At 70.7% G+C, this 227,574-nt stretch carries 198 protein-coding genes (2 of these 198 running past the window's edge); 113 read left to right on the top strand and 85 right to left on the bottom strand.

The window, feature by feature from the left end; translation table 11 throughout:
- On the top strand, window positions 1-80 hold the end of the coding sequence (locus AC07TY_RS06655; protein WP_199738225.1) for an NAD(P)/FAD-dependent oxidoreductase. It extends 1,216 nt beyond the left edge of the window; the window shows 80 of its 1,296 coding nt (coding positions 1,217-1,296); its start codon lies off the left edge, out of view; its stop codon occupies window positions 78-80.
- A 238-nt stretch (window positions 81-318) separates the two neighbouring features.
- Here AC07TY_RS06655 and AC07TY_RS06660 read toward each other — a convergent pair whose 3' ends face one another.
- Entirely contained in the window at window positions 319-1,389 is a 1,071-nt protein-coding gene (locus AC07TY_RS06660) for an Rv2578c family radical SAM protein (protein WP_494784777.1), read from the bottom strand.
- Between the two features lie 279 nt (window positions 1,390-1,668).
- The gene (locus tag AC07TY_RS06665) at window positions 1,669-1,995 is read right to left on the bottom strand and encodes a HepT-like ribonuclease domain-containing protein (RefSeq protein WP_123505504.1); all 327 of its coding nucleotides are present in this window, start codon (window positions 1,993-1,995) and stop codon (window positions 1,669-1,671) included.
- 150 nt (window positions 1,996-2,145) lie between these two features.
- Between AC07TY_RS06665 and AC07TY_RS06670 the strand changes: the two genes are divergently transcribed.
- The gene (locus tag AC07TY_RS06670; RefSeq protein WP_123505503.1) at window positions 2,146-2,502 is read left to right on the top strand and encodes a PRC-barrel domain-containing protein; all 357 of its coding nucleotides are present in this window, start codon (window positions 2,146-2,148) and stop codon (window positions 2,500-2,502) included.
- Window positions 2,503-2,603: 101 nt separating this feature from the next.
- On the opposite strand, the gene AC07TY_RS06675 is transcribed toward AC07TY_RS06670, so the two are convergent.
- Window positions 2,604-5,255, bottom strand: a complete 2,652-nt coding sequence (locus tag AC07TY_RS06675; protein WP_488624713.1) for a phosphoenolpyruvate carboxylase — start codon at window positions 5,253-5,255, stop codon at window positions 2,604-2,606.
- Window positions 5,256-5,361: 106 nt separating this feature from the next.
- On the opposite strand from AC07TY_RS06675, the gene AC07TY_RS06680 reads away from it, so the two are divergent.
- Window positions 5,362-5,763: a hypothetical protein gene (locus AC07TY_RS06680; RefSeq protein WP_494784778.1), complete on the top strand. Its 402-nt coding sequence runs from the start codon at window positions 5,362-5,364 to the stop codon at window positions 5,761-5,763.
- Between the two features lie 5 nt (window positions 5,764-5,768).
- On the opposite strand, the gene AC07TY_RS06685 is transcribed toward AC07TY_RS06680, so the two are convergent.
- The 3 genes from AC07TY_RS06685 to AC07TY_RS06695 all read right to left on the bottom strand — a co-directional run bounded on the left by AC07TY_RS06685 (window position 5,769) and on the right by AC07TY_RS06695 (window position 9,353).
- Window positions 5,769-7,151 carry an aldehyde dehydrogenase family protein gene (locus AC07TY_RS06685; RefSeq protein WP_494784779.1) on the bottom strand — a complete coding sequence of 461 codons (1,383 nt, stop codon included), beginning with the start codon at window positions 7,149-7,151 and terminating at the stop codon, window positions 5,769-5,771.
- A 99-nt stretch (window positions 7,152-7,250) separates the two neighbouring features.
- Window positions 7,251-7,964 carry a DUF4184 family protein gene (locus AC07TY_RS06690; RefSeq protein WP_494784780.1) on the bottom strand — a complete coding sequence of 238 codons (714 nt, stop codon included), beginning with the start codon at window positions 7,962-7,964 and terminating at the stop codon, window positions 7,251-7,253.
- A gap of 87 nt (window positions 7,965-8,051) precedes the next feature.
- Window positions 8,052-9,353, bottom strand: a complete 1,302-nt coding sequence (locus tag AC07TY_RS06695; protein WP_488624709.1) for an NtaA/DmoA family FMN-dependent monooxygenase — start codon at window positions 9,351-9,353, stop codon at window positions 8,052-8,054.
- Window positions 9,354-9,461: 108 nt separating this feature from the next.
- Between AC07TY_RS06695 and AC07TY_RS06700 the strand changes: the two genes are divergently transcribed.
- Window positions 9,462-10,091 (top strand): polysaccharide deacetylase family protein, encoded by a 630-nt coding sequence (locus AC07TY_RS06700; RefSeq protein ID WP_494784781.1) that lies wholly within the window; start codon window positions 9,462-9,464, stop codon window positions 10,089-10,091.
- Between the two features lie 8 nt (window positions 10,092-10,099).
- On the opposite strand, the gene AC07TY_RS06705 is transcribed toward AC07TY_RS06700, so the two are convergent.
- Genes AC07TY_RS06705 through AC07TY_RS06720 form a run of 4 tightly spaced genes read right to left on the bottom strand, consistent with a single transcriptional unit; the run spans window position 10,100 to window position 15,349 of the window.
- Window positions 10,100-11,419 (bottom strand): NtaA/DmoA family FMN-dependent monooxygenase, encoded by a 1,320-nt coding sequence (locus AC07TY_RS06705; RefSeq protein ID WP_494784782.1) that lies wholly within the window; start codon window positions 11,417-11,419, stop codon window positions 10,100-10,102.
- Window positions 11,419-12,720, bottom strand: a complete 1,302-nt coding sequence (locus AC07TY_RS06710) for an NtaA/DmoA family FMN-dependent monooxygenase (RefSeq protein WP_494785044.1) — start codon at window positions 12,718-12,720, stop codon at window positions 11,419-11,421. The genes AC07TY_RS06705 and AC07TY_RS06710 overlap by 1 nt, the downstream gene beginning before the upstream one ends.
- Window positions 12,721-12,740: 20 nt before the next feature.
- Window positions 12,741-14,024: an NtaA/DmoA family FMN-dependent monooxygenase gene (locus AC07TY_RS06715; RefSeq protein ID WP_494784783.1), complete on the bottom strand. Its 1,284-nt coding sequence runs from the start codon at window positions 14,022-14,024 to the stop codon at window positions 12,741-12,743.
- Window positions 14,025-14,056: 32 nt separating this feature from the next.
- Entirely contained in the window at window positions 14,057-15,349 is a 1,293-nt protein-coding gene (locus tag AC07TY_RS06720) for an NtaA/DmoA family FMN-dependent monooxygenase (RefSeq protein WP_123505495.1), read from the bottom strand.
- Between the two features lie 213 nt (window positions 15,350-15,562).
- On the opposite strand from AC07TY_RS06720, the gene AC07TY_RS06725 reads away from it, so the two are divergent.
- Together AC07TY_RS06725 and AC07TY_RS06730 are read left to right on the top strand one after the other, a co-directional pair.
- Complete coding sequence (locus AC07TY_RS06725) at window positions 15,563-16,468, top strand: GntR family transcriptional regulator (RefSeq protein ID WP_158614179.1); 906 nt, start codon at window positions 15,563-15,565, stop codon at window positions 16,466-16,468.
- On the top strand, window positions 16,455-17,111 hold the full coding sequence (locus AC07TY_RS06730) for a UTRA domain-containing protein (RefSeq protein ID WP_123505493.1): 657 nt from the start codon (window positions 16,455-16,457) through the stop codon (window positions 17,109-17,111). The genes AC07TY_RS06725 and AC07TY_RS06730 overlap by 14 nt, the downstream gene beginning before the upstream one ends.
- A 73-nt stretch (window positions 17,112-17,184) precedes the next feature.
- Here AC07TY_RS06730 and AC07TY_RS06735 read toward each other — a convergent pair whose 3' ends face one another.
- The gene (locus AC07TY_RS06735; protein ID WP_158614178.1) at window positions 17,185-18,777 is read right to left on the bottom strand and encodes an ABC transporter substrate-binding protein; all 1,593 of its coding nucleotides are present in this window, start codon (window positions 18,775-18,777) and stop codon (window positions 17,185-17,187) included.
- Window positions 18,778-19,158: 381 nt separating this feature from the next.
- Between AC07TY_RS06735 and AC07TY_RS06740 the strand changes: the two genes are divergently transcribed.
- The 4 genes from AC07TY_RS06740 to AC07TY_RS06755 are packed head-to-tail and all read left to right on the top strand — an operon-like array spanning window position 19,159 to window position 22,808.
- On the top strand, window positions 19,159-20,028 hold the full coding sequence (locus AC07TY_RS06740; RefSeq protein WP_123505489.1) for an ABC transporter ATP-binding protein: 870 nt from the start codon (window positions 19,159-19,161) through the stop codon (window positions 20,026-20,028).
- The gene (locus AC07TY_RS06745; RefSeq protein WP_123505488.1) at window positions 20,025-20,825 is read left to right on the top strand and encodes an ABC transporter ATP-binding protein; all 801 of its coding nucleotides are present in this window, start codon (window positions 20,025-20,027) and stop codon (window positions 20,823-20,825) included. The genes AC07TY_RS06740 and AC07TY_RS06745 overlap by 4 nt, the downstream gene beginning before the upstream one ends.
- Entirely contained in the window at window positions 20,818-21,858 is a 1,041-nt protein-coding gene (locus AC07TY_RS06750; RefSeq protein WP_123505487.1) for an ABC transporter permease, read from the top strand. Before AC07TY_RS06745 ends, AC07TY_RS06750 begins: the two co-directional genes overlap by 8 nt.
- Window positions 21,858-22,808 carry an ABC transporter permease gene (locus AC07TY_RS06755; RefSeq protein ID WP_123505486.1) on the top strand — a complete coding sequence of 317 codons (951 nt, stop codon included), beginning with the start codon at window positions 21,858-21,860 and terminating at the stop codon, window positions 22,806-22,808. The genes AC07TY_RS06750 and AC07TY_RS06755 overlap by 1 nt, the downstream gene beginning before the upstream one ends.
- 202 nt (window positions 22,809-23,010) lie before the next feature.
- Here AC07TY_RS06755 and AC07TY_RS06760 read toward each other — a convergent pair whose 3' ends face one another.
- Window positions 23,011-24,297 carry an NtaA/DmoA family FMN-dependent monooxygenase gene (locus AC07TY_RS06760; RefSeq protein WP_494784784.1) on the bottom strand — a complete coding sequence of 429 codons (1,287 nt, stop codon included), beginning with the start codon at window positions 24,295-24,297 and terminating at the stop codon, window positions 23,011-23,013.
- Between the two features lie 168 nt (window positions 24,298-24,465).
- On the opposite strand from AC07TY_RS06760, the gene AC07TY_RS06765 reads away from it, so the two are divergent.
- A complete protein-coding gene (locus AC07TY_RS06765; RefSeq protein ID WP_123505484.1) occupies window positions 24,466-24,975 on the top strand; it encodes a MarR family winged helix-turn-helix transcriptional regulator in 510 nt (169 codons plus the stop codon).
- A gap of 74 nt (window positions 24,976-25,049) precedes the next feature.
- Entirely contained in the window at window positions 25,050-26,420 is a 1,371-nt protein-coding gene (locus tag AC07TY_RS06770) for an outer membrane protein assembly factor BamB family protein (protein WP_494784785.1), read from the top strand.
- A 25-nt stretch (window positions 26,421-26,445) separates the two neighbouring features.
- On the opposite strand, the gene AC07TY_RS06775 is transcribed toward AC07TY_RS06770, so the two are convergent.
- Window positions 26,446-27,855 carry an aspartate aminotransferase family protein gene (locus AC07TY_RS06775; protein WP_488624699.1) on the bottom strand — a complete coding sequence of 470 codons (1,410 nt, stop codon included), beginning with the start codon at window positions 27,853-27,855 and terminating at the stop codon, window positions 26,446-26,448.
- An 87-nt stretch (window positions 27,856-27,942) separates the two neighbouring features.
- A complete protein-coding gene (locus AC07TY_RS06780) occupies window positions 27,943-28,539 on the bottom strand; it encodes a TetR/AcrR family transcriptional regulator (protein ID WP_494784786.1) in 597 nt (198 codons plus the stop codon).
- Between the two features lie 88 nt (window positions 28,540-28,627).
- Here AC07TY_RS06780 and AC07TY_RS06785 point away from each other — a divergent pair, with 88 nt between their 5' ends.
- A complete protein-coding gene (locus AC07TY_RS06785) occupies window positions 28,628-31,684 on the top strand; it encodes a glycoside hydrolase family 2 TIM barrel-domain containing protein (RefSeq protein ID WP_494784787.1) in 3,057 nt (1,018 codons plus the stop codon).
- Between the two features lie 104 nt (window positions 31,685-31,788).
- On the opposite strand, the gene AC07TY_RS06790 is transcribed toward AC07TY_RS06785, so the two are convergent.
- Window positions 31,789-32,775: a CU044_5270 family protein gene (locus tag AC07TY_RS06790; RefSeq protein ID WP_494784788.1), complete on the bottom strand. Its 987-nt coding sequence runs from the start codon at window positions 32,773-32,775 to the stop codon at window positions 31,789-31,791.
- Window positions 32,776-32,794: 19 nt separating this feature from the next.
- Window positions 32,795-33,349 (bottom strand): RNA polymerase sigma factor, encoded by a 555-nt coding sequence (locus AC07TY_RS06795; RefSeq protein ID WP_494784789.1) that lies wholly within the window; start codon window positions 33,347-33,349, stop codon window positions 32,795-32,797.
- A gap of 183 nt (window positions 33,350-33,532) precedes the next feature.
- On the opposite strand from AC07TY_RS06795, the gene AC07TY_RS06800 reads away from it, so the two are divergent.
- The 8 genes from AC07TY_RS06800 to AC07TY_RS06835 all read left to right on the top strand — a co-directional run bounded on the left by AC07TY_RS06800 (window position 33,533) and on the right by AC07TY_RS06835 (window position 44,197).
- Window positions 33,533-34,954 carry a reverse transcriptase family protein gene (locus AC07TY_RS06800; RefSeq protein ID WP_494784790.1) on the top strand — a complete coding sequence of 474 codons (1,422 nt, stop codon included), beginning with the start codon at window positions 33,533-33,535 and terminating at the stop codon, window positions 34,952-34,954.
- 56 nt (window positions 34,955-35,010) lie between these two features.
- A complete protein-coding gene (locus tag AC07TY_RS06805; RefSeq protein ID WP_494784791.1) occupies window positions 35,011-35,619 on the top strand; it encodes a TetR/AcrR family transcriptional regulator in 609 nt (202 codons plus the stop codon).
- A gap of 106 nt (window positions 35,620-35,725) precedes the next feature.
- The gene (locus tag AC07TY_RS06810) at window positions 35,726-37,153 is read left to right on the top strand and encodes an aminobutyraldehyde dehydrogenase (RefSeq protein ID WP_494784792.1); all 1,428 of its coding nucleotides are present in this window, start codon (window positions 35,726-35,728) and stop codon (window positions 37,151-37,153) included.
- A 304-nt stretch (window positions 37,154-37,457) separates the two neighbouring features.
- Window positions 37,458-37,865: a peptidase inhibitor family I36 protein gene (locus AC07TY_RS06815; RefSeq protein ID WP_123505475.1), complete on the top strand. Its 408-nt coding sequence runs from the start codon at window positions 37,458-37,460 to the stop codon at window positions 37,863-37,865.
- Window position 37,866: 1 nt separating this feature from the next.
- On the top strand, window positions 37,867-38,760 hold the full coding sequence (locus tag AC07TY_RS06820) for a hypothetical protein (RefSeq protein ID WP_494784793.1): 894 nt from the start codon (window positions 37,867-37,869) through the stop codon (window positions 38,758-38,760).
- Window positions 38,761-38,801: 41 nt separating this feature from the next.
- Window positions 38,802-39,935: a peptidoglycan-binding domain-containing protein gene (locus AC07TY_RS06825; protein WP_494784794.1), complete on the top strand. Its 1,134-nt coding sequence runs from the start codon at window positions 38,802-38,804 to the stop codon at window positions 39,933-39,935.
- Complete coding sequence (locus tag AC07TY_RS06830) at window positions 39,932-41,845, top strand: ABC transporter ATP-binding protein/permease (RefSeq protein ID WP_494784795.1); 1,914 nt, start codon at window positions 39,932-39,934, stop codon at window positions 41,843-41,845. Before AC07TY_RS06825 ends, AC07TY_RS06830 begins: the two co-directional genes overlap by 4 nt.
- 108 nt (window positions 41,846-41,953) lie before the next feature.
- A complete protein-coding gene (locus AC07TY_RS06835) occupies window positions 41,954-44,197 on the top strand; it encodes a transglycosylase domain-containing protein (protein WP_494784796.1) in 2,244 nt (747 codons plus the stop codon).
- Window positions 44,198-44,203: 6 nt separating this feature from the next.
- On the opposite strand, the gene yczR is transcribed toward AC07TY_RS06835, so the two are convergent.
- Entirely contained in the window at window positions 44,204-45,637 is a 1,434-nt protein-coding gene (gene yczR, locus AC07TY_RS06840) for a MocR-like transcription factor YczR (RefSeq protein ID WP_494784797.1), read from the bottom strand.
- Between the two features lie 60 nt (window positions 45,638-45,697).
- On the opposite strand from yczR, the gene AC07TY_RS06845 reads away from it, so the two are divergent.
- On the top strand, window positions 45,698-45,856 hold the full coding sequence (locus tag AC07TY_RS06845) for a hypothetical protein (RefSeq protein ID WP_494784798.1): 159 nt from the start codon (window positions 45,698-45,700) through the stop codon (window positions 45,854-45,856).
- Here AC07TY_RS06845 and AC07TY_RS06850 read toward each other — a convergent pair.
- Window positions 45,838-46,824 carry an AraC family transcriptional regulator gene (locus AC07TY_RS06850; protein WP_123505469.1) on the bottom strand — a complete coding sequence of 329 codons (987 nt, stop codon included), beginning with the start codon at window positions 46,822-46,824 and terminating at the stop codon, window positions 45,838-45,840. The genes AC07TY_RS06845 and AC07TY_RS06850 overlap by 19 nt on opposite strands.
- 175 nt (window positions 46,825-46,999) lie before the next feature.
- On the opposite strand from AC07TY_RS06850, the gene AC07TY_RS06855 reads away from it, so the two are divergent.
- Complete coding sequence (locus AC07TY_RS06855) at window positions 47,000-47,638, top strand: YflT domain-containing protein (protein WP_233579907.1); 639 nt, start codon at window positions 47,000-47,002, stop codon at window positions 47,636-47,638.
- Between the two features lie 103 nt (window positions 47,639-47,741).
- Window positions 47,742-50,216: an ATP-dependent Clp protease ATP-binding subunit gene (locus AC07TY_RS06860; RefSeq protein WP_494784799.1), complete on the top strand. Its 2,475-nt coding sequence runs from the start codon at window positions 47,742-47,744 to the stop codon at window positions 50,214-50,216.
- A 105-nt stretch (window positions 50,217-50,321) separates the two neighbouring features.
- Here the strand turns inward: AC07TY_RS06860 and AC07TY_RS06865 are convergent, their stop codons facing one another.
- Window positions 50,322-51,050, bottom strand: a complete 729-nt coding sequence (locus AC07TY_RS06865) for an SDR family oxidoreductase (protein WP_494784800.1) — start codon at window positions 51,048-51,050, stop codon at window positions 50,322-50,324.
- 147 nt (window positions 51,051-51,197) lie between these two features.
- Between AC07TY_RS06865 and AC07TY_RS06870 the strand changes: the two genes are divergently transcribed.
- Complete coding sequence (locus tag AC07TY_RS06870) at window positions 51,198-52,127, top strand: AraC family transcriptional regulator (protein WP_494784801.1); 930 nt, start codon at window positions 51,198-51,200, stop codon at window positions 52,125-52,127.
- A gap of 61 nt (window positions 52,128-52,188) precedes the next feature.
- Window positions 52,189-53,091: a carbohydrate kinase family protein gene (locus AC07TY_RS06875; RefSeq protein ID WP_494784802.1), complete on the top strand. Its 903-nt coding sequence runs from the start codon at window positions 52,189-52,191 to the stop codon at window positions 53,089-53,091.
- 151 nt (window positions 53,092-53,242) lie between these two features.
- On the opposite strand, the gene AC07TY_RS06880 is transcribed toward AC07TY_RS06875, so the two are convergent.
- Window positions 53,243-54,472, bottom strand: a complete 1,230-nt coding sequence (locus AC07TY_RS06880) for an MFS transporter (RefSeq protein ID WP_494784803.1) — start codon at window positions 54,470-54,472, stop codon at window positions 53,243-53,245.
- Between the two features lie 64 nt (window positions 54,473-54,536).
- Between AC07TY_RS06880 and AC07TY_RS06885 the strand changes: the two genes are divergently transcribed.
- The 5 genes from AC07TY_RS06885 (at window position 54,537) to AC07TY_RS06905 (ending at window position 57,655) form a co-directional block, all read left to right on the top strand.
- On the top strand, window positions 54,537-55,064 hold the full coding sequence (locus tag AC07TY_RS06885; RefSeq protein WP_494784804.1) for a molybdenum cofactor biosysynthesis protein: 528 nt from the start codon (window positions 54,537-54,539) through the stop codon (window positions 55,062-55,064).
- Between the two features lie 7 nt (window positions 55,065-55,071).
- On the top strand, window positions 55,072-56,040 hold the full coding sequence (locus AC07TY_RS06890; RefSeq protein ID WP_123505463.1) for a carbohydrate kinase family protein: 969 nt from the start codon (window positions 55,072-55,074) through the stop codon (window positions 56,038-56,040).
- Between the two features lie 279 nt (window positions 56,041-56,319).
- Window positions 56,320-56,922: a TetR/AcrR family transcriptional regulator gene (locus AC07TY_RS06895; protein WP_123505462.1), complete on the top strand. Its 603-nt coding sequence runs from the start codon at window positions 56,320-56,322 to the stop codon at window positions 56,920-56,922.
- Between the two features lie 171 nt (window positions 56,923-57,093).
- Window positions 57,094-57,450: a hypothetical protein gene (locus tag AC07TY_RS06900; protein ID WP_123505461.1), complete on the top strand. Its 357-nt coding sequence runs from the start codon at window positions 57,094-57,096 to the stop codon at window positions 57,448-57,450.
- A 64-nt stretch (window positions 57,451-57,514) separates the two neighbouring features.
- Window positions 57,515-57,655 (top strand): hypothetical protein, encoded by a 141-nt coding sequence (locus tag AC07TY_RS06905; RefSeq protein WP_488624682.1) that lies wholly within the window; start codon window positions 57,515-57,517, stop codon window positions 57,653-57,655.
- 15 nt (window positions 57,656-57,670) lie between these two features.
- Here AC07TY_RS06905 and AC07TY_RS06910 read toward each other — a convergent pair whose 3' ends face one another.
- Window positions 57,671-58,312, bottom strand: coding sequence for an NADPH-dependent F420 reductase (locus tag AC07TY_RS06910; protein ID WP_494784805.1), 642 nt, complete (start codon window positions 58,310-58,312; stop codon window positions 57,671-57,673).
- 272 nt (window positions 58,313-58,584) lie between these two features.
- Here AC07TY_RS06910 and AC07TY_RS06915 point away from each other — a divergent pair, with 272 nt between their 5' ends.
- Window positions 58,585-59,280 carry a transglycosylase family protein gene (locus AC07TY_RS06915; protein WP_494784806.1) on the top strand — a complete coding sequence of 232 codons (696 nt, stop codon included), beginning with the start codon at window positions 58,585-58,587 and terminating at the stop codon, window positions 59,278-59,280.
- A 102-nt stretch (window positions 59,281-59,382) separates the two neighbouring features.
- Here AC07TY_RS06915 and AC07TY_RS06920 read toward each other — a convergent pair whose 3' ends face one another.
- Window positions 59,383-59,601: a hypothetical protein gene (locus AC07TY_RS06920; RefSeq protein ID WP_494784807.1), complete on the bottom strand. Its 219-nt coding sequence runs from the start codon at window positions 59,599-59,601 to the stop codon at window positions 59,383-59,385.
- A gap of 165 nt (window positions 59,602-59,766) precedes the next feature.
- On the opposite strand from AC07TY_RS06920, the gene AC07TY_RS06925 reads away from it, so the two are divergent.
- From AC07TY_RS06925 to AC07TY_RS06935, 3 genes are all read left to right on the top strand, one after another.
- Window positions 59,767-60,732: an acetylxylan esterase gene (locus tag AC07TY_RS06925; RefSeq protein WP_494784808.1), complete on the top strand. Its 966-nt coding sequence runs from the start codon at window positions 59,767-59,769 to the stop codon at window positions 60,730-60,732.
- A gap of 62 nt (window positions 60,733-60,794) precedes the next feature.
- A complete protein-coding gene (locus AC07TY_RS06930) occupies window positions 60,795-61,088 on the top strand; it encodes a putative quinol monooxygenase (RefSeq protein ID WP_494784809.1) in 294 nt (97 codons plus the stop codon).
- Window positions 61,089-61,305: 217 nt separating this feature from the next.
- Window positions 61,306-62,535 carry a GAF domain-containing protein gene (locus AC07TY_RS06935; RefSeq protein WP_494784810.1) on the top strand — a complete coding sequence of 410 codons (1,230 nt, stop codon included), beginning with the start codon at window positions 61,306-61,308 and terminating at the stop codon, window positions 62,533-62,535.
- On the opposite strand, the gene AC07TY_RS06940 is transcribed toward AC07TY_RS06935, so the two are convergent.
- On the bottom strand, window positions 62,528-64,243 hold the full coding sequence (locus AC07TY_RS06940) for a D-apionate lactonase family protein (RefSeq protein WP_494784811.1): 1,716 nt from the start codon (window positions 64,241-64,243) through the stop codon (window positions 62,528-62,530). The two genes, AC07TY_RS06935 and AC07TY_RS06940, sit on opposite strands and share 8 nt — an antisense overlap.
- A 211-nt stretch (window positions 64,244-64,454) precedes the next feature.
- Between AC07TY_RS06940 and AC07TY_RS06945 the strand changes: the two genes are divergently transcribed.
- Window positions 64,455-65,366: an SMP-30/gluconolactonase/LRE family protein gene (locus tag AC07TY_RS06945; protein WP_494784812.1), complete on the top strand. Its 912-nt coding sequence runs from the start codon at window positions 64,455-64,457 to the stop codon at window positions 65,364-65,366.
- 18 nt (window positions 65,367-65,384) lie between these two features.
- Here the strand turns inward: AC07TY_RS06945 and AC07TY_RS06950 are convergent, their stop codons facing one another.
- A complete protein-coding gene (locus AC07TY_RS06950) occupies window positions 65,385-66,125 on the bottom strand; it encodes a FadR/GntR family transcriptional regulator (RefSeq protein WP_488624674.1) in 741 nt (246 codons plus the stop codon).
- Between the two features lie 262 nt (window positions 66,126-66,387).
- Here AC07TY_RS06950 and AC07TY_RS06955 point away from each other — a divergent pair, with 262 nt between their 5' ends.
- From AC07TY_RS06955 to AC07TY_RS06985, 7 genes are all read left to right on the top strand, one after another.
- On the top strand, window positions 66,388-67,683 hold the full coding sequence (locus tag AC07TY_RS06955) for an MFS transporter (RefSeq protein WP_494785045.1): 1,296 nt from the start codon (window positions 66,388-66,390) through the stop codon (window positions 67,681-67,683).
- Window positions 67,683-69,410, top strand: coding sequence for a dihydroxyacetone kinase family protein (locus AC07TY_RS06960; RefSeq protein WP_494784813.1), 1,728 nt, complete (start codon window positions 67,683-67,685; stop codon window positions 69,408-69,410). Before AC07TY_RS06955 ends, AC07TY_RS06960 begins: the two co-directional genes overlap by 1 nt.
- A gap of 17 nt (window positions 69,411-69,427) precedes the next feature.
- Window positions 69,428-69,931 carry a ribose-5-phosphate isomerase gene (locus AC07TY_RS06965; protein ID WP_494784814.1) on the top strand — a complete coding sequence of 168 codons (504 nt, stop codon included), beginning with the start codon at window positions 69,428-69,430 and terminating at the stop codon, window positions 69,929-69,931.
- Window positions 69,925-70,713: a triose-phosphate isomerase family protein gene (locus AC07TY_RS06970; RefSeq protein WP_494784815.1), complete on the top strand. Its 789-nt coding sequence runs from the start codon at window positions 69,925-69,927 to the stop codon at window positions 70,711-70,713. Before AC07TY_RS06965 ends, AC07TY_RS06970 begins: the two co-directional genes overlap by 7 nt.
- A complete protein-coding gene (locus tag AC07TY_RS06975) occupies window positions 70,710-71,507 on the top strand; it encodes a sugar phosphate isomerase/epimerase family protein (RefSeq protein ID WP_233579905.1) in 798 nt (265 codons plus the stop codon). Before AC07TY_RS06970 ends, AC07TY_RS06975 begins: the two co-directional genes overlap by 4 nt.
- Before the next feature lie 5 nt (window positions 71,508-71,512).
- A complete protein-coding gene (locus AC07TY_RS06980; RefSeq protein WP_494785046.1) occupies window positions 71,513-72,415 on the top strand; it encodes a phosphogluconate dehydrogenase C-terminal domain-containing protein in 903 nt (300 codons plus the stop codon).
- Window positions 72,416-72,479: 64 nt separating this feature from the next.
- Window positions 72,480-73,220, top strand: a complete 741-nt coding sequence (locus AC07TY_RS06985; RefSeq protein ID WP_494784816.1) for an alpha/beta hydrolase — start codon at window positions 72,480-72,482, stop codon at window positions 73,218-73,220.
- Between the two features lie 3 nt (window positions 73,221-73,223).
- Here AC07TY_RS06985 and AC07TY_RS06990 read toward each other — a convergent pair whose 3' ends face one another.
- Window positions 73,224-74,120: an SDR family oxidoreductase gene (locus AC07TY_RS06990; protein WP_494784817.1), complete on the bottom strand. Its 897-nt coding sequence runs from the start codon at window positions 74,118-74,120 to the stop codon at window positions 73,224-73,226.
- A gap of 94 nt (window positions 74,121-74,214) precedes the next feature.
- Between AC07TY_RS06990 and AC07TY_RS06995 the strand changes: the two genes are divergently transcribed.
- The gene (locus AC07TY_RS06995; RefSeq protein WP_123505445.1) at window positions 74,215-74,781 is read left to right on the top strand and encodes a TetR/AcrR family transcriptional regulator; all 567 of its coding nucleotides are present in this window, start codon (window positions 74,215-74,217) and stop codon (window positions 74,779-74,781) included.
- Between the two features lie 225 nt (window positions 74,782-75,006).
- On the opposite strand, the gene AC07TY_RS07000 is transcribed toward AC07TY_RS06995, so the two are convergent.
- From AC07TY_RS07000 to AC07TY_RS07015, 4 genes are all read right to left on the bottom strand, one after another.
- A complete protein-coding gene (locus AC07TY_RS07000; protein WP_123505444.1) occupies window positions 75,007-77,511 on the bottom strand; it encodes a glycoside hydrolase family 65 protein in 2,505 nt (834 codons plus the stop codon).
- Window positions 77,508-78,299 carry an HAD family hydrolase gene (locus tag AC07TY_RS07005; RefSeq protein WP_494784818.1) on the bottom strand — a complete coding sequence of 264 codons (792 nt, stop codon included), beginning with the start codon at window positions 78,297-78,299 and terminating at the stop codon, window positions 77,508-77,510. The genes AC07TY_RS07000 and AC07TY_RS07005 overlap by 4 nt, the downstream gene beginning before the upstream one ends.
- 159 nt (window positions 78,300-78,458) lie before the next feature.
- Window positions 78,459-79,244: a hypothetical protein gene (locus tag AC07TY_RS07010; protein WP_123505442.1), complete on the bottom strand. Its 786-nt coding sequence runs from the start codon at window positions 79,242-79,244 to the stop codon at window positions 78,459-78,461.
- 68 nt (window positions 79,245-79,312) lie between these two features.
- On the bottom strand, window positions 79,313-80,179 hold the full coding sequence (locus AC07TY_RS07015; protein WP_123505441.1) for an aldo/keto reductase: 867 nt from the start codon (window positions 80,177-80,179) through the stop codon (window positions 79,313-79,315).
- Window positions 80,180-80,290: 111 nt separating this feature from the next.
- On the opposite strand from AC07TY_RS07015, the gene AC07TY_RS07020 reads away from it, so the two are divergent.
- Window positions 80,291-81,181, top strand: a complete 891-nt coding sequence (locus AC07TY_RS07020; RefSeq protein WP_494784819.1) for a VOC family protein — start codon at window positions 80,291-80,293, stop codon at window positions 81,179-81,181.
- 117 nt (window positions 81,182-81,298) lie between these two features.
- The gene (locus tag AC07TY_RS07025) at window positions 81,299-81,913 is read left to right on the top strand and encodes a TetR family transcriptional regulator (RefSeq protein ID WP_123505440.1); all 615 of its coding nucleotides are present in this window, start codon (window positions 81,299-81,301) and stop codon (window positions 81,911-81,913) included.
- On the opposite strand, the gene AC07TY_RS07030 is transcribed toward AC07TY_RS07025, so the two are convergent.
- Entirely contained in the window at window positions 81,897-82,502 is a 606-nt protein-coding gene (locus AC07TY_RS07030) for a TetR family transcriptional regulator C-terminal domain-containing protein (RefSeq protein WP_123505439.1), read from the bottom strand. The genes AC07TY_RS07025 and AC07TY_RS07030 overlap by 17 nt on opposite strands.
- A gap of 50 nt (window positions 82,503-82,552) precedes the next feature.
- On the opposite strand from AC07TY_RS07030, the gene AC07TY_RS07035 reads away from it, so the two are divergent.
- Both AC07TY_RS07035 and AC07TY_RS07040 read left to right on the top strand, forming a co-directional pair.
- A complete protein-coding gene (locus AC07TY_RS07035) occupies window positions 82,553-83,683 on the top strand; it encodes a nitrilase-related carbon-nitrogen hydrolase (protein WP_494784820.1) in 1,131 nt (376 codons plus the stop codon).
- Window positions 83,683-84,735, top strand: a complete 1,053-nt coding sequence (locus AC07TY_RS07040) for an agmatine deiminase family protein (protein WP_494784821.1) — start codon at window positions 83,683-83,685, stop codon at window positions 84,733-84,735. Before AC07TY_RS07035 ends, AC07TY_RS07040 begins: the two co-directional genes overlap by 1 nt.
- A gap of 25 nt (window positions 84,736-84,760) precedes the next feature.
- On the opposite strand, the gene AC07TY_RS07045 is transcribed toward AC07TY_RS07040, so the two are convergent.
- From AC07TY_RS07045 to gabT, 6 genes are all read right to left on the bottom strand, one after another.
- Complete coding sequence (locus AC07TY_RS07045; protein ID WP_494784822.1) at window positions 84,761-85,438, bottom strand: MBL fold metallo-hydrolase; 678 nt, start codon at window positions 85,436-85,438, stop codon at window positions 84,761-84,763.
- A gap of 20 nt (window positions 85,439-85,458) precedes the next feature.
- Window positions 85,459-87,021, bottom strand: coding sequence for an APC family permease (locus AC07TY_RS07050; RefSeq protein ID WP_494784823.1), 1,563 nt, complete (start codon window positions 87,019-87,021; stop codon window positions 85,459-85,461).
- Between the two features lie 144 nt (window positions 87,022-87,165).
- Entirely contained in the window at window positions 87,166-88,545 is a 1,380-nt protein-coding gene (locus tag AC07TY_RS07055) for a flavin monoamine oxidase family protein (RefSeq protein ID WP_494784824.1), read from the bottom strand.
- A gap of 75 nt (window positions 88,546-88,620) precedes the next feature.
- The gene (locus AC07TY_RS07060; RefSeq protein ID WP_488624656.1) at window positions 88,621-90,042 is read right to left on the bottom strand and encodes an aminobutyraldehyde dehydrogenase; all 1,422 of its coding nucleotides are present in this window, start codon (window positions 90,040-90,042) and stop codon (window positions 88,621-88,623) included.
- Window positions 90,043-90,055: 13 nt separating this feature from the next.
- Window positions 90,056-91,543 (bottom strand): NAD-dependent succinate-semialdehyde dehydrogenase, encoded by a 1,488-nt coding sequence (locus tag AC07TY_RS07065; RefSeq protein ID WP_494784825.1) that lies wholly within the window; start codon window positions 91,541-91,543, stop codon window positions 90,056-90,058.
- A complete protein-coding gene (gene gabT, locus AC07TY_RS07070) occupies window positions 91,540-92,910 on the bottom strand; it encodes a 4-aminobutyrate--2-oxoglutarate transaminase (RefSeq protein WP_488624654.1) in 1,371 nt (456 codons plus the stop codon). The genes AC07TY_RS07065 and gabT overlap by 4 nt, the downstream gene beginning before the upstream one ends.
- Before the next feature lie 131 nt (window positions 92,911-93,041).
- Here gabT and AC07TY_RS07075 point away from each other — a divergent pair, with 131 nt between their 5' ends.
- Complete coding sequence (locus tag AC07TY_RS07075) at window positions 93,042-94,553, top strand: PucR family transcriptional regulator (protein WP_494784826.1); 1,512 nt, start codon at window positions 93,042-93,044, stop codon at window positions 94,551-94,553.
- A 7-nt stretch (window positions 94,554-94,560) separates the two neighbouring features.
- On the opposite strand, the gene AC07TY_RS07080 is transcribed toward AC07TY_RS07075, so the two are convergent.
- Window positions 94,561-95,604: a phosphotransferase enzyme family protein gene (locus AC07TY_RS07080; RefSeq protein WP_494784827.1), complete on the bottom strand. Its 1,044-nt coding sequence runs from the start codon at window positions 95,602-95,604 to the stop codon at window positions 94,561-94,563.
- 189 nt (window positions 95,605-95,793) lie between these two features.
- Between AC07TY_RS07080 and AC07TY_RS07085 the strand changes: the two genes are divergently transcribed.
- From AC07TY_RS07085 to AC07TY_RS07095, 3 genes are all read left to right on the top strand, one after another.
- Window positions 95,794-97,140, top strand: a complete 1,347-nt coding sequence (locus tag AC07TY_RS07085; protein ID WP_494784828.1) for an aspartate aminotransferase family protein — start codon at window positions 95,794-95,796, stop codon at window positions 97,138-97,140.
- 9 nt (window positions 97,141-97,149) lie between these two features.
- Entirely contained in the window at window positions 97,150-97,890 is a 741-nt protein-coding gene (locus AC07TY_RS07090; RefSeq protein WP_494784829.1) for a GntR family transcriptional regulator, read from the top strand.
- A 75-nt stretch (window positions 97,891-97,965) separates the two neighbouring features.
- A complete protein-coding gene (locus AC07TY_RS07095) occupies window positions 97,966-98,658 on the top strand; it encodes a hypothetical protein (RefSeq protein WP_494784830.1) in 693 nt (230 codons plus the stop codon).
- Window positions 98,659-98,717: 59 nt separating this feature from the next.
- On the opposite strand, the gene AC07TY_RS07100 is transcribed toward AC07TY_RS07095, so the two are convergent.
- On the bottom strand, window positions 98,718-100,271 hold the full coding sequence (locus AC07TY_RS07100) for an amino acid permease (protein ID WP_494784831.1): 1,554 nt from the start codon (window positions 100,269-100,271) through the stop codon (window positions 98,718-98,720).
- A 200-nt stretch (window positions 100,272-100,471) separates the two neighbouring features.
- On the bottom strand, window positions 100,472-101,461 hold the full coding sequence (locus AC07TY_RS07105) for a LacI family DNA-binding transcriptional regulator (protein WP_488624650.1): 990 nt from the start codon (window positions 101,459-101,461) through the stop codon (window positions 100,472-100,474).
- 170 nt (window positions 101,462-101,631) lie between these two features.
- Between AC07TY_RS07105 and AC07TY_RS07110 the strand changes: the two genes are divergently transcribed.
- The 4 genes from AC07TY_RS07110 to AC07TY_RS07125 are packed head-to-tail and all read left to right on the top strand — an operon-like array spanning window position 101,632 to window position 106,804.
- Complete coding sequence (locus AC07TY_RS07110; protein WP_494784832.1) at window positions 101,632-103,596, top strand: glycoside hydrolase family 127 protein; 1,965 nt, start codon at window positions 101,632-101,634, stop codon at window positions 103,594-103,596.
- Window positions 103,597-103,600: 4 nt separating this feature from the next.
- Entirely contained in the window at window positions 103,601-104,911 is a 1,311-nt protein-coding gene (locus AC07TY_RS07115; RefSeq protein WP_494784833.1) for an ABC transporter substrate-binding protein, read from the top strand.
- A gap of 25 nt (window positions 104,912-104,936) precedes the next feature.
- The gene (locus AC07TY_RS07120) at window positions 104,937-105,875 is read left to right on the top strand and encodes a carbohydrate ABC transporter permease (RefSeq protein WP_494784834.1); all 939 of its coding nucleotides are present in this window, start codon (window positions 104,937-104,939) and stop codon (window positions 105,873-105,875) included.
- Window positions 105,872-106,804 (top strand): carbohydrate ABC transporter permease, encoded by a 933-nt coding sequence (locus AC07TY_RS07125; RefSeq protein WP_494784835.1) that lies wholly within the window; start codon window positions 105,872-105,874, stop codon window positions 106,802-106,804. Before AC07TY_RS07120 ends, AC07TY_RS07125 begins: the two co-directional genes overlap by 4 nt.
- A gap of 150 nt (window positions 106,805-106,954) precedes the next feature.
- On the opposite strand, the gene AC07TY_RS07130 is transcribed toward AC07TY_RS07125, so the two are convergent.
- Together AC07TY_RS07130 and AC07TY_RS07135 are read right to left on the bottom strand one after the other, a co-directional pair.
- Window positions 106,955-108,205, bottom strand: coding sequence for an MFS transporter (locus tag AC07TY_RS07130; protein ID WP_494784836.1), 1,251 nt, complete (start codon window positions 108,203-108,205; stop codon window positions 106,955-106,957).
- Complete coding sequence (locus tag AC07TY_RS07135) at window positions 108,202-108,840, bottom strand: GntR family transcriptional regulator (RefSeq protein WP_494784837.1); 639 nt, start codon at window positions 108,838-108,840, stop codon at window positions 108,202-108,204. Before AC07TY_RS07135 ends, AC07TY_RS07130 begins: the two co-directional genes overlap by 4 nt.
- Window positions 108,841-108,956: 116 nt before the next feature.
- Here AC07TY_RS07135 and AC07TY_RS07140 point away from each other — a divergent pair, with 116 nt between their 5' ends.
- Window positions 108,957-109,574 (top strand): histidine phosphatase family protein, encoded by a 618-nt coding sequence (locus AC07TY_RS07140; RefSeq protein WP_494784838.1) that lies wholly within the window; start codon window positions 108,957-108,959, stop codon window positions 109,572-109,574.
- Window positions 109,575-109,680: 106 nt separating this feature from the next.
- On the opposite strand, the gene AC07TY_RS07145 is transcribed toward AC07TY_RS07140, so the two are convergent.
- Complete coding sequence (locus AC07TY_RS07145) at window positions 109,681-110,649, bottom strand: sugar-binding transcriptional regulator (RefSeq protein ID WP_123505415.1); 969 nt, start codon at window positions 110,647-110,649, stop codon at window positions 109,681-109,683.
- A gap of 112 nt (window positions 110,650-110,761) precedes the next feature.
- Here AC07TY_RS07145 and AC07TY_RS07150 point away from each other — a divergent pair, with 112 nt between their 5' ends.
- Window positions 110,762-112,597, top strand: a complete 1,836-nt coding sequence (locus AC07TY_RS07150; protein ID WP_494784839.1) for a glycerol-3-phosphate dehydrogenase/oxidase — start codon at window positions 110,762-110,764, stop codon at window positions 112,595-112,597.
- A 232-nt stretch (window positions 112,598-112,829) separates the two neighbouring features.
- Here AC07TY_RS07150 and AC07TY_RS07155 read toward each other — a convergent pair whose 3' ends face one another.
- Window positions 112,830-114,311 carry a SulP family inorganic anion transporter gene (locus AC07TY_RS07155; protein WP_494784840.1) on the bottom strand — a complete coding sequence of 494 codons (1,482 nt, stop codon included), beginning with the start codon at window positions 114,309-114,311 and terminating at the stop codon, window positions 112,830-112,832.
- A 119-nt stretch (window positions 114,312-114,430) separates the two neighbouring features.
- The gene (locus tag AC07TY_RS07160; protein ID WP_494784841.1) at window positions 114,431-115,024 is read right to left on the bottom strand and encodes a helix-turn-helix domain-containing protein; all 594 of its coding nucleotides are present in this window, start codon (window positions 115,022-115,024) and stop codon (window positions 114,431-114,433) included.
- 49 nt (window positions 115,025-115,073) lie between these two features.
- On the opposite strand from AC07TY_RS07160, the gene AC07TY_RS07165 reads away from it, so the two are divergent.
- Entirely contained in the window at window positions 115,074-116,171 is a 1,098-nt protein-coding gene (locus AC07TY_RS07165) for an NAD(P)/FAD-dependent oxidoreductase (protein WP_494784842.1), read from the top strand.
- Window positions 116,172-116,478: 307 nt separating this feature from the next.
- Here AC07TY_RS07165 and AC07TY_RS07170 read toward each other — a convergent pair whose 3' ends face one another.
- Window positions 116,479-118,005 (bottom strand): MFS transporter, encoded by a 1,527-nt coding sequence (locus AC07TY_RS07170; RefSeq protein WP_494784843.1) that lies wholly within the window; start codon window positions 118,003-118,005, stop codon window positions 116,479-116,481.
- A gap of 162 nt (window positions 118,006-118,167) precedes the next feature.
- Window positions 118,168-118,758 (bottom strand): hypothetical protein, encoded by a 591-nt coding sequence (locus tag AC07TY_RS07175; RefSeq protein WP_488624640.1) that lies wholly within the window; start codon window positions 118,756-118,758, stop codon window positions 118,168-118,170.
- Between the two features lie 90 nt (window positions 118,759-118,848).
- Between AC07TY_RS07175 and AC07TY_RS07180 the strand changes: the two genes are divergently transcribed.
- Window positions 118,849-119,373 (top strand): DinB family protein, encoded by a 525-nt coding sequence (locus AC07TY_RS07180; protein WP_494784844.1) that lies wholly within the window; start codon window positions 118,849-118,851, stop codon window positions 119,371-119,373.
- Between the two features lie 38 nt (window positions 119,374-119,411).
- On the opposite strand, the gene AC07TY_RS07185 is transcribed toward AC07TY_RS07180, so the two are convergent.
- Window positions 119,412-119,924 carry an NUDIX hydrolase gene (locus AC07TY_RS07185; RefSeq protein WP_494784845.1) on the bottom strand — a complete coding sequence of 171 codons (513 nt, stop codon included), beginning with the start codon at window positions 119,922-119,924 and terminating at the stop codon, window positions 119,412-119,414.
- Window positions 119,925-120,062: 138 nt separating this feature from the next.
- On the opposite strand from AC07TY_RS07185, the gene AC07TY_RS07190 reads away from it, so the two are divergent.
- The 9 genes from AC07TY_RS07190 (at window position 120,063) to AC07TY_RS07230 (ending at window position 129,267) form a co-directional block, all read left to right on the top strand.
- Window positions 120,063-120,533: a hypothetical protein gene (locus AC07TY_RS07190; protein WP_123505406.1), complete on the top strand. Its 471-nt coding sequence runs from the start codon at window positions 120,063-120,065 to the stop codon at window positions 120,531-120,533.
- Between the two features lie 138 nt (window positions 120,534-120,671).
- Complete coding sequence (gene cysK, locus AC07TY_RS07195) at window positions 120,672-121,643, top strand: cysteine synthase A (RefSeq protein WP_494784846.1); 972 nt, start codon at window positions 120,672-120,674, stop codon at window positions 121,641-121,643.
- Window positions 121,644-121,645: 2 nt separating this feature from the next.
- Window positions 121,646-122,176, top strand: coding sequence for a serine O-acetyltransferase (gene cysE / locus AC07TY_RS07200; RefSeq protein ID WP_123505405.1), 531 nt, complete (start codon window positions 121,646-121,648; stop codon window positions 122,174-122,176).
- Between the two features lie 56 nt (window positions 122,177-122,232).
- On the top strand, window positions 122,233-123,381 hold the full coding sequence (locus AC07TY_RS07205; RefSeq protein ID WP_494784847.1) for an acyltransferase family protein: 1,149 nt from the start codon (window positions 122,233-122,235) through the stop codon (window positions 123,379-123,381).
- Window positions 123,381-124,667 carry a SufS family cysteine desulfurase gene (locus AC07TY_RS07210; protein WP_494785047.1) on the top strand — a complete coding sequence of 429 codons (1,287 nt, stop codon included), beginning with the start codon at window positions 123,381-123,383 and terminating at the stop codon, window positions 124,665-124,667. The genes AC07TY_RS07205 and AC07TY_RS07210 overlap by 1 nt, the downstream gene beginning before the upstream one ends.
- The gene (gene sufU, locus AC07TY_RS07215) at window positions 124,667-125,122 is read left to right on the top strand and encodes a Fe-S cluster assembly sulfur transfer protein SufU (RefSeq protein ID WP_494784848.1); all 456 of its coding nucleotides are present in this window, start codon (window positions 124,667-124,669) and stop codon (window positions 125,120-125,122) included. Before AC07TY_RS07210 ends, sufU begins: the two co-directional genes overlap by 1 nt.
- 165 nt (window positions 125,123-125,287) lie before the next feature.
- Complete coding sequence (locus AC07TY_RS07220) at window positions 125,288-126,628, top strand: LCP family protein (protein WP_494784849.1); 1,341 nt, start codon at window positions 125,288-125,290, stop codon at window positions 126,626-126,628.
- Window positions 126,629-126,683: 55 nt separating this feature from the next.
- The gene (locus AC07TY_RS07225) at window positions 126,684-127,262 is read left to right on the top strand and encodes an alpha/beta hydrolase (RefSeq protein WP_123505401.1); all 579 of its coding nucleotides are present in this window, start codon (window positions 126,684-126,686) and stop codon (window positions 127,260-127,262) included.
- A gap of 439 nt (window positions 127,263-127,701) precedes the next feature.
- Window positions 127,702-129,267, top strand: a complete 1,566-nt coding sequence (locus AC07TY_RS07230) for a glycosyltransferase family 39 protein (RefSeq protein ID WP_494784850.1) — start codon at window positions 127,702-127,704, stop codon at window positions 129,265-129,267.
- A 27-nt stretch (window positions 129,268-129,294) separates the two neighbouring features.
- Here the strand turns inward: AC07TY_RS07230 and AC07TY_RS07235 are convergent, their stop codons facing one another.
- The 4 genes from AC07TY_RS07235 to soxR form a co-directional block, all read right to left on the bottom strand.
- Window positions 129,295-129,939 carry an MOSC domain-containing protein gene (locus AC07TY_RS07235; protein ID WP_494784851.1) on the bottom strand — a complete coding sequence of 215 codons (645 nt, stop codon included), beginning with the start codon at window positions 129,937-129,939 and terminating at the stop codon, window positions 129,295-129,297.
- Window positions 129,940-130,062: 123 nt separating this feature from the next.
- Window positions 130,063-130,452 (bottom strand): antibiotic biosynthesis monooxygenase family protein, encoded by a 390-nt coding sequence (locus AC07TY_RS07240; protein WP_494784852.1) that lies wholly within the window; start codon window positions 130,450-130,452, stop codon window positions 130,063-130,065.
- Between the two features lie 65 nt (window positions 130,453-130,517).
- Window positions 130,518-130,976, bottom strand: a complete 459-nt coding sequence (locus AC07TY_RS07245; protein ID WP_494784853.1) for an acyl-CoA thioesterase — start codon at window positions 130,974-130,976, stop codon at window positions 130,518-130,520.
- Window positions 130,977-130,993: 17 nt separating this feature from the next.
- Window positions 130,994-131,443, bottom strand: coding sequence for a redox-sensitive transcriptional activator SoxR (soxR, locus tag AC07TY_RS07250; protein WP_494784854.1), 450 nt, complete (start codon window positions 131,441-131,443; stop codon window positions 130,994-130,996).
- Window positions 131,444-131,580: 137 nt separating this feature from the next.
- Between soxR and AC07TY_RS07255 the strand changes: the two genes are divergently transcribed.
- The 3 genes from AC07TY_RS07255 (at window position 131,581) to AC07TY_RS07265 (ending at window position 133,615) form a co-directional block, all read left to right on the top strand.
- Complete coding sequence (locus AC07TY_RS07255) at window positions 131,581-132,204, top strand: superoxide dismutase (RefSeq protein ID WP_123504556.1); 624 nt, start codon at window positions 131,581-131,583, stop codon at window positions 132,202-132,204.
- A 31-nt stretch (window positions 132,205-132,235) separates the two neighbouring features.
- Entirely contained in the window at window positions 132,236-132,370 is a 135-nt protein-coding gene (locus AC07TY_RS07260; protein WP_494784855.1) for a hypothetical protein, read from the top strand.
- An 81-nt stretch (window positions 132,371-132,451) separates the two neighbouring features.
- Window positions 132,452-133,615, top strand: a complete 1,164-nt coding sequence (locus tag AC07TY_RS07265; protein ID WP_494784856.1) for a Gfo/Idh/MocA family protein — start codon at window positions 132,452-132,454, stop codon at window positions 133,613-133,615.
- An 80-nt stretch (window positions 133,616-133,695) separates the two neighbouring features.
- Here AC07TY_RS07265 and AC07TY_RS07270 read toward each other — a convergent pair whose 3' ends face one another.
- From AC07TY_RS07270 to AC07TY_RS07295, 6 genes are all read right to left on the bottom strand, one after another.
- On the bottom strand, window positions 133,696-134,739 hold the full coding sequence (locus AC07TY_RS07270; protein ID WP_494784857.1) for a hypothetical protein: 1,044 nt from the start codon (window positions 134,737-134,739) through the stop codon (window positions 133,696-133,698).
- Window positions 134,740-134,932: 193 nt separating this feature from the next.
- Window positions 134,933-135,841, bottom strand: a complete 909-nt coding sequence (locus AC07TY_RS07275) for a cation diffusion facilitator family transporter (RefSeq protein ID WP_494784858.1) — start codon at window positions 135,839-135,841, stop codon at window positions 134,933-134,935.
- Entirely contained in the window at window positions 135,841-136,218 is a 378-nt protein-coding gene (locus AC07TY_RS07280; RefSeq protein ID WP_199738221.1) for an ArsR/SmtB family transcription factor, read from the bottom strand. Before AC07TY_RS07280 ends, AC07TY_RS07275 begins: the two co-directional genes overlap by 1 nt.
- Before the next feature lie 281 nt (window positions 136,219-136,499).
- Window positions 136,500-137,279 carry a type I 3-dehydroquinate dehydratase gene (gene aroD, locus AC07TY_RS07285; RefSeq protein WP_494784859.1) on the bottom strand — a complete coding sequence of 260 codons (780 nt, stop codon included), beginning with the start codon at window positions 137,277-137,279 and terminating at the stop codon, window positions 136,500-136,502.
- Complete coding sequence (locus AC07TY_RS07290) at window positions 137,276-138,133, bottom strand: shikimate dehydrogenase family protein (RefSeq protein ID WP_494784860.1); 858 nt, start codon at window positions 138,131-138,133, stop codon at window positions 137,276-137,278. The genes aroD and AC07TY_RS07290 overlap by 4 nt, the downstream gene beginning before the upstream one ends.
- 43 nt (window positions 138,134-138,176) lie before the next feature.
- Complete coding sequence (locus AC07TY_RS07295) at window positions 138,177-139,055, bottom strand: alpha/beta hydrolase fold domain-containing protein (RefSeq protein ID WP_494784861.1); 879 nt, start codon at window positions 139,053-139,055, stop codon at window positions 138,177-138,179.
- 127 nt (window positions 139,056-139,182) lie between these two features.
- Between AC07TY_RS07295 and AC07TY_RS07300 the strand changes: the two genes are divergently transcribed.
- The 5 genes from AC07TY_RS07300 (at window position 139,183) to AC07TY_RS07320 (ending at window position 144,846) form a co-directional block, all read left to right on the top strand.
- Window positions 139,183-139,875: an NUDIX hydrolase gene (locus tag AC07TY_RS07300; protein ID WP_494785048.1), complete on the top strand. Its 693-nt coding sequence runs from the start codon at window positions 139,183-139,185 to the stop codon at window positions 139,873-139,875.
- Window positions 139,876-139,947: 72 nt separating this feature from the next.
- A complete protein-coding gene (gene nadA / locus AC07TY_RS07305) occupies window positions 139,948-141,258 on the top strand; it encodes a quinolinate synthase NadA (RefSeq protein WP_494784862.1) in 1,311 nt (436 codons plus the stop codon).
- A gap of 1 nt (window position 141,259) precedes the next feature.
- A complete protein-coding gene (nadB, locus tag AC07TY_RS07310) occupies window positions 141,260-142,807 on the top strand; it encodes an L-aspartate oxidase (protein ID WP_494784863.1) in 1,548 nt (515 codons plus the stop codon).
- On the top strand, window positions 142,797-143,693 hold the full coding sequence (gene nadC / locus AC07TY_RS07315) for a carboxylating nicotinate-nucleotide diphosphorylase (protein ID WP_494784864.1): 897 nt from the start codon (window positions 142,797-142,799) through the stop codon (window positions 143,691-143,693). The genes nadB and nadC overlap by 11 nt, the downstream gene beginning before the upstream one ends.
- Before the next feature lie 10 nt (window positions 143,694-143,703).
- A complete protein-coding gene (locus AC07TY_RS07320; protein WP_494784865.1) occupies window positions 143,704-144,846 on the top strand; it encodes a cysteine desulfurase family protein in 1,143 nt (380 codons plus the stop codon).
- A 149-nt stretch (window positions 144,847-144,995) separates the two neighbouring features.
- Here AC07TY_RS07320 and AC07TY_RS07325 read toward each other — a convergent pair whose 3' ends face one another.
- From AC07TY_RS07325 to AC07TY_RS07335, 3 genes are read right to left on the bottom strand one after another with little or no spacing between them, the layout of a single operon-like run.
- Window positions 144,996-147,107 carry a PTS fructose transporter subunit IIABC gene (locus tag AC07TY_RS07325; RefSeq protein WP_494784866.1) on the bottom strand — a complete coding sequence of 704 codons (2,112 nt, stop codon included), beginning with the start codon at window positions 147,105-147,107 and terminating at the stop codon, window positions 144,996-144,998.
- A gap of 50 nt (window positions 147,108-147,157) precedes the next feature.
- Entirely contained in the window at window positions 147,158-148,126 is a 969-nt protein-coding gene (locus AC07TY_RS07330) for a 1-phosphofructokinase family hexose kinase (protein WP_488624618.1), read from the bottom strand.
- A complete protein-coding gene (locus AC07TY_RS07335) occupies window positions 148,123-148,911 on the bottom strand; it encodes a DeoR/GlpR family DNA-binding transcription regulator (RefSeq protein ID WP_494784867.1) in 789 nt (262 codons plus the stop codon). Before AC07TY_RS07335 ends, AC07TY_RS07330 begins: the two co-directional genes overlap by 4 nt.
- A 170-nt stretch (window positions 148,912-149,081) precedes the next feature.
- Here AC07TY_RS07335 and AC07TY_RS07340 point away from each other — a divergent pair, with 170 nt between their 5' ends.
- The gene (locus AC07TY_RS07340; RefSeq protein ID WP_123505383.1) at window positions 149,082-149,687 is read left to right on the top strand and encodes a hypothetical protein; all 606 of its coding nucleotides are present in this window, start codon (window positions 149,082-149,084) and stop codon (window positions 149,685-149,687) included.
- A gap of 54 nt (window positions 149,688-149,741) precedes the next feature.
- Here AC07TY_RS07340 and AC07TY_RS07345 read toward each other — a convergent pair whose 3' ends face one another.
- Together AC07TY_RS07345 and AC07TY_RS07350 are read right to left on the bottom strand one after the other, a co-directional pair.
- Window positions 149,742-150,491: a fumarylacetoacetate hydrolase family protein gene (locus AC07TY_RS07345; RefSeq protein ID WP_494784868.1), complete on the bottom strand. Its 750-nt coding sequence runs from the start codon at window positions 150,489-150,491 to the stop codon at window positions 149,742-149,744.
- Window positions 150,491-151,441 carry a D-2-hydroxyacid dehydrogenase family protein gene (locus AC07TY_RS07350; protein ID WP_494784869.1) on the bottom strand — a complete coding sequence of 317 codons (951 nt, stop codon included), beginning with the start codon at window positions 151,439-151,441 and terminating at the stop codon, window positions 150,491-150,493. Before AC07TY_RS07350 ends, AC07TY_RS07345 begins: the two co-directional genes overlap by 1 nt.
- Before the next feature lie 304 nt (window positions 151,442-151,745).
- On the opposite strand from AC07TY_RS07350, the gene AC07TY_RS07355 reads away from it, so the two are divergent.
- From AC07TY_RS07355 to AC07TY_RS07385, 7 genes are read left to right on the top strand one after another with little or no spacing between them, the layout of a single operon-like run.
- Window positions 151,746-152,702 carry a beta-1,6-N-acetylglucosaminyltransferase gene (locus AC07TY_RS07355; RefSeq protein ID WP_494784870.1) on the top strand — a complete coding sequence of 319 codons (957 nt, stop codon included), beginning with the start codon at window positions 151,746-151,748 and terminating at the stop codon, window positions 152,700-152,702.
- The gene (locus tag AC07TY_RS07360; protein ID WP_494784871.1) at window positions 152,699-154,486 is read left to right on the top strand and encodes a lipopolysaccharide biosynthesis protein; all 1,788 of its coding nucleotides are present in this window, start codon (window positions 152,699-152,701) and stop codon (window positions 154,484-154,486) included. The genes AC07TY_RS07355 and AC07TY_RS07360 overlap by 4 nt, the downstream gene beginning before the upstream one ends.
- Window positions 154,483-155,853, top strand: a complete 1,371-nt coding sequence (locus AC07TY_RS07365; RefSeq protein ID WP_494784872.1) for a glycosyltransferase family 2 protein — start codon at window positions 154,483-154,485, stop codon at window positions 155,851-155,853. The genes AC07TY_RS07360 and AC07TY_RS07365 overlap by 4 nt, the downstream gene beginning before the upstream one ends.
- Window positions 155,850-157,085 carry a glycosyltransferase family 4 protein gene (locus AC07TY_RS07370; RefSeq protein ID WP_494784873.1) on the top strand — a complete coding sequence of 412 codons (1,236 nt, stop codon included), beginning with the start codon at window positions 155,850-155,852 and terminating at the stop codon, window positions 157,083-157,085. The genes AC07TY_RS07365 and AC07TY_RS07370 overlap by 4 nt, the downstream gene beginning before the upstream one ends.
- On the top strand, window positions 157,082-159,304 hold the full coding sequence (locus AC07TY_RS07375) for a hypothetical protein (protein ID WP_494784874.1): 2,223 nt from the start codon (window positions 157,082-157,084) through the stop codon (window positions 159,302-159,304). The genes AC07TY_RS07370 and AC07TY_RS07375 overlap by 4 nt, the downstream gene beginning before the upstream one ends.
- Window positions 159,301-160,218, top strand: a complete 918-nt coding sequence (locus AC07TY_RS07380; RefSeq protein WP_494784875.1) for a PIG-L family deacetylase — start codon at window positions 159,301-159,303, stop codon at window positions 160,216-160,218. The genes AC07TY_RS07375 and AC07TY_RS07380 overlap by 4 nt, the downstream gene beginning before the upstream one ends.
- 43 nt (window positions 160,219-160,261) lie before the next feature.
- Complete coding sequence (locus tag AC07TY_RS07385; RefSeq protein WP_123505374.1) at window positions 160,262-161,260, top strand: LLM class flavin-dependent oxidoreductase; 999 nt, start codon at window positions 160,262-160,264, stop codon at window positions 161,258-161,260.
- Window positions 161,261-161,340: 80 nt separating this feature from the next.
- Here the strand turns inward: AC07TY_RS07385 and AC07TY_RS07390 are convergent, their stop codons facing one another.
- The 5 genes from AC07TY_RS07390 to AC07TY_RS07410 form a co-directional block, all read right to left on the bottom strand.
- Window positions 161,341-162,381, bottom strand: a complete 1,041-nt coding sequence (locus tag AC07TY_RS07390; RefSeq protein WP_494784876.1) for an LLM class flavin-dependent oxidoreductase — start codon at window positions 162,379-162,381, stop codon at window positions 161,341-161,343.
- Between the two features lie 153 nt (window positions 162,382-162,534).
- Window positions 162,535-166,404, bottom strand: a complete 3,870-nt coding sequence (locus AC07TY_RS07395) for an ABC transporter ATP-binding protein (RefSeq protein WP_494784877.1) — start codon at window positions 166,402-166,404, stop codon at window positions 162,535-162,537.
- A complete protein-coding gene (locus tag AC07TY_RS07400; protein WP_494784878.1) occupies window positions 166,401-166,844 on the bottom strand; it encodes a MarR family winged helix-turn-helix transcriptional regulator in 444 nt (147 codons plus the stop codon). The genes AC07TY_RS07395 and AC07TY_RS07400 overlap by 4 nt, the downstream gene beginning before the upstream one ends.
- Before the next feature lie 111 nt (window positions 166,845-166,955).
- Window positions 166,956-167,594: a hypothetical protein gene (locus AC07TY_RS07405; protein WP_494784879.1), complete on the bottom strand. Its 639-nt coding sequence runs from the start codon at window positions 167,592-167,594 to the stop codon at window positions 166,956-166,958.
- A 53-nt stretch (window positions 167,595-167,647) separates the two neighbouring features.
- On the bottom strand, window positions 167,648-168,889 hold the full coding sequence (locus AC07TY_RS07410) for a beta-ketoacyl-[acyl-carrier-protein] synthase family protein (protein WP_488624606.1): 1,242 nt from the start codon (window positions 168,887-168,889) through the stop codon (window positions 167,648-167,650).
- A 211-nt stretch (window positions 168,890-169,100) separates the two neighbouring features.
- Here AC07TY_RS07410 and AC07TY_RS07415 point away from each other — a divergent pair, with 211 nt between their 5' ends.
- The gene (locus AC07TY_RS07415) at window positions 169,101-169,664 is read left to right on the top strand and encodes a hypothetical protein (RefSeq protein ID WP_494784880.1); all 564 of its coding nucleotides are present in this window, start codon (window positions 169,101-169,103) and stop codon (window positions 169,662-169,664) included.
- A gap of 108 nt (window positions 169,665-169,772) precedes the next feature.
- Here the strand turns inward: AC07TY_RS07415 and AC07TY_RS07420 are convergent, their stop codons facing one another.
- The 4 genes from AC07TY_RS07420 to AC07TY_RS07435 all read right to left on the bottom strand — a co-directional run bounded on the left by AC07TY_RS07420 (window position 169,773) and on the right by AC07TY_RS07435 (window position 175,023).
- Window positions 169,773-169,958 carry a hypothetical protein gene (locus tag AC07TY_RS07420; RefSeq protein ID WP_123505368.1) on the bottom strand — a complete coding sequence of 62 codons (186 nt, stop codon included), beginning with the start codon at window positions 169,956-169,958 and terminating at the stop codon, window positions 169,773-169,775.
- 395 nt (window positions 169,959-170,353) lie between these two features.
- Window positions 170,354-172,009 carry an MDR family MFS transporter gene (locus tag AC07TY_RS07425; RefSeq protein WP_494784881.1) on the bottom strand — a complete coding sequence of 552 codons (1,656 nt, stop codon included), beginning with the start codon at window positions 172,007-172,009 and terminating at the stop codon, window positions 170,354-170,356.
- Entirely contained in the window at window positions 172,006-172,626 is a 621-nt protein-coding gene (locus AC07TY_RS07430) for a TetR/AcrR family transcriptional regulator (RefSeq protein ID WP_123505366.1), read from the bottom strand. The genes AC07TY_RS07425 and AC07TY_RS07430 overlap by 4 nt, the downstream gene beginning before the upstream one ends.
- Window positions 172,627-173,025: 399 nt before the next feature.
- The gene (locus AC07TY_RS07435; protein WP_494784882.1) at window positions 173,026-175,023 is read right to left on the bottom strand and encodes a S53 family peptidase; all 1,998 of its coding nucleotides are present in this window, start codon (window positions 175,021-175,023) and stop codon (window positions 173,026-173,028) included.
- Between the two features lie 239 nt (window positions 175,024-175,262).
- Here AC07TY_RS07435 and AC07TY_RS07440 point away from each other — a divergent pair, with 239 nt between their 5' ends.
- Window positions 175,263-176,540, top strand: a complete 1,278-nt coding sequence (locus AC07TY_RS07440; RefSeq protein ID WP_494784883.1) for a sensor histidine kinase — start codon at window positions 175,263-175,265, stop codon at window positions 176,538-176,540.
- 7 nt (window positions 176,541-176,547) lie between these two features.
- Window positions 176,548-177,306, top strand: coding sequence for a response regulator (locus tag AC07TY_RS07445; protein ID WP_494784884.1), 759 nt, complete (start codon window positions 176,548-176,550; stop codon window positions 177,304-177,306).
- Between the two features lie 118 nt (window positions 177,307-177,424).
- Here the strand turns inward: AC07TY_RS07445 and AC07TY_RS07450 are convergent, their stop codons facing one another.
- The gene (locus AC07TY_RS07450) at window positions 177,425-177,712 is read right to left on the bottom strand and encodes a hypothetical protein (protein WP_488624599.1); all 288 of its coding nucleotides are present in this window, start codon (window positions 177,710-177,712) and stop codon (window positions 177,425-177,427) included.
- A 330-nt stretch (window positions 177,713-178,042) separates the two neighbouring features.
- Here AC07TY_RS07450 and AC07TY_RS07455 point away from each other — a divergent pair, with 330 nt between their 5' ends.
- Complete coding sequence (locus tag AC07TY_RS07455) at window positions 178,043-178,885, top strand: aldo/keto reductase (protein ID WP_123505362.1); 843 nt, start codon at window positions 178,043-178,045, stop codon at window positions 178,883-178,885.
- A 73-nt stretch (window positions 178,886-178,958) separates the two neighbouring features.
- On the opposite strand, the gene AC07TY_RS07460 is transcribed toward AC07TY_RS07455, so the two are convergent.
- Window positions 178,959-179,552 (bottom strand): TetR/AcrR family transcriptional regulator, encoded by a 594-nt coding sequence (locus AC07TY_RS07460; RefSeq protein ID WP_488624598.1) that lies wholly within the window; start codon window positions 179,550-179,552, stop codon window positions 178,959-178,961.
- 93 nt (window positions 179,553-179,645) lie between these two features.
- Between AC07TY_RS07460 and AC07TY_RS07465 the strand changes: the two genes are divergently transcribed.
- The 3 genes from AC07TY_RS07465 to AC07TY_RS07475 all read left to right on the top strand — a co-directional run bounded on the left by AC07TY_RS07465 (window position 179,646) and on the right by AC07TY_RS07475 (window position 184,627).
- Window positions 179,646-182,114: a beta-glucosidase family protein gene (locus AC07TY_RS07465; protein WP_494784885.1), complete on the top strand. Its 2,469-nt coding sequence runs from the start codon at window positions 179,646-179,648 to the stop codon at window positions 182,112-182,114.
- Between the two features lie 172 nt (window positions 182,115-182,286).
- Window positions 182,287-183,804, top strand: coding sequence for an MDR family MFS transporter (locus AC07TY_RS07470; protein WP_494784886.1), 1,518 nt, complete (start codon window positions 182,287-182,289; stop codon window positions 183,802-183,804).
- A gap of 154 nt (window positions 183,805-183,958) precedes the next feature.
- Window positions 183,959-184,627 (top strand): metal-dependent transcriptional regulator, encoded by a 669-nt coding sequence (locus tag AC07TY_RS07475; RefSeq protein WP_123505358.1) that lies wholly within the window; start codon window positions 183,959-183,961, stop codon window positions 184,625-184,627.
- Between the two features lie 223 nt (window positions 184,628-184,850).
- Here AC07TY_RS07475 and AC07TY_RS07480 read toward each other — a convergent pair whose 3' ends face one another.
- Window positions 184,851-186,119, bottom strand: coding sequence for a calcium:cation antiporter family protein (locus AC07TY_RS07480; protein WP_494784887.1), 1,269 nt, complete (start codon window positions 186,117-186,119; stop codon window positions 184,851-184,853).
- Between the two features lie 208 nt (window positions 186,120-186,327).
- Here AC07TY_RS07480 and AC07TY_RS07485 point away from each other — a divergent pair, with 208 nt between their 5' ends.
- The gene (locus tag AC07TY_RS07485) at window positions 186,328-186,894 is read left to right on the top strand and encodes an NAD(P)H-dependent oxidoreductase (protein ID WP_123505357.1); all 567 of its coding nucleotides are present in this window, start codon (window positions 186,328-186,330) and stop codon (window positions 186,892-186,894) included.
- 152 nt (window positions 186,895-187,046) lie between these two features.
- Complete coding sequence (locus AC07TY_RS07490) at window positions 187,047-189,197, top strand: glycosyltransferase family 39 protein (protein WP_494784888.1); 2,151 nt, start codon at window positions 187,047-187,049, stop codon at window positions 189,195-189,197.
- A gap of 100 nt (window positions 189,198-189,297) precedes the next feature.
- Here AC07TY_RS07490 and AC07TY_RS07495 read toward each other — a convergent pair whose 3' ends face one another.
- On the bottom strand, window positions 189,298-190,428 hold the full coding sequence (locus tag AC07TY_RS07495) for an ABC transporter permease (protein WP_494784889.1): 1,131 nt from the start codon (window positions 190,426-190,428) through the stop codon (window positions 189,298-189,300).
- 104 nt (window positions 190,429-190,532) lie between these two features.
- Here AC07TY_RS07495 and AC07TY_RS07500 point away from each other — a divergent pair, with 104 nt between their 5' ends.
- Both AC07TY_RS07500 and AC07TY_RS07505 read left to right on the top strand, forming a co-directional pair.
- Window positions 190,533-190,979 carry a MarR family winged helix-turn-helix transcriptional regulator gene (locus AC07TY_RS07500; RefSeq protein WP_494784890.1) on the top strand — a complete coding sequence of 149 codons (447 nt, stop codon included), beginning with the start codon at window positions 190,533-190,535 and terminating at the stop codon, window positions 190,977-190,979.
- Between the two features lie 71 nt (window positions 190,980-191,050).
- The gene (locus tag AC07TY_RS07505) at window positions 191,051-191,791 is read left to right on the top strand and encodes a Pr6Pr family membrane protein (RefSeq protein ID WP_494784891.1); all 741 of its coding nucleotides are present in this window, start codon (window positions 191,051-191,053) and stop codon (window positions 191,789-191,791) included.
- On the opposite strand, the gene AC07TY_RS07510 is transcribed toward AC07TY_RS07505, so the two are convergent.
- Window positions 191,731-193,206 carry an NAD(P)/FAD-dependent oxidoreductase gene (locus AC07TY_RS07510; RefSeq protein ID WP_494784892.1) on the bottom strand — a complete coding sequence of 492 codons (1,476 nt, stop codon included), beginning with the start codon at window positions 193,204-193,206 and terminating at the stop codon, window positions 191,731-191,733. The two genes, AC07TY_RS07505 and AC07TY_RS07510, sit on opposite strands and share 61 nt — an antisense overlap.
- Window positions 193,207-193,282: 76 nt before the next feature.
- On the opposite strand from AC07TY_RS07510, the gene AC07TY_RS07515 reads away from it, so the two are divergent.
- The 5 genes from AC07TY_RS07515 (at window position 193,283) to AC07TY_RS07535 (ending at window position 199,031) form a co-directional block, all read left to right on the top strand.
- Window positions 193,283-194,509 (top strand): Nramp family divalent metal transporter, encoded by a 1,227-nt coding sequence (locus AC07TY_RS07515; protein WP_488624590.1) that lies wholly within the window; start codon window positions 193,283-193,285, stop codon window positions 194,507-194,509.
- A gap of 238 nt (window positions 194,510-194,747) precedes the next feature.
- Entirely contained in the window at window positions 194,748-195,239 is a 492-nt protein-coding gene (locus AC07TY_RS07520; RefSeq protein ID WP_123505350.1) for a CarD family transcriptional regulator, read from the top strand.
- Between the two features lie 301 nt (window positions 195,240-195,540).
- Window positions 195,541-197,046 carry an arabinosylfuranosidase ArfA gene (gene arfA / locus AC07TY_RS07525; protein ID WP_494784893.1) on the top strand — a complete coding sequence of 502 codons (1,506 nt, stop codon included), beginning with the start codon at window positions 195,541-195,543 and terminating at the stop codon, window positions 197,044-197,046.
- Window positions 197,047-197,053: 7 nt separating this feature from the next.
- The gene (locus AC07TY_RS07530; RefSeq protein WP_494784894.1) at window positions 197,054-198,067 is read left to right on the top strand and encodes a LacI family DNA-binding transcriptional regulator; all 1,014 of its coding nucleotides are present in this window, start codon (window positions 197,054-197,056) and stop codon (window positions 198,065-198,067) included.
- Window positions 198,068-198,104: 37 nt separating this feature from the next.
- Window positions 198,105-199,031 (top strand): aldose 1-epimerase family protein, encoded by a 927-nt coding sequence (locus tag AC07TY_RS07535; RefSeq protein ID WP_494784895.1) that lies wholly within the window; start codon window positions 198,105-198,107, stop codon window positions 199,029-199,031.
- Window positions 199,032-199,358: 327 nt separating this feature from the next.
- On the opposite strand, the gene AC07TY_RS07540 is transcribed toward AC07TY_RS07535, so the two are convergent.
- The 3 genes from AC07TY_RS07540 to AC07TY_RS07550 all read right to left on the bottom strand — a co-directional run bounded on the left by AC07TY_RS07540 (window position 199,359) and on the right by AC07TY_RS07550 (window position 202,021).
- Window positions 199,359-200,204, bottom strand: a complete 846-nt coding sequence (locus AC07TY_RS07540) for a LamG domain-containing protein (protein ID WP_123505346.1) — start codon at window positions 200,202-200,204, stop codon at window positions 199,359-199,361.
- Window positions 200,201-201,172, bottom strand: coding sequence for a signal peptidase I (locus AC07TY_RS07545; protein ID WP_494784896.1), 972 nt, complete (start codon window positions 201,170-201,172; stop codon window positions 200,201-200,203). The genes AC07TY_RS07540 and AC07TY_RS07545 overlap by 4 nt, the downstream gene beginning before the upstream one ends.
- A gap of 198 nt (window positions 201,173-201,370) precedes the next feature.
- A complete protein-coding gene (locus AC07TY_RS07550; RefSeq protein WP_123505344.1) occupies window positions 201,371-202,021 on the bottom strand; it encodes a hypothetical protein in 651 nt (216 codons plus the stop codon).
- Window positions 202,022-202,247: 226 nt separating this feature from the next.
- Between AC07TY_RS07550 and AC07TY_RS07555 the strand changes: the two genes are divergently transcribed.
- Window positions 202,248-202,784 (top strand): MarR family winged helix-turn-helix transcriptional regulator, encoded by a 537-nt coding sequence (locus tag AC07TY_RS07555; protein ID WP_199738219.1) that lies wholly within the window; start codon window positions 202,248-202,250, stop codon window positions 202,782-202,784.
- A gap of 109 nt (window positions 202,785-202,893) precedes the next feature.
- Here AC07TY_RS07555 and AC07TY_RS07560 read toward each other — a convergent pair whose 3' ends face one another.
- The gene (locus AC07TY_RS07560; protein ID WP_494784897.1) at window positions 202,894-205,329 is read right to left on the bottom strand and encodes a right-handed parallel beta-helix repeat-containing protein; all 2,436 of its coding nucleotides are present in this window, start codon (window positions 205,327-205,329) and stop codon (window positions 202,894-202,896) included.
- 212 nt (window positions 205,330-205,541) lie between these two features.
- Between AC07TY_RS07560 and AC07TY_RS07565 the strand changes: the two genes are divergently transcribed.
- Entirely contained in the window at window positions 205,542-206,873 is a 1,332-nt protein-coding gene (locus AC07TY_RS07565; protein ID WP_494784898.1) for a hypothetical protein, read from the top strand.
- On the opposite strand, the gene AC07TY_RS07570 is transcribed toward AC07TY_RS07565, so the two are convergent.
- A complete protein-coding gene (locus AC07TY_RS07570) occupies window positions 206,860-208,443 on the bottom strand; it encodes a glycosyltransferase family 39 protein (protein WP_494784899.1) in 1,584 nt (527 codons plus the stop codon). The genes AC07TY_RS07565 and AC07TY_RS07570 overlap by 14 nt on opposite strands.
- A 73-nt stretch (window positions 208,444-208,516) precedes the next feature.
- On the opposite strand from AC07TY_RS07570, the gene AC07TY_RS07575 reads away from it, so the two are divergent.
- The 4 genes from AC07TY_RS07575 (at window position 208,517) to AC07TY_RS07590 (ending at window position 217,112) form a co-directional block, all read left to right on the top strand.
- On the top strand, window positions 208,517-209,182 hold the full coding sequence (locus AC07TY_RS07575) for a hypothetical protein (protein ID WP_494784900.1): 666 nt from the start codon (window positions 208,517-208,519) through the stop codon (window positions 209,180-209,182).
- A 238-nt stretch (window positions 209,183-209,420) separates the two neighbouring features.
- Entirely contained in the window at window positions 209,421-214,640 is a 5,220-nt protein-coding gene (locus AC07TY_RS07580) for a PKD domain-containing protein (RefSeq protein ID WP_494784901.1), read from the top strand.
- 16 nt (window positions 214,641-214,656) lie between these two features.
- Window positions 214,657-215,700 carry a glycosyltransferase gene (locus AC07TY_RS07585; protein WP_488624584.1) on the top strand — a complete coding sequence of 348 codons (1,044 nt, stop codon included), beginning with the start codon at window positions 214,657-214,659 and terminating at the stop codon, window positions 215,698-215,700.
- Window positions 215,697-217,112 carry a lipopolysaccharide biosynthesis protein gene (locus AC07TY_RS07590; protein WP_233579896.1) on the top strand — a complete coding sequence of 472 codons (1,416 nt, stop codon included), beginning with the start codon at window positions 215,697-215,699 and terminating at the stop codon, window positions 217,110-217,112. Before AC07TY_RS07585 ends, AC07TY_RS07590 begins: the two co-directional genes overlap by 4 nt.
- Here AC07TY_RS07590 and AC07TY_RS07595 read toward each other — a convergent pair.
- A complete protein-coding gene (locus AC07TY_RS07595; protein WP_488624583.1) occupies window positions 217,084-218,298 on the bottom strand; it encodes a putative hexosyltransferase in 1,215 nt (404 codons plus the stop codon). The genes AC07TY_RS07590 and AC07TY_RS07595 overlap by 29 nt on opposite strands.
- Before the next feature lie 47 nt (window positions 218,299-218,345).
- On the opposite strand from AC07TY_RS07595, the gene AC07TY_RS07600 reads away from it, so the two are divergent.
- Window positions 218,346-219,326: a glycosyltransferase family 2 protein gene (locus AC07TY_RS07600; RefSeq protein WP_488624582.1), complete on the top strand. Its 981-nt coding sequence runs from the start codon at window positions 218,346-218,348 to the stop codon at window positions 219,324-219,326.
- A gap of 35 nt (window positions 219,327-219,361) precedes the next feature.
- On the opposite strand, the gene AC07TY_RS07605 is transcribed toward AC07TY_RS07600, so the two are convergent.
- The 3 genes from AC07TY_RS07605 to AC07TY_RS07615 all read right to left on the bottom strand — a co-directional run bounded on the left by AC07TY_RS07605 (window position 219,362) and on the right by AC07TY_RS07615 (window position 222,279).
- Window positions 219,362-220,849, bottom strand: coding sequence for a tyrosine-protein kinase domain-containing protein (locus tag AC07TY_RS07605; protein WP_488624581.1), 1,488 nt, complete (start codon window positions 220,847-220,849; stop codon window positions 219,362-219,364).
- A 156-nt stretch (window positions 220,850-221,005) separates the two neighbouring features.
- Complete coding sequence (locus tag AC07TY_RS07610) at window positions 221,006-221,782, bottom strand: putative protein N(5)-glutamine methyltransferase (protein ID WP_494784902.1); 777 nt, start codon at window positions 221,780-221,782, stop codon at window positions 221,006-221,008.
- Between the two features lie 20 nt (window positions 221,783-221,802).
- The gene (locus AC07TY_RS07615) at window positions 221,803-222,279 is read right to left on the bottom strand and encodes a VOC family protein (RefSeq protein ID WP_123505335.1); all 477 of its coding nucleotides are present in this window, start codon (window positions 222,277-222,279) and stop codon (window positions 221,803-221,805) included.
- 125 nt (window positions 222,280-222,404) lie between these two features.
- Between AC07TY_RS07615 and AC07TY_RS07620 the strand changes: the two genes are divergently transcribed.
- The 5 genes from AC07TY_RS07620 to AC07TY_RS07640 all read left to right on the top strand — a co-directional run.
- On the top strand, window positions 222,405-223,403 hold the full coding sequence (locus AC07TY_RS07620; RefSeq protein WP_488624579.1) for a LacI family DNA-binding transcriptional regulator: 999 nt from the start codon (window positions 222,405-222,407) through the stop codon (window positions 223,401-223,403).
- A gap of 109 nt (window positions 223,404-223,512) precedes the next feature.
- A complete protein-coding gene (locus tag AC07TY_RS07625; RefSeq protein WP_494784903.1) occupies window positions 223,513-225,126 on the top strand; it encodes a xylulokinase in 1,614 nt (537 codons plus the stop codon).
- Entirely contained in the window at window positions 225,123-225,830 is a 708-nt protein-coding gene (locus AC07TY_RS07630) for an L-ribulose-5-phosphate 4-epimerase (protein ID WP_123505333.1), read from the top strand. Before AC07TY_RS07625 ends, AC07TY_RS07630 begins: the two co-directional genes overlap by 4 nt.
- Window positions 225,827-227,341, top strand: a complete 1,515-nt coding sequence (araA, locus tag AC07TY_RS07635) for an L-arabinose isomerase (protein WP_488624577.1) — start codon at window positions 225,827-225,829, stop codon at window positions 227,339-227,341. Before AC07TY_RS07630 ends, araA begins: the two co-directional genes overlap by 4 nt.
- A gap of 146 nt (window positions 227,342-227,487) precedes the next feature.
- Window positions 227,488-227,574, top strand: the 5' portion of a protein-coding gene (locus AC07TY_RS07640; protein WP_494784904.1) for a type IV toxin-antitoxin system AbiEi family antitoxin. 861 nt of this gene lie beyond the right edge of the window; only the first 87 of its 948 coding nucleotides appear in the window; the start codon lies at window positions 227,488-227,490; its stop codon lies off the right edge, out of view.

The following is a 227,574-nucleotide window of genomic DNA, read 5'->3' on the forward strand; positions in this document are numbered from 1 at the left end:
TCGTCGGCGACGTGCGCCCGGTGCGCAAGCACGGCGACCGCGTCGAGGAGATCCCGGCTACCACTGACGCGCGCGGGTAGGTCCGTGCCCTCCTGGTACGACCGCGCAGAGCGCGTTCGTGCCGGGGGCGCGGGCCTGCTGGTGCCTGTCTGGCGCCTTCGGCGCGGGTCCGTGCCCTCCTGGTCCGACCGTGCAGGGCGCGGGGTGCCGGGGGTGCGGGCCTACTGGTGCTTGTCTGGCGCCTTCGGCGCGGGTCTGTGCCCTCCTGGTCCGACTGCGCAGGGCGCGTTCGTGCCGGGGGCGCGGGCCTGCGTCGGGTCAGAAGAGGGTGGGGGCCGGAGGGTCGGCGGGAGCGGGCGCGCGACGACGGCCGTGCAAGCCGAAGAGATCGCGCGTGGCCGGGCCCGGGACGGGCAGCCCGTGTCGGCGCAGTGAGGCTCGCGCTCGGTCGTACACGAGTTCCTGGTACCCCTTCGACGCGTGCGTGCCGCCCGAGTAGAGCCTGCGGTAGCCGTCGAGGAGGTGCGGGCGCTCGCGCTCGATCCAGCTCAGGTAGAGCTCCTTCACGCCCGGCTGCAGGTAGAGCAGCGACGGCAGCACATTGGTCGCGCCCGCGTCGGCGAGTGCGCCCATCAGGTCGTCGACCTGCTCGGCGGAGTCGGTCAGCCCCGGCAGCAGGGGCGCTGCGAAGACCGTGCAGTCGAGGCCGGCGTCGCGGATCGCGCGGACGGTGGCGAGTCTCGCCGTGGCAGACGGTGTGCCCGGCTCGATGGAGGACTGCAGGTCGTCGTCGAGAACGGCGATGGACATGCCCAGCTGCACGTCGACGCGCTCGGACGCTCTCACGAGGCGGTCGAGGTCGCGACGGATGAGGGAGCCCTTCGTGAGGATCGAGAAGTCGACCCCGGCGTCGGCGAGCGCGTCGATGATGCCCGGCATGAGCGCGTACCGGCCCTCGGCCCGCTGGTAGGGGTCGGTGTTCGTGCCCATGGCCACCCGCTCGGGCAGCTCGCGCTTGCGCGCCAGCTCGGAGCGGAGCACCTCGGCGACGTTTGTCTTGACGACGATCTGCGTGTCGAAGTCGTCGCCGAGCCCCATGCCGAGGTGCTCGTGCGTCGGGCGCGCGTAGCAGTAGACGCAGGCGTGGGAGCAGCCGCGGTACGGGTTGATGGTCCACTCGCCGGGCAGCACCTTGGCCGTCATCGGCACGTGATTGAGCGCCGACTTGCTGAGCACCTCGTGGAACGTGATGCCCTGGAACTCGGGCGTGCGGACACTCCGGACGAGCCCGCTGACGCGCTCCAGGCCGGGCAGGGCGCCGGGCGCGCTGGCATCGATGCGCTGACCCGCCCACCGGAGGCCGCTCTGCTGAAGTGCTGCGTCGTTCACGCCGCGACCCTACGGCGCCCCACCGACATTCGCGCTGCTCGTGCGCGCGGCTCGAGTCCGCACCACGTCGTGCGCTCCCGCCGGCCAGGCCTGCGAGGTGGCCGTCGGTGTCGGCTCGCGCCTGCGGACCCGACGCCGGGGGCCATCTCGCCGAGTCGCGCGCGGGGGCTGCGCGCCGGCCAGCGCGGCGAGGTGGCCGTCGGTGTCGGCTCGGGCCCGCGGACCCGACGCCGGGGGCCATCTCGCCGAGTCGCGCGCGACGCCCCCGCACCGACGCAGCTAGAGCGACCCCAGCAGCCGCTCCGCCGCGGCCCGCAGCACGGGCACCTCGGTGCGCGCGGTCTCGAGCACGACGTCGCGCGACTTCGCCGAGTACCGGTGCAGCACGCGGGATCGGATGTGCGAGATCTCCTTCCACGGCACGCTCGGCTCGCGCTTGCGGGTGGCCGACTCGAGCCCGTGGACGGCCTCGCCGATCTCGACCAGCCGCATGCGGATCGCGTCGAACGCGAGGTCGGGGTCGACGCCGTCGCGCGCCAGATAGTCGGCGATGATCTCGCAGGCTGTCACGATCTCGCCGAGGCGGGTGCTGTCGTCGCGGCTCACCGGCCGGCGCCAATCGGGGTCACGTCACTGACTGTAGCGGGCGAGGTGGATGAAGCGGGCCAGAGCCGTGAACACGGTGCGACGGGGAGGTGTCCGAGCGACTACCGTCGTCTACAGGAGCCGGATTCACCGGCCCGACGAGGAGGCACCGTGTTCGAAGCCGAGAACCTGCGCGATTGGATCGGCCTCGCGGTCGTCGACCAGAGCGACGACAAAGTCGGGACGCTCGAGAGCGTCTACTTCGACACGTCCACCGACAAGCCCGCATTCGCCACGGTCGAGTCGGGCGTGCTCGGCGGCAAGAAGCTGATCTTCGTACCGCTCGACGGCGCGGTCGTCGCCCCCAAGCACCTGAAGGTGCAGTTCGGCAAGAAGCTGATCAAGGAGGCCCCGTTCATCGCCACCGACGGCGAGCTGCAGGCCTCTGACGAGCCCGCGATCTTCGCGCACTACGAGCTGCCGTACGCCACGGGCAGCGGCGGCGAGCGTCGGCTCGGGCGGCGCTGACCGCGAGTTCCTGCGCCCGTATCCGACGCGAGAGCGGCCGGCCCGGTGTTCGACGTTAGTCGGATCCCGGACCGGCCGCTCTCTGTTCGCGCCTGGCCCGATCAGCCCGTGTTCTGCAGGCCGGCGGCGATCCCGTTGACGCTGAGCAGCAGGAGGCGGTGGTCGGCGTCGGCCGGGTCTTTCTCGACGGAGCGGCGGATTCCGCGGAGGGCGCGCAGCTGCAGCAGCGACAGCGCGTCGACGTAGGGGCTGCGAAGGCGCACCGCGCGGCTCAGGACGGGCCGGCCGCCGAGCACGTCGTCGGAGCCGCTCGTCGCGAGCACCCACTGGCGGGTGAGCGCCATCTCGTCCATGACGGCAGCCGTGAGGTCGTCGCGATCGGCGAGGGCGAGGTACTGGCGGGCGATGGTCTCGTCGGTCTTGGCCAGCGACATCTCGACGTTCTTGATCATCGCGGCGAACAGCGGCCAGTTCGCGAAGGCATCGCGCAGGATCTCGACATCGCCGACGGCGGCCAGCGCCGAGCCGAGTCCGTACCAGCCGGCGAGGTTGATCCGCGCCTGCGACCAGGCGAACACCCAGGGGATGGCGCGGAGGTCTTCGAGCGACGACACCGACAGGCCACGGCGGGCCGGGCGGGAGCCGAGGGCGAGGAGGCCGATCTCCTCCATCGGGGTGACCTGGGCGAACCACTGCGCGAAGCCGTCGGCCTTGACCAGGCCGAAGAAGCGCTCGCGCGAGGCGGCGTCCATCGTCTCGGCCAGGGCGCCGTAGCGCGTGGCGGCGTCGGCGTTGAGCTTCTCGTTCGACGGGCTCGACGCCATCAGGGTCGCGGCCGCCATCTGCTCGATGTGGCGGGCGGCGATGGTCTTGTTGCCGTACTGGGCGAAGATGACCTCGCCCTGCTCGGTGATCTTGAAGCGGCCGGCGACCGATCCGGGCGGCTGCGCCATCACGGCCTCGTTGGCCGGCCCGCCGCCACGGCCCATCGCACCGCCGCGGCCGTGGAAGAGGGTCAGCTCGATGTCGTTCTCGGCGGCCCAGTCCGAGATGCGGGCCTGCGCGTCGTAGAGCGCGAACGTCGCCGAGACCGGCCCGACGTCTTTCGACGAGTCGGAGTAGCCCAGCATGACCTCGACCGTGCGGCCGGTCGCGTCGAGCCGCTCGCGGTACGACGGCGACTCGAGGATCTCGGTGAGGATGCGCGTGCTGTTGTCGAGGTCGGCGAACGTCTCGAACAGGGGGATGACGTCGAGGACGGGTGCGGCCTCCTTCGATCCGAGCGCCGCCTCGGCGAGCGAGAAGACGTTCTCGAGGTCGTCGGACGACTGCGTGAACGACACGATGTAGCGGGCGGCTCCGCGGCGGCCGAAGCGCTCCTGCAGGCCCTTGATCGTCTTGAAGACCTCGAGCACCTCGAGGGTCATCTCGCTCAGCTCGCCGCCGGCGCGGATCTCGGCCAGGGCCGTGCGGTGCACCTGCGAGTGCTGGCGCACCTCGAGCTCGGCCAGGTGGAAGCCGAACGTCTCGACCTGCCAGACGAGGTTCTGGAGCTCGCCGTTCGCGGCGCGGTGGGCGCCGGCCGCGCGGAGCGACGCCTGGATCGTGCGGATCTCGTCGAGCAGGACCTCGGGCGAGCCGTAGGCCAGGGGGCCGCCCTTGCGGGTGGCGCGGATGCGGGCGGCGATGAAGAGCAGCACTCGGCGGTGCGTCTCGCCGGGGGAGCGGATGCCGATCCGGCTCGCGAGGGCCTCGTCGAGGGCGTGCTGCGAGTCGGCCAGGGCCTGGAGCCCGGCGTCGGGCGGGGTGTCGGCCTCGTCGAGCGTGAGGGTCGAGCCGATGCGCGAAGCGGCCCGCGAGAGGCCCAGCAGGACGTGCTCCGAGGCGATCTCGGCGGCCTGCCGGGTGACGTCGGCCGTGACGTGCGGGTTGCCGTCGCGGTCGCCGCCGATCCAGCTCGAGAGGCGCAGGAAGGCGGGGGCCACCGGCGGGGTCGAGCCGGCCGCGTCGCCCTGGAGGCGGTCGTCGAGCAGGCGGTAGACGCGAGGCACGATCTCGAACAGGGTCTGGTCGAACACGTTCATCGCCGTGCGGACCTCGTCGAGCGGGGTCGGGCGGGTCGTGCGGATGGGCGACGTGCGCCAGAGCGTGTCGACCTCCTCGAGCAGGCGACGCTCGATGTCGCCGGTCTCGATGTCGTTCTGACTCGAGTCGCGGGCCTCGAGCAGATCGCTGATGCGGCGGATGGCCGACGCCACGGCGCGGCGGCGGGCCTCGGTCGGGTGCGCGGTCAGCACCGGCTGGAAGCGGAGGTTCTGCAGGCGGTCGGCCGCGGCCTCCGCGCCGACCTCCTCGGTGAGCTGGTCGAGCGTCGCCGGCAGCGAGTCCGACGCGTCGCCGGCCGCCGAGCCGCGGCGCTTGAGGACGCGCACGCGGTGGTGCTCCTCGGCGAGGTTCGACAGGTGGAAGTAGCAGGTGAAGGCGCGGGCGACCTGCTCCGCGCGCTCCTGGTCGAGGTCGTCGACGAAGCCCTGGGCGGTCTCGACGGCCTCCTGGCCCTCGTAGGCGCCGATGACCGCGAGGCGGACGCGCTCGACGTCGGCGAACAGACCCTCGCCGCCCGACTCGCGGAGCACGCGGCCGAGCAGGTTGCCGAGATAGCTGACGTCTTCGCGCAGATGGGCGTCGACGGCCTCGCGGATGTCGTCGCGGCTCGAGCCGGGCTGGCGACGGGCACCTTCGAACGTGGTCATGGCAGATCCCTTCGGAGGTGTCGGGTGGTCACCCTCAATAGTTACCAGAGTTTGGCAGACCGTTACGCCGCGAGAAGCCGTGTTCCAGGTGTGACATTCTGTGTGCATGGAACCGTACTTCCGCCCCTTCGCCGCGCTCGGCCTCGTCCTCCTGCTCGCCGGGTGCACGACGGGCGCAGGAACCCCGGGGCGTCCCCTCGGCGCCTACCTCGGGTCCCCGCTCGCCGCCGTCGACCAGTCGGTCGCTCGGCCGGAGCAGATGCGGCTCGTCGACCGCGGCGACCTTCTCGGCGCGCTCACCGTGCCCGAACCCGCCACCGCCGGATCCGCGCCCTGGACGGTCGTCGCCCTCTGCGCCGACGCCCCGCACCTGCCGTCCGCCCGCCGCGTGTCGGCCGCAGTGGTCCGCACCGGCGATCTCGACGCCCGCCTGCTCGAGCAGGTGCAGCTCGGCGTCTTCGCGGACGCCGTCGAGTGCGGCCCCGGTGAGACCCGCGCGATCCCGTGACGGGGCTAGCGGAGGCGACCGAGCACCCGCCGCACGATCGCGTCCTTGCGCGCTGTGAACGGCGGGTAGGCCACGCGCAGCGTGTCGGGGTGCAGCGGCTTCGACAGCACGGCCTTCTCGTGGCTGAACGTCACCAGACCGCGCTCGCCGTGGTACGCGCCCATGCCGCTGGCGCCCACCCCGCCGAACGGCAGCCCGGGCACGGCGAGATGAGCCGACGGAGCCCCGAACGACACCGCGCCCGACGAGGTCTCGCGGAGGAGCCGGCGGCGCGCGCCGGCCGATTCCGTGAACGCGTAGAGGGCGAGGGGCTTCGCGCCCGCGCGGATGTGGGCGATGGCCCCGTCGAGGTCGGGCACCTCGACGACGGGGAGGATCGGGCCGAAGATCTCCTGCTGCATAACCGGGTCCGTCGGGCGGATGCCGGTGAGGACGGTCGGCGGGAAGAAGCGCGACGAGCGGTCGGGCTCGCCGACGGCGGCCGCGGTTCCTGCGCCCATCAGCCCTTCGAGCCGTTCGAACTGGGAGTCGGAGACGATCCTCCCGTAGCTGTCGCTCTGCGCCGGGTCGGCGCCGTAGAACTGCCGCACCGACTGCCCGATGAAGTCGCCGAGCCGCTTCGTCAGGTCGGGCGTCGTCAGTACGTAGTCGGGCGCGACGCAGGTCTGGCCGGCGTTCATGAACTTGCCCCAGGCGATCCGCCGCGCGGCCGCGCGCAGGTCGGTGGAGCCGTCGACCCACACCGGCGACTTGCCGCCGAGCTCCAGCGTCGTCGGGGTCAGGTGCTCCGCCGCCGCCCGGGCGACGATGCGGCCGACGCGCTCGCCGCCGGTGAAGAAGATGTGGTCGAAGCGCTCGCGCAGCAGCTCGGTGGTCTCGTCGGCGCCGCCGGTGACCACGGCGACGGCCTCTGGCAGGAACTCCGGCAGAAGCGAGTGCAGCACGGCCGCCGTGGCCGGCGCCAGCTCGCTGGGTTTCAGCACCGCCGTGTTGCCGGCTGCCAGAGCCGCCACCAGCGGGTCGAGGCTGAGCTGCACCGGGTAGTTCCAGGGCGCGATGATCAGGACGACTCCCAGCGGCTCCCTCACCACGGTCGCCGTGGCGGGGGCCACCAGCAGCGGCACGGGGTGCCGCTTCGGCTTGAGCCACGACCGCAGGTGCCTCAGGGTGTGATCGATCTCGGCGACCACGACGTCGATCTCGGTGAGCCGCGCCTCGTCGGGATGCTTGCGGAGGTCGTCGTGCAGGGCGCGCTCGAAGTCGGCGCCGCGGTCGACGAGCATGCGCCGGAGGGCTCGGAGCTGGGCGAGCCGCCAGTCGAGGGGTGCCGTGACACGCGAGTCGAAGGTGGCGCGCAGGCGGGCGACGGTGTCAGCGGCTTCGGTCATGCCCCATCCTGGCACCGGCCGCACCGGCCGCACTGGCCGCACTGGCCGCACTGGCCGCACCGGCAACGCGGCCCGTACGCGGGCATGCGGCGCCTCGGATCAGCTGCTCGCGCGGCCGAGGCGGGTCACCAGGGCGGCGCCGACCAGCAGGAGCGCCGCGGCTGACGTCGCCATGGTGACGCCGCCGACCACGGCCGGCCGAATGTCGACGGAGAGCAGAAGGCCGAGCCCGGTCGTGCTGCCCCCGATGGCGACGCAGGCGACCATGCCCGCTGTCCACCACGCCCAGGAGGCTCCCCGTGCGTCGGTGGTCGTCGGCGCGCGGCGAAGCCATCGAGCGCCGAGAGCTCCGAGCCCGGCGAGACCTGCGAGTGACGATGCGTACTGCAGCCACTGGTGAGCGGGGAGTCCGACGACCTCCGCTCTGAGGGCCGGCAGGGCGACGACGGCCGCTCCGGACGCGTGCGTGAAGGAGTCCCAGGCGAGGTGGCTCGCGACGCCCGCCACGCAGCCCGCGACCAGGATCGCCGGAGGCGCGGCGGCCGTCCGGCCGGGGACGCGCCGCGCCAGAGGGCGGGGGAGCAGTCGAGGCAGGACCGGGACCAGCACGAGGCGCCAGATCACGAGCAGCCCCAGGGCGATCGGGAGGGACGCCCAGATCGCACCGAGGGCGGAGTGGGTGATGTCGTAGTCGAGCCAGCGCGCGAACAGTGGAAGATCGGGCGCCATGGCGCCGCACGCCACGGCTGCGAGGGGCAGCCGCGCCCGGGCGAGCAGGGGAGCGATGATCGCGTGGCTGAGCGTGTACGGCATCGCCGTATATTACATTCGCGAGCCTGGGGGGAGCTGCCAGCCAGGGGGCGGCGGCGGCGCGGTGGGGGCTGCGGGCTCGGCCGAGTGTCAGAAGGCGAGCAGGTTCTCCTTGAAGGTGCCGAACTCGTACTCGGTGCGGGCGAGGCCGCGCCGCTGCATCTCGGGTACGAGGCCGTCGACGATCTCGGCGACCGACTGGCGGCTCAGTGCGCCCGAGAACAGGAAGCCGTCGCCGCCGACCTCCTCCATGACCTCCTCCATCTGCCTCGCGACGGTCGCCGGCGAGCCGACGAACGGCACGGCGTTCAGCGACGGCATCGAGGCGAGCTCGCGCAGGGTCGCATCGGGCTTGCCCTTCTTCAGGAACGCCTCGAGCGTGGTGCGGTGCCCGTTCGTCGTGATCGCGGGCGGCACCTCGTCGAGCGCGAACTGCGTGAAGTCGACGTTGGTGAGGGCGCTCAGATGGGCGAGCGCGAGCTCGAGGCCGGCATCGCTCGGCACGGCGCGGCGAGCGGCCTTCGCCTGCGCGAGCTCGTCGGTCTCGTCGAGCACGGGCGTGACGACGTAGAGCACCTTGATGTCGTCGGGGTTCCGCCCCGCCTCGACGGCCTTCTGGCGGATGTCGTCGCGGTACTGCTTCATCTCGGCCACGCCGGTGGCCGAGCAGATGATCGTGTTGGCGTGCTTCGCGGCGAATGCGCGGCCCCGGGGGCTGCCGCCGGCCTGGCAGAGCGCGGGCTGACGCTGCGGGCCGGGCATCGCGTTGAGCGGACCGCGCACCTTGAAGAAGGCGCCCTCGTGGTGGATGGGGTGCACCTTCGTGTGGTCGGCGAAGACGCCGGTCTCGCGATCGCGGACGAGCGCGCCCTCGTCCCACGAGTCCCACAGCTTCTTCACGACGCCGACGTACTCGTCGGCCATCTCGTAGCGCTGATCGTGCTCGTAGAGCTCGTCGAGGCCGAAGTTCTGGGCGGCGAGGTCCTCGCTCGAGGTGACGACGTTCCAGCCGATCCGGCCGTGCGTGAGGTTGTCGAGGGTGGCGTACAGACGCGCCAGGATGAACGGCGGGTAGAAGCTCGTCGACGCGGTCGCGACCAGGCCGATCCGGTCGGTGTGCTCGCCCAGCTTCGCCATGAGCGGCAGCGGATCCTGCTTCGGGGCGTACATGTTGTACTTGAGGTCGGTCGCCATCGAGCCGCCGTGGACGTCCGACACCATCAGGGAGTCCTCGAACATCACGTAGTCGAACTTCGCCCGCTCCATGGCGCGGACGATGTCGACGTAGAAGTCGCCGTCGATCCAGTCCTCGCCGTTGGTCCCGTCGAACGGGCCGAGCCACGAGGGCGACGAGAAGTTCAAAAACCAGGCGAGGTGCAGTTTCTTGGGCATGCCTGGACGCTATGCGGGGCGTATTTCGCCTCCGAGTCGCCCGCGTCTCGCTTCATTTCGCAGGGGCGGCGCAATCGGCGCGCAATACGCCGCCCCTACCGTCGGGGCATGACCGAGACGACGACACTCATCCGCACCCTGCCCGACGACGCCGCTCGCGCGGGGAGCGTCGCCTGGACCATCGACGACGGCACGAACGCGGAGTCGATCCGCCGCCTCGCGCTGTTCGCCGCGGAGTCGGGGACACGGATGACGATCTTCCCGGTCGGCAGCTACCCCGGCTGGACCGAGCATGCCGAGCTCTTCGCGCCGCTCGTCGAGTCCGGCCAGATCCAGGTCGGCAACCACACCTGGTCGCACACCGAGCTGACGACGCTCACCGACGAGCAGATCGTCGACGAGCTGGAGCGCAACGAGGCGCACTTCGTCGGCCTCTGGGGCGTGTCGACGAAGCCGTACTTCCGTCCGCCGAACGGCCCGCGCGACGAGCGGACCGACGCCGCCGCAGCGAGCGCCGGCTGGACCCGCCAGGTGATGTGGTCCGGCCTCCTCGCGGAGGGGCCGGCGAAGGGGGCGCAGGAACTCCTCGCCTCCGTCGACACCGAGTTCGCCCCGGGAGCCGTCGTCATCGGCCACGTCAACTACGAGGCCATGCAGGAGGTCCTGCCCGACGTGCTGGCCAGGCTGACCGCCGCGGGCCTGGCGTCGGTCACCATCCGCGACGCCTTCGGCGCCTGACCTCGGGCTCACGCCTCCGACGTGAGCCGCTGCTTGAACGTGCCGGACGGCTGCACCGTCCGCACCAGATCGCGCCGCTGCAGCTCGGGCACGAGGCCGTCGCAGATCTGGTCGATGTAGCGGCGGGTCAGCATTCCGCCGCCGCCGGCGAACAGGAGGAACCCGTCCCCGCCGACCTCCTCGAACACCCGCTGCATCTCGTCGGCGACGGTCGCCGGTGTGCCGGCGAGGGGCACCGCCTCGAACTCGTCCGACGCTGCGGCCTCGCGCAGGGTGCGGTCGCCCGCCCACTTGCGGAAGGCATCGGTGATGCTCTTGCTCGAGTCCGTCACGATGTCCGGGAACTTCTCGTCGAGCGGGAACTGCGCCATGTCGATCTCGTCCGACATCATCAGGAGGCGGCGTCTCGCGCGCTCGTCCGTGATCTGGAAGCGCTCCTCGCGTCGGCGCCGCGCGAGCTCATCGGTCGCCTCGACGAAGGGCGAGATCATGTACAGGATCCGCACGTCGTCGGGGTTGCGGCCGAACTCGACGGCCTTCGCCCGCACCTCGTCGCGGTAGTCGCGCATCTCGTCGACGCCCTTGGCGCTCGACACGATCGTGTCGGCGTGCTTCGCGGCGAACGAGCGCCCGACCGAGCTCCCGCCGGCCTGGAAGATCGGCGGCCTGCCCTGCAGCGGCGGCAGGGCGTTGAGCGGTCCGCGGACGTCGAAGTGCGGGCCGTGGTGATCGATCGTGTGCACCTTGGTCGAGTCGACGTAGGTGCCGGTGGCGCGGTCCATGACCACAGCGTCGGCGTCCCACGACGTCCAGAGCTTCTGCACGACCTCGACGAACTCCTCGGCGATCTCGTACCGGGTGTCGTGCGCGGGCAGCTCGTCCATGCCGAAGTTCCTGCCCGCGAGCTTGCCGCCCGACACCACGACGTTCCAGCCGACCCGGCCGTCCGTCAGGTGGTCGAGCGTCGTGAGCAGCCGCGCCAGCAGGAACGGCTGGTAGAAGCTCGTCGACATCGTCGCGACGAAGCCGAGGTGCTCTGTCGCCGCCGCCAGCAGCGGGATCAGGGGAAGCGGGTCGCTCTTCGGCGCTCGGACGGTGAACTTGAGCTCGGCCTCGGCCGAGCCGCCGTAGACGTCCGAGATGTAGGTGCTGTCCTCCAGCATCATGCAGTCGAAGCCGGCGCGGTCGAGCGACCTCGCCATGTCGACGAAGAAGTCGCCGTTCATCCACTCGTCGCCGGTGGTACCCGACCACGGCTGGTTCCACGCCGGGGTCAGGAAGTTGATGAACCAGCCCAGTCGCATCCGCGTCGTCGGCGTGCTCGGCATCAGAAGGACCTCAGATTCTCTCGGAAGGTGGCGCCCTGGGGCAGGTAGTCGCTGCGGGTCAGGCCGCGGCGCTGGAGCTCAGGAACGAGGCCGTCGACGATCTCGCCGATGTAGGTGCGCGTCATCGGCCCTGACATCAGGAAGCCGTCGCCTCCGACGTATCCCATGACCTCCTCCATTCGGTCGGCGACCGACTCGACGCTGCCGACGAGGTCGACGGCGCTGATGCTCCAGCCGGCGGCGACCTCGCGGAGGGTGCGGCCGTCGTCGCCGAGCTTTAGGAACTCCGAGAGCGTCGTGCGGTGGCCGTTGGTGGTGATGTCCTGCGTCACGGGCGCGTCGAGGTCGAACTGAGAGAAGTCCACCTCGGTGAGCGCGCTCAGGTGAGCGAGGGCCTTCTCGACGTTCGTCTCAGCCTGCGCCTTCGAGGAGGCCCGGAGTTCCTGCGCCTCGGCATCGCTGGCAGCGACGAGGGGGCTCACGATGAAGAGCACCTTGATGTCGTCGGGGTCGCGCCCGGCCTCGGTGGCCAGGCGGCGGATGTCGTCGCGGAACTCCTTCATGCGCTCGGGGCCGCGCGACTGGGCGATGATCGTGTCGGCGTGCTCGGCCGCGAAGCGCTTGCCGCGCGGGCTTCCGCCGGCCTGGCAGATCACCGGCCTGCGCTGCGGGCCGGGCACCGTGTTGAGCGGGCCTCGCACCGAGTAGTACTCGCCGGAGTGGTCGATCGTGTGGACCTTGGTGTGGTCGACGTACCTGCCCGTCTCGCGGTCCTGGATGATGGCGCCGTCGTCCCAGGAGTTCCAGAGCGCGTCGACGACCTGCACGAACTCGTCGGCCCGGTCGTAGCGGCCGTCGTGCTCCTGCAGCTTGGTGCGGCCGTAGTTCTGGGCTGCGCGGTCCTCGCTGGAGGTCACGATGTTCCAGCCGGCGCGGCCGCGGCTCAGGTGGTCGAGCGTGGTCATGGTGCGGGCCAGCTGGTAGGGCGGGTAGAAGCTCGTCGACGCCGTCGCCACGATCCCGAGGCTCGTCGTCACCGCGGCGAGCAGCGGGACGAGAGCGAGGGGGTCGTGCTTCGGGGCGTACAGGTGGTGCTTCAGGTCGGCGCGCGACGACCCCTCGTAGGCGTCGGACACCATCGAGCTGTCCTCGAGCATGATGTAGTCGAACCGAGCGCGCTCCAGGGCCCGGGCGAGGTCCTGGTAGAACCTGCCGTTCGCCCAGGTCTCGCCGTTGTGGCCGGAGAATTGGCCCTCCCACGGAGGCGGGGCGAAGTTGGTGAACCAGCCCAGGTGGAACATGTCGGTCACGGATCGGCCTCTCAGAACGCTCGGAGGTTGTTTTTGAACGTGGTGTCGGCGTAGCCGTCGCGGATTAGGCCGCGGCGGCGGAGCTCGGGGGCGAGGTCGCCCGCGAAGTCGGCGACGGCGCGCGGCGTCACCGACGACCCGATCAGGAATCCGTCGCCGCCCACCTCCTCCATCACGGCCTCCATCTGGTCGGCCGCGGTCGCCGGCGAGCCGACGATCGTCAGGCTCGGCGGCAGCTGGGTGGCGATCTCGCGGAGGGTCAGGTGCTCGCGACCCTTGAAGAACGCGTCGGTCGTGGTCCGGGCGGCGTTCGTCTCGAACGCCGGGACCGGCTGGTCGAGGTCGAACGCGGCGAAGTCGATGCCCGAGGCGAACGACATGCGGGCCAGGGTCTTCGAGACGTCGGACTCCGCTTCCGCCTGCTTGCGCCGCTGCAGCTCGAGGGCGTCGTCGTGGGTGTCGCCGATGATGAAGTCGGTCAGGAACATGACCTTGACGTCGTCGGGGTTGCGGCCGTGGGCCGCGACGCGGGCGCGGATGTCCGTGCGGTACTCCGTCATCCACTCGACGGTGCCGCTGGGGGCGACGATCGTGTCGGCGTAGGTCGACGCGAACTCGCGGCCGACGGGGGAGCCGCCGGCCTGGCAGATGACCGGGAGGCGCTGCGGGCCGGGCGGGGCGTTGAGGGGTCCGCGCGTCGAGAAGTAGGTGCCCTCGTAGTCGACCTGGTGGATCTTCGTGTGGTCGGCGTAGACGCCGGCCTCCACGTCGTCCAGGACGGCGTCGTCGTCCCACGAGGTCAGCAGCGCCGTGACGGCCTTGGCCCAGTCGGTCGCGATCGCGTAGCGCTCGTCGTGCGGGTACTGCTTGTCGAGGCCGTAGTTCTGCGCGGTGCGGTCGTTGTGGCTGGTGACCAGGTTGAAGCCGACGCGGCCGTGCGACAGGTGGTCGAGCGTCGTCATGAGGCGAGCCGCGAGGAACGGCGGGTAGAACGTCGTCGTCATCGTGGCGATGATGCCGATGTGCTCCGTCGCCTGCGCGAGCAGCGGCACCAGGGCCATCGGGTCGTGCTTGGGCGCCGCGAAGGTGGTCGACAGCGAGTACTCCATCGACGAGCCGAAGGCGTCGGGGATGAAGCTGCCGTCCTCGATCATCATGTAGTCGAAGCCGGCGCGCTCAAGGGCCCTGGCGAAGTCGACGTAGGCGTCCGGGTTCGGGAAGTAGTTGCCGCGGTCGCTGTGGCCTTCGTTCCAGCCCTGCGGGTAGTAGCTGAGGAACCATCCAAGGTGGAACACGGGGGTGTCCTTTCGGGTCGGCGGAAGGCGGGTCAGTAGGCCAGGAGGTTCTCGCGGAACGTGGCCTTGTCGTACGACGGGCGGATCACGCCGCGCTGGCGGAGGGCCGGGGCGAGGCCGTCGGCGATCTCGGTGATGTTCTTGCGCGTCACCGGCATGGCGATCAGGTAGCCGTCGCCGCCCGCGTAGTCCATGTGCTCCTCCATCTCCTGCGCCACCGACTCCGGTGTGCCGACGAGACGGACCGACTCCTGCGTGCGGTGGTTCATGACCGCCTCGCGGATGGTGGCGCCCGAACGTGCCCAGTCGTTCATCGTCGACTGGTGGCCCTCGTTCTTCGAGAGGTCGGGGAAGGGGGCGTCGTAGTCGAACTTCGACCAGTCGGTGCTCGTGAAGTACGAGAAGCCGGCGACCTGCGCATCGATGTTGGCGGCGGTCGCGTCTTTCATCGCCTGGTCCTTCGCCTCGGCCTCGCCCTTCGAGTCGGCCATGATCGGCGACACCAGGTAGAGCACCTTGACGCCGTTCGGGTCGAGGCCCAGCGCCTCGCGGCGGGCCGTGATGTCGTCGCGGTACGCCTTCATCTCCTCGACGCCCTTGACCGCGGCGATGATGGTGTCGGCGTTGCGGGCGCCGAACTGGCGGCCGACGTCCGAGCCGCCGGCCTGGCAGATGACCGGGTGGCGCTGCGGGCCGGGGATCGTGTTGAGCGGGCCGCGCGAGCGGTAGTACTTGCCCTCGAAGTCGACCGTGTGCACCTTCGTGTGGTCGGCGAAGACGCCCTGCGCCTCATCCATGAGCACCGCGTCTTCGTCCCACGAGTCCCACAGCGCCTTGACGACGTCGACCCACTCGTTGGCGCGGTCGTAGCGCTCGTCGTGGGGGATCAGGTCTTTGAGGCCGTAGTTCTGCATGGCCGACTTGTTGCTCGACGTCACCAGGTTCATGCCGACGCGGCCCTCGGTGATGTGGTCGAGCGTCGAGAACAGGCGCGCCGCCATGAACGGGTGGTAGAACGACGTCGAGATCGTCGCGACGATGCCGATGTGCCGGGTCGCGTTCGTCAGCAGGGGCACTAGCGGGATCGGGTCGAAGCGGATCGTGCCGCCGCTCTTCACGCTCGACTCGAAAGTGCCGCCGTGGACGTTGGGGAGGACGGAGGAGTCCTCCATCATCATGTAGTCGAAGCCGGCGCGCTCGAGCGAGGTCGCCATGTCGATGAAGAGCTGCGGGTTGCCGACGTCGCTTCCGACGTTGCCCGACCAGCGCTGATTCCAGTTGTAGACGCCGAACCCGGTGCCCATGAACCATCCCATGTGAAACATCTGCGTGCCCTTTCGTTCAGGAGTCGTCGGCGACCGGAGCCGAAGACGACCCGTGCCTGTGGAACCAGTCAAGGGGCGGCGTATTACAGCCGCGAACGGGGCGTATTTCTCGCGTATTACGCTGTCGAGTCGATTTGACGTCAGGTGTCGCCCAGATGCGAAACCGGCCGTACGGTGGGTCCACTCACGCAAATAGGGATGGTGCGACCGACTATGTCCTACACGTTCAACGAGCAGCGGGCGGCGCAGTTCCAGAAGCAGCGCCAGCTCCAGCAGGCCCCTCTCCACACGTCCTCGCGACGCACGTACGAGCAGCTCCGGGCGAGCATCCGCGCGGGCATCGCCGACGCCGAGAACAACCGCTTCCACGAGCTCAGCATCTCGAAGGAGTTCGGGGCCAGCAGGAACTCCGTCCGGGTGGCGCTGTCGATGCTGGTCGCCGACGGTCTGATCAGCCGGGCGCCGCGGCGCGGAACCCTCCTGACCAACCGGATCGTCGACTTCCAGGTCGACCAGGTGCTGCCGCGCGACTTCACACCGCATCCGCAGGACGACGCCTACGACCTCGGCGTCGTGACCCTGCAGGACGGCGTGATCCCGACGCCCCCAATCGTCGCCGACCTGATGGGCGCGCCGGCCGACTACACGCTCAGCTACGTCCAGCTCGGTGTCTACGGCGACTCGCCGATCTTCCTGCGCACCGGCGTCGTGCCCCTGCTGGAAGACCCGCAGAACTTCGTCGACCGCGTCGAGTCGTTCGAGACGACCGCGACCAACAACCACCCCCTGGCGATGCCCGAGATGAGCAATCCGGCCGAGGCGCTCGAGGTGACGGCCACGATGCGCCGCACCTTCAAGGAGGAGTTCGGCAAGCTGTACGGCTGCGCCTTCGGCTTCCTGCGCAACCGCGTCGAGGTGGTCGGCGCCGACGAACGCACCGCCCGCCTGCTCGGCGTCGAGGAGGGCTCCCCGCTGCTCCTTCGCCAGCAGTACAGCTACGACATCCAGGGTCGCGCCCGCGAGTACAGCTTCACGCACTTCCGCGGCGACCGGTCGACCCTGTCGAAGACGCAGGCGCACCTGCACTCCGAGCCGGAGAAGACCGATGACGCCGAGTGATGCCCAGCCCGTCCCGCCGTCCGAGCTCGTGCAGCGCCGCGCCCAGGCGTGGATCTCGCGCATCGCGGCCGACACCGGAGACGACCTCGCACCCGAGACCCCGACACCGGGGCGCAGGATCGAGCCCGAACCCCTCGTGGTCATCCCGTTCGGCGCTCACACCGACCACCAGCGGCTCCTCCTCGACACGGGCGAGGAGGCCGAGGTGCGCCTCCGCGTCATCGAGCACGCCCTGGTCTCGTCGTCGCCGCTGATCCGCGCGCGCATGCACACCGATCAGGACACCGTGGCGATGCTCGAGCAGCACGCCACCCTCGACGACGAGCCCCTGTTCGTGCGCGTCTCGTACCATCTCTCGAGCGACCTCGACCCGATCTCGCGCGCCTGGAGGGCGCACGTCCCCGGCGCCGACGTCGGCACCATGGGCGACCTGTTCCGCCGGCTGTTCGGGCGCGAGCTGGCCCGCACCGAGTCGAGCGTCGAGGCCGTGCGCAGCGACGCGCGGACGGCCCTGTCGCTGCGAGTGCCGGTCGGCAGCCCGATGATCCTGCGCGAGATGGTGCTGACGGCCGACGACGGCGTGGTGCGGGAGCTGAGCTTCACGCACTTCAGGGCGGACCGCGTGGCCTTGCTCGCCGACTGACCGCAGTTCCTGCGCGAGAGGAACACGAGAAGGCCCCCGCCGCTGGTGCAACGGGGGCCTTCTGCTGCGCGGGTCAGTCCTTGGTCATGACCGAGAGGTCCACCGCGTGGTCGAGACGCCAGGTCCAGCCGTGGAGCTTGGACGAGACGGCCGAGTCGGAGGCCGGCTGCGCGATGTAGATCGCGGCGATCTGGTCGCCGAGCCAGCGCTTCTCGGCGGCATTGTAGGCCTTGCCGCCCTCGTCGGTCAGCGGGTCGGGCACGTCGTTCGCCGTGGCGAGCAGCTTCGCGAACGTCGGGTCGTCGTACTGCGAGTAGTTCGACGACGAGCCGGGCGTGGTCTGCAGGCCGAGCTGGTAGCCCTGCGAGAGCGCGAGCGCCTCACCGGTGAACAGGCTGGCCTCGGTCTGGCCCTTGGTGCCGCGCTCCTGAGCCTGAGCCGTGGGGACGGAGTCGACGGTGATGTCGAATCCGGCGGCCTCGGCCGAGCTCTTGATCGCGACGGCCGTGTCGACCATCGCCTGGTTGTCGTTCGCGACCGTCAGCGTCACCGGGATGTTCGTCGTGTAGCCGGCGGCCTTCAGCACCTTCTTCGACGTGGCCGCGTCGTAGCTGTAGTCGGGCAGGCCCGAGCCGTCGTAGCCGGGAGCGCCCGAATCGAGCATGGTGTTCTTCTTGGTCGCTCGGCCCTGGAGCACCCCGTCGATGACCTGGCCGTAGTCGATCGCCGTGGTGAACGCCTTGCGCACCGCGATGTCTTTGAACGGGCCGGTCTTCACGTTGAGCTGGATCGCGACGTAGCCGTTGCGGGCCTTCTTCGGGACCAGGACGCCGGAGTCCTTCTCCAGCGACGCCTGGTCGGCGGGCAGGAGCCCGAGAGCCACGTCGGCGTCGCCGTTCTTGAGAGCCGTGGCCCGGTTGCCGGCATCCGCGACGACGCGCTGGATGATCTTCGTGATGGTGGGGGTGTTGGCGAGCCCGGTGTCGGTGCGCGCCTCGAGCACCATCTCGGAGCCTTCGGTGACGCTGGCGACCTTGTAGGCGCCGAAGCCGAAGTCGAAGCGGCCGGACGAGAACTTGGTCGCGTAGGGGTCGTCCTTGGTGACGTGCTTCTTGAGGAACGTCGAGTCGTAGATCTGGCCGACGATGTCGCTGAGGTTCGACAGCAGCGTGAAGCCGTAGGCGGCCTTCGCGACCGTGAACTTCACCGTGTACTTGTCGGGCGCGGTGATCTGCTTGAGGTCCGTGAGCGCCGGCGTGATGACGTAGGGCACGATGCTGGTCGCGGCCTTCATCTTGCGCTCGAACGACCAGAGGACGTCTTCGCTCGTGAGCTCGTTGCCCCGCTGGCTCTTCACTCCGTGACGGAGGTTGAACGTGTAGGTCAGGCCGTCCTCCGACTTCGTGTAGCTCTTGGCGAGGACGCCGGTGAAGTTGTAGATGTCCTGGTCCTGGGTGTCCTTCTGGTCGCCCGCGACGTACTTCTGGGTGATCAGGTCGTTGAACAGGTAGTCGCCGGTGTCGAAGTAGCCGGCGGTCAGCGCGAAGCTGGTGTCGAAGCTCAGCTGGGTGGCGAGGGCGGGGAGGACCTCGACGACGGTCTTGCCGGTCGTCTGCTTGGGCGCGAGGTTGCTGCAGCCGGTGAGGACGAGGACGGTTGCGGTCACGGCCGCCGCGGCGGCTAAGAGCCGCCGGTACGAGGGCCGCGTATTTCGAGAACGACTGCTACTGAACACTGCGTACTCCAGGTGTGTGAGGGGGGAGGTCTCCGCAAGTGTCGAAGTCGGCTGTTTCAGCCGATGACGCCAATCGTTTCAGTCTGATTTCGCTAGGGCGGCGTAAGCAAAGTCGGCGATTGTTTCGGCCCCGGGTCAGGACTTTTCGCCAGGGTGGCGAAATGTCACCGTAATGATCCGCGGGTCGATTCGAAACACCCGTCGCCCAGAATTGTCCCACGTTCGCGGGGCCCGCCGAACGATCTCGTCTAGTGACTCGGGCCCCGGTCCGATCCCTCGACGAAAGGCACGATCGAGCATGAGAGCACACCGATGAGCGCAGAGTCCCTCCTCGACGTCAGGAATCTGAGCATCCAGTACCCGGGCACCCCAACGCGAGCGGTCGACGAGGTCACCTTCCAGATCGGCCGCGGCGAGGTCGTCGCCCTGGTCGGCGAGTCCGGCTCGGGCAAGTCGACGCTCGCCCGAGGAGTCGCAGGACTCCTGACCGACGAGCGCATCGACGTCACGAGCACGGCGCTGACCTTCGACGGCGCCCCCATCGAGCGGAACGCCGGCGCGGTCCTCCCCGAGCGCATCCCCGGCATCACGATGATGTTCCAGGACGCCTCGACGTCGCTCGACGTGGTGTGGAGCGTGGAGGACCAGCTCGTCGCGATCCTCCGCAACGTCGAGCGCATGTCAAAGAAGGCGGCGCGCGTGCGCGCCATCGACTGGCTCGACCGCGTCGGCCTCGCTGACACCCAGCGCGTCATGAAGGCCAAGCCCTACGAGCTGTCCGGCGGCATGCGCCAGCGCGTGATGCTCGCCCTCGCTCTCGCCTCAGCCCCGCGCCTCCTGATCGCCGACGAGCCGACCAGCGCGCTCGACGCCTCGCTGTCGCGTCTGTCGATGGAGCTCATGACGAGCCTCACCACCGAGCTCGGGACGGCCCTCCTGATCGTGAGCCACGACATCGCCATGTGCACCGAGTTCTCGGATCGCACCTTGGTCATGTACCACGGCGCCCTCGTCGATCAGGGCGCATCGGCGACCCTGACCGAGACGGTGACGCATCCCTATGCCCGGGGCCTGCTGGCCTGCGTGCCGACGTTCGAGCACCTCGACGACGACGAGCTGCCGACGCTCGACCTCTTCCTCACCGCGTCGACGAGCGCCGCCAAGCAGGGGGCCGCCGCATGAACGCCGCCGAGTTCGTCCTCGAGGACGTCGCCAAGCGCTTCGGCTCCGAGCGCCGCGGCCACGTCGCCGTCAAGGGCCTCACCGACCGCTTCTCGAACACCCAGTCGGTCGGCATCATCGGCGAGTCCGGCTCGGGCAAGTCGACGCTCGGACGCATGCTCTGCGCGCTCGAGACCGCCACGAGCGGCTCGATCCGCTTCAACGGCGAGGAGATCGCCGACATCCGCGCGTCGAAGCCGAAGCTGATTCAGTTCCGCCGCGACGTTCAGCTGATCGGGCAGGACACCACGTCATCGTTTGATCCTCGCCACTCGCTGCGCGAGTCGATCATGTACCCGGCGATGAGCCTCACCGGGCTCAGCCGCAAGGAGGCCTACGAGAAGACCGACCAGGTCGTCGAGCTGCTCGGCCTCAGCCCGAAGATGGCCGATCGCCCCTCCGAGGGGGTCTCGGGCGGTCAGCGCCAGCGCTTCGCGATCGCGCGGGCCCTGATCGTCGAGCCGCGCATCCTGGTCTGCGATGAGGTCGTGTCGGCCCTCGACGTCTCCGTGCAGGGCGGCATCCTGAACTTCCTGAAGACGTACCACCGCGACCGCGAGGCCGGCATCATCTTCATCTCGCACGGTCTGCCCGCCACCTCGTTCATCTCGAGCGAGCTGCGGGTCATGTTCCAGGGCGAGTTCGTCGAGGCGGGCTCCACGCGCCGCGTCGTCACGGAGCCCGAGGCCGACTACACGAAGAAGCTCCTCGCGGGCTACCGCGCCGTGCCCGAGACCCTGGAGGCCGAAGTTGCCTGAGTTCCTGTCGCGGCAGCGCTGGTGGATCACCCGCGTACTGCTCCTGCCCCTGCACCTCTTCGTGTTCGCCATCATCACGTTCCTGCTGCTCCGCCTGGTCCCCGGCGACCCGGTGGCGAGCGTTCTCGGCCCGAACTACACCCAGGCGGCGTACCTGACGATGCAGAGGGCCCTGGGGCTCGACGGCAGCGTCTGGTCGCAGCTGGGCCGCTACATCGTCGAGATCCTGCACCTGGACTTCGGCAGCTCGATCCAGACCGGCCGGGCCGTCATGAGCGAGATGGGCACCCGCCTGCCGGGAACCCTCGAGCTCGCCGTCCAGGGCCTCTTCTTCACGGTGCTGCTCAGCCTGGTGCTGTCGTACGTCGCCGTGTTCCACCCCAAGACGGTGCTCGCGAGGATCGTGCTGGTCTACTCGCGAGCCGCGGGCGCCCTGCCCGAGTTCGTGCTGGCGGTGTGGGCGCTGTTCGTCTTCTTCACCGTCCTGCACGTCGCGCCGGCTCCGCTCGGGCGCCTGTCGACCGACCTGCCCACGCAGACCGTGATCACCGGGTTCCCCTTCCTCGACACGCTGATCCAGGGCTACACGGCCGGTGCGATTTCGATGGCGGCCCACCTCGTCCTGCCGATCGCGGTCATGGCCATCGCGTCGTCCGCCGTCGTCATCAAGGTGCTGGTGTCGAGCCTCCAGGGCGCGATCCAGGATCCCGCCACCGCGTTCCGCATCACCACCGGCAGCGGCCGACGCGCCACCGTCCTCAGCGTCTACCGCCGCGCGGCCCCCGCCGTCGTCACCCTCGTCGGCCAGATGTTCGGCTACCTCGTCGGAGGAACCATCGTGCTCGAGTCGCTGTTCGGCTTCGCCGGCCTCGGCTCGTACGCCGTGAAGGCCGTCCTCTCGACCGACTACCCCGCGATCCAGGGCTTCCTGCTCGTGGTCGCCGGGATCACCCTGATCGTGTACATGATCGTCGACCTCGCGGTCATGACGGTCGACCCCCGGCGCCGTCCGGGCTCAGTAGGGAGCAACTGATGACCACCGCCACCCTGCCGCTCACCGCGGCCCGCGCCGAGCGCCGCAAGTACTCCGCGAAGCTTCCGCGCCGCCGAATCGACTTCCTGCTGCTGCTGCCGTCGCTCCTGATCGTGCTGCTCGCGATCGTCGGGCCCTTCCTCACGCCGTACAGCGCCACCACGATCTCAGGCGCGGTGTCGTCGGCCCCGTCGATGGCGCATCTGTTCGGAACCGACAGCGTCGGCCTCGACGTGTTCTCCCGCGTGATCGGGGCGGCGCGCTACAACCTCGTCATCGCTGTCGCCACGACGCTGCTCTGCACGGTCATCGGGGTCGTCTTCGGCCTCGGGATCGGCTGGTTCGAGTCGGCACGCGGCGCGGCCGGCCTCGTCGCGCGCGGCACGACGCGCCTGTTCGACCTCCTCCAGGCGGTGCCGGCCATCCTGCTCGGCCTCGTGATCGTGTCGTTCTTCGGGGCCAGCGTCATATCGCTGACCGTCGGCATGGCGATCATCCTCGCGCCGATCCAGATGCGGCTCGTGCGCATCGAGGTGCTCCGCGTCCGCAAGGAGGCCTACCTCGACGCCGCCCGCATGGCCGGCCAGAACGAGCTGAAGCTGCTGGCGCGCCATGTCCTGCCGAACTCGATCTGGGTGGCGCTCGAGAACATGTCGTTCCTCTTCGCCACGAGCATCCTGCTCACCGCCGCCCTCGGCTTCGTCGGAGTCGGACTCCGCCCGCCGACGCCGGAGTGGGGCTCGATGATCTCGTCGGCCACGAACGACGCGCTCACCGGGCGCTGGTGGTCGGCGGCGTTCCCGTCGATCGCGATGATGATCACCGTCTGGGCCTTCTCGAACGCGTCGCACGCCCTGTTCGGTCGGATCGCGCCGAAGAAGCTGGCGGCCGCGGCGGCGTCGTCGTCGCCCGTGGTTCCGTCGTCCGAGGCGGCTGCCGAGGCGCGCTAGCCCCTCCCGGCGGGCGCCCCACGGCGGGCACCGCGTCGGCGGGCGTGCGTCGGGTTCGGCGGGTCTCCGCCCGCCCGCCGACGCCTACCAGCCCCCGCCGACGCGGGGCGGCCCTGCACGCACGGGGGCGCGCCGGCGCCGAGCCACGGCGGGAGCCCTCCGCCGGGCCGGACGGCAGCGGGCCCCCGTGTTGACGGTCGGGCTAGAAGGCCTGCAGGTTCTCGCGCAGGGTCGTGCCGCTGTACTCGCTGCGGATCAGCCCGCGGCGACGCAGGGCCGGCGCGAGCCCGTCGGTCACCTCGGTGATGTAGCGGCGGGTGAGCTGGCCGGCGATCAGGAAGCCGTCGCCGCCGACCTCGTCCATGGCCTCGCCCATGACGGCGGCGACCTCGTCGGGTGTCCCGCTCACCTCGAGCGAGCCGAGGCGGACCGGCCGCGAGGCGATCTCCCGCAGCGTCGTCTCGGGGTTCGAGCCCTGCAGCATGCCGAGGGTCGACGACGACGCGGCGTTCGTCTTGATCTCGGGCAGGGGGGAATCCAGGTCGAACTGCGAGAAGTCGATGCCGCTCGACCACGACAGACGCGAGAGGGAGTCCTCGATCGTCGTCGCGTCGATGCGCGCTTTCTTCGCCACGGCCTCCTCGTGGGTCTCGCCGAGCACGGGCGAGATGGTGAACAGGATCTTGACGTCGCTGGGCTTGCGGCCCGCGGCGATCAGCCGCTCGTCCATGTCGGCGCGGTACTCCTTCATCGCCTCGATCCCCGGTACCGATGCGACGACCGTGTCGGCGTACTTCGCGGCGAGGCTGCGGCCCGCAGGCGACCCGCCGGCCTGGCAGACGATCGGATGGCCGCCGGTCGGGGCGATGGTGTTGAGCGGTCCGCGCGACTTGTAGAAGCGGCCCTCGAAGTTCACCGGGTGCACCTTGGTGTGGTCGGCGAAGACCCCCGACTCGTGGTCGCCGACGACGGCGTCGTCCTCCCAGGAGTCCCAGAGCCGGCCGACGAGGTCGATCCACTCGTCGGCCATCTCGTACCGGAAGTCGTGCTCGTAGTGCTCGTCCCGGCCGAAGTTCTGAGCCGTGCGGACGTTGTGCGCGGTGACCAGGTTGACGCCGGCGCGGCCGTCCGACTGCAGCGCGAGGCTCGACATCAGGCGCGCGGCGGCGAAGGGCGGGTAGTAGGGAGTTGCGAGCGTCATGATGACGCCGAGGTGGCGGGTCGCGTCGAGCAGCAGCGGCACCAGCGTCGCCGGGTCGAGCTTCGGCGCGTGGTTGGCCTTCTCGAGGTAGTAGCGGCTCGTGCCCTCGAACGCATCGGGGATGAAGGCGCCGTCCTCGAGCATCATGTAGTCGAAGCGGGCGCGCTCCATCGCCTTCGCGAGCTCGATGTAGAGGTCGGGCTTGACCCAGTCGCGGGCCGCCTCGCCTGACCAGTCCTTGGCCCAGCTCGGGACCGAGTAGTTCAGAAACCATCCCATGTGGAACATTCGCGTCTCCATCCGGGCGCGGCGCCGTGCCACGACCCTCCATCAGCCAGTACAGGGGCGGCGCATTTCACGGTCGTGACGCCGGAGTAACGGCTGATTGCGCTGGGGGTTCGCTGATTGGGGCCATCCCCCGGCCAGTGCACGGGCACTCCGCAGTATTCTCGGAGCATGACCACGAGCAGCGACGAGGTCGACCTGCTGATCGATGCGTGGGCCGGTCAGCTTCCCGAGACCGACTTCTCCCCCCTCGACGTGATGTCGAGGCTCCGGCGCGTCTCGTTGCGGCTCAACACCCTGCGGGCTCAGGCGTTCAAGGGCGCCGGCCTCGCGATCTGGGAGTTCGACGTGCTCGCGGCCCTGCGCCGCGCCGGCGAGCCGTTCCAGCTCAGCCCCGCCCAGCTCGTCAAGGTCACGATGGTCACCAGCGGCACCCTGACCAACCGGCTCGATCTGCTCGAGGAGCGCGCTCTCGTGGAGCGCCGCAAGAACCCGGAAGACGGCCGCGGTGTGCTCGTCTGCATGACGCCCGTCGGCCGCGAGATGGTCGACGAGGCCATGCTGGCGCTCGTCGCCGAAGAGGAAGTGCAGCTCGGGCCGCTCTCCCGCAGCGAGCGCGCCCAGCTGATCGAGCTGCTCCGGCGGCTCGGCGACGGCTTCGCGCCGGGCGATCCCGCATAGGCGCGACCGACCCGAGCGGCGCCGGAGCGAATCCGAGAATATGATCGCCTCATTGTCTTAGATGAGGAGTTCTCGTGCACCGTCGCACACCAGTTGAGCCGTCCGTCCGACCGACGAGAGCACGTCGCGGATGGGCCGTCCTGACCATCGCCCTCGCGGTGTCTCTCGCGGCCGCCCTCGCTCCCGGGGTCGCGAGCCCGGCTGCGGCCGCCTCCCCTCCCGATCAGTGGACGGGCGTGTACGGATCAGCCGGGAGCAGCTCGACGAATACCGGCGAGCACGTCCTGACGGCCGGCAATGCGGGAAAGATCACGCAGGCCTTCGCCGCCACGAACCGGACCGGCGGCTCGTACCCGCCGGTGGTCCTCGGCGGTGTCGTGTACACCGTCGGGGGTACCACGTCTCCGCGCTTCTACGCTTCGTCGCCCAGAACTGGCAAGGCCCTCTGGAGCATGGCCCTGCCCTACGCCGTCAGCTCCTACGGGTACGGCATGACCGGAACGGGATCGACCGTCCTGATCTCGTTCGGAACCTCGCCCGCAGGCGGGGTCCTCGTCGTGGATGTGGCGAAGCACGCGATCACCGCTCGGGCCTTCCTGCCGAAGGCGACGACCCCTGGCGCGGACCGCACCTATCCCGGTACTCCCACGACGGACGGCACCCGCGTGTTCCTCTTCGGCTCGGGCTACCCCGTGCTCGCGTTCTCGGTGAAGTCCGGCAAGCTCCTCTGGAAGCACTCGTACACGCCGAACAACAACGACGGCATCGACTTCGTCTACGGCTTCGCGGTCGGCGGCGGAACCTTCTACACCAGCGGCGGCGAAGGCCTCGTCGCGTACAGCGCGACCACCGGCCGCAAGAAGTGGACCAGCGACCCGGCATTCTCGTACGGAACCCCGGTGCTCGCAGGCGGTCGCGTCTTCGTCAACGTCTCCGACGCCGTCGCCGCGTTCCCGGCGGCGGGGTGCGGCGCCGCCTTCTGCAAGCCCCTCTGGTCGACCGCGGTCGACAGCTACGACTCCGACATCATCGGGATCGCGGGCGCCGACTCGACGAACCTGTTCATCACGTACCGCACGTCTCACGAACCCGACCCGGCGAAGTGCGAAGCGCGGTTCGCCGGACACATCGCCCGACTGTCGGCGTCCACCGGCACGGTGAAGTGGCAGACGGAAGTCGGCGACTTCGCCCAGGGCATGGTGCGCGGCGGCGATGTGGTCTGGATCGTCAACGAGTACGGCGAGTTCCAGAACGGGACGTGCGTCGGCGACCAGTACCGCCTCCTCGCCTACTCCACGACGGCCACCGCCACGGCCCCCCTCGCGGCGCTCCCCATCGACAGCGCGTACTTCTACTACCCGCAGACACTCGCCGTCGCCTCGGGCACCGTGTTCCAGAGCCCGAACTCGTCGACCCTGGTCGGCTACCGGGTTCCGGGCACGTGACGCGGCAGGCGTCGGCCTCCGGGAATCAGACCAGGGCCTGGGCCTGCTGCAGTGTTCCGCGCAGGATCTGCTCCATCTCGTCGAACTCCGCCTGGCCGGCGATGAGCGGCGGCGCCAGCTGGATCACCGGGTTCACGCGGTCGTCGGGCCGGCAGTAGAGGCCGTTGTCCATCAGCGCCCCGGGCAGGAACTGCTTGATCAGGAGCTCGCGCTCGGCGGCGTCGAACAGCGCCTTCGACCCCTTGTCGCGAACGAGCTCGATCGCCCAGAAGTAGCCGTCCCCGCGGACGTCTCCGACGATGTCGAGGTCCTTCAGCTTCGAGAGCGTCGCGCCGAACGCCGCCTCGTTGTCGAGCACGCGCTGATTCAGGCCTTCACGCTCGACGATGTCGAGGTTGGCCAGCGACACGGCGGCCGACACCGGGTGACCGCCGAAGGTGTACCCGTGCGGGAAGAAGTCGGTGCCCGTCAAGAACGGCTCCATCACGCGCTCGTTGGCGATCATGGCTCCGATGGGGCCGTAGCCGCTCGACATCCCCTTGGCGCACGTGATGATGTCGGGCTCGTAGCCGAACTTCTCGCAGGCGAACATGGTGCCGTGGCGGCCGAACGCGCAGATGACCTCGTCGCTGACGAGCAGCACGTCGTATCGGTCGCAGATCGCGCGCACCCGCTCGAAGTACCCGGGCGGCGGGGTGAAGCAGCCGCCGGAGTTCTGCACGGGCTCGAGCACGACGGCCGCGACGGTGTCGGCTCCCTCGAAGAGGATCGCCTCCTCGATGCGGTTCGCGGCCCACAGCCCGAAGGCCGCCTCGTCGCCGCCCCACTCGTCGGAGGCCCGGTAGAAGTCGGTGTTCGGAACGCGGAAGCCGCCCGGTGCCAGCGGCTCGAACGCCTGCTTCATGGCGGGCAGGCCCGTGATGGCGAGGGCTCCGTGCGTGGTGCCGTGGTAGGCCGACATGCGCGAGATGACCTTGTGCTTCTGCGGCTTGCCGGTCAGCTTGAAGTACTGCTTGGCGACCTTCCACGCGCTCTCGACGGCCTCGCCGCCGCCCGACGTGAAGAAGACGCGGTTGAGGCTGCCGGGGGCGTAGTGGGCGAGGCGCTCGGCGAGCTCGATGACCGGACGGGAGGTGGTGCCCCAGTTCGGGAAGTACGCGAGCTTGGCGGCCTGGTCGGCGGCGGCGCTCGCGAGTTCCTGCCGCCCGTGCCCGGCCTGGACCACGAACAGGCCGGCCAGGCCGTCGAGGATCCTGTGGCCGCGGTCGTCCCAGAGGTAGGCGCCCTCGGCGTGGTCGATGACGCGCATCGGCTTCTCCTGGAACGGGGCCATGCGCGAGAAGTGCATCCACAGGTGGTCGCGCCCGGCGGCCTCCAGCGGGGTGAATGCCGAGGGCGTCTCGGTCGTGGTCGGCGCCGCGTCGGTGGTCGTCATGGCGACCATCGTGCCGGGCCGTCACCGTGGGCCCCATGGCCGATTCGTCACTCGGGCGCCGTTGCAGTGCCGGTTCGGCGCAGGAACTCACCCGACGTCGTCGCGCAGCACGAGCGACAGGTAGTGCCGCAGCGCCGCCCATACGTCGACCTGGCGGGGGTCCATGGTCCACTGCAGCTGGATGCCGTCCCACAGCGCCACGAAGCCGGCGCCGGCGAGCTCGGGGTCGACGCCGTCGCGCAGGAGCCCGCGCTCGGCGAGGTCGCGGAACTGACCGGCGAACAGCCCGCGCGTGCGCCGGAACCGCTCGACGAAGTAGTCGTGCGCCGGGTGCGTCTGTCCGGTCGCCTCGGCGCAGAGGGTCGTGTAGAGCTCGATGATGCCTGGGGTGCCCGTGTTGTGCGCGACCTGCGCGCGGGCCCCGTCGACGAGTCCGAGCCCGGCCTTGATGTCGTCGCCGCGCGCATCGCGGTCGGCGAGGACGGCGAGCAGCAGGTCTTCTTTGGCGGGGAAGTGGTGGAGCACGGCCGACTGGCTGACCCCGGCGGCGTCGGCGACATCCTGCACGCTCCCGGCCCGGTACCCCTGAGCCGCGAACACCTCGCGCGCGGCGTCGAGGATCGCCGTGCGGCGGGCGGCGCTCTTGGCGTAGGGGCCGCGGACGCCGGTGGACCGGGGGCTCACGGCAGTTCCTGCGGGGGCATGAAAGGAGTGTAACCACTCTCCTTTCATGCTAGCGTCGCACCACGCACCGATCGAAGGAGATTCCCCCGTGAGCAGCACCCCGGCCTACGTGACCGACATCGTCCCGGGCAGCGTGCTCACGCCGAGCGGCCGTGCCGTGCCGGCGCGGTCGTGGCTGCACAGCGACGCGCCCCGGGCCGATCTCTCAGGACGGTGGGCGTTCCGGCTGCGGCCCCGCGCCGACGGTGACGACGCGTTCGCCGCCGACGGCTTCGACGTCTCGGGCTGGAGCACCATCGCCGTGCCGTCGCACTGGGTGCTCGGTGGCGACGGCGCCGAACCGGCGGGCGAGGACCGCGGTGCGCCGATCTACACCAACGTGCAGTTCCCGTTCCCGGTCGAGCCGCCGTTCGTGCCCGACGACAACCCGACGGGCGATCACGTGAGGGACTTCGAGGTGGGGCCGGAGTTCCTGCGCGCCGCCTCCCAGACGCTGCGCTTCGACGGAGTCGAGTCGACCTTCAAGGTCTGGCTCAACGGGGCTCCGGTCGGCACCGCCGCCGGCAGCCGCCTCGCGCACGAGTTCGACGTGACGGGGCTGCTGCGCGAGGGCGGCAACCGCATCGCCGTGCGCGTGCACCAGTGGTCGGCCGCGTCGTACGTCGAAGACCAGGACCAGTGGTGGCTGCCCGGCATCTTCCGCGAGGTCACCGTCGAGGCCCGGCCCGCGGGCGGCATCGACGACGTCTGGCTGCGCACGGCCTGGTCGGCTGCCGACGGGGCCGCGCTCGATCCCGAGGTGCGGGCGGCCGACGACGCCTTCCCGGTGACGCTCACGATTCAGGAGCTCGGGGTGGCCGTCGAGTGGGCCACCGCCGCCGACGTCGCGCCGTTCGCCGTCCCCGGCGCCGAGCCCTGGTCGGCCGAGTCGCCGCGCCTGTACGAGGCCGTCGTCACCGCGCGGGGCGAGACGGTCACGCAGCGCATCGGGTTCCGGACCATCCTGATCGACGGCGACCGGCTGCTCGCCAACGGCCGCCGCCTCGTCTTCCACGGCATGAACCGCCACGAGGCGCACCCCGACCGCGGCCGCGTCTTCGACGAGGAGCACGCCCGCGCCGACCTCGCGCGGATGAAGCGCTTCAACGTCAACGCCATCCGGACCAGCCACTACCCGCCGCACCCGCGCCTGCTCGACCTCGCCGACGAGCTCGGCTTCTGGGTCGTGCTCGAGTGCGACCTCGAGACGCACGGCTTCGAGCGCGGCGGCTCGCAGACCGGCCTCGAGGGCTGGGGCCCGCGGCCCGCCGACGCCTGGGTCGACAACCCGAGCGACGACCCGCGCTGGCGCGACGTCTACCTCGACCGCATCGAGCGCACCGTCGAGCGCGACAAGAACCACGCGAGCATCGTGCTCTGGTCGCTCGGCAACGAGGCGGGCACCGGGCGCAACCTCGCCGCCATGAGCGCCTGGGTGCACGACCGCGACCCCGAGCGGCCGGTCCACTACGAAGGAGACCTGCAGGGCGCCTACACCGACGTGTACTCGCGCATGTACTCGTCGATCCCCGAGACCGAGTCGATCGGCCAGGACTCCACCGAGCTGCTCCACCTCGCGAGCGCCGCCGAGTCGGCCCGCCTGCGCACCCGCCCCTTCCTGCTCTGCGAGTACGTCCACGCCATGGGCAACGGCCCGGGCGCCATCGACCAGTACGAAGACCTCGTCGACCGCTACCCGCGCCTGCACGGCGGCTTCGTGTGGGAGTGGCGCGACCACGGCATCCGCACACGCACGGCCGACGGCGCTGAGTTCTTCGGATACGGCGGCGACTTCGGCGAGGTCGTGCACGACGGCAACTTCGTGATGGACGGCATGATCCTGAGCGACGACACGCCGACGCCCGGCCTGCACGAGTGGGCCGCGGTGGTCGCGCCGTTCCGCTTCGCCTTCGCTGACAGCGAGAGCGCAGGAACGCGCATCACCGTCTCGAACCACCGCCACTCGAGCGACTCCTCCGACGTCCGCCTCACCTGGCGGCTCGAGGCCGACGGCGTCGTCACGGCGTCCGGCGACCTCGACGCCGGGATCGTCGCGGCGGGGGAGTCGGTGAGCGTCGACCTGCCGGCCGGCGCCGTCTCAGGAGAGACGTCGTCGCCGGGCGGCGAGACGTGGCTCACCGTGTCAGCCGTCCTGAGCGACGACACGGCGTGGGCGCCGGCGGGCCACGTGCTCGCAGCCGCGCAGCACGACCTCACTCCGCCCGCGCCCCGGCGTCGCCCCGCGCGCTCCGGCGGCGACCTCCTGCCGGCCGCGTTCGACGCCGACGGGGCCCTCGGCGCTCTGGCCGGGCTCGCGGCGTCGGGCCCGACGCTCTCGGTGTTCCGGGCGCCGACGGACAACGACAGTCTCGGCCACGGCGGCAGCTACGACATCGCCGGCGTCCTGCCGAACCTCGGGCGCGGAGTTCAGGCGTTCTCGCTCGCCGAGCAGTGGGAGGCCGCCGGGCTCCACCGCATGACGCCGAGAATCCTGAGCTCGGAGTCCGGCCCGAGTCGCGTCGCCCGCCGCACCCGCTGGGCCCCCGCCGGATCGCGCCACTCGATCACCGTCGAGACGGTCTGGGAGCCGTACGGCGACGACGTCCTGCTGACCGCGCACATCGCGCCGTCGGCCGGCTGGGACCTCGTGCTGCCCCGCCTCGGCCTGCGATTCGACCTGCCGGCCGAGGTCGAGACGGCGTCGTGGTTCGGCACCGGCCCGCTCGAGTCGTACCCGGACAGCCGGCGCGCAGCCCTCGTCGGGCGGTACTCGGCGCCGATCGACGAGCTCGGGGCCGGCTACGCCCGCCCGCAGGAGACCGGACACCGCTCCGAGTTCAGGACGCTCGACCTCGACGGCGCCATGCGGATCACCGCGCTGCCGGACCACCGCGGCCTGCCCGGCTTCACCCTCGCGCGGCACACCGCCGAGCAGGTCGCCGTCGCCGGTCACCCGCACGAGCTGCCGCCGTCGACCGCGACCCACCTCTACGTCGACGCCGCGCAGAACGGCCTGGGCTCGCGGGCGTGCGGCGTCGACGTGTGGCCGCTCTTCGCGCTGCGGCCCGAGGCCCGGACGCTGCGGCTGGTCTTCGGGCGGGCCTGAGCCCGGCGGCGAGTTCCTGCGCCCGTCGCCTCGGTTCGTCGCCGAGAAGCCCCGATCTGGGCAGATGGCTGCTGCCATCGCCCAGATCGGGGCCTCTCGCCCAATCAGGGTGCGGTGTCGGCGACCGACGTCGTCACAGCGGTGGAGTCCCAGACCGTCCCCGCGGGCAGGGGGCCGTACGCTTGCGCCTCGATGACACGCGAACCGATCAGCTGGCCGGTCGCCGGGTCGATGATGATCTCCTGGTGCTCGCCCCCGCGGTTGGGCTCGGAGCGCCCGATCGCGATGCCTGTGCGGCCATCGACGGTGGCGGCGTCATCGGTCACCTCGACTCCCGGGAGCAGTGCGAGCATGCCGTAGATCGCCGAGCGGAGCTTCGCGGTCGCGGTCCCGCTCGTCAGCACCTCGGTCGCACGCACCATCGTGTCCTCCTCGCGGCTGGCGGATCCGCCGGTGTAGTGCGAGTCGAAGTAGGTCAGGAGCGCGTGAGGCTCGGTGGGCATCGCGTCGAGTCCCTGGACCGACCACGGGGTGCCGTAGAACTCCCCGTCTCTGGCGTGCCACGTGCCCTCGGGATAAGGCGTGCCGTTCTTGTCGTACTCGGCCTTCGCGGCGGCGGCATCGGCCGCGGGCAGGAACGTGGTCGGAGCCTCGGTCTTCCTGACCAGGACCCAGTCGGATGCAGGGTCGGCGGGGATGTAGAGAGTGCGGGTCTCCATGATCTGGACGCCGTACTTCGCCGGGCCGTCGTCGGTGACGCCGTACTGGCCGACGCTCGTCTCGACGGTGACGACCTTGACGAACTGGCCCGGCTTCACGACGGGGTCGCTCTCGCCGATGGCTGTGACGGCCGCGTGATGCAGCACCCCGGCCGCCTCGGCCGAGGCGCCGTGGCCTGCCGTCCCCGGAACGCTGACGCCGAGCACGTTGGCTGCCACCAGGACGGCCGACAGGACGAGCACGGCGCCGGCCGTCGCCGCTCCCGCGCGGCGGACGCGGCGCCGGGTGCGGGTGACGTCGATGACGGTGGAGCGGATGGGACGGAGCGCCTCGTCGAGTGCGGCGCCGTCGGGCGGTGCGATGGAGATCATGATGGACCTTTCAGAAGCGTCAGTCGGCGCGCAGGGCGCGGAGTCGGGAGCGGGTGCGCTGGATGCGCTTGCGGGCGGAGGCCGCGGTCAGGCCGAGCAGCATCGAGGCGTCCTCGTAGCTGCGGCCCTCGATCAGGCACAGCTGGCAGAGCCGGCGGTCTATCTCCGAGAGGGCCGCGATCTCGTCGCGAACCCAGGTCAGCTCCTCAGCGGCGGCCTCCTGGTCGATCCGGCGGTGCCAGGTCGGGTCGCCGACAGACGCCTCGGCGAGCTCGTCCGTGCGGAGCCGGCGTCGCTGTCGGTTCAGGTTGAGAGACACGTTGCGGCACGTGGTCAGCAGCCACGGAACGACGGAGCTGTCGACGATCCTGATCATGGCGCGGCGCCGCCAGGCCACGAGAAACGTCTCTTGAACGAGGTCGTCGGCGTCGGACCGGACGTCGGCGAGTCCCCAGGCGTACCGGTAGACGGTGCGCGAGTGTCGGTCGAACAACGTCGCGAACGCCTGCTCGTCGCCCCGCTGGGCCAGCTGGACGAGCTCATGCTCGTCGGTGTCGTCTCGTGGTCTCTTCACGGTCACCTCCACTCATGAGGTGTCTGGGGAGAGCCCAGTGTGACATCGGGCGGCGGCGGGTTGCGGCTGGCCGGGGCACGGCTTAGCGTGAGCGTCGTGCGGCGACCACCGGACGAGGCAGACCGCGTTCGATGAGCGCGGTTCTCTCCGGGGCTACCCCGGGGGACGAGGATTGACCACGACATGACACCGCGAGAGGCGAAGCGCGCTTCGCGCACCCTGCCTCCCGCACCGGTCGATGAGTCGTCCGGCGGTCGCCTGCACGTTCGCGGCGGGCAGCCCTCCGGGGCCTCGCCGTACGAGGTGGCCGTGGTGCTGGCCGATGCCTTCGCCGCCGCACCCGGGTGGGACGTCCGCAGCCTGTCGGCGGCAGGCACCGCGGTGTTCGGGTCGGGCCGGCGCTTCGTGCCGCTGGCGGTCCTCGGCGTCCTGCAGGCGCTGCCCCGGCCGCTCCTCGACTCGCCGCGCACGACGGCACGGCTCATCGTGGCCCTGCCCGGCTTCGTCGAGGCCGTGCGGCGCAGCGCCGAACGAGCGCCGGTCGTCGTGCTCTCGCGCGAGGTCGTCCCCGTCGCCGCTGTCGGGCCCGGCCCACGCGTCGACACGGTCGCCGACCTCGCGCGCCTCCTCGGCGTGACGGTCGGCCGCCTGGAGTGGTTCGCCGACACGAAGGGGTGGAACCGACGCGCTCCCGCGGGCCCCCTTCACCACTACCGCTACGAGTGGGTCAGCCGCCCCGGGCGCACGCCGCGGCTGCTCGAGGTGCCGCTCGGCCTCCTGAAGACCGTGCAGCGCACCGTGCTCGACGAGCTGCTGGCGCCGATGCCGCTGCACGACGCGGCGCACGGCTTCGTCCCGGGCAGGAGCGCCGTCACGGGCGCCGCACTCCACACCGGGCGCGAGGTCGTGCTCGCCCTCGATCTGGTCTCGTTCTTCGCCGTCGTCAGCGCCCGCCAGGTGTACGGGCTGTTCCGCCGCGCCGGCCTCGCTGAACCTGTCGCGCACGTCCTGGCCGGCGTCTGCACGCACGCTGTCCCCGTGCATGTGCTCTCGGCGATGCCCGACGGAGGCTCCTCGACCGAGCGGTTCGAGCTGCGGCGCGCGCTCGCGGCGCCGCATCTGCCGCAGGGCGCGCCGTCGTCTCCCGCGCTCGCGAACCTGAGCCTCGCCGGCCTCGACCGGAGGCTCGACGGCTGGGCGCGTGCGTCGGAGGCCGTGTACACCCGGTACGCCGACGACCTGTCGTTCTCGGGCGACGGGGAGCTGGGCGGGCGAGTTCCTGCGTTCCTCCGGGGTGTCGAGCGAATCGTCGCCGACGAGGGGCACACGGTCAACGCGAGGAAGACGCGCGTGCGGCGGGCCGGGGTGCGCCAGACCGTGACCGGCATCGTGGTGAACCAGACGACCTCGCCGGGGAGGACGGAGCACGACCGGCTGAAAGCCATCGTGCACAACTGCGTGCGGCACGGACCTGCGTCGCAGAACCGCGACGGGCACCCGGCGTTCCGCGAGCACCTGCTCGGGCGGATCGCCTGGGTCGAGCAGCTGCATCCGGCCCGGGGAGCACGGCTGCGGACCGAGTTCGATCTCATCCGCTGGGACTGAGCACCTCGCCCGCTTGGGGGACTGTCGAAAACGGCCGGGTCGCTTAGCCTGTCAGGATGACATCCAGCGTTCTCACCGAGACTCGCAAGGCGATCGACGACGCGGCGCGCGACATCGCTCTCTCGACCGGTCTCTCGACGATCACGCTCCGACGCCTCTGCGCGGTCACCGGCCTGACCCCGGGTGTCGTGGCTGCCGAGGAGCCGTCGATGCACGCCCTCGTCGCCCGGACCTTCTCGGACGTGGCCCGCGCCGACTTCGTGGGCATCACCACGGCAATGGCCGCCGAGGCGACCCCTCTCTCGGCCCTCCGGGTTCTGGTCTCGGCCGTGCTCGTGACCGACGACAGCCTCGACAAGACGATCTGGGCCGACGCCTGGAGCGTGGGGCGCCACAGCGAGTTCGTGGCGACGGCACTCCGCGAGCGGCTGCACGAGTGGCAGGACACCCTGGTCGCCCTCCTGATCGCGGGCACCGCGTCAGGCGACTTCTCGGTCACCAACCCGGGGCTGGCCGCCCGCCAGTTCTTCGCCCTGATCGACAGCACCACCGTCTACGGGCTGGTGGGCTACCTCGACGAGCACGAGCGCGTCGAGCTGTTCACCCGCTCGCTCGAGGTGAGCATCGGCCTCGCCGCCGGCACTCTCGCCCCTAGAGCTTCCTGAAATTCAAGGAGATTCTCGCCAGCCGCAACGGCCTCAGTGCGATCCGGCGCTGCGCGTGCCGAAAAGTCCTTGAATTTCTCGGGTGGGGCATCGATAGGGTCGGCCCATGGCCACCCTCCGCAACTTCATCGACGGCGAGTACGTCGACGCCACGGGCACCGACTCGTTCGCCCTGATCGACCCGGCGACCGAAGACACCTACGGCATCTCGCCGGTGTCCGACCGCGAGACCGTCGACCATGCCTACCGCGCCGCCGCGACCGCGTTCGAGACCTGGGGCGAGACGACCCCGGCCGAGCGGCAGCTGGCGCTCTTCCGCATCGCCGACGCGATCGAGGCGCGGGCCGACGAGTTCGCCGACGCCGAGTCGACCGACACCGGCAAGCCGCGCGCGAGCCTGGTGGCCGACGAGATCCTGCTGTCGGTCGACCAGATCCGCTTCTTCGCCGGCGAGGCCCGCCACCTCCAGGGCATGAGCGCGGGCGAGTACATGCCCGACCACACGTCGTTCATCCGCCGCGAGCCGATCGGCGTCGTCGGCCAGGTCACGCCCTGGAACTACCCGCTCAACATGGCGGTGTGGAAGTTCGCCCCGGCGCTCGCCGCGGGCAACACCACCGTGCTGAAGCCGAGCGACACCACGCCGCTCTCGACGCTGCTGCTCGCCGAGGTCGCCGCGGAGTTCCTGCCCCCGGGCGTTCTCAACGTCATCACCGGCGACCGCTCGACGGGCGCGGCGATGATCGAGCACCGCACCCCGCAGCTCGTGTCGATCACCGGCTCGGTCCGGGCGGGCATGGCGGTGGCGCGCTCGGCGGCCGACGACCTGAAGCGCGTGCACCTCGAGCTCGGCGGCAAGGCGCCCGTGATCGTGTTCGACGACGCCGACGTGGCCCTGGCGGTCGAGGGGATCGTGTCGGCGGGGTTCTTCAACGCCGGCCAGGACTGCACGGCCGCGACGCGAGTGCTCGTGCAGGCGGGCATCGCCGACGAGTTCACGCAGGAACTCGCAGCCCGCACCCGGAGCCACGCCCACGTCGGCGCCCCGGCCGACCCGGGGGCCGCCTTCGGTCCCGTGAACAACGCCGCCCAGCTCGCCCAGGTGCAGGGGTTCCTGTCGCGCCTGCCGGACCACGCCGTCGTCGAGGCCGGGGGCCACCGTCAGGGCGACGTCGGGTTCTTCCACGAGGCGACGGTGGTCTCGGGGCTCCTTCAGGGCGACGAGGCCGTGCAGCAGGAGATCTTCGGGCCCGTCATCACCGTGCAGCGCTTCGCCGACGAGGCCGAGGCCCTGGCGCTCGCCAACGGCGTCGAGTACGGCCTCGCCTCGAGCGTCTGGACCCGCGACCACGCGCGGGCCCTGCGCTGCGCCAAGCGCCTCGACTTCGGCTGCGTGTGGATCAACACGCACATCCCGATCGTCGCCGAGATGCCGCACGGCGGCTTCAAGCACTCGGGATACGGGAAAGACCTGTCGTCGTACGGCTTCGAGGACTACACGCGCATCAAGCACGTGATGTCGTACATCGGCTGAGCCGGTCGTTGCCGGCGCCATCAGCCCAGATCGAGGCTTCTCGCCGGCGAGAACGCCCAGATCGGGGAGAGTCGCCGACACGGCGGGGTTCCCGTGCCGGATGACGCGGACTCTTCCTCCGGCGCGCGAGCTTCTGCCGGACCAGTGCAGGGTCGCGCACTGCAGTTCACGGCCCGACTGCGGGCGGTCGGTTGAGATCCCTTCACGTTGCACCCGCGAATGTAAATGAATAACGTGACACTGAAATGACAGAAAGATCTGTCGTTCCGGTCTCTCACTCATGGGGTGAAGTCAAGGAGTTCTCATGCGCGTTATTCGATCAATCACAGCCGTCCTGGCCTCCACGGGGGTCATTGCCGGTGTCGGCATCGCCGCCGCGGCACCCGCATCTGCTGCGCCTCGCGCGTGCGAGAAAGGCGTCGGCTGCACCTACGAGGACGCCAACTACGGCTGGGGTTACATCCACTTCAGCCGCAATGTCAAGGACTACGAGCCCATCGGGTACTGGGCGACCTCGTATCACCCGAAGACGAACGACGCTGCTTCGTCGGTCTACAACAACGGAAACGTGAAGCGGGCGATGTGGTTCAAGGATTCTCGCTACAAAGGGACGAAGGTGACCCTCGCGCGTCAGACGGGAATTCCGAATCTGGGAAGCGTCAGCTTGAACGACAAGGTGTCTTCCGCCTGCTTCGAGACCTACTGCTACTGAGATGGGCCGCATTTTCCTATCCGGCCTTGGCGTCGTCGCCATCGCCTCTGTAGCTGCGTGCAGCTCCACGCAGGCAGGAGTGGTGTTGCCCGAAAAGCACCATTCGTCCTGGCGGCTGCCCTTGGACGCCTATAGCTCGCCATTGGTCAATGTCGCGGAACAGGCCGAGAACACCTTGATCGAGGACTGCTTTCGTCAGGACGGTCGTTCCCTCTCATTCAGCCGCATCGATGAGTCGACAAGGCCGGGCGAATCGTGGAATGCAGCCCACCGAAAGCTCTTCAATGAGCCGCTTGCATCGAAGTACGGATACGGCAACTCGTTCGAGTACGACTTGACGATCGCCGAGATCACACGAATGCGCAGTCTTGACGAGAAGATAGATAGGAGCGTCGGAGCAGCTGCCGATGGGCTCTTCGATTCCTGCCTCGATAAGAGCAGGGCGGCCATCGAGGGAAGCTCGGTCTCTGATCCCTATCAACTCGCCCATAGTCTGGCCGGCGTTGCCTACGACGATGCGTATGCGAGCGTTCCGGTGCGCCACGCGGCAGACGAGTGGAAGCTGTGCATGAAGGCCGTCGGCGTTCCCGACCTGCCGGATAATCCGAACGAGATGCCGTCGCCTTCGATCGATGGTCTCCGTCCAAGTGGCGTCGACGTGGTCATTGCTCCCGGCGAGGAGACGAACGTGCCACCGGAGGAGCGCCGGGTCGCCGTCGCGGATGCGAAGTGCCAGGTGAGTTCGGGGTACGCCGCCGCCTATGACGCCGAGTGGGACGCCCAGGCGGCGGCGCTCTCCGCCAACGCCGACGAGCTCGAACGCTACAAGGTCGAGGCCGACAAACGGGTCGACCGGGCCAAGAAGATCCTGGCCGAGCACTCCGCGACACGATGAGGCCGATCCGCTTCCCCCGACGGAGAGTCACGGCCGTCGTCGTGCCACTGGTCGCCCTCTGTCTGGTGGCGGGCGGGTGGGGGCTCGCCAGCGCCTTCCAGTCGCCCGCACAGCGGGAGGCAGCGGCGGCACCCCCGACACCGGGGCCTGTGACTGCAGCGGTCGAGCGGGGAGACCTCGTACGGACCGTGTCGTTCGCCGCCGAGGTCGCGAGAGCCGAGAAGCTCGATGTGGCGCTCGCACCCCGCGACGAGGCGCGGACCTACATCACGAAATCCGTGTCGTCCGCGGGGGAGGCAGTCGGGGCGGGTGCCGTCGTGGCCGAGGTCAACGGCCGCCCAGTCTTCGTAGTCGCGGGCCTTTTCCCCTTCTACCGGGATCTCGGCGAGGGCGACACCGGCCCCGACGTCCGCCAGCTCCAAGCCGGGCTCGCCGCAGCGGGCCTCGGCTCCGGAGCGGACGGCGTGTTCGGGGATGTCACGGCGCGAGCGGTCAGAGGCCTCTACGACCGGGCGGGCTACTCGGTGCCCGAGGCGCCGGGTACGGGCTCGGCCCCCGAAGAAGATGCCGCTCCACGCGAGACGGAGACGTCATCGGTCGACACCGAATCCGTCGGTGTGGCACGACGGGTGCTCGTACCCTTTGCCGAGCTGACCGTCGCCTCAGCTCTCCCGGCCACGGTCGTCACGGCGCCGCCCGAGGGAGCGAAGGTGACGGACGAGTCCCGGATCGTCCTCGGGCGCGGAGCGGCGATTCTCCGAGGCAGTATCCCGCGGCTCGCGTCCGAGGGGATCACCAGTGCCACGACCGGGTCTGTAGTGATCGCGGGAGGAGAGCCGGTGGCCGTGTCGGTGACTTCCGTGACCGGAGAGCCCGAAGCGGAGGACAGGAGCGTGCGACTGAAACCGGCGACCACCGGCCTTGAGGAGGTGATCGGGCAGAGCGGCGTCGTGGTCCTGGAAGTCGAGGTGGTCGAGAAGGATGCGCTTCTCGTGCCGTCGGTGGCGGTAGCCGGTGGGGGCGGCGCGGGCCGGTCGCACCTTCTGGTTCGGAAGCGGACGGGGGAGTTTCACCGGATCGCCGTGCAGGAGCTGGGTGAGCTGGATGGGTTGAGCGCCGTCGAGCCCCTGGACGCCGACGAACTCCACGAGTCCGACCGGGTGCGAGTCGGATGACACCCCTCATTCGGCTGACCGGAATCGCCCGGACCTTCCGCGGAGCCGTCGAGACCCGAGCACTCCGGGAAGTCGCGCTCGAGGTCGAGGCGGGTGAGCTCCTGGTCATCGTCGGTCCGTCCGGTGGGGGCAAGTCCACGCTTCTCAACGTGATCGGTCTGCTCGACCGGCCCGACGAAGGGCAGTACGTCCTCGACGGCGTCGACGTCGCCGCGAGTTCGACTCGGGCCCTGGCGGAAGCCCGATCCAGCACCTTCGGGTTCGTGTTCCAGGGCTTCCATCTGCTCGACGATCGGCCCGTCGTCGACAGTGTCGAGCTCGGACTCCTTTATCGCTGCCTGTCCAGGGACGATCGGCGTTGCCGCGCGCTGGCGGCCCTGGATCACGTCGGCATGGCGGAGTTCGCCTCCCAGAAGGCATCGCTGCTCTCGGGCGGCCAACGTCAGAGGGTGGCGATCGCCCGCGCGCTCTCGGCCACGCCCCCGGTGATCGTCGCGGACGAGCCCACCGGCAACCTCGACTCCGACAACGGCGAGAAGGTCGTGCAGGCGTTGCTGGAGCTCCGCGATCGTGGACACACGGTGGTGATCGTGACGCACGACGCGTCGCTCGCTTCGATCGCCGACCGAGTGGCGCACCTCCGCGACGGCAGGATCGAGCGGATCGAGCGGCTCCGCACGGCGGCGCCGGCTCCCACGGACGAGTTGCAAGTTCCTGGTCTCCCGTCTCGCATTCGCGTGCTAGACGTGGTGCGCGACGGCCTCGCCGGAGTCGTCTCGAAGAGGGGCCGCACGGCGGGCCTGGCCGGAGCGGTGGCGGTCGCGGTGGCGATGGCCGTCGGGACGATCGGTCTCTCGCACTCCGCGGGCGCGCAGGTGTCGGACCGGTTCGATCTCCACGCCAATCGCGACGTGGCGGTCTCGTGGGACGCCCCTCGCACCGAGGAGCAGGGGGCCTCCGTGCCTCGTCCGGGCCGGGCGGGGACTGCGGATCTGCTCGACACTGCGGCCTCGCTCGCGGGTGTCGACTCGGTCGGGCTCCTTTCGCACCGCGGGAGCGCCCGCTTCCGCACGGGGGACACCCGACCCCTTCTCCAAGCGCCGGTTGCGTCGATGACGGCCGGTGTGGAGGAGGCGGCGCGCCTCCGCATCCGCTGGGCGCCCCAGCATGCGGAGGTCCTCGCCCCCGACGAGGTGCTGCTCGGACGGAGCCTCGCTCGTCAAGTCGCTCTCGGTCCCCTGGCCGCCGGTCCGCGGGTGAGCATCGGCGACGCCGACGCGACGGTCGTGGGCATCGTCGAGGGGTCGCCCCGGCTGCCGGACCTCCTCGGCTCGGTCGTGACGGCCTTCGATCCCGCGCTCCCGGTCGAGCATCCGAGCCGGACCATCGCGCTGTTCCGCACGGCCTCGGGGGCCGCGCCGCAGGTCGCTCGTCAGGCGCCGCTCACAATCGACCCGGCGGCCCCGCAGACCCTCACCGTCGACGCTCCTGCCGACCCGAGGACTCTCCGAGGCGAGATCGAGGGCGATGTCCAGTCGACGCTTCTCGCTCTCACGGGGGTGTCTCTGGCGGCTGCGATCGTCGGCCTCGGAAACTCGATGGCATTGGCGGTGCTGGAACGGCGGCGGGAATTCGGGCTCCGGCGCGCAGTCGGCGCGCGGCCGGTCCACATCTCCGCCCTCGTCCTCTGCGAGTCGAGCCTGATCGGCGCGATCGGCGGGGTGGTCGGCCTGTTCCTCGGCCTGGCGGCGGTCCTGACCATCACAGTGGCTCGGCAGTGGATCCCTGTCTTCGATCTTCTGCTCGCTCCCGCCGCGATCATCGGCGGGATCGTGGTGGGTGCGCTGGGCGGCACGGTCGCCGCAGTCCGCGCGAGCCGGATCCAGCCTCAGGAGGCACTCCGGCTCTAGACGCCCGACTGAGAGGGAGCAGAGCCCAGGGTCCGCCTTGAGGACGATTTCACAACGAATAGCTCAGCCCTCTTCGCGGAATCGCCGTACCCCGTTTACCGTTGACGCGTGACCCAACGTTCTGCCCCCCGAATCATCGGCGCCCTCTTCGGCTTCATCGGCCTGTCCGTGGTGGCCGGCATGCTCGCCGCCATGCTGTTCGTGCCGACCCTCGCGGTGGCCGGCGAGGGCGTGGTCACCGCCGCCGACACGTTCAACGCGCTCCCGAGCTACCTGAAGATCACGCAGCCGGCTCAGGCGTCGTCGATCTACGCCAAGAAGGGCGGCAAAGACGTCAAGCTGGCCTCGTTCTACGTGCAGAACCGCACCGACGTGGCGCTCGACGAGATGTCGCCGTGGGTCGCGCGGGCCACGATCTCGACCGAAGACCCCCGCTTCCGCACCGAGGGCGCGATCGACCTGCAGGGCACCGTCCGCGGCGCGCTCGCGACGACCCTCGGCCACGACGTGCAGGGAGGCTCGTCGATCACCCAGCAGTACGTCAAGAACGTGCTCGTGCAGCGCTGCGCGCAGGAGTACGACGGCTCGACGAAGGAGGACAAGGCGAAGGCATCCAAGTGCTACGACACTGTCACCGCCCAGTCCGCGGCGCGCAAGCTGAAGGAGCTCCGCTACGCGATCGGCGTGCAGAAGAAGTACTCCAAAGACGACATCCTCCGCAGCTACCTCAACATCGTCGGCTTCGGCGGCACGGTCTACGGCATCCAGGCCGCCGCGGAGTACTACTTCGGCGTCCCTGCCAAGGCCCTGACGCTCGCCCAGGCGGCGACGCTCGCCGCCATGATCAACAACCCCTCCAACCTGCGGATCGACCAGCCGGCCAACAAGGCCAACGGCAAGGCGAACCACTACGCCGCGACGCTCGAGCGCCGCAACTACGTGATCCACCGCATGGAGATCGAGGGGTTCGTCACGAAGGCGCAGTACGCGAAGGCGATCAAGCAGCCCGTCACCCCGCACATCACGCAGCAGTCGAACGGCTGTGCGACGGCCGCGAAGTACGACGCCGGCTACTTCTGCAAGTACGTCGAGCTGTCGCTGCTCGACGACACCGCGTTCGGCAAGACGGCCGACAAGCGCATCGAGACCCTCACCGAGGGCGGCCTGGCTATCCACACCACGCTCAACCTCGACCTGCAGGCGCAGGCTCAGACCGCGGTCAGCGCATACATGCCCACGAGCGTCCCCGGTCTCAACGTCGGCGCCTCGAACGTGTCGGTCGAGCCGGGCACGGGTCGCATCATCACGATGGTGCAGAACACGACGTTCAATGAGACATCGACCGGCGGGGCCGGCACGACCAGCGTCAACTACAACACCGACCACGACCGGGGCGGCTCGCAGGGCTTCCAGACGGGCTCGTCGTTCAAGGCCTTCACGCTCGCCGCCTGGCTCGAGGCGGGCCACACGCTCAACGAGACCGTGACGACCTCCGAGCACGACTTCACCGGAAGCGAGTTCACGAACAGCTGCTACGGCATCAGCAACGATCCGTGGCCCGTGGCGAACGCCGAGGCGGTGCCGGGCTCGATGTCGGTCATGCTCGCGACCGAGGAGTCCATCAACACCGCCTACGCGCAGATGGGCAAGAAGCTCGACCTCTGCTCGATCCAGAACGCCGCCTTCGGCATGGGGATCCACCCGGCCGATCCCGACGCGAACCCGTTCATCTCGGTGCCGTCGATGATCCTGGGCACGAACTACGTCGCCCCCCTCGCGATGGCCACGGCGTACGCCGGCATCGCCAACAACGGCGTCGTCTGCTCCCCTGTCGCCATCATGAGCATCACCGGCGCCGACGGCAAGAAGATCGCGGCCACACCGACCAAGTGCACTCAGGGGATGTCGGAGGACGTCGCGCACGGCGTCCAGTACGCCCTTCAGACCGTCCTCACTCCGGGCGGTACCGCCGCGTCGGCCAACCCCGGCGACGGCGTCCCGATCATCGCCAAGACGGGCACCACCGACGGCGCCGTCCAGAACTGGCTCGTCACCTCGACGTCGAAGATCGCGCAGGCCACCTGGGTCGGCAACATCTCGGGCGGGGCGAATTTCTATCACACGTACATCAACGGGCAGTACGGCTACGGCCTGAAGTTCTCGATGGACAAGCAGATAATCCACGACCTCAACGTCGCCTACCCCGGGGCGACGGGCTTCACGGCCCCGCCGCAGTCCGAGATCGGCTACGTGCAGAAGGCGCCGGCGAAGTCCGACCCGTCGGGTGACTCGAAGAACGACAAGGGTGCGGACAAGGCGCCGACGCCGCCGACGGACAAGGGCAAGAACTAGCCCGACTCAGACGACGAACGCCGTCTCGTGGGCGGCGCTCCGCCAGCGCGAGCCCGGACCGAGCGTCGACCACACCTCGGCGAGGCGCGAGATGCCCTCTTCGAGCGCTGCGGTGGAGCCGGTGATCGGGATTCGGAGGTTGCGCTCGAACGCGCCGTCGATGCCGAACCGCGAGCCCGCAGTCACGGTGACGCCCCGGGAGCGGGCCGCGAGCGACAGGGCGGAGCTGAGGGGGGCGCCGAGGCCGATCCACAGGGCCAGACCGCCGTTGACCGTCGGCACCTCCCACTCCGGCAGGAGCTCGCTGAGCAGGCGCACCGCGGTATCGCGCCCGGCACCGAGCTCGATGCGCCGGGCCTCGCGGATGCGCGGCAGGTGCGCCATGGCCTCCACCGCGACGAGCTGGTCGAGAACCCCGTTGCCCATGTCGCCGGCGGGCCGGGCGAGGGCGAAGCGCTCGATGAGGTGGCGTTCGGCACGGATCCAGCCGATGCGCAGGCCGCTCCAGATCAGCTTGCTCATCGAGCCGACGGTGATGACCGTGGCGCCGTGCGACGGCAGCGCGGCGAACGGGGTGGTGGTGAACGGCCGGTCGATGTCGAGGTCGGCGGGGGTCTCGTCGACGAGCAGCGGGGTTCCGGTGCGCGCCGCGGTGGTGAGCAGGAGCTCGCGGTCGTCGTCGCGGAGGCTCGCGCCGGTCGGGTTGTGGAAGTCGGGGATCAGGTAGGCGAGGGCAGGACGCGCATCGCGGAGGGTCTCGGCGAGGCCGGGCGCGTCGGTGCCGCCGAGGGGGAGCGGGCTGGCGACGAGCCGCGCGCCGGCTGACAGGAAGGCGTCGAGGGCGTGCGGGTAGCTCGGTGTCTCGACCACGACGCGGTCGGCCCGGCCGAGGAGCGTCCGGGCGATGAGCGCGATGGCGTGCTGGGCGCCGAGCGTCACGAGGATGTTGTCGGCGGTGGTGGGGGCGCCCTTGGCGGTGTACTGGTCGGCGATGGCCTGGCGGAGTTCCTGCGCCCCGAGAAAATCGATGCCGCCTCGCGCGACGTGCTCGGGCAGGCGAACGAGGGCCCGGGCGGCGAAGTCGGCCACCTCGGGCCACGCCTGGGGGGTCGCCTTGCTCAGGTCGAGGTCGACGGGGCCTGAGACGTCGGCGGGGCGCGTCGCGTCGGGGAGCTCGAGCACGCTGCCCGAGCCCTGGACGCTCGACAGCACGCCGCGTTCGCGCAGGAGCCGGTACGCCGACACGACGGTGGTGCGGCTGATGCCGAGCGCGCGGGCGATCTCGCGCTCGGCCGGGAGGCGGGTGGACGAGCGGACGCGGCCGTCGATCAGGAGCACGTTCAGCTTCTCGGCGAGCTCGATGTGCGCGACGCCGCCGTGGCGCCATTCGCCGAGGAGGGTCTGGAGCGCGTGGGTTCCGAGGGCGGTCGTCGTGGTCACGGAGCCACTTTACCGGGATTGGTCCTTTCTGCGGCCACCAAAGCAGGATTGGATCTCGACATGACCTCATTGGACCCGTCAATAATCGCCCTGCTCGTCTTCGCCGGGATTGGCCTCGTCGCCGTCGCCTTAGTCGTCGTCGCCGTCGCGCGCGACGGCTACGGGCCGGTGCCCGACCGCGATGGAGGTCGCCGCACGACTCAGCGCCGCAGCGTCTGAGCCGGGTACTCGCCGAACCGCTTGACGTAGGCCGACGAGAATCGGCCCGAGTGCGCGAAGCCCCAGCGGAGGGCGATCATCGACACGGTGGTCTCGGAGGGGGCCGCGGCCAGCAGCTCGCCGCGCACCCGGTCGAGGCGGACGCCCCGGAGGTACTCGCTCGGCGTCGACTCGAACTGCTGGTGGAAGGCGTGCTGCAGCCCGCGCAGGCTGAGGCCGGCCGCGTCGGCGATCGCCGTGGTCGTGATCGGCTCGGCCGCGTGCTCGTGGACGAACTCCAGGGCTGCGACGAGCCGCGCGTTGCCGGGCGCGACCGCCAGACCTCGCCGCTCGGGGCCCTCGTGCGCGAACGTGTCGAGCAGGGCTCCGGCGAGCAGCCGCTTCGCCTCGGACTGCTGCAGCTCGGTCGAGGGCGTGCCGAGGATGGCGCGCGCGGCCACCTGGACGGCCTCGTTCCACGCCACGAGCGCTGCCGTGTCGGGAATCGCCGTGTGGTCGAAGTGGAGCCGGCTCGGCTCCGCGCCGGCTCGCTCGGCCGCGATCCGTTCGAGGTAGCCCGACTCGAAGTGGATGAGGTTCTGCCGGAAGTCGCTGAGGTGGAACGCGTACCGCCGACCCGTCGGGAACATCGCCGGTCGTCCCCGCGCCATCCGCAGCTCGTCCGCGCCGATGTCCATCAGGCCCTGGCCGGCGGTCAGCCACGACACGATGTACTCGCCCTCGGGCTGCACCGTGCCGCGGATCGATCCGAGAAACCTCGACGACCGCAGGGTCACGTCGTCGTCGCCGTCGATCGTGTAGCGGTACGCGAACGGCAGCTCGGTCTGCTCCGCGTAGAAGCCGGAGCCGTTGTAGTTGCCCGCGTACAGGGCGAAGGCCTCGTCGAGGTCGCGTCCGTGGTGGTCGGCCTTGATCTGGGCGGTATCGGGCGTCTGCTCGGCGTCCGGGCTGTCATGGTGCTGGCTCATCGATGGGGATGCTCGCACGTGGGTGACGCTTGCGTCATCCCCTGGTGCGGCCGTGTTTTTCCTGGTAATGGGCGAGTGTTAGGCACACCTCCGGCGCTGACCGGGGACTATCCGAAAAACGCCAGGCGACAAGGGCAGAGTGGAGGTCCGTCCCTGAATTCACAAGGAGTACTCGATGTCGAACGACAACCCGTCTGGTGCCGGTTCTGCCGGAGACCCCGCTGCCGACCGCCCTCAGGCCGGCCCCGCCCCGCAGTACGGCGAGTACGCGCCTCCGGGTGCTGTCCCGCCGCCCGTCACGACGCAGCCCGCCGCCGACTCCACGGGATCGCAGGCCGAGCAGGCCGGCGGCTTCGGCGCGTTCGCCGGCGGCGGCTACCCGCAGGTCGTCGCGACCTACACGAAGTACGAGGACGCCCAGGCCGCGGTGGACCGCCTGAGCGACGAGGGCTTCCCCGTCGAGAACGTCTCGATCGTCGGCCACGACATCCGCACGGTCGAGAACGTGTCGGGGCGTCTCACCAACGGCAAGGCGGCCGGGCGCGGTGCGCTCAGCGGCGTCTGGTTCGGCCTGTTCCTCGGCTTCCTGTTCGCGATCTTCGCCAATGCGAACCTCGTCGCGGTGCTCCTCACGGCCGTCGTGGCGGGTGCCGTGTGGGGAGCCCTGTTCGGATTCGCCGGGCACGCCATGACCCGCGGCCGCCGCGACTTCTCGTCGATCAAGACCATGGAGGCCGGCCGCTACGAGGTGCTGGTGCGCGGGGAGTTCTCCGCCCGGGCCTCGCAGGTGCTGACTCAGGCTGTCTACAAGTAAGGGTTGAGTCCACCCCGCTCATCTTTGTGAGCGGGGTGGGAATGTCTCGCGTCCTCCTGCGTTGAGTTGAGTCAAAGGCACTCAAGTTTCTCCTGGAGGTTCCATGCCCGACAACGTCGACATCAGCCGACTCCTCAGCCGTCGCACGCACGAGCTCATGGCCGCGGCGCGCGAGATCGCCGTCTCGCGCGGTCACGCGGAGCTCGACGCTCTCCACATCCTTCGGGCCGCGCTCGACCTCCACCCGGCCAGCGACCTCGTCGCCTACGTCGGAGCCGACCGCGACGCCCTGGCCGCGGCAGTCGACGGCCGCCTCCCCGGCGCGTCCGCCGATGCCCCGCAGCGTCCGGCCCTGACCGCGGCGGCCCAGCGGATCCTGCTGGAGGCCGCTCAGGCGGCACGCGCGTTCGGCTCGACCTACGTCGACCCGGAGCACGTCGTCTTCGCGCTCGTCGTCGATCAGGGCTCCGCGCCCGGCCAGCTGCTCGGCGCCGCGGGGATCACTCCCGAGGCCATGCAGCGCTTCGTGCAGTCCGGCGGCCCCGCGCAGGCGGCGGCCGGCGCCGAGCCGGCTTCCGAGACGCCGACGCTCGACCAGTACGGCACGGATCTCACCGCGCGAGCTCGCGAGGGCCTCATCGACCCGGTCATCGGCCGCGCCGATGAGATCGAGGCGACCGTCGAGATCCTGCTCCGCCGCACCAAGAACAACCCCGTCCTGATCGGCGAGCCTGGCGTCGGCAAGACCGCCATCGTCGAGGGTCTCGCCCTGCGCATCGTCTCCGGCGACGTGCCTCCGGTGCTCCGCGACAAGCGCGTGGTCGCCCTCGACCTGCCGGGCATGGTGGCGGGCACCCGCTACCGCGGCGACTTCGAGGAGCGCCTCACCAAGGCGATGGACGAGATCACAGCGCACTTCGACGAGCTCATCGTCTTCATCGACGAGCTGCACACGGTCGTCGGCGCCGGTGCCGGAAGCGACGGCGGAATGGACGCCGGCAACATCCTGAAGCCGCGTCTCGCCCGGGGCGACCTCCACGTCGTCGGCGCCACCACGCTGGCCGAGTACCGCCGCGTCGAGAAGGACGCCGCACTCGAGAGGCGCTTCCAGCCCGTCCAGGTGCCCGAGCCCTCGGTGGCCGATGCCACGGCCATCCTCGGCGGGCTCGCCCCGCGCTACGAGGAGCACCACTCGGTGACCTACACGCCCGAGGCCCTCGCGGCCGCAGTGGAGCTCTCGCACCGCTACGTCAGCGACCGCTTCCTCCCCGACAAGGCCATCGACCTGATCGACCAGGCCGGCGCGCGCCGTCGCCTGCGCCTCGGGCTCGTCGTCGACACCGCCGCCCTCCAGGCCGAGCTCGCCGAGCTCGAGGCCGAGAAGAACCGCGCGGTGGCGGCCGAGCGGTACGAGGAGGCGTCGGGGCTGCGCGACGCGATGACGGCCGTCGAGGCCCGGCTGGCGGAGGCGTCCGGCGTTCCTGCGCCCGAGGACCTCGCCGCGAACGCCGACGCGGTCATCACCGCCGACGACATCGCCGAGCTCATCTCGCGCGCCACGGGGATCCCCGCCGCGCGCCTCACCGACGGCGACCGCTCACGGCTCGCGCTGCTCGAGACGGAGCTGCACGAGCGCGTCGTCGGTCAGGACGACGCCGTCGCGGCGATCGCCAAGGCCGTCCGGCGCTCGCGCACCGGGCTCGGCGACCAGCGCCGCCCGACCGGCAGCTTCCTCTTCCTCGGCCCGACGGGCGTGGGCAAGACCGAGCTGGCGAAGGCCCTGGCCGCGTCGCTGTTCGGCGACGAGACCGCCATGCTGCGCTTCGACATGTCGGAGTTCGGCGAGCGCCACACCGTCTCGCGCCTCGTCGGCGCCCCTCCCGGCTACGTCGGCTACGACGAGGCCGGTCAGCTGACCGAGCGCGTGCGCCGGAACCCGTACTCCGTCATCCTGCTCGACGAGATCGAGAAGGCGCACCCCGACGTGTTCAACCTGCTGCTGCAGGTGCTCGACGACGGGCGCCTGACCGACGGACAGGGACGCACTGTCGACTTCCGCAACACGGTGGTCATCATGACGTCGAACCTCGGGTCGGAGTTCTTGGCGTCGCGGAGCGGTGCGATGGGCTTCGTCGGCGGGCCGGCCGACGGCGGCGGTTCTGACAGGCACAGCGGGTTCGGCTCGGACAAGGCGCTGCGCGACCGCGTGATGGGCAAGCTGCGCGAGGCCATGCGACCGGAGTTCCTCAACCGCATCGACGAGATCGTGCTGTTCCGCAAGCTCGAGCGCACGCAGCTCGCAGCGATCGTGTCGCTCATGCTCACCGAGACCGGCGCCCGGCTCGCCGCGCAGGGCATCCGGTTCGACGCCTCGCCCGAGGCCGTCGACTGGCTGGCCGAGCACGGGTACGAGCCCGAGTACGGCGCTCGCCCGCTGCGCCGGCTGATCCAGCGCGAGGTCGACGACCGGCTCGCGACGCTCATGGTCGACGGGCGCCTCGCCGCCGGGTCGACCGTGCGGCTCGCGGTGGCCGGCGGCGGCCTGACGGCCGACGTGCTGGTGGCGGCGGCCGTCTAGCGGCCCGGCCCGCCGGCTCCTAGCCCCGCCGTTTCGGCTCCATCCCTCCTGCGCGACAGCGGGGATCTGCCGAAACGGCGGGGCTTCGCGCGTCGTGGCGCGGCCTCAGGCGTTGAGCGTGCCGTCGTAGAACGGGCTGGCCGACGGCGCGAGCGCGAGCGAGGCCTTCGCCGTGGCGCTCCACTCGTCGACGACGACCTCCGTCGAGCCCGCCTCGACCCCGTCGAGCACCGCGATCACGACGTCGCGGGGTGCGAGCAGCGGACCGTCGTAGCCGGCCATCATCTCGGTGTCGGCGGCTCCGAGGTGGACGCCCGTGACGAGGGTCCCCTGCGCTGCGAGCTCGAGGCGCACGCCGTTCGTCATCGCCCAGCCGGCCGCCTTGGCCGCGCCGTACGCGCCGGCGCCGATCCAGTTGAACCACGACAGCGCCGACAGGACGTTCACGATGCCGCCGCCGCCGTTCGCCCGGAGGATCGGTGCGAACGCCCGCACCATGCTCAGGGTGCCGAAGAAGTGGGTGTCCATCTCGCGGCGGATCAGGGCGAGGTCGCCCGCGACCAGGTCGGCGCCGGTCGAGACGCCGGCGTTGTTGATCAGCAGGGTGACGTCCTGAGCTGCCGCTGCCACGGCGTCGACAGACGCCTGGTCGGTGATGTCGAGCGGCAGGATCGCGACGCCGGTCAGCCCGGACAGCTCGGCGTCGACGCCCTCGGGGCGGCGGGCGGTCGCGTAGACCTTCGCCGCGCCGCGCGCGAGCAGCTCTTCGACGAACTGCCGGCCGATGCCGCGGTTCGATCCGGTGACGAGGACGATCTGGCCTTCGATGTTCATTGGTGCTCCTTTTCCGGTGCCGTCCGTTCGGCACTCGTCGAGCGTACGAATCAGGACATGCGCAGGTCGATGCCCGGAGAGACCAGATCGATAGCCGATCGACTCATGTGCGCAGATGCAGAGATGCTCGGAGGCTATCCTGAGCGGATGGACCTCCTTGCCGACGTACTCGCGGTCTCCGGCGTCCGCGGCACCCTCGGCGCCCGGATCGAGGCCACCGCGAGCTGGGGTGTCTGGTGGACCGACAACCCGGGCGCCGCCTTCTACGCCGTCACCTCGGGCACCGCATGGCTCGGCGTGCCCGGGCACGACCCCCGACAGCTGATGCCCGGCGACGTGGTCCTCCTCCCGACAGGGGTGGGCCACACTCTGACGAGCCACCCGGGCGCTCCCGCGCCGCTCTGCGACTCGAGCACGGCCGCCCACGCCCGGCGCACGGGCGGGGTGCTCCGGTTCGGCGACGGCGACGTGCAGACGCACATCCTCGGGGCCGCCTACCGCCACGACCCGGCGGTCTCGACCCAGGTGCTGGAGCTGCTGCCGGAGGTCGTCCACATCCGCGCCGACAACGGGGGCACCTGCCTCGACGACACCGTGCGCCTCCTCGCCCGCGAGCTCGCCCACCCGCAGATCGCAGCGAGCGTAGTGATGAACAGCCTGGTCGACATCCTGCTCGTGCAGCTTCTCCGCGTCTGGCTCGCCACGAGGCCTGCGCCGTCGGAGCCGTCGTGGCTCGGGGTCCTCGGCGACCCGCTGATGACCGAGGCGCTCACTCTCGTGCACGCCGACCCCGCCGCGCCCTGGACCACGACCGCCCTCGCGGCGCGACTGAACGTCTCGAAGGCGACGCTCGCCCGGCGCTTCCAGTCGGTGGCGGGCGAGACTCCGGCGGCGTACCTGACGCGCTGGCGCATGGACCTCGCCGCCGTGCGGCTGCGCGACGGCGACGAGCCGCTGGAGGCCGTCGCCGCGGCGGTGGGGTACTCGTCGGTGTATGCGTTCTCGAGGGCGTTCAGCCGGGCGCGGGGTGCGGCGCCGGGGCGGTTCCGCGCGGCGGCTCGGGCGGTGGCGGCGTAGTCGCAGTTCCTGCGCCCCGGGGTGATGGTTGAGGGGACGACACTGCCGGTACGCTCCGAGCATGAGCAGCGCAGCATTCGTCGTCGGCGAGGCGCTCGTCGACATCGTGGTCGACGGCGACTCCACGGTCGAGCACCCGGGCGGGAGCCCCATGAACGTCGCCTACGGGCTGGCCCGGCTCGGAGTCGGCACCACGTTCCGCGCCTCGGTCGGCCGCGACGCACGCGGCGACGCCCTGCTGGCGCATCTCGTCTCGGCGGGGGTGAGCGTCGACCCGGCCACGGTGACCTCGCACTGGACCTCGACGGCGGTCGCCACGATTCAGGAGGATCGCCACGCCGAATACGAGTTCGACATCGAGTGGGCACCCGGGGCGATCAGCGTTCCTGACGACGTCGCGCTGCTCCACACCGGCTCGATCGCGACCGCCCTCGCGCCGGGCAGCGACGACGTGCGGCGCCTGTTCGAGGCCTCGCGCGACCGGGCGCTCCTGAGCTTCGACCCGAACGTGCGGCCCAGCATCACGCCCGACCGCGACGCCGTACTGGCCACCGTCGACGCGCTGGCGCGGGTGGTGCACGTGCTGAAGATGAGCGACGAGGACGCCGCCTGGCTGCACCCGGGCCTGCCCCTCGACGCCGTGCTCGACCGCTACCTCGGCCTGGGCGTCACGCTCGCGGCCATCACTCGCGGCCCTGACGGTGCGGTCGCGGCCACGTCGACCGACCGGGTCGCGCTGCCCTCGCTTCCGGTCGAGGTCGTCGACACCATCGGCGCCGGAGACGCCTTCATGTCGGGGCTGCTGTTCGCGCTGCTCGACGGCGGGCACGCCGACTCGGCGCGCGCTGGCGGGCTGCCGGCCGGCGTGCTGTCCTCCGTCGTAGCGACGGCCCTGGCGAGCGCCCGCGTCACGGTGTCGCGCGCCGGGGCGAACCCTCCGACGGTCGCGGAGCTCGGCCGCTAGCGACCGCTGTCCGGGCCGGACCCCGAACCCACGATCGGGACTCGACACCACGACATCGCGTGGTGTGGAGTCCCGATCGTGGTGCGGTGGGAGGCACGCGTGGTGTGGAGTCCCGATCGTGGTGCGGTGGGGGAGGTCCGGGCGGGACGGGCTAGGGGCAGGGCACCGCGACGGCGCCGGTCGTGACCGGCACGGGCGCGGCCGGCGCCGACGCCGCGCGAGACGACCCGCTCCGCCCCAGCACCAGCAGCGTCACGAACCCGAGCGCCGCGATGACGGCCGACACCGTGAAGGTGGCACCGTAGCCGCCGAGGCCGAGGGTGACGGCCCCGACGATCGAGCCGCCCGAGATCGCCAGCTGGATCGTGGTGACGAACATCGCCAGGCTGCCCTCGGCGACGCCGGGAGCGGCGGTGGACATCCACGTCTGCATGCCGAGCGGCATGCCGCCCCAGACGAAGCCCCAGACGATGAGCAGCACGAACACGCCGGGCACGGTCCAGGCGAGCAGCGGCAGAAGCACGATCGCGACCGCGAGCAGGATCTTGCCGAACAGGAGCGTGCCGACCAGGTTTCGCGACAGGGCGACGCTGAACGCGAAGTTGCCGGCGATCCCGGCGATGCCGAAGACCAGCAGCGCCAGCGTCACGGTGGACGTGTCGACCTTGACGAGGTCCTCGAGGTACGGCGTGATGAAGGTGTACGCGGTGAACTGCGCCAGGAACACGAAGGCCGTCGCGATCAGGCCGACGCGGGCGCGCTGCACTCGGAACAGCCCGCCGAAGGTGCGGAACGCCACGCGCGAGCTGGACGGGATCGACGGCAGGAGGATCAGCTGGCCGACGAGCGCGACGACCGCGAGGCCGGCGCCGATCACGAAGGCGAGGCGCCAGCTCGCGAGGTTCGCCACGAGCGACCCCAGCGGCAGGCTGACCACGGTCGCGACCGAGACGCCAGCGGTGATGATCGAGGTGGCCTTGATGACCTGAGGTGCCGCGACGAGGCGGCCCGCGATGCCGGCGCCGATGGCCCAGAAGGCGCCGAGGGTGACGCCGAGCAGCACCCGCGCGACCAGGAGCAGGGCGAACGAGCTCGCCATGGCGCCGACGACGTCGGCGATGATCAGCAGCACCATCAGCGACCAGAGCACGTAGCGGCGGTCGATGTGCGAGCTGACGACGGTGATGACGGGGGCGCCGATCGCGGCCGCGATGGCGGTGGCGACGATGAGGAGCCCTGCAGTGCCGATGCCGATCCCGAGGTCGGAGGCGATGTTGGGCAGCAGGCCGATCGGGAGGAATTCGGAGAGGACGAGCACGAACGAGCCGAGCGATACCGAGATCACGCCGAGCCATCCGCGCCTTTCAGGCGACTGAGTCATGCTCGGCCCAAGCTCCGGGAGCGCCGATCCATTCCCCAGTGTCGCGCCGCGTATCGTGGGCCGGGTGACCGGGCGCGACGTGACCATCGAGCTGCTGCTCGCCTCGCCCCGGCACCGCTACGACGGCCGCCCCGCCGACGGCGCCCGGCCGTTCGGCCAGGGGGAGCGCGAGAGCGAGCTGCCCGGCCGCGTCGAGATCCGCGCCGGCCTCGGCATCGTCGGCGACCGCTACTTCGCGAAGCCGGCGCACCGCGGCGCGTCGGTGACCTTCTTCGACGTCGGGCAGCTCGAGACGGCGGCGCAGGAACTCGGGGCGGTCGCCTTCGATCCCGCCCGCACCCGTCGCAACGTGATCGTCCGCGGCATGCCGGTCGACACCCTCCGCGGAGCCCTGTTCTTGCTCGACTCGGGCGCAGGGGCCGTGCTCTTCCGGGGCAACCGCCCCGCCAACCCGTGCGCCTGGATGGACCACGAGCTCGCGCCCGGCGCCTTCGCGGCCCTCCGCGGCCGCGGCGGGATGCGGTGCGAGCCGCTCACCGACGGCGAGCTGACCCTCGGGCCGGCGGTGTTCGAGGTCGTCCAGCCGTCATGATGGACTCGTGACCGAATCACGGACCGACTTGCTCTTCAGCGGGATCGTCTACTGCGACCTCGTCTTCTCGGGCGTCGCTGTGCCCGAGGCGGGCACCGAGGTGTTCGCGAAGGCGTTCTCCGTCACGCCCGGGGGAGTGGCCAACCGCGCCGTGGCGGGGGCGCGCCTCGGCGCCTCGACGGCGCTGCTCGCCGAGCTCGGCGACGACGTGCTCGGGGCTCACATCCGCAGCCTCCTGGAGATCGAGGCGAACCTCGACGTCAGCCGTGTCCGCACGCTGCCCGGCCGGCAGAGCCCGGTGACCGTGGCTCTCACCGGCGCGCACGACCGGAGCTTCATCACCTACGAGGAGTCGCTCACGGACGCCGAGTGCCAGCGCCGCAAGACGCCTCCGGCCGGGCTCGGCGCGGTCGGAGTCGTGCACGTCGAGCTCGCCGAGCCGGTTCCCGGCTGGGTCGCCGAGCTGCGCGCCGGCGGGACGACTGTCGTGGGCGGCGTCGGCTGGGACTCCACGGGCTCGTGGTCGAGCGAGGTGCTCGACCGGCTCGACGGCGTCGACGTCTTCGTGCCGAACGACCTCGAGGCGATGCGGTACACGCGCACCGACGACGCCCACCTCGCGGCGAGGGCGCTCGGGGAGCACACGCCCCTCGCCGTCGTGACGCGCGGGCCCCGCGGGGTCGTGGCGTACGACGCCGGGAGCGGGACGATGGTCGAGACGGCGGCGGTGGCAGTTCCTGCCGTCGATCCGACCGGAGCCGGCGACGTCTTCGTAGCGGCCCTGATGGTGGTGCTCGGCCGCGACTGGCCCCTCGAGCAGAAGCTGCGATTCGCGGGGCTGAGCGCGTCGCTCTCGGTCATGAGCCTCGGCGGGGCCGCCAGTGCTCCGGTGCCCGAGGCGCTGGTCCGGTTCGTGGAGGAGCAGCGGCCCGAGGGCGACTGGACTTTCGTGTCGGAGTGGGCGGCATCGCTGTAGCGGTCGAGGGTCGTGGACCGAGGTCCGATATGCAGGAACCGTGGTCTCGCTGACATTTGTTTGATACTTTGGTGGAGTCCACGGCATCGGATCAGGGTCGTGGACGACGGCGATCCACGCGATCGCCTGGCGGGGCCGGTCGTTTGGGTCGATCGGCCTCGCCTCTTCCTGCTCGAGGCAACACGAGGTGATCTGTCTGTCCGCCTTTCGGCTGTCATGCGGGGGACGACTTGCTGAGAACCTGGCAGTGGTCGACAGGTGCGTGATTACGTTGTCTCCATGGATCCGCGAGCACGACGAAGCCGCGACCGGCTGACCTCCGCCGTACTGGCCCTCGCCGCGGCAGGTCGCATCGACGACGTGAGCGTCTCGGAGGTCGCCCGAGACGCCGGCGTCACGCGCGATACGTTCTACCGGCACTCCTCGTCGGTCGTCGACCTGCTGGCACTCGCCCTTCACGAGAAGCTCGAGGAGTACCTCCTCGGCTACGTCGGTCAGGGCATGCCCGCGTCCAGCGCGCTCCAGGGTGTGCTGGCGACGGCGGAGGCCGGGCTCCTCCGGCACATCGCCGCTTTCGGGCCCGCGTACCGCGCGGCCCTGCTCGGGCAGAACGGAGCGCCCGTGCGGCGCTCGCTGTCGACGTTCCTGGCCGACAACATCGTCACCGCTCTGACCGCCTATCCGCAGATCGCCCCGCTCCCGGTAGAGCAGATGGACGACCAGACCACTCGGATGATCGCGGCCTATGCGGCATCGGGCACAGTCGGCGCGATCGAGGTGTGGCTGCAGATGGGCGACCTGGACGACATCGAGGGCGCGGTGCACGCCATCGCCGCCGGCGCTCCGACCTGGTGGCGCCTGGCGACGGGAAAGCCCGCGTAGTCAACCCCCGCTCGGGTGGTGGAAATCGACTCGGCTCGCTCGTATGATCGTCACAGGAAGCACCGAGGGTTCCGGCACAGGCCGCCTCGACACGTTCGCCCCTCTTCCGGATCCCACGGTCCGCCCGCGTCGTTTGCCGAACGGCGCCTGAACCGCCGAGAGAGGTCCGCGATGTCCGAGCTCACCATCGAGTTCGTCGTGCGAGACACGACCGGGGCCATCGTCGCCCTCGTCACCCCGACCGGCGTCATCGACGCCGAGTTCGCGGCGCAGCAGATCCACCGCGGCGAGGCGCACTACTTCGCCGGCCCCGACTCGTACCAGCGGGCGCGAGTCCGCTCGCTGCCTTTCCTCGACGGCCGCTACCTCTATGTGAACTGGGACGGCACGCGCCGCAACAACCTCCACGACCTCGCGCGCGGCCTCAAGCGCATCGAGCTGCGGACGAAGACGCACGCGCATCTTCCCCGCCGCGGCGAGTGGATCGCACGGCTCTTCGGCCGGGCTCGCGCGGCCCTCGCAGCCTGAGCGTCCGCACCCGCGAGCGGGCACGAGAAAGCCCGGCGACAGGAAGGTCGACTACGCTCGGACCATGTCGGTCTTCGCAGTCTTCCTCGCCATCGTCGCCGGGCTCATGGCGGTCGCCCTCATCGCACTGTTCGTCACGATGATCGTGCTCGCCGTCAAGTCGCGCAGTACCGCGACCGCCGCCACGCTGTACCGCAACGACTGACGCCGACGCGCTCGGTCAGACCGTGCGCGGGGCCTTGGCCAAGTTCTCGACGAGCTCGGCCTTCGACTGGCGCACGACGTAGGCCGGGCGGTCGCGCTCGACGCGCCAGCTGTCGGCCAGCGGGCCGACGTTGACGGTGTCGAAGCCGAACTCGTCGTAGAGCTTCTCGACGAACGTGCTCGCGTCGTCGAAGTCGCTCGAGGTCGCGAGTGCGCGGCGCTTCGGGTCGCCCGCCGGGAGGGCGTCCTCGGTGATGTCCTTCGCCATGATGTGGTTGAAGGCCTTGGCGACGCGGCTCGTCGGGAGGTGCCTCTGGAGCATCTCGCTGACCGTGTCGGTGCCTTCGTCGAGAGCGGCGATGTGGCCGTCGCGCTCGAAGTAGTAGTTGTTCGTGTCGATGACGATCTTGCCGGCGAGGGGCTCGACGGGGACCTGCTCGATGGCCTTGAGCGGAACGGTCACGACGACGACGTCGCCGGCCTCCCCTGCCCCGGCCGCGGTCGCGGCGCGCGCCTTCGGCCCGAGCTCCGTGACGAGGTCGGCGAGGGTCTCCGGCCCGCGGGAGTTGCTGATGACGACGTCGTATCCGGTCGCGATCGCCGCGCGGGCGACCTGGCTGCCGATGTGACCTGCTCCGATGATTCCTAGTGTGCTCATGGTGATGGCAACGGCTCCTGCCGTCAGAAAAATCCGTTCTGCGGTGAGAGTTCCCTGAAAATCCAGGCGGAGGGGATTCCCAGGCGCACGATTTGATCCGCACGATGCCCTCGCCTAGCGTGGTGCGTCGTTCGGCCCTCGTCACCGGGGGCCTCGCCGCGGCGCTGCATCTCGCCGTCGGGCCGCCCAGCCTGCAGCAGCCGCTACCTGACCTCTATCGGCAGGGGTGGGCGGCCGACCCTCGAGGTCTTCGGCGTCCCCCTGGAGCATTCATGGCATCGAAGAACACCGCATCGAAGAACACCGCATCGAAGAGGATCGGCCGTCCCCGCGTCCTCCTCGGATCGGCCGCGCTCGTCGCGCTCACCGCCGGCGGAGTCGGCCTCGCGGCGGCCCCGGCCAACGCGGCCGACGCCTCCACGTGGGACGCCCTCGCTCAGTGCGAGAGCGGCGGCAACTGGGCCATCAACACCGGCAACGGCTACTACGGCGGACTCCAGTTCACCCAGGGCACGTGGACCGCCAACGGCGGCACCGGCTCGCCGGCCGCCGCCAGTCGTGCGACGCAGATCTCGGTCGCCGAGAACGTCCTCGCCTCGCAGGGCTGGGGCGCCTGGCCGGCGTGCTCGGCGAAGCTCGGGCTCTCGGGCACCTCCGGCGCGGCCGCGGCGGCACCGGCGGCTCCCGCGGCACCCGCCGCTCCCGAGACGCCTGCTGCTCCGGCCGCACCCGCGCCGTCCACGAGCACACCGACGACGACCGAGTCGAGCACGGCGCCCGCACCGGCGATCACGCCGGTCAAGACCAGCGGCAAGACCTACGCCGTGAAGTCCGGCGACACGCTCGCGACGATCGCCACGCACCTCGACCTCGACGGCGGATGGCAGGAACTCGCCGGCGCCAACACGACCACGGTCACCGACCCGGACCTCATCTACCCGGGCCAGAAGCTCGAGCTCCCGGCCTAGTCGACGGGCCGCCACGAGATGGCCGTCCCGGTCGTCACTCCCTGCGGGGTGCGACCGGGGCGGCCATCTCGCCTGCGGTCGGGTCGTAGCGCGTCGAGCGGTCTAGTGCCGGTGCTTCCAGAGGTAGGGGAGGAAGAACGCCAGATTGGCGCTGCCTCCCATGCTCGACCGCATGATGACCTCGGTCTCGCGGTCGAACTCCTCGGCGGGGTCCTGTGCGGCCAATTGCTCTTGCGTGGGAGCGATGTACGAGCACTGCTCGATGAGCAGCTTGATCTCGCGCTTCGCTTCGCGGGCGAACCGTCGTGTCTCGTGATCCATTGGTCTTCGTCGCCTCTCTGCGCCGCCTACCGGGAGCCCTGGGGCTCCGAGTCGCCGACTCCGATGTCGACGATGCCTCCAGGGTACGACTCTCCCCGGGAGAACGGCCACCCGTCGCGGATTCGCCCTGCGGCTCGCGTCGCGGCGGCTGGCTAGGCTGTGGGCATGTTCGTCGACATGCCCGAAGAAGAGCTCCGCCGCTACACCAGCAGCCAGGTCGATCCCGTCGACTTCGACGAGTTCTGGGCGGCCACCCTCGACAGCACCCGGTCTCACGATCTCGGCCTCGCCGTGGTGCCCGTCGACACCGGCCTGGCCACCGTCGACGTGTTCGACGTGACGTTCGCCGGGTACGAGGGGCAGCCGGTCCGGGCGTGGCTGCGCGTGCCGCACGGCGCGTCGGCGCCGCTTCCGGCCGTCGTGCAATTCGTCGGGTACGGCGGCGGCCGAGGGCGTGCCGTCGAGAATCTCTTCTGGTCGTCGGCCGGCTACGCGCACCTCCAGATGGACACCCGGGGGCAGGGCTCGGCGTGGAGCGAGGGCGCGACCGCCGACCCCGATGGCGGCGGCCCCCAGTTCCCGGGCTTCCTGACCCGGGGTATCGACAGCCGCGAGACGTACTACTACCGCCGAGTGTTCGCGGACGCTGTCCGTGCGGTCGAGGCGGCTCGCACCCTGCCGGCGATCGATGCCGATCGGGTGGTCGTGCTCGGCGGCAGCCAGGGCGGAGGCATCGCGCTCGCCGTAGCCGGTCTCGTTCCCGGGCTGGCCGCAGCGTTCCCGCGGGTGCCCTTCCTCTGCGACTTCCCGCGCGCGACCGTCATGACCGATGCCGATCCCTACAAGGAGATCGGCCGGTACCTGGCCGTGTACCGCGACCGGGTCGACGCCGTGCACGGCGTGCTCGCCTACTTCGACGGCGTCAACTTCGCCCGCCGTGCGACCGCGCCCGCGTGGTTCACGACGGCGCTGATGGACCCGATCTGCCCGCCCTCGACCGTCTTCGGCGCGTTCAACGTCTACGGCGGCGAGAAGGCGATCACCGTCTGGCCGTACAACGGCCATGAGGGCGGCGACGTCTTCGACGACGAGGCGCAGCTGGCTGTTCTCCGACAGGTGCTGCCGGTCTGACGACGCGAGAGCATGATGGATCGACGCCGCCGATCGGAGCGGCCCGACGAACGGAACGACCCATGACGATGACCGTGCTCCTCGAGATGACCCTCAACACCGACGTCGCCGGCGCGACCGAGGTCATCCGCGAGGTCCTGACTCAGACGCGCGACCGCGAGGGCAACACCGGCATCGACATCCTGATCGACGACGACGACCCGTCGAAGATCGTGATCGTGGAGTCGTGGGCGACCGTCGAGGCGCGCGCCGCCTACGCCGAATGGAGGCAGACCCCGGAGGGGGCCAACCGCCTCGGATCGATCATGGCCGCGCCGCCGGTCTTCCGCACCTTCACCGAGGGCATCGAGCTCTAGGAGGGCATCGAGCTCCAGCGGCGCGGGCCGCGACGAGGGCCTTCGCACAGTCCTCGGACCGGAGGCGGATGTCGGCGGCCCCCACTTCTGGTGCTTGCCACATCTATTCGACAGACGTACGGTTGCCCCAACCCAGCCACAAGGGGTCGGTCGTTCACCACGGATCAGGACGACACGACGACCTCCGGCGAACCGAACCAACCACTCGGAGCAACCCATGTCCCAGCTCGTCCCTGCCCTCCTGCGCCCCGCGCGGGTCCAGCGCTACCGACTCGTCGGCGACGGACCCTCGTCCGTCCCCCGACCGCACGATGCGCCCCAGGGGCATGCTCCCGGGGAGAACCCCGACCGCGTGCTCGTCTTCGGAAACGGAATCGCGATGGGCTGGGGCGTCGGCACCCACGAGCTCGCGATCCCCGGCCAGCTCGCCCGCGCTCTGAGCCAGCGCACGGGGCGCGGGGCCGACGTCGACCTCCTCGCCGACATGCGGTGGGACGTCGAGTCGGCCGCGAGCGTGCTCTCCGGCGACTCGCTAGGGGTCTACGACGCCATCGTCATCGTGATGGGGGCGAGCGACGCCTACCGCTTCACCTCGCCCCGCAAGTGGGCCGAGGGTCTGGTGCGTCTCATCGACGCGTTCGAGCGTCACACGGCGCCTCTCACCAGGATCTTCGTCATGGGCATCCAGCCGGTGTCGAGCATCCCGATCTACAGGGCCCGTCCGGGCGGCGAGACCGACCGGTGGGCCGATCACCTCAACCAGCTCACCTTCGCCATCTGCCAGGGTCACCCGCGAGCGCACTTCGTCAGCCCGCCCGAGAACTCCCAGCCGACTACGAGGCAGGGATCCACCTCCGAGGAGCACCGCTACCGGTCGCCTGAGCGCTTCCGCCAGTGGGCGCTCACCATGGCCGACGCCATGACACCGCACCTCGAGGTGCAGGCCGCGCCCGAGAGCGAGACCCGCGCGGCGCGCGACCGTCCTCAGTCGCGCGACCGCCGGCTCGCGGCCATCTGGGATGCCGGCCTCGACGGCTCCCCCTCCGAGAGGCGCTTCGACGAGATCGTCGCCCGCGCCGCCCAGGCCTTCGGAACCAGGGGCGCCGCCTTCACCGTCATCGGCGGAGACCGGCAGTGGAACAAGGCCGTGGCCGGAATCGACGCGGGTCCTGCGGCTTCGCTCGAGACGTCGTTCTGCCGCGTGACGATCGAGCACTCCACCCCGCTGGTGGTGCAGGACGCCTGGTCAGACGCGCGGGTTCCCGGGGAGGATGCGCCTATGCGCTTCTACGCGGGCTACCCGGTCGAGACTGCCGACGGCACCCGGATCGGCGCGCTCTGCGTCTTCGACTCCGAGCCTCGGGAGGCGGAGGACGTCGACGTGTCGATGCTCCGCGAGCTCGCACTCCAGATCCAGCACGAGCTGGGTACGGTGCCGGTCAGCTGAGCCGCTCGTCGCGGTGTGCCACCGCCAGGGGCTCGACGGTCAGCGTCCGGCCGGCGACCGTGACGGTGGCCGGGTCGGCGCCCAGATTGGCAGCGACGACCTCGACCCCGGTCGGGCGGCGCACCGCGATCGCCCACGTGTCCGGCCCCACCCGACCGGCCTCGACGACCTCGCACCCCTGGAACGAGCTCAGGATCCGCAGCGCGTCGGCGGCGGGGTAGGGCGCGCCGTCCGCATCGCCGAAGCCGCGCGGCCCCCACGCCTCGGCGAACGCCAGCGACGCCACGCCGTCGACGGTCAGTGCGGCGGCCGAGGCGACCAGCCAGGCGGCGAAGAACGGCTCGCGCTGCAGCGGGTCGGACGATCCCCACGTGAGCGCGGCTCCTGATCCGTCGCGCTCCGGGTCGTCCGGCGCGGGTGCCGGCGCCGAGGTCGCGACGGCGTTGAACCGCGCGCGGAGCGAGATCGGGCCGACGTGCACGGGGCGGCCCGCGGCGATCCGCACGGCCTGCTCGGCGACGGTGCGCTGAAGGGCGATCGACTCGACCTTCTGCGTCGTCGACCAGTCGTGCATGCCCGCGGTGACCGAGAACGTCACGCCGGCCAGGTCGTCGGGCAGGGACTGCGAGGTGCGGTTGAGCTCGGTGAAGTGAGCGCGCGTGCCGCCGACCAAGGTGCCGGTCAGAGGCTCGCTCGCGGCGAGCTCGCCGAGACGGCGCCAGAGCTCGGGCGTCGTGCAGTGTGTCGCGGCGTCGTAGACGGCCAGCCGGCCGACTGGGACCCCGCAGAGCGCGTGGGCGGCGGCGACGAGCTGCTCCGCGTCGGCTGCGATCAGGCGCACGTCGAGCCGCGCGCCGGGGGAGTCGGCGCGGGCCCGGCTCAGGACTCGCGACCAGGCGGCGCTGGTCAGGTCGAGCTCGACGAGGATCCCGGCGCCCGCGAGCCACGGGAGCAGGCGGCGGGGGCGACCCGGGGCGCTGGCGGCTCCGACGGCGAGCTGCGGGAAGACGGCGGCGGTGCGCGCCTCAGGAGATGCGGCAGCCGGAGGGGCCGGGGCCGTGCCGGTCGGCGTGAGCACGACGGATTGCCTGATCACGGCGCCGGCAGCGACGCGGACCGGGAACGGCAGCGACAGCGGCGTGCTGTAGGTCTTGAACGACGCGTCCGTCCAGTTCCGCTGGTCCTCCATCTCGAAGACGTCGCCCTCGAACCGGAGCTCGCCGCCCGCGAACCGCACGCCGGCGATGTCGCGGGCCGGCTGGTGCGGGGCCACGTCGACGGGGAACGCGGTGTCGGAGGTCGTCCCGTCGGGATGCACGACTATGAGCGGCGTGCCCGCGAGCGCGGGGGAGTGCAGCACGATGAGGCCGGCTCGGTTGCTGTCGAAGTCGCTGTGCGCGACGATCTCGGCGTCGAGCCGCAGGCCGGGGCCGTCCGGGCGGAGCGTCGCCGTCCAGGTCGCTTTCACCCCGAGGTCGTCGAGCTCGGCCGTCAGCGTGAGCGAGCCGTCGCCTCCCCGCGAGAGCGCCGTCGAGGCCGCCGGGATCGTGCGCCAGTCGCGGTCGCGCACGACGACCCGGATCGCGCGCAGGAACTCGCGCCCCGCGTGCTCGAGGTGATCGAACGACGCGTCTGCCACGACGACCGTCCACTCGTCCGTCACCTGGAGTCGTTCGGGCAGCTGGAGCCGTTCGGGGGAGCCGGTCATCTCATCTCCGTCGATGTCGCGAGTGGTGCCACCGCGGCGAAGGGAGCGCGGTGGTAGAGGAGCACAGTGGAGTAGGAGCACTGTGGAATAGGTGCAGTGAAGTAGAGGACAGTGAAGTGGAGCGGCTGATCGCGATTGGTCAACCGGTTCTGTTCCAGCGACAGTGTAGGGCGTCCGGCCTGCCGTCGCACTCGCGATTCGAAGGAGAATCATGACCCGTCTCACCGACCTCGCCGACGCGGGACTCGTCCCGGCCGGAGCCGCACCCGAGCGCCTCGCCACCGGCGCCATCTGGTCGGAGGGGCCGTGCTGGATCCCGGCGAGCCGCACGCTGCGCTGGAGCGACATCCCGAACGACCGCATCCTGCAGTGGTCGTGGGATACCGGCGAGATGAGCGTCTACGCCTCGGGCGTCGAGTTCACGAACGGCCGGGTCATCGACGACGACGGCAGTATCGTGCAGTGCTCCCACGGTCGTCGCCGGGTCGAGCGCGACCGCGACGGAGTCATCGAGGTGATCGCCGACCAGTGGAACGGCTACCGGTTCAACTCCCCGAACGACGTGGTCGTCAAGCGCGATGGCACCGTCTGGTTCACCGACCCGCCCTACGGGATCATCGAGGCCCGAGAAGGTCACCCCGGCTTCCGCGAGTACGGCGACCACTGGGTGTTCCGGGCTGATCCGGTCACGGGCGACGTGCGCCCCGTGGTGCTCGACGTCGAGGAGCCCAACGGCCTGGCGTTCTCGCCCGACGAGTCGGTGCTCTACGTCGCCGACACGTCTTCTGCGCGCCAGCCCGCGGGTGTCGGCAACCGCTGCATCCGCGCGTACGACGTGACCGAGGGCGTCCGGTGCAAGAACTCACGGGTGTTCGCGACGGTGGGCTCGGGTCTGGCCGACGGGTTCCGCGTCGACGCGACGGGGAATGTCTGGACGTCGTGTGCGACCGGCGTCGAGGTCTACGCGCCGGACGGCGAGTTCCTGGGTGCAGTGGATCTGCCGGAGCTGACGGCGAACCTCTGCTTCGGCGGACCGGACGGCACGACGCTGTTCGCCGCCGCCTCGACGAGCCTCTACCGCATCGCGACGACGACCACCGATGCGCGCCTGACTCGCCGCTGACGGACCGCTGACCCGCCCCTAGGAGTCCAGGTCGAGGCTCGCCACGCGATCGCCCGCCGTGGTCATGTGCACGCGCATGGCCGCCTCGGCCGCCACCGCGTCGTGCGCCGCGATGGCCTCGTAGATGGCCACGTGCTCGCGCAGGGCGACAGCGCCCTGGTCGCGGTCGCGGAGGCCGCGCTCGACCCAGAGGCGCAGGAGGGAGCGGACGCTCTGCAGGAGGTCGCGCAGCACGACGTTGTCGGCGCTCGCCGCGATCTGCAGGTGGAAGCGCACGTCGGCCTCGACGAAGCGGTCGAGGTCGTCGAGGCTCTCCTTCATGGTCTCGATGTGCCGCGCCAGCATCTCCACCTCGTCGTCGGTGATCCGGCTCGCGGCGAACGCGGCCGCCTGGATCTCGAGCGCGCCGCGGACCTCGATCAGCTCACGGGTGCGCGACGCGGAGAGCATGAGCCCCCAGCTGAGAGTCGTCGGCAGGAGCTCGGAGGTGGAGTCGCGCAGGTAGGTGCCCGAGCCGGGACGGACGCTGACGATCCCGAGGATCTCGAGCGCCGCCAGGGCCTCGCGGACGGCGGACCGCCCTACCCCGAGCTCCTCGGCGAGCTGGCGTTCTGGAGGGAGCCGCGACCCGGGGGTGAGCTCGCCGCCGGTCAGCAGCGAGATGAGCTGCTTCACGACCTCGGCCACGGCGGTCCCCCGGGGCACGGCTTCGATCTCGAGCCGCAGCGTCGCGGGGTCGTCGTCTGGATAGGCCGGCATGGCGTGAAGCCTATCTTTTGGTCAACCAATTCGGGGGCGGGCACACCGGCAGTTTAATTGGTCAACCGGTTGACAGATTATGTTGCGGGAGTCATCATGGTTGCAGTGACGCGGGACGACCCTCTCGTGCACGTCCGACAACGTCGTTGAACGAAATGGAGTCGCAGTGGACGCCCCCTTGACAGCCACCCCCGCGCCGAACGGCGTCGAGAGGTCGGCCATCCGCAAGATCTCGATCCGGCTCGTGCCGTTCGTGGCCCTGATGTTCTTCATCAACTACCTCGACCGCACCGCCATCGGCTTCGCCGCCCCCAACGGCATGGAGGCCGACCTCGGTCTGAGCGCCGCGCAGTTCGGCTTCGCCTCGGGCGTCTTCTTCATCGGCTACATCCTTCTCGAGGTGCCGTCGAACCTGGCCCTGGCGCGCTTCGGCGCCCGCCGCTGGCTCGCCCGCATCATGGTGACCTGGGGCATCGTGGCGTTCCTGTTCACCTTCGCCCAGAATTTCGAGCAGCTCGCGGGCCTCCGCTTCCTGCTGGGCGTCGCCGAAGCCGGGTTCTTCCCCGGCGCGATCCTGTTCCTGAGCCTCTGGGTGCCGTCGAAGCACCGCTCGAAGATCCTGGCCCTGTTCTACCTGGCCCAGCCGCTCACGAGCGTCGTGGGTGCCCCGCTGGCCGGACTCCTGCTCCAGAACGACGGCGTGCTCGGCCTCGAGGGCTGGCGCTTCATGTTCCTCTGCGTCTCGATCCCCGCCGTCATCGTCGGCGTCGTGGCCTGGTTCTACCTCAAGGACAGGCCCTCGCACGCCAAGTGGCTGACCGAGGAGGAGAGCACCTGGCTCGAGACCACTCTCGAAGAGGAGAAGATCGGCACCGAGACCAGCGCCACCGGCATCGGGGGCCACGGCGTCGGCCTCGGCCGCGTCCTGAAGAGCGGCCGGGTCTGGATGCTCGCGTTCATCTACTTCGGGTTCATCTACGGCCTCTACGCTCTCGCCTTCTTCCTGCCGACGATCATCGGCACCTTCCAGGAGCAGTTCGGCACCGAGTTCGACCTCTTCGAGAAGGGGCTCATCACGGCCATCCCCTACGTGCCGGCGGCTCTCGCCCTGTACTTCTGGTCGCGGGACGCCACCAAGCGCGGCCTCAGGACCTGGCACATCGTGATCCCGGCGATCGTCGGCGGCGTCAGCATCCCCGTCGCGCTCTACATGAACTCGCCGGCGGCGACGATCGTCGTCATCGCGTTCACGGCCATGTCGATCTTCGCGGCTCTCCCGAACTTCTGGACGCTGCCCACGCAGTTCCTCACCGGCACCGCCGCCGCAGCCGGCATCGCGCTCATCAACACCATGGGCAACCTGGCCGGCTTCGCGGCCCCGTACATCACCGGGGCGGTCACCGACGCCACCGGCGGGTACCGTGCAGCCATGTTCATAGTCGGATTCTTCATGCTCCTGTCCGCCCTCCTGATGGCGCTGCTGTCGCGCAAGCGCCGCGTCGGACCGACCGTCACCGCCGAGAGGCCGGCTGCCGCCACGGCCGCGGGGCTCGGCTGATGACGCGCCTCTACAACGAGCCGTCCGACTTCGCCGACGAGGCGGTCGACGGGTTCGTCGCAGCCAACCGGCGCTGGGTCCGCAAGGTCCACGGCGGCGTCGTCCGCACGGCCGCCTCGGCACCCGGATCGGTGGCGCTCGTCGTCGGCGGCGGGTCGGGCCACTACCCGGCGTTCGGCGGCCTCGTCGGACCAGGCCTCGCCGCGGGCGCGGCCCTCGGCAACCTGTTCGCCTCGCCGTCGTGGCAGCAGGTCCGCTCGGTCTCGAAGTCGGCCCACAACGGCGGCGGCGTCCTGCTCAGCTACGGCAACTACGCCGGCGACGTCCTGAACTTCGACCGCGCGCAGGCCAGGCTCCGCGAGGAGGGCATCCGCGTCGAGACGGTGACGATCACCGACGACGTCGCGAGCGCCTCCGCCGCCGAGAAGCACAGGCGCCGCGGCATCGCCGGCGACTTCACCGTCTTCAAGGCGGCGGGTGCCGCAGCGGCAGCCGGGTACTCGCTCGACGAGGTCGTCCGCGTGGCGCAGAAGGCCAACGAGCGCACGCGGTCGATCGGCGTCGCGTTCACCGGGTGCTCCCTGCCGGGGGCCGACGAGCCGCTGTTCACCGTCCCCGAGGGCCGGATGGCCATCGGGCTCGGCATCCACGGCGAGCCCGGGATCTCCGAGCAGGATGTCCCGACGGCGGCCGGCCTCGCCGAGCTCCTCGTCTCGACCCTGCTCGCCGAGCTGCCCGACGGCGTCGAGCGGGCCGAGGGCCAGCGCGTCGCGGTCATCCTGAACGGCCTCGGATCGGTCAAGTACGAAGAGCTCTTCGTCGTCTACGCGAAGATCGACGAGCTGCTGACCGCCGCGGGCGTCGAGGTCGTCGAGCCGGAGGTCGGCGAGCTCGTCACGAGCTTCGACATGGCCGGCGCCTCGCTGACCCTGTTCTGGCTCGACGACGAGCTGGAGAGCCTCTGGGCCGCCCCGGTCGACGCGCCCGCCTACAAGAAGGGCTCGGTCGACCCCTCGACCGCCGCAGCCGAGATCCACGACGAGGAGGAGCTCGCCGAGCCGATCCCCGAGTCCTCCGAGGAGTCGCGACAGGCCGCGGCCCTGGTCGTGACCGCCCTGGATGCGATCAAGGTCGTCATCGACGAGAACGCCGACGAGCTCGGCCGGATCGACGCGGTAGCCGGCGACGGCGACCACGGCATCGGCATGCAGCGCGGCGTCACCGCCGCGGTGGAGGCCGCCCACGACGCGCTCGACGGGGGAGCCGGAGCCAAGACCGTCCTCGACCGGGCGGGCGACGCCTGGTCGGACCGCGCCGGCGGAACCTCCGGTGCCCTGTGGGGGTCGGCCCTCGGCGCCGTCGGAGGCGCGCTCACCGACTCGGCCGCGGCGGACGCCGACGCCGTGGCGCGCGGAGTCGCGCAGGCGACCACCGAGATCCTCGAGTTCGGCGCCGTCGTCGGCGACAAGACCATGGTCGACGTGCTCGTGCCCTTCTCGACGGCGCTCACCGAGCGCGTGCAGGCCGGCGAGCACCTGACCGACGCATGGAAGACCTCGGCTGACATCGCCTCCGACGCCGCAGCCGCCACCAAGGACCTCCTGCCCAAGATGGGGCGAGCCCGTCCGCACGCGGAGAAGAGCCTCGGCACCCCCGACGCCGGAGCCGTGTCTCTCGGCCTCATCGTGCAGTCCGTCGCGACAGTCCTCGCGACCTCAACGAAGTAACCCTGAAGGAGAACGCAATGGCTGAGCAGCTGCGAATCGTCATCGGATCCGACGACGCCGGATTCGACTACAAGGAGATCGTCAAGCAGGACCTGGAGGGGAACGCCCTCGTCGCCTCCGTCGTCGACGTGGGAGTCGACGCGGCGTCGCACACCCCGTACCCGTCCGTGGCCATCGCCGCGGCGGAGATGATCGCGCGCGGCGAGGCCGACCGTGCCGTCCTGTTCTGCGGCACCGGCCTCGGTGTCGCGATCGCGGCGAACAAGGTCCCCGGCATCCGTGCCGTGACCGCGCACGACTCGTTCTCGGTCGAGCGATCGATCCTGTCGAACGACGCCCACGTCCTGTGCCAGGGGCAGCGTGTCGTCGGGATCGAGCTCGCCCGCCGCAACGTCCGCGAGTGGCTGACCTACAGGTTCGACACGTCCAGCGCGTCGAACGACAAGGTCCAGATCATGAACGACTACGAGGCCGCGAGCGCGACCGGCGCCCCTGCGGCGGTGGACTCCGCCTCATGCTGAGCGACTCGGCGGCAGCCCCCTTCACCGTGGGGGTGAGCCTGAAGATGTACTTCGGCCACGCCCGCACGGTGGAGTGGGCCACCGCCATCGGCGACATCGCACGTCGCCACCCCGCGGTCGCGGACGGCCTGGTCGAGCTGTTCGTCGTCCCGACCTTCCCGTCGATCGTCCCCGTCCGCGACGCGCTCGCGGGTGCTCCGGTGCGCCTCGGCGCGCAGGACATCGCGTGGGCCGACTCCGGCGCGTTCACCGGCGAGGTCTCCGGCGTCGAGCTGGCCGAGATCGGCTGCACGCTCGCCGAGGTCGGCCACGCCGAGCGCCGCGCGCTCTTCCACGAGGACGACGAGGTCATCGCGCAGAAGACCGCCGCCGCTCTCCGCAATGGCCTGACTCCGCTCCTCTGCGTCGGCGAGGAGGAGGTCGCCTCGCCGGCCATCTCGTCGCTCGAGGTGACCCAGCAGATCGAGTCCGCGCTGGCGCAGGCCGGTCCGGGCGCGATCATCGTCGCGTACGAGCCGCAGTGGGCCATCGGCGCGCCCAAGCCCGCCGCCCCCGAGTACATCGCCGCGGTCGTCGCGGAGCTCGAGCAGTTCGTCCAGGCGCTCGAGGGCCGCGACGGCAGCCGGGTCATCTACGGCGGCAGCGCCGGCCCCGGCCTGCTGACCTCCCTCGGCGGCGACGTGAAGGGCCTCTTCCTAGGCCGCTTCGCGCACGACCCCGCTGCGGTCGAGCTGATCCTCGACGAGGTCGTCGCGCTCGCGCATCAGGGGGCCTCCGCGTGATCGGCCTCTCGACCTACGCCTACTTCTGGCGGTTCTCGGAGCGGGTCGCCGACCCGATGAGCCTCGACGACATGCTGCGCGACGCGGCGGCGATCGGCGCGGAGCTCTTCCAGATCTGCGACTACGCACCCCTGGCCGGGTACGACGACGCGCAGCTCGCGGCGACCAGGGCGGTGGCCGACGGGCTCGGGCTGACGCTGGAGGTCGGGACGCGCGGCACAGTTCCTGCGCACCTCGACCGCCACCTCGACCTCGCCGTCGCCCTCGGCGCGACCGTCGTCAGGAGCATGTGGACCTCGGGCGACGACCGGCCGACCTTCGACGAGAGCGTCGCTCGGCTCCGTCAGATCGTGCCGCGCTACGAGGCCGCCGCTGTCACGCTGGCGCTCGAGACCTACGAGCAGGTGTCGTCGACCGAGCTGGTGGCGCTCGTGGAGGCCGTCGGCAGCGAGCACCTCGGCATCTGCCTGGACCCCGCGAACACCGTCGCGAACCTCGAGAACCCCGCCGACGTCACGGCGCGCTGCCTGCCGCACGTGAAGAACTGGCACGTCAAGGACTTCGACTTCACCCGCCAGGCGGGCTGGGTCGGGTTCAGCCTCGTCGGCGTGCCCCTCGGCGAGGGCCGCCTCGACTACGACGGCATGCTCGCCGCCATCGACCCCGGATCGCGCGGCATCAGCCAGGTCGTCGAGCACTGGCTGCCGTGGCAGGGCGACGAAGAGACCACCACTCGCCTCGAGCGCGAGTGGACCGAACACAACCTGAAATTCCTGAAGGAGAAGAACACGTGACCGACATCCTCGACACCACCCCATCCGTCACCTACGCCGACGGCCAGGGTGCGCCCGACATCACCGTGGCGGTCATCGGCGCCGGCGGCAAGATGGGCCAGCGCGTCTCGAACAACCTCGCCAAGAGCTCGTATACGACGCTGTACTCGGAGGCATCGCCGAACGGCGTCGCCCACATCGAATCGCTGGGCCGCACCGTCACGCCGACCGACGACGCCGTGAGAGACGCCGACGTGGTGATCCTCGCCGTCCCGGACGTCGTGCTCGGCCGCGTCTCCGAGTCGGTCGTTCCGCAGATGAAGTCGGGCGCCATCATCCTGACGCTCGACCCGGCCGCCGCCTACGCAGGACTCCTGCTCGCCCGCGAGGACATCCACTACGCCGTGGCGCACCCCTGCCACCCGAGCGTCTTCCTCGAGCGCACCACCAAGGAGGAGTGGGCCGACACGTTCGGCGGCGTCGCGGCTCCGCAGGAGGTCATCGCCGCTCTCGAGGGCGTCGACGAGTACTCCCCGGTGCGCGAGCTGGCCACCCAGGTCATCTCGACCATCTACGCGCCCGTCATCGCGGTGCACTACGTCACGGTCAAGCAGCTCGCCGTGCTCGAGCCGACCCTCGTCGAGACGATCGCCTGCATGATCGGCGCCTTCCTGAAAGAGGCCCTCGAAGAGACCGTCGACGGCGTCGGCGTGCCCTACGAGGCTGCCCGCGCGATGCTCTACGGCCACACCTGGATCGCCCTCACCAACGGCCTCCGCGGCTCGAACCCGTTCTCGGACGCCTGCCACATCGCCATGGACTACGGCCGCGAGTCGATCGTCAAGGACGACTGGAAGAAGATCTTCGACGACAGCCAGCTCGACACCGTCATCGCCAAGATGCTGAAGATCGACGCGGTGAAGCGCTGACCCGTTGATCCGCTGACCCGTTGATCCGCTGACCCGCTGATCCGAAGCGCCGTAGGGTAGAGCAATGGCCCGGCGCGCAGGAACTCGACTCCTCACCGTCGGCGTCACCGTGGTGGTCGTCCTCGCCGTCTTCGCGACGGCCTTCCTGGTCTACGCGAACCAGGTCATGCCGGGGGAGCGCAGCGCCGCCCTCACGGTGTGGCGCGACGACCGCGTCGCCGTGCGCGACGCCGGCGACAGCGTCGTGATGACGCCGACCGGTGCGTCCGACGGGGTCGGAGTCGTGTTCATCCCCGGCGCCAAGGTCGACCCCTACGCGTACATGGTGACCTTCCGCGACGTCGTGGCCGCCGGCACCACCGTCGTCATCACGAAGCCGACGCTCAACCTCGCGTTCTTCGACACCCGGCCCCTGTCGACGTTCGAGGCGCACGCGCCCGGCGTCACGACCTGGGCCGTCGGCGGCCACTCGCTCGGCGGGGTCCGCGCCTGCCAGCTCGCCGAGACCGGCGACACGAGAGGGCTCCTCCTGCTCGGCAGCTACTGCGCCAACGACCTCGCCTCGTCGGGGCTCGACGTGCTGAGCCTGGCGGGGAGCCGTGACGGGCTGTCGACTCCGGCGAAGGTGGGTGCCGCCAGGAAGTTCCTGCCGTCGGATGCGTCGATGGTGACGATCCGGGGTGCGAGCCACGCCAGCTTCGGGGCGTACGGGAAGCAGCCGGGCGACAACACGCCGACGCTGTCGCGCGCCGCGGTCGATCGGCAGATCACGGCGCGCGTCGAGGCCTGGGTCTCCGGCCTCTAGCGATCACCCCGTGTAGGCACCCGCCAGGATGTCGTCGACGAGCGTCGGGCCGGTCGGCGTCCAGTCGAGGAGCTGGCGGGTCGCCGCGCTGCTGGCGGCGAGGTCCATGCCCCAGAACAGGCCGATGAAGCCGCCCATGCTGGCCTGCGACTCCTCTGATGTGAAGGAGCGCGCCTCGAGGCCGAGTGACTGGGCGATCGCCGCGGCGATGTCCCTGCTGGCGACGCTCTCCTCGCCGACGGCGTGCAGAGCAGCGCCCGCGGGCGCCTTCTCGAGGCCGAGGCGGATCATGCGCGCGGCGTCGGCCACATGGACCGCGGCCCAGCCGGTGGAGCCGTCGCCGACATAGCCGGCGTAGCCGTTGCGCTTGGCGGCGTCGGTGATGATCGCCATGAAGCCGTGGTCGCGCATGCCGTGCGTGGTCGGCGAGAAGCGGAGGCTGATCGACTTCACGCCCTTCTCGACGTAGTCGAAGGCGAGGTTCTCGGTGCCGCCGCGGGGTGCGTCGGGGCCGACGGCCGGCGACGAGTCGGTCTCGAGGGCGGGCCGGCCCTGCGCGAGCCCGGCGACTCCCGAGGCGAGGAGCATGGCCTTGCCGGTGCCCGCGAGGGTGTCGCCGAGGGTCTCGACGGCGGCGCGCTCGGCGCGGTTGGTCTCGACCGGGTCGCCGAAGTCGTGCTTGTTGGCGAGGTGGACGACCGCGTCGGCCGCCTCGGCGCCGGCACGCAGGCCGGCCAGGTCGTCGAGGTCGCCCCGCAGGACGGTGGCGCCCTTGGCCTCGAGGGCTGCCGCGGAGGCGTCGGAGCGGGCGAGGCCCGTGACGTCGTAGCCGTGGCTCAGGAACTCGTCGACGGTGTGGGAGCCGATCCAGCCGGATGCTCCGGTGATGAAAACACGCATGTCATCTCCTAGTGATGTCAGTGACGGACATCAACAACTGTACGCCCGATGTCAGGATCTGTCATCACCCGGTCGAGACCCGTATCATCGGAGAATGGGTCGATGGGAACCGGGCGGCAGCGACCGCCTTCGCGAGGCGGCACTCGAGCTCTTCCTCGAGCGGGGCTACGAGCAGACGACCGCCGCCGAGATCGCGCAGAGCGTCGGCCTGACCGAGCGCACGTTCTACCGGCACTTCCCCGACAAGAAGGAGGTGCTGTTCGGCGGCTCCGTCGAGTTCCGAGCGACCATGGTCGACTCCGTCCTCGGCGTGCCGGAGGGGCTCGCACCCCTGGAGGTCGTGGCGCGCGCGCTCGCCTCGGCGACGGAGTTCTTCCCCGACGAGCGCCGCGAGTGGTCGCGGAAGCGCTGGCAGGTGCTGTCGGTGAACCCCGGCCTGATGGAGCGCGAGCTGCTGAAGATGGCCGACGTCGCCGCCGGCATCGGGGCGCGGCTGCGCGAGCGGGGCGTGCCCGAGCCCGCCGCGACGCTGGCCGCCGAGTCGGGGATGACGGTGTTCCGGGTCGCGTTCGACGTCTGGCTCCAGCCCGGCGAGCGGCGCTCGATGGCCGAGATCGAGGGCGAGATGTTCGCCGCGCTGGGGGCGGTCGTCGGGGTGTAGGCGGAGTTCCTGCGCGGATGCGGCTCTGCGCTGTGGGGGTGTGCCGGGAAGGCCGGGGGCCCGCCGAATCGGCACGGCCCCGCCGAATGGACGGCGGGGTCGAGCCGAAACGGCGGGGGTTCGGTGCCGAGGGGGCGGGGTCGAGCCGGAACGGCGGGGGTGCGGCGCCGACGGGTGGGGCCGAGCCGGAACGGCGGGGGTGAGCCCCGCGCCCGCCGCACCGACCTAGGTCGTGACGTCGATGTCGATGTCGCTCCGGTCGACCGAGATCGTCGGGATCGACGCCGTGACGACCGAGCCGTCGGGGCGCAGCATCCCGCGGAGGTCGCTGGTCGTCGGGGGAGCGGTCTCGATCCGCGGACCCTGGTTCGGCAGCGCGACGGTCACCGGCGAGCCGGCGACGACCTCGATCTTCTCGTGGACGACGTGCACCGTGACCTGGGTGCCCTCCTCGATGGTGAAGGTGATGTCGGACTGCGTCACGTCGACCCGCATGCGCGAGCCCTTGACGGTCATCTTGTACGTGAGGCGCTCCCAGTCGGCCGGGAGGCGCGGGTTGAACGTGAGGCGGCCGGAGTGGTCGCGCATGCCGCCGAACCCGAACACCATGGCGCTCCAGATGCCGCCGGTCGACGCGACGTGCACGCCGTCGGAGGTGTTGTGGTGCAGGTCGGCGAGGTCGACGAACAGCGCCGACAGGAAGTAGCTGTGGGCGAGCTTGTAGTGGCCCACCTCGGCCGCGATGATCGACTGCACGACGGCCGACAGCGTCGAGTCGCCGGTGGTCAGCGCGTCGTAGTACTCGAAGTTGCGGCGCTTCTCGGCGGGCGTGAACTCGTCGCCCTGGAGGAAGAGCGCGAGCACGACGTCGGCCTGCTTGAGCACCTGGAATCGGTAGATGACCAGCGGGTGGTAGTGGAGCAGCAGCGGTCTCTTCGACGCCGGGGTCGAGTCGAGGTCCCAGAGCTCCTTGTCCAAGAACTGGGCGTCCTGCGGGTGGATGCCGCGGTGCGGGTCGAACGGGATCTCCATGGCGTCGGCGGCGGCGCGCCACCCGCGGATCTCGTGCTCCTGAAGTCCGACGCGCGTCACCATGCGCTCGTAAGCGACAGGGTCGTTCGCCATCAGCTCTTCGCAGATGCGCACGGCCGACCAGAGGTTCGCCCGCGCCATGACGTTCGTGTAGAGGTTGTCGTCGACGACCGTGGTGTACTCGTCGGGCCCGGTGACTCCGTCGATGTGGAACTTCTGGTCGCCGTTCGAGCGCCAGAAGCCGAGGTCGGCCCAGAGCCGCGCCGTCTCGACGAGGATGTCGACGGCGCCGCGGGCGAAGAAGTCCTCGTCGCCGGTGGCGGCGACGTACTGCATCAGCGCATGCACGATGTCGGCGTCGATGTGGTACTGCGCTGTGCCGGCCGCGTAGTACGCGCTCGACTCGAGGCCGTTGATGGTGCGCCACGGGAAGAGCGCGCCGCGCTGGTTGAGCTCGCTCGCCCGGTCGCGTGCAGCGGGGAGCATGCCCTCGCGGAAGCGCAGGACGTTCCGGGCGACGTTCGGCGCCGTGTACGACAGGAACGGCATGACGTAGATCTCGGTGTCCCAGAAGTAGTGACCGCCGTAGCCGGAGCCCGAGACGCCCTTCGCGGCGACGCCCTGGCCGTCGGTCCGGGCCGAGGCCTGCGCGAGCTGGAAGATGTTCCAGCGGACGGCCTGCTGCAGGATCGGGTGGCCGGGCAGCTCGACGTCGCTGCGCACCCAGAAGTCGTCGAGCCAGTCGCGCTGCGCCTGGAAGATCTCCTCCACCGGCGTCTCGGCGGCGCGGTCGAGGGTGCGGTCGCAGCGGTCGGCCAGCTCGCGCGGCGGCACGCCCCGCGACGAGTGGTACGTGATGGCCTTGATCATGCGGATCGGCTTGCCGGCCTTCGCCTTGACCCGGTAGACGTGCTTAGCCAGGTCGTCGTCGATCTGCGTCGACTGCGACCACTCGTTCTCGGTGTCGAGCGTGTGCTCGGCGCCGACGGCGATCGTCATGCCCGAGTTCGAGGTGCGGTAGCCGAGCACGTAGCGGGTGCCCTGGACCTTCTTGTACGACGGCTGCAGGACTCGCGCCGTGAAGCTCTCGGCCTTGCGGGGGTCGAAGGTCGCGGCGGCGCGCATGCCCGCGTGGTACTCGTCGCCGAGGTCTTGGCGGTTGAGGATCTGGCTCGAGATCAGGATCGACGCGTCGGCGTCGAGGACTGTCACCTCGTAGTCGATGACGGCGAGGTGGCGGTCGGTGAACGACACGAGGCGCCGGCTCGTCAGCCGCACGAGCTTGCCGGACGGCGTGCGCCACTCGATGTCGCGCACGAGCACGCCGTCGCGGAAGTCGAGTCGACGGGTGTACTTCAGGATGTCGGCCTCGCTCAGCACGAACGGCTCGTCGTCGACGTAGAGGCGGACCACCTTGGCGTCAGGCGCGTTGACGATCGTCTGGCCGACGCTCGCGAACCCGAACGCCTCCTCCGCGTGGCGGATCGGCCAGGTCTCGTGGAAGCCGTTGATGAACGTGCCGTCGGCGTGGCTGCCGCGCCCCTCGTCGAAGTTGCCGCGCAGGCCGAGGTAGCCGTTGCCGACGGCGAAGATCGTCTCGGTGACCCCGTGGTCTTCTGCGTGCTCGGCCTCGACGAACGCCCACTCGTCGAGCGGGAAGCGGTTGCGGTCGAGGGGGTCTTCGGTGATGACGGTCATGCGCGGTTCTCCGTGGCGGTGGTGTCGAGGGGTTCGCTGACGGGGCCGACGAGCTCGTCGAGGTCGGTCACGACGAAGTCGGCGCCGAAGTCGAGCAGGGCTGCGGCGCCGACGCCGCGGTCGACGCCGAGCACGAGGCCGAACGCCCCGGCGCGGCCGGCCTGGACTCCCGACTGGGCGTCCTCGACGACGACGCAGTCGGCCGCGGTCAGGCCGAGGCGGCGGGCGCCGTCGAGGTAGGTGTCGGGGGCGGGCTTGCCCGCGAGGCCCTCGGCGGCCGCGACCTCGCCGTCGACGACGACCTCGAAGTACGAGCTCAGGCCGGCCGCGGCCAGCACGGGCACGGCGTTGCGCGAGCTCGAGACGACGGCGACCTGGTGACCCGACGCGATGGCCGCGCGCAGGAACTGCAGCGACCCCGGGTACGGGGTCACCCCGTTCTGCGCCAGCTCCGCCGCGAACACCTCGTTCTTGCGATTGCCGAGCCCGCACACCGTGTCGGCGTCGGGGGCGTCGTCGGGCGCGCCCTCCGGCAGAGTGACGCCGCGGCTGGCGAGCATCGACCGGACGCCGTCGTAGCGGGGCTTCCCGTCGACGTAGTCGAAGTAGTCGGCGTCGGTGTACGGCGCCGCCCCGGGAACGTGCTCGGTCAGATAGGTCGAGAACAGCGTCGCCCAGGCGCGCATGTGCACCTCGGCGGTCGGCGTGAGGACGCCGTCGAGGTCGAACAGGATGCCGGGGAGGCGGCGAAGCGCCGCGGCGTCGCGGGGCGCGGAGGAAGAGGGCACGAAGCGGGGGATCCCTTCGAGATCGAAGTCGCCTGGAGAGGGCGGAAACGTCGGCGTTTCGATGGAGCGGACATGATCGGTGGACCGGGGGCTCGGGAACCGCCGCTCGTCAAGTCTGGCACGCCGGACCGCCGCCCACTAGTGACGGATGGCCGAGCGTCAGTTCTGGTCGACGCCGCCCATGCCCTCGAGCGCGGCGGTCAGGATCGTGCCGACGGCGTCGGGCAGCACGTGGTGGTTGAGGTAGATGCCCTCGAGCCAGGACAGCACCTCGTCGGCGGGGAGGCCGACGGCGGTCCAGTCGATCCCGGGCAGGGCGCTGGTGACGGGCAGCTCGGTCGCAGGATCGAGGCGCGCCTCGGCGATCGCGACCTCCGCGGCGCCCTCCGACGCCGACCACAGCAGCGCTATCGGATGATGCTCGCCGTCGATGTGCTCGTGGTCGACAGCGCCGCTGCCGAGCCAGGGGAGCGTGAGCAGCTCGCCCTCGATGTCGACGGAGATCAGGTCGAGCTTCGTGGGCTCCTCGACCTCGCAGATGTAGAGGTCGAAGCCCTCGTCGTGCCAGGCCGCGGCCTCCTCGACGTCTTCGAGCAGGTCGGGCATGCGCTGGTGGAACTCCGCCAGCAGGATGGACGCCCACGACAGGATCTCGTCGGTCGCCGCCGGCGGCCACGGACTCCGATCCGCTTCGGCGCCATTGCCGCGATGGAAGTGGTAGTCGATGCCGCCGTCCACGGTGTCGAGGTGGATCTGGCCGCTGTCGAACTCGACGGCGAGGCTCGAGTGGCCCGTCTCGTCGTCCCAGTCGCCGAAGAGGTCGGGCGTGCCGAGGCCGGCCGCCTTCTTCCAGGTGGCGGGGCCGATCGCCGCGGCCGTCTTTGGGCCGAGGTTCAGCACCGCCTGGAACCGTGTCGTCGGAAGGCGGAGACTCATGTCGGTCACGGGTGGATCCAATCGCTCGGCTTCGAGACTAGTCGACGCCGAGCGACCGGATCTCCGCGGCCCGGGCCCTACGCGATGGCGTTCAGCTCGGCGAACTCGGCGTCGCTCAGCTCGATCTCGGCACCGTGCATGTTGTCTTCGAGGTGGGCCACCGTCGACGTGCCGGGGATCGGCAGCATGACCGGCGAGCGCTTGAGGAGCCAGGCGAGTGCGAGCTGCGCCGGCGTGGCCTGCTTCTTCTCTGCGATCTCGGCGAGCGGACTTCCCTCCGCCGCCAGCGACCCGGTCGCGAGCGGGAACCACGGGATGAAGCCGATGCCGTGCTCGGTCGCGTAGTCGAGCAGCTTCTCGGACGACCGGTCGGTCAGGTTGAACAGGTTCTGCACCGACACGATCGTCGCCACCTTCTGAGCCTGCTCGAGCTGCTCCACCGAGACCTCCGAGAGGCCGATGTGGCGGATCTTGCCTTCGTCCTGCAGCTTCTTCAGCTCGCCGACCTGGTCTTCGAGCGGCACCTTCTCGTCGATGCGGTGCAGCTGGTACAGGTCGATCCGCTCGAGGCCGAGCCAGCGCAGGCTCATCTCGGTCTGCTGGCGGAGGTACTCGGGGCGGCCGACCGGCGGCCACTCGTTCGGTCCGGACCGCGTGAGCCCGCCCTTGGTCGCGATGACGAGGTCGTCGGCATAGGGCTTGAGCGCCTTGGCGATCAGGGGCTCGGCGACGGCCGGGCCGTACGAGTCGGCCGTGTCGATGAAGTTGACGCCGAGCTCGACGGTTCGGCGCAGGACGCGGATCGCCTCGGCCTCGTCTTTCGGCGGACCCCAGACGCCGGCGCCGGTCAGCTGCATGCTGCCGTAGCCGAGGCGGTTGACGGTGAGGTCGCCGCCGAGGTCGAACGTGCCGGAGGCCTGCGCGGGAAGAGATTCGAGTGTCATGGAGTGGGTACCTTCCGTTCGGGGACAGGAGCAGTCAACGCCTCGTCCCATGGGGGCGCACTCAGCTACAATTAGTTGTCGGTACAACTAATTGGGTGTATTCTCGGTGACATGTCCACAAGCTCCTCGGGAACCAGCGCCCTCGACCTCCTCGCCGCCGACACGTCGATGGGCGCCGTCACCCTCCGCGTCGCCGATCTCGACGCCATGACGGCCTACTACCGCGACGCCGTCTCGCTGGCCGTGCTCGCCCAGGAGCCCGAGCGCAGCGTCCTCGGCCGTGTCGGCGTCCCGATCGTGATCCTCGAGCACGCCCCCGAGCTGCGTCACGCCGGCCCTCGCCAGGCCGGGCTGTTCCACACCGCGATCCTCTTCGAGACCCAGGCCGACCTCGCGTCCGCCGTCTACTCGGTCGCCTCCCGCTACCCGGACTCCTTCACCGGCAGCGCCGACCACCTCGTCAGCAAGGCCTTCTACTTCGACGACCCCGAGGGCAACGGCATCGAGCTCTACTGGGACCGCGAGCGCACGAGCTGGAGCTGGACCCACGGCCAGATCGACATGGCGACCCTCGCTCTCGATCCGAACGCCTTCCTGAGCGAGAACCTCGCCGAGCAGGCGTTCGCCGAGGCCGCCAGGCGCCCCGCGACCGTCGGCCACGTGCACCTCAGCGTCGGCGACGTGCCCAGCGCCCGCCGCTTCTACGTCGAGCAGCTCGGCTTCGAGGCGACCACCGAGTTCGGTCCGCAGGCGCTGTTCGTCAGTGCCGGCGGCTACCACCACCACATGGCCATGAACACCTGGCAGAGTGCGGGCGCGGGTCGCCGGCAGCTCGCCCTCGGGCTCGGCCTGGTCCGCATCCAGGTGCCCGGAGCCGACGACCTCGGCGCGCTCGGCGAGCGGCTGGCGCACTACGGCGTGGCCACCGCCGACGACGGCCGCCTGCTCGGGTTCGACGACCCGTGGGCGAACCGCATCGAGGTGTCGGTCACGGCGCAGTAGCGCGGCGGCGGTCGGACGGTCGGCGGGCTGCGAGTTCCTGCGCCCGCCCCGCGAACCCGGCGTCTACCCCCGAACCGGCGCTGGCGACGCGGAGGGACCGGGTCTAGCATCCCCGGCATGGGCATCCGCGAAGACCGGCGCCGCGCCACCGTGGCGCGGATCCTCGCGGCCGCGGGCGCCGAGTTCGAGGAGCGCGGCTACGAGTCGGCGTCGTACGGGTCGATCGCGACGCGGGCGGGCGTGGCGAAGAGCCTCGTCAGCTATCACTTCGCCACCAAGGCCGACATGGCCGCGCGGGTCGTCGCCGAGGCGTTTCCGCAGGGGACCTTCCTGAACACCGAGCCGTCGCCCGACGGCCCGCTCTCGGACATCGTGCAGTCGACCGCCGAGGTGGCGCGCGCGTTCACGACCAACCCGCTGGCCCGCGCGAGCCTGCGCCTGGTCAACGAGCAGAGCCTCCAGGATCCCGCCGCTCCCCGCCCCTATGTCGGCTGGGTCGCCCGCATGTCGGACGATCTCCGCGCCGCCGCGGCACGGGGTCTCATCACGATGGGCGTCGACACGCACCGTGAGGCGACGATCCTGGTCGGGCTCTTCGTGGGCATCCGCTACGTCACCGACACGCTCGACGAGCGCGACGCGTTCGTCGACCTGGCCGTGACGACGATCCGTCAGCGGCTGGTCTTCCTCGGGGCCGACGAGGCGTCCCTGCCCGCTACTGCGGCTCAGTGAGCGCGCCCGCGGGCAGCCCCAGCGCCGTCTCCATCGACGTGAACACCACTGCCGACCGCTCGGACGCCTCGCGGTAGCCCACCAGCGCGTACGCCGTCGTGCTGTCGAGCAGAGCGAACATCTGCAGCGACACCAGCTCCGGCGTCGCCGTCGCGAACGCGCCCTCGGCGATCCCGGCGGCAAGGATCTCGTCGGCCAGCGCGCTCCACTCGCCCATCAGCGAGCGTGTCGCGGCGGCCAGCGTCGGCGAGCGGCGGCCGAGGCTCCACGCGTCGGCCCAGAGCGACGACACGTCGTCGCGCCCGGGGGCGAGGAGGGTCGCGAGCACAGACCGCAGCCTTCCGAGGGCGGGCCCGTCACCGGCCAGACGGGCGACCTCGTCGAGCTCCGCCCGTGCCAGCTCGTCGAAGGTGCGCGCCACGAGCGTCTCCATCGACGGCTCGTAGTGCGCCACCAGCCCCGAGGCGACACCGGTCTCGGCCGCCACCGCACGGAGGGTCACCGCGCCGAGCCCCTCGCGCAGGGCGACGGCGCGAGCGGCCGCGGCGATCTCGGCGCGGCGCTCAGCGGGTGGTCGGCGAGAAGGCATCCCTGAATCGTAGCCTTCCCTTCCGCGCTTGTTGATCGTATGATCAACAAATGCAGCTCATCGTCGCTCCAGTGCTCCCGTCGCCGCTCGCCGCCCCCGTCTCCGCCGAATCGGCGCGTGCCCCCGTCCGCGTCGCCCTCGTGCAGATGCGCTGGCACGCCGACCCCGCCGAGCATGTCGCCGAGCTCGACGAGGGCATCCGGCTCGCCGCGGCCGAGGGTGCCGAGGTGGTCTTCCTGCCCGAGCTGACGCTGCGGCGCTACCCGGGCGACACCCCCGCGACCGGCCGGCCGGTCGACGACGCCGAAGACCTGCACGACGGGCCCACCGCGACCTTCGCGCGCGAGGCGGCGATGCGGCACGAGCTGTTCGTCCACGCGTCCCTGTACGAGCGGCCCGCCGCGTCGATGGGGATCGCCGGCGACCCGCGGGGCTTCAACACCGCGATCCTCGCCTCGCCGACAGGCGAGATCGTGGCCGCCACCCGCAAGACCCACATCCCGATCAGCGCGGGCTACTACGAAGACACCTACTTCCAGCCGGGGCCGTCCGCCGACGCCTATCCCGTGCACGATCCCGCGGGCCTCGAGGCCCGTCTGGGCCTCCCCACCTGCTGGGACGAGTGGTTTCCCGAGGTGTCGCGCAGCTACGCGCTCGCCGGCGCCGAGGTGCTCGCCTACCCCACCGCGATCGGCTCCGAGCCGACCTTCCCCGACTTCGACACCAGCGGCATCTGGCGCCACGTCATCGTGGCGAACGGCATCACCAGCGGCCTGTTCATGGTCGTGCCCAACCGCTGGGGCGACGAGGGGGACATCGCCTTCTACGGGTCGTCGTTCATCTCCGACCCGTTCGGGAGGATCCTCGCCGAGGCGCCGCGCGACGCCTCCGCCGTGCTGGTGGCCGACCTCGACATCGCCCAGCGCGAGGAGTGGCTGCGGCTGTTCCCCTTCCTGCTGACGCGGCGGCCCGACACGTACGGTGCCCTCGTCGCGCCGGTCGACCCGGTGGCGCACGGGTACGGGGCGGTGGAGGCGGCGGCGGAGGCGGTCTCGTCGTCGCCGTCTGGCCCTGAAGCATCTGGCCCCGAAGCATCTGGCCCCGGATCACCCGGCCCCTCTTCGCCGGGCCCCGGATCGTCGGGCGTCGAGCCCTCGGGCGCAGGATCGGCAGCCCTCTGATGGGCTGGCGCATGCCGGCCGAGACCGAGCCGCACGACCGCACCTGGATGGCCTTCCCGCGCGAGGGCTTGACGCTCGGCGACGATCCGGCCTCCGCCGAGGAGGCCCGCGCCGCCTGGGCAGCGGTGGCCCACGCGACCGCCGAGTTCGAGCCGGTCACCGTCGTCGTCGACCCGTCGGCGCTCGCGGATGCGCGACGGCACCTCTCCGCCGCCATCGACATCGTCGAGGCGCCGCTCGACGACTTCTGGATGCGCGACATCGGGCCGACGTTCGTGGTGCCGGCGGGGGCGGCCGACTTGTCGCCCGCGCCCGCGCCCGGCCTCGGCGCCGTCGACTGGATCTTCAACGGCTGGGGCGCGCAGGCCTGGGCCGAGTGGGGGAGCGACGGCGAGATCGCCCGTGTCGTCGCCGAGCTCGCCGGCGCCGAAGTCATTCCGTCGCTCCTGGTCAACGAGGGCGGCGCCATCCACGTCGACGGCGCCGGGACCGTGCTGGTCACCGAGACCGTGCAGCTCGACCCGGGCCGCAACCCGCACGCCGACCGCGCCCGAGTCGAGGCCGAGCTGGCACGCACCATCGGCGCGACCCATGTCGTGTGGCTGCCGCGGGGGCTGACCCGCGACTACGAGGAGCTGGGGACCCGCGGCCATGTCGACATGGTCGCCGCGATGCCCTCGCCCGGGCGGGTGCTGCTCCACGCCCAGACCGACACGGGGCACCCGGACCACGCGGTGAGTGCGGCGTCGAGGGAGTTCCTGCGCGGGCAGACGACCGCGAGCGGAACGCCGTTCGAGGTGATCGACCTGCCGGCCCCGTCAGGGCTCCGGGACGACGAGGGCGTCGTCGACCACAGCTACGTCAACCACCTCGTCGTGAACGGCGGGGTCATCGCCTGCGGGTTCGGCGATCCGGCGGCCGACGACCGTGCCGCCGGGATCCTCGCCGAGGAGTACCCGGGCCGCCGCGTCGTCACGGTCGACGCCCTCCCGATCTTCGCGCGCGGAGGTGGCATCCACTGCATCACGCAGCAGCAGCCCTCCCTGCCCTGACGCTCTCGCCCTTTCGCCCGCGACGTCAGCGCGCGAGCGCGGCCAGCGCCCGCCGGTCGGCGGCGAGCCGCGCCAGCGGTTCCGCCGTCGGCGAGCCGTGGCCCGGGACGAGCAGGGCGGCAGCCGCTGCGAAGGGCTCGAGGGCGTCGAGACCCTCGGCGTAGGCGGCGAGCGGGTCGGGACCGTCTTCGGGAAGGGGCGGCTCGACGTCGCTGAGCATGTCGCCCGCGAGCAGGACGCGTCGGGTCGGCAGCCAGAGTGCGGTGTGGCCCGGAACGTGGGCGTCGTGCACGACGAGCTCGACCCGCGGACCCGGCCACGGCACGGCGGGGGCGGCGAGTTCCTGCACCCGGGCCACCAGGGGGACGAGCTCGGCGGGCCACGGACCGAGCTCGGCGAGGAGCGCCGCACGGCCCTCCGGCGAGGTCGAGCGGCGGACGGTCTCGGGCGACGCCCACCGCGGCACGTCGCCGAAGCGCGGGTGCCACAGCAGGTGGTCGAAGTGCGCGTGCGTCGAGAAGCCCGCCTCGACGGTCAGGCCGAGGGTGTCGAGGTCGTCGGCGAGCGACTCGACCTCGTCGACCTCCCACGCCGGGTCGACGAGGAGCGCCCGACCGCCGGGCCCGACGACCACGGTGGTGGTCGTCGAGTCGCGGCGGCTGGTGGCGACGAGGATCCCGTCGGCGACCTCGACGAGGCGCACGGGGGCGTCCGTCTTCGTCGTCAGTGGAACGTCGGACCGAGTTCGGCTTTGGCCTTCTTCAGCTCCGCCTCCATCGTGAGGTTCTCGCGGCGGGTCTTCGTTCCGAGCGCCCAGAACACGACGCCGAGCACGATGAACGCGAGCACCGGCAGCAGCTCGGTCAGGAGGTACAGGCCGCCCTCGCTCGCCTTCCAGCCGTCCGGGCGGAAGTCTTTGCCGAACCAGTCGAACCCGGCGCCGGGCGCCATCAGCTGGACGACGGCGAACGCGAGCGTGACCATCAGCAGGATCGTCAGGAAACGGTGCGCGGGCATCCTGTAGGGGCGCGGAGTGTCGGGGTGGCTGCGACGGAGCTTCCACAGCGACGGGAAGATCAGCAGGTAGCTGATCAGCGTCGTCGAGATCGTCACGCCGAGCACGGCGGTGAAGAACTTGTACGCGTCGCCGCCCGTGATCGAGGTGGCGAGGATCAGCACGAGCGTCGAGACGATGCCGCTGAAGATGTTGACGCGGACCGGCGTGCCCAGCTTGGCGTTGATGACGCCCAGCGAGCGGGGAGCGGCTCCGTCGTAGCCCGACACCGCCAGGGCGCGGTCGGAGCCCATGATCCAGGTGACGCCCGACGTGAGCACGCAGATCACGACGACGATGCCGGCGACCCCGCCGAGCACCGCTCCGGCACCCGTGAGGGTCGGGACGCCGTCGGAGGCGATCGAGCCGCCGTACACGGTGAAGACCGACTTGATCGCGTCGACGAAGCCGCCGAGGCTGGTGACCTGGTCGGCAGGGATCACGAGCAGGATGCCCAGGATCGGGACCGCGTAGAGGAGGAACGAGAAGGCGGCCCCGCGCGCGATCGCGAACGGTACGTCGGCCGTGGAGTCCTTCATCTCCTCGCCGGCGCTGTTGGGCAGCTCGAACCCGACGAAGTTGAACAGCAGCACGCCGATGAGCCCGACGAAGCCGCCGGCGGTGGGGAGGAAGCTGCTGGCGCCGAGACCGTGGACGCCGTTCTGGACGCCGTAGGCGATGACAGTGATCACGAAGACGCCGAGCAGCACGAAGCGGGCGAAGGCGCCGACGGTGGTGATCCACTTGCCGACGCGGAACGACAGGACCGCGGCCAGCACGGCGACCCAGATGAACGGCACCGTGATCAGGTAGTAGACCGGCGTGGAGAAGTCCTTGCCGCCGTTGAAGAACTCCCGCAGCGCGTAGGCCGCGACGCCGGCGAGCGTTCCGCCGAGCCAGACCGGGTTCGTGATCCAGTACAGGACGTTGTTGATCGCGCCGACCAGGTGGCCGAAAGCCATCCTGGTCCACAGGTAGGGGCCGCCCTGCTGCGGGAAGGCGGTGCCGAGCTCCGAGAAGAGGAGCGCCTGCGGCACGAAGAAGATGATCGCGAAGATCACCATCCAGGTGAAGGCCTCGCCGCCTGCCGCCGCGACCGCGGCGATCGTGTCGACCCCGACGATGGTGCAGATCAGGAAGAACAGGATGTCGAACCGGCCGAAGTGCTTCTTCAGCTTGCTGCTTTCGGTGGCCGCCGGAGCGACCGCCTGCGTGTCGAAGTCGAGTGCCATGGGTGCCGAGCTTCTTTCAATCGGGACGGTCGGGTGCGCCGTCGAGGTTGCGGGAAGGGGTGGAGCAGGGCAGAGCGTGGTGCAGGAGGTGCGCGTGCGGGTGGTCGTTCGAGTGCGGGCGGAGACGGTGGAGCGGAGCGGCGGCTAGGGGGTGACCCCTGCCGTCGCCGGAAGCGACGCCGCGATCTCGGTGCCGAGGCGATGCCCCATGCGGATCGCGCCGTCGACGTGCTGGAAGCCGAGACCGGCGATGTCGCTCGAGCCGAAGCGGATCGGGCCGACCGCCGAGTGCTGATCGGCACCGTACCGCGTGAGTCCGCCCAGGTCGAAGCTGGCCGCGTAGGCCCCCTGGGTCCACTCTTCGGCGGCCCAGTCGCTCTCGTAGTAGACGACCGGCTCCAGTGCCGCGGGGCCGTAGTAGGCGGCGAGGGAGCTCAGGATCTCGGCCCGGCGCTCGTCGGGCGAGAGCGCGAACAGGCGGTCGGCCTTCTCGTCCGAGACGAAGCCGACCAGCGTGCCCCGCGTCTCGCCGTGGTTGCTGTTGTCGTAGGCCTCGTGGACGAGCTGATAGGGGCTGAACGCCGTGCCCGAAAGGCCCGACTCGCGCCAGAACGGGGTCTCGTAGGTCGCGTGGACCTTGATCACGAGACCGAGCGAGAGGTGCTGGTGCAGCTGCTGGCGTCGGCGCGGCAGCGGCGGGTCGTAGGCGATGCGGTTGTAGAGGTTCGGCGGGACGGCGACCAGCGCCCGCTTCGCCTCGACCCGCAGCGAGTCCGTGACGGCGGTGACCCCGTCGGCGCCCCACTCGAGCGTGCGGACGGCCTCGTCGAGGTGCACGTCGCCGCCGAGTCGTGCCGCCAGGGCCAGCGGCACGCTCTGCAGGCCTCCGACCACGCGCTTGTCGAGGATGAAGTCGGCGTCGACGAGGTTGGAGAAGCTGCCGGCGCTCGCCGCCATGAGGAGGGCCTGCAGTGCCGAGAAGGCGTGGGCCGGCTTCGTGAGCATCGCGTCGGCGATGAAGAGGGCGATGTTGTCGCGGGCCTCCTCGTCGTCCGACTGAGTGGCCAGCCAGTCCTTGAACGAGACGTGGTCGAGCTCGACGGCACGCGGGTGGTTCCACGGTGCGTCCGGGTCGGTCTGCGCGGTCAGCTCGTCGAGCACCTCGATCAGGCGCTCGATCTCGCTCTCGGTCGTCTTCGACGCCGGGAAGATGTCTCCGGTGAAGCGCTTGGGCTCGCCGTCGCGGCCGACGTAGACGCTCTCGCCGTCGCGGAAGCGCGAGTACGTCTCGAGCCCCAGCTCGTCGAGGGTGGCTATGAGCGCCGTCTGGTCGGGAGAGACCCACTGGCCGCCGATCTCGAACATCTGGCCGTCGATGTCGTTGGTCCACAGGCGTCCGCCGACCCGGTCGCGGGCCTCGAGCACGATGACGCTGTGGCCGGAGCGGACGAGGTCGGTCGCGGCGGTCAGGCCGGTCGCGCCGGCACCGATGACGACGACGTCGCAGGTGAGGGTGGTGGTCATGCTGATCTCCTTGGGGCAGAGCTGACATACGGTGCGTGGGCTGTCATGGGTGCCCATCGGCGGCGCTCGGCGTCGTCAATGGGCGCTCATGACGTGCTTCACCCGCGTGTAGTCGTCGATCGAGTACCGCGACAGGTCTTTGCCGTAGCCGGACTCCTTGAAGCCGCCGTGCGGCATCTCCGCCGCCAGCGGGATGTGGGTGTTGATCCAGACGCAGCCGAAGTCGAGGTCGCGCGCGAACCGCTCGGCGGTCTGGTGCTGGTTCGTCCAGACGCTCGATGCGAGCGCGTACCGCACGCCGTTCGCCATCTCGAGGGCCTCGTCGTCAGTGTCGAAGGCCTGCACGGTGAGCACCGGGCCGAACACCTCGTCTTGGACGATCGAGTCCGTCTGCTCGACGTCGGCGACCACCGTCGGGGCGTAGTAGTAGCCGACGCTGCCGACCCGGAAGCCGCCGGTGCGGACCGTCGCGTGATCGGGCAGCGCCTCGACGGCGGCCGAGACGGCGGCGAAGTGACGGGCGTTGTTGAGGGGTCCGTAGAACGCCTCGTCGGAGTCGCCGGTGATCGTGGCCTCGGCAGCCCGCACGAGCGCGTCGACGAAGGCGTCGTGGATCGAACGGTGCACGATGACGCGGGTCGCGGCCGTGCAGTCCTGGCCGGCGTTGAAGAAGGCGGCCTGGGCGATCGCCTCGGCAGACGCGTCGATGTCGACGTCGGGGAAGACGACGACGGGTGCCTTGCCGCCGAGCTCGAGGTGGACCCGCTTGAGCCCCGCTGCGCCCGAGGTCGCGACCGCGCGGCCCGCACGGACGCTGCCGGTGATCGCGACGAGGCCCGGAGTCGGGTGCTCGGTGAGGAGCGAGCCCGTCGAGGCGTCGCCGAGCACGACGTTGAAGACGCCGTCGGGCAGGATGCCGCGGGTGAGGTCGGCCAGCACGAGCGTCGACTCGGGGGTCGTGTCGCTGGGCTTCAGCACGATGGTGTTGCCGGCGGCCAGGGCCGGGCCGATCTTCCAGAGCGCCATCATCAGCGGGTAGTTCCACGGGGTGACCTGGGCAACGACGCCGATCGGCTCGCGCCGCACCGACGAGGTCAGCCCCTCCAGGTACTCGCCCGAGGCGACGCCGTCGAGCATCCGCGCGGCGCCGGCGAAGTACCGGATCTGGTCGGCCCCCACCGCGACCTCCTCGGCCGCGATCGTCGCCTTCGGCTGGCCGGTGTTGCGGGCCTGGGCTTCGACGAGGTCGTCCGAGCGGGCCTCGAGCGCGTCGGCCAGCGCGAGCAGCGCCTTCTGGCGGACGCTCGGCGTGGACCGCTTCCAGCCGGGCAGCGCGGCGTCGGCCGCGGCCATCGCGGCGTCCACGTCGGCCGCGACCGAGACCGGCGATACCGCGACGACCTCCTCGGTGCGCGGGTCGACGACGTCGATCGTCGCATCGCCCTGGGCGGGTACGAACTCGCCGCCGATGAAGTTCTGCAGTGGCTCAAGAGGCATGGATCGCTCCGGTTCAGGCGTCGTCGGAAGTGGTCAGCGGAACGAACGTGTACGACGTGTCGAGGTACTCGTGGATGCCCTGAGCGCCGCCCTCGCGTCCGAGACCCGACGACTTGACGCCGCCGAAGGGCGCGGCCGCGTTCGACACGACGCCGGAGTTCAGACCGAGCATGCCGGAGCGGAGCGAGGCGATCAACCTCTGGCCCCGCGCGAGGTCCGTGGTGAAGGCGTATGACACCAGGCCGAACTCGGTGTCGTTCGCCATCGCGACGCCCTCCGCCTCGGTCTCGAAGGTCGCGATCGCTGCGACAGGCCCGAAGACCTCCTCGCGGAGGAGTCGCGTGCCCGGCTGGATGCCGGTGAGGACGGTGGGCTCGAAGAAGGTGCCCGGCCCGTCGACGGCCGAGCCGCCCGAGACCACGGACGCGCCGCGTGAGACGGCGTCGCCGACGAGTTCGGCGCTCTTGCTGACCGCCGCCTCATTGATGAGCGGGCCGATCGAGACGCCGTCCTCGGTGCCGCGGCCGACGCGGAGCGCCTCGACGCGCGCCGTCAGTCGGGCGGCGAACTCGTCGGCGACCCCCGACTGCACGAAGAAGCGGTTGGCGGCGGTGCAGGCCTCGCCGATGTTGCGGAACTTGGCGAGCATGGCCCCGTCGACCGCCTTGTCGAGGTCGGCGTCGTCGAACACCAGGAAGGGCGCGTTGCCGCCGAGCTCCATGGAGGTGCGGAGCACGTTGTCGGCCGCCTGCTTCAGCAGGATCTTGCCGACCGGGGTCGAGCCGGTGAAGCTCACCTTGCGCAGGCGGTCGTCGGCCATGACGGCGGATGAGACGCCGGACGCGTCCGTGGTGGTGACGACGTTGACGACACCGGCGGGCGCTCCCGCCTCGATCAGGATCGCCGCGAACGCGAGGCTCGTGAGCGGCGTCAGCTCGGCCGGCTTGAGCACCACGGTGCACCCGGCGGCCAGCGCCGGCGCGATCTTGCGCGTGGCCATCGCGAGCGGGAAGTTCCACGGCGTGATCAGGAAGCAGGGCCCGACGGGGCGATGCGACACGATCGTCGTGCCCGTACCCTCGGGGTTCGTCCCGTAGCTGCCCGAGATGCGGACGGCCTCCTCCGAGAACCAGCGCAGGAACTCCGCGCCGTACGTGACCTCGCCCCTCGCCTCTGCGAGCGACTTGCCCATCTCGAGGGTCATGAGCAGCGCGAGGTCGTCCGCGCGCTCGATGGTCAGGTCGAACGCGCGCCGCAGGATCTCGCCTCGCTTGCGGGGCGGGGTCGCCGCCCACTCGTCGGCGGCCCCGACCGCGGCGTCGAGCGCGGCGACGGCGTCTGCGGGCGAGGCGTCGGCGACCTGCGCGAGCGTCTCGCCGGTGGCGGGGTCGACGACGCCGAACGTCTCGCCGCCGGTGGCGTCGCGCCAGACGCCGTGGATCAGCAGCCCGGTCGGGATCGTCGCGAGCAGCTCGGCTTCGCGAGTCGTCGTGATGGTCATGCGGCCTCCAATGCCTGGGCGACCACGTCGAGCCCTTCATGCAGGAGCGCGTCGCCGATCGAGAGCGGCGGCAGGAACCGGATGACGTTGCCGTAGGTGCCGCAGGTCAGGAGTATCACCCCGGCGGCATGACTGGCGGCCGCCACACGGGAGGTGAGGGCCGCGTCGGGCTCGCCGGTCGCGGGGTCGACGAGCTCGACGGCGATCATGGCGCCTCGTCCGCGCACGTCGCCGATCCGCCGATCGGAGGCCTGGAGCTCCGAGAGCCGGGCCTTCATGATCTGCTCGATCTCGCCGGCCCGGGCGACCAGCCCGTCGTGCTCGTACGACTCGATGGCGGCGAGAGCCGCCGCGCACGCGATCGGGTTGCCTCCGTAGGTGCCGCCGAGTCCGCCGACGTGCGGGGCGTCCATGATCTCGGTGCGGCCGGTGACGGCCGAGAGGGGCAGGCCGCCCGCGATGCCCTTGGCGGTGACGATGAGGTCGGGGACGAGCCCCTCGTGCTCGCTGGCGAACATGGCGCCGGTGCGGGCGAAGCCGGTCTGCACCTCGTCGGCGATGAACACGACGCCGTTCGCCGTCGCCCACTCGGAGAGCGCGGTCAGGAAGCCCGGCGCGGGGACGATGAAGCCGCCCTCGCCCTGGATCGGCTCGATGATGATCGCGGCCGTGCTGGCCGCGCCCACCTGCTTCTCGATCATGGCGATCGCGCGCTTCGCGGCCTCGGGGCCGGAGAGCCCGTCGTGGAACGGATACGACAGCGGCGCCCGGTAGATCTCGGGGGCGAACGGTCCGAAGCCGCTCTTGTAGGGCATCGACTTGGCGGTCAGCGCCATCGTCAGGTTGGTGCGCCCGTGGTACGCGTGGTCGAATGCGATGACCGCGGGTCGCCCCGTGTACGAGCGCGCGATCTTGACGGCGTTCTCGACCGCCTCGGCGCCCGTGTTGAAGAGCGCCGTGCGCTTGTCGTGATCGCCCGGCGTCAGTCGGTTGAGAGCTTCGGCGACGTCGACGTAGGAGTCGTAGCCGGTGATCATGAAGCAGGTGTGCGTGAAGCGGTCGACCTGCTCGTGCACGGCGGCGACCACCCGGGGGGCCGCATTGCCGACTCCGGTGACGGCGATGCCCGTGCCGAAGTCGATGAGGCTGTTGCCGTCGACGTCGACGAGCACGCCGCCGCCCGCGACGTCGGTGAAGACGGGGAGGGTGATCCCGACGCCGCGGGCCACCGCCGAGTTCTTGCGGGCGAGGAGCTCGCGCGATCGGGGGCCGGGGATCTCGGTGACCAGGCGGCGTTCCTGCGGGAGAGAAGGCCCCCCGACGTGAGCGCGGCCGTCGCTGGACAGCCGGGAGTCGACGAGCGTCATGGCGCCTCCTAGAAAACGGTGGATCGGTTAGACGAGACACTAGGGAGAGAGCGCACCCCCGGCGATGCCGTTTCGGCAGGACTGTGGACAACCGGTGGCCCGAGCGGCAATCGGGGGATAGCCTGTGGCGCGTGCAGACCACCACGCCTCCCACTGTCCGAGGCCTTCTCGCCGAGCCCGCCCTGCGGCTGATCCCGCGCCTGACCGGCGACGGGCGCGACACCGAGATCGACTGGGTGCACAGCTCCGACCTCGTCGACCCGACGCCGTTCCTGACCGGCGACACGATGCTTCTCACGACGGGGACGCAGTTTCCGCTCGACGACGCCGACGAGTTCTACGCCGACTACGTCGACCGTCTCGTCGCGGCCGGTGCCGTCGCGCTCGGCTTCGGCCTCGAGGTGATCCGCGAGGGCACCCCGCAGCCGCTCGTCGACGCCTGCGCAGCCCGCGGCGTCACCCTGGTCGAGGTGCCGTACGAGGTGCCGTTCATCGCGCTGATCCGCTGGGTCGCCGACCGGATCGCCGCCAGGGAGCACGAGCGCGACGCGTGGACGCTCGGCGCTCAGCGGGCCGTCTCGGTCGCCGCCCTCACCGCAGGAACCCTGGTCGCCGTCGTGCGCGCGCTCGCCGAGCAGGTCGAGGGCGCGGTCGTCATCCTGTCGTCGACCGGCGACGTCGTCATCGAGGAGAACGCGCGCGGCACCGGGCTCGACGCCCTCGTCGCCGAGGGGCGGAGGATCCTCGGGCGCGGCTCGCGGGCCAGCGTCGAGACGACCCTGCCGGGCTGGCCGGGCTTCGCGACGACGCAGACGCTCGGCCCGCGCGGCGGACTCCGCGGGGCCATCGGCGTGGCCGGGGCCGGCCGCAACGACGTCGCCATGCAGGCCGTCGTCACCAGCGCGGTCGCGATCGTCGAGGTGCTGCTCCGCTACGGCGACGCCGAGCGCCACCTCGAGCAGCGGCTCGGCGCCGTCATCGTGCGGCTCCTGCTCGACGGGCACCTCCCGGGCGCCGTCGCGGCGGCCGCCGAGTTCGACGCCGAGATCCCCGACGCGCTCCGGGTCGGGGTGGTCGTGCTGGCGAGGTCCTCGCAGCCGTCCGAGCGCTGGCGGCTCGTCGACGCGCTCACTCGCAGGCACCTCGCCTTCGCCGACGCCATGGCCGAGCGCATCGTCTTCCTGCTGCCGGCGGCATCGACCGACGACCTGTCCCGGCTCGTCGACACGACGCCGGCGCTGGCCGTCCTGCCGATCGGCCTGTCGTCGGTGCTCGCGCCCGTCGAGGCCGCCACGGGGCTCGCTCAGGCGACGCGGGCGCTCGGTCAGGACCCCAGGGCCGGCCTGCACGTCTTCGGCGACTCGGCGGCGGGACTGCTCGACGACCTGTGGTCGCCGGCGGCCGAGAGCCTCGCCAGGCGACGGCTCGGGGCCCTCGACGGCGAGCCGGGCGACCTCGTCGCGTGCTCGCGGCTCTGGCTCGACCACAACGGGCACTGGGAGTCGGCGGCGCGCGAGGCGGGCCTGCACCGGCACACGCTCAAGGCCCGCATCGCGAGAGTCGGCATCCTGCTCGATCTGGATCTCGAGTCGTTCGCCGGGCGGGCCGAGCTGTGGGCGCTGCTTCAGGCGTCGCGGGCCTGACGAAGCGCTAGGCGCCGACCAGCCACAGCGGGTCGGCGAGGTAGCGGGCGCCGACCTCGACCGTGCCGGGCATGTTCTCGTCCCAGAGGTCGGCGGGCAGTGCGTCGGCGCGGTGCGTGGTCGCCCAGCCGAGCATCGTGAGCCGGCGCATCAGCGAGAGCGACCCCGCGACCTCGAGGTCGTCGCGTGACAGCGGTGCCACCTCGCGGTAGCCGTCGAGCCAGCGCGCGCCCATCTCGAGGGCGGCGGGCCGGTGCTCGTAGAAGGTCAGCGCCGAGCCGAAGTCGTAGAGGTAGAAGCCGTACCCGCAGTCGTCGAAGTCGATGATCGTCATCGCGCCCTCGTGCGTCATGACGTTCGACGGGCGGAGGTCGGAGTGGATGAGGCCCCAGTGCTGCGGCGTCCTCAGGATTCCCGACAGCGTGGCGCGGGCCGAGTGCTCCGCCCGCTCCAGCACGGCGCGATCCGCCTGAGTCAGCGGCGCGCTCCGCCAGTCGCCCCAGCGCGCCAGCCCGCCCGTCATGTCGTCGAGCGACCAGTCGAAGCGCTGGAACCCGGCCGGCGACTCCCAGCCGCGGGAGTGCTCGTGCAGCTGCGCGGTCAGCCGGCCGATCTCGACGAAGTGGTCGGCGAAGTCGATCTGATCCTCGAGGATGGTGCCGGTCACGAAGTCGAACCCGACGGCCGTCCAGGCGGCCCCGGTGTCGTCGGTCAGGAACTGCACCAGGTCGCCGTCCGCCCCGTGTCGCGGCGACGGCGTCGGCACCCCCGCGTCGCGCTGCAGGGCCTCCACCCAGAGCAGCTCGCTTCGCACGTGCTCGACGCTCACCGCGTACCCGGGGCGGCCCAGCCGGACGACCAGGCCCGGCACGCCGTCCACCGCCACCTTGAACGTGATGTTCTCCGAGACGGCGATCAGCGTGACGGTCGTGCGCTCCGGGGGCAGGGCCCAGCGGCCGCACACGCCGGCGTGCACCCAGGAGGGGGCGTCGTCGCCGCGGCCCACGTGATCGAAAGCCGCGAGCGAACCCGCCATCTGCTCGCTCGTCATGAGACAGAAACCTAGGGGCGGGGCGCAGGAACTCAGGCACTCGCGCCCCATCCTTTACCAGCCGTTCACGCCGGTAACACGCCATTCATCCGGCCGGGGCGGTTGGTAACGTCCCGGTAACACGGGGTGTCCCCGCCGGGCACCGCGCCCTCGGAGAATGGACGTGCACCCACGAACGACGGGACCCCCATGGCGAACACCGCTTCCATCCTCGACGGCAACAGCTTCAAGGCCGAGGACGCCGCCGCGCTCGACCCGCGCACGCGTGCCTTGACCGAGCGGCGCGAAGTGCTCGGGGCCGCCTACCGCCTGTTCTACAAGCACCCGGTCGAGATCGTCCGGGGCCGCGGCGCCCACGCCTGGGACGCCCAGGGAAACGAGTACCTCGACCTCTACAACAACGTGCCGAGCATCGGGCATGCCCACCCCCGCGTCGTCGAGGCCGTGCGCAAGCAGATGTCCGAGCTCAACACCCACACGCGCTACCTGCATGAGGGCGTCCTGAACTACGCCGACGACCTCCTGTCGACGATGCCCGACGAGATCGACCAGGTCATGTTCGTCTGCACCGGCTCCGAGGCGAACGACCTGGCCCTGCGCGTCGGCCGCGAGTACACCGGCGGAACCGCCTGGATCGCGACGAGCGAGGCGTACCACGGCAACACGGCACTGGTCTCGGCGCACTCGCCGTCGCTCCGCGGGCCCGAGACGATGGACCCGACGCTGCGCATCGTCGACCCGCCCGACACGTACCGGCTCGGCTCCGAGACGGCCGAGGGCGCAGGCGCCTGGTGGCTGGCTCAGGTCGCCGCGGCGATCGCCGACATCGAGGCGTCGAGCGACGGGTTCGCCGGGCTCATTCTCGACTCGTCGTTCTCGTCCGACGGGATCTTCCTGGGCGAGCCCGGCATGATCCGCGCCGCTCTCGAGCTCGTGCACCAGCACGGCGGCGTCGTCATCGCCGACGAGGTGCAGCCCGGGTTCGGCCGCACCGGCGAGGCGTTCTGGGGGTTCGCGCGCCACGGCTTCGTTCCTGATCTGGTGACGACCGGCAAGCCCATGGGCAACGGCTTCCCGATCGCGTCCATGGCCGCGCGCCGGGAGGTGCTCGAGGCGTTCAGCACCCGGCGCCCGTACTTCAACACCTTCGGCGGCAACCCCGTCGCGATCGCCGCCGCCCAGACCGTGCTCGACGTCATCCGCGACGACGGGCTCCAGGCCAAGGCCCTTCGCGTCGGAGCCGTCCTCCGCGACGCGATCCGCGAGCTCGTGCCCTCGCACCCCGGCATCGGCGACGTCCGCGGATCCGGCCAGTACACCGGCGTCGAGATCGTCGACGACCCCGGCACCAAGGTCGCAGGAACGCGCTCCGCCCTCGCCCTCCTCGAAGAGCTCCGCGACCGCCGGGTGCTCACCAGCGTGTGCGGCCCCACCAACAGCGTCCTGAAGCTGCGTCCTCCCCTGGCATTCGACGAGGACGACGTTCCCCGGCTCGTCGAGGCCCTCGACGGATCGCTGACCGCGCTCGGCATCTAAGCTCATCGCGTGCCCCGAGACCACTCCGAGCTCGCCGAGCGCCTGCGGCGGATGATCGCGCGCGCCGAGCTGCGCGTGGGCGATCGCATCGGATCGGAGCGGGCCATCGCCGAGCAGTTCGGGGTGCCTCGCTCGGCTCTGCGCGAGGCCCTCGAGGAGCTCGAGTCGGCGGCGGTGATCCGGCGCACCATGGGCCGGACCGGCGGGGTGTTCGTCGCCGACGGCAAGATCGAGCGCCAGCTCAACACGATCATGGGCGTGCCCGACATGCTGCGCCAGCAGGGCTTCACCTCGTCGACGGAGGTGCTGTCGGAGGGGATCGGCGTGGCGTCGCCGTCCGAGCAGCGGAGCCTCGGCCTGGCCGACGGCGAGAACGTCTTCCGGATGCGTCGACGGCGCGACGCCGACGGCATCCCGCTCTCGCTCGACACGATGGTGCTGCCCATGCGGCTCGTGCCCGGGTTCCAGGACAGCGACCACACCGGGTCGGTCTACCGCGTGCTGTCGCGCGACTACCGCGTCGAGATGGCTCAGGCCGACGAGACCATCGACGTCGTGGCCGCGACGGCCGAGCAGGCGGCGATCCTCGGTGTGGAGGTCGGCGCACCCCTGTTCGAGATCTGGCGCATCACGTTCGACGCGTCCGAGGCGGCCATCGAGTTCTCCCACGACTTCTTCCGAGCCGACCGCACCCGGATCTCGCTGCGCCGCTACGGGGCCCGGTGGAAGCGCGTGCCCACCGGGCGCTGAATCATTCTTCCGACTGACCCCGCGGACCGGCGACCGGCCTACTGTGAGGGCATAGTCGATTCACAGGGGGATCACATGCGGGGCAAGGCATATCTCGGCGTCGCGGCGCTTGCGGCGACGCTCATCCTGACCGGGTGCACTGGCACGGCGACCACCTCGCCCGCGGTGTCGTCCGCGGCGGGTCCGTCCACGTCGCCGGGCGACGGTGCGTCCGGCGGGCCCTCCTCGGGCGGTGCTGGATCCGCGACCGCGACGCCCGGGTCGTCCGCGACGACCAAGCCGACGGCCAAGCCGACGAAGACCGCCGAGGCCGACCCGCACCACGACCACGGAACCGTCCCGACCTCGTGCAAGGCCACGATGTCGGCGGCGACCTACGCGAAGACCTTCGCCTCGACGCCGTTGAACCCCGCCGGATACGACCTCAAGGGCAAGCTCGGACTCCTTCCCGCCAGTGCGCAGACGAGCGGCCGCAGACTCGAGTGCCTGTGGCGCGACCCCCGGGCCGACATCACCAATCTCGACATGGTCATCGCCCCGGTCGACCCGGTCAAGGCCGTCGCCTTTCTCACGGGGCTGAAGTCCAAGGGCTTCACCTGCGTCCCCCTCGGCGAGGGCACCCGCTGCCAGAGCGTCACGACCGACAGCCAGTACGGCGTCGAGATCGGTTCGACCTACTACGTCCGGGGCTCGACCGGGGTGTACATCAGCCAGGCGAACTTCCCGACGAACGGGCTGCTGAACGAGGTCATCGCGCGGGTGTGGTGACGGGGGAGCGCGTGAACCGGCCCACCCCGGGCGGGGTGGGGCAGTTCCTGCGCTCGCGACTACACGAGGTCGGACTCCCGCGGCGCGGGATCGGGAACGGCGTGCGGGAAGATCTCGGATTCCATCGCGTCGTAGCCTTCGGCCTGCGGGTCGCCGTGCAGCCCTCCTGAGAGCGCGTACTCCTCCTCGGGGGCGAGCACGAGGTTCTTGCGGCCGACCGTGGCGAACAGCACCAGGCCGACGGCGTACACGATCAGCATGATCACGATCGCCGACCAGAGCGCGGGATTCAGGATCTCGCCCACGAAGATCGCGAGCCCGATGATGCCGGCGATGTACGCCCCGGCGACTCCCCACGGCGACTTGTAGGGGCGCTTCGCGTTCGGGAACTTCCGGCGCAGGATCAGGAACGACACCATCTGCAGCATGTACGACACGACAGCGCCCCAGACGGCGATGTTCAGCACGAGCCCGCCGCCAGCGCCCGGCGTCGACCTCTCGGCGGCGAACAGCGCGATCAGGCCGATCGCGGAGGCTACGGCGATCGCGATCACCGGAGTCTGGCGCTTGCCCGTGACCGACAGACCGCGCGGGTAGTATCCGGCCCGCGAGAGCGAGTACATGTTGCGGCCGGCGGCGAACATGATGCCCTGGAGGCTGGCCAGCAGGCCTACGAGGGCGAACGCGCTCAGGACGGCCGCTATCTTGTCGTTGGGAATGATCGCGCGGAAGCCGTCGAGCAGGGGCTCGAGGCTGGCGCCGGCCGCGGTCCCGCCGATCACGGCGGGGTTCAGCACGAGCACGATCGCGCCGCAGCCGATCAGCGTGGCGAGGCCCCACACGCTGGCCTTCGGGATGTCCTTCGTCGGGTTGTGCGCCTCCTCGGCCGACAGCGGGAGCTCCTCGATGCCGAGGAACAGCCAGACGCCGAACGGCAGGGCGAAGAAGATCGGCAGGATCCCGTGCGGCAGGAAAGCCGTCTGGCCCGAGTCCGGCTTCACGTCGAACAGGCTGCCGAAGTCCAGCTTCCCTGAGAAGACGGCCATGACCGCGAACGTGACGAGCACCCCGATCGAGATCAGCGCCACCACGAGCGCGAACCGGAACGACACGCTCGACCCGAGCGAGTTCAGGCCGATGAACACGGCGTACAGGATGATCCACCACACCCAGATCGGCAGGCTCGCCCCGGTGAGGTCGGTCAGGATCGGGTCGGCGTACCCGGCCGAGAAGGACACGACCGCGGCCGTCGTGAGGACGTACTCGAGCGTCTCCGCGAGCCCCGTCACGAATCCGCCCCACGGCCCCATCGAGGCGCGGGCGAACGAGTACGCGCCGCCCGTGTGCGGCATCGCGGCGCTCATCTCGCCGATCGAGAAGATCATGCCGAAGAACATCACGACCACGACGGCGGACGCGATCAGGAGGCCGCCCCAGCCGGCGCTCGTGATGCCCGCGTTCCAGCCGGAGAAGTCTCCTGAGATGACGGCCGCGATGCCGATGCCCCAGATCCCCCAGAATCCGGCCGTGCGGCGCAGCTGCCGCTTCTCGAAGTAGTTCGGGTCGGCGGACGTGTACGTCACGCCGTTCGTGGAGCCGGTTCCGGTCGACATCAGAGGTCTCCTGTTCGCTGGCGGGTGGTGGATGGCCTCACTTTCGCGGCCGGCGGGCGGGCGCTTGTGACCGCCTCATAAATGGGCTGTAACGAGCGTGTTAAGCGGCCCCCGGTCGGGGGCGGTGCCGACGACGGAGAAACGCCTGGCGGCGACCGACGCATGCGGATCGGGACGGGTGGCGCGGAGAATCTCCGTCGCTAGGCCCCGACGGTCGACTCGCGGATCACGAGCGTCGGCTCGATCACGGCGGACGCGGGCTCGCGCCCCGCGATCAGGTCGAGCAGCGCGCGCCCGGCCAGCCGGCCCACGTCTTCGAGGCGGAGATTGACGGTGGTGAGCGGCGGGCGGCTGGCGAGAGCCATCACGTTCCAGTCGTCGTAGCCGGTGACGGCGACGTCCTGAGGCACCGACTTGCCGAGCTCGCGCAGCCGGTCGCAGACGCCGCGGGCGACCTGGTCGCTGCCGCACGCGATGGCGTCGACGTCGGGGTTCTGCCGCAGCAGCAGGTCGACGGCCTGGCGCCCCCAGCGCTCCGACCACTCGCCGAAGAGGGGCGGCGCCACGAGGTTCGGGCCGAGCAGGGCGGCGGCGGCCCCGGCGCGCAGGGTCGAGGCCGCATGGCGCGACGGCCCGGAGACGTAGGCGACTCGGCGGCGGCCGATCGTGAGCAGGTGCTCGGCGAGGATCTCGGCGCCGCGCGCATCATCGACCGCGACCGACACGTCGTCCGCAGACAGCGACGGGGTGAACGCGTAGACCACGGGGATGTCGACCTCGATGCGCGGGCGCGGGTCGGACGACCGGCCCGTCACGATGATGCCGTCGACTCGACGCGACGAGAGAGACCGGAGGTAGTGCTGCTCGCGCACGGAGTCGTCGCGGGTGTCGCACATCAGGACGGCCATCTGCCCGGCGCTCAGGACGTCCTCGGCACCGAGCATGACCGGGATCGAGAACCGGCCGAACGAGTCGGTGGTGATCATGCCGACGGTGTAGCTGCGTCCTGACGAGAGCGCCCGGCCGCGGGCGTCCATGACGAAGCCCAGCTTCTGCGCCGCCTCGCGGACGCGCAGCCGGGTCTCCTCGCGCAGCTGGCCGGTGTCGTTCAGCGCCTTCGAGGCGGTGCCGATCGAGACGCCGGCGAGGGCTGCGACGTCGGTGATGCGCACGATCGTCTCGCCGGCCACGGCAACCGCCTTTCCTGAAAAGCGCGCAGGAACTCGAGGTGGTCCCTTTCCACAGATCATCATAGACACGGACTTATCCACAGTTTGCATCCGGGCCTTGTGTCGACGCAATGCGCGCCGTACGGTGATATCAGAAAACGTATTCCGCCGCACGCTTGCAAAGGAGCAGCATGACAACCACGGCCACCCTCGGCACTCCGCGTCGAGCCCAGCCCGTCCAGCCGACCGATTCCGCGACCGCGGCGCTCCGTCCCCTCGACGCGGGCGCCGCCCACATCACCTCCGGGTTCTGGTCGCTGCGACAGGAGCGCAACGGCGCTGCTGCCATCCGCGAGGCCTACGACCTCCTCGAGAAGGCCGGCAACTTCTCGAACCTCCGCATCGCCGCCGGGCTCGAGTCCGGCGAGGCACGCGGCCCGATCTTCATGGACAGCGACATCTACAAGTGGCTGGAGGCGGTGGCGTTCGAGTACGGCCGCAACCCGTCCGACGACCTCCTCGAGATGCAGCGCGAGGTGACGGTGCTGGTCGCTCAGGCTCAGGCCGACGACGGCTACCTCGACTCCGTCCAGCAGATCCAGGGCGGGGTCGCGGGGCGCTACACCGACCTCCCGTGGAGCCACGAGATGTACTGCGCCGGCCACCTGTTCCAGGCGGCTGTCGCGCAGGTCCGCGCCACCGGCGACACCGGCCTGCTCGACGTCGCGGTGAAGCTCGCCGATCACCTCGACGCGACCTTCGGCCCCGACAAGCGCCTCGACGTCGACGGCCACCCCGTCGTGGAGATGGCGCTCGTCGAGCTCTACCGGGTGACCGGAGAGCGCCGCTACCTCGACCTCGCCGCCCACTTCGTCGAGGCCCGCGGTCGGGGCTACACCGCCGAGCGCGGCAAAGAGGCCACCTACTTCTCCGACCGGCTCCCCGTCCGCGAGGCCGTGACCGTCGAGGGCCACGCCGTGCGCGCCGTCTACCTCGGTGCCGGCGCGACCGACGTCGCCCTCGAGACCGGCGACGCCGAGCTCCTCGCCGCCCTCGAGACCCAGTTCGCCTCCATGATGTCGTCGAAGGCGTTCATCACCGGCGGCCTCGGCGCCCGCTGGGACTGGGAGGCCTTCGGCGACCCCTACGAGCTGCCCACCGACCGCGGGTACGCCGAGTCGTGCGCCGCGATCGGCGGCGTCCAGTGGGCCTGGCGACTGCTGCTCGCGACCGGCAAGCCCGTCTACGCCGACGCGATCGAGCGGTTCCTCTACAACGCGTTCCTCCCCGGTGTCTCGCTCGCAGGCACCGAGTACTTCTACGTGAACCCGCTCCAGCAGCGCGCCGACGCCCATGCCGACGAGAACCGCTCGCCGGCTCACGGCCGCCGCGGCTGGTTTGACTGCGCGTGCTGCCCGCCGAACATCATGCGCACCTTCGCCAGCCTCGACGCGTACCTCGCGACGACCACCGGCGGCGGCCTGCAGCTGCACCAGTTCGCCTCGGGCGACTTCGCGTTCGACAACGGAGCGGTGCGCGTCACGACCGACTACCCGTGGTCGGGCTCGATCGGCATCGAGATCACCGAGACGACCGGCAGCTGGGCGCTCGAGGTGCGGGTGCCCGCGTGGTCGGACGACACGAAGGTCACCGTCGGCGGCGAGCCCGTCGCCGCACCCGCGGGCGAGTACGTGCGCATCGAGCGCGAGTTCTCCGTCGGCGACGTCGTGCAGGTCGAGCTCGACCTGGCCCCGCACCTCTACGCCGCCGACGCCCGCGTCGACGCGGCCCGCGGCAGCGTCGCAGTGGAGCGCGGCCCGCTCGTCTACGCCGTGGAGCACGGCGACATCCCCGGGACGGCCGTCGACGACATCCTGCTCGACACCGCCGCGCCCATCGAGGCGACGAAGGTCGACGGCCTGCTCGACGGCGTCGTCACCCTGGCACTGTCCGGGTCGACGCCGTCGACCCACGCCGAGACCGCCTGGCCCTACCGACGGGTCGACCACGGCGGCGCGGACGGTGTCGGCTACCCCGGTGCGAATGCAAGCCGGCCACCAGAAGTTCCTGCGCCCGTGGCTCTCACCGCGATCCCGTACTACGCGTGGGCCAACCGCGAGATCGGCCCCATGCGCGTATGGATCCCGACTCTCTAGCGCCATGGCCGTCGACAGGAGAACGTTTCTGGCGGGGTCCGTTATCGGAGCAGCGTCGCTCGCACTCGCAGGATGCGCGGGCACGCTGCCTCGGATCGACTCCTCGGCAGCAGGCTTCACCAAGAAGGCCACCGGCACCATCAACGTGTGGTGCCGCTCCGCGACGCAGGCAGGCCTCGTCGCCCTCGTCGCCGACTTCAACAGGTCGCACGGCGACCTCAAGGTCGAGCTCACGCCCGTGCCCGACGGGCAGTACGTGACCAAGCTCGCCACCGCGATCCGAGGCGGCGAGCCGCCCGACGTCGTCGACATGGACGACATCAACTCGTCGCTGTTCATCTTCCGCGACGTGTTCGCCGATCTGACGAGCGTTGTCGAGGCGCTCCCGTACTACGACAAGCTCTCGACCGGGCACATGGGGCTGCTGAAGCACGACGGGAAGATCTTCGGGGTGCCGTACCTCGCCGACAACTCGATGCTGTTCTACAACAGCGAGCTGCTCCAGAAGGCGGACGTCGACCCGGCCTCCCTGTCGACGGGCTTCGACGGGCTCCTCGCCGCGGCGAAGAGCGTGCAGAAGCTCGGCGGCGACGTGTTCGGCTGGACCCTGTCGGGCAACGCCGCCGGCATCCTCGGGTTCACGGTGCAGCCGCACATCTGGGCGACCGGGAGCGACATGCAGAAGGGGCCGATCGGCAAGCAGCAGGGCAACATCGTCGGCAACGACGCCCTCGAGCAGACGCTGTCGTTCTACCGTCAGCTCTGGACCGACAAGCTCGTCTCCCGCAACGCCTACAGCGACGCCGGGCAGACGTGGGGCGCCGACTTCCGGGCCGGCACCGTCGGGCTCATGCCCGTGTCGTACGGCGCGATCGCGGCGTCGACCCCGGAGATGATGAAGAAGATCGGCGCCGTGCTCCTGCCCGGCCCCACGGGCGGCGCCGCCTTCTTCGACGGCGGCGACAACATGTGCATCCCGAACGGCGCCAAGAACGCGCCGGGCGGGTGGGAGTTCATGAAGTACGCCACCGCCACGAAGACGCAGTCGAACCTCCCGGCCGGCGGCTACTTCCCGATCCGCTCCGATGTGCTGACCCCCGAGTACGAGGCGAAGTACCCGCTGTCGGTGCTGCCGCTGGAGAACATCGACAAGGGCTACGCGCCGCAGACGCTGGCGTACAACCTGCTCTACAACCAGCCGTCGAGCCCGTTCTTCTCGATGTTCCGGGAGGCCGTGTTCGGCAGCGGCGTCACCCAGGCGATGAAGACCGGGCAGATCGCCTGGGATCGCATCCTCGACCAGGCCCAGGCCTGACCCACTCGCACAAGGAGGTGCAGAAGTGTCCACAACAACCGTCAGGCCGCCGCTCGCGTCTGATCGTCCGCCGGCGCCACCGCGCAGACGCGCATCGCTCACCCATCCGCCGCGCACCGGCTTCGCCCTCGTCACGCCAGCGATGCTGTTCGTCGTCGTCTTCGTGGTGGCGCCGCTGATCGTCGCGATCTACATCTCGCTGACCAACTGGCCGCTCATCGGCAGCTACCGCTTCATCGGCCTGGAGAACTACTTCAAGCTCTTCCAAGACCCGGCGTTCGTGCAGTCGATCGGCTACACCCTGCTGTACACGGCGATCGTCACGGTGCCGATCCTCGCGGTCGGGTACTTCCTGGCCGTGCTGGTGCGGTCGAAGCGACGCGGGGCGACGCTGCTCCGCACGATCTTCTTCCTGCCGTTCGTCGTCGGGCTCTCAACGCTGAGCTTCATGCTCGTGCTCGAGGCACAGCCGTCGTCGGGCCTGGTGAACGTGCTGCTGAAGCTGCTCCACATCACCGACGGCACCACGGCGTGGCTCGTCAACGGACCGCTCGCGACCGGCCTGATCTGCGTGTTCGTGGTGTGGGCCGTCTCGGGCCTGACGATGGTGCTCGTCATGAGCGCCATGCAGGGCATCCCCGACGAGATCTACGAGGCCGCGTCGCTCGAGGGGGCTAGCTGGTGGCAGCAGGAGCGCCTCATCACGATCCCTATCATCCGCAACACGCTCGCCCTGAGCGTCATCATCTCGGTCACCGGTTCGCTTCTCGCCTTCACGCAGTTCTACATCCTGACGCAGGGCGGCCCCGGAACCGAGACCCAGACCATCGTCGGCTACATCTACAACCGCGCGTTCGTGCAGCTCCAGCTGGGCGCGGCGACCGCCGAGGCCTTCGCGCTGATCATCGTGATCGGCCTCGTGACCGCGTTCCAGTTCTGGGCGCTGAGGGAGAAGGACGAATGACCGCACTCGCAGGCCGCGTCTCCGAGACGTCGCCGTCGACGGATCCGTCGCCACGCAGCCTGAAGCATCACCAGGGCACCGTCGACCACCCGCGCGACACCCGGGTCAAGCGCACGCTCTACGCCATTGCAGGAATCGGCTCGGCGCTGATCTTCGGCGTGCCGCTCCTGATCGCGATCATGCGGGCCTTCCAGCCGAATGCCGTCATCACGGCGGCTCCGACCTGGGCGACCTTCTGGAACTTCGGCTTCGAGAACTTCCAGGCCATCTTCAGCCCGTCGTCGCACCTGCTGACGGGCCTCGTGAACAGCCTGATCGTCGCCATCTCGACGGCCGTCATCACCGCGGTCGTCGCCACGATGGCCGGCTACGGGTTCTCGAAGTTCCGGTTCCGCGGCTCGAAGGTCGTCTTCGGGCTCGTGCTGCTCACCATGATGGTGCCGTTCCAGGCCATCCTGACGCCGCTCTACCTGCAGCTGAACGCGATGCACCTGACAAACTCGCTTGCGGGCCTCGTGCTGTTCTACGTCACGGTCAACCTGCCGTTCGGCACCTTCGTGATGCGGAACGCCTTCGACGCCATCCCCGACGAGCTCGAAGACTCGGCGCTCGTCGACGGTGCGAGCCGCACCCGGGTCATCGTCACGGTGCTGCGGCCGCTGCTGCTGCCGGGAGCGGCCACCGCGGCCCTCTACGCTTTTCTGGCGGCGTGGACCGAGTTCCTGGGCGCCTTGACCTTCCTGACGAAGGACTCGCTCTACACGCTGCCGGTCGCCCTGCTCAATCTGCAGACGGGCACGTACGGCCAGGTCAACTACGGCACCCTTGTCGCCGGCTCCGTGATCGCGATGATCCCGTGCATCGCGCTCTACGTCGGTCTGCAGCGGTTCTACGTGGCGGGCCTGTCGTCGGGTGCGCTGAAGGGGTAGCGCTCCGGCGGGCGGCGAGGTGAGGGGTCGCTGGTTGTCGGCGCAGGCTGCTCTGTCGACAACCAGCGACTCCTCACCGCCCGGGTTGGGGCGGGGCTCGCGGTGCGGCGGAGGGCGTCCGCACGCGCGCGGCGCGCGGCCCCGAGCCGCTCAGGCCAGCGGCAGGTGCTTCCGCGACGACACCAGCACGAGCACGAACGACGCCAGCGCCAGCCCGACGGCCACCGTCAGGATGGTCAGCACGGGCACCGCGGAGGCGAGTGCCGCGATGACGGCCGGGGCGAGGAAGCCGGCGTAGGCGATTGCGTAGAAGACGCCGGTCAGGCCGGCGAGGTCGCGAGTCCCTGCGATCGTCTGCACTTCCTGAAGCCCGGACACCAGGCCGATGCCCATGCCGAAGCCGATCACGACGTCAGCAGCGAGGCCGACCCAGATCGACTGGGTGGCGATCGCGGCGATGACGATCACGAGCCCGACCCCGATGAACGCGACCATCGTCGCCAGGCCGCGAGCGCTGGCCGTCGAGTGGACACGGCGCGCGAGCGGCTGGAACGCCGACGAGACACCGAGCGCCACGACGGTCGCGGCAGTCGCGAACACGAGACCCCACGATCCGGTCGCCCCACGGAGCTGCGTCGGCAGATAGCCGTAGCCGATGGCCGCGCCGGCGAAGATCCATGGGCACGAGATCGCGACGACGCGCACGAAGCGGCGGTGCTTGGCCGATGGCACCGTGAGCTGCTTCCACCACGGTCCGGCGAGGCCGCTGCCCGACTGCGTCTCAGGAGCCCGCAGCACCACGAGGATGAACGGCAGGGTCACCATGATGTGAATCAGGAAGGGCAGCACCTCAGGAATCGGCCCCCACTGCGCGATCAGGCCTGCAACGAGGGCACCGGCGCCTGAGCCCAGCGTGAAGGCGAGCGACGCGCGGCGAGCACCAGCGGCACGGTCGGCCGTGGGGTCGAAGCGGCCCTGCGAGAGCTCCTTGATCCAGCTGTTTCCGACGGCCATGGCGACGCCGACCGTCGCTCCTGAGAAGAGGCGACCGATCAGCAGGAACTCGGGACCCATCGGCCCGCAGGCCAGCAGCCCGCTCCCGACGACGGCGGACACCAGCCCCGCCAGCATCAGCGGCTTGCGGCCGTGGCGGTCCGACAGCGAACCGGCGATCAGGAGCGCCGGCGCCAGCCCGAGCACGTACACGCCCAGGAACGCGTTCACGAGCACGGAGCTGTAGTGCTGCCGGTCTTCGTACATCAGGAGGAGGGGGCTGAACTGGTTGCCGCCCCACGACGAGACGAAGACGGCGCCCCAGAGGAGAAGCCACGTGCGGGGCTTCGCGGTTCCTGCGCCCGCGACCGTCGTCGCGCGGACCGAGCCGGTGTCGACCGCGCTCACAGCAGGCCCCTCAGGATGCCGACGTGGCGGGTGAGGACCGCTGCGTAGGCATCGGCGTCGCGCCGCTCGACGGCATCGGCCAGCGCCTCGTGATCGTGGAGTGTGACCGCGAGGTGATCAGGACGCACACGGGTGAGGTGATGACGGAGGCGATGGGCTCGGTCGTGCAGGAGGCGGGAGAAGTGCGCGGCGATCGGATTGCGGCTCGCCAGCACGACGGCGGTGTGGAAAGCGTCGTCGGCTTCGAGGAAGGCGTCGGTGTCTCCGGACGAGAGGGCCTCGCGCTGCATCGTCAGGAGAGTCCTGAGCACGGCTACGAGCTCGGTCGCGTCGGAGGCGACGGCGCGCCGGGCGGCCGCCGCCTCGACGGCCTCGCGCATCTCGACGACGTCGTCGGCCTCGCTCGGCGACATCGGCCGGACGACGGCGCCCTTGCGCGACTCGAGCGTCAGGAGCTCCTCCGCGGCGAGGCGGAGGAACGCCTCGTGCACGGGCGTGCGGCTGAGCCCGAGCTCCTGGCAGACGGTGATCTCGCTCAGGGAGGAGCCGCCGGGCAGGTCGCCGCGGATGATTCGGCGTTTGGTGTCGATGTACGCGCGCTCGGCGGCGCTCGTGTCGGGAGGGGTCGCTGTCACGGGACGAGCATACGTTGCATGCAACGATGCATGCAATGCGTGGAAGCGGCCGGACCTTGCTTATTCAGGGCATCTGCACGGCACCCGTCGCCGATGCCCGGCCCTACGCTGAGGGGGTGAGAATTCTCCTGATTCGGCACGCTCAGACCACGGCCAACGCCGGCGGCATCCTCTCGACCGCCGCCCCCGGCCCCGAGCTGACTGAGCTCGGCCGCGCGCAGGCCGAGGCGCTCGTCGATCGCCTGGCGCACGAGTCGATCGCCGGCATCTACGTCTCGTCGCTGCAGCGCACGGCGCAGACGGCCGCGCCCCTCGGCCGCGCCCGGGGGCTGGAGATCGAGGTCGTCGACGGCGTGCACGAGATCGAGGCCGGCGACTTCGAGGGCACGAACGACACCGACTCGATGACCGCCTACCTTGCGCCGATCCGCCGATGGGCCGAGGGCGACCTCGCGGCGACGGTCCCGGGGGCCCACGACGGATCGCACTTCCTCGGCCGGTTCGACGGCGCGCTCGCCGCGATCGCCGAGAGGCACGACGACGTCTCGACGGCGGTCGTGGTGTCGCACGCCGGATCGATCCGCGTCTGGCTCGGCGGCCGCGCGACGAACCTCGACCCGGCGTTCTCGGTCGCCCACTCGCTCGACAACGCCGGGGTGATCGAGCTGTCGGGGTCTCCTGACGGAGGGTGGCGCGTCGACGCGTGGCAGGGCGAGGCGGTGCGGGCCTCCTGAGTTCGGGGCGGGCGGCGGGTGCGAGTTCCTGCGCCCCGGGCTCTGGTGCTGCTCAGGCTCTCAGTGCTTCTCGGCCCCTTGGGGCCTCTCAGGCAGTCAGTGCTCCTCAGGCGCCGAGCAGCGCCCGCGCCGTGCTCTCGTCGATGATCAGGTCGGTGACGAGGCCAGCCGCGAGAGCCCCGCGAATACCCGGCACCTTCGACGTGCCGGCGACCACGCAGACGCGGCGCGGCGCCCGGCGGATCGTTGCGAACTCAGGACCCGACGCGCGCTTGTTCAGCTCGATGTCGCTCGACGAGCCGTCCTCCCTCAGGAAGACGGTCGCCACGTCGCCCACGACGCCGTCGCGCCGCAGGCTCTCGTGGTCGGCATCCTCCAGGTAGCCGCCGGAGTAGACGTGGCTCGGCACGAGGGCCGACGGGGCTCCGATGCCGAACAGCACGACGTCCATCGACTCCTGAAGCTCGAGCACCCGCTTGGTGCTGCGCTCACGCCAGAGGGCGAGCTTCGTGTCGGGGTCGTCGAAGAACGCCGGCACGGGGAACTGCTGCACCTGCGCACCGAACGCGTCTCCGAACCGGCGCAGGATCTCACTTGCGTAGACGATGCCGGTCGTGCGGGTGTTGGCAGCGCCGTTCAGCTGCACGATCATCGAGCCGTGCGTCGACTTGGGCACGAGGTAGCGGCTGATCGCGCTGACCGTCGAGCCCCAGGCGATGCCGACGACCATGTTCGAGTCGACGAACGGCGTGAGAATTCGTGCAGCCGACAGGGCTACGCGGTCGAGCCGATCGACGTCGGTGGTCTGGTCGGGGATCGGCACGACGTGGGCGACGACGTTGTATCGACGGTGCAGGGCGTCGCTCACGACGGTCGCCTGATCGAGCGGCGACTTGATCTGGATGTCGACGAGGCCGGTCTCCCGCGCGAAACTCAGGAGGCGCGACACGGACGATCGCGACGTCCCGAGCTCGCGAGCGATCGCCTCCATCGTGAGGTCCTGGAGATAGTAGAGATGCGATGCGCGCAAGGCGTCCTGAGTGCGGTCTGACGCGGTTGAATCAGGAAGAGTCATGAGTGCCTCCGTCTGCACGTATGTGCACAGGCCTTGACCACTCGCGCGCACACGTCAAGTATGGCTGTGTTCAGCATCACCAGTTCCACTGAGATCGAAGAGGACAGAGCCAGTGACCGAGTCGAAGAAGACAGAAGCGGGCAAGCTCCGCGCCAACGTGTCGCGAATCGTGGATCGGCCGTCGGCCCAGGTCCTGATCATCGGCGGCGGCATCAACGGAATCGCGACGTTCCGCGACCTGGCGCTGCAGGGCGTCGACGTCGTGCTCGTCGAGCGCAACGACTACGCGTCGGGCGCTTCGGCCGCGTCGAGCCACATGATCCACGGCGGCATCCGCTACCTCGAGAACGGCGAGTTCCGTCTCGTCCGCGAGTCGGTCGAGGAGCGCAACGGCCTCCTGAAGATCGCACCCCACTACGTCAAGCCGCTTCAGACCACGATGCCGATCTTCTCGACGTTCTCCGGTCTGATGAACGCGCCCCTGCGCATGCTCACGCACAAGCAGCGTTCCACCAAGGAGCGCGGCGCCGTCCTGATCAAGGTCGGCATGACCCTGTACGACTCCTTCTCGCGTGACGGCGGCACCGTCCCGCGTCACAAGTTCCTGACGCGGTCTGCGGCCCTCCGCGATATGCCCGCCCTGAACAAGAACCTCAAGTACACCGGCACCTACTACGACGCCTCCGTGCACGAGCCCGAGCGTCTCGCCCTCGACGTCCTGAAGGACGGCCTCGCCGCCGGCAACCGCGGCGCCGCCGGAGCCACCTCCCGCAGCGCGAACTACGTCGAAGCGGTCGGCGCTCAGGACGGCGGCGTGCTCCTGCGCGACGTCGTGTCGGGCACGGAGTTCGTCGTCACCGCCGATGTCGTCGTCAACGCCTCCGGGCCCTGGACCGACCTCACCAACGAGGTCTTCGGCGCGACGTCGCAGTTCATGGGCGGCACCAAGGGCTCGCACATCGTCGTCGACCACCCCGAGCTCCTCAAGGCCACCAACGGCCGCGAGCTGTTCTTCGAGAACAACGACGGCCGCATCGTCCTGATCTACCCGCTCAAGGGCCGCGTCCTGATCGGGACGACCGACCTCGAGGCCGACATGAGCCAGCCCGCAGTCTGCACCGAGGAGGAGGTCGACTACTTCTTCGACCTCGTGAAGCACGTCTTCCCGAAGATCACGATCACGCGCGACGACATCGTCTACCGCTACTCGGGCGTGCGCCCGCTGCCGAAGCACGACGACCTCGCCGCCGGCTTCGTGTCGCGCGACTACCGCATCGTCGAGACCGACGTCGCCTCGCTGCCGAAGTCGAAGGTGCTGTCGCTCGTCGGCGGCAAGTGGACCACCTTCCGCGCCCTCTCGGCGCACCTCTCGACCGAGGCCACCACGCGCCTCGGCGTCGGACGCACCGTCGACACCGCGGGCATGCCCATCGGCGGCGGCAAGGACTTCCCGACGCTGCCCGGCGACCGCGCCAAGTGGATCACCGAGCACCAGGGCGGCCTGGATCGCGCTCAGGTCGACCGCCTCCTGACCCGTTACGGAACGCGCGCCGAAGAGGTCATCCAGACGCTCCTCGACCAGCCGTCCGAGGCCCTCGCGAGCGATGCCGACTTCACCGAGGCCGAGATCGCCTACTTCGCCGAGCACGAGGACGCCGTCCACCTGGTCGACGTCATCCTGCGCCGCACGAACCTCGCGTTCGTGGGCGGCGTGACCCACGAGGTCCTCGCTGAGATCGCTGGAATCCTGCAGAGCTCGCTCGGCTGGACCGATGACGCGCGTGACGCCGAGGTCGCGGACACCGTCGAGATCCTGAAGACGTTCCACGGCGTCGAGGTCTCGTCGCAGGATGCCCCCGCCGGCTCGTCGGCCCAGTCGCCTGCCGCTGCCCCCGCCGAGGCCGAGAGCCCCGTGTCGGCCGCGGCCTCCGGTTCGCCCCAGGCGTAAGCCACCCACGACTCGCGGCCCCGCCGCCCGGACTTGCGAGAGGTTCGGGTGGCGGGGCCGCGTTCGTCGTGCGCGGTGCGGACTCAGGTGATCTGGGCGGGCAGAGCGTGCGATCGCCGAGTCCGCGGCGGGCGCGGTGCAGTTCTCCTGAATCGCGACGTGCGTCGGGAGGCGAGGCGCCGAGTTCCTGCGCCCTGATCAGTGCACGGGCGCAGGAACTCCGCGCTCCGCGCTAGCCGCCGAGCCTGCCCGTCAGGCGGCCATGGAACGCCTGCGACCTCTCGTCGAGGCCCTCGATCGCTACGGTCTTGCCGAGCGCGGCGTACTTCGTCTCGATCGAGTCGAGAGCGGCGACGGTCGAGGCATCCCATACCTGGGCGGCGGTGAGGTCGATCGTGACGTTCTCAGGATCTTCGGCGTAGGCGAACCGCTCGACGAGGTCGTTGGACGAGCCGAAGAACAAGGGTCCTGACACGGCGTATCGCACGGCCTCGCCCACGGAAGCGCGATCCACCTGAATGACGTGCGCGACTCGGCGCGCGAACAAGACCATCGCGAGCACGACGCCGACGAGCACTCCGAGCGCGAGGTTGTTCGACACCACCACCACCACGACGGTCACGACCATGACGATTGTCTCGGGGACGGGCATGCGGCGTAGGGTCGACGGCTTCACGCTGTGCCAGTCGACCGTCGTGATGGCCACGATCATCATGACCGCGGCCAGAGCCACCATGGGGATCTGCGCCATGACCCCCGCCAGACCCGTGACGAGCGCGAGCAGGAACAGCCCGGCCACCGCCGTCGACACTCGCGTCCGGGCGCCGCCGGTCTTCACGTTCAGGATGGTCTGGCCGATCATGGCGCAGCCGGCGATGCCTCCGTAGAACCCCGCCGCGATGTTCGCGACGCCGAGCGCCCACGACTCCTTGCCCTTGTGGGAGCGAGTCTCGGTCAGGTCGTCGACGAGCTTCGCCGTCAGGAGGGTCTCCATCAGGCCGACGAACGCCACGCTGATGGCGGTCGGCCAGATGATCGACAGCGTCGTCAGGTTCAGCGGAACGAGCAGCTGCGTCAGGCCGGGAAGGCCTCCGCTGAGGGGTCCTTCGTCGCCCACGTTCGGCACGTCGGCACCGCCGAAGATGACAATCGCCGTCACCAGCACGATCGCGACGAGCGGCGCCGGCACGGCCTTCGTGAAGCGCGGCAGTATCAGGATCACCGCGAGCGTCAGGGCGAACAGCACGTAGGCCAGCCACGGCACGTCGATGACGTGCCGCACCTGCGCGACGAAGATCAGGATGCCGAGCGCGTTGACGAAGCCGATCATGACGCTGCGGGGGATGAAGCGCATCAGACGCGCGAGCCCCGCGGTGCCGAAGACGATCTGCACGACTCCTGCCAGAACGACCGTCGGCAGCACGTACTTGACCCCGTGCTCGTGAACCAGAGGCGCGATCACGAGCGCGACCGACCCGGCGGCGGCCGTCACGACTCCCGGTCGGCCGCCGAGCACGGTCATCACCAGAGTCAGGACGATCGACGCCACGAGGCTGACCAGCGGGTCCACTCCGGCGACGACCGAGAACGAGATCACCTCGGGAACGAGCGCGAGCGTCGTGACGATGCCCGCCAGCGCCTCGCGGGTGAGCAGGCGCGGGTTCTTCAGGACGTCGAGCACGCCGATCGGGCGGTCGAGGGCAGGCGTGATCATGGCGTCTTTCGGGTGCGGTCGAAGGTGATGCAGGAACTCGGGGCAGTCGTCAGATCAGGCGGCACCCGGTCGATTCGGGGCGCACCGTTGCGCCAGTGTCAGGATACGCGGCCACCGGGTCAGCTCCGCACGTGCATCCGCTCCCCCTGCCGCCCGAACAGGCTCAGGAATTCGACGGCGCGCTGGTCGGCGCGGCCGAACCAGTGGGGCGTCGTGGTGTCGAACTCGGCCGCCTCGCCTGACTCCAGGACCATGTCGCGGTCGCCGACGATCAGCCGCAGGCGACCGCGGATCACGTAGACCCACTCGTGGCCCTCGTGCGTGCGCGGAGTGGGGTTGCGGTCGTCAGCGCTTCGGGTGCCGTCCGTGCTTTCGGCGAACAAGTGCTTGAAGACCTGAACGCCTGACGCGCCGCGCGACAGCGGCAGGATCGTCTGGCCGTGCCGGCGGACCGGCTTGATATGAATGCGCGGGTCGCCGGTCTGCGGTGCGCCGACCAGATCGTCGAGCGGGACGCCGTGCGCTCGGGCGAGGGGGAGGAGGAGCTCGAGAGTCGGCTTGCGACCGCCCGACTCCAGCCGCGAGAGCGTGCTCACCGAGATCCCGGTCTCGGCCGACAGCTCGGCGAGGGTCACGTCGCGCTGCTGACGGAGGGCTCGGAGGCGGGTGCCGACGGCGTCGAGCACCGCGCGCGTGGGGTCGAGGTTTGCCATATCGGCAAGGTTAGTTGCCGTCCGGACTCGTGTCGACTGAGGATGAGCCATGATCGATTCAGTCCAAGCCGTGTCCGGAGATGCGAACCCCTACGACGTCATCGTCATCGGCGGAGGTGCAGCCGGCCTGAGTTCCGCGCTGACGCTTGCCCGAGCGCGCCGACGCGTCCTCGTCGTCGATTCGGGTGAGCCGCGCAACGCCCGTGCAGAGGGCGTCCACAATTTCCTCACCCGCGACGGGATGACTCCGCTCGACCTCGTGGCCGCGGGTCGCGCCGAGGTCGAGTCGTACGGCGGCATCGTTCGCGAGGGGGTCGTGGTCGCGGCGCGTGGCGATGTGGCGCGGGGGTTCGAGGTGGATGTGGTGGCGTCAGCTGCGGGTCGTGCGGGTGCGGGTGCGGGCGGCGTCGCCGGTGCTGGGAGCGGTCCCGGTTCGGGCGATGGTGCGGGGGCACGCCGAGTTGCGTCGGCCGACTCAGGAATGCTGACGCTGCGCGCCCGTCGCCTCGTGGTCACCACGGGAATCACGGACGAGCTTCCTGAGGTCGCGGGCCTCGACGCCCGCTTCGGCCGCGACGTCATCCATTGTCCGTACTGCCACGGCTGGGAGGTCCGCGACCTGCCGATCGCCGTCATCGGCGTCAACACGTTCGCCACGCACCAGGCGCTCCTCTTCTCGCAGTGGTCGCCTGACGTGACCCTCGTGGTGCACGACCCGTCGGCGGCGCCTGGCCCCGACGACCGAGAGCGGCTCGCCGCGCGAGGCGTCCGCGTCGTCGAGGGCGGCCCGATCGAGTCAATCCGTGTCGACGGCGATGCGCTCACTGGCCTGCGACTCGTCAGTGGGAACGTCGTCGACGCTCGGGCCGCCGCAGTCATGCCGACCGCCGTCGCCCGAGCCGGGTTCGTCGCCGACCTCGGGCTCGACCTCGCGCCCGTGCCGATGGGTGCTGGGACGCGGATCGAGGTCGACGCGGCGCAGGGCACCTCGGTCGCCGGGGTGTGGGCCGCGGGGAACGTGACGGACCCTTCCCAGCAGGTGGTCGCCGCCGCCGCGGGTGGCGTCCTCGCGGGGGCGCGGGCCAACTTCGACCTGCTGGAGGAGGACACAGCGGCCCTCGTCGCCGAGGCGCGGGCCGGCGCCTGACGGCGCGGGCCGGCAACCGCGTCACACGCGGAGCCGAGCTTCCACCTCGCCCAGAGTGCACTTTTTGTCGAAAAACGTTCCCCGGGGCGACAAAAGTTGCACTTTCGCCGCAAGCGCGGGCCCTCACGTCGACGTCGACGTCGACGTCGGCTTCGGCTTCGGCATCGACGCAGCCGGGGCCCACCGCGACCGCCGCCGCCCCTCACGACCAGGCCGCCGCCACCCGCACACGCGGAACGGCCCCGGGCACGACACGCAGAACGGCCCCGGGCACCAAGCCCGGGGCCGTTCCGTACTGCGGTGAGCGCTAGTGCGCGGCGACCGGCACGTCGCTGCCACTGTGCTCGCTGGCGGCAGCGACCTCGGCCTGACGGACGCCGTGGGGGCGGATCAGGAGTCCGCCGATGAGCGCGATGATCAGGAAGACGCCCGTCGCGATCCAGAAGGCAAGGTGGTACCCGGAGAGCGTCGCGTTGGCGATGTCGGTCGGGGTGCGACCGTGGTCGTCGAGGTAGGACGTGATGGCGTTCGCGCTGAGGGTCGAGAGGAGCGCCGTTCCGATGGAGCCGCCGATCTGCTGCGCCGTGTTGACGGTGGCCGAGGCCACGCCGGCGTCCTCGCGAGCGACGCCCGAGGTGGCGGTGTTCATGGCCGACGAGAAGATCAGGCCCATTCCGAGGCCCATGACGATGAGGCCGGGAAGGACGACGCCCGCGTAGCTGGAATCGAGGCCGATCCGCGTCAAGAGTGCGAGGCCGCCGGCGGCGATGAGGGCGCCGACGAAGATCAGCAGACGCGGCCCGACGCGCGGCAGCAGGCGGCTGCCGAACAAGGTGGCGCTGAACATGATCGACAGCGGCATCGGGAGGAACGCCACGCCGGTCTTGAGCGACGAGAAGTTCAGCGTCTGCTCCATGTAGTAGGTCAGGAACAGGAACACGGCGAACATGCCGATTCCGGCGAGGCCGACTGTGAGGTACGCGCCGCCGCGGTCGCGGTTCAGGATGACCCGGAGCGGGAGCAGGGGGTGCTTGACGCGCTGCTGAATCAGGACGAACGCGATCAGGAGGACGACGCCGGCCGCGAGGCAGGCGATCGTGACCGGGTCGCTCCACGAGCTGGTCTCGGCGTTCGAGAAGCCGTAGACGATTCCGACGAGCCCGGCCGTGACCGTGACGACGCCGGGGACATCGACCTTGGGCTTGTGAGCGACGACGCCGCGCGCCTTCAGGAACACGATCGCGCCGACGAGGGCGAGGACTGCGAAGACCACGTTGACGAAGAGGCAGAAGCGCCAGGAGGTGTACTCGGTGAGCACACCGCCAAGGAGGAGGCCGACGGCCGCTCCCGAACCGGCGATGGCGCCGAAGATGGCGAACGCCTTGCTGCGCTCCTTGGGCTCGGTGAAGCTCGTCGTCATGACGCCGAGTGCGGACGGGGCGAGCAGCGCGCCGAACACGCCCTGCAGAGCACGAGCGGCGACGAGAGCGCCGAACGAGTCGGCGGCCCCGCCCAGGACGGAAGCACCGGCGAAGCCGACGAGCCCGATGATGAAGGTCGTGCGGCGACCGAAGATGTCCGAGAGGCGGCCGCCGAGCAGGAGGAGGCTGCCGAACGCGAGCGAGTAGGCCGTGACAATCCACTGGCGGTTGTCGTTCGAGAAACCCAGGTCGGCCTGCGCCGAAGGGAGAGCGATGTTCACGATGGTGGCATCGAGAACGACCATCAGCTGAGCCAGCCCGACGATGGCCAGGATGATCCACTTGTGGTCGCGGGCAGCGGGTGCCGGCGACGAGTTCGGTGCCGCGGTCGCGGCAGAGGTGGTCGAGGTCATTGCATCCTGACGGTCGTGAAAACGGGAGGGAGAAAAGAAGAGGCGTTCACCGTTGGACGCAGTCGCGAGGCTACGGGGAGCCACCGACACTCGGACTCCAAGCGTGCAGTCACCGCAATCATTCCCTGATTCGCGGGAAATCCTCAGAGAGTTACAGAGAGTTCACGAACGGGCCTTGCCCGATGCACTCGCCGCGAGGGTGGCGAGGTCGATGTCCAGCAGCAGCTTGACTCGCTCGTCTCGCCCCTCGCCGTAGCCGACGTCCGGCACGACGACGCTGGTGACGTGGCTCATGATGGCTCCGCCGATGTCGTTCCAGGCTCGGTCTCGCGCGGCGAGGACGATCTCGTCGACGTAGGCGTCATCGGCCGCCAGGGTCTCGAGACGCGAGGCGATCGTCGTGTAGATGGTCTGCCGCGAGGCGAGTGCAGTGTTGTCGTCGGCACGGTAGTCGAACTGGTGGCGCGAGCGTCCGCTCGACTTGAGAGCCTTGGCCCGCGTGTCGACCATGCGGCCGGCGAGCTCCACCTGCTCCTCGGCGAGGTGCGCCAGCTCGTCGCGCACGGCGACGGCTGTCTCGACGACGTCGAACGACTCCTGCTCGCGGAGCGCGCTCACGATGATCCGGTTCGCGACGGCGATCGTGGCCGCCGACTTCGCGATGAGCAGACCGTCGGCGACGGCGCCCTCGACCTCTGCGGGGTCGACGGTCTCCGCCGCGAGGCGGGCGCGCTTGGACTTGGATCTCACCACCCCTCAACGCTAGCGCGACTGGCGGTGGTTCGACGATGCGTGGCAGTCCGAGCAGGCGCGGATGTCGGCGGGCACCCCTACTGTCGTCGCATGGCGATCACCCCCGACACGAAGAACTGGACCTGGGTCCTCGAGAGGCCGTGCGCCGACTGCGGCTACGACTCCAGCGCGACGGCGTTCGACGACGTGCCGCGTCTCGTGCGAGAGAACGCCGCCGCGTGGCGGCCACGCCTCGCAGAGCCCGACGCGCGAGACCGACCCGACGACGCGACGTGGTCGCCTCTCGAGTACGGCGCGCACGTCCGCGACGTCTTCCGCGTCTTCTCGACGCGCCTTCAGCTCATGCTCGACGACGACGCCCCGACGTTCCCCGACTGGGACCAAGATGCCACCGCCGTCACCGACGACTACGCGTCGCAAGAACCGACCGTGGTCGCCGACGAGCTGCTCGCGTCGGCAGCGAGAATCGCCGACGCGTTCGAGGCCGTGCGCCCCGAGCAGCTGCCGCGCACGGGGCTGCGCTCCGACGGCAGCGGGTTCACGGTCGAATCTCTCGCCCTCTACTTCGTCCACGACCCGATTCATCACCTGCACGACGTGACGGCGACGCCCTGAGACGAGAGAAGCGCAGGAACTCGGGGCACTCACCCCGCTCAGACCGAGAACGCCGCTTCCGGGCGACCCGTCAGCGCTGCGGTGACGCGCTCCGTCATGTCGGCGCTCATGGTCGGCATCGCATCCGCGGCGAACCACCTCGCCTCGGTGTTCTCGCCGTCGGCCGGCCGGGGGTCGCCCGAGACATAGCGGCAGACGAAGGTGTGGTCGATGTACTGGGCGCGGTCGCCGTTGGGATACGTGATCTCGTCGGTGACGCCGATTCGAGCGAGCCGGACGGGCACGACGACGAGGTCGGCCTCCTCGAGCACTTCGCGAGCAGCGGCTGCGGCGGGCTGCTCTCCGGGATCGATGATGCCGGTCACGGGTGTCCACGCACCCGTGTCGCTCCGCTTCACCAGCAGGATCTCCGCCGAAGCCGAAGCCGAAGCCGATGAAGTCCGCGGCGACCCGTCCAGGTCGCGCACGACGACGGCGGTCACGCCGGTGAGCCAGAGCGGCGCGGTCCCGATCTTCTCGCGGAGGGCAAGGACGAATTCGGGGGTGGCCATGCGGGCAGGCTAGCAAGCGACGCGCCCGGGAACCCCGTGAATTGGGGGCACGATGCCCCGGACGGGGGACTCCCCGGGGTTGGTTGCACCCGGGAACATAAACGTGGGCCCGACGGGCGGGCCCAGGGGAGTTCCATCGTGACCATCGTCAATCCTTCGGCAGCCGACGCGCTGCGCGAGATCGAGCTGCCGTCGTCGTGCCTCAAGGCCGGCAACGGGCGAGGCGTGCCCATGCGCCGCTACTCCATGCTCGACTCCACCCTTCTTCTCACCGCGGTCCAGTCGATCGTCATCGCCACGCTGCTTCCGCTCGAGGGCAACGTCAAGCTCGCCGCGATCATCCTCGGCGTCGTCTTCACCGCCATCGCCGCCGTGATCAGCCGCCGCCGTGCCATCCGCAGCAAGGCCGTCCGCGACGAGCGCGCCGCGATCATCCGCTGGCTCGCGATCCACACGCCGCTCGACCACCGCAGCCGCCTCGCGCTCGCCTGGGCCGAGCCGCAGGAGATCGGCGACCGGCAGTACGAGTTCCGCTCCCTGACGGGCGGGCGGCAGCTCTCGCTCATCATCGACCTCGACATCCAGGTCGCATCGCTCGCGACCCTGTAGGGCCGCGTCGCCGGCACGGCGGGCCCCGACGGCGGGCTGCGAGTTCCTGCGCCCGTGGTCTGTTGAGAACTCCGGCGGCGAATCGGCGCCCGAGCCTAGAATCGTCTCGCCCCGCAATCGCGACGAAACGAGACGACAGTGACCCCGACGACAGCGTCAGACGCAATCGCAGTAACCCCGAAGATCTTCGGTGACATCACCAAGGCCTTCGGCAACACCCCCCTGGTTCGAATCAACAAGCTCGGCGGCTCCGAGCGGGCCGAGATCCTCGGCAAGCTCGAGTTCTACAACCCGGGCAGCAGCGTCAAAGACCGTCTCGGCGTCGCCATCGTCGACGCGGCTGAGGCCTCGGGCGAGCTGACCGCCGGCGGAACGATCGTCGAGGGCACGAGCGGCAACACCGGAATCGCCCTGGCGCTCGTCGGCGCTGCGCGCGGCTACCGGGTGGTCATCACGATGCCCGAGACGATGAGCGTCGAACGACGCGTGCTGATGCGGGCGTTCGGTGCCGAGATCGTGCTCACGCCGGGTGGCGAGGGCATGCGCGGCGCACACGACCGAGCCGAGCAGATCGTCGCCGAGACCCCCGGTGCCGTGCTGGCGCACCAGTTCGAGACGCTCGCCAACGCCGAGATCCACCGCACCACGACGGCGCAGGAGATCCTCCGCGACACCGACGGCAAGGTCGACATCTTCATCGCCGGCGTCGGAACAGGCGGCACGATCACGGGTGTCGGCCAGGTTCTCAAGGAGAAGGTCCCCGGCGTCCAGATCGTCGCGGTCGAGCCCGCCGACTCGCCCCTGCTCTCGCAGGGCAAGGCCGGCCCGCACAAGATCGCCGGCATCGGCGCGAACTTCGTGCCCGAGGTGCTCGACACCAGCGTCTACGACGAGGTCTTCCCGGTCGAGCTCGACGACGCCCTCCGCGTGGCGCGTGAGCTCGCCAGCGAAGAGGGAATCCTCAGCGGCATCTCGTCGGGAGCGATCATGCACGCGGCCCTCGAGATCGCGCAGCGTCCTGAGAACGCTGGCAAGCGCATCGTCGCGATCGTCTGCGACACCGGTGAGCGCTACCTCTCGACGGTGCTGTTCAGCGACCTGACGGACTAGGGGTGCGGCTGATCGCGCGCCTGCGCGACGACGTCCGTGCCGTCCGGCGCGGCGACCCTGCGGCGCGCGGCACGGCCGAGATCGTCATCGTCTACTCGGGGCTGCACGCCGTCTGGGCCTACCGGTTGACGTCGAGACTGTGGCGCGAGCGCCCCTTCCCGGGTGCCCGCTTCGCTGCCCGACTGGGGTCGCAGACGGCACGATGGCTCACCGGCATCGAGATCCATCCGGGCGCGTCGATCGGCGACCGCCTCTTCATCGACCACGGCATGGGCGTCGTGATCGGCGAGACGGCTGTCATCGGCGATGACGTGCTGATGTACCACGGGGTCACTCTCGGTGGTCGGGGCATCTCCGGGTCAGCCCGTCGGCACCCGACCGTCGGCGATGGCGTCATGATCGGAGCGGGGGCCGCGATCCTCGGGCCGGTCACGGTCGGCTCGGGCGCACGCGTCGGCGCCGGGGCCGTCGTGACGGCCGATGTGGCTCCGGGGGCGACCGTCGGCGGCGTCCCGGCGAAGCCCCTCGACTGAGCCCGGTCGGGGGACGGACTCAGCAAGCACTTACGACCAGGGAGTTCACTGTCCTAATGGCGCCCTCCACCCGAAGTCCCGCCCGAATCCTTCCGCTCGACGGACTCCGCACCCTCGCGATCCTCGCAGTGGTGCTCTACCACCTGCACGTGCCCGGGTTCTCCGGCGGCTTCGTCGGCGTCAACGTCTTCTTCGTGCTCTCGGGTTTCCTGATCACGTCGCTTCTGCTCGACGAGCACCGCAAGTCGGCGACCATCAACCTGGGCCGCTTCTGGGTGCGCCGCATCCTGCGCCTGTATCCGACTCTTCTCGTCGTAGTCGTCGTCGGTGTCTCGCTGTGGTTCCTGGTCGGCGACTACGGCTACTCCGACGTGGGCGCCGCCAGCGGCGCCCTCATCGCGCTCACCTACACGGGCAACTTCATGCGCGCCTTCGGCCACGTGTCGCAGGGCGTCTTCGCCCCCGGCTGGAGCCTCGCGATGGAGGAGCAGTTCTACCTCGTATGGCCGCCGATCCTGCTCCTGATGCTGTCGCGGGGCATCCGCCGCCGCACCGTCGCCTGGATCGGCGCCGGCGCCGTCGTCGTGTCGTGCACCCTCGCCGCGGTGTTCTACGACGCCCCGTCCGGCATCGCCACTCCCGACATCTACTTCAGCCCGGTCTCGAACCTCGCCCCGCTGATGATGGGCTGCGTGCTGGCGCTCGCCCTCACTCACGAGCGGGTCTGCACCTTCTTCTCCGGCCGCATGTCGATGATCTCGTCGAGCCTCGGGTTCGCCGGCATCCTGGCAGTCCTCTTCCTGATGCCCGACGACTGGAAACAGGACGCAGGAACATTCGCCCTCACTCTGCCGGCCGCCGGTCTGGCGACGACCCTCCTCGTCGCCGGGGTCAGCCAGGGGTCGCGCACGACGCCCGTCGGAGCACTCCTCTCCTGGCGTCCCATGGCCTGGTTCGGCCGCAACGTCTCGTACTCGCTGTACCTGTGGCACATGATCGTCCTGGCGCTGCTCGAGCCGTACGTGCACGGACTGGGTGGCAAGTTCCTGCTGCTGGGAGCGTCGTGCGCAGTGGCCGTCGGAAGCCACTTCGCCATCGAGCGCCCCTTCCTGAAGGTCAAGAAGCGGTTCGAGCCGGCTTCGTGGTCGCGGCCTGTGGAGAACCCTCGCCCGACTCAGCCGAGTATGCAATCGTTGAAGGTGTGATCAGCACCTCCTCGTCTTCCGTCGGCTCGCTCAGTCGCTACCGCGCCGACTTCCCCGGCCTCCAGCAGGAGGTCAACGGCGAACCGCTCGCGTACCTCGATTCGGGCGCGACCGCGCAACGGCCGTCGGCGGTGCTGGATGTCGAGAGGCGGTTCCTCGAGACGACGAACGCCGCAGTCCACCGCGGCGCTCATACCCTGGCCGCCTTGGCGACCGAGGCGTACGAAGAGGCTCGCGAGACTGTCGCTCGCTTCGTCGGCGCCCGGTCGAGCGACGAGATCGTCTGGACGTCGAACGCCACCGACGCGCTCAACCTCGTCGCCTACGGCATGGGCAACGCGACTCTGGGTCGCGGCGGACCTGAGGCGAGCCGCTTCGTCCTGGCTCCCGGCGACGAGATCCTCGTCACCGAGGCCGAGCATCACGCCAACCTCGTCCCCTGGCAGGAACTCGCAGCTCGCACCGGCGCGACGTTCCGCTACGTGCCCGTGCACGACGACGGCACCTGGTCGATCGACGACGCGGCTGCGGCCCTGACCGATCGCACCCGGGTCTTCGCCTTCGCGCACGTCTCGAATGTCACCGGACACGTCGCTCCCGTCGCCGAGCTCGCCGAGCTCGCGCACGGCGTGGGTGCCCTCGTCGTGCTCGACGCCTGCCAGTCGGCTCCGCATCGCGCGCTCGACCTGGTCGGCCTCGGCGTCGACTTCGCCGCCTTCTCGGCGCACAAGATGCTCGGCCCGACCGGCATAGGCGTGCTCTGGGGGCGTGAGGAGCTGCTCGACGCCTTGCCGCCGTTCCGCACCGGCGGCTCGATGATCACGACCGTGACCATGGAGTCGTCGAGCTTTCTGCCATCACCCGCGCGGTTCGAGGCCGGCACGCAGCCGGTTTCCCAGTCCATCGCACTCGCCGAGGCGGTCCGCTACCTGGAGCGCGTCGGGCTCGAAGCCATCGACGAGCACGAGGCGCGCCTCGGCCAGCGTCTGGTCGACGAGCTCGGTGCCCTGCCCGGTGTCCGCGTCGTCGGCCCCGCTTCGGGCGTCGCGCGTGCCGGTCTGGCGAGCTTCGACGTGGCCGGTGTCCACGCCCATGACGTCGGGCAGTTCCTCGACGCGCAGGGGATCGCGGTGCGCGTAGGCCACCACTGCGCGCAGCCGCTGCATCGCCGGCTCGGGCTGACAGCGACTACGCGCGCCTCGACCTACCTCTACTCGACCGACGACGAGATCGACCGCCTGGTGCAGGGCGTCTCCGAGGTCCGCGCCTACTTCGGAGCCGAGTGATGTCCGACGCACTCGCAGGCCTCTATCAGCAGGTGATCCTCGACCACGCCAAGGCACGGACCGGCGATCGCGAGCTGCCGGGTGCCGACGCGGAGCACTATGAACGCAACCCCACGTGCGGTGACGAGATCACCGTCCGGGTCGTGATGGAGCCCGGCACCGACACCATCCGCGAACTCGCGTGGCAGGGCGACGGCTGCTCCATCTCCATGGCGTCGGCATCGGTCCTCGCCGACATCGCGCCCGGCCTCACCCTCGCTGAGCTGGCCGAGCGCACCGAGGCGTTCCGGGGCATGATGCGTTCGAAGGGCGCGGGCGAACCCGACGAAGACCTTCTCGGCGACGCGGTCGCCTTCCAGGGCGTCTCGAAGTTCGTCATGCGCGTGAAGTGCGCGATGCTCTCGTGGGTCGCCGCCGAGGCGTGCTCGACTCAGCTCCTCGCCAAGGTTCGCTAGCCCGTCACAACGGTCTGCACCGGCGGACACGCCCGGCCGGCGGGCGTCCTTCCGCAGAAAACTCCCACCCGTCGCTTAGCCTGTGGAATCACCGGCGACGGCGGCCGCCAGGCGATGTCATGCGCCCGGCGAGCTGCTGAGGCGCCGGCCGACGCAGGGAGCGGGATGGCGCAGGAGAGCAAGGTCGCGCAGGGCGGCAAGGTCGCGCAGGTCAAGCACGGTCAGCTCAGGCGGCCGCATCCCGTCGCGTCGCTGCTGCGCCTGGTCGCCGTCGTGGTCGCCGTGGGGCTCGTCTCATCCGCCTGCGTCGTCGCCTACGCGGCCCATGATGTCGTGACCACCGCTGCGCCGCCCGTCCACATCCCCCACCTCCCGGGGCACACGGCCGAGCCTCCGCCCGAGGCGCCGGCCGGGCAGACCGTCGGCGAGGTCAACATGCTTCTCATCGGCACCGACACCCGGACCGGGCAGGGCCAGGACTACTCCGACTCCGCGAATCAGGACGCCAGTACGGGCGCCGGCAACAACGACGTCAACATCCTGCTGCACATCTCGAAGGACCACTCGAGCATCTCCGTCGTGAGCTTCCCCCGCGACCTGATGATCCCGATTCCGTCCTGCCCGACAGCCTCAGGCGGCTACTCGTACTCGAGCAGCAAGGCGATGCTGAACACGGCCCTCAGCCGCGGCGGCGACGACCGGCACGGTCTCGCCTGCGCCGTCCTGACGATCGAGCAGCTGACCGGGCTCGACATCCCCTATGCGGCGAGCGTCACTTTCGCCGGCACCAGCGCGATCTCCACCGCGATCGGAGGCGTCACCGTCTGCCTCGCGACGCCGATTCAGGACGACAACGTCGATCCGCCGCTCGACCTCAAAGCAGGCGAGCAGACCGTGGTCGGCGACGAGGCCCTGTCGTTCCTGCGCAGTCGCCACGGAGTGGGAGACGGAAGCGACCTCGGCCGCATCAGCAACCAGCAGGTCTTCATGTCGTCGCTGGCTCGCCAGCTCACGAGCTCCTCGACGTACGCGAACCCCTTCAAGCTGTTCGCGATCGCCTCGGCGGCCTCGAAGAACATGCTCCTCTCCGACACGCTCAACGTGAAGACGCTGATCGGAATCGTCCAGGCCGTGCAGACGGTGGGCCTGTCGAACATGGTCTTCGTGCAGTACCCGGTCGGGGAGGACCCCGACGACAGCAACCGCGTCGTGCCGAACGCGTACGCGGCCGGGCAGCTGAATCAGGCGCTCATCGCCGACCGGCCGATCGTCCTGACGGGCACGACCGGAGACGCCGCCGAGACCGACCCGTCGAGCACGCCGTCGACGGGGGCCACCTCGCCTCCATCGACGCCCGCGTCTCCCGGATCGACCTCGCCAGCCACGACGCCACCGGCCTCCACGCCCGCGAAGACCACGGCTCCCTCCGCGTCGGTCACTCTGCCGCCGTCGGTCACGGGGCAGACCGCCGCGCAGAAGACCTGCTCCAAGAAGGGGCAGTACTAGCGTCACGTTTCGTCACGTTGCGCGGGCCCACCCCCGGGCGTCGGATGATCGTCAGGTGACTTCATCGACCCGCGGAACCGTCGTCGTCCTCGGCGGCGGCGACCCGGGCGGCGACCTCGGGCATGTCGTCGACGCCCTGGCGCTCGCCGGGTTCCGGGTCGAGACGCTTCCTGACGTCACGCCCGATATCGAGTCCGCGCGGGCCGCGGTCGTCCGGGCCTTCGACGACACGGCCAACGACCTGCCGCGCGTTCTGGTGGGCTCCGGAGTCGGTGCGACCCTCGCAGCGGGCCTCGCCGCGTCGCGTCCCATCGGCATCGAGGCCCTCGTGCTGGCGAACGTCGTGACCGCGTCGTCGCGGGGCGTCGAGCTCCCGGACGGCATCGCCCTGCCGGCCGCCCGCTCCGTCCGCCAGCCGACGCTGGTCTTCCACGGCGATCGCGACGCCGTGACCGACATCGCCGACGCGGCCAGTTGGGCGACCCAGCTGCCGTTCGGCGTCGTGCGCGTCGTCCACGGCGGCGGGCACGACGTGCTCGGCGGGGAGTCTCGACGGTCGGTGGCCGCGGCGATCGTGCTGTTCGTGGAGCGGCAGCGCGCCGGGGCGCCGGTGCTGACGGACGGGTTCGCGTAGTTCCTGCGTCCTGCGTCCTGCGCCGTGCGCCGTGCGCCGTGCGCCGTGCGCCGTGCGCCGTGCGCCCTGCGAGTCGCGCGCACCCGCCCGCAACTCAGGCGATCTGCTCGCCGCGCGCCGCATCCACGAGGATCGCGACGCTCGCTGGAGCACAACGCCTGAGTCGGCTGCGTTCATCAGGTGAACGAGGACGGCTCGGACACGCGGGCGAGGTCGCCGTAGCAAGGCGTGACGGCGCCGACGACGCGGGCGGGCTCGAGCAGGGTCGCGCGTCCTGAGCCCCCGCGCGTCCCGACTTCGACGTGCGGCGCTCCTGCGGCGCGAATCGCGCTCGACGGCACCCGACTGCGACTAAAGGATGTCGGCTGTTCTGACGATTCCCAGGTGGTGTTTGCCCATTCTTAGGATTGTCTTGGGACGCATCCTGTTTTCTGGACGGGTGAGTTCTTCCCCCGCCATCGCGCGCCTGTCTCCCGCGCCGCTCCGCTCAGGCCGGGTCGCGCACCGCCGCGGCGACCTCCGCCTCGGCTGGGCACTCGGGCTGTTCGCCTGGGCCCTGGCCTCCGCGTGGTCGTGGGTGCCGTCGTTCTGGGGTGACGAGGCGGCGAGCGTTCTCTCGGCAGAGCGGCCGCTCCCGAGCCTCTTCCGGATGTTGGGCCACGTCGACGCCGTCCACGGGACGTACTACCTCGGCCTGCACTTCTGGATCGAGATGTTCGGCGCCTCGCCGTTCTCCGTCAGGATGCCTGCCGCGATCGCGACGGGCCTCGCCGCCGTCGGGCTGTACTTCCTGGTCCGCGAGCTCCGCTCCCGTCGGCTCGCTGTCACCGCGGCTCTGCTCTTCGCCGTCGTGCCGCGCACGATCGCGTTCAGCGACGAGACGCGCGCCTACGCCTTCAGTGCCGCCATCGCCGCCTGGTCGCTCTTCCTGCTGGTGCGGCTGGTCGGCCGCGGTGTCACCTCGAAGCGATGGTGGCTGGGCTACGGCCTGCTCTTAGCGGCGGGTGTCTACACATTCCTGTACTTCGGGCTCTTCGTCGTCGTTCACGCGCTTGTCCTGCTCCAGGCCCGGGTGCCGCGCGACATCCTGAGACGGTGGGCGCTTGCGACAGCCGGCGCGGTGATGGCGGCGGCTCCTGTCATCGTCTTCGGCCTCGGGCAGCACGATCAGGTCGGGTTCCTCGCGCGCCGCGAGACGGTGACGCCGCACTCGATCCTCGTCACGACCTGGTTCGGCGAGTGGTGGTTCGCGGCGATCGCCTGGGTTCTGATCGTGACGGCGGTCGCGTTCTTCGTCATCGACCTCGTCCGCGACCGCCGAGTCGACCTGGGCGCGGCCGAAGTGGGCCGCCCCCGGCCGATCAGCCTCACCTGGCTGGGCATGGCCTGGTTTGTCGGCCCTCTCCTCATCCTGATGGCCGGCAACCTCGTGGTGGCCGACTTCACTCCTCGCTACCTCTCGTACTCCGCGCCCGCGGCGGGTCTTCTGATGGCCATCGGACTCGTCCGGATCGCAGGACTGATCGGCCGCACCCGACCGCGCCGCACTCTCGTCGCGACCATAACCGGCGTGGCGCTGCTCTTGGGCGTCGCAGCGCCGATCTACGCCGCCTCCCGCACGCCGTACGCGAAGAACAACACGGGATGGCAGTCCATCAGCGAGGTCGTCGGCACCAGCGCGCACGCCGGCGATGCCGTCGTGTTCGACGAGTCCACGCGGCCGTCACGTCTGGTCCGGCTCTCGATGTACCTCTATCCGGCCGGCTACCGGGGCCTCCGAGACGTCACTCTCGAGACGCCGTACGCCGACACGAACTCGTGGCACGACTCCGTCTACACGGTCGATGAGGCTCTGAGACACGACCGCTTCGACGGCGTCACGACCGTCTGGCTCGTCGAGTACGGCGACGACGACTACGGCCTGAAATCGCTGCAGGACGCCGGCTACGCAATCGCCTCGACGCACACGGCGCACAACGCGACGATCCTCGAGCTGACGAAGTAGCCGGAGGCGGTGCGGGTGGAGCCCGACTCAGGCAGAGACACGCCGGAGAGCCTTCACCGCGACGTCGAGCACCGGCTGAGCGACGAACGAGCCGCCGTCGGCTGCGTCGACCAGGAGACGCGCCCGATCCGGGCTCAGGCCCGCGAAGCACTCGGCGATGGTGATGCCGTGCGACGGCCGGTCGGTGACGATCACGGGGTCGCCTGCGGACACCGAACCTGAGGAGACGACGCGGAGGTACGCGCCCGTCCTGTTCTCGGCGGTGAATCGCTTCACCCAGCGCGGCTCCTTCATGCGGCGGGCAAAGGTGGCGCAGGGCGTTCGGGGCATCGTCACCTCGAGCACGAGCGCGTCGCCGATCCGCCAGCGCTCGCCGATGACGGCCCCGCCCACGTCGACCCCGGTGGTCCTGAGGTTCTCGCCGAACAGGCCGGGGGCGATCTCGCGCTCGAGCAATCCTGCAAAGTGGGCGGCATCCTCGTCCGAGAAGGCATAGACCGCCTTGTCGGCCCCGCCATGGTGCGTGCGATCGGCCTGGACGTCGCCGTAGACGCCGAGCTTCCTCACGGCGACGGGCTCGTCGAGGGGAGTCTTGTCGATGGCGGTGACGCCGACGTTCCCCGAGTCAGGACGCAGGCGGGCGACACGGCAGACGGCGGTGATAGCGGGCATGCCTCCATGGTGCCATCCGGTCGACGAGACGACCAGGGGCGCAGGAACTGAGGAACCGCCGCCGAGCCGCACCGCAGCCGCGCCCGGCGTCCGTCTCCGCCGCTCCGGCTCGCCCCTTCCGGGCTAGAGCTCGACGACCTCGAACTCGAGGAGGTCGGCGCCCGTGGCGACAGGCGTGGGCGCGGTGGCTCCGTCGGCCGCCGCAGCCTGGGCGCCGTGTCCGGCGCTGTCGGCGTGTCCGGCGCTGGCGCCGTGTCCGTCGCCGTGCGGGGCCGGGCCGCCGTGGCCGTGGGCCGCCTTGGCGCCGTTCTCGGCCCAGTCCTGGAAGCTGGCCTCGTCGGCCCACGTCGTCACCACGAAGTAGCGGTCGTCGCCCTTGATCGGGCGGAGCAGCTGGAAGCCCTCGAAGCCGGCGGCGCCGTCGACCGAGTGCTTGCGAGCGGCGAAGCGCTTCTCGAGCTCGGCTCCGTGGCCCTCGGGAACGTGGATGGCGTTGATCTTGACGACTGACATGGGCTCTCTTCGGCTCAATTTCGGGAGGACGGCGTCAGCCTAGCGAGCACGTCTTGGTGCGCGCTTCAGGCCATGGACCCTGGGATCCGGTCGCGGTCGTAGGTGATGTCGGTGTAGCCGTGGGGGAGGGGCAGGCCCTCCGGTCCGAGGTTCACGAAGACGATCTTGTCGATGGTCAGGATGCTCTGGCGCGTGACCATGTTCCTCACCTCCGCGCGCATGGTGAGCGACGTCCGGCCGAAGTGCGTCGCGCGCAGGCCCATCTCGATCAGGTCGCCCTGGACTGCGCTCGACACGAAGTTGATCTCGGAGATGTACTTCGTGACGACGAAGCCGTTGCCGAGCTGGAGGATGGCGTAGATCGCGGCCTCCTCGTCGATCCAGCGGAGCAGGGACCCGCCGAGCAGCGACCCGTTGGCCTTCAGGTCTTCAGGACGGACCCACTTGCGCGTGCGGAAGTTGATGGAGTCGGGATCGGACGCGGGAACCCGAGTTCCTGCGGGGTCGCCCTCATGTTCTGACATGCATCGATCGTAGCGAATCAGGAGGGCAGGACTCGTTGGGGGCCTGCCCCGTCGCCCGCGAGCTCGTCCTCAGGATTCAGGAGGGAGCAGGTTCCGAGCGACAGGCAACCGCAGCCGATGCAGTCCGTGAGCTGGTCGCGCATCCGGGTGAGCGTGGCGAGGCGCTCCTCGACATGGATGTTCCAGGCGTTCGAGATGCGCTGCCAGTCGGCGCGGGATGGCGCGCGATCAACCGGGAGCGAGTCGAACATCGCCGCGATGTCGGCGAGCGGGATGCCGAACCGGACTCCGAGCCGCACCATCGAGACGCGTCGCAGGGCGTGGCGCGGGAACATGCGCGTTCCGCCGACCGTTCGAGTTGACTGGACGAGGCCCTTCGACTCGTAGAAGCGGATCGTCGCCACAGTGGCGCCGGAGCGCTTTGCGAGCTCCCCGATGGAGAGGGCGTCTCCTGCGGTCTTCGTCATGTGTCGTCCAAACCGAGTTCTCACCTGAGTGGGAGCTTGACCTCAAGTGCACTTGAGATCCTAGGCTGGAAACGACTCCGAATCACCGCGGAATGCACCGCCCAATCCGGCGGCACACCCAAGAGAAAGCGACAACAGTGGCTGAATACACTCTTCCCGACCTTGCGTACGACTACTCGGCCCTCGCGCCGAGCATCTCGGGCCAGATCATGGAGCTGCACCACTCCAAGCACCACGCGACCTACGTCGCCGGCGCGAACACCGCCAACGCGGCCCTCGCCGAAGCCCGCGAGAGCGGCAACCTCGCGAACGTCAACAAGCTCGAGAAAGACCTGGCGTTCAACCTCGGCGGCCACGTCAACCACTCCATCTTCTGGACCAACATGTCCCCGGACGGCGGCGACAAGCCCACCGGCGACCTCGCGTCCGTCATCGACGACCAGTTCGGCTCGTTCGACCAGTTCGTCGCGCACTTCACCGCGGTCGGCCTCGGCGTCCAGGGCTCCGGCTGGGCCGTCCTCGCCTACGACATCGTCGGCCAGAAGCTCAGCATCTTCCAGCTCTTCGACCAGCAGGGCAACGTGCCCTTCGGCCTCGTGCCCCTGCTGATGCTCGACGTCTGGGAGCACGCCTACTACCTCGACTACAAGAACGTCCGCGCCGACTACATCAAGGCGTTCTGGAACATCGTCTCCTGGCAGAACGTCCAGGACCGCTACACAGCCGCCACGACCAAGACCGACGGCCTCATCGTCCTCTAGTCGTTCGTGCCTCAGCGCCCGTCACCTCACGGTGGCGGGCGCTTGTGCGTGGCGCCTCGACGGCCTCGGCCTCGACGGCCTCGGCCTCGACGGCCTCGGCCTCGACGGCCTCGGCCTCGACGGCCTCGGCCTCGACGGCCTCTCTCCCGTCCGACTTCTGGCGTAGCGAGCCGGACTTTTGATTGACAGTCGGCAGAAGTCTCGGTTAGATCAGAGCAGACCGTCTCCGAATCTCGAAGGATCACTCATGGCTCCCACACCGCTGCGTGTCGCCATCATCGGTACCGGCATGATCGGCGCAGTCCACCGGCGAGCCGCCCGAGACGCGGGTGCCGAGGTCATCGGAGTCCTCGGCTCGTCGCCGTCCCGCTCCACCGAGTTCGCATCGCAGTGGGGCGTTCCCAGGGCATACGCGGCCTTCGACGACCTCCTGGTCGACTCGCCCGACGTGATTCAGATCTGCACCCCGAACGGCACCCACTTCGACTACGCCATGCAGGCCATCCGCGCCGGTGTCGCCGTCGTGTGCGAGAAGCCGCTCGCGATGACGGCCGATCAGGCGCAGGAACTCGAGGCTGCCGCACTCGCATCCGGGGTCGTCGCCACCGTCCCCTTCGCGTACCGCTACCACCCCCTCGTCCGCGAGCTCCGCTCTCGGCGCATCGCCGGAGAGTTCGGCGACGTCCTTCTCGTCCACGGCTCGTACCTGCAGGACTGGCTGCTCGATCCGCAGTCGTCCTCGTGGCGGGTCGACGCGGGGGCCGGCGGTCGGTCCCGCGCCTTCGCCGACATCGGCTCGCATTGGTGCGACCTGGCCGAGTTCATCTCGGGTGAGCGCTTCACCGAGGTATCGGCGACGACGTCGATCGTGTACCCGATGCGTCCTGAACCTTCTGGGCTGTCTTTCGGGGGCGCGTCGGACGGCTCTGCGCCGATCCGGGAGGTCACGACAGAGGACACCGCCATCGCCACCTTCCGCACAGCGTCGGGCCGCACCGCCAACACCGTGATCTCGCAGGTCAGCGCCGGCCGCAAGAACCGCCTCTGGGTCGAGGTCGACGGATCGGCCGGCTCTGCGGTCTTCGACCAGGAAAACCCCGACAGCGTCTGGATCGGCGGGGAGGCGTCGTCGACGATCCTGCACAGGGCCTCGGGTGACGTCTCCGCCGATCAGGCGCGGCTCAACCTCGTGCCTTCGGGCCACCCGCAGGGCTATCCTGACGCCTTCGCGGCCTTCCTCGCCGACACCTACGCGGCTGTGCGGGGCGGGGCCCCCGAGGGGCTCCCGACTTTCGCCGATGGCGCTCGCGCCGCCCGCATCATCGATGCGGTGCTCGAGAGCGCGTCGTCGTCGTCCTGGATCCCGATCCCCGATGGTGTCTCCGCGTTCGCCGGAAGTCGAGCCTCGTGAGCTGTCGTCTGGCGTGAGCTCGTTCTGGTCGCGGAGCAGGTGGTCTACGTCGCAAGCCGGAGACCTCATCAGTTCCAAGCTCACGAGCAAGCCCGGCCGGCCCGCGCGAGGGAGCTCATGGCGTCGGCATCCCGCTGGGCTCGGACCTCGGACGAGGTGAGCCTCCCCCGGGGCGCCCCGAGGTGAGCCTCATCGATCGCCGCGGGGCTGACGCGGCACCGCCAGGGCCGCCGGCCGCGAGGCCGGACCCGTCGGAGCGGTCGCACGCCGATGGCTGCCGTGGAGTCGCCGAGGTGCCGCTGGACGGCTCGCGTCGTCGCCAGCCGGATCTGGTCCCATGCGTGGCGAACCATGGTCGAGCTCATGCGCAGCGGCATCTTGCCGTCGATGGCGATCGCGAGGTCCTTCGTCCGGTCGGCTTCGAACGTCGACTGGTGGAACTCGCGGCCGTCCAGCTCGACAGCGACGACGCCGTCCACCACCAGATCGATCGACTGACCCGTGCTCACCGCCACCTGCGCCTCGACGTGGTGGCCATCGGCGATGTACCGGACCCTCGCGACGGACTCCAGGACGCTCTGCGACTCGGCGTCCGACCAGGTGGCCACCCCGCGGGCGTCGGCGGGAAGGCTGTCGAGCACCTCCCGCAGATCGTCGACGCTGTAGAGCGATGAGCGCCGGGCCCAGTCCCACAGGGCGACGGCGGCCTCGAACGACGAGTCGAGGAGGGCCCGCCGAAGGGCGTCCCTCGCGTCGACGACCGTGTGGTCGCCCCTGTCGACGACGTGCTGACGGTCGTGGACGACGCGGACGCCCGGCGCCCGTCGGAGTCGCGCGGCGTTCCGCGGGACGGACACCGCCAACGGGATGTCGGTCTGCCAGGTCCAGGCGCCGAGCAGGACGACAGCAGCGATGCCGGTCAGACGACCGCCGACTCGCAGAGCGACGAATCTCGGATCGGCCTCGGTGAAGGTCGTGTACCAGCCTCGCCGGGCCCGCCGGACGGCGCCGCTGCGGACGGCCCGGGTCAATGTACGACTGCTGAACGGGAGGTCGCGCCGAGGGAGGGCGCCGCCGTTGTCGAGGACGTACTGGTGGACGGACTGGAGTGTGCTCTGGTTCATGCCGACAAGGTTCGCGGCCGTGACGGCGCCGTGGAGCATCGTCGGCGGATCTGTGGATAACTTCTCCGAGCGGCGAAGGTGGGGATAACCCCGGCGGTCCGGGGGCTGCTCAGGAGGGTTGTCGCCGGCGGGGCGCGGGACCCGAGTTCCTGCGCCCTGGCTTGCTCAGATCGCCTGAGTGCGCGCCGCCCGCCTAGGCGTGGTCGACGTGCTCGTGCGCTTGGTGCGCGACCGGCTCGAGCTGGAAGGTGGAGTGCTCGATCTGGACGCTGAAGTGCTCCAGCACGCACGATTGGAGGTCGTCGAGGATCCGGGGCGCGTGCCCGTCTTCGAAGCAGCCCTGCTCGACGACGACGTGCGCGCTCAGGATGGGCAGGCCCGTCGCGATCTGCGACGCGTGGAGGTCGTGGACGCCGCGGACATGCGGCAGCTCGAGCATGTGCGTGCGGACGGCTTCGAGGTCGAGACCACGCGGTGTCGACTCGAGCAGGACGCCCGTGGTCTCGCGGAGGAGACCGACCGTGCGGGGGATGATCAGGACGGCGATGAGCATGCCGGCGATCACGTCGGCGCGGGTCCAGCCGGTCAGCGAGATCAGGATGGCAGCGGCGATGACGGCGACCGAGCCGAGGGCGTCGTTCAGGACCTCCAGGAAGGCCGCGCGCAGATTCAGGTTCTCGCCACGGGACGACGACAGGACGGCGAGAGAGGCGACGTTGCCGAGGAGGCCGATGATCCCGAAGATCAGAAGCGACGACGACGGCACCTCGGGCGGGGCGAGCAGTCGCTGCACGCCCTCGACCAGCGCGTAGATGCCGACGGCCAGCAGCACGGCGGCCTGACCCAGCGCGGCGAGTACCTCGGCGCGGCGATAGCCCCAGGTGCGGGCCGATGTCGCCGGACGGGACATGAGCCCCGCGGCGACGAGCGCCGCGGTGAGTCCCGCGACGTCGGTCAGCATGTGGCCGGCGTCGACGAGCAGCGCGAGGCTGTCGGTGGTGACGGCTCCGACGACCTCGGCGATCAGGATGACCGACGTGATCGCCAGGGCGATCGACAAGCGGGTGCGGGACGACGTCGCCGCCCCGTGGTCGTGTGACATCAGCCCTCCCCGTGGTGGTGCCGGATCGGGGCGCCCACCGTGTGCTCGGCCTGATGGATGGCGTCCTGGACCAGCTTCGAGACGTGCGTGTCGACGAGCCGGTAGAACACGCGGTTGCCGTTCTGACGGGTCGAGACCATGCGCGCCATCCTGAGTTTCGCGAGGTGCTGCGAGACCGCGGTGGGCGACTTGCCCACCCGCTCGGCGAGGGCGTTGACCGACAGCTCTCCTGAGTCGAGCGCGAGGACGAGCCGCACCCGTGTCGCATCGGCGAGCATCGCGAACACCTCGACCGCGACCTCCACGAAGGTGTCGTCCGTGATGTCGTCGTCGAGTGCGGCCGCTTCGTCGGGGATCACCTGCGAATCTTCGAGCATGCGTAGATAGTTGCACGGTGATCGCCTGCGGGCAATGGAATTGCGCCCTTATTCAGGAAAACGGGCGCGTTAGGGTCGGCAGCGCGCGGATTAGCGCGGTTGCGGGAGCAGATCGCCTGAGTTCCGTGCACCGCCGCCGCAGCGAGGCCGCACCGCATCGCACCGCACCGCAAGCGCACCACACCGCACCGCCCCACCACCGCACCGCAAGCGCACCACACCGCACCGCCCCACCACCGCACCGCAAGCGCACCGCGCCTCCGCGCGAGCGCGGCCGCAGGTCAGCCCTGCGCCGCGTGGACCAGCTGCAGCACGGCGCGCAGCTCATGCGCGTCGACCTGGCCGGGCGCGCTCGCGGTCCCGGCCGACCCGAACGTCGCGCACGATCCGAAGGTCTCGCCGGCGAGGCGGCTGACGACACCGAGCGGCCCCATCGACATGGTGATCGCCGGGCGCACGGCTCTGGTCGAGGTGAACTCCGCGGTCGCCTGCAGCAGGGTCAGGACGTCGCCAGGAGTATTGGGCATGACGGCGATCTTGACCACGTCCGCTCCGAGATCCTGCTGGAGGGTCAGCCGCGCGACGATCTGCGCGACCGGCGGCGTGCGCTCGAAGTCGTGCGACGACATGATCACGGCGACTCCGGCCTCGTGGGCGCCGTTGACCAGGCGCTCGAGCGATCCGAGCTCGGTGAACATCTCGACGTCGACCGCGTCGACGAGTCCGGAGTGGATTGCGAGACGGAGGAGCGACTCGTAGTCGCGGGGATCGATGTCGCGTGCCCCGCCCTCCGGCTTCGAGCGGAACGTGAACAGCACCGGGACGTCGTCAGGCAGCTCTTCGCGCACCGTCTCGAGGAGCTCGAGCACCTCGGTGTGGTGCTCGACGTCGTCGAAGTGGTCGACGCGCAGCTCGACGAGGTCGTAGTCGTCGCGGGCGAGCCCGCCCACGGTCATGCGCACCGCGTCGAGGCTCGCGCCGACGATCGGGACGATGATCTTGGGTGCGCCGGCGTCCAGCATCAAGCCTCGGAGGGACGCGGGGCGGAAGGTCTCGGTCACGAGTCGAGGCTACCGGCGGCCGATGGTGCAAGCCCCACGGACTCCCGCATGGCCTGCCTGATTCCCGTCTCGCCATCGATGGGTTCGTCCTGAGCCCGTCCCGTGAAGAGACGGATCTGCCCGATCGCCTGCTCCACGAGCATGTCGAGCCCGCTGACGGCGGTGGCGCCCGAGGCCCGCCAGGCCGAGGCGAGGGGGCTCGGCCAGGGGTCGTAGGCGACGTCGAGCAGGACGGCATCGGGCGACGACGGCGTCATCTCCGGAAGCGGAACCCCGCCGGGGAGAGTGCTGATGACGAAATCGTGGGGCCCGCTCGCGGGAGCGCTCGACAGCGAGTCGACGGCGAACGCGATGTCGAGGGCCGAGGCGACCGCCTCGAGTTCCTGCGCCTTGAAGGGATCGCGCAGGAACGCCGACACCGAGCGCGCCCCGAGCTCGTGCGCCGCTGTCAGTGCCGAGACGGCCGTCGCACCTCCGCCGAGGATCGCCACGCGCTCGTGCCGCCCCTCGTGCGCCTCCGAGATCGCGCGCGTGATGCCGTCGACGTCGGTGTTGTGCCCGGCCATCGTGCGGCCCGCCCCCGTGCCTGAGAAGACGACCGTGTTCGCGACACCCAGCTGTCGGACCAGCGGCGACGCCGAGTCGAGCATCGCCACGACCTCGCGCTTGAGCGGCATGGTCAGGCTGAGACCCAGCCAGGAGTCGTCGAGCGAGTTCAGGAGGTCAGGGAGCTCGCCCGACGCCACCTCGCGCCGTCCGTACTCGTGGTCGAGCCCGAGGAGGCGGTACGCCGTCGACTGCAGGGTGGGCGAGAGGGAGTGCTCGATGGGGGAGCCGAGGACGGCGAGACGCATGCGACAACCCTACTGAGCGGGTCGCCGAAGTCAGGGTCTCGGGTCACGACCTCAGGACGTCAGCGATCCGATCCAGGGCGAGCCGTGCCTCCGGGAGCCACGGTGCGCCCGGAAAGTCGTGGAAGCCGCCGCGCGTGATTCTCAGCTCGGCCTCGCCACCGGCGTCGCGGATGCCGCGAGTCAGGAGCTCTGCGTCGGCGAGGAACACGTCGCGGTCGCCCTGGTAGGTGTGCACGGGCGGAAGTCCTGAGAGGTCGCCGTAGAGGGGGCTGACGCGCGGGTCGCGCAGGTCGAGGCCCCCGGCCCAGAGTCGGCCGGCCTCCACCAGCCCGGCGGGGGCGAGCATGTGGTCGAGCGGGGCGAGTTCCTGCACCCGGGGATTCGACATGGTCACGTCGACCCAGGGGGAGATCAGGACGACGCCGCGCGCCGGAGGGAGTCCGGCGTCGCGTTGGGCCATGGCCTGGCCGAGCGCCAGGCCGGCCCCCGCGGAGTCGCCGCCGAGGAAGACGCGGTCGCCGTGGTCGTCGCGTGCCCGCTCGGCGACCTCGTTCAGGAACGGATAGGCGTCGACCGCGGTGAACTCCGGCGCGAGCCCGTAGAGGGGGACGCTCACGCTCACGCCGGAGCGGGCGATGAGCCCGGCCAGGATGCCCCAGTGCGGCCCGACGAGGGGGAAGACGTAGCAGCCGCCGTGCGTGTAGATGAGGTGCGCTCCCGACGGCTCCGAAAGGGGCGTGAGCGTCACGAGCCGGTGGCCCGCGACGAGCTCCTCGGTCACGGACGCGACCTTGCGGAGGCCTGCGGGGATCGGGGCGGCGGTGCCGCGGTTCTCGATCGCGCGGCGGAGCGTCTCGGCGTCGGCCGTGCTCCGCCCCCGCAGGACGAGAAGGCGGCGGGTGGCGCTCAGGAGAACCGACATGGGCCCGAGCCTAGCCAGATCGGGAGAAAGTAGTGGGTCGTAGTGACTTTAAGGGTTAGAGTCAGGTAGACATTAACTTCGAGGGCCGGCAAGGGGAGGCAACGTGAGCGATTCCACGCTGGCGAGCATGTCTCCTGCGCTCGCGGTCTCGACGGTGGTCTTCTCGCTGATGCCGTCCGACTCGACGGGGCGCATGGCTCTGCATATCCCGCTGGTGCGCCGGATCCGGGAGCCCTACCGCGGTCGTTGGGCCCTGCCGGGTGGCCCGCTCGCGCTCGACGAAGACCTGGCCGACGCGGCCCGTCGCCACCTCGTGACGACGACGGCGCTGTCGCCGACCTATCTAGAGCAGCTCTACGCGTTCGGCGCGCGAGGCCGGTCTCTGGCCGAGCGCGTGGTGTCGATCGTGTACTGGGCACTCGTGTCGCGGGCCAGCGCGGCCGACGATGCGACCACGGCGCTCGTGCAGAGCGACCCGAACGTGTGCTGGTTCGACGCGGACGACCTTCCTGAACTCGCCTTCGACCACCGGACGATCGTCGACTACGCCCTCTGGCGGCTCCGCACGAAGATGGAGTACAGCCGTATCGCCCACGCCTTCATCGGCGACACCTTCACGCTCGCCGGCCTGCGCGAGGTGCACGAGGCGGTGCTCGGACGCGAGCTCGACCCGGCCAACTTCCGCCGCATGGTCGAGTCGAGCGACTCCGTCGTGCCGACGGGGGAGTTCCTGACCGGCACCCCGCACCGGCCCCCGCGCCTCTATCGCTACAACCACGCAGTCGACCTCGTCGACCCCAATCCGCTCGGGCGCACCTGAGACCCGAGCGCCGGACCTCCTTCCTGACGCAGCGCACACCCCAGTCATCCGACTACCGAAGAAAGCCGCACCATGACCTCCGTCGACACCACGATCCGCCGCATCACCAACGGTGAGGCCCCCGGCGCCGTCTGCACCACCGACCTCCGCGAGGCGCCGTGGGCGTTCGACACGGGTGTGCCCTCGTACGGCCCCGGCTCGTCGATGTTCGACGCGATCCCGGCGCGCTCGCCGCTCCAGGGCGAGATACCGGCCGCGTACCGCGAGGCGTCGGCCGACGAGCTGCACCGCCGCATCCTCGCGGCGAAGGAGATCCTCGGCGACCGCGTCCTGATGCTCGGCCACTTCTATCAGCGAGACGAGGTCGTGCAGTACGCCGACTACGTGGGCGACTCGTTTCAGCTCGCGGTGAAGGCCAAGGCGTCGCCCAATGCCGAGGCGATCGTCTTCTGCGGCGTGCACTTCATGGCCGAGACCGCCGACCTCCTCTCGACGCCCGAGCAGGCGGTCATCCTGCCGAACCTCGCGGCTGGTTGCTCGATGGCCGACATGGCCGATATCGACAGCGTCGAGGCGGCCTGGGAGCAGCTCGAGGGCATCTACGGCGACATGACGGCCGTCGACGAATCAGGACGAGTTCCGGTCATCCCGGTCACCTACATGAACTCGGCCGCCGACCTCAAGGGCTTCTGCGGCCGTCACGGCGGGATCGTCTGCACCTCGTCGAACGCCGAGACCGTTCTCGAATGGGCTTTCGCCCGGGGCCGCCGCGTGCTGTTCTTCCCCGACCAGCACCTCGGCCGCAACACCGCCAAGGCCATGGGCATCCCGCTCGAGAGCATGCCCCTGTGGAACCCTCGCAAACCGCTCGGCGGGTCGACATCTCAGGAACTCGACGACGCGAAGGTGATCCTCTGGAACGGCTTCTGCTCTGTGCACAAGCGCTTCACCGTCGCCCAGATCGAGCAGGCCCGCGCCGAGCACCCCGACGTGCAGGTCATCGTGCACCCCGAGTGCCCGATGCCCGTCGTCGACGCCGCCGACTCGTACGGTTCGACCGACTTCATCGTGAAGGCCATCGAGGCGGCTCCCGCCGGTTCGACCTTCGCGATCGGCACCGAGATCAATCTGGTCCAGCGTCTGGCACAGCAGTACCCGCAGCACACGATCTTCTGCCTCGACTCGGTCGTCTGCCCATGCTCGACGATGTACCGAATCCACCCCGGCTACATCGCCTGGGCACTCGAGGCGCTGATCGGCACGGCCGACCGGCCCGCCGAGGTGCTCAACCGAATTCAGGTCTCTGACGACGTCGCCGAGCCCGCCCGAGTCGCGCTGGAGCGGATGCTCGCCGCCAAGCCGAACCACACGGTCTCGGTCTGACATGGCCGAACTCAGGAACATCGTCGTCGTCGGGTCGGGGCTCGGCGGTCTCACCGCGGCACTCCACGCCGACGCACTGGGTCACAGCGTGACGCTCCTGACCAAGGGCGCGCTCGACGAGAGCAACTCCCGCTATGCGCAGGGAGGAATCGCCGCGGCAGTCTTCGATGACGACACCGTCGAGCTGCACGTCGAGGACACCCTGGCCGCCGGTGCCGGACTGTCGGTCCTCGCCGCCGTCGAGGCTCTGTGCGGCGACGGTCCCCTTCGAATCGCCGACCTGGTCCGCTGGGGCGTTCGCTTCGACGGCGACGAATCAGGATTCTCCCGGGGTCTCGAGGCGGCGCACAGCCGCGCGCGCGTCCTCCACGCCGGCGGCGACGCGACCGGCAGGGCGATCGTCCTGGCCCTGATCGCGCGGCTTGCGGCATCGCGGGTACAGGTCGTCGAGCACGCATTCGTCACGGACCTCCTGATCACCGCCGACGGAGAACCTCGCGTAGCCGGGCTCATGGCTCGTGTCGGCGAGGGCACGGAGCCGCTGGAGATCCGCGCCGACGCGGTCGTGCTCGCCACGGGTGGCGCCGGGCAGCTCTTCGAGTTCACGACGAACCCGGCGGGCGCGACGGCCGACGGCCTGGCAGCCGCCTGGCGTGCCGGTGCGCGCGTCGACGACCTCGAGTTCTACCAGTTCCATCCCACGGCGCTGGCTGTGCCGGGCAGCTTCCTGATCTCGGAAGCCGTCCGAGGCGAGGGCGCCGTGCTCCTCGACGCCGCCGGCCGACGCTTCATGACCGGCGTGGATCGTCGCGCCGAGCTCGCCCCGCGCGACGTCGTGGCGCGTGGCATCGCCCGGCAGATGGCCCTGCAGGCAGGACTCCCCGTCCACCTGGACGCCACCGCTCTCGGCCGCGAGACGCTCGAGAAGCGCTTCCCGACCATCACGCGGGCGACGCGCGCCGCCGGACTCGACTGGGCCGCCGAGCCGATCCCGGTCACGCCCGCCGCGCACTACTTCATGGGCGGCATCTCGACCGATCTCGGCGGGCGTACGTCGCTCCCCGGCCTCTACGCGGTCGGCGAGGTGGCCTCGACCGGCGTTCACGGGGCCAACCGCCTCGCCTCGAACTCGCTGCTCGAGGCCGCGGTCTTCGGCTGGCGCGCGGTCGAGGCGATCACGGCCGACGAGATTCCGACGACGCAGGAACGCGAGGTGGAGGCACCCGGGCCCGCCCCGACCGGTGCGGAAGGCGGGGGTAGGCGCGAGTTCCTGCGCCCGGATCTTCAGGACCTCATGTGGTCGGCTGCCGGCGTCGAGCGGTCAGGAGAGACGATGCTCGCCGCCGCCGCGACCCTCGCGGGTGCCACAGCGCCGACCGATGATCCTGAGACGACGAACCTGCTCGACGTGGCCCGCCTCGTGCTGGCGGGAGCCCTCGCCCGCGAGGAGTCGCGCGGCGCCCACTACCGGGCCGACTTCCCCTTCCCATCCGACGAGTTCGCCCACGCCATCACGTGGACACGAGAGGTTCCCCAGCATGCTCACTGACGACGCGATCCTGCAGGTCGTCCGCGCCGCGCTCCGAGAGGACGCCCCCTGGGGCGATGTCACGAGCGATGCCCTCATTCCTGAGACGGCGACCGCGACGGCGGCCGTGGTGGCTCGCGAGCCCGGCGTCCTGAGCGGGACGCGCGTGCTCGCCGCGACTCTCAGCGAGGTCGACCCGCTCGCCGAGGTCGAGCTCCTAGCCGCCGACGGCGACGCCTTCGTGGCGGGCCAGACGCTCGCCGTGCTTCGCGGCTCGGCCCGCTCTCTGCTCCGGGCCGAGCGAGTCGCTCTCAACCTGACGCAGCGACTCTCCGGCATCGCCACTCTGACAGCTCAGTACGTCGCTCTCACCGAGGGCACCCGGGCCCAGATCGTGGACACCCGCAAGACGACACCGGGGCTCCGCGCCCTCGAGCGCGACGCCGTCGTCGCGGGTGGGGGTCGCAACCACCGCTTCTCGCTGTCGGACGCCGTGCTCGTGAAGGACAACCACCTGGCCGTCCTGATCGCGTCGGGGCTGACTGTCACCGAGGCCCTCCTCGCCATGAAGGGGAAGCTCTCGCACACGACCCACGTCGAGGTCGAGGTCGACCGCATCGACCAGATTGAGGCCGTGCTCGCGGCGGGCGTCGACACGATCATGCTCGACAACTTCTCGTCAGCCGACCTCGTCTCAGGAGTCGAGCTCGTGGCCGGACGAGCCCTCGTGGAGGCGAGCGGCGGGGTCGACCTGACCACCGTCGCCGCCATCGCGGCGTCCGGGGTCGACCTCATCTCGGTAGGCGCGCTCACCCACAGCGTGCGCGCGCTCGACCTCGGGCTCGACATCGACGTCGACGTTCCTGCCGGACGCACGCCCGCCGGGTTCGCCCGCGCTGACGCCTGACGGGACACCCGTGCTCTACCTCGACGCCGCCGCGACCTCGCCCGCCCGCCGCGAGGCCGTCGAGGCCATGTGGCCGTTCCTGACGAGCGACTTCGGCAATCCGTCAAGCCACCACACGGTCGGGGAGTCGGCGGCTCGGGCACTCGCGACAGCCCGCGCACAGATCGCGGACTGGCTCGGCTGCCGCCCGGGGGAGGTCGTCTTCACGGCGGGCGGCACCGAGGCCGACAATCTCGCGATCAAGGGGATCGCGCTCGGTTCGCCCCGTGGCAGGCACCTCGTGACGAGCCGCATCGAGCACGAGGCCGTGCTCGAGTCGGTGCTCTTCCTGGAGCGGCTGCTCGGGTTTCAGGTGTCGTACGTCGACCTGACCGACGACGGGCTCGTCACCCCGGCGGCGCTGGCACGAGTCCTGAGAAGCGATACGACGTTCGTCTCGATCGCTCACGCCAACAACGAGATCGGGACGGTGCAGCCCATTGCCGACCTGACCGCCGTGACGCGCGAGGCCGGCGTGCCCTTCCACACCGATGCCGTCCAGTCGGCAGGCTGGCTCGACACTCGCGTCGACGTGCTCGGCGTTCAGGCGCTGTCGATCTCAGGACACAAGCTCGGGGCGCCCAAGGGCGTCGGCGCGCTCTACGTCGCGGGCCGGGTGCCGCTCGAGCCGCTCGTCCACGGTGGCGGGCAGGAGCGCGGGCGGCGTTCCGGCACCGAGAACGTAGCGGGCGCGGTGGCGCTCGGCGTTGCCGTCGGGATCGCAGAGCAGGAAAGACGCGCTCGGGCGGACGCCGCCGCGGGCGTCCGCGACGCGTTCGTAGCAGAAGTCCTGACGCGCGTGTCCGGCGCCCGCCTGACCGGCCCCGCCGAGGCACGGCTGCCCGCCAACGCGTCGTTCGTCTTCCCGGGCACGAGCGGCGAGGCCGTCCTGCTGGAGCTGGAGCGCCGCGGCGTCGTGTCGTCGAGCGGCTCCGCCTGCGCCGCCGGAAGCGACGAGCCCTCGCACGTCCTCACGGCGCTCGGCATGGACGCCGACCTCGCGCAGACGTCGGTCCGGTTCACCTGGGGCGGCGGGCTCACAGCGCAGGAACTCGGGTCGGTCGCCGCCGACGTCGAGGCAGCCGTCGCCGCCGTGCGCGGAATCGCGGGCTAGTTCCTGCGCCCAGGAACACGGCAGGGTGGTCGCCCGAGGCGCGCCCGCCGCCGCCAGCACAGGAAAGCCGGCGCGGTCCTCCCGTCGAGGCCCGCGCCGGCGTCAGAGGCCGTGCGGTTTTCCTGAGCGCGCAGCCCGGGCCCGGGCCGCTACGCAGCCACCGGCTGTCCGGCCGGCGCGAGCCCCGCCTCGGCGCGCTCGGCGTCGGCGATCGAGGCGTCCATCGGGCGGCGGCGGACGAAGCGCTTCAGGACCACGTACACGACAGCCGTCACGACGGTTCCGGAGAGGATCGCGACGATCCACATGAGGAGGTTGCCGATCGCGAAGAACACGAAGATGCCACCGTGCGGCGCCTGAGAGGTCACGCCCGCGGCCATCGAGATCGCTCCGGTCAGGGCGCCGCCCACCATGCTGGCGGGGATGACGCGCAGCGGGTCCGCAGCGGCGAACGGGATCGCGCCCTCCGAGATGAACGATGCTCCGAGAAGCCACGCCGCCGCGCCGTTGTTGCGCTCGATCGGGGTGAAGCCCTTGCGGTAGAGCACGGTGGAGGCGAGCGCCATCGCGAGCGGCGGCACCATGCCAGCTCCCATGACGGCGGCCATGATCTCCCACGGGGCGGGGTTGGCGACCGAGCCCGCCGAGAGTCCGGCCACAGCGAACGCGTAGGCCACCTTGTTGACCGGGCCGCCGAGATCGAAGCACATCATCAGGCCGAGGATGATCCCGAGCACCACGACGCCCGAGCCGGACAGGCCGTTCAGGAAGTCGCCGAGCGCTTTCGTGAGGGCCGCGATCGGTCCGCCCAGGAAGAGGAGCAGGAGACCGGAGGCGAAGATCGAGGCGAACAGCGGGATGATCACGACGGGCATGAGACCGCGCACGAAGCGGGGCACGTTGAGCTTGCCGATGTAGTAGGCCGCGAAACCGGCGAGCAGACCGCCGACGAGGCCGCCGAGGAATCCGGCGTTCATGAACACCGCGATCGCGCCGGCGACGAAACCGGGGGCGATGCCGGGTCGGTCGGCGATCGCGTAGGCGATGTAGCCGGCGAGGGCTGCCACGAGGAATCCGAGCGATGCTCCGCCGATCTGGAAGGCCGCGGCGCCGAGGTAGTAGGCCAGGCCCTGCGGCGGGAGGTTCCAGAGCGTGTAGTTCTGGAGGGCGTAGGCGGCGTTGTTGACCGTGTGGCCCTCGGCCGTGAGCGCGATGCCGTACTTCGCCAGCAGGAAGCCGAGCGCGATGAGCAGGCCGCCTCCGGCGACGAACGGGATCATGTACGACACGCCCGTCAGGAGCCACGTCTTGAGCGCCGAGCCGAAGCCGCGGCGACCCTGGCTCATGGCTGGGCCTTCGGCCAGAGAACCTGAGACGCGGGCCGCGCTCGGGTTCTTCGCGGCTGCCAGCGCCTCGCGGACCATCGCGTCGGGCTCGTCGACACCGCGCTTCACGGGGCCCTGGACGAGCGGCTTTCCTGCGAATCGCGCGCGGTCGCGCACGTCCACGTCGACGGCGAAGATGACGGCGTCGGCCTCTCGGATGACGGCGGGGTCGAGCGGGACGACCTGGCCGGAGCCCTGCGTCTCGATCTGCAGCTCGGCGCCGAGCTTGGCGGCGGCCGCGACGAGGGCGTCGGCGGCCATGTAGGTGTGGGCGATGCCGGTGGGGCAGGCGGTGACGCCGACCAGCTTGATGGCGGGGGCCGTGCCCTTGGCGGCACCGGCGCCAGCACCCGCGGCAGCCCCGGCGCCGGCACTCGCGGCGGCCGGAGCGGCCGTCCCGGTCACGCCGCGGGCCGCGTCGACCTCGCCGCCGACCTCGGCGTCGACGATCGCGACGATGTCGGCGGGGGTCGCGGCAGCGCGAAGGGACGCTGTGAAGTCATCGCGGATGAGTGCACGGGCGAGCGTCGAGAGCACGGTCATGTGGTCGCCGTCGGCGCCTTCCGGCACCGCGATCATGAACACGATGTCGGCGTCGCCGTCCGGTGCGCCGAATGGCACGCGGCGGGCGAGACGGGTCATCGCGAGGGTCGGCTCCGTCACGGAGGCCGACCGGGCGTGGGGGATGGCGATGCCGCCGGGCACGCCGGTGCCGACGGAGGCTTCTCGGGCGATGGCGTCATCGGCGAGGGAGGACGCCGAGCCGGCGCGGCCGACGGAGGCGACACGGGCGGCGAGAGCGCGGATCACGTCGGACGACGTGCCTCCGAGGTCTTCGTCGAGGCCGACGAGGTCGGTGTTGATGAGGGTGGACATGGGCTGGAGCTCCTTTGCTGCTGCAGGTAGTCAGGTGGAACGAGAGGGGATCAGGCCTGAACGGCGCGCGCCTGAGACAACGGCACGACGTCGATGGCCTCGGGGTGGGTCTGCGCGAGGGTGGGGACGACGCTGCCGGGCAGCGACGCGGCCGCCGCTCCGGAGGCGACGGCCTGGGCGAGGCGGCGGGGCGCCGAGGCTCCGCTCGTCTCGGCCAGCAGGTAGCCCGAGAGCGACGAGTCGCCGGCCCCGACGGTCGAGAGCGCCTCGATGACGGGCGCCGCGGCGAACCAGGCGCCGTCGTCGTCGACGAGGATCGCGCCCGCGCTGCCGAGAGTCAGGAGGACTGCGCCGACACCGCGGGCTCGGAGCAGGTGCGCCCCGGCCACGGCCGCGTCGCGGTCGGTCTCGTAGACATCGGGATCGCCGCCGACGACCTCGGCGAGCTCCTCGGCGTTGGGCTTGACGAGGTCGACCGGGACTCCTGAGTCGAGGAGCTGGCGGAACGGCTCGCCCGACGAGTCGACCGCGATGCGCGGGGCCGAGTCGCCGTGCGCGACGCGGACGGCGTGGACGACGCCGGCGAGGAAGTCGGCGGGCAGCCCGGGGGGCAGAGATCCGGCGATGACCAGCCAGTCGGCGCTCACCGCGTGCTCGACGATCAGGTCGACCAGCGCGATCGCGTGGCCGCCGAGGTCGGGGCCGGGCTCGTTGATCTTCGTGGTGGTGCCGTCGGGCTCGGTGATCGTGACGTTCGACCGGAGGCGCGCGTCGATCGGCAGGTTGACGGTGGCCACGCCTCGTGAGCGGAGCGCGACGAGCACCGGATCGTCGAGCCCGCCGGGCAGGATGGCGACGGTGTCGGCACCTGAGGCCGCCAGAGCGCGCGAGACGTTGACGCCCTTGCCGCCCGGCTCGTCCGTGGTGCGCACCGAGCGCTGCACGGCGCCGCGGGCCAGCGGCGAGGTCAGCTCGATGGTGCGGTCGAGCGAGGGGTTCGGGGTGACAGTGATGATCATGCGACCAGGACCTCCACTTCGGCGTCGCGAAGCGCGCCGGCCAGGTCGGCGGGCGGCTCCACGTCGGTGATGACGGTGTCGAGCTCGTCGAGGCGGGCGAAGCGCGTGAGAGCCTCGGCGCCGTGCTTGGTGCCGTCGGCGACGGCCACGGCGCGGCGGGCTGCGCGCACGAAGGCGGTCTTGACGGCGGCCTCGAACTCGTCCGGGGTCGAGAGCCCGAACCCGGCGCTCAGGCCGTTGACGCCGATGAACGCGATGTCAGGACGGAGCCCGGCGATCTGGTCGACGGTGGTGCTCCCGACGGCGGCGCTGGTCAGGCCGCGCACCCGCCCGCCGAGCAGACGGAGGTCGATGTGCGGGCTGTGCTGCAGGAGCGCCGCGATCGGGACGGAGTTCGTGATGACGGTGAGCAGCACGCCATCCACGGCCGGGCGCCACGACGCGAGCTCCGCAGCCACCGCCGCGGTCGTGGTGCCCGCGTCGAGGGCGACCGACCCCACGAACGTCGAGGGGACGAGGCGAGCCGCGGCCCGCGCGATGGCCGTCTTGCCGGGCGTCTGCTGCTCCTGCCGCTCGGCGAGGCTGAGCTCGGTGACGCTCGAATGGCCCGCAGGAACTGCCCCGCCGTGCACCCGCTGCAGCCGACCGGCCTGCTCCAGCACGTCGAGGTCCCTGCGGATGGTCTCCGTCGTGACCTCGAACCGGTCGGCGAGGTCGGACACCACGACGCGGCCTTCGGCGCGCAGCAGCTCGGTGATCGAGTCGTGTCGCTCCAGTGCGTACATCCGGTGACCTCCGCGTCGCCTGCTCGTCGTGCCGTTGGTATCGCAGGCGTGATCTGCCTGCTTTTCAGGAGCTGCGTCCTGCGTTTCAGGAGACTGTATGCGCGTTTCGGGCACAAAGCAAGACGAACGCAGACAAACCCACAACCGTCGCGGACGCCTACGGTTGACGGATGACCACTGACCGCTTCGTGGGCCGCATCGCCGGCGTCGGCACCGAATCAGGAACCCGGCTCGTCGTCGGGCTCTGGAACACGTCGCCGCTGGGCTCCTTCGCCGACGTCATGGTCGAGACGGGGAGCGGCCACCGGGTCCTCCTCGCACCCCGCGAGGACGTCGCGCACTACATCTCGGCGACCTACGAGTTCGACGAGGTGCGCGTCCTGCCGGTCGAGTGGCGGAAGGTCGACGGCGGGATCCTGGTCGAGGCCGGCCCGGGCGTGCTCCGGCTGCGGCTCGGGATCGGCGGCATCTCGCCGCTCGGACGGCTCCTGAGGGCGGTTCCGCGGAGTGTGGCCACCCGCCCCGCGTGGCTGCGGCTCATCAACCCGGTGGCGAAGTTCCTGCTTCCCGGATCCGCGACCGCCGGCACCGCGGGCGGCGGCCGCCGCGAGTACTACGGCGTCACGCTGGCCCGGCGGGTCGCCAGTGTCGAGGCCGAGTTCGACGCGCAGGAACTCGGGGCCCTCGCGCCCCTGGACCCTCCCGTGCGCTTCGGCTTCGGCTCGGCACCGCGCGACCCGAGCCTCGTCGACGTCACGACCACGATCCGTTCCTGATCGCCGGCGGGTCCGACCGGGCCGAGCCGTGCGCGTGTCAGGAGATCTGCACCCTCACGCGCCGGGCGCGGCACCCAGCACGAACTCGAAGGTCCCGATCTCCTGAATTCCGCCCGACAGCGTCTGCCCCGGCGCGACCGGGCCCACGCCCGACGGCGTCCCCGTGAAGATCAGGTCGCCGGGCGCGAGCTCCCAGGCGCGGGACGCCGCCGCGATGACGTCGGCCACAGGCCAGATCTGGTCGGCGAGGTCGCCGTCCTGAGCGACGACTCCGTCGACGGCCAGCCAGATTCGCCCGGACGCCGCGTCGAGGGCGCCAGCAGTGAGGGCGCCAGCGTCGAGCGACACCCGCGGCATCAGCGATGCCCGCGGCACGAGGGGCGTCAGGGGAGCCGACGCGTCGAAGCCCTTCGCGACGTCCCAGGGGCGACGGGTGTCCTTCGCCTCCTGCTGGCGGTCGCGGCGCGTGAGGTCGACCCCGACCGCGTAGCCCCACACGTGCTCGAGTGCGTCGGCCGGGGCGATCGACGAACCGCCGACTCCGATCGCGACGACGAGCTCGACCTCGAACTCCAGACGGGACGTCAGAGTGGGGTAGGGCACTGTTCCTGAGGCGGGCACCACGGCGTCGCCCGGTTTGGCGAAGAAGAACGGCGGCTCGCGGTCGGGGTCGCTGCCCATCTCGCGCGCGTGCTCGGCGTAGTTGCGGCCCACGCAGAGGATGCGCCGGACGGGGAATCGCTCGTCGGATCCTGAGATCGCCACCGACGGCACGGGCGGAGGAGCAAAGGCGAAGCCCGCCATCAGAGTTCCCGGACCGGGGTGCCGGAGAGTACCGCGAGCACGTTCTCGACGGCCTGGCCGTAGAAGACGTCGTAGACCTCGCGTGTGACATAGCCGATGTGGGGGAGGAGCAGGACGTTCGACAGCTTGCGCAGGGGGTCCTTCAGAGGGAGCGGCTCGACGTCGTAGACATCGAGTGCGGCGCCGGCGAGGGTGTCGACCATGAGCGCCATCATCAGGGCCTCCGAGTCGACGATCGGGCCGCGGGACGTGTTGATCAGGAAGGCCGTCTCCTTCATGGTCGCGAGCTCCTCCGCGCCGATGATCCCTCGCGTGGCCTCGGTGAGCGGCACGTGGACGGAGAGGAAGTCGGAGCCCTCGAACAGCTCCTCGCGCGACACGGCGGCCACGCCGTGGGCGGCGGCGCGTTCCGGCGTCAACGAGGGGCTCCATGCGACGACGCGCATCCGGAAGGCGAGGGCGAGCTCTGCGACCCATCGCGCCTGCTTGCCGAGGCCGAGCAGTCCCAGCGTCCTGCCTTCGAGGCGCGTGCCGATGGTGTGCTGCCAGCCGTCGGCGTGGAGGGCGGCATCCTCCGCGACGATGTTGCGGGCGAGAGCGATCATCATGCCGATGACGAGCTCGGCCACCTCGCGACCGGACCCCTCCGTGCCGGTGACGACGACGCCGCGCGCCTTCGCGGCGGCGGTGTCGACGGAGGCGTTGGCCATGCCGGTCGTGACGAAGTGCCTGAGTTCGGGGAGCCGCTCGAAGACCTCGGAGGGGAAGGCGGTGCGCTCGCGCATGGCGACGACGACCTGACTGCCGGAGAGCCTCTCGACGAGCGCATCGACGTCGTCGATGTGCTCTGTCACGACGTCGATCTCGAAGTGCTCCCGCACCTCGCTCCAGTCGGCGGAATCGAGGGCGATCGACTGGTAGTCGTCGAGGATCGTGAGGATCGCGGGCATGGGATCAGGCTACAGGCGGCGCCCCCGCGGGCGGCGGGCGGCGAGTTCCTGCGCCCCCCACGATCAGAGCACTCGTCTCGGGGGACAAAGCAGACAGGTTCGTCTGTCACCCCAACGCGTATCTTGTCGCCCTCAGACGCATCAAATAGCGTGGAGGCAACCTGAGAAGCAGACCACCTACCCGGTCTGCTCCCGCCGGTGGCCTCGTTGTGCGCCGGAGAAGCGCGCGACTCGGACCCGACCCGACGACAGGACCCACCCGCCCATGCGGCACGCCCAGAACTCCCGTGTGCAGAACTCCCGTGTGCAGAGCACCCGTGTGCAGGACGGCCGCGCGCAGGACGGCCGCGCCCTTCTCGCGTGCGTGATCCTCGCTCACACGGATCCGCAGCACGTGCAGCGACTCGTGCGGGCACTCGATCCGTTCCCGGTCTTCCTCCACTGCGATCCGAGCACTCCTGACGACGCGTTCGCCGAGATGACCCGCGGGCTTCCTGAGCGAGCGGTCGTGATGCCCCGGATCAAGACCGGCTGGGCGCGCTGGGAGAACGTCGAGGCCGAGCTGCAGGGGTATCGCGCAGCTCTCGCGACGACCGACGCGACCCACGTGGCCGTGCTGACCGGCACCGACTACCCCCTGGCTTCGAGCGATGAGATCTCCGAGCTGCTCGGCGAGCACGCCGGTACGTCGTTCGCTCTGATCGACCCTCTGCCGCATCCGGAGTGGGGCCCCAGCGGCGGCTTCGACCGCCTGCGCTACCGGCACTGGGCCTGGCGCAAGCGCATGATCCGCCTGCCGATCCCGCGCCGACTGCCGCACGGCGTCACGTTCGCCGGCGGCTCTCAGCTCAAAGTCCTGTCGCGCGAGCACGCGCAGGCCGTGCTCGACGCCGTCGACGCGCATCCGGAGCTGGTCGGCTTCTGGAAGCGCAGCTGGGTCGCCGACGAGACGTTCGTTCCCTCCATCCTGATGACCGAGCGCTTCGTTCCCGACTGGGAGCAGAAGCACGTCCGCGCGACCCTCTGGTGGATCGGCTGGGACGGCACGCGCCGCAAGAGCCCGCCGTGGCTGACCCACGAGCACGCCGAGCGCGTGCTGTCGCGACGATCCGACGCCCAGCAGGAGCTCCCTCACTTCTTCGCCCGCAAGTTCTCCACCGCCGAGAGCACGCCCCTGCTCGACGCGCTCGACGCCGAGCACGTGCGCGCAGGAACTCCCGGCCGGTCCGCAGCCCCCGCAGCTCAGGACGGCACCCCGTGACCGCCGCCGCTGCCGACGTCTCCGTCGAGGGCCCGGCCGCCGCCGCGCCCGCCGACGGCGGATCGAGGCTCTTCGGTCGCGGACTCCTCTACGTCGTCGTCTGGTCGCTGCAGCTCGTCGTCTCGACGCTCATCTCGCCCGTCCTGACCCACCTGATGGGTCCGAGCGAGTTCGGCGCGCTGTCGAGCGCTCTCGCGATCTACCAGGTGCTCAGCGTCGCAGCACTCCTCGGCCTCGACGAGGCCCTCGTGCTCGAGCGCGCCGACGACGGCGACGGCAAGCGCCCCCGCGGCCTGGTCACGATCGGCGTCGTCATCTCGTTCGCCGTCACGGCCATCGCGCTCGCCACCATCCCTCTCTGGTCGGGCCCGCTCGGATTCGGCGACTTCCCGCTGCTCGTCGTCGCGGTCATCCTCTGGACGGCTCCGTCGGCCGCCGTCACCGTCATGCTGGCGCTCCTCGTCGCCGAGGACCGCTTGAAGCCGTTCACCGTCGTCAGCGTCATCTCGGCCATCGGCGGCTCGGTGGTCGGACTCGTGCTGATCCTGACCGTGCACAACGACGCCACCACCTACGCCTGGGGCGGCGTCATCTGCCAGTTCGTCGCCATGTTCCTGGGTCTCATTGTCGTGCGGCCGACCCTGCAGGGCTTCAGGCAGTGGGCGGTCACGCGCCGCGCCATCACGCTCGGCGTGCCGCTCGCCCTCGGCAGCCTCGCCTACTTCGTCCTGAACGCGGGCGACCGCATCATCATCCAGCGCGAGCTCGGCGCCACGGAGGTCGGCCGCTACCAGGTCGCCTACGTCATCGGCTCGGCCGTGATCCTGCTGCTGAACTTCACGAACGGCGCGTGGACGCCGCACTTCGCCGCGCTCAAGGACAAAGCGGCCCGCTACTCGCTCGCCATGAAGTCGCGCGACGAGCTGTACGGCATCCTCGTCCCGATCGTTCTCGGGGTGACCCTGATCGCGCCGCTGGCCCTCCGCATCCTCGCGCCGGCCTCGTTCCGCCCAGCGGGGCTGACCCTCGTCGTCCTGCTCGTCGCGCTCACCGCGTTCCCCGTGGCGGCGTCCGGGGCCTCCGGCCGCCTGCTCGTCGTCGGCCGCCGCGGCAAGACCGTCGGCATCATCACGGGAGTCGCCGCCGTCCTGAACATCGTGCTGAACCTGCTCCTCGTACCGGCGATGGGCATCTCCGGAGCGGCAGTCGCGACTCTGGCCTCGTACTCGCTCCTCGCCGTCCTGCAGGTCGTCTTCCTTCCTGATCGCGACCGCTGGCACGGCGCTCCGATCCGCCTCGTGATGCTGGTCGCGGCAGCGATCGCGGTCGCCGCCGTCTCGATCCTCTTTCCACAGACGCTCGCCTGGAACCTCGGCCGGGCCGTGCTCGCGGTCGCGTGCTTCCCCTGGTTCGTGGTCCGTCTGCAGGCGGCACGGCGAGGCGCATCCGATCCGGTTCCCGAGGAGGCGGTCACCGCGATTCCCGACGACGAGGTTCCCGACCACGCGGTTCCCGACAGGAGGAGCGGTCCTGTCGGAGGACGAGCGGCCGCCTCGACAGCTGCCCGTACCACCCCACCTGTCGCCGAACGCACCCCGGAAGGGGACGTGACGGCCGCCGCCCCGGCACTGGACACTGGGGAGGAGCCCCGCGAGGCCGATGGCGCCGACGACCTCGCGCGGCTCCTGGGATTCGACATCGACCCCGGCCGCGACACCGGCCGCGACCCCGACACCGGCCGCGACCCCGACACCGGCGTCCCACCAGAGGAAGGCGCGACATGACCAGCACCGAGCCCGTCGAGACCGTGGTCCCCGGTCCTCGCCGCGTCGTCTCCATCGACCTCGGCCGGTCGGTTCCCGATCTCGTCGCCGACTACCGCTACTCGACCGCCATGGTCGTCGGCTACCGCGGTGCGGTCCCCGTCGGGGCCGTCGACATCGAGCTCACCGACGACCCGGCCGACGCCTCGCGCGCCCTGGCCTCTCTCTACGCCCAGCAGATTCCCGACCGCGCCGCTGACGCCGTCGACGTGCCCGACGAGCGGCTGCCCAGCATCTCGGTCGTGGTCTCGACGGTCGTGGCGCGCCCCGACGATCTCGCCGTCCTCCTCGCAGCGTTCAGCCGCCTCGACTACCCCGACGTCGAGTTCATCGTCGTCGACAACCGAGTGACCCTTCCTGCCGACGACGCGCTCCCGGGCATCGTCTCCGGCCACGACTCCGTCCGCATCGTCCGCGAGTCGCGCCCCGGCGTCTCCGCGGGCCGCAACGCCGGGATCGAGGCCGCGCGCGGCGAGGTTGTCGCCTTCACCGACGACGACGTCCGCGTCGATGAGAACTGGCTCCGCGTGATCGGGCGGCGCTTCGCACGCGCCGACGGCATCGACGCCCTGACCGGGCTCATCCTGCCCGCCGAGCTGGAGACCCCGGCGCAGATCTGGTTCGAGGGCTACTACGGCGGGTTCGCCGGGGAGCGCACCTTCGTGCCGGTCGTGCTCGAGGCGGCGAAGGATGTTCCTGCGCCCGTCCGCGGTTCGAAGATCGCCGTCAGCGACCCGACGGGGGCCGAGATCAAGCGGCTGCCGGTCTACGGCGTGGGCGCGTACGGTGCTGGCGCGAACATGGCCTTCCGCCGCGCGGCGCTCCTTCGGGTGCGCGGGTTCGACTCCGCCCTGGGCACCGGCACACCGGCGCTCGGCGGTGAGGACCTCGCGACCATCGTGTCGATCCTCTGGACCGGCGGGCGCCTGGCCTTCGAGCCGCAGGCCGTCGTGCACCACCGCCACCGCCAGACGCTGCCCGAGCTCGAGAGGCAGCTGCACGGCTACGGGCTCGGCTTCACGGCGATGCTGACCTCGCTCGTGCTCGACGACCCGCGCCACCTCATCGGCCTCGGCTGGCAGGTGCCCTCGGCGGCCGGCCGCTTCGCCAAGCGGGCCGTCGGGCGCGTGCTGCACCGCGGTGCGGTCGCAGAGCAGACCGACGAGAATCAGGCGGCGCAGGATCCCGCGAACCTCTCGGGCGGCTACCCCCGATCGCTCGTCTCGACCGAGCTGCGGGGCTTCCCCGGGGGTCCGGGCGCGTACCTGAGGAGCCGACGCACCTGGCTGCGCATCGGCCGCGAGAACGTGGCCGAGGCCCGCGCGTGAGCACCGGCGTGGACGAGACTCAGACGGCCTCGGGGTTCGGCCCCGACCGCTTCGACCGGACGGTCCCGCCGCTCCGCATCGTGACGGCCACCGATGTGCTCGCGCCCGTGGGCGGCATCGAGGTCTGCGTCTACGAGGACACCACCGCGCTCGTCACCCGCGGGCACCACGTCGACCTCCTCTACACCCAGTCGGGCGTCCAGCGCGCCGACCTCGAGATCCTCGGCGTGCACCTGCGCGGTCCCGTGACGGTCCGCTTCGAGCCGAGCCGCGCGCTCCCGGGGCTCGCCTCGTTCGTGCGCTCCGCCTACCGCGTCGCGCGGCTCCGGCCCGACGTGCTCTGGCTGAACCGCTCCGAGAACATCATCTGGGCGCAGGTGGTCTCGCTCCTGGCGCGGGTTCCCCTGGTCGTGCACCTGCACCACGCCCCGAACTACCGCCTGCAGTCGCAGCTCATGACCGGCGTCGCCGAGTTCGTGGCCGTGTCCGAGTACATCAAGAGCGTGTGGGTGGCGCGCGGGATCCAGGCCGACCGCATCACGGTCGTGCACAACGCCGTCCCGCTCGACAGGTACCCCGTCGCCACCGAGGCCGAGCGGGTCGCCGCGCGTGCCGCGCTCGACCTGCCCGACGGCGTCCGCGTCGCGATGTACTTCGGGCGGATCTCGCGCGACAAGGGCGTGCTGACGATCCTGCAGGCCTGGAGGTCGCTCGACCTCGACCCGACCGAAGCCCGGCTGGTCTTCGTCGGCGACGCGGCCTCCGCCGACGACGAGATCGGCGAGCTGCTCCGGTCGTTCCCGGAGGGGTCGGTGGCGCACGTCCCCAATCAGGTCGACGTCGTGCCGATCCTGCACGCCGCCGATGTCGTGGTCGCCCCGTCGTGGGCGCCCGAGTCGTTCGGCCGCACGACCGTCGAGGCGATGTCCGCAGGAATTCCGGCCATCGCATCCGATCTCGGCGGCAGCGCCGAGGTGCTCGCCGACGGCATGGAGCGCCTGCTCGTGGTTCCCGGCGACGCCGCCGATCTCGCCGGGCGCCTGTCAGAGCTCCTGACCTGGCGCACGTCCGAGCCCGGCCTCGGCGCTGCCGTGCACGCGCATGTCGCGCGCCGGTTCCCCTACGAGCCGCACGTCGACCAGCTGTCCGACGTCCTTCTCGCGCACCGGTCGCATCGCCGCACCCGCACCTCCCGGGTGCCGCGGGGGAACCGCGCTGTGACGGCCCGATGACCACGGCCGACGCTCGTCCTGACGCGGTCGCCCGTCCACGACTCACGCTTCGCGCTGCCGAGATCGGCCTCGCTGTCTACGGACTGATCGCGGCGACCCTCGTCGTCGTCGACGCTCCTGGTCCGGTCCGGTCGATCGTGGTCCTGATCGCCGTGCTGATCCTTCCGGGCTGGACGGTCCTCCGCCGGTTCCCCACGATCGAGCCAGCCGCCCGGCTGGTCTTCACGGCGGTAGGAAGCATCGTCGTCCTGACGCTGCTGTCACTCGCGATGGTCTGGACTCAGGTCTGGCACGCGCGGGCGGCGACCGTGCTCGTGCTGGTCGTCGCGGCCGTCCTGATCGCGCGCCGCCCGGTCGGTGTCCGCGGCCCGTCGGCCGACCCCGTCGCGCGGGCGGCCGGCGGCTGGGCCCCCCGGGACCCGGTAGCCCGCATCTCGGCCCTCCCGTGGCTCGTGCTCGTGGTCGCCGCCGCCCTGTGGATCGTCGGGCTCACCCTGACGAACAGCACCGACCTCGGTCAGTTCGGCCTGCTCGTCGAGTTCCCCGTCTTCTGGTACGCCGCCGTCGTGATCGCTTTCGTCGTGGCACTCGTCGGGCTGTTCACTACGAAGCGCGCCCACGGGCTGCTGGCGTCGGCCCTCGCTCTGCTCATCGTGATCCTCTACGGCTCGGCGAACCTCGTCGAGAACGCCCCGCGCCTGCCGTGGGTCTACAAGCACATCGCCGTGACGAACTACATCGTCGCCAACGGCAGCGTCGATCCGTCGATCGACCTCTACAACCGCTGGCCCGGCTTCTTCTCGTTCAGCGCGACGGTGAGCTCCGCGCTCGGCATCCCCGACGCGACCCACTACGCGACCTGGGCCGAGGTCTTCTTCGCGCTGGTCGACGCCGTACTGGTGCTCGCCATCGCCCGCACGATCTCCCGGCACCGCCGCTGGGCCTGGACCTCCGTGATCGTCTTCACGGTGGGCAACTGGGTCGGTCAGAACTACTACTCGCCGCAGGCGTTCGCCTTCATGCTGTACCTGACGGCCGCGCTCGTCGCGGTGTCGGCGCTCGGCAGCGAGCCGCGCCGTCTGATGGTGTGGTTCGAGCGCCAGCTGGCCCGGCCCGCCGTCCGGCTCGGCCGCGCGATCAATACCGAAGTGCTCGGCGTCACGCGGTCGGGACGCGGCCGGATCCTCCCGATCGTGGCCGTCGTCGGCCTCCAGGGCGTCATCGTCGCGAGCCATCAGCTCACGCCCTACGTGGCGATCCTCGCGCTCGTTCCCCTCTTCGTGCTCGGCCACCTCCGCCCCCTCTGGGTCGCGATCGCGCTCGTGGCGCTCCCGGTCCTGTACCTGCTCCCGAACCTCCCGTACGTCAGCCAGCACTTCGGCCTGTTCTCGTCGTTCAACCCGGGCGCCAACATCTCGCAGGCATCGGTGTCGTCCGTCGGCGTCTCCGAGGCGGCGTCGCTCCAGAGCCACGGCGTCGTCCTGCTGACCGGATTCGCCGTCCTGCTCGCGCTCGCCGGCTTCACGCGACGCATCCTGAACGGCCACGTCCGCACGACGGTCGTCGTCGCGTGGCTGGCCATCGCCCCCGTCTTCACCCTGCTCGGCCAGTCCTACGGCGGGGAGGGCAAGTTCCGCATCTTCCTGTTCGGGCTGCCGTTCTACGCGATGGGCGTCTCGTGGCTGTTCTGGACCCGGGGCGGCTCCGAAGGCCGCCATCGCGTCCGTCGGGTCAGCGCCCTCGGTCTCATCAGCACGCTGTCCGCGCTGCTGGTCCTCTTCGTCGGCACCTACTTCCAGCCCGAGGCGAGCCTCCGAATCTCGGCGTCCGACGTCAGGGCGGCGCAGTGGCTCGACAAGCGGTTCGCGCCCTCCGACTACGAGCTCAGCGTCACCGACACGTTCCCCGTCCTGATCGGTCCGCACTATCCCGACTACCTCCTGAGGTACCTGCAGACGAACACCTTCGCCGACGTCCAGTCGGCCTCGCCGAAGAGGCTCTCCACGGCGAAGCTGCTCGAGAGCGCCTACCAGGAGCCGAAGACCGCGCGCACCTGGGTGGTGTTCTCGGACGACCAGGAGCACACCGCTGTCGTCGCCGGCGTCTTCGCCCGCGCGCAGCTCGACGAGATGGAGAGGGCCGTCGCCGCCTCGGGAACGCTGAGCTACGACCGCGATGGCGTCCGCATCTACGAGACGCACGCCTCGGCCCGGCCATGAACCGCATCCTCTTCCTGATCGGGCGACGCGTCCGCCGGGTCCGCGCCCGGATCCGAGCGGCGCAGGAACGCGCACGCCTCGCCCGAACCGTCGTCTCCCGGCCCGTCGGCCCCGTCGCACCCGAGCCCGCCGTCGACGGAACGCTCTTCGTGCTCGCCCACCAGGACGACGACCTCCTCTTCGCCTTCACCCGGCTCGCCGGCGAGCTCGCGGCGGGCCGCCCGGTCACGACCGTCTATCTGACGGCCGGCGACGACGACGACGACGAGTGGTACTGGCGCGCCCGCGAGGCCGGCGTCCGCGCCGCCTACTCGCACCTCGCCCGAACCGACGACCGCTGGATCGAGACGACCGAGGCGTTCTCCGACCAGCCGGCGACCCTCGCCCGGCTCGAGGCCCGGCCCGACGTGACGCTCGTCTTCATGCGGCTTCCCGACGGCGGCGTGGAGGGCTCCGGCGGCGAGAGGAGCGGCGGCCAGAGCCTCCGCAAGCTCTGGGAGGGGCGCATCGCCACGATCTCGACGGTGGACGGGACGGCGACCTACTCGCTGGCCAGCCTGCACGCCGTCCTCCGCGCCATCGCCGACCGGGTCGCCCCGGCCGCGGTCGTGACCCTCGACCACGAGGGCGACTTCGGCGACGGCGACCACAGCGATCACCACGTCGCCGGGTATCTCGCCGAGCGCCTCCACGAGGGGCTCGACGAGGGGCTCGACGACGGCCCGTCGCTCACCGGCTACCTCGGGTACCCGATCGCCGAGCGCCCCGCCAACCTGACCGCCGAGCAGATCGCCGCGAAGGAGGCGGCGTTCTTCCTGTACGCGCTGTCGGACTACAAGACCTGCGCGTCGATGGCGGCCTGCAGCGCGCGCCCCGAAGGGGCGTGGCTGGCACGGGAGTACACGGCGCGATAGGCGGGGTGGGAACACGCGGGCCCGTTCCTGCGTTCGCTCCTTCATGACTACAACCCTCTCGATCCTGGATCTCGCTCCCGTCTCTCCCGGGGAGACGATCGCGCAGAGCTTCGAGAACAGCGTGGCGCTGGCTCAGGCTGCCGAGGCGAACGGCTACGGCCGGGTCTGGTACGCCGAGCACCACAACATGGCGACGATCGCGTCGAGTGCGACGAGCGTCCTGATCGGGCACGTCGCGGGCAAGACCTCGACGATCCGGCTCGGCGCCGGCGGCATCATGCTGCCTAACCACGCGCCGCTCACCATCGCCGAGCAGTTCGGCACGCTCGCGACGCTCTACCCCGATCGCATCGACCTCGGGCTGGGGCGCGCGCCGGGCTCCGACCAGGTGACCATGCACGCCATGCGCCGCGACGCGATGAGCGCGGAGTCGTTCCCTCAGGACGTCCTCGAGCTGCAGGGCTACCTCCGCGGCGAGTCGCGCGTGCCCGGAGTCCAGGCGACTCCCGGTGCCGGCACCAACGTTCCCCTCTACATCCTCGGATCCTCGATGTTCGGCGCTCAGCTCGCCGCCGCCTACGGGCTTCCGTACGCGTTCGCGTCGCACTTCGCTCCCGACCTCCTGCACGACGCCGTCGAGTTCTACCGCCGCGAGTTCACCCCGTCGGCGCAGCTCGCCGAGCCGCACGTCCTCGCCGGCGTCAACGTCGTCGCTGCCGCCACCCACGAGGAGGCGCAGGCGCAGTTCGACGCCACCCGCCGCACCCGCGTCCGCGGCATGATCTCGCGCACGCCTTCGTCGCCCGAGTACACCGACGAGCAGATCGACATCTTCCTGACGACGCCGAACGGCCGCCAGATCGCCAACATGATGCGCTTCTCCGCCGTCGGAACCGCCGACGAGGTCCGCGACTACCTGACCGAGTTCGCCGCGGGGGCCCAGGCCGACGAGCTCATGATCGCCCACCAGTCGCCGCACATCGCCGAGCGCCTCGTCTCGGTCGAGCTGACGGCCGGCGCGATGCAGGTCGCGACCGTCTAGGGCGCAGGAACTGCGGCGCCGCCGCCGCGCGCAGTCGCCGCCGCACCGCGCATCACGCGCAGCCCGGCGGCGCCGTCACCTCAGGCCTGCAGCTGCGGCTCCTTCGACCACCCCAGCTCGGCCCCGATGGCGTGCACCGATTCGAGCAGGCGCGCGTTGAACTCCACGCCGAGCTGGTTCGGCACCGTCACGAGCACGGTGTCGGCGGCTGCGACGGCCGCGTCGTTCGCGAGCTCCTCGACGATCCGCTCGGGCTCGCCGATGTACGAGCGGCCGAAGCGCGCGAGGGTGTTCGCGTCGAGATGCCCGACCTGATCCTGACTGTCGGCCTGGGCGCGGAGCCCGAAGTAGTGCCGCGACTCGTCGTCGATCAGCGGCAGGATGCTCCGCGAGACCGAGACGCGCGGCTCGCGCTCCCAGCCGGCCCGCGCCCATGCGGCGCGGTACAGCTCGATCTGCTCGGCCTGCAGCTGGTCGAACGGCACCCCGGTGTCTTCCGTCAGGAGGGTCGAGCTCTGCAGGTTCAGGCCCTGCGCCGCCGTCCACTCGCCCGTGGCCCGGCTGCCGGCGCCCCACCAGATGCGGTCGCGGAGGCCTTCGGACTGCGGCAGGATCGGCAGGTAGCCGGTCGATCCGGTCATCTGCGGGTTGGCGGCGGCCGCTCCGGCGCCATCGATCGCCTGGAGGAAGACGTCGAGGTGATCGCGTGCGAGGTCGGCGTCGGTCTCGCCCTCCGAGGGGCGGTAGCCGAACGACTCGTAGCCGTTGAGCGCCGTCTCAGGTGATCCCCGGCTGACGCCGAGCTGCAGCCGGCCGTCCGAGATCAGGTCGGCCGCGGCCGCCTCCTCGGCCATGTACAGCGGGTTCTCGTACCGCATGTCGATGACGCCGGTGCCGATCTCGATGGTCGAGGTGCGGGCGCCGATGGCGGCGAGCAGCGGGAACGGCGACGCGAGCTGGCGTGCGAAGTGGTGCACGCGCACATACGCTCCGTCGATGCCGATCTCCTCCGCCGCGACGGCGAGCTCGATGGTCTGCTGCAGGACGTCCTTCGCGGTGCGGACGCGCGAGCCGGGGACGGCCTGGTAGTGCCCGAAAGACAGGAATCCGATGCGCTTCATGCTCGGTCCAACCTCGCGTCAGGGTGACGAATTCCCCATGCTCATGCAATTGCATCGACTTGCGTGCCGGTGCTCAGGCCGTGGTCCCGTCGCGTCGAATCGGGCGCAGGAACTCGGGTCGGTCACCCGCGCGCTTTCCGCGCGTCTCGCCGCCTACCCGACCTCGACCGCCTCGTACGCCCGCCACATGCTCGCGTAGCGTCCCTCCCGCTCCAGGAGCTCGTCGTGCGTGCCCACCTCGACGAGCCGCCCGCCCGAGAGCACGCCGATGCGGTCGGCGGCGCGCGCCGTCTGCAGGCGGTGCGCGATCACCACCGTGGTGCGGCCGCGGGCCACACGGTGCATCGCCCGGGTCACGCGCGCCTCGGTCAGGAGGTCGAGGTTCGACGTCGCCTCGTCGAGCAGGAGCACGACGGGGTCGACGAGCTCGGCGCGGGCGAGCGCGATCAGCTGCCGGTGTCCAGCCGAGAGGGAGCGGCCGCGCTCCGTGAGCCGGTGGTCGTAGCCGCCGGGCAGCTCCATCACGAACTCGTGCGCGCCGACGGCTCGGGCAGCGCGTTCGACGTCGTCCTGAGAGGCGTCGGTCCGGCCGTACGCGATGTTGTCTCGGACGGTCCCGGTGAACAGGAACGCCTCCTGCGGAACGTAGCCGAGCTGCGTCCGGAACTCCCGCAGGTCGAGCTCCCGGAGGTCGTGGCCGTCGATCGTGACCGCGCCCTGGTCGGGGTCGTAGAAGCGAGCGAGGAGCTTCATGACGGTGGACTTGCCGGCTCCCGTCTCGCCGACGAGCGCGATCGTCTCGCCGGCCGGGATATCGAGCTCGATGTCGTGCAGCGCCTCGGGCGCCTTCGGCACGATGCCCGCGTCGACGACGAGCGAGCGGGCGTCGGACGGCCCGCGACGGTCGCCGCCGGTCGGCATCGCGGAGAGCACCGGGTAGGAGAACCCCACCCCTTCCAGTCGCAGGCGACCGGCCAGGCGTCCAGGCCGGAGGGGCGTCGCCGCCTCCGGCGTCAGGGTCTCCAGCGCCATGAGGTCGCCGATGCGTGCCACCGAGACCCTCGTCTGCTGCCAGGCGTCGAAGACCTGAGACAGCTGCTGGATCGGGGAGAAGAACATGCCGATGTAGAGCAGGAAGGCGATGAGGTCGCCGGAGGTGAGCTTCCCGTCGGCGATCAGGGTGGCCCCGACGCCGAGCACGATCACGTCGGCGATTCCCGACAGGAACTGCACGAACGGGAAGTACAGGGCGACCAGCCGCTGTGCCGCGATCCGGGAGTCGACGAACCGACGGGCGAGGCGGGCGAAGTGCGCCATCGTGGCCGCCTCGTGCGTGAACGCCTGCGACTCGCGGACACCCGAGAGGCTCTCCTGGAAGTCGGCGTTCACGACGGCGATGCGCTCGCGCGCCACGTCGTAGAGGAGGGCCGCCCGGGCACGGAACACGACGGTGGCGACAGCCAGGGGCACGACCACGGTGAGCGTCAGGAGGCCGAGCTCGGCGTCGATCAGGACGAGCGCGACGCCCACGCCGACGAAGGTGACGATCGACACGAGCGCCGACAGCAGGCCGTTCTGGATCAGACCCTCGAACTGGTCGACGTCCGTCGTCATTCGCGTCATGACGCGCCCGGCCATCTCGCGCTCGTAGAAGTCGAGCGACAGCCGCTGCAGCTGCGCGAAGATCCTGATCCGCAGGCTGAGCATGATGCGCTGGGCCGCCCGGCCGGTCACGAGGGTCTCGGCCATGCCGTCGAACAGGTCGACGATCGTGACGAGCAGGAACGCCCCGGCCGCGGCGAACAGAACCAGCTCCGAGCCCTTCTGCACGCCGGAGTCGATGCCCGTCTTGACCAGGTACGGCCCGATCAAGCCGGCGATGGCGTCGATCACGACGAACACCAGGGCGAGCAAGAGGGGCTTCCGGAACTCGCGGAGCAGGGTGCGCAGCGAGAATCCGCGGTCCTGGCGGGTCTCGACGGCGAGGTCGACGGAGGGCGCGTCGCGCACCGGGCCGAGCGCCTCGACGCGGGCCAGGAGCTCGGGCGTCGCCGCGAAGAGCGCCGCCGCGCCGCGGGAGCCGCCGTGGCCGCCACCGGCACCCAGGCCGCCGCCGAGGCCGCCGCGAGGGACGGCCTGGGCCGACGGCGCGGACTGCGGTGTCGGGGCGGTCGCCGTCTCAGGGATTCCGGCCGCCAGAGCGTCTACGTCGCCGCTGGCCGCGGCTGCGGCGGCGCCGAACTCCTGATCCTCCGACTGCCCGGTGATGAGCGCCCGGTAGAGCGCGCTCGACTCCGCGAGCTCGGCGTGAGTGCCTTCGGCGGCGACCCGGCCGTGCTCGAGCACGACGATCCGGTCGGCGAGGTGGAGCGTCGACTCGCGGTGCGCGATCAGGAGGACCGTGCGCCCGGCGAGCTCGGCGCGAAGGCCGTCGTGGATGGCCTGCTCGGTCGAGGCGTCGATGGCGCTCGTCGCGTCGTCGAGGATCAGGATCCGGGGGTCGGCGAGGATCGCCCGGGCGAGGGCGATCCGCTGCCGCTGACCGCCCGACAGGCTGAGACCGCGTTCGCCGACGACCGTGTCGAACCCCTTCGGCAGGTCGTCGACGAACTCGAGTGCCTGGGCGGTGGCCGCGGCCTTCCTGATGTCGTCGTCGGCGGCGTCCGGCCGGCCGTAGGCGATGTTGGCCCGGATGGTGTCGGAGAACAGGAAGCTCTCTTCGAACACCATGCCGATCGACGACCGGAGCGACGCCAGGGTGACTCCTCGAAGGTCGTGTCCGTCGAGCGAGATCGAGCCGCGGTCGGGGTCGTGGAAGCGCGCGACGAGCGCGGCGACCGTCGACTTGCCGCTGCCGCTGGGGCCGACCAGCGCGACGCGCTCACCGGATCTGAGGTGCAGGTCGAGGCCATCGAGGGCCGGGTGGCCGGCGGCTCTGTCGTACGAGAAGGCGACGCCGTCGAAGCGCAGATCTCCTGAGACCGCGTCGAGCACCACGGCGTCCGGAGCGTCGCGGATTCCGGGCTCGCGGTCGATGAGCTGGAAGATGCGCTCGATGCCGACCTGCGCCTGCTGGCCGATCGCGAGGACGCCGGCGAGCTGGCGGGCCGGCGCCATGAGCGCGGCGATGTAGGAGGTGAAGGCGAGGAACGTGCCGATGGTGAGCTGACCCTCGATGGCGAGCCAGCCGCCGAGCGCGAGGATCGCGACCTGAGCCAGCGTCGGGATCGACTCGAGCAGCGGCTGGAACCGCGCCTGGATCCGCACCGACCGCATCTGGGCGCCGTACACGTCGGTGGCGACGCGCGACATCGTCTCGACCTCGCGGCGCTCGCGTCCGAACGCCTTGACGACGCGTACTCCGGCGACGTCCTCGTCGACGATCTGAGCGACCTCGCCCTCCTTCTGCTGGGCGTCCCAGGTGGCGGGGAGCACCTTGGCGCGCATCCGGTAGCCGATGATCACGAGCGCCGGAACCATCACGAGGCTGACGAGCGCCAGCAGCGGCGACAGGGTGAACATCACCACGAGCGACAGCACCATCAGGATCACGTTGCCGCTCATGATGGGCAGCATCATCAGGAGGCTCTGCACCAGGGACGAGTCGGAGTTCGCGCGGCTGACCAGCTGGCCGGTCGACATTCGGTCGAGAGACGACTGGTCCATCCGCTGCAGGTGGTCGTGCATGTCGGTCCGGAGGTCGTTCTGCACCTCGATGGCGACTCGCCCGCCCCGGTACCGACGCAGGTAGGTGAAGCCGAAGCTCGCGACGGCCAGGGCCACCATCAGGGCGAGCCAGGGGGCCAGCGGCGAGGTCCTCTCGACGATGACGCCGTCGACGATCTGCCGCGCGATGAGCGGCACGACGACCTGGCAGATGCTTCCGGCCAGCGACGCGACGAGCGAGATGATCAGGCTGGCGCGGTGTCGCAGCATGTAGCGCCAGAGGCGGCGGACCCAGCCCTCGGCAGAGGTGGTGGGCGATCCCGATTTCGAGGAGCTCTCGGTCGTGCCGGCGCTCACTGCGCGGCCGCGGTCTCGGCGCTGCGGCGCTCCTGAACAGTGCGCTCGACGGCGTCGTTCAGGGTGGCGAGGGCGGCGATCAGGGCGGCAGGATCGTCGGCGCGGCCGGCCACGAGCTCCAGCTGGCGCGCCATGCGTCCCTCCATCCTCTCGAACAGCTCAGAGCCCTGGTCGGTCAGCGCGAGCGACGTCGCGCGACCGTCGCCCTCCACGGCGTCACGCCGGATCAGCCCGCGCCGGTGCAGCGAGTCGACCGTCGCGCTGATCGCCGGCTTGCCGATCTCGAGCCGCTGGGCCAGGCGCGAGGCGCGCTCCTCGCCCGACGAGATCGTGGCGAGGACGCGGTAGTCGGCGAAGCTCAACCCGTCGGCGGCCCGCTCGACGATGCGCGACGCCCGCGCGAGGGCGCGGACGGCGCGCACGAGATCAGGAGTGGTCATGCGCTCACTCTACGCTCGATGGTTCGGGTGTCGAACTAGTTGGAGGGCCGCGATGAGGGGCGCAGGAACTCGGGACGGCGAGTTCCTGCGCCCGATCGGCCTGTGCGGAGGTCACACGACGAGCGCCACAGCCCGCGCGATCACCACGCCGATCAGCACGTACCCCGCGAACGACTCGACCGCCGTCAGCCACTTCGCCCGACGCGACACCGGCGTCGCGTCGGCCGTCATGAAGGCGACCGCCGTGCGGAACGACGTGCGCAGATAGTCGACGTACCAGGCCGACCAGGGAGTGGTGCCCCCCTGTTCGCGGAAGCGGAAATCAGGTCGCCGGCGATGGGGGAGCTCCGGGTGGAGGCGGGCCACGGGTCCGTCGCGGTCGATCTGCCAGTAGAGGAGCGAGAACGAGAGGACCATCGCGACCCAGACCTGGAGCGCGGCGACGAGGAGCCGTGGGGTGCCCTGGATGACGAGGCCGGCGACGGTCTCGCCGAGGGCGGCGAGGGTGGCGGCCGCGACGACGCCGTGCAGGCCGACCGAGAGATCGCGAGACCAGGGTTCCTGACGCGAGTATCGGAGCGGGTTCAGGACGACGAGGGGGACGCCCGCGAGGACGGCCAGCAGTGTCACAGCATGACGGATCGGCGCGGAATCGCCGGGAAGGGTCGCGTACAGCGCGAGCGCGACGAGAAAAGCCACGGCGGGCGGGATGCGGGGCTCCGCGGTCGTCCGTCGCTGATGGGGGCTCACGACGAGCCAGTGTAGGTGCGCGCCGCCGAGAGCTTCGGCGCCGCGCTCGCCGATCAGGCGACCGGCGCGAAGATCAGGCTGCCGTTGTGGCCGCCGAAGCCGAAGCTGTTCGACAGGACGGGACCCGGCGTCCAGGCGCGGGCCTCCGTCGGGATGTCGAGGTCGATCTCGGGATCGAGGTTCTCGAGGTTCGCCGTGGGAGGGATGGTCTCGGAGGCCATCGTGAGTGCGACCGCCACGGCCTCGACGGCACCGGCGGCGCCGAACGAGTGTCCGGTGACGCCCTTGATGCTGGTGACGACGGGGCGCGAGCCCTCGAACACGCGGGACACCGCCTCGCTCTCGGCCTTGTCGTTCAGGCCGGTCGACGTGCCGTGCGCGTTGATGTGGGTGATCTGCTCGGGGCTGAGCCCGGCGTCCTCCAGCGCGAGCCGCATGGTGCGCTCGGCGCCGGTGCCGCCTGGTGCTGGAGCTGTGACGTGGTAGGCGTCGGCGGTCGAGGCCGCCCCCTCGATCGTCATGTAGATGCGGGCGCCGCGCGCGACGGCATCGTCGTAGGGCTCGAGGATCAGCATGCCGGCCGCCTCGCTGGCGGCGAGGCCGTCGCGGTCGCGGTCGAACGGGCGGGCGACTCCGGTCTTCGACAGCGCGCGCATGTTGGCGAAGCCCGCGAGGCAGACGGGCGTCAGGCTCGAGTCCGTGCCGCCGGCGACGACGAGGTCGGCCGTGCCCTGGGCGATCATGCGGGCGCCGGCGGCGATGCCGTCGGTGCCGGCCGCGCAGGCCGTCGAGATCGTGGTCGCCACGCCCCGGAGGGCGTAGCGGATGCTGATGGCGCCCGCCGGGGCGTTCGGCATGACCATGGGCACGAGGTGCGGCGACACGAGGCGCTCGCCCTTGGCATCCAGCAGCAGGATCTGGTCGGCGAGCGTCTGGACTCCGCCCATGCCCGTGCCGAGCGACACGGCCGCCCGCTCGTGGTCGATGCCGTCGATCAGCTCGGCGGTGTCGGAGGTCGACGGGTTCGGAGCGTCCGGGTCGATCTTGAGGAGACCTGCGTCGCGCAGCGCCTCATCGGCGGCGACGACGGCCATGCGCGTCACGATGTCGGAGTTCTTGGCGTTCTTGTGGCTCATCAGGCGGCGCGCGTCGAGCGCCTCCTGGTCGACGCGGCGGACGGCGAGCGGCGCGACAGGCTCGAAGAGGCTCTTCCAGAAGGCGTCGACTCCGACGCCGTTCGGGGTGACCACGCCGATCCCGGTGACGGCGACGCGGCGGTTCTGCAGGGGCTTCATGCGAGTGGATCTCCTTGGCGAACGGTGCACGGCCTGGTCGGGCCGCCTCCTATTCAACACGGCGCCCGCCTCAGGACTTTCGTCGACTCGTCCAAGATTCGCGGGCCGGATTTGTACCCGGTCTGGCGGATTACCTGAATCCCGTGGAGAAAGGCGACGCCTATCGGGTGCAAGATCGATGCATGGACTTGTCTTCTGGAGGTACCCGCTGATGGTCGCGCCACTGCTCAAGGCGATCGGAGCGGTCGTCGTCGGCACGCCCCTCGCCATCACGCTCGGCCTCACGGCTCGGTCGCTCAAGAAGCAGGAGGACGCCGCCGTCCCGGTGGTCGCTCCGGGCGACTCGCCCCTCGTCGTGACCGTCTTCAGCAACTGGCTGGACGCCAAGACGCACGAGCACCTCTCGCCCACGTCGTTTAAGAAGGGCTACGCGGCGTACGACGTCCGTGTCGAGAACCGCACCGGCAGCAGCGTCAAGGGCGTGAACGTCGAGCTTCTCGATCTCGATGGCGACGTGCTCGGCACGGTGCGCCTCGGCGACGTCGAACAGCACGGTTACTCTGTCTTCGCCGCGAAGAAGGCGTGGAACCGCGCCCTCGAGCGCATCCGCGTGGCGGAGGAGGCGCCGAGGGCCGTCCTGACCTGGCGTACCCCCGAGGGCCGACGCCGGGCGATCCCGTCGCTGGTCATGCGCCGCGTGCTCGGGCCCACTCCGCGCGAGCTGCGTCGTGGACGCCGCGAGAAGTCGCCCGTCGTCAACCACGTGATGAGCTAGGCGACGCGACCTCCCTGAGAGGCGGAGCGATCTTCCCGACGGGCGACGCGACGTTTTGAGGGGCAGGCGGGTTGTCTCGCCCCGGTGGCGCGCCCTACTTCTTGCGCCCTACTTCTTGCGCGGGCTCGCCAGCCAGGTGAGGCTCACGATCAGGACGACCGCCGCCGCGACGAGCCACGGGGCCGAGACGCCGGTCGACAGCACGACGGCACCGCCGGCGACGAGGATCATCGCCGCGACGGCGGAGACGACGACGAGGGCGACACGGGGCGCGGGCCTGGGCGAATCGGACATCCCCCGAGTGTGGCGTCGCCCGAGGGACATCGAAAGACGGCATTCAGGGGGACATAGCGCGGTCCGAGCGCATCGGCCCACGCGGCGCGCGGGCTGTCGCCCGAGGGTGGGGCGCGAATTCGCCCGCGGGTGACCGCGGGCGCGGCGTGGTGCGGCACGGGCGTGGCGCGGCACGGCCCGCATCTCGCGGCGCGCGGATCAGGAAACGTGGGGCGGCGGCGCGGGGCAGCACGGCGTGTGCGGGCGCGGCGGTGCAGGATTCCTGAGCTGGCACCCGCCCCGGCGCGGGCCCCGCCGGCACGGCGCGAGCCCGCGCACGACACGCGCCTCGGCGGCGCGGCCACGGCAGAGGGCGCCGGCCCAGACGGACCGGCGCCCTCAGCGCGAACGCGGGGTCAGACGGTGGAGCGGGAGGCGGTCTCGAGTTCCTGCGCCCGGTCGTCGCCCTGCGCCCGGTCGTCGCCCTGGGCGGTCGCGGGGACGACGGCGATCGACCCTGTCGACAGGCCCTCGGCTGGCGACTGCTCGAGAGTCGTCGCGAGCGGCACCTCCTTCACGAAGAGCAGCAGCACGGCGGCCAGGAGCACGAGCGGCACCATGATCAGGAAGATCGGGGTGAGCGCGTCGTTGTAGGAGTCGATCACCGCGGTCTTGAGCGCGCTCGGCAGGTTCTTGACGAGCTCGGGGGTGAGGGAGTCGGTTCCGCCCGTGGCGCCCGCCGAGGAGGGCGGCAGGTTCTCGCTCAGGAGGCTGGTCAGGCGCGACACGAAGATGCTGCCGACCACCGCGGCGCCGAGCGAGGCGCCGATCTGGCGGAAGTAGTTGTTGGCGGCGGTGGCGGTCCCGACCTCGCGAAGCGGGAACGTATTCTGCACGACGAGCGTCAGGATCTGCATCGCAAGGCCCAGGCCGATGCCCATCAAGGCGAAGTAAAGGCACATGATCCACACCGCGGTCGAGGCGGTCATGGTGCTCATGAGGGCGAGGGCTCCGGCGACGATGACCATGCCGACGACGGGGAACCACTTGTAGCGGCCCGTCTTCGAGACGATCTGGCCGGCGGCGATCGACGTGATCAGAAGGCCCGCCATCATCGGGATCATCAGGAAGCCCGCCTGGGTGGCGTTCGAGCCGGTGACCATCTGGAGGTAGGTCGGGATGTAGGCGAGCGATCCGAACATCGCGATGCCGATGATCAGCGTCGCTGCGGTCGTGAAGACGAAGTTCGGAGCCCTGAAGAGGTGGATCGGCATGATCGGCTCGGCCGTCCTGCGCTCGACCATCACGAACGAGAATCCTGAGATCGCGAGGCCGGCGAACAGGCCGATGATCTGCGGGGAGTTCCAGTCGTACTGGTTGCCGCCCCAGGTCGTGACGAGCACGAGGCAGGTGGAGGCGATGGCGAGCAGAGCCATGCCGTAGGCGTCGATCCGGGGCTTGCCCTGGTCGGCGCGGCGCGGCAGCTTCAGGAAGAACACCGCGAGGGCGATCGACAGGATGCCGAGCGGCACGTTCATCCAGAACGCCCAGCGCCAGCCGATGCCGTCGGTGAAGAAACCGCCGAGGAGCGGGCCGGCGACGCTCGAGAAGGCGAAGACGCCGCCCATGATCCCCATGTACTTGCCGCGCTCGCGGGCGGGGACGACGTCGGCGATGATCGCCTGAGCGAGGATCATCAGACCGCCGCCGCCGAGGCCCTGAATAGCGCGCGCCACGATCAGCGACGGCATGGAGTCGGCGAGCCCGCCGAGCACGGACCCGCCGATGAAGATGCCGATCGCGACGATGAACAGGCTCTTGCGGCCGATGAGGTCGCCGAGCTTGCCGTAGACGGGCAGCACGATCGTCTCGGCGAGGATGAAGGCGGTCGTGACCCAGATCATCTGGTCGACGCCGTGGAGCTCGCCGACGATGGTCGGCAGGGCCGTCGAGAAGATGGTCTGGTCGAGCGATGCGAGCAGCATCGTGACCATGAGGCCGGCGAAGACGAGCAGGATCCCGCGCTTCGACGTGCCGGTGGCGCTCGTGGGCGCGGGGGCGACGGTGGTCATGTGATTCTTTCGATGAGAGAGCGGACGAGTTCGATGGCGCGCGTGCGGACGACGTCGGCGGGCTCGGGTGCCCCGTCGTCGATCCACTCGCGCACGGAGGTGCGGACGACGCCGCCGCAGAGGGAGAGCAGGGTCTCCGCCTCGGCGCGGCTCGGGGTCACGCCGGGGCGGTCGTGCTGGAGGATGCGCGTGACGGCGGCGACGAGATCGTCGACCATGCGCGTCATCTGCACCATGTGGCGCGAGAGCAGCTGGGGGTGCCGTCTCAGGAGCTCGACGCGCGACTCGTGCAGCGCGGCGCCCTCGATGGACGGGCGGATCAGCGAGAGCAGCAGCACGAGCGTGGACTCCAGCACATCGACGCCGTCCGTTGCGGCGATGTGCTCCGTCACCGACTCCCGAGTGAGCACGGCGTCGTGGATGCCGAGGACCGCGTCCTCCTTGGTGTCGAAGTAGTTGAAGAAGGTGCGCGACGAGACGTCGGCGCGAGCGCTGATCGAATCGACGGTCGCGTGCTCGAGCCCGTCTCTCAGGACGAGCTCGACGGCAGCCGCTTCGAGGCGGCGGCGGGTCTCTTCGCGCTTTCGATCGCGGAGACCCAGTTGTTCGGGAACCATGCGTCAATTCTTGCCACACGTGCAAAGTTACGCAACTGCAAACGTGCAGTGCTGAAAACATTCACAGCAGGGGCGCAGGAACTCGACTCCGCCGGGCCTGAACCCTCTCTCCGGCTCGCTGCGGATCGGGGCCACCTCGGGCTCGGCGGTCGTCGATCGGCCGACGGCCAGTTCCTGCGCCCGGAGCTACTCTCGGCGACTGGGGCGGGGCGCTCGAAAGGCGCCCCGCCGTCAGACGGGGCCTGCGGGGCGAAATGGCTTCCCGACCATCTCGCCCCCGGCCCTTACGGGGTGTGCACTCACGGCAGGACCCGAATCGATGCCGTTGTGCTCAGGGGATTCGGAGCCGTTCGAAGCGCGGTTGGGCGGACTCGGACCCCCCGTTCGAGGGCCAGTCCGTCAGTAGCCCGTGCCCGCGGGGTCGATGAAGTCGTTTGCCGAGTCGACGTCCAGCTCGCCGAGCCCCGTGACGGTGTCGTAGCCGACGCGCGTCTTGAGGCTGGAGTCGGTGTCGAGGGTGACCGCGTACGAGTACGCGGAGCTCGAGTAGGCCAGCACGGTGCTGCGCCCCCGCGGTGCCACGTCGGTGATGGCGGTCGACGACGCCTTCTTCAGAGCGTAGAGCGACGGGTTCGCGAATCCGACGCGGACGCCGGTCTGCTGCTGCACGATCGCCATCTGCGCGGCGGCGATGGGTGTCGCGAGCGACGTTCCGCCGACGACGCCGAAGCCGAACGAGCCGGTGGAGAGGGTGGTGTTGTTCGTGATGGGGCGGTAGCCGATCAGGAATCCGGTTAACGGGTCGGCCAGGGCGGCGATGTCGGGCACGGCGCGACGTCCTTTCGACACGAAGCCCTCCTGATACGACGGCGTGATGAAGATCGCCGAGAGGCCGCCGCCGGAGCCGCCGAAGAACTGCCTGCCCGGGAGCGTGTGCCTGTACGTCAGCTTGCCGCCCGACTTCGAGATCGGATCGAGGGTGTCGCCCCAGCCGACGGTGAAGAGGCGCCTGCTGGTCTTGGAGAGGCCGATCGCCGTGCCGCCGACTGCGGTGACCCACGGCGAGGAGGCCTGGAAGTCAGGAGAGATGGAGCCGAAGTTGGCCTTCTCGTCGCCGTCGTCGCCCGACGCGAAGTAGAGGCCGATGCCTTCGGCGGCGGCTTGCAGGTGGAGGTTGACGTCGCCCTGGACGGAGTCCGCCGAATCGGAGTCGGTGGGCTCGCCGACGCCCCCGTAGCTGTTGCTGACGATGGTCGCGAGGCCCTCGTCGAGGATCTTCGAGAGCGCGATGTCCATGGCGCCGCCGCAGTTCGATGCGCCGACGTAGAGGATCCTGGCTGCCGGCGCAACGGCGTGAACCGCCTGCACATCGAGGGTCTGCTCGTTCTGCCAGCCGCTCGGAAGGCCGCACGCGGCCTTGTCGGTGAAGGTCGATCTGGCTGCCGACAGATCGGTGTACTGGCCCTTGGCGAGCTGCGGTTCGCCGAGGTAGGCCGCGTAGGAGTTGACGTCCGACGTGATGGTGGGCGACGCGTACGCGCCGACGATCGCGACGGTCTGGCCGGCCCCGGATCTCGTCGTGGTGCCGTAGGCGGCGCGGATCTGACGAGGCGTGTAGCCGCAGTTCGCGGTGGCGACGCTCGTGGTGCCGTGGGTCGAGGGGTACCGCGCGTAGTTCTGCGTGATGTACGACGAGCACGGCGTGCTGACCGTCACCGACTTGGGCGTGGACGCGTTCAGGGCGGCCACCGACTTGGCGGTGCTGGTGCCGCGCGTGACGGCGGCGGGCTTTGCGAAGCGGCTCTGGTCGAGCGTGATTCCCGAGACGATTCGCGCGGCGGTGCCGGTGATCGACGGCGTCGACTGCGGAGCGATCCGAGTGACGCCGGCCACCGAGTAGGTTCCCATCCGGGTGTCGAACGCCTTGTTGAAGGCGGCGACCGAGCCGCGGAACACGATGTAGGAGCGGCTGGCCGGCGTGCCGGTGACGGTGATGCCCGTGTTGGCCTTCACCTGCGCGACGGCCTGGTCGAAGTCGGCCTGCGACGGCGAGTACGTGTCGATCCAGTCCTGGGGGGCGACGTACTGCCTGAACTGCGGGCTCGCCGGGTCGGACACCGCGCGCGCGACCGCCTCTGCGCCGGCGGCATCGCGCAGCTTCAAGTACATCTCGCCCTCGATGACGGTCGACGCCGAGGTGGAGCTGGTCAGGTTGGTCGTGGTGGCCCAGGTCGGGACGGCCGACGTGAAGGTCACGCGGGTGGCGGCGTCGGCGGAGCTCACGCTCGCCAGACTCAGCGCGACGATGGTCACCGCGGTCAGGGTGACCGCGACCGCGGTCTTCAGCGCCGTGTTGAAGTTCAGCGCCGTGTTGGAGTTCCGTGTCGTGTTCGCCATCGGTGCGCGTCCGTGCGCTTCTCGTTCCATCATGGATTCCTTCCCCGGTGATCGGGACGGGGCGACCCCCACGACGAAGCTACGTCCGCGGTGTGCCGCACCACAGTCCCCAGTAGGGGGAATGGTCCTGCGGTGCACGCGGCGAGACGCCGGACGAGGCGAGTCGTCACCTCCTCCGTCGGGATGAAAAGGGGGCGCGAGAGGCGTCCTCCGCCCCGTTCGCCCGTACCGTCGGAGCCATGCAGACCACCAATCCCGTCTTCGGACTGACGACGCTCCGAGTCCTGCGCGTCCTCCGACATGCGGCGGCCCCGGCCGCCGGCGCCGTCTACCTGGTCCTCTGGATCGTCGCCGAGTCCGGCCGCTGGCCGCTCGGGCCGAACATCCTGATGTTCTCGCTCTACGCGATCGCCATCGGGCTGGCGGCGCGGCTGCCGCGCATCGCGCTGGGGCTCGTCCTGGTCGTCGGGCTCTGCCAGGCGCTCGGCCTTCTCCAGCCTCCGGACTCGACGACGTGGCCGGCGTCGGCAGCCGCGGCCTACGCGGTCCTTCTCGTCGCGGCCTTCGCCCCGCTCCGGGTCCGCTGGCTGGCCCTGCCGACGGTCGTCGTCTCAGGTCTCCTGTTCGCGTTCGCCGCCGCCGTCCCGACCGCCCGCTGGCCGTACAAATGGGGGTCGTGGACCGACTCCGGCCAGTCGCCGCGTGCGGATGCTCTGACTCTCGCCCTAGCCGCGATCTCGCTCGGCGTCATCGCCTGGGCGATCGGGTTCGGCATCTCGTGGGTCATCGCGCGCGTCCGGACCGACGTCGAATGGTCAGGCAGCGAGCTCGAGCGCGTGGACGTCGAGCTGCGCCTCTCGGAGGATCGCGCGCGCGTCTCGCGCGACGTGCACGACTCGCTGGCGCATTCGCTCGCCGTGATCGTGTCTCAGGCGCAGGGCGCTGCGGCCCTCAGCCCCCGCCGGCCGGAGGTCGCCACCGAGGCGCTCGGCACCGTGACCGAGGTGGCGCGGGCCGCCCTGGTCGACGTCCGCAACCTCGTCGAGCGCATCCAGGGCGAGGGTGACGTGATCCTGCCGCGGCTCGGCGTCGACGACATCCCCGAGCTGGTCGACCAGATGCGCCAGGTGGGCATGCGCATCGACCTGCAGGAGAGCGGCGCGAGCGACGGCGTCGCCCTCACCTCCGCGCAGGAGGTCGCGGTCTATCGGATCGTGCAGGAGAGCCTCACCAACGCGCTCAAGCACGCGGGGTCGTCGGCGCGCGTCGTCGTCGTGCTCGACCGCACCGAGAACGGCCTCGGTCTCGAGGTCCTCTCGGAGGGGGAGGCTGCGCTCGTGGAGCCCTCGCCCACCGGCATCGGCATCGCCGGCATGAAGGAGCGCGCCCGGCTCTCGGGCGGATGGCTCCGCGCAGGTCCTGCGGCGCCGGCCGACGAGTCAGGAACCCTGCGCTTCGCGGTCACGGCGTTCGTGCCGACGGTGCGATCCCTCGCGCGGGGGCACCAGAATGCCTGAGTCCGCAGTGACGCCAGCCGCTGACAAGACGGCCGCAGCCAGCACGGCCGCAGCCGACACGGCCGCAGCCAGCCCGGCCGGGGCGACCCGCGCCGCCGTACCCGTCCGCGTCGCCGTGGTCGACGACCAGCGCCTGTTCTCGTCGGGCATGGCCATGCTGCTCGAGGCCCAGCCCGACCTGGTCTGCGTGGGGGCCGCGCTCGACGGGCAGGCCGCGCTCGAGCTGGTCGAGCGCGAGGCGCCGGACTTGGTGCTGATGGACCTCAGGATGCCGGTCATGTCGGGGCTCGACGCCACCAGGCGGATCCTGCGCCAGGCTCCCCTGGACGGATCGCCTCGCGTGATCGCCCTCACGACCATCAGGAAGGACGAAGCCGTCTACGCTGCGCTCGCAGCGGGCGCGTACACCTTTCTGACCAAAGACGCCGAGCCCGACGTCGTGCTCGGCACCATCCGGGCCGCTGCCGCCGGAGCGCCCGCGCCGACGGAGGAGGAGGCGATTCGGCTGGTGCAGGAACTCGCAGCCGCCGGCGTCGTCCCCCAGCGGGGCGACGACGCGCTCGCCGGACTCACCGCCCGCGAGCGCGAGACGTTCCTGCTGGTGGCGCGCGGCCTGAGCAACGCCGAGATCGCCCGCGACCAGTACGTCACGGAGGCCACGGTGAAGTCGCACGTGCGCGCGGTGCTGTCGAAGCTCGGGTTGCGGGGGCGGATTCAGGTGGTCGTCTTCGCGTACGAGCACGGGCTGGTGGGGGAGCGGCGCTGAGCGAAGCGGCGCTGCGGGGAGCGCCACTGCAGGGAGCGGCGCCGCGGGGCGGATCTCCTGCATCGACGACGAACGGCGCCCACCCCGAGGGGTGGGCGCCGTTCGTGGCAGGAGCCGACTAGGCCGCGAAGGCCAGGTGGCCGAGCTGCACCTCGTGCGCCTGGAGGATGGTGCGGCTGGGCTCGTCGCGCCAGGCGCGGCCCGGAACGACCCAGCCCTCGGCGCCGGTGGCCTGGACGTGGGCGCCCGGGGCGACCTCGGAGCCGAGGTCGGCGAGCGGAAGGCGGACGAGGAACTCGCGGGAGCTGTCGTCGACGACGACGAACTCCACGAGGTTGTCGTGGGTGAGGGCGGGCGCCGTGGTGACGGTGCCGCCGATGCGGATGAGGTTGAGTGTCTGTGTCATGGTGCGGTCTTTCGATGCGTGGTGGCGACGCTCTGACGTTCAGGGCTCTGCTCTCTTCGAGCAGCGGCCCCCAGGCGGGTGGATCGCGGTGAACGATCGGCCTGGGAAGGCAGGTGTGTCGCACACGCCGAGTGTCGGCGTGCTGGTGTCAGCCTGTGAAGTCTGACGGGATGGACTCGGTGGAATGTGCCCCGGGAGGAGCAGTACGAGTCGGTGCGGGTGCGAGTCGAGTAGATGGTTCGTCTCAGAACACCATCGACCAAGTTACCAGGCTCGTTAGGTGTCGTCAAACCTGGAATGACACCAGTGCGAGGGGTGTTCGATGGATCCATGACCGATTCAGCAGTCCCCACGATTACCTTGAACGACGGCCGCACGATCCCGCAGCTCGGTTTCGGCGTCTTCCAGATCGAGCCCGCCGACACGAAGGCCGCCACTCTGAAGGCGCTCGAGGTCGGCTACCGCCACATCGACACCGCCGAGATGTACGGCAACGAGAAAGAGGTCGGCGAGGCGATCGCCGAGTCCGGCATCGACCGCGACGAGATCTTCGTGACGTCGAAGCTCAACAACGGCTTCCACGACCACGACGACGCCCTCACTGCGTTCGACGGCACGCTCGAGGCTCTCGGCCTCGACCACATCGACCTGTTCCTGATCCACTGGCCCCTCCCCGGCGTCGGCGACTTCGTCGAGACCTGGAAGGCCCTCGAAGAGATCTACGCCTCGGGCCGCTCGCGCTCCATCGGCGTCTCGAACTTCCAGGAGCACCACCTCCGTCGCCTCGCCAACGAGACCACGGTCACCCCGGCCGTGAACCAGATCGAGGTGCACCCGTACCTGACGCAGGAGCCCCTCCGTGCCTTCGGCGCTGAGCACGGCATCGCGACCGAGGCCTGGTCGCCCATCGCACAGGGCCTCGTGCTCGACGACCCGACGATCGTCCGCATCGCCGAGAACGTCGGCAAGTCGCCCGCTCAGGTCACGCTCCGCTGGCACATCCAGCGTGGCGACATCATCTTCCCGAAGTCGGTGACCGAGTCGCGCGTGAAGGAGAACTTCGACATCTTCGACTTCGAGCTCTCCGACATCGACATGACCGACATCTCAATGCGCAACAAGGACGAGCGCACCGGCCCGAACCCCGACGAGTTCAACTACGTGCCGGCCTGATCCAGCTCGCCGGTCCCTCTGAGGTGACCAGTGCGGGGCGCAGGAACTCGGGTTCCTGCGCCCCGCCGCCGTCTCAGGACGCCGCCGGAGGTGCGAGCAGCGCGACCGCCGCGTCGAACGCCTCGGTCATGTCCATGGTCCGGTCGTGCATCCACTGCAGCTGGAGGCCGTCGCTGAGGGCGATCAAGAGCCGCGCGGCGACGGTGGGGTCGATGTCGGTGCGCGCCGTTCCTGCGCCCTGCCGCTGGCGGATGGCCTCGCCGACGCGGGTCTCGAGATCTTTGTAGCGCTCGCCGATGTAGGCGTGGCCGGGGTGCTCGAGCGACTCGCTCTCGACGACGAGCCGCGAGTAGAGCTCGACGAGTCCGGGCACCTCGTGGTTGTGCCGGACCGCGCCGCTCAGGAGCTCGACCACGTCGCCGTCGGTCGGGGTGAAGTCGGCCGAATCGGCCGCGTCGCGCTCGCGGAGCACCTCGGCGAGGAGGCCTTCGCGCGAGTCGAAGTAGTGGAGGACGCCGGCTTTGGTCAGGCCGACCGCGTCGGCGATCTCCTGGAGCGAGGAGTTGCGGTAGCCGCGCTCGCTGATCACGCGAAGGGCGGCGGCGAGGATCTCGCGCCGGCGCGCATCGCCTTTGGCGTAGCGGCGGGGTGGAGCGTCGTTGGTCACGGGATCACCCTAGCCGCACAGTACTTACCTACCGTCGGTCGGTTTCAGAGGTATGGTCGACGGGAGGTCCGTCATTCAGGAAGTGAGTCACACATGTACGACAGCGCCGAAGAGACCGCGCGTCTCGAACAACTGGCAGCGAAGCTGACCCTCCAGGAGAAGGTCCAGCTGCTGACCGGTCGCGACTTCTGGAACACCTGGCCCATCGAGAAGATCGGCCTGCGCCGCATCCTCGTGTCGGACGGCCCCTCGGGCGTCCGCGGCGAGGTCTGGGACGAACGGTCGCCGTCGCTGAACCTGCCGTCGGCGACTGCGCTGTCGTCGTCGTGGGACCGCGACATCGCCGCCCGCTACGGTGCCGCCTCGGCCGTCGAGGCTCGCCGCAAGGGCGTCGACGTCGTGCTCGGACCAACCATCAACCTGCATCGCTCGCCCCTGGGCGGTCGCCACTTCGAGGCGTTCTCGGAAGACCCGGTCCTGACGGCCGAGCTCGCCGCCGCCTACGTCGAGGGCGTCCAGGCGAACGGCGTCGGCGCGACGCCCAAGCACTACATCGCCAACGACTACGAGTCGGAGCGCTTCACGGCCTCGACCGAGGTCTCGGAGCGTGCCCTGCGCGAGCTCTACCTGCTCGCCTTCGAGAAGAGCATCACGGAGGCGCACGCCTGGCTCGTCATGTCGTCGTACAACTCGATCAACGGCACCACGGCAACCGAGAGCGAACTGCTCGAGACGCCGCTCAACTCGGAGTGGGGCTTCGACGGCGTCGTGATCAGCGACTGGACCGCCGTCCGCACGGTCGAGAGCGCGAAGGCGTCGCAGGACCTCGTCATGCCCGGGCCCGACGGCCCGTGGGGCGCGGCGCTGGTCGCCGCCGTCGAGGCCGGCGAGGTGTCGGAGGAGGCGATCGATCGCAAGGTGATCCGGATCCTGCGCCTGGCCGCCCGCGTCGGCGCGCTCGAGGGCTTCGCCCCCGTGCAGGCCGCGCCCGTCTCGGCCGAGGACGGCATCGCGTTCGCCCGTACGGCCGAGGCCGCGGGCAGCGTGCTGCTGACCAACGACGGGACCCTCCCGCTGGCCGCCGCCGATCTGAGGAAGGTCGCGGTCATCGGGCACAACGGCCTGCAGGCCCGCACCCAGGGCGGCGGCAGTGCGACCGTCCTCCCCGAGAGGATCGTCACGCCGCTCGAGGGCCTGACCGCCGCGCTCCCCGACGCCGAGGTCACCTACTCGATCGGCGCCGTCGTGCAGGAGGGCATCGCCGAGCTCCCGCTCGAGGAGATCGTCAACCCGTCGACGTCCGAGCCCGGCATGCTGGTGCGCTTCCTCGACGAGGACGGCACGGAGATGTTCCGCGAGGACCGCCGCGCCACCGCGCTCGTCTACTTCGGCGGCGACGCCCCGATCGACACCTCGCACCGCATGGAGCTGTCGACGACGTGGACCCCGACCCGCTCGGGCCAGGTGCTGTTCGGCTTCGCGGCGGTCGGCCACGGCCGCATCCTTGTCGGCGGCGAGCTCGTGCACGAGGAGACCTCGCAGGAGACCGGCGGCATGGACCTCGGCGCGAGCCTCCTGGCCCCGCCGTCGATCGTCACGCCGCTCACCGTCGCGGCAGGAGAGCCCGTCGATCTGACGGTCGAGTTCGACATGAAGACCCGAGACGCCTCGATGGCCGGTGTCTTCGGCATCACTGCGGGCCTCGAGGCCGACAACTCCGACCCCGAGGCGCTCATTGCGGAGGCGGTCGCCGCGGCGGCGGACGCCGACGTCGCGATCGTCGTCGTGGGCACGAACTCGCGCGTCGAGTCGGAGGGCTTCGACCGCAAGGACCTCGACCTGCCCGGTCGTCAGGACGACCTCGTGCGCGCCGTCCTCGCCGCGAACCCGAACACGGTCGTCGTCGTCAACTCCGGCTCGCCGGTCGTCATGCCCTGGCACGACGACGTCAAGGCCCTCCTGCTGACCTACTTCGGCGGCCAGGAGTACGGCAACGCCCTCGCCGATCTGCTGTTCGGCGCTGCGGAGCCCGGCGGGCGCCTCCCCACCACGTGGCCGGAGACCCTGAGCGACGTGCCCGTGCTCGACGTCACGCCCAAGGACGGCCTCGTCGCCTACGACGAGGGAATCCACATCGGCTACAGGGCGTGGCTGCGGGCCGGACGCATCCCGGCGTTCGAGTTCGGGCACGGGCTCGGCTACACGACGTGGAACCTCGACGGGCTCACGGCGACCGCGGCGGCCGACGGCGGATTCACGGTCTCGGTCGACGTCGCGAACACGGGTGCGCGCGAGGGCAAGCAGGTCGTGCAGGCCTACCTCTCTCGCAGCGAGTCCGCCGTCGAGCGCCCCGCACGGTGGCTGGCCGGGTTCGCGCCGGTCGTGGTCGCGGCGGGGGAGACCCAGACGGTGGTCATCGACGTTCCTGCGCGCGCGTTCGCCCACTGGGATGCCGGCTGGCAGCACGAGGCCGGTGCGTTCCAGCTTCACGTCGGCACCTCGGTCACTCAGACCCCGCTCGAGGCGGATGTCGAGCTCGCCTCGGATGGCGCTCTCGTCTGACGTCCTCAGGCCTGAACCCGGTGCGCGCCGTGAGGCGGGCACCGGGTTCTCCTGAACCGCTGGTGAATGTCGGCGGGTGAGGGAATACTGACCGAACCACCACGTTCGACCCTTCATGCGGCCAGCGCCCCGCAGTCACCCTCGGCGCCCATCACGATCACTGGATTCACTCTTGACGACCGACACTCGCTCCACGCCGCTCGCCGGCGCCGCCACCGCTTCGACTCCTGCCCACGATCCGGCAGCCCTCTCGAAAGACGACGCGGCCCGCAACCGCGTGGTCATCGGGCTCCTCATCGTCTCGGCCTTCGTGGTCATCCTGAACGAGACGATCATGAGCGTCGCCCTGCCGACGCTCATCATCGACCTGAAGGTCTCCGCCGCCACCGCCCAGTGGCTGACCACCGGCTTCCTGCTGACGATGGCCGTGGTCATCCCGATCACGGGCTTCCTGCTGCAGCGGCTGCACACCCGTCAGGTGTTCCTGATGGCGATGACGCTCTTCAGCGTCGGCACGCTGATCGCCGCGATCGCTCCGGGGTTCTCGATCCTGCTGATCGCCCGCGTGGTCCAGGCCTGCGGAACCGCGATCATGCTCCCGCTGCTCATGACGACCGCCATGACGCTGGTGCCGCCGGCCGCTCGCGGCCGAACGATGGGCAACATCTCGATCGTCATCTCGGTCGCGCCCGCGATCGGCCCGACGATCTCGGGCATCATCCTGAGCGCGCTGAGCTGGCGCTTCATGTTCATCATCGTCCTGCCGATCGCCATCGCCGCGCTGATCCTCGGCGCCGTCAAGATGAAGAACGTCACCGAGCCTCGCAAGGTGCCGCTCGACGTGCTCTCGGTGATCCTGTCGGCGTTCGCCTTCGCCGGTCTGCTGTACGGCCTGTCGGGTGTCGGCGAGGCCGCGGCCGGCTCAGCCCAGCCGGTGCCGCCGCTCGTGCCGGTCGCCGTGGGCGTCGTCGCTCTCGCCCTCTTCATCCTGCGTCAGACGCGCCTCGCGCGCGGCGGCTCCCCGCTGCTCGACCTGCGCACCTTCCTGACGAAGAACTTCTCGATCTCGATCGCCATGATCGCCGTCTCGAGCATCGCGCTCTTCGGCACCCTGATCATCCTGCCGATCTACATGCAGACCGTGCTGCACCTCCCGACGCTCGAGACCGGCCTGCTGCTGCTTCCCGGCGGCATCGTCATGGGCGTGCTGTCGCCGGTCGTCGGCCGCCTGTTCGACAGGTTCGGCCCGACGGCGCTGCTCATCACGGGCTCCGTCCTCGTGAGCGGAGCGCTGTGGACCATGGCGCTGGCCCTCAACGCCGACACCCCGGTCTACATGATCCCGGTCGTCCATGTGATCCTGAGCATCGGCCTCGCGATGACCTTCACCCCGCTGTTCACGTCGTCGCTCGGCTCGTTGAAGCCCGAGCTGTACTCGCACGGCAGCGCGATCCTGAACACCGTCCAGCAGGTGATGGCGGGCGTCGGCACGGCGCTGTTCGTCACCCTACTCTCCACCGGCATCGCGTCGGGACTCTCCGACGGGGCGAACGAGGTCGACGCGACCGCGGCGGGCGTGCAGATGGCGTTCTTCGCCGGCGCCATCGTCTCGCTGCTGTCCATCGCGGCGGCGTTCTTCGTGCGCAAGCCGCCGGTGGTCGAGGGCGCGCCGGTGCCGATGGCGCACTGAGCCGCCGGCGATCTCGCTCGGCCCCGCCGAATCGGCACACTCCCTCCGTCGCGACGGCGGGGGTGAGCCGAATCGGCGGGGCCGAGCTGTTTCTGCCCGCCGGCGTGACCGACAGACCGACCCGGCGGGGCCGACCGCGCCCTAGGCTTTGAGGATGCCGGAAGAACGCCTGGGAACGATGACCGAGGACTACGTCAAGGTCATCTTCAAGTCGCACGAGTGGTCGAACGAGGGCCTCACCACGAACGACCTCGCCGCCGTTCTCGGCGTCGCCCCCTCCAGCGTCTCGGGCAACCTCAAGAAGCTCGCGCGCGAGGGCTTCCTCGACTACGAGCCGTACGGCCGGGCGACCCTCACCCGGTCGGGTCGACAGCTCGCCGTCCAGGTCGTGCGACGTCACCGCCTGATCGAGACGTACCTGGTAGAGCACTTCGGCTACGGCTGGGACGAAGTGCACGACGAGGCCGAGGTTCTCGAGCACGCGATCTCCGACCGGCTGCTGGCGAAGATCGACGCGGAGCTCGGCTTTCCCGACCACGACCCGCACGGCGATCCCATCCCCGCGGCGGACGGCACCGTGACGCACCCCGAGGGCATTCGACTGCAGGAACTCCCTGACGGCTCCGAGGGCACGGTCGTCCGGGTCAGCGACCACGACCCCGCCCTGCTCCGCTACCTCGACACTCTGGCGGTCGCGGTGGGCACGCGCGTCCGCGTCGTCGAGCGGCACGATTTCGCCGGGAGCCTCGCCGTCGCGGTCGGCGACGGCAACGCGGTCGAGCTCGCGAACGTCGCCGCCGGCGCCATCTGGGTGGCTGTCTGAGGGCTGGCCGGAGTTCCTGCGCGCGTGCCCTCGAGCAACTCAGGCATTCTGGCGCGTCGGCGCCGCGCGGCCCCCTTGCCCGGGCCGCACCGGTGCGATTCGCCTGACGGGCGCACCGGGCACCCCCGCGAAACCACGATCGGGACTCCGCACCAACGGATCTCATGGTGCGGAGTCCCGATCGTGGGCCGGAACGCGAGGGGCGGCGCTCTGAGGGGCCGCGCTAGCGGCTGCCCGCGCCTTCCAGTTCGCGCTCGGCGGGGCCCTCCGCAAGGGCGGCCGACGTGCGGAACGGCGCCGTGATCGTCGGAAGGATGTCGCGTCGGTGGATCCAGAGGGCGACGATCGCGACGACGATGTGCACGGCGCTCAGGACGTATCGACCGGTCTCGTCGGTCACGAAGAACTGCACGGCGAACAGGGCGACCAGCGCGATCGCGGCCCAGCGGTGGAAGCGCAGCGCGACGATGATCGCGACGCCCATCACAGTCTGCGACGCGGTCAGGACGAACTCCTCGATCTGGCGTCCGTCGAGGGGGAGCGCCGTACCGCCGCCGCCGAGCGCGTGGGCGATGGGGAGGGATCCGACGAGCAGGGTCCACTGGTTGATCTTCGAGGCGATGAGCGTTCCGATGGCGGCTGCGCCCTGGCCTCGCAGCGCGAACAGGACGGCCACGATGAACTCCGGAGCCTCGGTCGCGAGCGGCGCGAGCCACTGAACGAGGAAGTAGCTGTCGATGCCGAGGCTCGACCCTGATTGCACGAGCGCATCGGCGAAGGGCTCTGCGCTGGACAGGATGATGGCCGCCGAGACGACGAACATGCCGACGAACACGACCTTGCGCCGCGGGGCGGGCAGGTTCGCGATGTGCGCGGCTGTGCCGACGAAGTCCTCCTCGCCGTCGTCGGCGGCCCGGCCGGCCTTCCAGAGGTATGCGCCGAAGATCAGGATCAGGATGACGCCGAACCAGAGGGCGATCTCGCCGCTCGCAGGGATGACGAAGGCGAGGACCGCGACGATGGCGAGGACGCCCACGTCGAGGCGCGACGAGCCGGGCAGGTCGAGGTACTTCGGCACGACAGTGCCTGAGGCGCGGCGGGAGGCTGCGGCACGGCGGGCGGCGAAGAGAGCGACGAAGACGACGAGCGGCCAGCCGAAGCCGAGCAGCAGGCGGTTCGAGCCGGTCATGTTCGCGGCGGCGAACTGCTCGTAGGCGGGGTCGGATCCTGAGCGGAATGCGTAGTACAGGTCGACGGCGTATTCGGGCAGGACGGCGATCAGCGCGAGGATCGCGATGGCGAGCGCGCCCGAGATGTCTTTCTGGGCGGCCTCGGCGGCCCAGGCGAGCATGAACGACGCGGCGACGACGGCGCCGCCGAAGACGAGGAGGTCGACGACGGGGTGGGGCGCGAACCCGGTCACCCGGAAGACGATGGCGGGGGAGGCGATGAGGAGACACGGGACGATTCGCCTGATCAGGGGTGCGGGCACGGCGGCTCTCTCGGTCACTCGCGACCGGGCCGGTTGCCCGTCGCAGAGACCACCGTGTCACAGTGATTTTCGGGGCGAAACCTTTTCGGAATGCCGAAATTCACATCACGTGTTGCCGATTATGACCCTACGTCACGGGCAACGGGAATAGCGTTGGCGGGTGCGGACTTATGCGTTCGTATCCAATTCGTTTCTTGAAGGAGAAAACATGTCCGACACCTCGATCCTCGTCCTCGTGGGAAGCCTCCGTGCCGCCAGTACCAACCGCCAGCTCGCCGAAGCTGCCGCGCAGGTCGCACCCGAGGGCGTCACGCTGACGATCCACGAGGGCCTGGGCCACATCCCGTTCTACAACGAGGACATCGACGTCGACGGCGCCGTGCCCGAGGGTGCCGCCAAGCTCCGCGCCGCCATCGGCGCCTCGGACGCCGTGCTCGTCGTCACGCCCGAGCACAACGGAACCATCCCCGCGAGCCTGAAGAACGCCATCGACTGGGCCTCGCGCCCCTTCGGCGAGTCGACTCTCGTCGGCAAGCCCCTCGCCGTCATCGGCTCCGCGTTCGGCCAGTTCGGCGGCGTCTGGGCTCAGGACGAGACCCGCAAGGCCTTCGGCATCACCGGCGCCAAGGTGCTCGAGGATGTCAAGCTCGCGATCCCCGGCTCGGTCGTCCGCTTCGCGGAGACGCACCCGAAGGACGACGCCGAGGTCGTCGGCCAGCTGAGCGAGGTCGTCGACAAGCTCGTCTCGGCCACCACCGAGGTCGCCGCCGCGTAACGCAGCCCTCCTGAACGGCGACGCGCCAGTCGCCGTCTCGCAACACCGATGCGCCTGTCCGGCAACGCTGAGCAGGCGCATCGGCCTGTCATAGGAGGCGCATAGCGCCCGGAGCGATCCTCAGAGTCCACTCGACCTGAGAAGGACTCCCCATGACCGCACACGCCGGACCTATCGCCGGGCACGCCGCCCCGCGGGACCGCACGCTCGCAGCCCGGGCGCTCCTCGGCAGGAAGGCCGACCCCGTCTGGGTGCGGCCGAGCCTCTGGGCGCTCCTGATCGCGACCGCCCTCCTGTACATCGTCGGGCTCTCCGAGAGCGGAACCGCCAACAGCTTCTACGCCGCCGCGGTGCAGGCCGGCTCGAAGAGCTGGAAGGCGCTGTTCTTCGGGTCGCTCGACTCGTCGAACTTCATCACCGTCGACAAGCCGCCGGCCTCGCTCTGGGTGATGGGCATCTCGGCCCGGATCTTCGGCTTCAGCTCGTGGAGCCTCCTCGTGCCGCAGGCGCTCGAGGGCGTGGCCAGCGTCGCCCTCGTGTTCGCGATCGTGCGTCGGAGCCTCGCGACCCTCGGTCCGCGCCTGTCCGCGGCGGGGGCCCTCGTGGGCGGACTCGCACTCGCGTGCACGCCGGCCGCGGCGCTGATGTTCCGCTTCGACAACCCGGACGCCCTGCTGGTGCTCCTGATGACGCTCGCGGCCTACTTGGTCGTGCGCGCCCTGCCCCGGGCGAGCTGGAAGTGGCTGGCGGCGGCCGGACTCGTGCTCGGCTTCGCCTTCCTGACGAAGATGCTCCAGGGCCTGCTCGTGGCTCCTGCGTTTGCCGCCGTGTACCTGATGGCAGCGCCCACCCTCCTGCGGAAGCGCCTTCTCCACGTGCTCGGCGCCCTGGTCGGCGTCGTCGTCGGCGCCGGCTGGTGGGTCGCGATCGTCGCGCTCTGGCCGGCCGACTCGCGCCCCTACATCGGCGGCTCGACGAACAACTCCGTTCTGGAGCTCGCCTTCGGCTACAACGGCCTCGGCCGTTTCTTCGGCTCGGGATCAGGAAACGGGGGCGGCGGTGGCACCGGCGGCACGGCCGGCGGCTCCTTCGGCGGATCGACCGGCCTGAATCGGCTGTTCTCGAGCGAGATGGGCCTTGAGATCTCGTGGCTGCTCCCGGCGGCCCTGCTGCTTCTGGTGCTCGGCATCGTGGTCGCCGGGCGGCGCCCGCGCCTCGACCCGGTCCGGGCCGGCCTGGTGCTCTGGGGTGCCTGGCTCGTCGTGACCGGCCTCGTCTTCAGCTTCACCAGCGGCACGATCCACCCGTACTACACGGTCGCCCTGGCCCCGGCGATCGCGGGCCTGGTCGGCATCGGCGGCGCCTTGCTTTGGCGGATGCGCACCACGTGGGTCGGCCGACTCGGCCTCGCTGTCGCGGTCGCAGGAACGGGCGCGTGGTCGTTCCACCTGCTGTCCGAGAACGCCACCTGGCTGCCCTGGCTCAAGTGGGTGGTGCTCGCGGGTGCTGTCGTGTCAGGAATCGCGCTCGTCGTCGGGTCGATCGCGGCCTGGCACCGCGTGACCGTCGCAGCCGTCCTGACGGGAACGCTCTTCGCCCTCGGCGGGTCGGGCGCCTACGCCCTGGCGACGGCGTCGGTCGGCCACACCGGCTCGATCCCGAGCGTCGGATCGTCGTCCACCACCTCCGGCTTCGGCGGTGGCGGAGGTGGCGGCGGCACCGGCGGCGGGATGGGCGGCGGCACGGGCGGCGGCACCCCGCCGAACGGCGGTGCGAGCGGCGGCGAGGCCCCGTCGGGCGGCTTCGGCGGCACGCCCCCGGGCGGCAGCGGCAGCACCGGCGGCGAGGCCAGCGGCGGCAGCGGCACGACAGACGGCAGCGGCAGCGAGAGCGGCACGAGTGACGGCACCGGCGACAGCGGCACCGCCGACTCGGGAACCTCGACGCAGGGGGTCGGCAGTTCCGGCGCCGCGTCGTCGACAGCGCTCGACACGCTCCTGAAGAAGAGCACGGCGCGCTGGGCGGCGGCGATCGACAACGATCAGTCCGCGGCGACGCTCGAGCTGTCGAGCGGCCAGGCGGTCATGGCGATCGGCGGCTGGTCGGACGACCCGACGCCCACCCTCGCCGAGTTCGAGGCGTACGTGAAGTCCGGCGCCATCGGCTACTACGTCTCGGGCGGCGGCGGCATGGGCGGCGGCACGGGCTCGTCGTCGTCGGCGTCGAAGATCGCGGCCTGGGTCGCGGCCAACTACACGGCGAAGACCGTGGGCGGCTACACCGTCTACGACCTCTCCAGCTGAACCCGTCACCAGCGCAGGAACTCCGCGCGGCCGAGGCGCCCGCCACCGGGTGGCGCGCTCCGGCCGGGCGGAGTTCCTGCGTCCGTGCCGCTCTCCGGGGTCAGGCGGCGACGACCTGCTCCTCTTCGCGCACGGCGACCCGCTCGTCGGCCAGGCGGGTGCGGCGCCGGCTCGCCAGGTGCGTGACCAGCGTCAGCGCGAGGCCCACAGCGGCCCAGATGCCGAGGCGCAGGACGTCCCAGCCGAACGACTGTCCTGAGAAGTACTGAAGGGTCTGGACGGCGTCGAGCCAGGCGGCGCCGTTCCAGAAGCCGTGGAGGGCGGCGAAGAAGCCGGGCATGAGCTGCACCGCGAAGATGCCGCCCGACGACGTGAAGTTGAACATGACGAAAAGCATGGTGAGCGCGGCCGTCGTCCAGTGGCGGAGCACCGGGTGCAGGCCGACGCCGATCAGGACGATCGCCGCCGAATAGAGCCAGCCGAGCAGCCAGGTGGCCCAGACGAAGTGGCCGAGGACGCCGAAGATAGGGCCTGCGACGGTGACCGCGATGCCTGAGATGACGGCCGACATGACGCCGGCCGTGACGAGCGACCACCGGATGCCCAGGCGCGAGGCGAAGGCGGCGACGGCCGCGGCGGTGGCGTACGAGCCGACGCTGAGCCCCACGAGCAGGAAGAACAGCCCCTGGCCCGTGGAGTCGTGCTGGGCGGCGGGGACCACGTCGTCGACCGTGAACGGGAGCTTCTGCTCGTAGGCGATGGGCAGGAACACCTTCTGCGTCACCTCGGCGGTGGTCTCGGAGGCGGCGGACGAGATGAGGAGAGTCGCGGAGTCGGCCTTCGCCTCGTAGGCGGCCGTGATGGTGCGGTCGGTGATCAGGCGTCGGGCCTCCTGATCGGACGCCACGGTCCGCACGGCGAGCTGGCCGTCCGCGCCGTCGCTGAGCGTCTGCGCGAAGACCTTGGTCTCGGCGCTGGTGCCGACGACGGCGACGGGGAGGTCGTGCGGGGTGGGCTGGTGGAACGCGCCCAGGTACGCGAGCGTCATGCCCGCGCCGAGGAAGAGCGGTACCAGGATCGCCACGCCGAACGCCTTGAAGACGGCCACGGGCGTGCCGAAGAACAGGCGGGGCCCGGGGCGGGCCGGCCTCGGCGCCTCCGGGAGGCGGTGGGAGTGGGGGTGGCCCGGGCGGAGGGCGACCTCCCGGAGGGCGTGGGTCGGTGTGGACACGGGGTCCTTTCTGCAGCGGAGGGGTGCGCCGTCGAGCGGCGAAGTCATAATGTTGCATAGTGCAACACAGGTGTACAGTACACCCGATCGTTAAACTCGTGGGCGTGAGTACCCGACGCGAGGATCGAATGCAGGCCGTCTACACGCAGCTGCAGACCATCTCGCGCCGTGCCTCCGCTCGCAGCCGCCGCACCGCCGAGCCGCTCACTCTCGTGCAGCACACGCTTCTCAACTTCATCGACGGGACTCCCGAGTGCCGCGCGATCGACATCGCCGGCGCCATGCGGCTGAACCGCTCGACCGTCTCACGCCAGGTCGGCGACCTCCAGGCGATCGGCCTGATCGAGGTGGGTGCCGTGACCGCGGAGCAGACGTCGCGCGGGCAGGTCCTGACGCTGTCGAAGCGGGGCCGCGAACTGCTCGACCGATCGATCCGCGCCAACCACGACGAGCTCGAGCGGCGCTTGTCCGAATGGAGCGACGACGAGATCGACGACCTCGCGGCGGGCCTCGAGCGGTTCAACGCCGACGAGGAGCGCTCGCCGTCCTGAACGCCGCTCTGCGGCAATCTCGGTACTCTCGTTCGGATGCGAAGCGCGGTCGAGCAGAGGCGGGTGGTGCGGTGACAACCTCCCTCGACTTCCGGATCTCCGGGCTCCTCCGCCTGGTCGCGGCCGCCGTCGCCGTCGCTGCTCTGATCGCCAACTTCCAGTACGTCCTCGGGTTCTCTACGTTCGCGACCCTCAACTACTTCAGCTACTTCACGCAGCAGAGCGCCATGGCGAACGTCGCGGTGCTCGCCGTCTCCGGAGTCCTGACCTTCCGCGGCCGCCTGGATCCGCGCTGGTTCGCCGTCGTCCACGCGATCGTCACGACCTACGTGATCGTCTCGGGGATCGTGTTCGGCGTGATCGTCACGCAGTCGGCGGCCCACCACTACTCGCTGGCGTTCCCGACGTCGAGCCAGGTGCTGCACTTCTGGCTCTCAGGCTACGTGCTGCTCGACTGGGTGCTGGCGCCCGGCCGCACGCCGGTGCGCTGGCGCACCCTCTGGCTGGTGCTGCCGTTCCCGCTCGTCTGGGGCTTCTTCACGCTGGAGCGCGGCCGAGACGTCCGCTGGTACCCCTACTTCTTCCTCGACCCGGCGCAGGTCAGCCCCGAGCAGTTCCGGCTCTACAACGCGATCGTGCTCGTGATCTTCCTGGCGGTCGCGTCGGCGCTCATCGGCCTGAGCCACGCGCGCCCGTGGCACCTGACGAGACACCGCAGACCGGGCGCAGGAACTCCCCGGCCCGCCGCACCTCAGGGCGCGGGGGTCGCCGACGGCGTCGGGGACGCCGTCGCGGGCACGACGTCGAGGTAGGCCGCGACGTCCGACAGCGCCTGTGCGACGGCGTCGCCGTCCGACAGCTTCTCGGCGGCGATCGCGTCGTCGCCCCCGATGAGCGCCACCAGGATCGGGAATCCGGTCGACGGCTCCAGGTTCAGCCAGAGGCGGTAGGTCGCCGAGTCGTCGAGGATCGCCCAGACGGTGGCATCGGTCGACCACAGGCGCTGGTCGAAGCGCAGCCAGAGGACGTCCTGGACGCCGACGCCCAGGCGGTCCATGGCATCGAGCTTGGCCACCGGCAGCTCGGGCTCGAAGACGATCTTCTTCTGCTTCAGGACGCCCAGGGGGATCGTGGAGATGACGCGATCGGCCGACAGCGACTCGCCCGTGACGAGACGGAGTCCGACCCCCTGGTTGCCGTAGTCGATCTGGGTGACGTTGCTGCCTCGGAGCACGTCGAGGTCTTCGAGGAGGGTGGCGACGTAGGCCGCGAAACCCTTCGTCACGAGCTGGGAGTCGCCCGGAGCCGACGCCTCGGCGAGCACGCGCGCCGACAGCGCGTCGGGGTCCAGGCCGAACCGGGCCGGCAGCACCTCGTCGAGCAGGAAGGCCAGACGGTCGGCGTTCGAGACGCCGCTGCCGTCGGCCGTCGCCGAGAGCTTCGACCCGGCGCGCGAGCCAGTGACGGCGGCGTCCACGGAGTACTCGGCGCTGCGGGTGTCGGCCCAGCGCGATGCCTGGGCGAGCGCCGCCTCGACGGCGGACGTCGCGGGGAAGGGCGTGGCCTTCGCGCCGGACCGGGCCGCCGGCGAGGCGCTGAACGGAACCGTGGTGACGCCGCCCGCGGTCAGGACCGCCTCGAGTTCCTGCGCCCCCTGACCCGAGAGGGTCGCGACGCCGAGCTGGGCGTCGATGGGCCACTGGTCGGACTCGTAGGAGGCGATGCGGCCGCCCACGCGGTGGCGCGCCTCGACGACGACGACGTCGAAGCCGCGGTCGGCCAGGTCGCGAGCGGCCGTGGCGCCGGCCATGCCCGCGCCGATGACGGCGATGCGCTCGCCTGCGGACGCGATGCCGGCGACCTGGCGGGCGGCGTCGAGTCCTGATTCGCGGGCGCCGGCGAGCGTGCCCGGGTAGGTCGCGGCGACGGCCTCCCCGGCGAAGAAGAGCTTGTCGTCGAGGGGGGAGGCGATGCGCTGCCGGTCGGTGTCGGTCGACGCGTCGGTCAGGACGCTTCCTGAGCCGAAGGCGTAGGGGTCGGTGCCCCAGGAGCTCCGGCGGAAGGCGCTCGGCTTCACTCCGGGCGCGCCCGTCGCCGTGGGCGTCGCGGTCGGGGCCGGAGTGCGCGTCGAGGACGGCGCCGGCGTCGGATCGGAGCACGCCGCGAGCACCAGGACCCCCGCCCCCGTCACGGAGGCGGAGAGGAAGACCCGGCGGCTGATCGACATGATGCGGCCATTGTCTCAGGAACACCTCGCGCGTCGGTGGCCTGCCCTACTCTGTGAAGTCCACCCCGGAGGCCGAATGACCATCGAAGCGACACGAGTTCCGGCGCAGCAGCGCGTCGTCGCTCTGCTCGGGCCCGCCCTGGTCGCGGGCGTCGCCTACCTCGACCCTGGCAACGTCGCCAGCAACATGACCGCGGGCGCGCTCTTCGGCTATCTGCTGGTGTGGGTCGTCATCGCGGGCAACGCCACCGCCTGGCTAATCCAGTACCTGTCGGCGAAGCTCGGCATCGCCACCGGCGCCTCGCTGCCCGAGATCCTGGGACGCCGGCTTCCCGGCGCGTGGCTGCGTCGGGCGTACTGGCTGCAGGCCGAGGTCGTCGCCATGGCGACCGACGTGGCCGAGGTGATCGGCGGCGCCATCGCGCTGGGGCTCCTGTTCGACATCCCGCTCCTGATCGGCGGGCTCCTCACCGGAATCGTCTCGCTCTGCCTGCTCCTGCTGCAGAGCCGCGGCCGGGCCCAGGTCTTCGAGCGGGTCGTCACTTCGATGGTGGTGCTGATCGCCGTGGGCTTCTGCGCCGGCCTGGTCGTCGCCCCGCCGCAGTGGGCGAGCGTCGCCGGCGGCCTCGTGCCGAGGTTCGAGGGATCGCAGTCGGTCCTGCTCGCCGTGTCGATCCTCGGCGCGACGATCATGCCCCACGCGATCTACGCGCACTCCGCTCTCGCCCGCGACCGGTTCGACGGGACGCTCGTCACGAAGCCGCGCCTGCTGCGTGCGACGAAGATCGACGTGACGATCGCGCTCGTCGTCGCCGGCACGGTCAACGTCGCGATCCTGCTCGTGGCCGCCGGAACCCTGCGCGGGGTGGCCGGCACCGACACGCTCGAGGGCGCGTACCAGGCGCTCCTGGCCAACCTCGGACCGGTCGTCGCGACGCTCTTCGCCATCGGGCTGCTCGCCTCCGGGCTGGCATCGACGTCGGTGGGCGCCTTCGCGGGCTCGGAGATCATGCACGGGCTCCTGCACGTGCGGGTGCCGATCCTCTACCGCCGAGTCGTCACTCTCCTGCCCGCGCTGGCCCTCCTGGCGTTCGGCGTCGACCCGACCTGGGCGCTCGTCATCAGCCAGGTCGTGCTCTCGTTCGGAATCCCGTTCGCAATCGTGCCGCTGGTGATCTTCACGGCGTCGAAGGCGATCATGGGCGACCTCGCGAACCGGTGGTGGACGTCGGCAATGGCCGCTGTGGCCGCGGTCGCGCTCATCGGCCTGAACGTCGTGCTGCTGGTGCTCGTCCTGGGCTGACGGGCGAGGCCGGGCGAGCCCGATGCGGCAGGTGGCTGGCGCGTTCGGGTGCGGCTGCCGAGAGGCGTTTCGCCGTCGGCGCACGGGTGGCCAGAACCGCGGCATCATACAACCCCTGAATCGGGTAGAATAGTAAGACTGCCGAGATGATGCCCGGCATTGGTCCGCACTCTCGACGAGAAGTGCCATCGGCCTAAAGCCGCTTCACGATACGTAAAGAGAACAGAGGCACGACTAGATGATTTTCGAAGTAGGGGAGACCGTCGTGTACCCCCACCACGGCGCCGCCACGATCACCGCGGTGAAGACCCGCACCATCAAGGGCGCTGAGAAGAAATACATCACCCTGAACGTCCACGCCAGCGATCTGATGATCGAGCTCCCGGTCGACAACGTCGATCTGGTCGGCGTCCGCGACGTCATCGACGCCAAGGGCGTCGAGGCGGTGTTCGACGTGCTTCGCAGCGACCACGTCGAAGAGCCCGGCAACTGGTCGCGCCGCTTCAAGGCCAACACCGAGAAGATGGGCAGCGGCAGCGTCTACAGCGTCAGCGAGGTCGTTCGCGACCTATGGCGCCGCGACCAGGACAGCGGCGTCTCGGCCGGCGAGAAGCGCATGCTCCTCAAGGCCCGTCAGGTGCTCATCTCCGAGCTGGCGCTCGCGCAGAAGTCCACCGACGAGGAGGCGTCCGCGCTCCTCGACGAGGTGCTCGCGACCGTCACGGTCTGACACCCCCGCACGATCCGCACGAAGGCAGGCCCCGTGGGGCCTGCCTTCGTCGTTTCGGCGGGGTGTCGTGTCGTTCCTACCCGTCGAATCGGCACGGCCCCTCCGGCGCGACGGCGGGGGTGTGCCGCTTCGGCGGGGCTGAGCGCGCGGCGGCGGCGGGCGGGCCGGCGGGGCCGGCGGGGCTGAGCGCGCGGCGGCGGCCGGCGGGACGGCGGGGCCGAGTTCCTGCGCTCCCTTGACTCGGTAGTACATCGTTGTAGAAGATAGCCGTTACAACGATGTAACCCCTAGGAGAGATCACATGCCGCACGCCCGCCTCGCCCTCGACCCGTCTTTCGTGGTCGCGCCTGTCTCGCGCAACACCTTCGGCACCTTCGTCGAGCACCTCGGCCGCTGCGTCTACGGCGGCATCCACGACCCGGGCCACCCGACGGCCGACGCCGACGGCTTCCGCGGCGACGTCATCGACTTCGTTCGCGAGCTCGGCATCTCGACCGTGCGCTACCCCGGCGGCAACTTCGTCTCGGGCTACCGCTGGGAAGACGGAATCGGCCCCGTCGCTGACCGCCCGGTGCGCAAGGACCTCGCCTGGCACTCCACCGAGCCGAACCTCGTCGGCGTCGACGAGTTCATGCGCTGGGCCAAGAAGGCCGGCGTCGAGCCGATGATGGCCGTCAACCTCGGGACGCGCGGCGTTCAGGACGCCGTCGACCTTCTCGACTACACGAACGGCGCCGGCGGCTCGTTCCACTCCGACCTCCGCAGGAAGAACGGCTCGGCCGACCCCTACGACGTCAAGTTCTGGTGCCTCGGCAACGAGATGGACGGCCCGTGGCAGATCGGCCACAAGACGGCGAAGGAGTACGGCCGCCTCGCCTCCGAGACGGCGCGCGCGATGCGCCTCGTCGACCCCGACCTCACGCTGGTGGCCTGCGGCAGCTCCGGCGCCGAGATGCCGACCTTCGGCACCTGGGAGCGCGAGGTGCTCGAGGAGACGTACGACGAGGTCGACCTGATCTCGATGCACGCCTACTACTGGGAGAAGGACGGCGACCTCGGCAGCTTCCTCGCCTCGGGCGTCGGCATGGACCACTTCATCGACGACGTCGTCGCCAGCGTCGACCACACCCGCGCCGCCATGAAGCGGAAGAAGCGCATCAACATCTCGTTCGACGAGTGGAACGTCTGGTACCTCGACGGCGAGGCGAGCAAGAACCCGACCGACTGGCCGGTCGCGCCCGTGCTGTTGGAAGACCAGTACAGCGTCGCGGACGCCGTCGTCGTCGGCGGGCTCCTGATCTCGCTGCTCAGGCACTCCGACCGCGTCGTGAGCGCCAGCCTCGCTCAGCTCGTCAACGTCATCGCCCCGATCATGACCGAGACCGGCGGCCGCAGCTGGAAGCAGACGACCTTCCACCCGTTCGCCCAGGCATCGGCCCACGCGCGCGGCGACGTCCTGCGCGTCGAGCTGCAGTCGCCCGAGGTCGAGACCGCCAAGTTCGGCGAGGTCCCGTCGCTCGACGCGGTCGCGACGCACGACCCCGAGTCGGGAGACGTGGCGGTCTTCGCCATCAACCGCTCGCTCACCGAGTCGCTGACCGTCGCCGTCGACACCCGTGCGTTTGGCTCGGTCCGCCTCGTCGAGGCGACGACGCTGCACAACCCCGACCCGTACCTCACGGTCACCGTCGACACGGCCGACAGTGTCGCCCCGGTCGCGAACGGCGACACGAGCTGGGACGGCAGCGTCCTGAGCGTCGTGCTCCCGCCCCTGAGCTGGAACGTGGTGCGCCTGGCGAAGGCCTAGCAGACCCGTGCCCGCCACCATGCGCGACGTCGCCGTCCGGGCCGGTGTCTCGGTCAAGACGGTGTCGAACTTCTTCACCGGCTATCCGTACATGCGTCCTGAGACGCGTGCGCGGATCGAGTCCGCCGTGGCCGAGCTCGGCTACCGCGTCAACCTGTCGGCGCGGCGGCTCCGCACTCGCCGAACGGGGATGATCTCGCTCATCGTGCCCGAGCTCGACCAGGCCTACTTCGCCGAGCTGGCGCAGGAGGTGATCGACGCGGCCGCCGTGCACGACCTGACGGTGCTCGTCGAGACGACCGGCGGCGACCGCGTGCGGGAGCTCGCGGCGCTGACCGGCGACCAGCGTCAGCTGGTCGACGGCGCGATCGTCGACCCCCTCGCGCTCGGGCCGGACGACCTTCCTGAGCCCGGTGCCGGGCTGCCGCTCGTGGTGATCGGCGAGCGGCAGTTCGAGGGGCTGGCCGACCATGTCCTGATCGCCGACCACGAGGTCGCCCGGGCTGCCACCGAGCACCTGATCTCGATCGGGCGGCGCCGGATCCTGGTGCTGGGTGCCAGCGGCATCGCGACGCACACCGCGACACTGCGGCGCGAGGGCGTCGAGGCCGCCCTCGCCGCCGCGGGGCTGCCGGCCGATCAGGAGCTCCTGCGCGAGGTGCCGGCGTGGAGTCGTGACGCCGGCGCGGCTGCGACGGCTGCCGCGCTCGACTCCGGGCTCGCCTTCGACGCCGTGCTCGGGTTCAACGACGCACTCGCGCTGGGGGCGCTGTACGCGGTCCTGCGACGGGGGCTGCCAGTTCCTGCGCGCGTGGCGGTCATGGGGATCGACGACACCGCCGATGCCCGTTTCGCGCACCCCGACCTGACCACCATGTCGCCCGGCCGCGCCCAGATCGCGCGCACCGCCGTCGACCTGCTCGTGGCCCGCATCGCCGACCCGGCGCCGGAATCAGGATTCGTGTCGGTCGTCGCCGACCACGAGCTGATCGTCCGGGCCTCGACGGCACCGATAGCCTGATCTCCGCACCCACTCCGATCCAGAACGGCACCATTCGATGACGAACCCCACCCCCCTTTCCGGAGCCCAGGTCGTGCTGACCCACGGCGCGTACTCCGCCACGATCGCCAGCGTCGGAGCCACCCTCCGCGAGCTGACCGTCGACGGCCGCCATCTCGTCGTGCCGTTCGACGCCGACGAGGTGCGGCCCGCGTACCGCGGCGCGATCCTGGCGCCCTGGCCGAACCGCGTCGTCGACGGCGTCTACGCGTTCGACGGCGTCTCGTACCAGCTGCCGCTCACCGAGCCGAAGCGCGGGCACGCCCTGCACGGGCTCCTCGTCTGGACCCGCTTCGAGATCATCGAGGCCACCGATCGCGAGGCCGTCTTCGAGGCCGAGGTCGTGCCGAGCGACGGCTACCCGTTCCCGCTGCGGGTTCAGGTCGCCTACGCGCTCGGCGACGACGGCCTCTCGACGACCGTCACGGCTGTCAACGCAGGAACGTCGGCCGCCCCGTACGGCACCGCGCCGCACCCGTACCTGATCGCCGGCCCGGGACACGTCGACGACTGGACGCTCGAGCTCCCGGCGGCGACCGTGCTCGAGGTGACGCCCGACCGGCTGATCCCGACTGAGACGCGCGGCGTGGCCGATCACCCCGAGTTCGATTTCCGCAAGGCCCGGGCGATCGACGACGTCTTCATCGACCACGCCTTCACCGACCTTGCGCGCGACGCGACCGGCACGGCGGCCGTGCGGGTGCGCGCAGCCGACGGAACCGGCGTCGAGATGGCGTGGGGAACCGAGCTGCCCTGGGTTCAGGTGCACACGGCCGATCGTGATGACGCTCCTGAGATCTCGCGCATCGGCCTCGCTGTCGAGCCGATGACCTGCCCGCCGGACGCATTCACGTCGGGCACCGACCTCGTGCGGCTGGAGCCGGGCGCGACGCACACCGCGTCGTGGCGGATCGCGGCGCTCTAGGGGCTGGCCCGGGCGCGCCCAGAACGCCTGAGTCGCGGCGCGGCCGCCGGCGCGAGCGCGCCGAGAGTGCGCTCGCTGTCTCTGGTGGGCGGCTGGGCGACAACGAGTGCACTCTCGACGGCGAGAACGCGCGGGCGCCGTGGGGGAGTGGGCGCCGTCGGGTGCGTATGGCCGCCGGTCCCGGGCGGGCCGCTCGCGGCGGGTGGTCGCGCGCGCGTCAGGAGTTCTGGCCACGCGGGCGCAGGAACGCGGGGCGGCTGGCCCGGGCGCGCCCAGAACGCCTGAGTTGCGGCGCGGCCGCCGGCGCCGACCCCGCGCACTCCCGCGCTAGCGGCCCGCGTTCCAATGCTGCGCGACCTGCGCCGGCGTGAGGACGGCCGTGTAGACGCTGGCGAAGCGGAGGCTCCCGGTGAAGAAGCCGTTCGCCGCGGCGTTCGGCCAGCCGGAGAGCGAGTCGTAGCCGATGCGCCAGTAGCCGGTGAAGTTCTGGGCGACCGTGTAGGTCGAGTTGGAGGCGACGAGCGTCCCGTCGAGGTAGAGGCTCATGCCGGCGGCGGTGGAGAAGGTTCCGACGGCCTGGTGCCAGGCGCCGTCGTTTACGGCCGCGGTCGACGTGATCGTCTTCGTGGCCCCGTTGTAGGTGCCGAAGACGAGCTTGCCGGTCGTGTCGACGTAGAGGTGGCGGTCGTACGAGCCCGAGGCGCCGGTCTGAGACGAGCCGAAGCCGATCAGCTTGCCGCCGGCCGTCGTCGTCTTGAACCAGATCTCCTCGCTGAAGGTCTGCGGGTTCGCGAACGACGTCGCCGTCGAGACGTAGCTGGTCGACCCGTTCAGGACGTACGCGCCGCCGGTGTCGCGCGAGCAGGCCTGCGGCGTGGACGTCGAGGTGGTCATGCTGCCGCGGTAGGTGCCGGGGTAGGCGCCGGAGTCGGTGTCGGTCGCCGTCGTGGCGTTCGACGCCTCGTTCAGCGGGAGGACGAAGAGGGCGGGAGCGCTGTCGTTGGCGAGGGCTCCGGCGCAGGTGAAGAAGGGGGCGGTCGCCGCGGTGTCGGTGCTGTTCTTGACGGAGGCGATGAAGCCGGCGCTCGAGCCGGGCACGAGGGCGGCGCTGAGGGCGAGCGTGGCCGCAGCGAGGGCGCCGACGATCGCGGCGACGCGGAAGGGGGTGGTCACGCGACGTCTCCTGAGCGGTCGGCGGAAGAGGCCAGGGCAGCAGCAGCCGCAGCCGCCTCCCCGTCTTCGACCCGCTCCGACGGCAGCCCCACGACGAACGTGAACAGCATCGGGATCGCGCAGATGACTCCGAACAGGATCCACTCGGGCAGGGTCAGGTGCAGCTGGCTCGACACGCTGTAGTGGGCGAGGTCGGTGATGTGGCGGACGGTGAGGGTCCCGACCTCTCCGGCGTGGAGGTCCACGCTGGTGCCGCCCTTGGCGGTGGCGGTGATCGGCAGGATCCCGGTCGACACGATCTGGGCGCTCACGCCGCCGGTCTTCGTGGCGGCGGTGGTCAGGACGACCAGGCCGACGAACGGCTTGAGCACGTAGACGGTCAGCGAGGCGAGCATCGAGAAGCCCAGGATGCGGAACGACATGCGACGAGCGGGGTTCGCGATCAGGCGGGTCGCGATCAGGACGAAGGCGGCTCCGACCAGGAGGATCGGCAGGGCGCGGACGAGCCAGCCGGCCATCGGGAGGATCGTGGTGGTCTTGCCGACGAGGTCGGCCTGGTGCAGGCGCCACGGGTCGGTCGCGCCGTTGATGTCGCCGCGGGTCGAGATCCCGTCGGCGTCGATGGCCACGATGCGGTGCGTGAAGACCTCGCCGGTCTCGGTCGGCGGGTGGAACGTCAGGACGTCGCCCGTGTGCAGATCGGCGACCTCGACGGGGGTGGTGAGGACGAGGGTCCCGACGGGGGCGGCCGTGCCCATCGACGGCGTCTGGACGATGAACCAGCGCCCGCCCTGAGCGTGGAACATCAGGGCGAGGACGACCAGGACGGTCGCCGCCGCGGCCCCGAGCCAGATCAGGACGGTCTGGCTCTTCTGGCGGCCGTTCTGCCGCGGACGCGGACGGGCCCCGGTCGGGAGGTCAGCGTCGACGGTGCGAGAGGCGGTGAGGCTCTCTGTCACGTTCGTCATGGTCTGACTTTCCGGCCGGGGCCTGGGTGCCCTGCAAAGGGGCGTGGGAGCCCGGGGAGGGCTGCTGGGATGGCGGGGTGCGGTGCTGCTGGGATGGCGGGGTGATGCGTGCCCGGTCGATCCGGGCTGGAGGCGCGAGCCGACCGAGTGGGCGGCCGGCTCGCGCCGGGGAGGTTGGCCAGCTCGAGGCTGTGCCTACTAGCTCGAGTAGGTCCAGGTGAGGGGAAGCGAGGCGGCCAGGCCCTGGTAGGTGTTGCCCGCGGTGGAGGGCAGGGTGACGGCGAAGCTGAAGCCGGTGGTGGCGCCGGCGGCCTGCGTCGGGAGGGCGATGGCGCCGCCGGCGGCGAGAGCCGTCAGGGTGCCCGAGAAGACGGTGGCGCTGGTGGTCGTGTTCGTGACGACGACGGTCAGCTTGGAGCAGAGGTCGGTGGCGGTGCCGTTGAGCGAGCCGTTGTTCGACTGGGTGCAGGAGGAGCCCGGGGTCAGCGTGAAGGTGTTTGCGGTGACGGTGCCGGTGTTCTTGATGGTGATGGGGGTGGTGACCGTCTGACCGGGGATCATCGTGGTCGAGCCGCCGAACTTGTTGATGGTCGCGCAGGTCGCCGTGTTGGTCGAGACCGTGCCGCCGTCGGTGGAGGAGCAGGTGACCGTGGCACCGGAGTTCTGCTCCTGCATGGTCAGCGCGCCGGTGGCGGTGGTGTTGGTCGAGTTCTGGATGCTGGCCACGAAGCCCGACAGCGTGCCGGACATGGAGACGGAGAGGAGGACCGCTCCGAGGACGCCCGTCGCGATGGCGAGAGGAGCAAATCGGAGACGCTTGGCCTTCGCGGCGTGCAGGTTGCTGGACATTTCGGAACCCCTTGGGTGGTCTGGTAGTGGGCGGCAGCGAGCCGCTTGGTGAGTGGTCTTTGCGAGCTGGTTGATTACTCGATTGTGAAGCTACTCAATGATGTGGTTACTCATTCATCGACACAAACCCCCACTAGTGGGGCAAATCCGGCACCCGTCCGACTGCGAATATAAAGATGCGCACTTTTCACCAGAAGTGAGCTACCCCTCTATCCAGGAGACCCTCGTGACCCGAGATCCCGCAGCGCTCGCGCTGAGCGCAGCCGACGCCGACGACTTCGAGCCGACCCTGTCGGCCGACACCCCGGTCGTCCGCGAGATCGCCCACGCCATGGCCGAGACCGACGCCGCGCACCGGCGCCTCCGTGCCGTCTTCGCCGCGAGCGTCGGGCTCAGCCCCCTCGAGTTCAACGCCCTCATGCACGTCGGCGAGAGAGGCGACACGACGCCGAAGCTCCTGGCCGCCCACCTCGACATCACGACCGGCGCCATCACCGCTCTGACCGACCGCCTCGTGGGTGCGGGCCTCGTGGGGCGCACCCCGAACCCGAACGACCGCCGCAGCCTCCTGCTCTCGCTCACCGAGACCGGGGCGCGCGCGAGAGACACGATGTACACGCAGTACCACGAGGCCATCGCCCGTGCTCTGCAGGGCGGCACCGGGCTCGAGGCCGGCGACATCACCGCGCTGCTCGACCGGACCGCCGAGGCGATCACCGCCACGGCCGACGCGATCGAGGCCGTGCCCGTCCTTCCGCACTGAGCGCGACCCGGCACGACGACGGCGCCGCCCGGACCTCGGTCCGGGTGGCGCCGTCGTCTGCAGAGGGGCGCAGGAACTCGGGGTGGCCGGTTCCGGCAGGCAGCGCGACCTAGTCGACCGCCCCGATCCAGCGCGTGCCGGTGGGGACGCCGACAGCCGCGGCGATGTCGGCCGGCATGGGGGAGGCCGTGCCGGTGGATGCCGCGATCTGCGTCGTCATGACCGAGAGGGCCTGGATGTCCGAGGTCTGCAGGTTCTTCCACCTGCTGTCGACCGCGGAGGCGAGGGCGTCAGGGCTGTCGTAGGAGGTGAAGGACTGGTCGGTCGAGGAGTAGCCCCAGGCGACCAGGACGGACTGCGCCCTCGAGGTGCGCCGGTTGAACAGGTTGCCCGTGATGGTGATCTTCTTCGCGGGGGCGTTGAGAGCGTAGATCTGGAAGCCCGTGCCCGCACCGAAGGCGTTGTTCTCGACGTCGATGTCCTTCGTCACCCAGGGGACGGTGGGGTCGGGCACCGGCCGCTGCTTGTCGTGGCCCGGCACCGACAGGTCGGACGCGAGTCGGGAGTCCTGGTGGATCTTGATGCCGAACACCGTCGAGGCTCCGATGGAGTTGTTCCAGACGCGGACGTCGCCGGTGTTGAGGATGTAGACGGGGGCCTTGCCGCCCGTGAGCACGTTGTCAGCGACGATGGCCTTCTGCGACAGCTCCAGCTCGACGTTGGCCGTCGTGTTGCCGGTCGCGGTGTTGCCGGCGACGACGATGTCGTAGCACGACTCGTCGAACCAGATTCCCGTCGTCCAGTTGTCGTTGACCTGGTTGTTCGTGACGGTCACGCCGCGCGACCGCGTGATCTTGAAGCCGCCGGCGACGGGGGCCGCCTTGAAGTGCGACGAGTTGTTGTCGTCGACGACGGAGTTGGTGAGGGCGAAGCCGTAGCCGGCGTTGACGCCGATCCCGAGCAGGCCGGAGCGGACGACTGTGAGGTGGTCGAGGGTGCCGCCCGCGGCGGAGTTGTTGAGGCCGATCCAGGCGCTGTCCTCGACGACGAGGTTGCGCGCCGTCACGTTGGCGCCCGCGAGGCGGACAGCCCCGATGGAGACCTGCTGGCTCGCGTAGCGCCGGACGCCGAAGCCGCGCACGGTGGAGTTCGGAGAGAGCACGGCGAGGGCCTGGCTGAGGTTCGACACCCGGACCTCCTGACCGGACGGGTCGGAGCCGATGGTGACGGTACCCGCAGAGGAGTCGACTGCGAAGGTGCCGGCGGTGACCTGCGAGGCCTTGGCGACCTGGGTCAGCTGCGCCCCGTTGACGAAGACCTGGTCGAAGCGCGCGGCCAGAGGCGCGGCGGAGTCGACGTAGCCGGGGTTGTCGGCGATGCCGTCGATGACGCTGGAGGGGAAGAAGCTCCACGGGGTCGTCCACGTCGATCCGGACTTCGTCCACGCCGTGACGCGCTTGGAGCCGTCGAACCAGACGGCCTCGTGAGGGTAGGCCTGGATGGTGATCGACTTGGACGCCGGCACGGAGACGGACTCGTTGTAGGTGCCGCCGCGGATCACGACCGTGTCGCCCGAGGTGGCCTTCGACACGGCGGCCGCGACAGTGCGCAGCGGGGAGGCCAGGGTGCCGGAGCCCGAGTCGCTGCCCGAGGTCGAGACGATCACCGCGCCAGAGGCGGGGACGGCGTAGTCGGCTGTCCCGACGGCGGCCGAGCCGCGCGTGGGGCGCGCGGCCGACTCGACGGGCGTGGTGGTGGCCGGCGACTCGTCGGCGTCCGTGGGCACGCTGGGGTTGCTGACGACGGTGAAGTTGTCGAGGGTCGACGAGATGGCCTTGGCGTTGAAGCCGGACGAGTACAGCCACCAGCCGGCGGTGCCGGCCTTCGTGATGCGCTTGGACGAGGTGTCCGTCGTGTCGAGCTGCCAGTCCGGCACGGCATCGCCGTCGAGGGACGCCCGCCCGAGGATGCGCACCTCGGTCGTGCCGGTGATCTGGAACTGCAGTCGCACCTCGGAGCCCTTGGCCACCTTGAAGGGAAGAGCGACCGTGTCGAGGTTGGTCTCGCCGGATGTCGTGAGGCGGGACACTGCGAGGACGGCCGAGCCCGACGACATCACGTTGAGGCGTCCGCGGTAGCGCGAGCCGTCCGACTGGCGGCGCAGCTCGAAGGCGTTGTACGTGCGGGCCGCCGTCGACGGCATGCCGATCAGCCCGACGGCGTTGACGTCGCGGAGGGAGAGCTTCTTCAGCGTCGCGGATGCCGCGGCGCCGCGGGCGAGCGACGAGAGCACGCCCCGACCCTTGGAGACGGAGAACTTCGTCGAGCCCGACTTCGAGAGCGACCAGGCGCCACCGAGGCTGGCGGTGCCCCAGCTCGACGAGAGCGTGCGGCCGCCGAAGCCGTCGTTGGCCACCACGGCGCCTTTGGCGGCGGCCGCCTGGGGGACGAGCAGGGCGAGCGCGAGTCCGACGACGAGGCCGGCGGCTGGGAACACCTTCGAGCGGCGGCTCGGGACGTCTTTCCGGTGGGCGCTTGTCGGCACGGGTGTCTCTCGATCTGTTCGATACGGGGGCTGTTCAGCGGTTCATCTCGATGCGATCGGGCCCTCCGGCCCGCGAGAACTGGGCGTGAACCCGATGAGTCATCAAGTATTCAGGGTTCGCCACGGGCGGGGTAGACCCCGACAGGGTGTGGGCGCTCTGGGGGACAGAATGGGGGATTGCCGAGTGGTCATCAGGCCGTATGGTGGACGCCATGACCCTGACGACCCGAATCGCCAGCCAGTCGCCGACCCGCCTGATCCGCCAGGCCGCTGCCGAGCGCTCGCGCCATCGCGCCGTGCTCGCTGTCGCAGCCGCGTCGATCGTGGTCCTCGGCTGGCGCATCACCCTGCCCCAGGGCGTCGAGGTCGGCTGGATCGTGGCCGCCCTGCTCTCGCCCGTCTGGGTGCGCGCAGTGGGCCGCTACCGGTTCGGCTGGCTGCTCGTCGGCCTCTCGCTCGCGACGGCCGTCGCGGGTGTCTGGCTGCGGTTCGCCAACGCCGCTACCCACGGGACGAACGGCCTCGTCTTCACGACGCAGACCGGCATCATGATCGGCGCCGGACTCTCGATCGGGCTGCTGCTGTGGGCGCGGACGCTGTTCTCGCCGTCGCTGGTCGCGATCCTGTTCGGAATCGGCCTTCTGATCGGCACCGACGTGCAGAACTCGGCGTTCCAGGGCAACCCGTGGAAGTTCGGCTTCTACTACCCCGTCGCCCTGATCGCGCTCGGCCTGGCCCACCTGACCCGACGCTGGTGGGTCGAGCTCCTCGTTCTCGTGGCGCTCATGCTGATGTGCGCGACGCACGACTTCCGCTCGTCGTTCGCCCTGCTGCTGCTCGCCGCGGTGCTCCTGATCGCGCAGCGCCCCGTGCTGCGGGTGCTCCACCGAGGGTCGACCCTTCTCGTGCTCCTCGGCATCGCGGTGGCGACCGTCGTCGTGACATTCGTCGGCCAGGCGGCGATCCTCGGCGGTCTGCTCGGGGCCGAGACGCAGGCCCGGTCGATCGCCCAGATCGAGACCTCGGGCAACCTCATCGTCGGATCGCGGCCGGAGCTGCAGGCGACGCTGGCCCTGATGCAGAACAGCCTGTGGGGCTTCGGCGCGGGGTCGGCCCCGACCGGCGCCGACATCGAGATCGCCAAGACCGGCATGCGCTCGATCGGGTACGACCCCGATAACGGCTACGTCAACGTCTACATGCTCGGCAACCACTTCGAGGTGCACTCGATCTTCGGCGACGTCTGGATCCAGTCGGGCCTCGTCGGCCTCGCCCTCATCGCGGCCCTGCTGGTGGTCCTGCTCTGGCCGACCAGCCGCCGCATCGCCCAGGGCACCGCGCCCGCCGCGACTCTGCTGATGGTCGTGACGACGTTGTGGTTCGTGCCGTTCGGGCCGTGGTTCTCGTCGTCGCCGATCGTCGTGATCGCCGTGGCGCTGCTCCTCGAGGTCAAGCGCCGGGGCGGCGACGCCGACCGACCCCGCGAGAGCTCCGCGGAGCTGCCGCGGTGGAAGCGCGTCGCGCCGGGCCTCAGCCCCGACTGAACTCGAGCACGTCGGTCCGCGAGCCGTCCCAGACGGCCGTGCGGGTGAAGCCGGCGGTCCGCAGCACGGCATCGTCGGCGGCGCTCGCGGCGGCGCCGTAGTCGGCCGGTCGGAGCACCCAGACGCGGTCGACGCGGCTGAGCCGCTCGGACGCCCGCGCACCCTCGATCTGCCAGGACGTGCCGCGGAGGGTGTGATCCTGCGCCCCGGTCGTTCTGAGGGTCAGGTCGACGAGGCCGTCGAAGTCAGCCGGGTACACCGTGTCGACGTAGCGCTCCGAGCGCTTCACGACGGCCTGCCGGTTCGCCTCGAGGGGCGAGAAGTAGATGCCGTCGCCCTGGGCGGCACGATCGCCGACGATCGCCGCGGCCGCCGACCAGTCGGTGCCGCTCTTGCCCGTGACCTGCCGCTGCGACACGTAGACGGGTGCCGCCAGCACGATGACGGCCACGAGGGCGGCGAAGCGGAGCACGCGCGAGCCACGGCCGAGGCGCGGGCCGAGCTGCTCCAGCCCGAGCCCGACGAGCAGCGCGACGGCGGGGGCCGCGAAGGTGAAGTAGCGCGCGTTGTACAGCGGCGAGACGGCGACCGAGTAGGCGATGGCGACGACCGTGGGCACGATCGCGATCGGCACCACGACGATGACCGGGCGCAGGATCGCCGACCTCGTGGCACCCGAGGCCCGCGCGCCGCTCCTCCCGTCGCGCACGCACGCCCACGCCGCCAGGGCCCAGCAGAGGGCGGCGAGCACGACGGCCGCGACCGCCCACGCGGAGCGTCCCGAGTCGGAGCCGCCGTTGCCGGTCGGGGTGTCGCCGAGGAAGAACTGGTTGACGACCGCCTGCCGCAGCATGGTCGACAGGCCGATGGCGTTGTCGCCGAGCTGCGCCGACTGCCGCATCGACTCGAGGACGACCGGGGATGCGGCGAGGGCACTTGTCGCGGCGGCGATCAGCCAGGCGCCGCGGGTGCGCCAGGAGGTGTCGCGCAGCAGGAGCAGCGAGACGGCGTGCGCCACGACGAGCAGCGCGAGGTAGATGTTGAGGGCCACGCCGAGGGCGACGAGGACGCCGTAGACCACCCACCGCCACCGGCCCGACTCGAGGGCGCGGACGAGCACGACCGTCGCCCAGACGGCGATCGCGGCGCTGGGGCCGAATGAGCGCGCCTCCACGCCCATCCAGGTGATGCGTGGAAGCACGATCGCCACCGCGGCGGCCCAGACGGCCGCCTCCGGGCGCTGGAGGGCACGGGCCAGGGCCCACACGCCGACCACGGCTATCCCCGCCGCCACCGCGCTGGGCAGCCGGAGGGCGACCGGCGAGAATCCCGCGATCGAGGTCCAGGCGTGCAGGAAGACGTAGTAGAGGGCGTGCACGGCGTCCTGCCCCTGGATCAGCTGCCACAGACCGCCCAGGCTGCGGTCGGCCGCCGACACGCTCGCGGCCTCGTCGGTCCACAGCGAGACGTTCCAGGAGCCGATGAAGGAGACGACCGCGCCCGCGACGAACAGGGCTGCCGGGACGACGGCGCGACGGGAGGAACGCGCATGCAAGGATGAGGGGGCCACGGTGCGGTCATGCTAACAGCAGGCGAGGGTCCCGAATCCCGACCCGGACGACCGCACCCCCGAAGGAGCAGCCATGGCCGACACCCCTCCCGCATCGCCGTCCCGGCGCACCGCCGTCATCGTCACGATCGTCGTCGTGGTGGTCGTCGCCGTCATCGCGGTTCTCGTCGTGCGGGCCGTGGGCCGCTCCGGCGACGACACGGCGACGCCCTCCGCGACGACGACGATCAACCCGACGCCCACGCCGACCGCGCCCGGCTACACCCCGGCGCCGACCGACTCGCCGAGCCCGTCGGCCAGCATCCCCGTGTCGACGCCCTCGGCGAGCGCGAGCCCGGGTGCCGAGGCCGAGGCCGTTCCGCTCACCACCACCGCGCAGCCCGTCTCCGGAGTCAAGGTCAGCGTCGGCGCGATCACCGCGGTCACGGGCAAGGGCAGCGGCATCGGCGAGATCGACGGTCCGGCGATCCGGTTCACCGTGACGTTCGTGAACGACACGAGCAAGGGCATCCCGCTGTCGTCGGTCGTGACGAGCGTCACGCACGGCAGCGACGACGCCCCCGCCAACGAGCTGGTGAGCGTTCGCAAGGACTTCCCGTCGGCTCTGGCGGCCGGCAAGACCGCTAGGGCGACCTACACGTTCACGCTGGCGAAGGCCGATCGGAGCGACGTGCGGATCCTCGTCGACTACTACGTCGGCGTTCCGATCACGGTGTTCGCGGGCTCGGCTCCGCAGTAGATCGGGTCCGCCAAAGGGGGGACCCCCCCTTTAAGGGGGGTATGGCACCCGAGCGGGGGTCAGCTAGTGTTCTGAGAACGGTGAGAACCCGAAAATCCTCACCTTCTGCCAAGTCAACGATGCAGTCGCGCCTGGCGCAGCACCACCGCACGTACCCGAAGCTCGTGCGAACTTCACGTGAACCCGTCGGTCCCCAGCCGCCGGGCGAGCGGCTTACCCGAATCAGTGAGGCACCCCCATGGGGATTTCCCTGCCCTCGCGTCTGCGTGCCCCCAGCATCGCAGCCGCCGCAGCCATCGTCCTGAGCAGTGTCATCGTCGCCTCCCCGGCGCTGGCCGACTCGAACCCGACGGACCCGACCAACCCGTCGACGCCCACCACGGTGACCGCGGACGCGCTGGCCGCACCGCAGATCAACGGCGTGGTGTGGTCGCAGAAGATCGTCGGCAACACGGTCTACGCGGGCGGCGACTTCTCGACGGCGCAGCCTGCCGGCGCGGCCTCGGGCGTGAGTACTGTGACGCGCACGGACCTCCTCGCGTACGACATCACGACGGGTGCCCTCAACACCGGCTTCGCGCCGTCCATCAACGGCGCGGTGAAGGCCGTCGCGGCATCGCCCGACGGCAGCATCATCTACATCGGCGGCACGTTCACGACCGTCAACGGCGTCAGCCGCAGCCGCCTCGCCGCGCTGAACGCGACCACGGGCGCGCTCATCACGACGTTCAACCCGGCCCCCAACTACACCGTCGCGGCCATCGTGCCCACGGCCAGCACCGTCTACTTCGGCGGTTCGTTCGCCAGCGTCGGCAAGTCGACCCGTGGCAAGCTCGCCGCGGCATCGGCCGCCACCGGGGCTGTCACCGCGTGGGCGCCCGTCGCCGACGGCGGCCAGGTCACCTCGATGGCGATGTCGCCCGACGGCACCAAGATCATCGTCGGCGGCGGCTTCACGACCGTCAACGGCTCGAGCAACCCGGGCTACGGACTCGCCGCCCTCGACACCTCCGGCGCGCTGCTCCCGTGGAACGGCAACAACCTGATTCGCAACGGCGGCACGCAGGCGTCGATCACCAGCCTCACCGCCTCGGCGAGCGGCCTCTACGGCTCCGGCTACGTCTTCGGCGCCGGCGGCAACCTCGAGGGATCCTTCCGCGCCGACTGGGCCACCGGCAACCTCGTCTGGGTCGAGGACTGCCACGGCGACACCTACTCCACCGCCGTCACCGACACGGCCGAGTACATCGCCGGCCACCCGCACTACTGCGGCAACATCGGCGGCTTCCCGCAGACCTCGCCCACGTGGACCTTCCACCGCGGCCTCGCGTTCAGCATCGCCGCGACCGGCACTGCGACGGCCGACCCGTACGGCTACTACAACTACGCCGGCAACCCCACCCCGAGCCTGCTCAACTGGTTCCCCGACTTCAACACCGGCACCTTCACCGGCCAGAGCCAGGGCCCGTGGAGCGTCGCGGCGAACAACAACTACGTCGTCTACGGCGGCGAGTTCACCACTGTCAACGGCGTCCGCCAGCAGGGCCTGGTCCGCTTCGCGGTCAAGGCGCTCTCCACGAACAAGCGCGGACCTCAGCTGAGCGGCGCGAACTACACCCCCAAGGTCGTCTCGCTCGCCTCGGGCACCGCGCGCGTCAGCTTCGCCGCCAACTACGACCAGGACTCCGGCACCCTGAAGTACGAGGTCTACCGCAACAACAACCAGACCACGCCGGTCTACAAGGTGACGGCCGACTCCAGCTTCTACAAGCAGCCGTCGCTCGGGTTCGTCGACACCGGCCTGACGCCGGGACAGACCTACTCGTACCGGGTGCGCGCGACCGACCCCGAGGGCAACACCGTGATCGGCGACACGGTCTCGGTGGTGGCCAGCAGCTCGGCGCCGTCCTCCTACGCCCAGACCGTGGCGTCGCAGGGCGCCTCGTCGCTCTGGCGCCTCGACGAGGCCAGCGGCACCACCGTCTACGACAACGTCGGCTACACCGACATGGTCGCCGGCTCGGGTGTGACCCGCGGCGCGACCGGAGCGACGACGATCGACGGCGACTCCGCGTCCACCTTCGACGGCACCGCGAACGGCCTCGCCGCGACGCAGTCGGCCGTCGCCGGCCCGCAGACCTTCTCGGTCGAGGCCTGGGTGAAGACGACCTCCACCACCGGCGGCAAGATCGTCGGCTTCGGCAACTCCTCCACCGGCACGTCGACCTCCTACGACCGTCACCTGTACCTCGACCCGAGCGGCACCGTGAACTTCGGCGTCTACAACGGCAACACGCAGGTGCTCACCAGCCCGACGGCCGTGAACGACGGCCAGTGGCACCAGGTCATCGGCACGCTGTCGTCGTCCGGGATGCAGCTCTTCGTCGACGGCAAGCGCGTCGGCAGCCGGACCGACACCACCAGCGCCCAGGACTACAGCGGCTTCTGGCGCATCGGAGGCGACTCGTCCTGGAACGGCGACAACTTCCTGAAGGGCTCGATCGACGACGTCTCGGTCTACCCGACGGCGCTGACCACGTCGCAGGTGAACAACCAGTACGTCGCGGCCGGCTACCCGTCGCAGCTCAACTCCGCGCCGACCGACACCTACGGCGCCCGCGTCTTCAGCGACTCGCCCGTGCTCTACTACCGCCTCGGCGACTCGAGCGGCACGACCGCGAAAGACAGCTCGCTCGCCGGCTCGAACGGCACCTACACCGGCGGCGTCACGAAGGGCGCGACCGGCGCCCTGGCCGGCAACTCCGACACGGCCGCGACCTTCGACGGCTCGTCCGGTCAGGTCAACTCGACCCAGTCGTTCAACGATCCCGAGGTCTACTCCGAGGAGGCCTGGTTCAAGACGACCACGACCACCGGCGGCAAGATCGTCGGCTTCGGCTCGTCGCAGACCGGTCAGTCGGGCTCGTACGACCGCCACGTGTACATGCAGGACAACGGACAGCTCGTCTACGGCACCTACACCGGCACGACCAACACGATCACCACGGCGGGCTCCTACAACGACGGAACCTGGCACCAGGTCGTCGCGACGCAGTCGTCGGCGGGCCTCAAGCTCTACGTCGACGGCGTGCTCCAGGGCACCAACGGCGCCACTCAGGCGCAGCCGTACACCGGCTACTGGAAGATCGGCGGCGACACCACCTGGGGCTCCTCCAGCGCCTACTTCCAGGGCTCGATCGACGAGGTCGCGATCTACGACACCGCTCTGAGCGCGTCCACCGTCAGCGCCCACTACGCGCTCGGCACGGCCGGTGCGGTGAACGTCGCCCCGACGGCGTCGTTCATCTCCAGCGTGTCGAACCTGACCGCCTCGTTCGACGCCTCGGCCTCCAGCGACTCCGACGGAACCGTCGCGAGCTACGCCTGGGACTACGGCGACGGATCGAGCGGCACCGGCAAGACGCCCAGCCACACCTACGCCACGGCCGGCACCAAGACGGTCACCCTCACGGTGACCGACGACAAGGGCGCCACCGCGACCTCGACCGCCCAGGTCGTCGTCACGGCACCGCGCGTCAACGTCGCCCCGACGGCCTCGTTCACCACCGCGGTGACCGACCTCTCGGCAGCGTTCGACGCCTCGGCCTCGAGCGACTCCGACGGCACCGTCGCGAGCTACGCCTGGGACTTCGGGGACGCAGGATCGTCCACCGCCGTCAAGCCGACCCACGCCTACACCTCGGCCGGCACCTACAAGGTCACGCTCACGGTCACCGACAACGACGGCGCCACCTCGTCGTCGACCGCTCAGGTGACGGTCACGGCTCCGCGTGTCAACCAGGCTCCGACGGCCGCGTTCACCGCGACCACGACGAACCTCGGCGTCTCGGTCGACGCCTCGGCCTCGACCGACTCGGACGGCACCGTGGCCCAGTACGCCTGGGACTTCGGAGACGGCTCGACCGCGAGCGGCCCGACGGCGTCGCACTCGTACGTCTCGGCCGGCACCTACACGGTCACGCTGACGGCGACCGACAACGAGGGCGCCACCGGCACCCTCACGAAGTCGGTCACGGTCGCCCCGTCGGCCAACGTGCCGCCTACCGCGTCGTTCACGACCTCGGCGAACGCCCTGGTCCTCTCGGCCGATGCCTCGGCGTCGGCTGACACGGACGGCACGATCGCCTCGTACGCATGGACGTTCGGCGACGGAGGCACGGCCACCGGCAAGACGCCGAGCCACACCTACGCGGCAGCCGGCACCTACGCGGTCAAGCTCACCGTCACCGACAACCAGGGCGCCACCGGCACCTCGACCTCCTCGGTCGTCGTGACGAAGGCTCCGAACGTCGCCCCGACCGCGTCGTTCACGCAGTCGACGACGGGCCTGAAGCTGACGGCGGACGGCTCCGGGTCGTCCGACCCGGACGGCACGGTCGCCTCGTACTCGTGGACGTTCGGCGACGGCGGCACGGCGTCGACGGCCAACCCGACCCACGCCTACGCCTCGGCCGGCACGTACTCGGTCGCGCTGACGGTGACGGACAACGACGGCGGCACGGCGACGAGCACCCAGCAGGTCACGGTGACGGCTCCGGCCAACCAGGCTCCGACGGCGTCCTTCACCACCTCGACGTCCGGCCTCACCCTGACGGCCGACGGCTCGGGATCGTCCGACCCCGACGGCACCATCGCCTCGTACGCGTGGACGTTCGGAGACGGCGGCACCGCGACGACGGCGAAGCCCACCCACGCCTACGCCACCGGCGGCACCTACACGGTGACGCTCAAGGTGACCGACGACAAGGGCGCGACCAACACGTCCACGGCGACAGTCGCCGTCACCGCTCCGGCGAACCTGCCCTTCTACCTCGACTCGTTCAACCGGACGGTCTCGGGTGGATTCGGCACGGCGGACACCGGCGGGGCGTGGACCGCGGTCGGCTCGGCCAGCGCCCTCTCGGTCGCACCGGGCGCCGGCGCGATCACCCTCTCGAAGGCGGGCGCCCAGGCCGGTGCGCAGCTGATGACCAGCCCTCAGGCGAACACCGACCTGCAGGCCCGGTTCCAGCTCGACAAGGCGGCCACCGGCGGCGGCACGTTCATCTACGTCTCGGGTCGACGCGTCGACGCGAACAACGAGTACCGTGCCACGCTCAAGCTGACGCCGACCAACACGGCCACGCTGACGCTGACGGCGATCTCGGGAGGCGTCGGGACGAACCTCGGCAGCACCGTGACCGTCCCCGGCACCTTCGCGGCCGGCGCCAACGTCACCTTCCGGATGCAGGTCACCGGCACCAGCCCGACGACCATCAAGCTGAAGGCCTGGCTGACGGGGACCCCGGAGCCCAGCGCGTGGCAGTTCACGCAGACGGACTCGAGCTCGGGAATCCAGGCGGCCGGCGGGATCGCGGTCCAGGGCTACGTCTCCGGCAGCGCGACGAACGCCCCGCAGAAGCTCTCGGTGTCGCAGCTCAGCGCCTTCAAGCCCTGAGGTCCGAGCCCTGACAGTGAACAGCAGCAGCACTCGGGGGCGGGCGGGAGGACTGACCGTACAGCAGTCCTTCCCCCGGCCCCGGCCCACCACCAACCCGTACCTCCGGCAGCTGGCCGACGCCATCGGCAGCCAGCCGGGGGTGCGGGTCCTCCCGTTCTCGTGGCGGTCCGCCCTGCTGGGGCGGTACGACGTGTTCCACGTGCACTGGCCCGAGATCCTCGTGACCGGCGCCAGCCCGACGAAGACGCTCGTGCGCCAGCTGCTCACGCTGCTCCTGGTGGCCCGGCTGGCGGTCCTCCGCCGGCCGATCGTGCGGACTCTGCACAATCTGACGCCGTGGGAGGGCCTCGACGGCCGGCGCGCAGCGCTGGTGCGGCTGATCGAGCGCCGCACGGCGCTCGTGGTGCTGCTGAACGACCTGACGCCCGTTCCTCGGCGCACCCTCTCGGCGCTCGTGCCGCACGGCCACTACCGCGACTGGTACGACACGTCGGCGGCGCCCGGCGAGGGAGAGCCCGGCCGCGCCGCGTTCGTCGGCCTGATCCGTCCGTACAAGGGCGTCGAGAGCCTCGTCGAGGTGTTCCGCTCGGTGCCCGGCGAGGTGTCGCTCGCCGTGGCCGGGAAGCCGGCGAGCCCTGAGCTCGCTTCGAGACTGCAGGAACTCGCCTCCGGAGACCCGCGTGTCGAGCTCGACCTGCGCTACCTGGACGACGTCGATCTGGTGGCCGCGGTCCGTCGTGCCCGCCTGGTGGTGCTGCCGCACCGGGGGATGCACAACTCGGGCAGCGCCCTGGCCGCGCTGAGCCTCGATCGGCCGGTGCTCGTTCCGGCGAACGAGGTCAACGAGCGGCTCGCCCGTGAGGTGGGGGAGCAGTGGGTGCGGCAGTACGATGGCGATCTCGACGCGGCGGACATCGCCGCGGCGCTCTCGGCCGCCGAGGGCATCGCCGCCGGGGAGCGGCCCGACCTGTCGAACCGCGAGTGGCCGGCGGCGGGCCGGGCCCACGTCGAGGCCTACCGGACAGCGATCGCACGAGCGAGGGGGAGACGCCAATGAGTCAGGACGCACCCGCGCGCCCGTCGACGACGCCGGCGGCCCCGTCGAAGAAGGGCGGCGGCTCAGGCATGCGCCAGGTCGGGTCGACGGCCGCGATCAAGGTCGTCGTCATGGGCGTCTCGGGGATCCTCGGCATCATCACGAGCCACCTCATCATCGGCCACTTCGGCACCGCCGCCTACGCGCAGTACGGCCTCCTCACCTCCTTCCCGCAGCTGCTGCCGTTCGCCGACCTGGGCATCGCGGCCGTCGTCATCAACTCCGTCGCCGGGTCGGAGAAGCCGAGCACCGACGAGGCTGTGCGCCGGACGCTGATCACGGCGTTCCGCGTGCTGTTCACGGCGGGCGGCGTCATCCTGCTGGCGGCCACCGTGCTGACGGTCTTCGACCTGTGGCCGCGGCTGCTCGGCGACGGACTGCTGCCCGGCGGCGGGCTCACCGCAGGGCTCTGCCTGGCGGTCTTCAGCATCGTGATCCCCATGACCATCGGGCAGCGGATCCTGATCGGACTCCGCAAGACGACCACGCAGGTCGCGAGCCAGACGGTCGTCGCGCCGTTCATGATCCTGGTGATCGGCTCGTTCGTGCTGCTCGCCGTGCCCGCCGGCAACTTCCTCTCGATCGTCTCGTACGTCGCGAACGGCCTGGTCTCGGTCATCTGCCTGGTCATCGCCTGGCGCGTGCTGTCGCCTCAGGTCAAGGAGTCGCTCAAGAACGTCTTCCGCCCGCGCCGGTACCCGAGCGTCAAGATCATGAGCGTCGCGTGGCCGATGATGCTGCAGTCGCTGATCCTGCCGATCGCCATCCAGAGCGACCGGGTGCTGCTGTCGCACCATTCGGGCTCGGAGCAGCTGGCTCAGTACAACCTCGCGGCGCAGCTGTTCGGCATCGTCCTGCAGACGATCAACGCGGCAGGCGTCGCCCTCTGGCCGATCTACACGAGGGCGCGCGCCCAGGGCCGCGTCGAGTCGCCGTACAAGGCGGTCGTCTACTTCCTGATCGGCGGACTCGCCGTCGGCGGTGCGCTCGTCGCGGTGTCGCCGTGGCTGGTGCGCTTCGTCTCGGGTGGCAGGATCGTGCTGCCGACGGCGCTGCTGATCGGGTTCCTCGGCTACATCGCCATCCAGGCGGCGAAGTACCCGCTGACCATGTACATGACCGACAAGCGGGGGATGACCTTCCAGGTGGTGCCCATCCTGATCGGCGTGCCGCTCAACCTGGCGCTGTCGTGGTTCCTGATCACGCCCTTCGGCGCCGCCGGGCCGATCATCGGCTCGCTCATCATGGTGGCGCTGTGCCAGCTGCTGCCGAACCTCTGGTTCGTCGAGCGCGACCTCCGCAGGCGGCGCGCAGAGCTGGCCGCCGCAGCGGAGCAGGCCCCGGTCACGGAGGCGGAGGGGACTTCGCGGTGACGTGCCAGACGAAGAGCGTCCAGACCGACTGGACGACGATCAGCACCACGACGATCGCGACCCGGTAGACGCGCGAGCGCGGCAGTGCCAGTGCTCCGATCAGCGGGAAGACCGGCATCAGCAGGCGGATCGTCGACGACTGCGGGTAGAAGACCGCGAACAGGTACGCCAGGTAGGCGAACGTCCAGAGGCGGAGGTCGACGCCGAGGCGGCGGACGGCCGGGACGAACAGCGCGGCCACGCACGCGAGCATGAAGACGGCGACTGCTACCACGCCGACGACTCCCGCCCGGTGCTCGCCCGCCGCGAACCAGCCGGTGAACGGCAGGAACTCGGTGTGGCCGATCGCGGCGGCACGCCAGGCGAGCTCGGTGTCGGTGTAGGCGCTCGGCACCCCGGTGACCGCGCCCGCGATGACCGGCCAGGCCAGGCCCGCGACGAGGCCGGCCAGCGTGGCGATCGCGGCGGAGACGAACTCCCGGAGCGGGAACGGGTCGTCGCGGCGTCGGTACAGCCGGTAGAGGATGTGCAGGCCGAGGAAGAACGCGAAGGCGATCTCGCCGGGGCGCGTGAAGGCCATCACGACGGCGACCGGCAGCACCAGCCAGTACTGCCTCTTCAGCGCGAACAGCAGGCCCGCGGCGATCAGCAGGGCGCCCAGCGACTCGGCGTAGGCGACCTGGAAGAGCAGCGACACGGGATTGAGCGCGAGCAGCGTCGCCCCGAACAGGGCGGTGCCCGCCGATCCGGTGACGCGGAGCAGGATGCGGTGGAAGACCAGGAGTGTCCCCGCGCCCGCCAGGACGGAGACCGAGACCGCGACCACGTCGAACGGCAGGGTGGTGATGGTCATCAGCGCCTTGATGACGTACGGGTATCCGGGCAGGAACGCCCAGGCGTTGGTGACCGCGTGACCGGCGTCGTCGACCGGGAGCGTCGTCGGGTAGCCGCTCTCGACGATGCGGCGGTACCAGACGCCGTCCCAGATGACGGAGTACTCGAGCAGGCCCGGGCGCGCGCCGGTGAAGGGGTTCGCCCCCTGGCGCAGCGTGCCGACGAGGAGCACGGCCGTCGTCAGCACGCGCGAGAGCGCGTAGACGACGAGGACGCAGAGCCACCAGGGCAGGCGCTGCCAGAGCGGGATCGCGGTCGCGGCCCGCTCGGTCGTCATCGCGGTCGTGCTCATTCGTTCTCCTTCTCGACCCGGGCGCGGGATGCGCCATGATCGTCTGTATGACGAAACCCGCGGCGTCCCAGGACGCCGAGCGCCCCGAATCGCTCACCATCGCCGTTCTGACCTTCCGCCGGCCCGCCGACCTCGACGCCGTCCTGCCCCAGCTCGTCGAGCAGGCGCGCACCACCGCGCCGCTGGGCATCGCATCGCGCGTGCTGGTCGTCGACAACGACCCCGAGGGCTCTGCGCGCGACCAGGTGGCGCGGCTCGCCGCCGACGCGGGCGACGTGACCGTGGCCTACTCGCACGAGGCGGAGCCGGGCATCGCCGCGGCCCGGAACCGGGCGCTCGACGACAGCGGAGACTCCGACCTGCTCGTCTTCATCGACGACGACGAGCGGCCGAGCGCGAGCTGGCTGGTCGACCTCGTGCGACTCATGCTGGCGGAGGGCGTCGCCGCCACGGTCGGCCCCGTGATCTCGGAGTACTCGATCACGCCCGACCCGTGGATCGTCGCCGGCCGCTTCTTCGACCGCCGACGCCTGCCGACCGGCACGGAGGTCGACGTCGCGGCGACGAACAACCTGCTGCTCGACCTGCGCGCGATCCGCGCCCTGCGACTCGGCTTCGACCGCTCGCTCGGCACCATCGGCCGCTCGGACACCGTCTTCACGCGGACGATCGTGCAGAACGGCGGCCGCATGCTCTGGTGCGACGAGGCCGTGGTGACGGACGTGGTGCCGCCGCATCGGCTGACGCGGCAGTGGGTCGTGCAGCGGGCGTTCTCGAGCGGCAACGGCTGGAGCCTCACGTCGCTCCTGCTCACGCGCCACATCGGCTTCGGGGCGCGCCTCGCGCTGCGGGTCCGCCTGACGGCGAAGGGCGTCGTGCGCCTGGCCGGCGGGCTCGCCCGGGTCGCTCTCGGCACCGTCGCCAGGTCTCTCGGCCAGCGCGCGCGCGGCGTGCGCACCATGGCGCGCGGCGCGGGCATGGTCACTGGCGCGTGGGGCCACCGGTACCAGGAGTACCGCCGCAGCTGACCCCGGCGTCGCTGCCTCCGGCGCGGGAGCCACGGTCAGTCGTTCGTCGTGGGCTTCGGTTTCGCCGCAGTGCCCCGAGGGGTGCGGGCGGTCGAGGCCGTGGTCCGCGGGGCAGGCGTTTTCGTCGCGGGGGACTCGACGACCGGCGCCACCGGGGCCTCGGCGGGTGCCGGGGGCGCGGTGGGGGCGGAGGGGGTCTGCCGCGTCGGGGCGTCGACTGGAGCGCGCCCGCCGACCTCCGAGAGGACGACGCCGGTGACGTACGCGTCGACGGCCTCGAGCTGCTCGACGACCTCGGTGAGCTGCTGCCGCCTCGTGCTCCGGGCTGACGCGACCACGAGGGTCGAGTCGACGGCTCGCGAGAGGGTGAGCGCATCGGCGAACTCGAGCGCCGCGGGGGCGTCCACGACGATGAGGTCGTACGCGTCGGCGAGCGTCGCCAGGGTCTCGGCCAGGACCGGGCGGCCGAGGGCGAAGTGCGGGTTCGACTGGACGGCTCCGGCCGGGAGCACGTCGACTCCGTCGCGCCACTCGACGATCGCCTCGGCCGCGGGGACGGCACCCGAGAGGACGTCGGCGAGGCCGCGCGCGTCGGTCGTCGCGGTCAGCTCCGAGATGCGGCGCGTGCGGAGGTCGGCGTCGACGATCAGGACGCGGGCACCTCGCTCGGCCGACGCGAGGGCCACGTTCAGCCCGACCTCGGCGGCGGGGACGCCGGTCGTGACCGGCGCGACCAGGACCGACGTCGCGCCCTCGGGCCCGGCGAACGGGAGGGTGGCGCTGACGCGGCGGTAGTCCTCGGCCAGCGGCGACTGGGCGCCGTCCGCGACGACGATGCCGGGGACGTGGTCGGCCGAGCGGCGGACGGTGCCGATGACGGGCGCGGCCGAGGCGCGCTCGACGTCGACCGTGGTCCGGAGACGGGTGTCGACGACGGCGCGGACGACCGCGACGATGATGCCGAGCAGGAGGCCGATGACCAACCCGGACGCGATGATCAGAGGCCGGTTCGGGCCGCTGGGCGAGGTCGGGGTGTCGGCCGTCGCGATGACGGTCATCGACACCTGCGGGGCGCCCGTGGAGCTGACCGGAGAGAGCTCGATCGTCACGGTGCGCAGCGAGTCGGCGATCGCGTTGGCGATGGCCGCCGCGGAGGTGGCCGACGACTCGGTGACGACCACCTGGACGATGACGGTGTCGAGGGGGTTGGTCGCTGCGACGTGCGTGGCGAGCTTCTCGGCCGTGGTGCTCAGGCCGAGCTCGTCGATCACCGGGTCGAGCACCTTGGGCGACGCCGCCAGCTTGGTGTACGACGCGACGAGGTTCTGGGTGTACTGCGACCCCTGCGAGAGCTGGTCGGTCGTGGCGCCCTGCGGCGTCGACACGAACACCGAGGTCGTCGCCTCGTAGCTGTCGCCGCGGGCGAACGCATAGGCGGCGCCGGCGGCGCCGCCGACGATGACCAGTACGAGAATGAGAGCCCAGCTCTTGAGCAGGGCCTTCCAGTAGTCGTGGGCTTCCATTGCGGTCGCTCCCCCTTCGGTTCTACGGGGCCGGGGCTAGGCGCCGAGCCTTCGGGTGCTCGTGCCATCTCGCCCAGCGGTCTCCCGGAAGTGCAGACCTGCGAATCCGTCTCAGCTTACGGCACCCGAGCGACGCTCAGGAGGGTCGCTCGGGCGTCACGCGGCCCCCGAAGTGGGGTGACGCGAGCCGGTCGCGCACACGGCGTCGAGCTCGTCGTCGCGCACGATCCCGGCCGCGAACCCCGCCGTCGTCAGATGCCCGACGGTCGTCACGGCCTGCCGCTCGCTCGTCTCCACGACCAGCAGTCCGCCGGGTGCGAGCCACTCCGCTGCCTCGCCGGCGATCCGCGCCTGGATCGCGGTGCCGTCCGGCCCGCCGTCGAGCGCGGCGAGAGGCTCGAAGTCGCGCGCCTCGGGCGGCATGAAGGCGACCTCGCCCGACGGCACGTACGGGGCGTTGGCGATGACGACGTCGAAGCGGCCGCGAAGCGAGCCGGGCAGGGGCGCGAACAGGTCGCCGCAGAGCACCCGGTCGGCGGCGCGCAGGTTGGTGCGGGCGCAGTCCGCCGCTCGGGGGTCGACGTCGCTCGCCCACACCTCGGCGTCGGGTCGGGCGGCCTCGACGGCGGCTCCGGCGGCCCCGGTCCCGCAGCAGAGGTCGAGCACGCGCGGCGACGCGGTCGCTTCGACGCGGCGGAGCGCCACCGCGACGAGCAGCTCGGTGCGGCGGCGCGGCACGAAGACGCCGTCGGCCACCATGATCTTCAGGCGCAGGAACTCGGCCCACCCCACGACCACCTCGAGCGGCCGCCCGCTCTCGCGCTGGGCGAGCATCCCCTCGAGCCGCCCGCCGTCTTCGCCCGCCTCGGCCACGAGCAGCGCCGCCTCCTCCTCCGCGAAGACGCAACCGGCCGCCCGCAGGCGCGCCGTCACCGCCGCGAGGCCCGGCGCGGTCAGGCGCCCACCGCGTCCATGGCGCTCTCGAAGTCGGCGATCACGAGCTTCTTCATGCCCATCATCGCCTGCATCGCGGCCTGGGCCCGCGCGGGGTCGGGGTCACCCAGGAAGCCCGGCATCTGCACCGGAACGATCTGCCACGCCATGCCGAAACGGTCGTGCAGCCACCCGCACTGCGACTCCTCGCCGTCCTTCGTCAGGGCGTCCCAGAAGTAGTCGACCTCGGCCTGGTCGGCGCACGAGACCTGGAACGACACCGAGTCCGTGAAGCCGGCGTCGTAGCCGTTGATGAGGGTGAAGGTCAGGCTCCCGATGCGGATCGTCGCCGCGAGCAGGGTGCCCTCGGGGGTGTCGAAGCCCGGTCCCCAGCGGTCGGCCGACAGCACCTCGCTGTCGTCGAAGATCGAGGAGTAGTAGTCGAGCGCCTCTTCGGCGTTGCCGCCGTACAGGAGCGCGGGATTGATCGTCGTCATGGCTGCCTCCCGGCGTCGCTGCGGATTCAGGCCGGCTGCACTGCCGCGCCTGCCGCCCAGGATGGCACGATCCGGGTGCGTCCGCTTCTCCTGATTCCGCACCGCGCGCCCCTAGACTCGGCGGCGTGGCGAACATCTTCGACGTGGCGTCCGAGGCGGGGGTCTCGCACCAGACCGTGTCGCGCGTCGTCAACGGCGACCCGAACGTCCGTCCCGCCACCCGCGCCCGCGTCGACGCCGCCATCCTCAAGCTGAACTACCGGCCGAGCGCCGCGGCCCGCGCCCTCGCGAGCCGCAAGACCCGCGCCCTCGGCCTCATCTCGGCCGGCGGCACCCTGTTCGGCCCCGCCAGCACGATGCAGGGGTTCGACGGCGCCGCTCGCCAGGCGGGCTACCAGGTGTCGATCGCCACGATCCCGCCCGATGACCAGGCCGAGGTCGGTGCGGGGATGCGCGCCGCGATCGATGCCCTGATCGGCCAGAACGTCGAGGCCATCGTGCTCATCGCTCCCGACACCGGCTCGATCGAGGCCATCCGCAAGATCGACCTCCGCGTGCCGCTGGTCACCGCCGATGCGAGCCCGGACGACGGCCTCGTCTCCGTGGCGCTCGACCAGTTCGGCGGGGCGGTCCTCGCCACCGAGCACCTCGCCTCCCTCGGCCACGAGCGCATCGTCCACGTCGGCGGCCCTGTCGCGTGGAACGACGCTCGCGAGCGGGAGCGCGGCTGGCGCGACGCCCTGGTGCGGCTCGGGCTGCCGCAGGCCGACGTCTACCGCGGCGACTGGACGGCCGCGAGCGGCTACGCCATCGGCCGCCGGCTGCCCGACGACGTGTCCGCCGTGTTCTGCGCCAACGACCCGACCGCGCTCGGCGTCCTGCATGCCCTCTCCGAGCGGGGCATGGACGTCCCCGGGAGGGTGAGCGTGGTGGGGTTCGACGACATCCCCGACGCGGCGCACTTCATCCCGCCGCTGACGACGGTCCGGCAGGACTTCACGGCGCTGGGCCGCCGCATCATGCTGACCGTCGAGGGGCTGCTGGCGCCGGGCGACGCCGAGCCGCTGCCGGCGCTCGAGCCGACGCTGGTCGTGCGCGAGTCGACGGGGCCGGCGGCGGGGTGAGCGGGCGGGGCGGGGCAGTTCCTGCGCCACGTGCCGGGGAGCTTCACAAAGTGAGCGCTCACATGGCAGACTGAGGACGCACGCCCACCGAAGACAAGGACGTCTCCACATGACGACACCCCGCGAACTGATCGCCGCCGGCGATGCCACTCTCGGCATCGAGTTCGGCTCCACCCGCATCAAGGCCTGCCTCGTCGGCTCCGACCTGGCCACCCTCGCCACCGGCAGCCACGAGTGGCAGAACGAGTACGTCGACGGCCGCTGGACCTACTCGGTCGACTCCGTCTGGTCGGGCCTCCAGGCCGCGTACGCCGACCTCGTCGCCTCCGTGCGCGAGCAGTACGGCGTCGACCCGCAGAGCTTCGCCGGCATCGGCATCTCGGCGATGATGCACGGCTACGTGGCGCTCGACGACAGGGCCGAGCTGCTCGTGCCGTTCCGCACCTGGCGCAACTCGTCGACCGGCGAGGCCGCGGGCGCCCTGACCGAGGCGCTGGGCTTCAACATCCCGCTCCGCTGGTCGGTCGCGCACCTCTACCAGGCCGTGCTCGACGGCGAGGAGCACGTCGACCGCCTCGCCTCGCTCACCACCCTCGGCGGGCTCGTGCACCGCGCGCTCACCGGCGAGAACGTGCTGGGCGTCGGCGACGCGTCGGGCATGTTCCCCATCGACCCGGCCACGCGCGACTACGACACGGCCCTCCTCGATCGGGCGCAGGAACTCCTCCGGCACCACGCCCCGTCGCTCCACCTCGCCGAGCTCCTCCCCGCCGTGCTCGTCGCCGGGGCCGACGCCGGCTCGCTGACGCCCGCCGGCGCCGCCCTCCTCGACCCGTCCGGCACCCTCCAGGCGGGGTCGCCGTTCTGCCCGCCCGAGGGCGACGCGGGCACCGGGATGGTCGCGACGAACTCCGTCGCGCCCCGCACCGGCAACGTCAGCGTCGGCACCAGCATCTTCGCCATGGTCGTGCTCGACTCGCAGCTGACGAGCGTGCACCCCGAGCTCGACGTCGTCACGACGCCCGCGGGCGACGCCGTCGCGATGGTGCACTGCAACAACGGGGCCAGCGAGATCGCCTCCTGGGCACGCGTGTTCGGCCGTTTCGGCGAGGTCGCGGGCACGACGCTCTCGGCCGACGACGTCTACGCCGCCCTGCTCGACGAGGCGCTGGCCGGCGACGCCGACGCGGGCGGCCTGCTGTCGTACAACTACCTGTCGGGCGAGCCCGTCACCCGCGTCGAGGACGGCCGGCCGCTGCTCGTCCGCACGCCCGAGAGCCGCTTCACCCTCGGCAACTTGATCCGCTCCGAGCTGTACGCGGCCTTCGCGACGCTGAGCATCGGCATGGAGGCGCTCGACGACGAAGACGTCCGCGTCGAGCGGCTGTTCGCCCACGGCGGCCTCTTCCGCACCGCCGGCGCCGCGCAGCAGCTGCTCGCCGCCGCGGTCGGCGTGCCCGTGGCCGTCGAGACCACCGCCAGCGAGGGCGGCGCCTGGGGGATCGCGGTGCTCGCGGCCTACCTGCGCCGCGCCGCCGACACGTCGCTCAGCGACTTCCTCGACGACGAGGTGTTCGCGTCGTCCGACGCCGTGACGGTCGACCCGCAACCGGCCGACGTCGCCGGCTTCGCCGCCTACCTCGACCGCTACCGCGCGGCTCTGCCGCTCCAGCGCGCGGCGGCCGCCGCCACCCCCATCACCTCGAAAGGCACCGCTTCATGACCGATCTCGACGCTGCGATCCAGCGCACCCGTGAGCAGGTCGCCGCCCTGCACTCCGAGCTCACCCGCTACGGCCTCGTCATCTGGACCGGCGGCAACATCTCGGGCCGCGTGCCCGGCGCCGACCTGTTCGTGATCAAGCCCTCGGGCGTCTCGTACGACGAGCTCACCCCCGAGAACCAGATCCTCTGCGACCTCGACGGCACCGTCGTTCCCGGCACCCCGGGCAGCGAGCGCTCGCCGTCGTCCGATACCGCCGCGCACGCCTACGTCTATCGCAACATGCCCGAAGTGGGCGGAGTCGTGCACACGCACTCGACCTACGCGACCGCCTGGGCCGCCCGCGGCGAGGAGATCCCCTGCGTCATCACGGCCATGGCCGACGAGTTCGGCGGGCCCATCCCGATCGGGCCGTTCGCGATCATTGGCGACGAGTCGATCGGCGAGGGCATCGTCGCCACGCTGACCGGTCACCGCTCGCGCGCCGTCCTGATGCAGAACCACGGCGTCTTCACGATCGGCAGAGACGCCAAGGACGCCGTGAAGGCCGCCGTCATGGCGGAGGACGTCGCGCGCACCGTGCACATCTCCCGCCAGCTCGGCGAGGCCATCCCCATCCCCCGGGAGAGCATCGACGCTCTCTTCGACCGCTACCAGAACGTGTACGGGCAGCAGCCCGCCGCGTCGGAAGGAACCACGAAATGACCAAGCTGACCACCTCCCTCGACTCCTACGAGGTCTGGTTCCTCACCGGGTCGCAGGGCCTGTACGGCGAGGAGACCCTCCGCCAGGTCGCCGAGCAGTCGCAGGCGATCGCCGCCGCGCTCGGAGACGCCGGCGTCCCCGTGAAGGTCGTCTGGAAGCCCGTGCTCACCGACTCCGACGCGATCCGGCGCCTCGTGCTCGAGGCGAACGCCCGCGACGAGGTCATCGGCCTCACCGCGTGGATGCACACGTTCAGCCCCGCCAAGATGTGGATCGCCGGCCTCGACGCCCTGCAGAAGCCCCTCCTGCACTTCCACACGCAGGCGAACGTCGAGCTGCCCTGGGGCGACATCGACTTCGACTTCATGAACCTGAACCAGGCCGCCCACGGCGACCGCGAGTTCGGCTACATCCAGACCCGCCTCGGCATCGCGCGCAAGACCGTCGTCGGCCACGTCTCCGACCCGCGCGTCGTCGGCCAGATCTCGACCTGGATGCGCGCCGCCGCCGGCTGGGCCGCGACCCGCTCGATGAAGCTCGCCCGCTTCGGCGACAACATGCGGAACGTCGCCGTCACCGAGGGCGACAAGACCGAGGCGGAGCACGTCTTCGGCGTCTCGGTCAACACGTGGGGCGTCAACGAGCTGGCCGAGCGCGTCGCCGCGGCCGGGTCGGGCGACATCGACTCGCTCGTTCAGGAGTACCTCGACTCGTACGCGGTAGTTCCTGAGCTGCTGCCCGGCGCGGAGCGCCACCAGTCGCTGCGCGACGGCGCCGCGATCGAGCTCGGACTCCGGTCGTTCCTCGAGGAGGGCGGCTTCTCGGCCTTCACCACCAACTTCGAAGACCTCGGCGCGCTCAAGCAGCTCCCCGGGCTCGGCGTGCAGCGCCTCATGGCCGAGGGCTACGGCTTCGGCGGCGAGGGCGACTGGAAGACGGCGGTCCTGATCCGCGCGGCCAACGTGATGGGCTCGGGCCTGCCCGGCGGCGCCTCGCTGATGGAGGACTACACCTACCACCTGGTGCCCGGCGCCGAGAAGATCCTGGGTGCGCACATGCTTGAGGTCGCCCCGTCGCTGACCTCGTCGAAGCCGTCGCTCGAGATCCACCCCCTCGGCATCGGCGACCGCGAAGACCCGGTGCGCCTCGTCTTCACGGCCGACCCCGGCCCGGCCATCGTCGTGGCCCTGTCGGACATGCGCGACCGCTTCCGCCTCGTGGCCAACGTCGTCGACGTCGTCGCTCCGGACGCCGACCTGCCGCACCTGCCCGTCGGCCGCGCCGTGTGGGAGCCCCGCCCGTCGTTCGCCGTGTCGGCCGAGGCCTGGCTCACCGCCGGAGCCGCGCACCACACCGTCATGTCGACCGCCGTCGGCCTCGAGGCGTTCGAGGACTTCGCCCGCATGGCCGGCACCGAGCTCCTGGTCATCGACGAGCACACGACGCTGCGCGACTTCCGTCAGGCGGCCAACTGGAACGCGGCCTACTACCGGCTGGCGCGGGGCCTCTAGCCCTCGCTGCTCGACCGACACGCGACCCTCGACTTCGGGGGTCGCGTGTCGTCAACCGGGTCGCGCCGTGTCTCCCCAGTCGTGCAGTTGTCCACAGACTGCACGGGCGCAGGATCTCCCCGCCGCCGCCGGGCCACCCTGGTCGAGTGCCTCCGCTCCCCGCCCTCCCGCACCTGCTCCGCTCCTCCACCTCCCTCCAGGCCCGACGCCTGGAGCGCGCGGCCGCCGAGGGC

This window comes from Frondihabitans sp. GW821-FHT04F02 (genome assembly GCF_059420045.1).

What these genes read in the sequence shown, in the direction of transcription:
- AC07TY_RS06675 (WP_488624713.1), bottom strand. Translation starts at nt 5,255, where the DNA reads ATGACCACGTTCGAAGGTGCCCGTCGCCAGCCCGGCTCGAGCCGCGAC.
- AC07TY_RS06680 (WP_494784778.1), top strand. Translation starts at nt 5,362, where the DNA reads ATGGAACCGTACTTCCGCCCCTTCGCCGCGCTCGGCCTCGTCCTCCTG.
- AC07TY_RS06685 (WP_494784779.1), bottom strand. Translation starts at nt 7,151, where the DNA reads ATGACCGAAGCCGCTGACACCGTCGCCCGCCTGCGCGCCACCTTCGAC.
- AC07TY_RS06690 (WP_494784780.1), bottom strand. Translation starts at nt 7,964, where the DNA reads ATGCCGTACACGCTCAGCCACGCGATCATCGCTCCCCTGCTCGCCCGG.
- AC07TY_RS06695 (WP_488624709.1), bottom strand. Translation starts at nt 9,353, where the DNA reads ATGCCCAAGAAACTGCACCTCGCCTGGTTTTTGAACTTCTCGTCGCCC.
- AC07TY_RS06700 (WP_494784781.1), top strand. Translation starts at nt 9,462, where the DNA reads ATGACCGAGACGACGACACTCATCCGCACCCTGCCCGACGACGCCGCT.
- AC07TY_RS06705 (WP_494784782.1), bottom strand. Translation starts at nt 11,419, where the DNA reads ATGCCGAGCACGCCGACGACGCGGATGCGACTGGGCTGGTTCATCAAC.
- AC07TY_RS06710 (WP_494785044.1), bottom strand. Translation starts at nt 12,720, where the DNA reads ATGTTCCACCTGGGCTGGTTCACCAACTTCGCCCCGCCTCCGTGGGAG.
- AC07TY_RS06720 (WP_123505495.1), bottom strand. Translation starts at nt 15,349, where the DNA reads ATGTTTCACATGGGATGGTTCATGGGCACCGGGTTCGGCGTCTACAAC.
- AC07TY_RS06725 (WP_158614179.1), top strand. Translation starts at nt 15,563, where the DNA reads ATGTCCTACACGTTCAACGAGCAGCGGGCGGCGCAGTTCCAGAAGCAG.
- AC07TY_RS06730 (WP_123505493.1), top strand. Translation starts at nt 16,455, where the DNA reads ATGACGCCGAGTGATGCCCAGCCCGTCCCGCCGTCCGAGCTCGTGCAG.
- AC07TY_RS06740 (WP_123505489.1), top strand. Translation starts at nt 19,159, where the DNA reads ATGAGCGCAGAGTCCCTCCTCGACGTCAGGAATCTGAGCATCCAGTAC.
- AC07TY_RS06745 (WP_123505488.1), top strand. Translation starts at nt 20,025, where the DNA reads ATGAACGCCGCCGAGTTCGTCCTCGAGGACGTCGCCAAGCGCTTCGGC.
- AC07TY_RS06755 (WP_123505486.1), top strand. Translation starts at nt 21,858, where the DNA reads ATGACCACCGCCACCCTGCCGCTCACCGCGGCCCGCGCCGAGCGCCGC.
- AC07TY_RS06760 (WP_494784784.1), bottom strand. Translation starts at nt 24,297, where the DNA reads ATGTTCCACATGGGATGGTTTCTGAACTACTCGGTCCCGAGCTGGGCC.
- AC07TY_RS06765 (WP_123505484.1), top strand. Translation starts at nt 24,466, where the DNA reads ATGACCACGAGCAGCGACGAGGTCGACCTGCTGATCGATGCGTGGGCC.
- AC07TY_RS06775 (WP_488624699.1), bottom strand. Translation starts at nt 27,855, where the DNA reads ATGACGACCACCGACGCGGCGCCGACCACGACCGAGACGCCCTCGGCA.
- AC07TY_RS06790 (WP_494784788.1), bottom strand. Translation starts at nt 32,775, where the DNA reads ATGATCTCCATCGCACCGCCCGACGGCGCCGCACTCGACGAGGCGCTC.
- AC07TY_RS06800 (WP_494784790.1), top strand. Translation starts at nt 33,533, where the DNA reads ATGACACCGCGAGAGGCGAAGCGCGCTTCGCGCACCCTGCCTCCCGCA.
- AC07TY_RS06805 (WP_494784791.1), top strand. Translation starts at nt 35,011, where the DNA reads ATGACATCCAGCGTTCTCACCGAGACTCGCAAGGCGATCGACGACGCG.
- AC07TY_RS06810 (WP_494784792.1), top strand. Translation starts at nt 35,726, where the DNA reads ATGGCCACCCTCCGCAACTTCATCGACGGCGAGTACGTCGACGCCACG.
- AC07TY_RS06815 (WP_123505475.1), top strand. Translation starts at nt 37,458, where the DNA reads ATGCGCGTTATTCGATCAATCACAGCCGTCCTGGCCTCCACGGGGGTC.
- AC07TY_RS06820 (WP_494784793.1), top strand. Translation starts at nt 37,867, where the DNA reads ATGGGCCGCATTTTCCTATCCGGCCTTGGCGTCGTCGCCATCGCCTCT.
- AC07TY_RS06830 (WP_494784795.1), top strand. Translation starts at nt 39,932, where the DNA reads ATGACACCCCTCATTCGGCTGACCGGAATCGCCCGGACCTTCCGCGGA.
- AC07TY_RS06845 (WP_494784798.1), top strand. Translation starts at nt 45,698, where the DNA reads ATGACCTCATTGGACCCGTCAATAATCGCCCTGCTCGTCTTCGCCGGG.
- AC07TY_RS06850 (WP_123505469.1), bottom strand. Translation starts at nt 46,824, where the DNA reads ATGAGCCAGCACCATGACAGCCCGGACGCCGAGCAGACGCCCGATACC.
- AC07TY_RS06855 (WP_233579907.1), top strand. Translation starts at nt 47,000, where the DNA reads ATGTCGAACGACAACCCGTCTGGTGCCGGTTCTGCCGGAGACCCCGCT.
- AC07TY_RS06860 (WP_494784799.1), top strand. Translation starts at nt 47,742, where the DNA reads ATGCCCGACAACGTCGACATCAGCCGACTCCTCAGCCGTCGCACGCAC.
- AC07TY_RS06865 (WP_494784800.1), bottom strand. Translation starts at nt 51,050, where the DNA reads ATGAACATCGAAGGCCAGATCGTCCTCGTCACCGGATCGAACCGCGGC.
- AC07TY_RS06870 (WP_494784801.1), top strand. Translation starts at nt 51,198, where the DNA reads ATGGACCTCCTTGCCGACGTACTCGCGGTCTCCGGCGTCCGCGGCACC.
- AC07TY_RS06875 (WP_494784802.1), top strand. Translation starts at nt 52,189, where the DNA reads ATGAGCAGCGCAGCATTCGTCGTCGGCGAGGCGCTCGTCGACATCGTG.
- AC07TY_RS06880 (WP_494784803.1), bottom strand. Translation starts at nt 54,472, where the DNA reads ATGACTCAGTCGCCTGAAAGGCGCGGATGGCTCGGCGTGATCTCGGTA.
- AC07TY_RS06895 (WP_123505462.1), top strand. Translation starts at nt 56,320, where the DNA reads ATGGATCCGCGAGCACGACGAAGCCGCGACCGGCTGACCTCCGCCGTA.
- AC07TY_RS06900 (WP_123505461.1), top strand. Translation starts at nt 57,094, where the DNA reads ATGTCCGAGCTCACCATCGAGTTCGTCGTGCGAGACACGACCGGGGCC.
- AC07TY_RS06905 (WP_488624682.1), top strand. Translation starts at nt 57,515, where the DNA reads ATGTCGGTCTTCGCAGTCTTCCTCGCCATCGTCGCCGGGCTCATGGCG.
- AC07TY_RS06910 (WP_494784805.1), bottom strand. Translation starts at nt 58,312, where the DNA reads ATGAGCACACTAGGAATCATCGGAGCAGGTCACATCGGCAGCCAGGTC.
- AC07TY_RS06915 (WP_494784806.1), top strand. Translation starts at nt 58,585, where the DNA reads ATGGCATCGAAGAACACCGCATCGAAGAACACCGCATCGAAGAGGATC.
- AC07TY_RS06920 (WP_494784807.1), bottom strand. Translation starts at nt 59,601, where the DNA reads ATGGATCACGAGACACGACGGTTCGCCCGCGAAGCGAAGCGCGAGATC.
- AC07TY_RS06925 (WP_494784808.1), top strand. Translation starts at nt 59,767, where the DNA reads ATGTTCGTCGACATGCCCGAAGAAGAGCTCCGCCGCTACACCAGCAGC.
- AC07TY_RS06930 (WP_494784809.1), top strand. Translation starts at nt 60,795, where the DNA reads ATGACGATGACCGTGCTCCTCGAGATGACCCTCAACACCGACGTCGCC.
- AC07TY_RS06935 (WP_494784810.1), top strand. Translation starts at nt 61,306, where the DNA reads ATGTCCCAGCTCGTCCCTGCCCTCCTGCGCCCCGCGCGGGTCCAGCGC.
- AC07TY_RS06940 (WP_494784811.1), bottom strand. Translation starts at nt 64,243, where the DNA reads ATGACCGGCTCCCCCGAACGGCTCCAGCTGCCCGAACGACTCCAGGTG.
- AC07TY_RS06945 (WP_494784812.1), top strand. Translation starts at nt 64,455, where the DNA reads ATGACCCGTCTCACCGACCTCGCCGACGCGGGACTCGTCCCGGCCGGA.
- AC07TY_RS06950 (WP_488624674.1), bottom strand. Translation starts at nt 66,125, where the DNA reads ATGCCGGCCTATCCAGACGACGACCCCGCGACGCTGCGGCTCGAGATC.
- AC07TY_RS06955 (WP_494785045.1), top strand. Translation starts at nt 66,388, where the DNA reads ATGTTCTTCATCAACTACCTCGACCGCACCGCCATCGGCTTCGCCGCC.
- AC07TY_RS06960 (WP_494784813.1), top strand. Translation starts at nt 67,683, where the DNA reads ATGACGCGCCTCTACAACGAGCCGTCCGACTTCGCCGACGAGGCGGTC.
- AC07TY_RS06965 (WP_494784814.1), top strand. Translation starts at nt 69,428, where the DNA reads ATGGCTGAGCAGCTGCGAATCGTCATCGGATCCGACGACGCCGGATTC.
- AC07TY_RS06970 (WP_494784815.1), top strand. Translation starts at nt 69,925, where the DNA reads ATGCTGAGCGACTCGGCGGCAGCCCCCTTCACCGTGGGGGTGAGCCTG.
- AC07TY_RS06985 (WP_494784816.1), top strand. Translation starts at nt 72,480, where the DNA reads ATGGCCCGGCGCGCAGGAACTCGACTCCTCACCGTCGGCGTCACCGTG.
- AC07TY_RS06990 (WP_494784817.1), bottom strand. Translation starts at nt 74,120, where the DNA reads ATGCGTGTTTTCATCACCGGAGCATCCGGCTGGATCGGCTCCCACACC.
- AC07TY_RS06995 (WP_123505445.1), top strand. Translation starts at nt 74,215, where the DNA reads ATGGGTCGATGGGAACCGGGCGGCAGCGACCGCCTTCGCGAGGCGGCA.
- AC07TY_RS07000 (WP_123505444.1), bottom strand. Translation starts at nt 77,511, where the DNA reads ATGACCGTCATCACCGAAGACCCCCTCGACCGCAACCGCTTCCCGCTC.
- AC07TY_RS07015 (WP_123505441.1), bottom strand. Translation starts at nt 80,179, where the DNA reads ATGACACTCGAATCTCTTCCCGCGCAGGCCTCCGGCACGTTCGACCTC.
- AC07TY_RS07020 (WP_494784819.1), top strand. Translation starts at nt 80,291, where the DNA reads ATGTCCACAAGCTCCTCGGGAACCAGCGCCCTCGACCTCCTCGCCGCC.
- AC07TY_RS07025 (WP_123505440.1), top strand. Translation starts at nt 81,299, where the DNA reads ATGGGCATCCGCGAAGACCGGCGCCGCGCCACCGTGGCGCGGATCCTC.
- AC07TY_RS07030 (WP_123505439.1), bottom strand. Translation starts at nt 82,502, where the DNA reads ATGCCTTCTCGCCGACCACCCGCTGAGCGCCGCGCCGAGATCGCCGCG.
- AC07TY_RS07035 (WP_494784820.1), top strand. Translation starts at nt 82,553, where the DNA reads ATGCAGCTCATCGTCGCTCCAGTGCTCCCGTCGCCGCTCGCCGCCCCC.
- AC07TY_RS07040 (WP_494784821.1), top strand. Translation starts at nt 83,683, where the DNA reads ATGGGCTGGCGCATGCCGGCCGAGACCGAGCCGCACGACCGCACCTGG.
- AC07TY_RS07050 (WP_494784823.1), bottom strand. Translation starts at nt 87,021, where the DNA reads ATGGCACTCGACTTCGACACGCAGGCGGTCGCTCCGGCGGCCACCGAA.
- AC07TY_RS07055 (WP_494784824.1), bottom strand. Translation starts at nt 88,545, where the DNA reads ATGACCACCACCCTCACCTGCGACGTCGTCGTCATCGGTGCCGGCGCG.
- AC07TY_RS07060 (WP_488624656.1), bottom strand. Translation starts at nt 90,042, where the DNA reads ATGCCTCTTGAGCCACTGCAGAACTTCATCGGCGGCGAGTTCGTACCC.
- AC07TY_RS07065 (WP_494784825.1), bottom strand. Translation starts at nt 91,543, where the DNA reads ATGACCATCACGACGACTCGCGAAGCCGAGCTGCTCGCGACGATCCCG.
- gabT (WP_488624654.1), bottom strand. Translation starts at nt 92,910, where the DNA reads ATGACGCTCGTCGACTCCCGGCTGTCCAGCGACGGCCGCGCTCACGTC.
- AC07TY_RS07080 (WP_494784827.1), bottom strand. Translation starts at nt 95,604, where the DNA reads ATGACGAGCGAGCAGATGGCGGGTTCGCTCGCGGCTTTCGATCACGTG.
- AC07TY_RS07085 (WP_494784828.1), top strand. Translation starts at nt 95,794, where the DNA reads ATGGCGAACACCGCTTCCATCCTCGACGGCAACAGCTTCAAGGCCGAG.
- AC07TY_RS07095 (WP_494784830.1), top strand. Translation starts at nt 97,966, where the DNA reads ATGCGGGGCAAGGCATATCTCGGCGTCGCGGCGCTTGCGGCGACGCTC.
- AC07TY_RS07100 (WP_494784831.1), bottom strand. Translation starts at nt 100,271, where the DNA reads ATGTCGACCGGAACCGGCTCCACGAACGGCGTGACGTACACGTCCGCC.
- AC07TY_RS07110 (WP_494784832.1), top strand. Translation starts at nt 101,632, where the DNA reads ATGACAACCACGGCCACCCTCGGCACTCCGCGTCGAGCCCAGCCCGTC.
- AC07TY_RS07115 (WP_494784833.1), top strand. Translation starts at nt 103,601, where the DNA reads ATGGCCGTCGACAGGAGAACGTTTCTGGCGGGGTCCGTTATCGGAGCA.
- AC07TY_RS07125 (WP_494784835.1), top strand. Translation starts at nt 105,872, where the DNA reads ATGACCGCACTCGCAGGCCGCGTCTCCGAGACGTCGCCGTCGACGGAT.
- AC07TY_RS07145 (WP_123505415.1), bottom strand. Translation starts at nt 110,649, where the DNA reads ATGACTCTTCCTGATTCAACCGCGTCAGACCGCACTCAGGACGCCTTG.
- AC07TY_RS07155 (WP_494784840.1), bottom strand. Translation starts at nt 114,311, where the DNA reads ATGATCACGCCTGCCCTCGACCGCCCGATCGGCGTGCTCGACGTCCTG.
- AC07TY_RS07160 (WP_494784841.1), bottom strand. Translation starts at nt 115,024, where the DNA reads ATGGCAAACCTCGACCCCACGCGCGCGGTGCTCGACGCCGTCGGCACC.
- AC07TY_RS07165 (WP_494784842.1), top strand. Translation starts at nt 115,074, where the DNA reads ATGATCGATTCAGTCCAAGCCGTGTCCGGAGATGCGAACCCCTACGAC.
- AC07TY_RS07170 (WP_494784843.1), bottom strand. Translation starts at nt 118,005, where the DNA reads ATGACCTCGACCACCTCTGCCGCGACCGCGGCACCGAACTCGTCGCCG.
- AC07TY_RS07180 (WP_494784844.1), top strand. Translation starts at nt 118,849, where the DNA reads ATGGCGATCACCCCCGACACGAAGAACTGGACCTGGGTCCTCGAGAGG.
- AC07TY_RS07185 (WP_494784845.1), bottom strand. Translation starts at nt 119,924, where the DNA reads ATGGCCACCCCCGAATTCGTCCTTGCCCTCCGCGAGAAGATCGGGACC.
- AC07TY_RS07205 (WP_494784847.1), top strand. Translation starts at nt 122,233, where the DNA reads ATGGCGCCCTCCACCCGAAGTCCCGCCCGAATCCTTCCGCTCGACGGA.
- sufU (WP_494784848.1), top strand. Translation starts at nt 124,667, where the DNA reads ATGTCCGACGCACTCGCAGGCCTCTATCAGCAGGTGATCCTCGACCAC.
- AC07TY_RS07220 (WP_494784849.1), top strand. Translation starts at nt 125,288, where the DNA reads ATGGCGCAGGAGAGCAAGGTCGCGCAGGGCGGCAAGGTCGCGCAGGTC.
- AC07TY_RS07235 (WP_494784851.1), bottom strand. Translation starts at nt 129,939, where the DNA reads ATGCCCGCTATCACCGCCGTCTGCCGTGTCGCCCGCCTGCGTCCTGAC.
- AC07TY_RS07240 (WP_494784852.1), bottom strand. Translation starts at nt 130,452, where the DNA reads ATGTCAGTCGTCAAGATCAACGCCATCCACGTTCCCGAGGGCCACGGA.
- AC07TY_RS07245 (WP_494784853.1), bottom strand. Translation starts at nt 130,976, where the DNA reads ATGTCAGAACATGAGGGCGACCCCGCAGGAACTCGGGTTCCCGCGTCC.
- soxR (WP_494784854.1), bottom strand. Translation starts at nt 131,443, where the DNA reads ATGACGAAGACCGCAGGAGACGCCCTCTCCATCGGGGAGCTCGCAAAG.
- AC07TY_RS07265 (WP_494784856.1), top strand. Translation starts at nt 132,452, where the DNA reads ATGGCTCCCACACCGCTGCGTGTCGCCATCATCGGTACCGGCATGATC.
- AC07TY_RS07270 (WP_494784857.1), bottom strand. Translation starts at nt 134,739, where the DNA reads ATGAACCAGAGCACACTCCAGTCCGTCCACCAGTACGTCCTCGACAAC.
- AC07TY_RS07275 (WP_494784858.1), bottom strand. Translation starts at nt 135,841, where the DNA reads ATGTCACACGACCACGGGGCGGCGACGTCGTCCCGCACCCGCTTGTCG.
- AC07TY_RS07280 (WP_199738221.1), bottom strand. Translation starts at nt 136,218, where the DNA reads ATGCTCGAAGATTCGCAGGTGATCCCCGACGAAGCGGCCGCACTCGAC.
- AC07TY_RS07290 (WP_494784860.1), bottom strand. Translation starts at nt 138,133, where the DNA reads ATGCGTCTCGCCGTCCTCGGCTCCCCCATCGAGCACTCCCTCTCGCCC.
- AC07TY_RS07295 (WP_494784861.1), bottom strand. Translation starts at nt 139,055, where the DNA reads ATGTCGGTTCTCCTGAGCGCCACCCGCCGCCTTCTCGTCCTGCGGGGG.
- AC07TY_RS07300 (WP_494785048.1), top strand. Translation starts at nt 139,183, where the DNA reads ATGTCTCCTGCGCTCGCGGTCTCGACGGTGGTCTTCTCGCTGATGCCG.
- nadA (WP_494784862.1), top strand. Translation starts at nt 139,948, where the DNA reads ATGACCTCCGTCGACACCACGATCCGCCGCATCACCAACGGTGAGGCC.
- nadB (WP_494784863.1), top strand. Translation starts at nt 141,260, where the DNA reads ATGGCCGAACTCAGGAACATCGTCGTCGTCGGGTCGGGGCTCGGCGGT.
- nadC (WP_494784864.1), top strand. Translation starts at nt 142,797, where the DNA reads ATGCTCACTGACGACGCGATCCTGCAGGTCGTCCGCGCCGCGCTCCGA.
- AC07TY_RS07325 (WP_494784866.1), bottom strand. Translation starts at nt 147,107, where the DNA reads ATGTCCACCCTCATCAACACCGACCTCGTCGGCCTCGACGAAGACCTC.
- AC07TY_RS07330 (WP_488624618.1), bottom strand. Translation starts at nt 148,126, where the DNA reads ATGATCATCACTGTCACCCCGAACCCCTCGCTCGACCGCACCATCGAG.
- AC07TY_RS07335 (WP_494784867.1), bottom strand. Translation starts at nt 148,911, where the DNA reads ATGTACGCACTGGAGCGACACGACTCGATCACCGAGCTGCTGCGCGCC.
- AC07TY_RS07340 (WP_123505383.1), top strand. Translation starts at nt 149,082, where the DNA reads ATGACCACTGACCGCTTCGTGGGCCGCATCGCCGGCGTCGGCACCGAA.
- AC07TY_RS07345 (WP_494784868.1), bottom strand. Translation starts at nt 150,491, where the DNA reads ATGGCGGGCTTCGCCTTTGCTCCTCCGCCCGTGCCGTCGGTGGCGATC.
- AC07TY_RS07350 (WP_494784869.1), bottom strand. Translation starts at nt 151,441, where the DNA reads ATGCCCGCGATCCTCACGATCCTCGACGACTACCAGTCGATCGCCCTC.
- AC07TY_RS07365 (WP_494784872.1), top strand. Translation starts at nt 154,483, where the DNA reads ATGACCAGCACCGAGCCCGTCGAGACCGTGGTCCCCGGTCCTCGCCGC.
- AC07TY_RS07375 (WP_494784874.1), top strand. Translation starts at nt 157,082, where the DNA reads ATGACCACGGCCGACGCTCGTCCTGACGCGGTCGCCCGTCCACGACTC.
- AC07TY_RS07380 (WP_494784875.1), top strand. Translation starts at nt 159,301, where the DNA reads ATGAACCGCATCCTCTTCCTGATCGGGCGACGCGTCCGCCGGGTCCGC.
- AC07TY_RS07385 (WP_123505374.1), top strand. Translation starts at nt 160,262, where the DNA reads ATGACTACAACCCTCTCGATCCTGGATCTCGCTCCCGTCTCTCCCGGG.
- AC07TY_RS07390 (WP_494784876.1), bottom strand. Translation starts at nt 162,381, where the DNA reads ATGAAGCGCATCGGATTCCTGTCTTTCGGGCACTACCAGGCCGTCCCC.
- AC07TY_RS07400 (WP_494784878.1), bottom strand. Translation starts at nt 166,844, where the DNA reads ATGACCACTCCTGATCTCGTGCGCGCCGTCCGCGCCCTCGCGCGGGCG.
- AC07TY_RS07410 (WP_488624606.1), bottom strand. Translation starts at nt 168,889, where the DNA reads ATGAAGCCCCTGCAGAACCGCCGCGTCGCCGTCACCGGGATCGGCGTG.
- AC07TY_RS07415 (WP_494784880.1), top strand. Translation starts at nt 169,101, where the DNA reads ATGGTCGCGCCACTGCTCAAGGCGATCGGAGCGGTCGTCGTCGGCACG.
- AC07TY_RS07420 (WP_123505368.1), bottom strand. Translation starts at nt 169,958, where the DNA reads ATGTCCGATTCGCCCAGGCCCGCGCCCCGTGTCGCCCTCGTCGTCGTC.
- AC07TY_RS07425 (WP_494784881.1), bottom strand. Translation starts at nt 172,009, where the DNA reads ATGACCACCGTCGCCCCCGCGCCCACGAGCGCCACCGGCACGTCGAAG.
- AC07TY_RS07430 (WP_123505366.1), bottom strand. Translation starts at nt 172,626, where the DNA reads ATGGTTCCCGAACAACTGGGTCTCCGCGATCGAAAGCGCGAAGAGACC.
- AC07TY_RS07435 (WP_494784882.1), bottom strand. Translation starts at nt 175,023, where the DNA reads ATGGCGAACACGACACGGAACTCCAACACGGCGCTGAACTTCAACACG.
- AC07TY_RS07440 (WP_494784883.1), top strand. Translation starts at nt 175,263, where the DNA reads ATGCAGACCACCAATCCCGTCTTCGGACTGACGACGCTCCGAGTCCTG.
- AC07TY_RS07450 (WP_488624599.1), bottom strand. Translation starts at nt 177,712, where the DNA reads ATGACACAGACACTCAACCTCATCCGCATCGGCGGCACCGTCACCACG.
- AC07TY_RS07455 (WP_123505362.1), top strand. Translation starts at nt 178,043, where the DNA reads ATGACCGATTCAGCAGTCCCCACGATTACCTTGAACGACGGCCGCACG.
- AC07TY_RS07465 (WP_494784885.1), top strand. Translation starts at nt 179,646, where the DNA reads ATGTACGACAGCGCCGAAGAGACCGCGCGTCTCGAACAACTGGCAGCG.
- AC07TY_RS07475 (WP_123505358.1), top strand. Translation starts at nt 183,959, where the DNA reads ATGCCGGAAGAACGCCTGGGAACGATGACCGAGGACTACGTCAAGGTC.
- AC07TY_RS07485 (WP_123505357.1), top strand. Translation starts at nt 186,328, where the DNA reads ATGTCCGACACCTCGATCCTCGTCCTCGTGGGAAGCCTCCGTGCCGCC.
- AC07TY_RS07490 (WP_494784888.1), top strand. Translation starts at nt 187,047, where the DNA reads ATGACCGCACACGCCGGACCTATCGCCGGGCACGCCGCCCCGCGGGAC.
- AC07TY_RS07510 (WP_494784892.1), bottom strand. Translation starts at nt 193,206, where the DNA reads ATGTCGATCAGCCGCCGGGTCTTCCTCTCCGCCTCCGTGACGGGGGCG.
- AC07TY_RS07515 (WP_488624590.1), top strand. Translation starts at nt 193,283, where the DNA reads ATGACCATCGAAGCGACACGAGTTCCGGCGCAGCAGCGCGTCGTCGCT.
- AC07TY_RS07520 (WP_123505350.1), top strand. Translation starts at nt 194,748, where the DNA reads ATGATTTTCGAAGTAGGGGAGACCGTCGTGTACCCCCACCACGGCGCC.
- arfA (WP_494784893.1), top strand. Translation starts at nt 195,541, where the DNA reads ATGCCGCACGCCCGCCTCGCCCTCGACCCGTCTTTCGTGGTCGCGCCT.
- AC07TY_RS07535 (WP_494784895.1), top strand. Translation starts at nt 198,105, where the DNA reads ATGACGAACCCCACCCCCCTTTCCGGAGCCCAGGTCGTGCTGACCCAC.
- AC07TY_RS07545 (WP_494784896.1), bottom strand. Translation starts at nt 201,172, where the DNA reads ATGACGAACGTGACAGAGAGCCTCACCGCCTCTCGCACCGTCGACGCT.
- AC07TY_RS07550 (WP_123505344.1), bottom strand. Translation starts at nt 202,021, where the DNA reads ATGTCCAGCAACCTGCACGCCGCGAAGGCCAAGCGTCTCCGATTTGCT.
- AC07TY_RS07565 (WP_494784898.1), top strand. Translation starts at nt 205,542, where the DNA reads ATGACCCTGACGACCCGAATCGCCAGCCAGTCGCCGACCCGCCTGATC.
- AC07TY_RS07575 (WP_494784900.1), top strand. Translation starts at nt 208,517, where the DNA reads ATGGCCGACACCCCTCCCGCATCGCCGTCCCGGCGCACCGCCGTCATC.
- AC07TY_RS07580 (WP_494784901.1), top strand. Translation starts at nt 209,421, where the DNA reads ATGGGGATTTCCCTGCCCTCGCGTCTGCGTGCCCCCAGCATCGCAGCC.
- AC07TY_RS07590 (WP_233579896.1), top strand. Translation starts at nt 215,697, where the DNA reads ATGAGTCAGGACGCACCCGCGCGCCCGTCGACGACGCCGGCGGCCCCG.
- AC07TY_RS07595 (WP_488624583.1), bottom strand. Translation starts at nt 218,298, where the DNA reads ATGAGCACGACCGCGATGACGACCGAGCGGGCCGCGACCGCGATCCCG.
- AC07TY_RS07600 (WP_488624582.1), top strand. Translation starts at nt 218,346, where the DNA reads ATGACGAAACCCGCGGCGTCCCAGGACGCCGAGCGCCCCGAATCGCTC.
- AC07TY_RS07605 (WP_488624581.1), bottom strand. Translation starts at nt 220,849, where the DNA reads ATGGAAGCCCACGACTACTGGAAGGCCCTGCTCAAGAGCTGGGCTCTC.
- AC07TY_RS07615 (WP_123505335.1), bottom strand. Translation starts at nt 222,279, where the DNA reads ATGACGACGATCAATCCCGCGCTCCTGTACGGCGGCAACGCCGAAGAG.
- AC07TY_RS07625 (WP_494784903.1), top strand. Translation starts at nt 223,513, where the DNA reads ATGACGACACCCCGCGAACTGATCGCCGCCGGCGATGCCACTCTCGGC.
- AC07TY_RS07630 (WP_123505333.1), top strand. Translation starts at nt 225,123, where the DNA reads ATGACCGATCTCGACGCTGCGATCCAGCGCACCCGTGAGCAGGTCGCC.
- araA (WP_488624577.1), top strand. Translation starts at nt 225,827, where the DNA reads ATGACCAAGCTGACCACCTCCCTCGACTCCTACGAGGTCTGGTTCCTC.